This is a genomic window from Epilithonimonas pallida, assembly GCF_900182975.1.
GTDB classification, from domain to species: domain Bacteria; phylum Bacteroidota; class Bacteroidia; order Flavobacteriales; family Weeksellaceae; genus Epilithonimonas; species Epilithonimonas pallida.
In genome coordinates this window covers 173,015-403,700 of record NZ_FXUO01000002.1, presented here as the reverse complement: position 1 = coordinate 403,700, position 230,686 = coordinate 173,015, and the positions used below count along the sequence as shown (strand labels likewise).

At 36.0% G+C, this 230,686-nt stretch carries 208 protein-coding genes and 1 tRNA gene (2 of these 209 cut by a window edge); 101 read left to right on the top strand and 108 right to left on the bottom strand.

Annotation, left to right across the window (positions count from 1 at the left end):
• Positions 1 to 678, bottom strand: the 5' end (the start) of a protein-coding gene (locus QOL71_RS05050) for an MBL fold metallo-hydrolase (protein ID WP_283415878.1). The gene continues 732 nt to the left of window position 1, outside the view; 678 of the gene's 1,410 nt are visible here — the first part of the coding sequence; its start codon is at positions 676 to 678; the stop codon falls past the left edge of the window.
• A gap of 303 nt (positions 679 to 981) precedes the next feature.
• Between QOL71_RS05050 and QOL71_RS05045 the strand changes: the two genes are divergently transcribed.
• Positions 982 to 1,854: a cupin-like domain-containing protein gene (locus QOL71_RS05045; protein WP_283415877.1), complete on the top strand. Its 873-nt coding sequence runs from the start codon at positions 982 to 984 to the stop codon at positions 1,852 to 1,854.
• A gap of 94 nt (positions 1,855 to 1,948) precedes the next feature.
• Positions 1,949 to 4,504, top strand: a complete 2,556-nt coding sequence (mutS, locus tag QOL71_RS05040; protein ID WP_283416063.1) for a DNA mismatch repair protein MutS — start codon at positions 1,949 to 1,951, stop codon at positions 4,502 to 4,504.
• Here mutS and QOL71_RS05035 read toward each other — a convergent pair whose 3' ends face one another.
• On the bottom strand, positions 4,505 to 4,681 hold the full coding sequence (locus QOL71_RS05035; RefSeq protein WP_283415876.1) for a hypothetical protein: 177 nt from the start codon (positions 4,679 to 4,681) through the stop codon (positions 4,505 to 4,507).
• Positions 4,682 to 4,970: 289 nt separating this feature from the next.
• Here QOL71_RS05035 and QOL71_RS05030 point away from each other — a divergent pair, with 289 nt between their 5' ends.
• A complete protein-coding gene (locus QOL71_RS05030; protein ID WP_283415875.1) occupies positions 4,971 to 5,357 on the top strand; it encodes a ribosomal maturation YjgA family protein in 387 nt (128 codons plus the stop codon).
• On the opposite strand, the gene QOL71_RS05025 is transcribed toward QOL71_RS05030, so the two are convergent.
• Both QOL71_RS05025 and QOL71_RS05020 read right to left on the bottom strand, forming a co-directional pair.
• On the bottom strand, positions 5,338 to 5,670 hold the full coding sequence (locus QOL71_RS05025) for a bacteriophage spanin2 family protein (protein ID WP_283415874.1): 333 nt from the start codon (positions 5,668 to 5,670) through the stop codon (positions 5,338 to 5,340). The two genes, QOL71_RS05030 and QOL71_RS05025, sit on opposite strands and share 20 nt — an antisense overlap.
• Positions 5,671 to 5,711: 41 nt before the next feature.
• Positions 5,712 to 6,923, bottom strand: a complete 1,212-nt coding sequence (locus QOL71_RS05020) for a BaiN/RdsA family NAD(P)/FAD-dependent oxidoreductase (RefSeq protein ID WP_283415873.1) — start codon at positions 6,921 to 6,923, stop codon at positions 5,712 to 5,714.
• A 174-nt stretch (positions 6,924 to 7,097) separates the two neighbouring features.
• On the opposite strand from QOL71_RS05020, the gene QOL71_RS05015 reads away from it, so the two are divergent.
• The 4 genes from QOL71_RS05015 (at position 7,098) to QOL71_RS05000 (ending at position 9,882) form a co-directional block, all read left to right on the top strand.
• Complete coding sequence (locus QOL71_RS05015; protein WP_283415872.1) at positions 7,098 to 7,601, top strand: acyl-CoA thioesterase; 504 nt, start codon at positions 7,098 to 7,100, stop codon at positions 7,599 to 7,601.
• A gap of 65 nt (positions 7,602 to 7,666) precedes the next feature.
• Positions 7,667 to 8,722 (top strand): thiamine-phosphate kinase, encoded by a 1,056-nt coding sequence (thiL, locus tag QOL71_RS05010; RefSeq protein WP_283415871.1) that lies wholly within the window; start codon positions 7,667 to 7,669, stop codon positions 8,720 to 8,722.
• Between the two features lie 48 nt (positions 8,723 to 8,770).
• The gene (locus QOL71_RS05005; RefSeq protein ID WP_283415870.1) at positions 8,771 to 9,577 is read left to right on the top strand and encodes a M48 family metallopeptidase; all 807 of its coding nucleotides are present in this window, start codon (positions 8,771 to 8,773) and stop codon (positions 9,575 to 9,577) included.
• Positions 9,578 to 9,612: 35 nt separating this feature from the next.
• Positions 9,613 to 9,882 carry a hypothetical protein gene (locus QOL71_RS05000; RefSeq protein WP_283415869.1) on the top strand — a complete coding sequence of 90 codons (270 nt, stop codon included), beginning with the start codon at positions 9,613 to 9,615 and terminating at the stop codon, positions 9,880 to 9,882.
• Here the strand turns inward: QOL71_RS05000 and QOL71_RS04995 are convergent.
• The 16 genes from QOL71_RS04995 to QOL71_RS04920 form a co-directional block, all read right to left on the bottom strand.
• Positions 9,879 to 10,724, bottom strand: a complete 846-nt coding sequence (locus QOL71_RS04995; protein WP_283415868.1) for an AraC family transcriptional regulator — start codon at positions 10,722 to 10,724, stop codon at positions 9,879 to 9,881. The genes QOL71_RS05000 and QOL71_RS04995 overlap by 4 nt on opposite strands.
• Positions 10,725 to 10,939: 215 nt before the next feature.
• Complete coding sequence (locus QOL71_RS04990; RefSeq protein WP_283415867.1) at positions 10,940 to 11,560, bottom strand: hypothetical protein; 621 nt, start codon at positions 11,558 to 11,560, stop codon at positions 10,940 to 10,942.
• Between the two features lie 34 nt (positions 11,561 to 11,594).
• A complete protein-coding gene (locus QOL71_RS04985; protein ID WP_283415866.1) occupies positions 11,595 to 12,407 on the bottom strand; it encodes an ABC transporter ATP-binding protein in 813 nt (270 codons plus the stop codon).
• On the bottom strand, positions 12,407 to 13,159 hold the full coding sequence (locus QOL71_RS04980) for an MlaE family ABC transporter permease (protein ID WP_283415865.1): 753 nt from the start codon (positions 13,157 to 13,159) through the stop codon (positions 12,407 to 12,409). The genes QOL71_RS04985 and QOL71_RS04980 overlap by 1 nt, the downstream gene beginning before the upstream one ends.
• Before the next feature lie 30 nt (positions 13,160 to 13,189).
• Positions 13,190 to 14,560, bottom strand: coding sequence for an exopolysaccharide biosynthesis polyprenyl glycosylphosphotransferase (locus QOL71_RS04975; RefSeq protein WP_283415864.1), 1,371 nt, complete (start codon positions 14,558 to 14,560; stop codon positions 13,190 to 13,192).
• A gap of 9 nt (positions 14,561 to 14,569) precedes the next feature.
• Positions 14,570 to 15,202 (bottom strand): 7-carboxy-7-deazaguanine synthase QueE, encoded by a 633-nt coding sequence (locus tag QOL71_RS04970; protein ID WP_283415863.1) that lies wholly within the window; start codon positions 15,200 to 15,202, stop codon positions 14,570 to 14,572.
• A complete protein-coding gene (locus QOL71_RS04965) occupies positions 15,195 to 16,079 on the bottom strand; it encodes a bifunctional 5,10-methylenetetrahydrofolate dehydrogenase/5,10-methenyltetrahydrofolate cyclohydrolase (RefSeq protein ID WP_283415862.1) in 885 nt (294 codons plus the stop codon). The genes QOL71_RS04970 and QOL71_RS04965 overlap by 8 nt, the downstream gene beginning before the upstream one ends.
• 75 nt (positions 16,080 to 16,154) lie before the next feature.
• Positions 16,155 to 17,798, bottom strand: a complete 1,644-nt coding sequence (gene pgi / locus QOL71_RS04960) for a glucose-6-phosphate isomerase (protein WP_283415861.1) — start codon at positions 17,796 to 17,798, stop codon at positions 16,155 to 16,157.
• Positions 17,799 to 18,260: 462 nt separating this feature from the next.
• Entirely contained in the window at positions 18,261 to 18,668 is a 408-nt protein-coding gene (locus QOL71_RS04955) for a hypothetical protein (protein WP_283415860.1), read from the bottom strand.
• A gap of 1 nt (position 18,669) precedes the next feature.
• The gene (locus QOL71_RS04950) at positions 18,670 to 19,392 is read right to left on the bottom strand and encodes a hypothetical protein (protein WP_283415859.1); all 723 of its coding nucleotides are present in this window, start codon (positions 19,390 to 19,392) and stop codon (positions 18,670 to 18,672) included.
• 77 nt (positions 19,393 to 19,469) lie between these two features.
• The gene (locus tag QOL71_RS04945; RefSeq protein ID WP_283415858.1) at positions 19,470 to 20,096 is read right to left on the bottom strand and encodes a hypothetical protein; all 627 of its coding nucleotides are present in this window, start codon (positions 20,094 to 20,096) and stop codon (positions 19,470 to 19,472) included.
• 6 nt (positions 20,097 to 20,102) lie between these two features.
• On the bottom strand, positions 20,103 to 20,534 hold the full coding sequence (locus QOL71_RS04940) for a hypothetical protein (protein WP_283415857.1): 432 nt from the start codon (positions 20,532 to 20,534) through the stop codon (positions 20,103 to 20,105).
• A gap of 263 nt (positions 20,535 to 20,797) precedes the next feature.
• Positions 20,798 to 21,238 (bottom strand): hypothetical protein, encoded by a 441-nt coding sequence (locus tag QOL71_RS04935; RefSeq protein WP_283415856.1) that lies wholly within the window; start codon positions 21,236 to 21,238, stop codon positions 20,798 to 20,800.
• 4 nt (positions 21,239 to 21,242) lie between these two features.
• Positions 21,243 to 27,878, bottom strand: a complete 6,636-nt coding sequence (locus tag QOL71_RS04930; RefSeq protein WP_283415855.1) for an RHS repeat-associated core domain-containing protein — start codon at positions 27,876 to 27,878, stop codon at positions 21,243 to 21,245.
• Between the two features lie 5 nt (positions 27,879 to 27,883).
• On the bottom strand, positions 27,884 to 29,035 hold the full coding sequence (locus QOL71_RS04925; RefSeq protein WP_283415854.1) for a lamin tail domain-containing protein: 1,152 nt from the start codon (positions 29,033 to 29,035) through the stop codon (positions 27,884 to 27,886).
• 9 nt (positions 29,036 to 29,044) lie between these two features.
• A complete protein-coding gene (locus QOL71_RS04920) occupies positions 29,045 to 30,394 on the bottom strand; it encodes a tetratricopeptide repeat protein (protein ID WP_283415853.1) in 1,350 nt (449 codons plus the stop codon).
• A 530-nt stretch (positions 30,395 to 30,924) separates the two neighbouring features.
• On the opposite strand from QOL71_RS04920, the gene QOL71_RS04915 reads away from it, so the two are divergent.
• The 3 genes from QOL71_RS04915 to QOL71_RS04905 all read left to right on the top strand — a co-directional run bounded on the left by QOL71_RS04915 (position 30,925) and on the right by QOL71_RS04905 (position 33,785).
• Positions 30,925 to 32,265, top strand: coding sequence for a cytochrome ubiquinol oxidase subunit I (locus QOL71_RS04915; RefSeq protein WP_283415852.1), 1,341 nt, complete (start codon positions 30,925 to 30,927; stop codon positions 32,263 to 32,265).
• Positions 32,265 to 33,281 (top strand): cytochrome d ubiquinol oxidase subunit II, encoded by a 1,017-nt coding sequence (locus QOL71_RS04910; protein ID WP_283415851.1) that lies wholly within the window; start codon positions 32,265 to 32,267, stop codon positions 33,279 to 33,281. Before QOL71_RS04915 ends, QOL71_RS04910 begins: the two co-directional genes overlap by 1 nt.
• Positions 33,282 to 33,362: 81 nt before the next feature.
• Positions 33,363 to 33,785, top strand: coding sequence for a DUF6646 family protein (locus QOL71_RS04905; protein ID WP_283415850.1), 423 nt, complete (start codon positions 33,363 to 33,365; stop codon positions 33,783 to 33,785).
• A gap of 72 nt (positions 33,786 to 33,857) precedes the next feature.
• On the opposite strand, the gene QOL71_RS04900 is transcribed toward QOL71_RS04905, so the two are convergent.
• A complete protein-coding gene (locus tag QOL71_RS04900) occupies positions 33,858 to 35,279 on the bottom strand; it encodes a serine hydrolase (RefSeq protein ID WP_283415849.1) in 1,422 nt (473 codons plus the stop codon).
• Between the two features lie 127 nt (positions 35,280 to 35,406).
• Entirely contained in the window at positions 35,407 to 36,309 is a 903-nt protein-coding gene (locus tag QOL71_RS04895) for a pirin family protein (RefSeq protein WP_283415848.1), read from the bottom strand.
• A 295-nt stretch (positions 36,310 to 36,604) separates the two neighbouring features.
• On the opposite strand from QOL71_RS04895, the gene rseP reads away from it, so the two are divergent.
• A complete protein-coding gene (rseP, locus tag QOL71_RS04890; RefSeq protein WP_283415847.1) occupies positions 36,605 to 38,113 on the top strand; it encodes an RIP metalloprotease RseP in 1,509 nt (502 codons plus the stop codon).
• 72 nt (positions 38,114 to 38,185) lie between these two features.
• Positions 38,186 to 38,259 (top strand) — tRNA-Asn (locus QOL71_RS04885).
• 73 nt (positions 38,260 to 38,332) lie between these two features.
• Here the strand turns inward: QOL71_RS04885 and QOL71_RS04880 are convergent.
• Genes QOL71_RS04880 through QOL71_RS04870 form a run of 3 tightly spaced genes read right to left on the bottom strand, consistent with a single transcriptional unit; the run spans position 38,333 to position 40,884 of the window.
• The gene (locus tag QOL71_RS04880; RefSeq protein WP_283415846.1) at positions 38,333 to 38,917 is read right to left on the bottom strand and encodes a Pr6Pr family membrane protein; all 585 of its coding nucleotides are present in this window, start codon (positions 38,915 to 38,917) and stop codon (positions 38,333 to 38,335) included.
• A 12-nt stretch (positions 38,918 to 38,929) separates the two neighbouring features.
• A complete protein-coding gene (locus tag QOL71_RS04875) occupies positions 38,930 to 39,670 on the bottom strand; it encodes a DUF3667 domain-containing protein (protein WP_283415845.1) in 741 nt (246 codons plus the stop codon).
• Between the two features lie 11 nt (positions 39,671 to 39,681).
• The gene (locus QOL71_RS04870) at positions 39,682 to 40,884 is read right to left on the bottom strand and encodes a glycosyltransferase (protein WP_283415844.1); all 1,203 of its coding nucleotides are present in this window, start codon (positions 40,882 to 40,884) and stop codon (positions 39,682 to 39,684) included.
• Between the two features lie 282 nt (positions 40,885 to 41,166).
• Here QOL71_RS04870 and QOL71_RS04865 point away from each other — a divergent pair, with 282 nt between their 5' ends.
• Both QOL71_RS04865 and QOL71_RS04860 read left to right on the top strand, forming a co-directional pair.
• On the top strand, positions 41,167 to 42,207 hold the full coding sequence (locus QOL71_RS04865; RefSeq protein ID WP_283415843.1) for a GMP reductase: 1,041 nt from the start codon (positions 41,167 to 41,169) through the stop codon (positions 42,205 to 42,207).
• A 3-nt stretch (positions 42,208 to 42,210) separates the two neighbouring features.
• Entirely contained in the window at positions 42,211 to 42,942 is a 732-nt protein-coding gene (locus tag QOL71_RS04860; RefSeq protein WP_283415842.1) for a DUF1835 domain-containing protein, read from the top strand.
• Between the two features lie 29 nt (positions 42,943 to 42,971).
• On the opposite strand, the gene QOL71_RS04855 is transcribed toward QOL71_RS04860, so the two are convergent.
• From QOL71_RS04855 to QOL71_RS04830, 6 genes are all read right to left on the bottom strand, one after another.
• Entirely contained in the window at positions 42,972 to 43,544 is a 573-nt protein-coding gene (locus QOL71_RS04855) for a 5'-methylthioadenosine/S-adenosylhomocysteine nucleosidase family protein (RefSeq protein WP_283415841.1), read from the bottom strand.
• Between the two features lie 11 nt (positions 43,545 to 43,555).
• Positions 43,556 to 44,959, bottom strand: coding sequence for a radical SAM protein (locus QOL71_RS04850; RefSeq protein ID WP_283415840.1), 1,404 nt, complete (start codon positions 44,957 to 44,959; stop codon positions 43,556 to 43,558).
• A 497-nt stretch (positions 44,960 to 45,456) separates the two neighbouring features.
• Entirely contained in the window at positions 45,457 to 46,257 is an 801-nt protein-coding gene (locus QOL71_RS04845) for a prolipoprotein diacylglyceryl transferase (protein WP_283415839.1), read from the bottom strand.
• Positions 46,258 to 46,297: 40 nt separating this feature from the next.
• A complete protein-coding gene (gene fabG, locus QOL71_RS04840; protein ID WP_283415838.1) occupies positions 46,298 to 47,041 on the bottom strand; it encodes a 3-oxoacyl-[acyl-carrier-protein] reductase in 744 nt (247 codons plus the stop codon).
• A gap of 46 nt (positions 47,042 to 47,087) precedes the next feature.
• The gene (gene rsmI / locus QOL71_RS04835; protein WP_283415837.1) at positions 47,088 to 47,759 is read right to left on the bottom strand and encodes a 16S rRNA (cytidine(1402)-2'-O)-methyltransferase; all 672 of its coding nucleotides are present in this window, start codon (positions 47,757 to 47,759) and stop codon (positions 47,088 to 47,090) included.
• Positions 47,760 to 48,968, bottom strand: a complete 1,209-nt coding sequence (locus QOL71_RS04830; protein ID WP_283415836.1) for a hypothetical protein — start codon at positions 48,966 to 48,968, stop codon at positions 47,760 to 47,762.
• A 270-nt stretch (positions 48,969 to 49,238) separates the two neighbouring features.
• Here QOL71_RS04830 and QOL71_RS04825 point away from each other — a divergent pair, with 270 nt between their 5' ends.
• The 6 genes from QOL71_RS04825 to QOL71_RS04800 all read left to right on the top strand — a co-directional run bounded on the left by QOL71_RS04825 (position 49,239) and on the right by QOL71_RS04800 (position 57,844).
• Positions 49,239 to 49,835: a thymidine kinase gene (locus QOL71_RS04825; RefSeq protein ID WP_283415835.1), complete on the top strand. Its 597-nt coding sequence runs from the start codon at positions 49,239 to 49,241 to the stop codon at positions 49,833 to 49,835.
• 18 nt (positions 49,836 to 49,853) lie between these two features.
• On the top strand, positions 49,854 to 52,298 hold the full coding sequence (locus tag QOL71_RS04820) for a bifunctional UDP-N-acetylmuramoyl-tripeptide:D-alanyl-D-alanine ligase/alanine racemase (RefSeq protein ID WP_283415834.1): 2,445 nt from the start codon (positions 49,854 to 49,856) through the stop codon (positions 52,296 to 52,298).
• A 2-nt stretch (positions 52,299 to 52,300) separates the two neighbouring features.
• Positions 52,301 to 54,457, top strand: a complete 2,157-nt coding sequence (locus tag QOL71_RS04815) for a patatin-like phospholipase family protein (protein ID WP_283415833.1) — start codon at positions 52,301 to 52,303, stop codon at positions 54,455 to 54,457.
• Positions 54,458 to 54,461: 4 nt separating this feature from the next.
• Positions 54,462 to 54,878, top strand: coding sequence for an rRNA maturation RNase YbeY (gene ybeY, locus QOL71_RS04810; RefSeq protein WP_283415832.1), 417 nt, complete (start codon positions 54,462 to 54,464; stop codon positions 54,876 to 54,878).
• Positions 54,879 to 55,075: 197 nt separating this feature from the next.
• Positions 55,076 to 56,938, top strand: a complete 1,863-nt coding sequence (mnmG, locus tag QOL71_RS04805) for a tRNA uridine-5-carboxymethylaminomethyl(34) synthesis enzyme MnmG (protein ID WP_283415831.1) — start codon at positions 55,076 to 55,078, stop codon at positions 56,936 to 56,938.
• Between the two features lie 84 nt (positions 56,939 to 57,022).
• Positions 57,023 to 57,844 (top strand): class I SAM-dependent methyltransferase, encoded by an 822-nt coding sequence (locus QOL71_RS04800; RefSeq protein ID WP_283415830.1) that lies wholly within the window; start codon positions 57,023 to 57,025, stop codon positions 57,842 to 57,844.
• A gap of 220 nt (positions 57,845 to 58,064) precedes the next feature.
• On the opposite strand, the gene QOL71_RS04795 is transcribed toward QOL71_RS04800, so the two are convergent.
• A complete protein-coding gene (locus QOL71_RS04795; RefSeq protein ID WP_283415829.1) occupies positions 58,065 to 59,255 on the bottom strand; it encodes a phosphoglycerate kinase in 1,191 nt (396 codons plus the stop codon).
• A gap of 721 nt (positions 59,256 to 59,976) precedes the next feature.
• On the opposite strand from QOL71_RS04795, the gene rpiB reads away from it, so the two are divergent.
• From rpiB to QOL71_RS04765, 6 genes are all read left to right on the top strand, one after another.
• Complete coding sequence (gene rpiB, locus QOL71_RS04790) at positions 59,977 to 60,408, top strand: ribose 5-phosphate isomerase B (RefSeq protein ID WP_283415828.1); 432 nt, start codon at positions 59,977 to 59,979, stop codon at positions 60,406 to 60,408.
• 238 nt (positions 60,409 to 60,646) lie between these two features.
• Positions 60,647 to 62,794, top strand: coding sequence for a ribonuclease R (gene rnr, locus QOL71_RS04785; protein ID WP_283415827.1), 2,148 nt, complete (start codon positions 60,647 to 60,649; stop codon positions 62,792 to 62,794).
• A gap of 44 nt (positions 62,795 to 62,838) precedes the next feature.
• Entirely contained in the window at positions 62,839 to 64,014 is a 1,176-nt protein-coding gene (locus tag QOL71_RS04780) for a T9SS type A sorting domain-containing protein (protein ID WP_283415826.1), read from the top strand.
• A 175-nt stretch (positions 64,015 to 64,189) separates the two neighbouring features.
• Positions 64,190 to 64,867: a LysE family translocator gene (locus QOL71_RS04775; RefSeq protein WP_283415825.1), complete on the top strand. Its 678-nt coding sequence runs from the start codon at positions 64,190 to 64,192 to the stop codon at positions 64,865 to 64,867.
• Positions 64,868 to 65,080: 213 nt separating this feature from the next.
• Positions 65,081 to 66,019 (top strand): S66 peptidase family protein, encoded by a 939-nt coding sequence (locus tag QOL71_RS04770; RefSeq protein WP_283415824.1) that lies wholly within the window; start codon positions 65,081 to 65,083, stop codon positions 66,017 to 66,019.
• A gap of 23 nt (positions 66,020 to 66,042) precedes the next feature.
• Entirely contained in the window at positions 66,043 to 66,411 is a 369-nt protein-coding gene (locus QOL71_RS04765; protein ID WP_283415823.1) for a YraN family protein, read from the top strand.
• A gap of 50 nt (positions 66,412 to 66,461) precedes the next feature.
• Here the strand turns inward: QOL71_RS04765 and QOL71_RS04760 are convergent, their stop codons facing one another.
• Complete coding sequence (locus tag QOL71_RS04760) at positions 66,462 to 66,962, bottom strand: superoxide dismutase family protein (RefSeq protein WP_283415822.1); 501 nt, start codon at positions 66,960 to 66,962, stop codon at positions 66,462 to 66,464.
• Between the two features lie 164 nt (positions 66,963 to 67,126).
• On the opposite strand from QOL71_RS04760, the gene QOL71_RS04755 reads away from it, so the two are divergent.
• The 10 genes from QOL71_RS04755 to QOL71_RS04710 all read left to right on the top strand — a co-directional run bounded on the left by QOL71_RS04755 (position 67,127) and on the right by QOL71_RS04710 (position 81,758).
• The gene (locus QOL71_RS04755) at positions 67,127 to 69,364 is read left to right on the top strand and encodes a TonB-dependent receptor (protein WP_283415821.1); all 2,238 of its coding nucleotides are present in this window, start codon (positions 67,127 to 67,129) and stop codon (positions 69,362 to 69,364) included.
• Positions 69,365 to 69,653: 289 nt separating this feature from the next.
• Positions 69,654 to 70,295, top strand: a complete 642-nt coding sequence (locus tag QOL71_RS04750; RefSeq protein WP_283415820.1) for a tetratricopeptide repeat protein — start codon at positions 69,654 to 69,656, stop codon at positions 70,293 to 70,295.
• A 469-nt stretch (positions 70,296 to 70,764) separates the two neighbouring features.
• Positions 70,765 to 72,561 (top strand): T9SS type A sorting domain-containing protein, encoded by a 1,797-nt coding sequence (locus QOL71_RS04745; RefSeq protein ID WP_283415819.1) that lies wholly within the window; start codon positions 70,765 to 70,767, stop codon positions 72,559 to 72,561.
• Between the two features lie 6 nt (positions 72,562 to 72,567).
• Positions 72,568 to 75,738 carry a hypothetical protein gene (locus QOL71_RS04740; RefSeq protein WP_283415818.1) on the top strand — a complete coding sequence of 1,057 codons (3,171 nt, stop codon included), beginning with the start codon at positions 72,568 to 72,570 and terminating at the stop codon, positions 75,736 to 75,738.
• A gap of 14 nt (positions 75,739 to 75,752) precedes the next feature.
• Positions 75,753 to 79,337, top strand: coding sequence for a DUF6443 domain-containing protein (locus tag QOL71_RS04735; RefSeq protein WP_283415817.1), 3,585 nt, complete (start codon positions 75,753 to 75,755; stop codon positions 79,335 to 79,337).
• A gap of 6 nt (positions 79,338 to 79,343) precedes the next feature.
• Complete coding sequence (locus QOL71_RS04730) at positions 79,344 to 79,880, top strand: hypothetical protein (RefSeq protein WP_283415816.1); 537 nt, start codon at positions 79,344 to 79,346, stop codon at positions 79,878 to 79,880.
• An 8-nt stretch (positions 79,881 to 79,888) separates the two neighbouring features.
• Entirely contained in the window at positions 79,889 to 80,227 is a 339-nt protein-coding gene (locus tag QOL71_RS04725) for a hypothetical protein (RefSeq protein ID WP_283415815.1), read from the top strand.
• A gap of 210 nt (positions 80,228 to 80,437) precedes the next feature.
• Complete coding sequence (locus QOL71_RS04720; protein ID WP_283415814.1) at positions 80,438 to 81,091, top strand: hypothetical protein; 654 nt, start codon at positions 80,438 to 80,440, stop codon at positions 81,089 to 81,091.
• A 9-nt stretch (positions 81,092 to 81,100) separates the two neighbouring features.
• Positions 81,101 to 81,637, top strand: a complete 537-nt coding sequence (locus QOL71_RS04715) for an RDD family protein (protein WP_283415813.1) — start codon at positions 81,101 to 81,103, stop codon at positions 81,635 to 81,637.
• The gene (locus QOL71_RS04710; RefSeq protein WP_283415812.1) at positions 81,630 to 81,758 is read left to right on the top strand and encodes a hypothetical protein; all 129 of its coding nucleotides are present in this window, start codon (positions 81,630 to 81,632) and stop codon (positions 81,756 to 81,758) included. The genes QOL71_RS04715 and QOL71_RS04710 overlap by 8 nt, the downstream gene beginning before the upstream one ends.
• Positions 81,759 to 81,925: 167 nt before the next feature.
• On the opposite strand, the gene QOL71_RS04705 is transcribed toward QOL71_RS04710, so the two are convergent.
• The gene (locus QOL71_RS04705) at positions 81,926 to 82,204 is read right to left on the bottom strand and encodes a hypothetical protein (protein WP_283415811.1); all 279 of its coding nucleotides are present in this window, start codon (positions 82,202 to 82,204) and stop codon (positions 81,926 to 81,928) included.
• A 272-nt stretch (positions 82,205 to 82,476) separates the two neighbouring features.
• Between QOL71_RS04705 and QOL71_RS04700 the strand changes: the two genes are divergently transcribed.
• Positions 82,477 to 84,531, top strand: a complete 2,055-nt coding sequence (locus QOL71_RS04700; protein ID WP_379953393.1) for a prolyl oligopeptidase family serine peptidase — start codon at positions 82,477 to 82,479, stop codon at positions 84,529 to 84,531.
• A gap of 106 nt (positions 84,532 to 84,637) precedes the next feature.
• Positions 84,638 to 85,063, top strand: a complete 426-nt coding sequence (locus QOL71_RS04695) for a hypothetical protein (protein WP_283415809.1) — start codon at positions 84,638 to 84,640, stop codon at positions 85,061 to 85,063.
• Between the two features lie 23 nt (positions 85,064 to 85,086).
• Here the strand turns inward: QOL71_RS04695 and QOL71_RS04690 are convergent, their stop codons facing one another.
• Positions 85,087 to 85,560, bottom strand: coding sequence for a YdeI/OmpD-associated family protein (locus QOL71_RS04690; protein ID WP_283415808.1), 474 nt, complete (start codon positions 85,558 to 85,560; stop codon positions 85,087 to 85,089).
• Between the two features lie 56 nt (positions 85,561 to 85,616).
• Between QOL71_RS04690 and QOL71_RS04685 the strand changes: the two genes are divergently transcribed.
• The gene (locus QOL71_RS04685) at positions 85,617 to 86,774 is read left to right on the top strand and encodes a hypothetical protein (RefSeq protein WP_283415807.1); all 1,158 of its coding nucleotides are present in this window, start codon (positions 85,617 to 85,619) and stop codon (positions 86,772 to 86,774) included.
• A gap of 72 nt (positions 86,775 to 86,846) precedes the next feature.
• Here QOL71_RS04685 and QOL71_RS04680 read toward each other — a convergent pair whose 3' ends face one another.
• From QOL71_RS04680 to QOL71_RS04670, 3 genes are all read right to left on the bottom strand, one after another.
• Positions 86,847 to 88,388, bottom strand: coding sequence for a glycine--tRNA ligase (locus QOL71_RS04680; protein ID WP_123282317.1), 1,542 nt, complete (start codon positions 88,386 to 88,388; stop codon positions 86,847 to 86,849).
• A gap of 221 nt (positions 88,389 to 88,609) precedes the next feature.
• Positions 88,610 to 89,200, bottom strand: a complete 591-nt coding sequence (locus QOL71_RS04675; RefSeq protein ID WP_283415806.1) for a hypothetical protein — start codon at positions 89,198 to 89,200, stop codon at positions 88,610 to 88,612.
• Entirely contained in the window at positions 89,184 to 89,681 is a 498-nt protein-coding gene (locus QOL71_RS04670) for an RNA polymerase sigma factor (RefSeq protein WP_283415805.1), read from the bottom strand. The genes QOL71_RS04675 and QOL71_RS04670 overlap by 17 nt, the downstream gene beginning before the upstream one ends.
• 116 nt (positions 89,682 to 89,797) lie before the next feature.
• Here QOL71_RS04670 and QOL71_RS04665 point away from each other — a divergent pair, with 116 nt between their 5' ends.
• Positions 89,798 to 90,499, top strand: a complete 702-nt coding sequence (locus tag QOL71_RS04665) for a pseudouridine synthase (protein ID WP_283415804.1) — start codon at positions 89,798 to 89,800, stop codon at positions 90,497 to 90,499.
• 68 nt (positions 90,500 to 90,567) lie between these two features.
• Here the strand turns inward: QOL71_RS04665 and QOL71_RS04660 are convergent, their stop codons facing one another.
• Positions 90,568 to 92,856, bottom strand: a complete 2,289-nt coding sequence (locus QOL71_RS04660) for a T9SS type A sorting domain-containing protein (protein ID WP_283415803.1) — start codon at positions 92,854 to 92,856, stop codon at positions 90,568 to 90,570.
• A 102-nt stretch (positions 92,857 to 92,958) separates the two neighbouring features.
• Positions 92,959 to 94,515, bottom strand: coding sequence for a tetratricopeptide repeat protein (locus QOL71_RS04655; RefSeq protein ID WP_283415802.1), 1,557 nt, complete (start codon positions 94,513 to 94,515; stop codon positions 92,959 to 92,961).
• Between the two features lie 366 nt (positions 94,516 to 94,881).
• Between QOL71_RS04655 and QOL71_RS04650 the strand changes: the two genes are divergently transcribed.
• Both QOL71_RS04650 and QOL71_RS04645 read left to right on the top strand, forming a co-directional pair.
• Entirely contained in the window at positions 94,882 to 95,892 is a 1,011-nt protein-coding gene (locus QOL71_RS04650) for a quinone-dependent dihydroorotate dehydrogenase (RefSeq protein WP_283415801.1), read from the top strand.
• Between the two features lie 3 nt (positions 95,893 to 95,895).
• Positions 95,896 to 96,120: a putative signal transducing protein gene (locus QOL71_RS04645; protein WP_283415800.1), complete on the top strand. Its 225-nt coding sequence runs from the start codon at positions 95,896 to 95,898 to the stop codon at positions 96,118 to 96,120.
• Positions 96,121 to 96,170: 50 nt separating this feature from the next.
• Here QOL71_RS04645 and QOL71_RS04640 read toward each other — a convergent pair whose 3' ends face one another.
• From QOL71_RS04640 to QOL71_RS04625, 4 genes are all read right to left on the bottom strand, one after another.
• Complete coding sequence (locus QOL71_RS04640; protein ID WP_379953386.1) at positions 96,171 to 98,516, bottom strand: TonB-dependent receptor domain-containing protein; 2,346 nt, start codon at positions 98,514 to 98,516, stop codon at positions 96,171 to 96,173.
• A gap of 19 nt (positions 98,517 to 98,535) precedes the next feature.
• A complete protein-coding gene (locus QOL71_RS04635) occupies positions 98,536 to 98,928 on the bottom strand; it encodes a heavy-metal-associated domain-containing protein (protein WP_283415799.1) in 393 nt (130 codons plus the stop codon).
• A gap of 128 nt (positions 98,929 to 99,056) precedes the next feature.
• Complete coding sequence (locus QOL71_RS04630) at positions 99,057 to 99,428, bottom strand: hypothetical protein (protein WP_283415798.1); 372 nt, start codon at positions 99,426 to 99,428, stop codon at positions 99,057 to 99,059.
• A 186-nt stretch (positions 99,429 to 99,614) separates the two neighbouring features.
• On the bottom strand, positions 99,615 to 100,502 hold the full coding sequence (locus QOL71_RS04625; RefSeq protein WP_283415797.1) for a DUF4349 domain-containing protein: 888 nt from the start codon (positions 100,500 to 100,502) through the stop codon (positions 99,615 to 99,617).
• A gap of 362 nt (positions 100,503 to 100,864) precedes the next feature.
• Between QOL71_RS04625 and QOL71_RS04620 the strand changes: the two genes are divergently transcribed.
• From QOL71_RS04620 to QOL71_RS04595, 6 genes are all read left to right on the top strand, one after another.
• Positions 100,865 to 102,223 carry an acyl-CoA dehydrogenase family protein gene (locus QOL71_RS04620; RefSeq protein ID WP_283415796.1) on the top strand — a complete coding sequence of 453 codons (1,359 nt, stop codon included), beginning with the start codon at positions 100,865 to 100,867 and terminating at the stop codon, positions 102,221 to 102,223.
• A 193-nt stretch (positions 102,224 to 102,416) separates the two neighbouring features.
• Complete coding sequence (gene msrB, locus QOL71_RS04615; RefSeq protein ID WP_283416061.1) at positions 102,417 to 102,860, top strand: peptide-methionine (R)-S-oxide reductase MsrB; 444 nt, start codon at positions 102,417 to 102,419, stop codon at positions 102,858 to 102,860.
• Positions 102,861 to 102,930: 70 nt separating this feature from the next.
• Positions 102,931 to 103,680 carry an SDR family NAD(P)-dependent oxidoreductase gene (locus QOL71_RS04610; protein ID WP_283415795.1) on the top strand — a complete coding sequence of 250 codons (750 nt, stop codon included), beginning with the start codon at positions 102,931 to 102,933 and terminating at the stop codon, positions 103,678 to 103,680.
• Positions 103,681 to 103,685: 5 nt separating this feature from the next.
• The gene (locus QOL71_RS04605; RefSeq protein WP_283415794.1) at positions 103,686 to 104,114 is read left to right on the top strand and encodes a nuclear transport factor 2 family protein; all 429 of its coding nucleotides are present in this window, start codon (positions 103,686 to 103,688) and stop codon (positions 104,112 to 104,114) included.
• A 27-nt stretch (positions 104,115 to 104,141) separates the two neighbouring features.
• Entirely contained in the window at positions 104,142 to 104,828 is a 687-nt protein-coding gene (tsaB, locus tag QOL71_RS04600; protein ID WP_283415793.1) for a tRNA (adenosine(37)-N6)-threonylcarbamoyltransferase complex dimerization subunit type 1 TsaB, read from the top strand.
• Between the two features lie 3 nt (positions 104,829 to 104,831).
• On the top strand, positions 104,832 to 105,548 hold the full coding sequence (locus QOL71_RS04595; protein WP_283415792.1) for an energy transducer TonB: 717 nt from the start codon (positions 104,832 to 104,834) through the stop codon (positions 105,546 to 105,548).
• 3 nt (positions 105,549 to 105,551) lie between these two features.
• Here the strand turns inward: QOL71_RS04595 and QOL71_RS04590 are convergent, their stop codons facing one another.
• Entirely contained in the window at positions 105,552 to 106,751 is a 1,200-nt protein-coding gene (locus QOL71_RS04590; protein WP_283415791.1) for a PQQ-dependent sugar dehydrogenase, read from the bottom strand.
• Between the two features lie 99 nt (positions 106,752 to 106,850).
• Between QOL71_RS04590 and QOL71_RS04585 the strand changes: the two genes are divergently transcribed.
• From QOL71_RS04585 to uvrB, 3 genes are all read left to right on the top strand, one after another.
• Positions 106,851 to 107,222 (top strand): BlaI/MecI/CopY family transcriptional regulator, encoded by a 372-nt coding sequence (locus QOL71_RS04585; RefSeq protein ID WP_283415790.1) that lies wholly within the window; start codon positions 106,851 to 106,853, stop codon positions 107,220 to 107,222.
• Position 107,223: 1 nt separating this feature from the next.
• Positions 107,224 to 108,573: a M56 family metallopeptidase gene (locus QOL71_RS04580; protein ID WP_283415789.1), complete on the top strand. Its 1,350-nt coding sequence runs from the start codon at positions 107,224 to 107,226 to the stop codon at positions 108,571 to 108,573.
• A 99-nt stretch (positions 108,574 to 108,672) separates the two neighbouring features.
• Complete coding sequence (gene uvrB, locus QOL71_RS04575; RefSeq protein WP_283415788.1) at positions 108,673 to 110,664, top strand: excinuclease ABC subunit UvrB; 1,992 nt, start codon at positions 108,673 to 108,675, stop codon at positions 110,662 to 110,664.
• A 36-nt stretch (positions 110,665 to 110,700) separates the two neighbouring features.
• On the opposite strand, the gene QOL71_RS04570 is transcribed toward uvrB, so the two are convergent.
• The 4 genes from QOL71_RS04570 to QOL71_RS04555 form a co-directional block, all read right to left on the bottom strand.
• Positions 110,701 to 110,955 carry a DUF3820 family protein gene (locus QOL71_RS04570; RefSeq protein WP_283416060.1) on the bottom strand — a complete coding sequence of 85 codons (255 nt, stop codon included), beginning with the start codon at positions 110,953 to 110,955 and terminating at the stop codon, positions 110,701 to 110,703.
• Between the two features lie 12 nt (positions 110,956 to 110,967).
• Complete coding sequence (locus QOL71_RS04565) at positions 110,968 to 112,059, bottom strand: AI-2E family transporter (RefSeq protein WP_283415787.1); 1,092 nt, start codon at positions 112,057 to 112,059, stop codon at positions 110,968 to 110,970.
• 22 nt (positions 112,060 to 112,081) lie between these two features.
• Complete coding sequence (locus QOL71_RS04560) at positions 112,082 to 112,810, bottom strand: beta-carotene 15,15'-monooxygenase (protein ID WP_283415786.1); 729 nt, start codon at positions 112,808 to 112,810, stop codon at positions 112,082 to 112,084.
• Between the two features lie 70 nt (positions 112,811 to 112,880).
• Positions 112,881 to 113,597, bottom strand: coding sequence for a hypothetical protein (locus tag QOL71_RS04555; RefSeq protein ID WP_283415785.1), 717 nt, complete (start codon positions 113,595 to 113,597; stop codon positions 112,881 to 112,883).
• A gap of 124 nt (positions 113,598 to 113,721) precedes the next feature.
• Between QOL71_RS04555 and QOL71_RS04550 the strand changes: the two genes are divergently transcribed.
• Together QOL71_RS04550 and QOL71_RS04545 are read left to right on the top strand one after the other, a co-directional pair.
• The gene (locus QOL71_RS04550) at positions 113,722 to 114,666 is read left to right on the top strand and encodes an aminodeoxychorismate synthase component I (RefSeq protein WP_283415784.1); all 945 of its coding nucleotides are present in this window, start codon (positions 113,722 to 113,724) and stop codon (positions 114,664 to 114,666) included.
• Complete coding sequence (locus tag QOL71_RS04545; protein ID WP_283415783.1) at positions 114,650 to 115,276, top strand: aminotransferase class IV; 627 nt, start codon at positions 114,650 to 114,652, stop codon at positions 115,274 to 115,276. The genes QOL71_RS04550 and QOL71_RS04545 overlap by 17 nt, the downstream gene beginning before the upstream one ends.
• Here QOL71_RS04545 and QOL71_RS04540 read toward each other — a convergent pair.
• The 5 genes from QOL71_RS04540 to QOL71_RS04520 form a co-directional block, all read right to left on the bottom strand.
• Entirely contained in the window at positions 115,273 to 115,683 is a 411-nt protein-coding gene (locus QOL71_RS04540) for a hypothetical protein (protein WP_283415782.1), read from the bottom strand. The genes QOL71_RS04545 and QOL71_RS04540 overlap by 4 nt on opposite strands.
• 12 nt (positions 115,684 to 115,695) lie before the next feature.
• Positions 115,696 to 117,360, bottom strand: a complete 1,665-nt coding sequence (gene menD, locus QOL71_RS04535) for a 2-succinyl-5-enolpyruvyl-6-hydroxy-3-cyclohexene-1-carboxylic-acid synthase (protein ID WP_283415781.1) — start codon at positions 117,358 to 117,360, stop codon at positions 115,696 to 115,698.
• Positions 117,361 to 117,420: 60 nt separating this feature from the next.
• Positions 117,421 to 118,236 carry a zinc-dependent peptidase gene (locus tag QOL71_RS04530; RefSeq protein ID WP_283415780.1) on the bottom strand — a complete coding sequence of 272 codons (816 nt, stop codon included), beginning with the start codon at positions 118,234 to 118,236 and terminating at the stop codon, positions 117,421 to 117,423.
• 18 nt (positions 118,237 to 118,254) lie between these two features.
• Entirely contained in the window at positions 118,255 to 119,295 is a 1,041-nt protein-coding gene (locus QOL71_RS04525; protein WP_283415779.1) for a PA0069 family radical SAM protein, read from the bottom strand.
• 246 nt (positions 119,296 to 119,541) lie between these two features.
• The gene (locus QOL71_RS04520) at positions 119,542 to 119,736 is read right to left on the bottom strand and encodes a hypothetical protein (RefSeq protein ID WP_283415778.1); all 195 of its coding nucleotides are present in this window, start codon (positions 119,734 to 119,736) and stop codon (positions 119,542 to 119,544) included.
• 158 nt (positions 119,737 to 119,894) lie between these two features.
• Between QOL71_RS04520 and QOL71_RS04515 the strand changes: the two genes are divergently transcribed.
• The 5 genes from QOL71_RS04515 to QOL71_RS04495 all read left to right on the top strand — a co-directional run bounded on the left by QOL71_RS04515 (position 119,895) and on the right by QOL71_RS04495 (position 123,148).
• Complete coding sequence (locus QOL71_RS04515) at positions 119,895 to 121,214, top strand: 2TM domain-containing protein (protein ID WP_283415777.1); 1,320 nt, start codon at positions 119,895 to 119,897, stop codon at positions 121,212 to 121,214.
• An 18-nt stretch (positions 121,215 to 121,232) separates the two neighbouring features.
• A complete protein-coding gene (locus QOL71_RS04510) occupies positions 121,233 to 121,532 on the top strand; it encodes a 2TM domain-containing protein (protein WP_283415776.1) in 300 nt (99 codons plus the stop codon).
• Positions 121,519 to 121,821 (top strand): 2TM domain-containing protein, encoded by a 303-nt coding sequence (locus QOL71_RS04505; RefSeq protein WP_283415775.1) that lies wholly within the window; start codon positions 121,519 to 121,521, stop codon positions 121,819 to 121,821. Before QOL71_RS04510 ends, QOL71_RS04505 begins: the two co-directional genes overlap by 14 nt.
• 1 nt (position 121,822) lies before the next feature.
• Entirely contained in the window at positions 121,823 to 122,242 is a 420-nt protein-coding gene (locus QOL71_RS04500) for an isoprenylcysteine carboxylmethyltransferase family protein (RefSeq protein WP_283415774.1), read from the top strand.
• A 159-nt stretch (positions 122,243 to 122,401) separates the two neighbouring features.
• Positions 122,402 to 123,148: a LytR/AlgR family response regulator transcription factor gene (locus QOL71_RS04495; protein ID WP_283415773.1), complete on the top strand. Its 747-nt coding sequence runs from the start codon at positions 122,402 to 122,404 to the stop codon at positions 123,146 to 123,148.
• Positions 123,149 to 123,213: 65 nt separating this feature from the next.
• Here QOL71_RS04495 and mnmA read toward each other — a convergent pair whose 3' ends face one another.
• Positions 123,214 to 124,401, bottom strand: coding sequence for a tRNA 2-thiouridine(34) synthase MnmA (gene mnmA / locus QOL71_RS04490; RefSeq protein WP_283415772.1), 1,188 nt, complete (start codon positions 124,399 to 124,401; stop codon positions 123,214 to 123,216).
• Positions 124,402 to 124,514: 113 nt separating this feature from the next.
• Between mnmA and QOL71_RS04485 the strand changes: the two genes are divergently transcribed.
• Positions 124,515 to 125,039: a hypothetical protein gene (locus tag QOL71_RS04485; protein ID WP_283415771.1), complete on the top strand. Its 525-nt coding sequence runs from the start codon at positions 124,515 to 124,517 to the stop codon at positions 125,037 to 125,039.
• A gap of 112 nt (positions 125,040 to 125,151) precedes the next feature.
• On the opposite strand, the gene QOL71_RS04480 is transcribed toward QOL71_RS04485, so the two are convergent.
• Both QOL71_RS04480 and QOL71_RS04475 read right to left on the bottom strand, forming a co-directional pair.
• Positions 125,152 to 125,736 carry a Crp/Fnr family transcriptional regulator gene (locus tag QOL71_RS04480; RefSeq protein WP_283415770.1) on the bottom strand — a complete coding sequence of 195 codons (585 nt, stop codon included), beginning with the start codon at positions 125,734 to 125,736 and terminating at the stop codon, positions 125,152 to 125,154.
• A gap of 52 nt (positions 125,737 to 125,788) precedes the next feature.
• On the bottom strand, positions 125,789 to 128,323 hold the full coding sequence (locus tag QOL71_RS04475) for an ATP-dependent Clp protease ATP-binding subunit (protein WP_283415769.1): 2,535 nt from the start codon (positions 128,321 to 128,323) through the stop codon (positions 125,789 to 125,791).
• Between the two features lie 177 nt (positions 128,324 to 128,500).
• Between QOL71_RS04475 and QOL71_RS04470 the strand changes: the two genes are divergently transcribed.
• The 3 genes from QOL71_RS04470 (at position 128,501) to QOL71_RS04460 (ending at position 130,403) form a co-directional block, all read left to right on the top strand.
• Positions 128,501 to 128,716 carry a uroporphyrinogen decarboxylase gene (locus QOL71_RS04470; RefSeq protein WP_283415768.1) on the top strand — a complete coding sequence of 72 codons (216 nt, stop codon included), beginning with the start codon at positions 128,501 to 128,503 and terminating at the stop codon, positions 128,714 to 128,716.
• A gap of 3 nt (positions 128,717 to 128,719) precedes the next feature.
• Positions 128,720 to 129,820: a glycosyltransferase gene (locus tag QOL71_RS04465; protein ID WP_283415767.1), complete on the top strand. Its 1,101-nt coding sequence runs from the start codon at positions 128,720 to 128,722 to the stop codon at positions 129,818 to 129,820.
• 67 nt (positions 129,821 to 129,887) lie between these two features.
• On the top strand, positions 129,888 to 130,403 hold the full coding sequence (locus tag QOL71_RS04460) for a DUF4251 domain-containing protein (protein WP_283415766.1): 516 nt from the start codon (positions 129,888 to 129,890) through the stop codon (positions 130,401 to 130,403).
• Here the strand turns inward: QOL71_RS04460 and meaB are convergent, their stop codons facing one another.
• Positions 130,404 to 131,390: a methylmalonyl Co-A mutase-associated GTPase MeaB gene (gene meaB, locus QOL71_RS04455; protein ID WP_283415765.1), complete on the bottom strand. Its 987-nt coding sequence runs from the start codon at positions 131,388 to 131,390 to the stop codon at positions 130,404 to 130,406. It lies immediately after the preceding gene.
• Between the two features lie 88 nt (positions 131,391 to 131,478).
• Between meaB and QOL71_RS04450 the strand changes: the two genes are divergently transcribed.
• Positions 131,479 to 131,769, top strand: a complete 291-nt coding sequence (locus tag QOL71_RS04450) for a c-type cytochrome (RefSeq protein WP_283415764.1) — start codon at positions 131,479 to 131,481, stop codon at positions 131,767 to 131,769.
• Between the two features lie 103 nt (positions 131,770 to 131,872).
• Here QOL71_RS04450 and scpA read toward each other — a convergent pair whose 3' ends face one another.
• Positions 131,873 to 133,999 (bottom strand): methylmalonyl-CoA mutase, encoded by a 2,127-nt coding sequence (gene scpA, locus QOL71_RS04445; protein WP_283415763.1) that lies wholly within the window; start codon positions 133,997 to 133,999, stop codon positions 131,873 to 131,875.
• 415 nt (positions 134,000 to 134,414) lie between these two features.
• On the opposite strand from scpA, the gene htpG reads away from it, so the two are divergent.
• Positions 134,415 to 136,304, top strand: a complete 1,890-nt coding sequence (gene htpG, locus QOL71_RS04440) for a molecular chaperone HtpG (RefSeq protein ID WP_283415762.1) — start codon at positions 134,415 to 134,417, stop codon at positions 136,302 to 136,304.
• A gap of 191 nt (positions 136,305 to 136,495) precedes the next feature.
• Here the strand turns inward: htpG and QOL71_RS04435 are convergent, their stop codons facing one another.
• Positions 136,496 to 138,619 carry a carboxy terminal-processing peptidase gene (locus tag QOL71_RS04435; protein ID WP_283415761.1) on the bottom strand — a complete coding sequence of 708 codons (2,124 nt, stop codon included), beginning with the start codon at positions 138,617 to 138,619 and terminating at the stop codon, positions 136,496 to 136,498.
• A 173-nt stretch (positions 138,620 to 138,792) separates the two neighbouring features.
• Between QOL71_RS04435 and surE the strand changes: the two genes are divergently transcribed.
• Both surE and QOL71_RS04425 read left to right on the top strand, forming a co-directional pair.
• Entirely contained in the window at positions 138,793 to 139,557 is a 765-nt protein-coding gene (gene surE, locus QOL71_RS04430; RefSeq protein WP_283415760.1) for a 5'/3'-nucleotidase SurE, read from the top strand.
• Between the two features lie 5 nt (positions 139,558 to 139,562).
• Positions 139,563 to 140,132: a Crp/Fnr family transcriptional regulator gene (locus QOL71_RS04425; protein WP_283415759.1), complete on the top strand. Its 570-nt coding sequence runs from the start codon at positions 139,563 to 139,565 to the stop codon at positions 140,130 to 140,132.
• 160 nt (positions 140,133 to 140,292) lie between these two features.
• Here the strand turns inward: QOL71_RS04425 and QOL71_RS04420 are convergent, their stop codons facing one another.
• The 5 genes from QOL71_RS04420 to QOL71_RS04400 all read right to left on the bottom strand — a co-directional run bounded on the left by QOL71_RS04420 (position 140,293) and on the right by QOL71_RS04400 (position 145,709).
• Positions 140,293 to 140,799 (bottom strand): energy transducer TonB, encoded by a 507-nt coding sequence (locus tag QOL71_RS04420; protein ID WP_283415758.1) that lies wholly within the window; start codon positions 140,797 to 140,799, stop codon positions 140,293 to 140,295.
• Between the two features lie 64 nt (positions 140,800 to 140,863).
• Complete coding sequence (gene lysA / locus QOL71_RS04415) at positions 140,864 to 142,063, bottom strand: diaminopimelate decarboxylase (RefSeq protein ID WP_283415757.1); 1,200 nt, start codon at positions 142,061 to 142,063, stop codon at positions 140,864 to 140,866.
• A 219-nt stretch (positions 142,064 to 142,282) separates the two neighbouring features.
• Entirely contained in the window at positions 142,283 to 143,506 is a 1,224-nt protein-coding gene (locus QOL71_RS04410; RefSeq protein ID WP_283415756.1) for a 3'-5' exonuclease, read from the bottom strand.
• A 14-nt stretch (positions 143,507 to 143,520) separates the two neighbouring features.
• On the bottom strand, positions 143,521 to 144,171 hold the full coding sequence (locus QOL71_RS04405) for a hypothetical protein (protein WP_283415755.1): 651 nt from the start codon (positions 144,169 to 144,171) through the stop codon (positions 143,521 to 143,523).
• A gap of 11 nt (positions 144,172 to 144,182) precedes the next feature.
• Positions 144,183 to 145,709 (bottom strand): helicase HerA-like domain-containing protein, encoded by a 1,527-nt coding sequence (locus tag QOL71_RS04400; protein WP_283415754.1) that lies wholly within the window; start codon positions 145,707 to 145,709, stop codon positions 144,183 to 144,185.
• Between the two features lie 161 nt (positions 145,710 to 145,870).
• Between QOL71_RS04400 and QOL71_RS04395 the strand changes: the two genes are divergently transcribed.
• The 7 genes from QOL71_RS04395 (at position 145,871) to QOL71_RS04365 (ending at position 151,669) form a co-directional block, all read left to right on the top strand.
• The gene (locus tag QOL71_RS04395; protein ID WP_283415753.1) at positions 145,871 to 146,752 is read left to right on the top strand and encodes a bestrophin family protein; all 882 of its coding nucleotides are present in this window, start codon (positions 145,871 to 145,873) and stop codon (positions 146,750 to 146,752) included.
• A 2-nt stretch (positions 146,753 to 146,754) separates the two neighbouring features.
• On the top strand, positions 146,755 to 147,291 hold the full coding sequence (locus QOL71_RS04390; protein ID WP_283415752.1) for an RNA methyltransferase: 537 nt from the start codon (positions 146,755 to 146,757) through the stop codon (positions 147,289 to 147,291).
• A 172-nt stretch (positions 147,292 to 147,463) separates the two neighbouring features.
• Positions 147,464 to 148,117, top strand: coding sequence for a CBS domain-containing protein (locus QOL71_RS04385; protein ID WP_283415751.1), 654 nt, complete (start codon positions 147,464 to 147,466; stop codon positions 148,115 to 148,117).
• Between the two features lie 2 nt (positions 148,118 to 148,119).
• The gene (locus tag QOL71_RS04380) at positions 148,120 to 148,992 is read left to right on the top strand and encodes an NAD kinase (RefSeq protein ID WP_283415750.1); all 873 of its coding nucleotides are present in this window, start codon (positions 148,120 to 148,122) and stop codon (positions 148,990 to 148,992) included.
• Between the two features lie 101 nt (positions 148,993 to 149,093).
• Positions 149,094 to 150,161, top strand: coding sequence for a class II fructose-bisphosphate aldolase (gene fbaA / locus QOL71_RS04375; RefSeq protein ID WP_283415749.1), 1,068 nt, complete (start codon positions 149,094 to 149,096; stop codon positions 150,159 to 150,161).
• An 83-nt stretch (positions 150,162 to 150,244) separates the two neighbouring features.
• Complete coding sequence (gene accD, locus QOL71_RS04370; protein WP_283415748.1) at positions 150,245 to 151,102, top strand: acetyl-CoA carboxylase, carboxyltransferase subunit beta; 858 nt, start codon at positions 150,245 to 150,247, stop codon at positions 151,100 to 151,102.
• A 57-nt stretch (positions 151,103 to 151,159) separates the two neighbouring features.
• Positions 151,160 to 151,669 carry a DUF6973 domain-containing protein gene (locus QOL71_RS04365; protein ID WP_283415747.1) on the top strand — a complete coding sequence of 170 codons (510 nt, stop codon included), beginning with the start codon at positions 151,160 to 151,162 and terminating at the stop codon, positions 151,667 to 151,669.
• Positions 151,670 to 151,727: 58 nt separating this feature from the next.
• On the opposite strand, the gene metQ is transcribed toward QOL71_RS04365, so the two are convergent.
• From metQ to QOL71_RS04350, 3 genes are read right to left on the bottom strand one after another with little or no spacing between them, the layout of a single operon-like run.
• A complete protein-coding gene (metQ, locus tag QOL71_RS04360) occupies positions 151,728 to 152,528 on the bottom strand; it encodes a methionine ABC transporter substrate-binding lipoprotein MetQ (protein WP_283415746.1) in 801 nt (266 codons plus the stop codon).
• 12 nt (positions 152,529 to 152,540) lie between these two features.
• Positions 152,541 to 153,194, bottom strand: coding sequence for a methionine ABC transporter permease MetI (metI, locus tag QOL71_RS04355; protein WP_283415745.1), 654 nt, complete (start codon positions 153,192 to 153,194; stop codon positions 152,541 to 152,543).
• Positions 153,184 to 154,212, bottom strand: coding sequence for a methionine ABC transporter ATP-binding protein (locus QOL71_RS04350; RefSeq protein WP_283415744.1), 1,029 nt, complete (start codon positions 154,210 to 154,212; stop codon positions 153,184 to 153,186). The genes metI and QOL71_RS04350 overlap by 11 nt, the downstream gene beginning before the upstream one ends.
• Positions 154,213 to 154,787: 575 nt before the next feature.
• On the opposite strand from QOL71_RS04350, the gene QOL71_RS04345 reads away from it, so the two are divergent.
• From QOL71_RS04345 to QOL71_RS04320, 6 genes are all read left to right on the top strand, one after another.
• Complete coding sequence (locus tag QOL71_RS04345; RefSeq protein WP_283415743.1) at positions 154,788 to 156,188, top strand: nucleoside recognition domain-containing protein; 1,401 nt, start codon at positions 154,788 to 154,790, stop codon at positions 156,186 to 156,188.
• A gap of 3 nt (positions 156,189 to 156,191) precedes the next feature.
• A complete protein-coding gene (locus QOL71_RS04340) occupies positions 156,192 to 156,482 on the top strand; it encodes a hypothetical protein (protein ID WP_283415742.1) in 291 nt (96 codons plus the stop codon).
• Complete coding sequence (locus tag QOL71_RS04335; RefSeq protein ID WP_283415741.1) at positions 156,479 to 156,871, top strand: hypothetical protein; 393 nt, start codon at positions 156,479 to 156,481, stop codon at positions 156,869 to 156,871. The genes QOL71_RS04340 and QOL71_RS04335 overlap by 4 nt, the downstream gene beginning before the upstream one ends.
• Before the next feature lie 81 nt (positions 156,872 to 156,952).
• Entirely contained in the window at positions 156,953 to 157,714 is a 762-nt protein-coding gene (locus QOL71_RS04330) for an alpha/beta fold hydrolase (RefSeq protein WP_283415740.1), read from the top strand.
• Between the two features lie 94 nt (positions 157,715 to 157,808).
• A complete protein-coding gene (yihA, locus tag QOL71_RS04325; protein ID WP_283415739.1) occupies positions 157,809 to 158,432 on the top strand; it encodes a ribosome biogenesis GTP-binding protein YihA/YsxC in 624 nt (207 codons plus the stop codon).
• Complete coding sequence (locus QOL71_RS04320) at positions 158,425 to 158,874, top strand: GNAT family N-acetyltransferase (protein ID WP_283415738.1); 450 nt, start codon at positions 158,425 to 158,427, stop codon at positions 158,872 to 158,874. Before yihA ends, QOL71_RS04320 begins: the two co-directional genes overlap by 8 nt.
• A 147-nt stretch (positions 158,875 to 159,021) precedes the next feature.
• On the opposite strand, the gene QOL71_RS04315 is transcribed toward QOL71_RS04320, so the two are convergent.
• Positions 159,022 to 159,687, bottom strand: a complete 666-nt coding sequence (locus QOL71_RS04315) for a response regulator (protein ID WP_283415737.1) — start codon at positions 159,685 to 159,687, stop codon at positions 159,022 to 159,024.
• 20 nt (positions 159,688 to 159,707) lie between these two features.
• Positions 159,708 to 161,414, bottom strand: coding sequence for a tetratricopeptide repeat-containing sensor histidine kinase (locus tag QOL71_RS04310; protein ID WP_283415736.1), 1,707 nt, complete (start codon positions 161,412 to 161,414; stop codon positions 159,708 to 159,710).
• A gap of 107 nt (positions 161,415 to 161,521) precedes the next feature.
• Between QOL71_RS04310 and QOL71_RS04305 the strand changes: the two genes are divergently transcribed.
• The 3 genes from QOL71_RS04305 (at position 161,522) to QOL71_RS04295 (ending at position 164,814) form a co-directional block, all read left to right on the top strand.
• Complete coding sequence (locus QOL71_RS04305) at positions 161,522 to 162,127, top strand: SprT-like domain-containing protein (protein ID WP_283415735.1); 606 nt, start codon at positions 161,522 to 161,524, stop codon at positions 162,125 to 162,127.
• Positions 162,114 to 163,193: a mannose-1-phosphate guanylyltransferase gene (locus QOL71_RS04300; protein WP_283415734.1), complete on the top strand. Its 1,080-nt coding sequence runs from the start codon at positions 162,114 to 162,116 to the stop codon at positions 163,191 to 163,193. The genes QOL71_RS04305 and QOL71_RS04300 overlap by 14 nt, the downstream gene beginning before the upstream one ends.
• A gap of 88 nt (positions 163,194 to 163,281) precedes the next feature.
• Complete coding sequence (locus QOL71_RS04295; RefSeq protein WP_283415733.1) at positions 163,282 to 164,814, top strand: YifB family Mg chelatase-like AAA ATPase; 1,533 nt, start codon at positions 163,282 to 163,284, stop codon at positions 164,812 to 164,814.
• A gap of 48 nt (positions 164,815 to 164,862) precedes the next feature.
• On the opposite strand, the gene QOL71_RS04290 is transcribed toward QOL71_RS04295, so the two are convergent.
• The 6 genes from QOL71_RS04290 to dnaB form a co-directional block, all read right to left on the bottom strand.
• Positions 164,863 to 166,128 (bottom strand): hypothetical protein, encoded by a 1,266-nt coding sequence (locus QOL71_RS04290; RefSeq protein ID WP_283415732.1) that lies wholly within the window; start codon positions 166,126 to 166,128, stop codon positions 164,863 to 164,865.
• Between the two features lie 105 nt (positions 166,129 to 166,233).
• On the bottom strand, positions 166,234 to 166,716 hold the full coding sequence (gene rnhA, locus QOL71_RS04285; protein WP_283415731.1) for a ribonuclease HI: 483 nt from the start codon (positions 166,714 to 166,716) through the stop codon (positions 166,234 to 166,236).
• Between the two features lie 152 nt (positions 166,717 to 166,868).
• Positions 166,869 to 170,132 carry a T9SS type A sorting domain-containing protein gene (locus tag QOL71_RS04280; protein WP_283415730.1) on the bottom strand — a complete coding sequence of 1,088 codons (3,264 nt, stop codon included), beginning with the start codon at positions 170,130 to 170,132 and terminating at the stop codon, positions 166,869 to 166,871.
• A 411-nt stretch (positions 170,133 to 170,543) separates the two neighbouring features.
• Entirely contained in the window at positions 170,544 to 171,149 is a 606-nt protein-coding gene (locus QOL71_RS04275; protein ID WP_283415729.1) for a Riean_0653 family protein, read from the bottom strand.
• Positions 171,150 to 171,266: 117 nt separating this feature from the next.
• Positions 171,267 to 171,848: a Crp/Fnr family transcriptional regulator gene (locus QOL71_RS04270; protein ID WP_283415728.1), complete on the bottom strand. Its 582-nt coding sequence runs from the start codon at positions 171,846 to 171,848 to the stop codon at positions 171,267 to 171,269.
• Between the two features lie 91 nt (positions 171,849 to 171,939).
• The gene (dnaB, locus tag QOL71_RS04265; RefSeq protein ID WP_120211971.1) at positions 171,940 to 173,514 is read right to left on the bottom strand and encodes a replicative DNA helicase; all 1,575 of its coding nucleotides are present in this window, start codon (positions 173,512 to 173,514) and stop codon (positions 171,940 to 171,942) included.
• Positions 173,515 to 173,728: 214 nt separating this feature from the next.
• Here dnaB and QOL71_RS04260 point away from each other — a divergent pair, with 214 nt between their 5' ends.
• Positions 173,729 to 175,192, top strand: a complete 1,464-nt coding sequence (locus tag QOL71_RS04260) for a DUF5687 family protein (RefSeq protein ID WP_283415727.1) — start codon at positions 173,729 to 173,731, stop codon at positions 175,190 to 175,192.
• Positions 175,193 to 175,316: 124 nt separating this feature from the next.
• Complete coding sequence (locus tag QOL71_RS04255; protein WP_283415726.1) at positions 175,317 to 176,027, top strand: ABC transporter ATP-binding protein; 711 nt, start codon at positions 175,317 to 175,319, stop codon at positions 176,025 to 176,027.
• A 133-nt stretch (positions 176,028 to 176,160) separates the two neighbouring features.
• Here the strand turns inward: QOL71_RS04255 and QOL71_RS04250 are convergent, their stop codons facing one another.
• The 3 genes from QOL71_RS04250 to fumC form a co-directional block, all read right to left on the bottom strand.
• Positions 176,161 to 176,490, bottom strand: a complete 330-nt coding sequence (locus tag QOL71_RS04250) for a DMT family transporter (RefSeq protein ID WP_283415725.1) — start codon at positions 176,488 to 176,490, stop codon at positions 176,161 to 176,163.
• 73 nt (positions 176,491 to 176,563) lie between these two features.
• The gene (locus tag QOL71_RS04245; RefSeq protein ID WP_283415724.1) at positions 176,564 to 177,124 is read right to left on the bottom strand and encodes a Crp/Fnr family transcriptional regulator; all 561 of its coding nucleotides are present in this window, start codon (positions 177,122 to 177,124) and stop codon (positions 176,564 to 176,566) included.
• A gap of 80 nt (positions 177,125 to 177,204) precedes the next feature.
• Positions 177,205 to 178,599, bottom strand: coding sequence for a class II fumarate hydratase (fumC, locus tag QOL71_RS04240; RefSeq protein WP_283415723.1), 1,395 nt, complete (start codon positions 178,597 to 178,599; stop codon positions 177,205 to 177,207).
• A 285-nt stretch (positions 178,600 to 178,884) separates the two neighbouring features.
• Here fumC and QOL71_RS04235 point away from each other — a divergent pair, with 285 nt between their 5' ends.
• On the top strand, positions 178,885 to 179,160 hold the full coding sequence (locus QOL71_RS04235; RefSeq protein WP_120211965.1) for a hypothetical protein: 276 nt from the start codon (positions 178,885 to 178,887) through the stop codon (positions 179,158 to 179,160).
• Between the two features lie 244 nt (positions 179,161 to 179,404).
• Positions 179,405 to 180,493: a peptide chain release factor 1 gene (prfA, locus tag QOL71_RS04230; protein ID WP_283415722.1), complete on the top strand. Its 1,089-nt coding sequence runs from the start codon at positions 179,405 to 179,407 to the stop codon at positions 180,491 to 180,493.
• Between the two features lie 53 nt (positions 180,494 to 180,546).
• Here the strand turns inward: prfA and QOL71_RS04225 are convergent, their stop codons facing one another.
• Positions 180,547 to 180,972 (bottom strand): DUF6146 family protein, encoded by a 426-nt coding sequence (locus QOL71_RS04225; protein WP_283415721.1) that lies wholly within the window; start codon positions 180,970 to 180,972, stop codon positions 180,547 to 180,549.
• 278 nt (positions 180,973 to 181,250) lie between these two features.
• Positions 181,251 to 182,447: an endonuclease/exonuclease/phosphatase family protein gene (locus tag QOL71_RS04220; protein ID WP_283415720.1), complete on the bottom strand. Its 1,197-nt coding sequence runs from the start codon at positions 182,445 to 182,447 to the stop codon at positions 181,251 to 181,253.
• 227 nt (positions 182,448 to 182,674) lie between these two features.
• Between QOL71_RS04220 and QOL71_RS04215 the strand changes: the two genes are divergently transcribed.
• Positions 182,675 to 185,557, top strand: a complete 2,883-nt coding sequence (locus tag QOL71_RS04215; protein ID WP_283415719.1) for a carboxypeptidase-like regulatory domain-containing protein — start codon at positions 182,675 to 182,677, stop codon at positions 185,555 to 185,557.
• Positions 185,558 to 185,584: 27 nt separating this feature from the next.
• A complete protein-coding gene (locus QOL71_RS04210) occupies positions 185,585 to 186,958 on the top strand; it encodes a M949_1556 family lipoprotein (protein ID WP_283415718.1) in 1,374 nt (457 codons plus the stop codon).
• Between the two features lie 54 nt (positions 186,959 to 187,012).
• On the opposite strand, the gene QOL71_RS04205 is transcribed toward QOL71_RS04210, so the two are convergent.
• The 4 genes from QOL71_RS04205 to QOL71_RS04190 are packed head-to-tail and all read right to left on the bottom strand — an operon-like array spanning position 187,013 to position 189,367.
• A complete protein-coding gene (locus QOL71_RS04205) occupies positions 187,013 to 187,606 on the bottom strand; it encodes a DUF4126 domain-containing protein (RefSeq protein WP_120211960.1) in 594 nt (197 codons plus the stop codon).
• 43 nt (positions 187,607 to 187,649) lie between these two features.
• On the bottom strand, positions 187,650 to 188,021 hold the full coding sequence (rnpA, locus tag QOL71_RS04200) for a ribonuclease P protein component (protein WP_283415717.1): 372 nt from the start codon (positions 188,019 to 188,021) through the stop codon (positions 187,650 to 187,652).
• Between the two features lie 4 nt (positions 188,022 to 188,025).
• Positions 188,026 to 188,751, bottom strand: coding sequence for a tRNA threonylcarbamoyladenosine dehydratase (locus QOL71_RS04195; RefSeq protein ID WP_120211958.1), 726 nt, complete (start codon positions 188,749 to 188,751; stop codon positions 188,026 to 188,028).
• Positions 188,744 to 189,367, bottom strand: a complete 624-nt coding sequence (locus QOL71_RS04190) for a TatD family hydrolase (RefSeq protein WP_283415716.1) — start codon at positions 189,365 to 189,367, stop codon at positions 188,744 to 188,746. The genes QOL71_RS04195 and QOL71_RS04190 overlap by 8 nt, the downstream gene beginning before the upstream one ends.
• A 210-nt stretch (positions 189,368 to 189,577) precedes the next feature.
• Here QOL71_RS04190 and QOL71_RS04185 point away from each other — a divergent pair, with 210 nt between their 5' ends.
• On the top strand, positions 189,578 to 190,207 hold the full coding sequence (locus QOL71_RS04185; RefSeq protein ID WP_120211956.1) for a TetR/AcrR family transcriptional regulator: 630 nt from the start codon (positions 189,578 to 189,580) through the stop codon (positions 190,205 to 190,207).
• Here the strand turns inward: QOL71_RS04185 and QOL71_RS04180 are convergent.
• Positions 190,204 to 191,346 (bottom strand): serine hydrolase domain-containing protein, encoded by a 1,143-nt coding sequence (locus QOL71_RS04180; protein ID WP_283415715.1) that lies wholly within the window; start codon positions 191,344 to 191,346, stop codon positions 190,204 to 190,206. The two genes, QOL71_RS04185 and QOL71_RS04180, sit on opposite strands and share 4 nt — an antisense overlap.
• 83 nt (positions 191,347 to 191,429) lie before the next feature.
• Between QOL71_RS04180 and QOL71_RS04175 the strand changes: the two genes are divergently transcribed.
• Positions 191,430 to 192,671 carry a DUF445 domain-containing protein gene (locus QOL71_RS04175; protein WP_283415714.1) on the top strand — a complete coding sequence of 414 codons (1,242 nt, stop codon included), beginning with the start codon at positions 191,430 to 191,432 and terminating at the stop codon, positions 192,669 to 192,671.
• 123 nt (positions 192,672 to 192,794) lie between these two features.
• Here the strand turns inward: QOL71_RS04175 and QOL71_RS04170 are convergent, their stop codons facing one another.
• Positions 192,795 to 194,462, bottom strand: a complete 1,668-nt coding sequence (locus QOL71_RS04170; RefSeq protein WP_120211953.1) for a DUF6909 family protein — start codon at positions 194,460 to 194,462, stop codon at positions 192,795 to 192,797.
• Between the two features lie 356 nt (positions 194,463 to 194,818).
• Between QOL71_RS04170 and QOL71_RS04165 the strand changes: the two genes are divergently transcribed.
• Together QOL71_RS04165 and QOL71_RS04160 are read left to right on the top strand one after the other, a co-directional pair.
• Positions 194,819 to 197,017 carry a glutamine synthetase III family protein gene (locus tag QOL71_RS04165; protein ID WP_283415713.1) on the top strand — a complete coding sequence of 733 codons (2,199 nt, stop codon included), beginning with the start codon at positions 194,819 to 194,821 and terminating at the stop codon, positions 197,015 to 197,017.
• A 224-nt stretch (positions 197,018 to 197,241) separates the two neighbouring features.
• Entirely contained in the window at positions 197,242 to 197,904 is a 663-nt protein-coding gene (locus tag QOL71_RS04160; protein ID WP_283415712.1) for a C40 family peptidase, read from the top strand.
• A gap of 85 nt (positions 197,905 to 197,989) precedes the next feature.
• Here the strand turns inward: QOL71_RS04160 and QOL71_RS04155 are convergent, their stop codons facing one another.
• From QOL71_RS04155 to mraZ, 19 genes are all read right to left on the bottom strand, one after another.
• Positions 197,990 to 198,817 (bottom strand): T9SS-dependent choice-of-anchor J family protein, encoded by an 828-nt coding sequence (locus tag QOL71_RS04155; RefSeq protein WP_283415711.1) that lies wholly within the window; start codon positions 198,815 to 198,817, stop codon positions 197,990 to 197,992.
• An 86-nt stretch (positions 198,818 to 198,903) separates the two neighbouring features.
• Positions 198,904 to 199,557: a 50S ribosomal protein L25/general stress protein Ctc gene (locus QOL71_RS04150; protein ID WP_283415710.1), complete on the bottom strand. Its 654-nt coding sequence runs from the start codon at positions 199,555 to 199,557 to the stop codon at positions 198,904 to 198,906.
• Between the two features lie 45 nt (positions 199,558 to 199,602).
• Positions 199,603 to 200,541: a ribose-phosphate pyrophosphokinase gene (locus QOL71_RS04145; protein ID WP_283415709.1), complete on the bottom strand. Its 939-nt coding sequence runs from the start codon at positions 200,539 to 200,541 to the stop codon at positions 199,603 to 199,605.
• A gap of 194 nt (positions 200,542 to 200,735) precedes the next feature.
• A complete protein-coding gene (locus QOL71_RS04140) occupies positions 200,736 to 201,146 on the bottom strand; it encodes a BrxA/BrxB family bacilliredoxin (protein ID WP_283415708.1) in 411 nt (136 codons plus the stop codon).
• Positions 201,147 to 201,403: 257 nt separating this feature from the next.
• Positions 201,404 to 201,850, bottom strand: a complete 447-nt coding sequence (locus QOL71_RS04135; protein ID WP_283415707.1) for a GatB/YqeY domain-containing protein — start codon at positions 201,848 to 201,850, stop codon at positions 201,404 to 201,406.
• Positions 201,851 to 201,953: 103 nt separating this feature from the next.
• Positions 201,954 to 203,828 (bottom strand): cell division protein FtsZ, encoded by a 1,875-nt coding sequence (gene ftsZ, locus QOL71_RS04130; protein WP_283415706.1) that lies wholly within the window; start codon positions 203,826 to 203,828, stop codon positions 201,954 to 201,956.
• A 94-nt stretch (positions 203,829 to 203,922) separates the two neighbouring features.
• Positions 203,923 to 205,302, bottom strand: coding sequence for a cell division protein FtsA (gene ftsA / locus QOL71_RS04125; protein ID WP_283415705.1), 1,380 nt, complete (start codon positions 205,300 to 205,302; stop codon positions 203,923 to 203,925).
• A gap of 20 nt (positions 205,303 to 205,322) precedes the next feature.
• The gene (locus QOL71_RS04120) at positions 205,323 to 206,351 is read right to left on the bottom strand and encodes a cell division protein FtsQ/DivIB (RefSeq protein WP_283415704.1); all 1,029 of its coding nucleotides are present in this window, start codon (positions 206,349 to 206,351) and stop codon (positions 205,323 to 205,325) included.
• Between the two features lie 80 nt (positions 206,352 to 206,431).
• Complete coding sequence (gene murC, locus QOL71_RS04115) at positions 206,432 to 207,790, bottom strand: UDP-N-acetylmuramate--L-alanine ligase (RefSeq protein ID WP_283415703.1); 1,359 nt, start codon at positions 207,788 to 207,790, stop codon at positions 206,432 to 206,434.
• Positions 207,787 to 208,182: a hypothetical protein gene (locus QOL71_RS04110; protein WP_283415702.1), complete on the bottom strand. Its 396-nt coding sequence runs from the start codon at positions 208,180 to 208,182 to the stop codon at positions 207,787 to 207,789. The genes murC and QOL71_RS04110 overlap by 4 nt, the downstream gene beginning before the upstream one ends.
• Positions 208,183 to 208,261: 79 nt before the next feature.
• Positions 208,262 to 209,368 (bottom strand): undecaprenyldiphospho-muramoylpentapeptide beta-N-acetylglucosaminyltransferase, encoded by a 1,107-nt coding sequence (murG, locus tag QOL71_RS04105; RefSeq protein ID WP_283415701.1) that lies wholly within the window; start codon positions 209,366 to 209,368, stop codon positions 208,262 to 208,264.
• Positions 209,369 to 209,429: 61 nt separating this feature from the next.
• The gene (locus tag QOL71_RS04100; protein ID WP_283415700.1) at positions 209,430 to 210,665 is read right to left on the bottom strand and encodes an FtsW/RodA/SpoVE family cell cycle protein; all 1,236 of its coding nucleotides are present in this window, start codon (positions 210,663 to 210,665) and stop codon (positions 209,430 to 209,432) included.
• Between the two features lie 78 nt (positions 210,666 to 210,743).
• Complete coding sequence (murD, locus tag QOL71_RS04095; RefSeq protein ID WP_283415699.1) at positions 210,744 to 212,087, bottom strand: UDP-N-acetylmuramoyl-L-alanine--D-glutamate ligase; 1,344 nt, start codon at positions 212,085 to 212,087, stop codon at positions 210,744 to 210,746.
• A 16-nt stretch (positions 212,088 to 212,103) separates the two neighbouring features.
• Complete coding sequence (mraY, locus tag QOL71_RS04090) at positions 212,104 to 213,345, bottom strand: phospho-N-acetylmuramoyl-pentapeptide-transferase (RefSeq protein WP_283415698.1); 1,242 nt, start codon at positions 213,343 to 213,345, stop codon at positions 212,104 to 212,106.
• A gap of 6 nt (positions 213,346 to 213,351) precedes the next feature.
• Positions 213,352 to 214,812 (bottom strand): UDP-N-acetylmuramoyl-L-alanyl-D-glutamate--2,6-diaminopimelate ligase, encoded by a 1,461-nt coding sequence (locus QOL71_RS04085; protein ID WP_283415697.1) that lies wholly within the window; start codon positions 214,810 to 214,812, stop codon positions 213,352 to 213,354.
• A 24-nt stretch (positions 214,813 to 214,836) separates the two neighbouring features.
• Positions 214,837 to 216,837, bottom strand: a complete 2,001-nt coding sequence (locus tag QOL71_RS04080) for a penicillin-binding transpeptidase domain-containing protein (RefSeq protein WP_283415696.1) — start codon at positions 216,835 to 216,837, stop codon at positions 214,837 to 214,839.
• Complete coding sequence (locus QOL71_RS04075; protein ID WP_248878322.1) at positions 216,818 to 217,189, bottom strand: FtsL-like putative cell division protein; 372 nt, start codon at positions 217,187 to 217,189, stop codon at positions 216,818 to 216,820. Before QOL71_RS04075 ends, QOL71_RS04080 begins: the two co-directional genes overlap by 20 nt.
• Positions 217,190 to 217,252: 63 nt before the next feature.
• Positions 217,253 to 218,146, bottom strand: coding sequence for a 16S rRNA (cytosine(1402)-N(4))-methyltransferase RsmH (rsmH, locus tag QOL71_RS04070; RefSeq protein WP_283415695.1), 894 nt, complete (start codon positions 218,144 to 218,146; stop codon positions 217,253 to 217,255).
• Positions 218,147 to 218,228: 82 nt separating this feature from the next.
• Positions 218,229 to 218,696, bottom strand: a complete 468-nt coding sequence (mraZ, locus tag QOL71_RS04065; RefSeq protein WP_120211939.1) for a division/cell wall cluster transcriptional repressor MraZ — start codon at positions 218,694 to 218,696, stop codon at positions 218,229 to 218,231.
• A gap of 247 nt (positions 218,697 to 218,943) precedes the next feature.
• Here mraZ and QOL71_RS04060 point away from each other — a divergent pair, with 247 nt between their 5' ends.
• The 7 genes from QOL71_RS04060 to QOL71_RS04030 all read left to right on the top strand — a co-directional run bounded on the left by QOL71_RS04060 (position 218,944) and on the right by QOL71_RS04030 (position 227,557).
• Entirely contained in the window at positions 218,944 to 219,570 is a 627-nt protein-coding gene (locus tag QOL71_RS04060) for an NAD(P)H-dependent oxidoreductase (protein ID WP_283415694.1), read from the top strand.
• 47 nt (positions 219,571 to 219,617) lie between these two features.
• Positions 219,618 to 221,213 (top strand): L-aspartate oxidase, encoded by a 1,596-nt coding sequence (nadB, locus tag QOL71_RS04055; protein WP_283415693.1) that lies wholly within the window; start codon positions 219,618 to 219,620, stop codon positions 221,211 to 221,213.
• 78 nt (positions 221,214 to 221,291) lie between these two features.
• Entirely contained in the window at positions 221,292 to 222,155 is an 864-nt protein-coding gene (gene nadC, locus QOL71_RS04050) for a carboxylating nicotinate-nucleotide diphosphorylase (RefSeq protein WP_283415692.1), read from the top strand.
• A gap of 60 nt (positions 222,156 to 222,215) precedes the next feature.
• Complete coding sequence (locus QOL71_RS04045) at positions 222,216 to 224,978, top strand: TonB-dependent receptor (protein WP_283415691.1); 2,763 nt, start codon at positions 222,216 to 222,218, stop codon at positions 224,976 to 224,978.
• An 82-nt stretch (positions 224,979 to 225,060) separates the two neighbouring features.
• Entirely contained in the window at positions 225,061 to 225,489 is a 429-nt protein-coding gene (locus QOL71_RS04040) for a hypothetical protein (RefSeq protein WP_283415690.1), read from the top strand.
• A 30-nt stretch (positions 225,490 to 225,519) separates the two neighbouring features.
• Complete coding sequence (locus QOL71_RS04035) at positions 225,520 to 226,509, top strand: aspartate-semialdehyde dehydrogenase (protein WP_283415689.1); 990 nt, start codon at positions 225,520 to 225,522, stop codon at positions 226,507 to 226,509.
• A 52-nt stretch (positions 226,510 to 226,561) separates the two neighbouring features.
• Positions 226,562 to 227,557, top strand: a complete 996-nt coding sequence (locus QOL71_RS04030; RefSeq protein ID WP_283415688.1) for a cation diffusion facilitator family transporter — start codon at positions 226,562 to 226,564, stop codon at positions 227,555 to 227,557.
• On the opposite strand, the gene QOL71_RS04025 is transcribed toward QOL71_RS04030, so the two are convergent.
• Positions 227,554 to 228,012 carry an exosortase F system-associated membrane protein gene (locus QOL71_RS04025; RefSeq protein WP_283415687.1) on the bottom strand — a complete coding sequence of 153 codons (459 nt, stop codon included), beginning with the start codon at positions 228,010 to 228,012 and terminating at the stop codon, positions 227,554 to 227,556. The two genes, QOL71_RS04030 and QOL71_RS04025, sit on opposite strands and share 4 nt — an antisense overlap.
• A gap of 310 nt (positions 228,013 to 228,322) precedes the next feature.
• Positions 228,323 to 228,850 carry an exosortase family protein XrtF gene (gene xrtF, locus QOL71_RS04020; protein WP_283415686.1) on the bottom strand — a complete coding sequence of 176 codons (528 nt, stop codon included), beginning with the start codon at positions 228,848 to 228,850 and terminating at the stop codon, positions 228,323 to 228,325.
• Positions 228,851 to 228,906: 56 nt separating this feature from the next.
• Here xrtF and QOL71_RS04015 point away from each other — a divergent pair, with 56 nt between their 5' ends.
• On the top strand, positions 228,907 to 229,923 hold the full coding sequence (locus QOL71_RS04015) for an aminoglycoside phosphotransferase family protein (protein WP_283415685.1): 1,017 nt from the start codon (positions 228,907 to 228,909) through the stop codon (positions 229,921 to 229,923).
• Positions 229,924 to 230,092: 169 nt separating this feature from the next.
• Positions 230,093 to 230,686, top strand: partial view of a patatin-like phospholipase family protein gene (locus QOL71_RS04010; RefSeq protein WP_283415684.1) — the 5' portion only. 444 nt of this gene lie beyond the right edge of the window; 594 of the gene's 1,038 nt are visible here — the first part of the coding sequence; it begins with the start codon at positions 230,093 to 230,095; its stop codon lies beyond the right edge, outside the window.

Sequence of the window (230,686 nt, the reverse complement as noted above, 5' to 3'; positions counted from 1 at the left end):
TAATCCGTCAAGAACTTCATTAATAAAAGATTCTTTATCAGGTTGATTCAGTGCGTAATTCGTTCTTTTTTGATTCCCCAAAGTATCTACTGTTTCCTTCTGCATATTCTTTCCGCAAGCAGAACCGGCGCCGTGGGCAGGATAAACCGTGATCGAATCATCCAAAGGTAAGATCTTGCTGTGAAGACTTTCATATAACATTCCGGCCAAATCTTTTTCAGTAATCTCACCCGCTTTCTGTGCAAGATCCGGTCTGCCGACATCACCCAAAAACAAAGTGTCACCGGAAAAAATTGCCGTTTCCTTCCCATTTTCATCAATCAGAAGATAAGTCGAGCTTTCCATCGTATGTCCAGGCGTATGAAGAACTTTGATTTTGATTTTTCCTATCTTAAACATCTGATTGTCTTCTGCTATAATGGCATCAAATTCCGGCTGAGCTGTCGGACCGTAAACAATGGGAGCACCGGTTTTCTTGGATAAATCCAGATGTCCCGAAACAAAATCAGCGTGAAAATGGGTTTCAAAAATATATTTGAGCCGAACCTGATCTTTATCCAAACGGTCGAGGTAAGGCTTAACCTCTCGCAACGGGTCAATAATTGCTGCTTCGTTTTCAGAAACAATGTAATACGCTCCTTGCGCAAGACAACCTGTGTATATTTGCTCAACCTTCATTTTACCAATAGAATTAATTCAAACTTTTATTTTAGAAATTGTTTTTGTTATTAGCTTTAATAATACAAATATGAGATTATTTGGAATAACTATAAATAAATCCTGAAAGATATTATTAATAACCCTGATTTGATTTCAAACATTTGTTCAATTTCCGCAGGTGGATAAGCAAAAAATGAGCCGAAGATTACCGATAATAGATGACTTATAGCAGGCTTTGAAGTTTAAAAGTTACATTAAATTCAAAATTTCTATTTTGCTTAAAATCATTTTTATTAATTTTATTTGATCAAAATAATTAATATGATTCTGAATCCTGTTGACGTCGTAGAACACATTGATAAAGAAGATTTTCAAAAGAAATATTTCAAACCGCACAGACCGCTTTTGATAAAAGGTTTTGCAAAACAATGGGGCGCTTACGAAAAATGGAATCTGGATTATATCCGTGAAAAAGCCGGTGACCAGGTTGTTCCCATCTATGACAACAAGCCCGCTGATGCCAATAAAAGCTCTGACACACCGGCAACCAAAATGAAGATGAAGGATTATATTGATATTATCAAAAGTAAACCTTCTGACCTCAGGATCTTTTTTTATATCATCACCGACAGGTTACCGGAATTGCTGAAAGATTTCACTTATCCGGATCTGGGAATGAAATTCTTCAAACGACTTCCCACGCTGTTTTTCGGAGGAAGTGAAGCACATGTTTTGATGCATTATGATGTGGATTTAGGAGACTTTTTCCACGTGCATTTTGGTGGCAAAAAAAGAATTTTACTCTTTGACCAGAAGCAAAATGAACTACTTTATAAAGTTCCATTGTCTGTCCATACGATAGAAGAAATTGATTACGACAATCCTGATTACGAAAAATATCCTGCTTTGAAATATGCAACCGGAACCGAAATCATGATGGAACACGGCGACGCTTTGTTCATCCCTGGCGCTTTCTGGCATTACAACCGTTATCTTGAGCCAGGCTTTTCTCTATCTATCAGAGCATTACCTAATCGGCCTTCAAAGTTTCTGAGTATGCTTTATCACGTTTTCATTATGCGATATACGGATAAGCTGATGCGAAAAATCTTCAAGGCAAAATGGGTGAAATATAAAGAAGAATGGGCTTACCGGAAAAGCTCCAAAGCTCTGGAAAAGTTTAAGAAAAAATAATTTTCAGCGAAACATCCTTCTTTTTTCTGGCTATTAATTTCGTATTTTAGCGCTTCTAAAATTCAGACAATTGGCAAAGAAAGAAACTCCATTAATGACGCAATACAATACGATTAAGGCGAAATATCCTGATGCATTATTGTTATTCCGTGTTGGGGATTTCTACGAAACTTTTGGGCAAGATGCGATAAAAACGTCGCAGATTCTTGGAATCGTTCTTACCAAAAGAGCCAACGGTGAAGGTCATATTGAACTGGCTGGATTTCCGCATCATTCTGTGGATTCTTATTTGCCCAAACTGGTAAGAGCTGGAATGCGTGTTGCTATTTGCGACCAATTGGAAGATCCAAAAACTGTAAAAGGAATCGTAAAACGTGGCGTGACAGAATTGGTGACGCCTGGAGTTACGTTCAACGACCAGGTTCTGACTTCTAAAAAAAATAATTTCCTGCTTTCTCTTCATAAGGAAAAAGAAAAATACGGGATGGCACTTGTGGATGTTTCAACAGGTGAATTTCTCGTGAGTGAAGGAAATCTGGAAAAATTACTTCACATCGTTCATACTTTTGACCCGAGCGAGATTATCTATCAGAGAACTTCTGAGATTCCAAGTCAGCTGAAAAATAAAAATGTTTTCAAGCTGGAAGACTGGGCGTTCAAATATCCTTACGCATACGAAAAACTGATTTCCCATTTCAAAACGCAATCTTTGAAAGGTTTCGGGATTGAGGATTCTAAGTTAGGAATTACAGCAGCAGGCGCTATTTTCGCTTATTTGGTAGAAGATACACATCACGCATTGTTGCAGCACATTACCAAGATTCAGCTTATTCCGCAGGATGATTATCTGATGATGGATAATTTCACATTGAGAAATCTGGAAATTGTTTATTCTGCCAATCACAATGGAAAATCACTTTTAGACATTATCGACAAAACCTGTACGCCGATGGGTGGAAGATTGTTGAGGCGACGGCTGATTTTACCTTTAAAGAACATCAGCGACATCAACAGAAGATTAAGCCTGATTGAATTTCTGAATAAAGAAGATTCTTTGAAATACGAGATCAAAGATCTGTTGAAAGGCATCTCGGATTTGGATAGATTAATTGGAAAATTAGCCGCTGAAAAGATTTCACCGAAAGAATTAGGTTATCTCCGTCAGAGCATCATTAATATTAATGAAATCAGAAAACATATTCTGAGATTTCCGGATGTTCTGGCCTGGATCGACCCTTTCATCAATCTTGAAGAATTAATTACTTTGATTAATGAGCATCTGAACGACGAGCTTCCTGTGAACATCAACAAAGGGAATGTTATTAGAGAAGGAATTTCGGAAGAATTGGACCATTTAAGAAATCTTCAAAGCAAAGGCCGTGGTTTCCTGGACGAAATGTGTCAGCGTGAAATCGAAAGAACCGGAATCACAAGTTTGAAAATTGATTTCAATGGTGTTTTCGGCTATTATATCGAGGTTAGAAATACGCATAAAGACAAAGTTCCGGAAGATTGGATCAGAAAGCAGACTTTGGTTAACGCCGAACGTTATATTACCGAAGAGCTGAAAGATTATGAAAACCAGATTCTTGGTGCAGAAGAGAAAATTGGAAAATTAGAATTGGAACTTTACAGAAATATCTGTGAAAATGTTCTGATTTATATTGACCAATTACAGGAAAATTCAAAACTGGTTGGTGAACTGGATTGCGCCGTTGGTTTGTCTGAATTATCGGTTGAAGATAATTACACAAAACCGATTCTGAACGAGTCTTTCTCAATTGATATTCAGGAAGGGCGACATCCGATCATCGAAAAGTCATTACCTCTTGGCGAATCTTACATCCCGAATGATGTTTTTCTGGACAGAGATTCTCAGCAGATCATAATGGTAACCGGACCGAATATGGCGGGTAAATCAGCAATTCTGAGACAAACTGCGATTATTTCTTTGTTGGCTCAAATTGGAAGCTTTGTTCCTGCAAAACACGCTGAAATTGGAACTTTGGACAAGATTTTTACAAGAGTTGGTGCAACCGATAATTTGTCCGCAGGCGAATCGACTTTTATGGTTGAAATGAATGAAGCAGCGAATATCCTTAATAACATCTCCGACAGAAGTTTGATTTTGCTGGACGAAATCGGACGTGGAACTTCCACTTATGATGGTGTTTCCATTGCCTGGGCCATTGCGGAATATCTTCATCAACATCCAACGCAGCCAAAAACATTGTTTGCAACACATTACCACGAACTGAATGAAATGTCTGTTAACTTCGAAAGAATCAGGAATTTCCACGTGTCAATTCAGGAAGCGAAAGGCAATATTATTTTTCTTAGAAAACTGATTTCCGGAGGAAGTGAACATAGTTTTGGTATTCACGTTGCGAAGTTAGCAGGAATGCCTTCTAAAGTTGTGAATCGTGCAAATGAAATTCTTAAAACTTTGGAATCCAGCAGAGCAACGCAAGATTCCGGAGAGAAAATAAAACGTGTAACGGAAGAAAATCTTCAGCTTTCATTTTTCCAATTAGACGATCCAGTTCTAGAAAATATCCGTGAAGAATTGACGAAAATTGACATCAATACTTTGACACCAATTGAAGCTCTGATGAAACTGAATGCTATTAAGAAGATGATTGGAAAGTAACTATTTCACGCCAACCGTATCCGCTTTTTTTGCTGGTGAAAGTGCTGCAGAATCAACGCCTTTGTTTCTCATATGTTCTGCGCTGTGGTCGGTTTTTCTTTTGTCCCGTTTGTCTTTATCAGGAACGCAACTGATGATTAATGATGATAATATGCCGATAAATAATAGCTTTTTCATAACAATAAGATTTTGGTTAATATTTATTTTCAAAAATTGAACCGAAAAATTATTTGTTAAAGGTCATTGTTAGTGGAATTTTAAATCGGCTTCTTACAATATTCCCATCAATACGTGCAGGCTTCCATTTTGTTTTTATTTTTGAAATAGTTCTTGAACCGGCTTGTGAAAAAATGAACCTATCCAAACCGAAAAAATCTTTGCAATTGAATCCACAATCAAAATGAAAAAATAAAAAAATCGAGGTAATAATTGCCTCGATTTTTTGTTTTAGTTTAAAAACAATTCCGTGAAAATTAATTTCAAATTCGATTACAAAAACTTACTGATTGCCATTGTAATATTCTTCATTGAAGTTCTCATCGCTACAAAGCTTAAAGAATGTTTCTTTGTAAGAGCTTATTTGGGCGACGTTTTCGTAGTGATACTGATGTATTATTTCATCAAAGCATTCTTCGATTTCGATTCAACAAAGCTGATTGTTGGAATCTTTATTTTTTCCTGTCTGATAGAGTTAGCCCAGTATTTTCACTTTGGAGAAATATTGGGTTTCAAGAACAATCGGATCATGATGATTGTTCTTGGCAACTCTTTCAGTTGGCTGGATATCCTTTGTTATTTTGCCGGATGTGTAATTTTATTTTTAATCACAAAGATTAAATCGGAACAAAAATAACAGCAGCAACTGCAGCAGCAACGATTAGAATAGACGCAAGAACATCCGGTTTTTTGATTTCGCGGACTTCACTTTTGTCGATTTCCACCATTTCTCCGGCTTTATTTTTTCCATAAATTTTGGTAGCATCTATTTTTAGAACTTCTAATTTCTGAGTTTTAGCATCCTTGGTTTGGATAGAATATTTTTTATAAAGTTCTAATGAATTGTCGTACAAAGGTTTGTTTGGAGACACAACAGTTGTCTTGCACGAAACCAACAGAAAAAACACTGATAAGGCCAATAATCTGATAAAACTTTTAGGATATTTCATTATGATAAAAAATTATTTTCAAATTTAGGTTAAATATTTAATTATTGAGAATTAAGATTTTGTGAAATCAACCAAGCTTCGCTCCAGCAAGCCTGAAAATTAAATCCTCCTGTAACTGCATCTATATCAAGAACTTCGCCAGAAATATAAAAATCAGGCAAAATTTTGGACGACATATTCTTAAAATTAATTTCTTTAAGATCAACACCTCCAGCCGTTACAAATTCGTCCTTAAAAGTTGATTTTCCCGAAACTAGTAATTTTTTCTGACAAAGTGTTTCTAAAATTAAAAACATTTCTTTTCCGGAAAGATTAGCAATCTGTTTCTCGGGATTAATCTGACTGATTTCCAGAATCTTGTTCCAAAAACGATTCGTTACATCAAATATTTTCGACTGACCGATTGATCTTTTAGGATTTTGATTTTTGAATTCTTTCAACTCTTCTTCCGCATCAGAAATTGGCTTGGAAATAAAATTAACCTCTATTTCAAACTGATACTTCAACTTTGCAAGAGTTCTAGCTTCCCAAGCAGAAATTTTTAAAACAGCCGGTCCGGAAAGTCCCCAATGTGTAATCAACAACGGTCCGGATTCTTCCGTTTTCAAACCGGGAATTCTTATTTCTGCATTTTCAAAACTGGTTCCCGGCAAATCTTTAAGCAAATCACTTTTGATATTGAACGTGAATAACGACGGAACTGGTTCCACAATTTTGTGTCCAAGATTCTCAATAATTTTCAAAGACTTGGGCGAACTTCCTGTTGTATAAATCACAATATCTGCTGCAAAATCGCCTTGTTTTGTTTTGATGATATAATTCTCGTTTTCCTTGACAATTTCGGTAACAGAAACTTGATTTTTAACTACAAAGTTTTTATTTCGGACTTCATTGATCAAAGCATTCATAATACTTTGTGAAGAATCGGACTCAGGGAAAACTCTGTTATCTTTTTCGATTTTCAACGGAACATTTCTGGACTCGAACCAATCCATCGTATCGCCGGGTTGGAACTTGGTAAAAACACTCAGTAATTCACGATTGCCTCTGGGATAAAATTGAGTCAATTCTCTTGGCTCAAAACATGCGTGCGTTACGTTGCATCTTCCGCCGCCAGAGACTTTCACTTTTTGCAAAACATCAGAATTTTGCTCCAGAATGATAACGTCATATTTGTTTTCATCTAGATTTGCAGCAGTAAAAAAACCGGCAGCACCTCCACCTACAATTATTATTTTCTTTTTTTCCGACATAATTTAAAACTTATTCGAACCCGATTATGTCGCTCCTCCGGAGCTCTCATAAGAGTGGTGTTACTATCGCTACAAACATATCGCATCTCCGATACTTTATATTCGATGCACAAAATTACATTTTTAATATCCACCTCAAATAGTTAATTTTGAAGAATATTAAAATCGAAAAAAATGTCTGTTTATTACCATAAATTTGAAGTGAGGTGGAGTGATATTGATGCGAATCGTCATCTGGGAAACTCAACCTATGTTGATTATTGTTCCCAAACTAGAATGGCTTTCCTTAATAAAAACAAAATCGGATTGACTCAGCTCAATCGTTGGGGTGTTGGTCCGGTAATGTTGCACGAGCGCTATTCTTTCTTCAAAGAAATCTATGCGGATCAGACGGTTTTTGTAGCTTTGGAAGTTGCTGCTTTGTCAGAAGACGGATCAATTTATCAGTTCGTTCACAAATTCTATCTTCCAGACGGAACGCATTGTGCGACAGCTGAGGCAACGGGCGTTTGGATCGATATGATGTTGAGAAAAACGACAACGCCGCCAGATGATATTATGGAAGTGATGAACGAGTACAAATCTGAAAATGTGCAGACGATCTCAAAGGAATATTTGAAAACACTACCTTTCCGACCGGAGAACATAGACGTTTCTCGTTTAGAAAACTTTAAATAAATTTTTACATTAATGATATTAAGCTTGTATCATTAATCATTTATAATTCATCATTAATTAAAATTATGCTCGAAGATAAATCTCAAGAATTAACGCCTATTTCCAAGTTGGGAGAATTTGGTCTGATAAAACATTTGACCGAGAATTTCCCAGTTGTTCAAACCTCAACCAAAGTTTCTATTGGTGATGACGCTGCTGTTATTGATTCTGAAAATCAAAAAATGGTGATTTCAACCGATATGCTGGCGGAAGGTGTTCATTTCAATTTAGGCTATGTTCCTTTGAAACATTTGGGCTATAAAGCGGTTGTTGTCAACCTCAGCGATATTGCTGCGATGAATGCTACACCAACTCAAATTTTGGTTTCCGTTGCTGTTTCCAACCGTTTCCCGGTTGAAGCTTTGGAAGAAATCTATGCCGGAATTGCTTTAGCTTGCAACAGATACAAAGTGGACTTAATTGGTGGAGATACAACGAGTTCCAATGCTGGCCTTGTGATTAGCGTTACAGCGATTGGCCTTGAAAATGAAGAAAAAATTGTTAAAAGAAATGGTGCAAAACCGAATGATCTTTTAGTTGTAACAGGAGATCTTGGTGGTGCTTATCTTGGACTTCAAATTTTGGAAAGAGAACATTCGGTTTATTTGGCAAACCCCAATATGCAACCTGAAATGGAAGGTTATGATTATATCCTTGAAAGACAACTAAAACCCGAAGCAAGAACAGACATCAAGAAAAAACTGGAGGAATTGGATATTCTGCCAACTTCTATGATTGATGTTTCTGACGGGCTAGCTTCGGAGGTTTTACATTTGTCGGATCAGTCCAAGGTGGGATTCCATTTGTACGAAGAAAAAATCCCGATGGATGAATCAACCATTCACACCTCAGAAGAATTCAACCTGAATCCGGCAATGGCTGCTTTGAATGGTGGAGAAGATTATGAATTATTATTCACTATTGCTCCTTCGGATTTTGACAAGATCAAAAATCATCCGGACTTTACAATTATTGGTCATGCAACCGGAGATGAAAAAGGTAATTTCCTGGTTGCAAGAGGTTCGAACCAACTGATTCCGTTAACAGCACAGGGCTGGGATGCATTCCTGAACAAAGAATAGTTTTTGGAATAAAACTTGTAAAACACATTTATATTTAAAAAATAAACGATGAAAATTTTTAAAATTTCAGCAATTCTAGTTACTGCTTTAGGAGTAACTGGTTGTGTAACCAATCCTATTACAGGAAGATCTTCAATCCAGATCGCTAATAATTCTGAAATTGCAACTGCTGCTGCATCAGAATATAAGACAACGCTTTCCAAAGCAAAAGTTATAACCGGAACGGCAGATGCCAACCGGATAAAAAATGTTGGTGCGCGAATCAAAAATGCGGCTTACGCTTATTATAAGAGTATCGGACGAGAGTCTGCTTTGGCAGGTTATAGCTGGGAATTCAACCTTATTCAGGACAATCAATTGAATGCCTGGTGTATGCCTGGTGGAAAGGTTGCGTTTTATACAGGAATTATGCCTGTCTGCAAAGATGATAATGGTGTTGCTGTTGTAATGGGACACGAAGTTTCTCATGCTTTAGCTGGTCATGGCAACGAAAGAATCTCACAGGCAATGCTGGCACAATATGGAGGCAGCCTTTTAGGTGGAACAATGTCCAATAGCCAATGGGCAGGTGTTTTTGAGAAAGTATATCCAATCGGCGCTCAGGTCGGTCTGTTAGCTTATGGTAGAAAACAAGAGTCTGAAGCGGATGAAATGGGGCTTTACCTGATGGCAATGGCTGGTTATGATCCGAGAACGGCAACTTCTTTCTGGCAAAGAATGGAATCATCTTCTACAGGCAGCAGAACTCCGGAATTTTTATCAACACACCCTAATCCGCAAAACAGAATCGCAGACCTGAATGCCGATATGCCAAAAGCTTTACAATATTATAAAGCCGCTGGTGGCAAACTGTAAACTTTTTTAGTTAATTTAGAATCAAATTTAAAACTATGAAAAGTTTAATAGTAATTGGATTGGTATTATTTGGTCTCGGTGCGCTATTATTTTATCTTAATGATATGGCCATTGATCTCAGAGTCGTTTACGGTTCTCTTTCTGGAATTGGAATTGGGCTGATTATTGGTGGATTAGTCGGGTATGTCAGCAAAGGTAATGCTGTGAAAGAAGCAAAAATCCGGCAAGAATTCAAGCAGCTTCAGAAAGAAAAAGCTGAGTTGGAAAAACAGAAATTAGAAAATAACTTCAACAATAACCTTTAAAGGTTTCTTATAAACTGGCCTGGTGTTGTATTAGTATATTTCTTAAATATCTTATTGAAATAAGTGATATTATTAAAACCTGTAGCATAGCAGCTTTCTGCTATGCTTTTTTCTTGCGACAGCAAGATGCAGGCCTTATCAATTCTGTATCGGTTTACAAATTCTACAAAAGTTAACGAGGTTGCCTTTTTGAAGAAATTACAAAAGGCAGGCTTCGTAAGATTGGCTAAATGCGCCGCCTGCATTATATCAATTTCATTCTGGTAACCATTTTCAACATAAGTGAAAACAGCCTCCAATCTTGTCCTGTTTCTTGAGACGATAGTATAAGGCATCACTTCTGTATTCATCAATTCAAAATCTTCTGTTTTTGAAAGATCAAAAAGAATCTCCAGAAGCAAGAGGTAGCGTTTATAGCCTTCTGCTCTTGCTACTTCCTCTAATTTAGGAAATAATTCATTCTTTATCTTTGACGAAAAAAGAACACCATATCTGGAGATTTCCAATAGTTTTTTTATTGAATTGGTATCCGGTTCTCCTTCCGGCAAAGACAAAATATCTTCCTTGAACTGGATAACTATTTCTTCGTGCGGGTCTGTAGCATTAAGCCCAAAGCCGGAATGAGGAATATTAGAGCCGATCAAAGCCAAAGCCCCGTCTTCAAAATGACTTTTGTGATACCCAACGTGTCTTGTTCCTTTACCATTTTTAACACAAACAATCTCAATCTCAGAATGATAGTGATATTGCCAGTTAAGTTCCGAGATCGGAACATCTTTAATATGCAACACACGGAAAGAGCTGTTTTCGTCCGGAGAAATATGTTCAAGTGTAACCTTCATTCAAGTTAATGTTCTTTTAAAGCAAAAATAAGCAAAACATATTAATATTGTTCAATCTTTCATTTATTATGTTAAACATTTGTTGAATAAAAGCTTATATTTTCGTACTACAAAATCTTTCTCATACATGAGGATTTTTTTGTGAATTTTTAAGGTCTATATATGAAGAAGGCTGGAAACATGTTTCCAGCCTTCTCATATTTTGTAAACTCCGGCTATTTGAAGTTATAACCGATACCCAGAATAAACATGCTTGGGCGGTTATCGTATCTGATTTCTTCTCCTGATACATTACTGATAAACTTTCTTGTATCTTTAGAAAAAGCGCCTTCAAACCTTGCATTAATTACAAATTTTGATAATGTAGCCTGTGCACCAAACTGATAACCTACAGTAAATTCTTTTGTAGCATTTTCCTTAAAATTTGCGAATGTGTTATCTGTTGTAAGATTATAAGAGGCGACCGGACCTGCAAAAGCAGCCAGTTTTCCTAATAGGAAATTGTGTCCTATCATTACCGGAACATCAATTCTATTGCTTTTTGCTTCAATATTAACATTTCCTTCTGTTACTGTTGCAGCGGTAGCTTCATTCTTGATAGAGGTGTAATAGATCTCAGGCATCACAAACCATCCTCCTACCGGAGAACCGATCTTAAATGCAAGACCAGCATTGAAACCAGTATTTTCTTTCTCTCCATTTATAGTTCCTTTAAAATTATCCCAGCTAGCTGAAGATGTATTAAAAAGCGCATTGGCTCTCAACCCCACAGTTACTTGCGAATAAGCCATTATTCCTAAAAACACAGCCAGTGTACTAATTAGTTTTTTACTCATTTTTCTTTTTGTTTTATTGTTATGTTCGTGAATCTTAAATTTCATTGTCTCCCGGTTTATTATTATTGTGAGTTAAGCTCGTCTGATCATTTTCCAGCATGAATTCTCTCAGTTGTTTAAATAGCTCTGATGAATAAACGAAGTCTAAAAGATTTTTATTTTTCGCCGTTGCCAGGATGTCTTTATTTCCTTCCCATTCTTTGATTCCTAACCTCAGGTAAAGGATTTTCTCACCAATCGTCATCACCGAGTTCATATCGTGTGTATTGATGATCGTTGTTGTATTGTATTCTTTTGTAATTTCTAAAAGCAGGTCGTCTATAACATTGGACGTGTAGGGATCCAGCCCCGAATTGGGTTCATCGCAGAAGAGGTATTTCGGATTGTTGACAATAGCTCTGGCAATAGCCACTCTTTTCTGCATCCCTCCAGAAATCTCGGACGGATATTTTTTGTTGGCTTTATCAAGATTAACCCTACCTATTACCTCCAGCACTTTTCTTTTCTTTTCACGATAAGTCAGATTGGTAAACATATCCAACGGGAAGCTGATGTTTTCTTCCACAGTCATAGAATCGAATAAGGCACTCCCCTGGAACACTGTTCCTATCTCTGAACGTAGTGCCAGTTTTTCTTCTCTTGACATGGTCACGATGTCTCTTCCGTCAAACAAGATGCCTCCACTTGAAGGCTCATATACATTCAGAAGGCATTTCAGAAAAACCGTTTTTCCGGATCCGCTTTGTCCTATAACCAGATTAACCTTACCTGTATCGAATGTTGTCGAAATCCCTTTAAGAACCTCAACTTCATCAAAGCTTTTTCTTAATTCTTTTACTTCTATCATTAGCTTAGGAGCATCTGGGTTAATAACAAGTTCATAATAATCACTGCAATCATAGTCCAAACTACTGCTTGTGTGCTGGCACGTCCCACTTCCAGGGATCCTCCTTTTACATTATATCCGAAATAAGCAGGAATCGTTGCAATTAAAAAAGCAAATACTGCCGTTTTCAGAAAAGCATACCAGATGAAATAAGTCGGCATATACATCTGTACTCCTGTTATATAATCTGCTTTTGTCCAGTTTCCTGTTGCAACACCGGCAATATAACCACCCCAAATCCCCACAACGATACTAATTGCGATCAAAATAGGATTGAAAATAACACTGGCTACAATTTTGGGAAGGATTAAAAAGTTAGGGGAATTGACACCCATGATGTCTAATGCATCAATCTGCTCTGTAACGCGCATAGTTCCAATACTGGAAGCGATATAAGACCCGACCTTTCCTGCCAGAATTACCGAAATAATTGTAGGAGAAAACTCCAGGATCAGTACAACTTTGGTAGCGTAGCCCACAAAACTGTTAGGAATCGGAAATGATGATGCATCAAAATTATTATACATCTGGATGGCTACAACCGCACCTACAAAGAAAGAAGTGAACAATACCAATCCGAAGGAGTTAACTCCAAGATCGTAAAATTCTCTTACCAGAAGCTTCATATAGACATTCCTTTTCTGCGGTCGGCTTAGCGCTTTTCCCAACAACAAAAAATATTCTCCAATTGATTCAAAAAATCGTTTTAACATACGGCTAAATTAGTTCTTTTCTGATAAATATCAGCGTGCATTTTTATCGCCGACAATAACTAAGAAAATTGTTTTCAGAATGATAACAATATCCATACTAAAACTCCAGTTTCTTACATAAAATGAATCTGCAAGGATTCTTTTTTTCATTCCGAGATTCATATCGCCTTCATCCCCTCTTAACCCGCTAACCTGCGCAAGGCCGGTGATTCCTGGTTTTACCATACTTCGGAGACTGTATCTGCTGATTTTCGGCTTGTAAAAATCGTCAACCAAAAGCATATGAGGCCTGGGTCCTACAACAGACATATTGCCTTTCAGCACATTAATGAATTGCGGCATCTCGTCCAGACTTGTTTTTCTCAATAATTTTCCAATCCTGGTAATTCTCACATCATCGCAGTCCGTTGTTTTTTCAGCAGACTCATTGTTGACCTTCATTGTTCTGAACTTCAGGCAATCAAAAACTTCATCATGATACCCATATCTTTTCTGAACAAAAAACACAGGACCTTTTGATCCGTCCATTTTGATTAACAATGAGATAATTGGAAACAGCCACGAACAAATCCCAATCAAAACAATCAATGAAAATAAAATATCGAAAAGCCTTTTTATAGTAACATTTGTGAAAAAATCCAGCGGATATTTGGCCTGGGACAAAACAGGAACGGTTTCTATATAGTTGAATTCATATTCAAAAAACTGATTCTGAATAATATTCGGAACCAATGAGATTTTCACTTTGTTAAGTTCTGCCTGGCGGAAAAGGTCGTCCTCAAAAATTTTATCCAAGCTATGTTCCGAAGGAATAAAAATCGTATGAATACCATTATCTTTCCAGAACTCTATAATTTTTGGCAGATCGTAATTATCTTTCGGATAATCATAAATTCTAAATCCATAATCTTTACGTTGATTGATGATATCACTTAAAACTGTAGAAGAAGCACTTTCGCCAATGAACATAACGTTTCTGTGGTTTTTTCCGATACTTCTGATATATTTTAAAAGGAAATAGATAAACGTTTTAATCGGGATTACAATTAATAACAGAATGCCTGCAAGATAGAAGCGCTCTGTTTTCAGAAAATCATTATTACTCACTTTCCCCAGCATAATGACACCTATGAAAAAGAAGAAAACGTGGATAAGAATTCTTTCCAGATATATCGTATAAGTAACGTTTCTCGGAATGTGATACAACCTTGTTCTTCCGCTCAGCAATATCCAAAAAAAACAGAGTAAAAGAATGGATAAGATATTTTGTTCCAGCGATTCCGAATCATACTTAACCTCGAAATTTCTCCAATAATAAATTATAAATACCGATGATACCAGAATCATATCCAGTAAAATCACAAATACTTTGAAATATCGGGAGTAACGTAACCGCTGCATGAATCAAATTTAAGGAATATTTAGATATTTATGCGTTTGGATAGAAGATCGCCATTCCGGGTGTTCCAGAATGAAATCTGTAATTTTTGGATACATCGCATCACGCTTGCTCCACTCGCTCTGGAGATAAAGCACACATTGATCATTGGTTTTGGCCTGTTGTTCCTGAGCAAATTTAAAATCGTTATTGTTGAAAATAATCATTTTCAATTCGCTGGCTTTCTGATAAATGTCTTCCAGAGGCAATCCTGTTTTCTTTGGAGACAGGGTAATCCAGTCCAGATGACCGCTCATTGGATAAGCGCCAGACGTTTCGATATGAATCGTGCAACCTAACTCTTTCAGTTTAGAGGTCAGAATCTCCAGATTCCACATTAGTGGTTCTCCCCCTGTCAAAACAATGGTTTTACAATATTTTGCTGCCGTTTCCGCAATGGTTTCTGCCTCCATCAATGGATGTAGTGTCGGATCCCAGCTTTCCTTCACGTCACACCAATGGCAACCCACATCGCATCCGCCCAAACGGATGAAATAAGCTGCTTTCCCTGCATGAAATCCCTCTCCCTGAATAGTGTAAAAATGCTCCATCACCGGGAGCATTTTACCTTCTTTTAATAATAGATCTTCTTGTTCCTTAGTCATTATAAACCGAAGTTTTATAGGCAATGATGGTATTTTTCATCAGCATGGCACGCGTCATTGGACCTACTCCACCGGGAACCGGCGTAATCCAACTCGCTTTTCCTTTACAGCTGTCAAAATCCACGTCACCTGCGAGATGATAACCTTTTTCAGAATCATCATCTACCCTGGTAATCCCGACATCTACGATGACAGCACCTTCCTTGATCATTTCTCCTTTCAGGAAATTCGGATCGCCCAAAGCTGTTATCACGATATCGGCTTGTTTTGTATATTCTTCTATATGTTCTGTGTAAGAGTGTGTCAGCGTTACGGTAGAATTTCCAGGGAAATCTTTTCTTCCCATCAGGATGCTCATTGGCTTCCCAACAATCCTGCTTCTACCGATGATAACACAGTTCTTACCTTTGGTTTCGATGTTATATCGTTCCAATAATGTTAATATTCCAAATGGCGTTGCCGGCAGAAAGGTATCCATTTCCAGGGCCATCTTTCCAAAATTCTCCGGGTGAAAGCCATCCACATCCTTTCTCGGGTCAATTGCCATAATGATCTTTTCCTGATCAATCTGTTTTGGCAAAGGTAGCTGAACGATGAAGCCGTCCACATCTTTGGATTTGTTCAGTTCATCAATCTTTTCCAATAGTTCCGCTTCCGAGACCGTGCTTGGAAACTTCAGTAATGAAGAACTGAATCCCACTTCTTCACAATCTTTCACTTTGCTGTTCACATAGGCTTTGCTGGCGCCGTTATTCCCTACCAGAATTGCTACCAGATGTGGTGCTCTTCTTTTGTTGGCAAGGATTTTTTCCACCTCTTCCTTGATTTCAGCCTTTACTTCTTTTGAGACCTTCAGTCCATCTAGAATTTGTGCCATTTTTCTTTCTTTTTACTTTTTAGATTTATTTGAAAAAATGAAATGTTCCTTTCCCAACATTCCATCCTTATAATTTTATCGGTTTGATTTGTAGTAATTAATCAATCCGTTTGTAGAACTGTCGTGTGTTTTGATTTCTCCTTCTGATTCTAATTCCGGAAGAATCTTGTTTGCCAAAACTTTCCCCAGCTCAACTCCAAATTGGTCAAAGCTGAAAATATTCCAGATGACACCCTGAACGAAGATCTTGTGCTCATATAAAGCAATTAATTGCCCTAACGTAAATGGTGTTAATTCTTTGAACAGGAAAGAATTGGTTGGTGTATTACCCGCAAATATTTTATAGTTCAGAAGTTTTTCAATCTCCTCTTCTGTTTTTCCTGACGACATCAGTTCCGCAAAAACTTCTTCCTTTGTTTTTCCGAATGCCAAAGCTTCGGTCTGGGCAAAGAAATTCGCTAATAAAATATCCTGATGAACACCTACTTCATTAGGTGATGTTGCGTAAGCAATGAAATCTGCCGGAATCAATTCGGTTCCCTGATGGATCAGTTGATAGAATGCGTGCTGACCGTTGGTTCCAGGTTCTCCCCAGATAATGGGGCCTGTTTCGTATTCTACAAACTCGCCATTCCTGTCCACGGATTTCCCATTACTTTCCATATCGCCCTGCTGCAGATAAGCTGAAAAACGGTCAAGATACTGGGAGTAAGGTAAAATCGCATAAGTGCCTGCTGCATAGAAATTACGATACCAAACACCCAAAAGTCCCATCAAAACAGGAACATTTTCTTTAAAATCTTTGGTTTGAAAATGAACATCCGTATCATAGGCGCCTTTCAATAATTGCTCAAAATTATCGTAACCCACTGATAAGACGATGCTTAATCCGATCGCGCTCCAAAGCGAGTAGCGGCCGCCAACCCAATCCCAGAATTCGAAAATGTTCTCTTCTGCAATCCCGAATTTTTTAACCGCTTCTATATTGGTCGATAATGCTACGAAATGTTTGGCAACATCTTCATTCTTAGCACCTGATTTCAGGAACCATTCTTTGGCGGAATTCGCATTGGTCATAGTTTCCTGGGTTGTAAATGTCTTGGAAGCCACAATGAACAAAGTCGTTTCCGGATCAAGATCTTTAACAACCTCAGCCATATGATTTCCGTCTACATTGGAAACGAAATGAACTTCAAGTCTTGTTTTGAAATGCTTCAAAGCAGAACATACCATCACCGGACCAAGGTCCGATCCCCCGATTCCGATATTAACCACATCCGTGATTTCTTTACCTGTAAAACCCTTGTGAGAACCGGAAATCACCGATTCTGAAAAAGCTTTCATATGCGCTAAGACCTTTTTGATGCCTGGCTTGATGTTTTTGCCATCCACCAAAATTTCTTTATCGGAAAAGTCTCTCAAAGCGGTGTGAAGAACGGCTCTATCTTCGGTCTCATTGATTTTGTCACCGGAAAACATTTTACCAATTGCTTCCTTGAGCTGCGTTTCTTCTGCTAATTGCAGCAATAATTCGAGCGTTTTGCCATCCACCAGATTTTTAGAATAATCGAAAAGATAATTTTCTGTCTCTAAGGAAAACTCCTGAAAACGATTCGGGTTATACTGGAACAAAGTTCTCAATTCGAAATCATTGTTGGCAAATTGCTGGTCAAGGGCTTTCCATGCAGAAGTCTGAATAGGATTTATTTTTGGTAACATCTTTCAAGGTTTTAATTAAAATTAATCTTACAAGAAATTCTAATAAGACCTGCAAATTTAAGAAAAATAAGCCAGTTGGTTTTATTTCTTTTTTAACATAATATGACAACTTTGGCATTCTTCGCATAGCACGCACGCTCTGCCAATGGCTTGCTCCGGTATATACAACTATTATACAATTACAAACCATGGTCATCATCTGATAGAATATACTCTTATCGTCCGATAAGAGTAAGGCTTATGCCTCGATAAGAGTAAGACTTATCGTCCGATAAGAGTGAGACCTGCCGTTCGACAGGACTTGAATGGATGTTCGAATACTATAATAAAAGAGTACCGGTCCCGATACTTTATTTATGAACTTGTTTTAGATGTTATTGCCATAATAGTCTGGTATTGATAATCAATACTATTTTCATTTACCAACTTGTTTGGAACATTACCTATTTTGAACATCACCAATTATTTCTTCATCCATTTATTAGTTATATTTTCTTTCCACTTAACAACTTTTCCAATTTTAGCCGAATCTTCCTTTGAAAATATATAACAATTAAAGTACATTATACTGTCGCCTTTTATTATATAACATTTGTTGCTTCCGGCAATCTTTTTAAAAAAATATCCTTTACGTATATTATTGAAAACATATTCAGAATTTCTTAAAGTAATTCCATCATCTTTTTCTTGAGTATGAATATTTATTGATAATGAACCTCCCTTTACTAAGTTAAGGTTATATATTTTTCCACTAATTTCCTTAGGTAGATAATTAGCCTTAATATCATCAGTGAAAGTGTTAGAATTAAAATAATTATATAGAAGAACAATCACTAAAAACAACCAAAAAAATGCATATTTTTTCCACATATTATTTATTATAAAAAGTTGTATTTATACGACTCCATTGAGCACCTCCTCCGAAGCCGAACGAAACATTCAGACCAGACCATGCTCTTTGTGAAAGATCAAACAATGATTTTAATCCAAATTTATCTGAGTTGTAATTTTTTGGTGCCCAAAAAGTACTTGCCCCAGCTCCGTCAACACCTTTTATGTCAGCACCAATTGAAAAACCATAGCCCGTGTAATCGCTACTTTTTAATTTTGCATCATCAAAATAATCTCCTGCAATGCCATAAACACTATAAGATCCTGCTATACCTAAATTACCTCTTTGAGAAACATAAGTGCTCCAAGTACCAGCATTTACACCATCAATAAAAAATACAAACTCAATTGATTTCCCTCCACCCATGACAAAGGTAAAGTCCCCTCCAAAACCAACTCCTATAGCATCAATGTCTGGTAATGATTTATACATTTCATTTAAATTCAAATCTAAACCTCCAATAGTATATGGTACTTTAATCCTTGCATTATATTTATTAGTTGCATATTTCGCAATCACTTTATCATTTTCATCGACAAATTTAACTCCTTTGAATGAAAAAAGATTGATGCCCATATGTACAGTATGATTCAGCCCACTTGTAATTAAGCCTTGCCTAAAACCTTGCCAGAAATTACCACCTGCAATTGAAGAAGAAATATCCCGATGTTGCGGATTTGTAATCCGTGACCAATAATACACCAACACATCTTAAACACTTTTATGGTTTTCAATACTATTTTTATTTATCAACTTGTTTGAAACATTACCATAATTTGTTATGAAGTATAACAATTATCGGTTTTATAATAAACACCTTTACTTTCTTGATGAAGTTCCCCAGTTTTTCTGTTAATTTTCACATAAAATGATTCATTACTCACTGGACAACTTTCAAATTTCGCAAGATATAGGTATATATAATCTTTTTCTATTTTGAAAGAGCCACCAATTAGATTTTTACGATCCAACAGTAAATTATAAGTCCTTGCAATAAGCAGTGCTTCAGATAAATTATCAACGTATCCTATAAAGCTTATCAGTTGATTTCCGGATGTAAAGTATTGTAATTTTTTATTTCTGCATGCTACTATATATGTAAAACAGCCATCGGGTTGACATTCCCCAAAAAAACCATCGTCTACAGAAAATTTTTCTTTAGAACAGGTATCTTTATTTCTTTCATAAATTAATTCACTCCTGGAATAGATATCTTTTCGTATCACTTTCCAAGAACAGTACCTTTTGCTTGGTATTATGGACTTATATAACTTATCTTTAAAATATAAACTGTCAGGAATTTTTAAGTAATCATTTGGAACAATCAATTGGGCAGATAATAAATCAGAATATAATGCTATAATTAGTAATATAGCCAGGTTTGACACTTTTTCTTCAAATTTCATAATATATTATTTTAAACTTAAAAATTCTATATAACTAGCTCCATAATTTCTTATTGTACTGTTTAATGTACCAAAAGTCAATCCTAATCCATAATTTCTCGTCTGTAAATGTGCGATAGTTTCTGAAACATATCTAGCCTTAAATCGAGCAGTATCATAATCATATCCATTTTTTGCAAATTTTAAAACAGTTTGCTTATAGAAACCGCTAATCACATGAATAGAGTGTATGGTTTCATGATACCAAGTCCCTGCAAATTTTATCATTTGTTTAGTTCCCAAATAAGAAGGATCAAATAATACTTTTCCTGTATCCATATCAGTAATACCGCTGGCAGACCAACCACCAGAAAATAGTTTTCCATCATTAATTTCAGTATCACCTGAGATATTACTTGAATTTGCAAAAGCATAATCTTTTGAGCCAGCATTATACATATCACTAAAAACAGAAGCTAAATCTTGTAATGTATTTATAAAACCACCAACACATCTGGAACATCTGTTATGGTTCTAAGTATTTTAGATAGCCTTTTTTCTAATTTCTCCTATTCTGGCTATCCGCAGTACTATTTCAAAATCTATTTCTATATCTTATTTTCTAAAAAATAGTATTGAAATTCAATACTATTTTTATTTACCAACTTGTTTGAAGCATTACCCAATCTGATCGTAAAAATACATCTCAAATATAAAAGCGTCTATAGAATTTCAAAATAAATCCAATCGGTTTTAATTCTTCCACAATTAAAATAATCTTCCATATAAAGCTTAATTCTGTATTTGGTATTTTTAGATACAATATTTGTATTGAAAATTGTAAAATTATATATTTTAGCTTCTCCCTTTTTTAAAGTATAATTCAAAGGAAAACATGGAGTGATACAGTCAAAATGTATTATTGGCCTTTCAATATCTTCATACTCTCCATCTTCAACTAATTTTTGAAATTCTGTAATTATTAATGCATTGTTATTAATTTCTTTTGGAATTTTTAAGTGTTTATTTTTATGATTAATAACTTCAATTGATAATTTTCCATCCTTTATTTGGGAAGTATCAATTTTAGCTTCGCATAAAGATTTTTGACTTTGGCAATTTGCAAATAGAAATGTCAAAAGGAAAAGCATTGTTGTTCTCATTGCATTATCTTAATTGAAAAAATGTTAACATTTGTGCAATATACGTAGTTTTAATATGCATTGGAATATCTTTCCAATATTGAGCTTGTTTAGTTTTCCAATATTGCGTTTGCGTTGGCTCTGCAGCTGGAAGGGAATCATTATTTAATTCATGAGTATAGGCATCCCATTCTCTAAATTCATGATTTTTAAATATCCAATTGGTCGTCACAAAAACATAATTTTGTCTAACATGGTGCCATTCATGAGATAACATTCTCATTGCAGTACCGAAATGAGACAGTGGTCCTGTATTGATTTCAATCCAAGCACCGTCACTTGCATCTGAATGTGTTACAAAATAATTAAAGTCATTCTCGCGGATATCATATCCACAAAAATATTTTTCTAATCCCTGTGAGAACTTGAACGTGTCGCCAGCAAGCTTTAATGCACTTGCAAATTTTCCATCATTTATAAATTTGTAATAAGCCTTTCTGACATCTTTAAACTTGTCACGATCTTCCTTAGTAGCTGTATCAGCTTCTTCTGATCCATATATGAAAGCATGGAACGCATGATTTAAGCCAGCTGTAATTATCCCTTGTCTAAATCCTTCCATAAACTTCCCGCCAACTATTGTTGCGGATATACCACCACTTAAACCACCTGCTGTAATCATTAATGCTTTTATTAGCGTAGGGTTTCTACTTGCTAGATCCGTATATTTTCCCGCCTTATTTATCGCACCTGCTGTACTTCCCAAGGCTTCTACACCGCTGGCAACCAAAGATGATATTGCTCCGGATAAAAATCCTGAGTTAATACTACCATTCTCCAATACAGACATCATAGCACCACTTATCCCATGCATCCCCGCTTGGAACGCTGCACTTCCCCAGCTAAAACCAACACCAAACGCAGTAGAGGCAGCAGATCCAATTCCAAAACTAATGATGCCCATCACAGTACCCATCAGGTTTGCTTTGCCCAGTCCATACCAAATGGGGACACCTTGTATCGCGTTCATTACAATCTTAACTGCTACACTTACAGCCGCGGCTATGGCAGCTGCAATAGCTACAGCTGCAACCGTAATACCTTCATTACCATCCAGATCCACATACAACAAAGGATTGTTAAACACATAAGAATACCGGTCATAAGACTGGGTATTATAGGGATCTTGAACCAGGTTATCCGCGCTCAGGAACTTCCTCAGGATCGGGTCATAGAGGCGGGCATTCATATTGATCAGCCCGGACTTCCAAAGATGCTCATGCCCTGTGTAGCCTCTATCAATTAAAAAGTTGTAATTGATCAGTTGCTGGGCGTCTGTAATCGTCTGCCCGGCTTCGTTTACAAGCGCTTTCAGATTGCCCCATGCGTCAAAGAACCGTTTCTCTGCAACTGAGCCATCTGTTTTGGTAATGGCAACAATGCTTCCTATATTGTCCCTATGAAGGTAATAATTATTTTTTGAAAGCAGGCTTCCATTGTTAAGAATCTCCTTTTGGATATAATTGGCAGAGTACGGATCACCGGTAATATAGGTTACGATCTCTGTGGTGCTGCCTTTTTTCTTGATCTCTACAGCAAAATCCGAAGAATAAAATTTGGTTTCACCCGATACCGTAGAAACCATAGAATATCTGCTCTTCAGGATATTGTATTCAAAATTCAGATTTTCTTTTCCAGCCAGCGTAACGCTCAACGGACTTTTGAAAGCATTGTAAGTTGCAGATGCAAATCCTCTTTGTGCATTGACATTTTGCCCGTTGGTATTGAAATTAATGCTTTGCAACCTGTAGTCGGATCCGCTGTAGTTGTATTTTCCTAGTTCTGTATTTGAAGTAATCCTGCCTCTCTGGTCATAGGTGTACTCATTCACCAGAACATTATTGACAGTCTCGGTAAGCAACCTGTTCAAAGTATCATAGGTGAACTTCTCTTCCTTGGCAAAGGTAAAATTATGTCTTTTGTCCAGAACGCCTTTGTTGACATCATAAGTATATCCAATATCAAGAATATTGATGCCATTCCTGTTGTGGCTTATTTTTTCCAAGGCGTAATTGGATGTATTGTAAGTGTTGCTCAGTTGGTAACCATTGCCATACTCCATAGTGGTTGTACGTCCCTTTGCATCCACGTCCGTAACATGCCAGATCATATGGTTATTATTGACATCATTCTGCTGGATCAATATGCCATTACTATCATATATATTCTTTATTTTGGATGAGCTGGTATATGAGTTAGGTAAAACAGTGGAAATACTAACCTCATCTGCTCTACCATAACTATCAAATGTCGTGGAAGATGTATAGGTGAAATCAGGCGTTTGCTCTGTTTTCCCTGTGATCCTGAAATACTGATCATACTGTGTGGTGTAGATATAGTTTTTGCCGTTGCTTGTACCTGTGATCTTTTCAGGGAGTTTGGTATTAGTATTATAGGTGAACGTTTTCTCTATACTGGTATTCTCAGCAGACGTTTTTCCATAAGTTTTTTCCGTCACGGGTCGTCCTATACTGTCATAAGTGTAAAGAGTGTAACCCTTAGGATTATCTTCCCGTGTAACTCTGCCAAGATTGTCATACTGATATGTGAAGGTTCCTGCCGAAGGATCAATTATCTTGGTTTTCCTTCCCCAGCCATCTATCTCGAAAGTTGTTTTGATGCCCTCGTAGTCTGTTTCTTTTAGTTCACCGTTAGGAAAGTAAGTATAACCAATAACTCCGCCATGATCCTGATGTCTTATGGTGTGCCCCATGGCATCAAGAGTTTTAGAAGTCTTTTTATAACCATCATCTACTGTTACTTTCATTCCTTCGTAACAGGTTTTAATAATAATGCCTGTGTAGAGCTTATTTTCGGTTGGACGGTTTAGTTCATCGTATTTTATTTCGTTCCATTTGGGTGCTTCTCCGTCAAAGAAGGGCTCCGAGTATTTAATTTTTTTGCCGAAGGCATCGTACTCTGTTTTTACAACGAGCCATTTTCCGTTGATCGACTGGGTTTTTGATTGTATTTCCCTGTCAAATTTATCAAAGGTTACAATACTTTCTGTGCCACCTTCTCTTTTTTTATGGAGGTTATAAATGCCTGTCGGGATGCCCGATGATACAGATTTTGAAATGGTCGTCTTCTTTCCTAGATAATCGGTGATCTCAGTAATGTTACCCCAGGAATCATAAGTGTAATAGGTTTTGAGATCAAGAGAAGATTTTTCTTCGGAGACTAATCCTATCGGGCTGACCTCTACAGAGGAAGACAAGCCATCCGGAGTGGTTGTTTTCTTGACATACCGTTTAGTCGCATCATATTCATAGCTTGTACTTTGCGGAGATACACCGTTCATGTAGATTGTTTGATTATAAATGTTACCGACGCTGTCATAATAACTATTCGTTATAAGTGGCGGTGCAGTAGCATCGTTGCCATATTTATAATTATAGCTAACTGTACCTTTGGTTGTGTACGTATTGGTTTCCTTAGTCGTAAAAGATAACCCATCTTTTGAGATTGTCGTTTCTATACTTTCAATTTTACCATAATAATAATGATCACTGTCCGTAAATTCCGGTTTATAAGTATATTTAATCAGTGTCGAGCCTACTCCCGCATAATCTGTGTAGGAAGTTTTCAGCTTCAGGTCATCATTTTCATCATAATCATATTTTTTTGGAATGGTGATTTTCCTTAAATAGTCTTCAGTAACTTCATCTGTGGACAATATGAGATATTGATGATTTCCTTTGTCAAATTTTTTATTGGTACTCGTTGTTTGTGTAATAAATTTTTTAAGACCTCCATAAGTAGAACTTACAACAGCATTATCCAGTAAAGGGTCTTTGGTCTGTATGTTCCAAAAAACAGCTTTAAATGGATCTTTTATCCTATATTTATTATTCTCAAAAACAGACTCATAAGCATCACTGGTAAAAGTTTTTTGGAATCCTAAAAATCCTTTTCCTTCCAGATGCTGTATGGCATTCTCATACCTATATTCTTTTGTAAGAATCTTACTATCGAATAAGGTATGTATTTTATTGACCAGATAGGTTGTACCATTATTCTTGTGAACATAAATAGGATATGCAAAGGAGGCAGTATTCTGATTTTTCGTATAACATATTTCATTGTTGCTGTTAATATCTTCCATCATAGGTTTATATTCAACCTGTTGGAATACATTAGAACCATTATCAACTTTTTTGATGAGGGTCTCCGTAAATTGATCGTTATTTATGGTAAATGAAATATCTCTCTTCGTTAATGGATCAGAAATGATTAAGCCTGATTTATAGGTATTAAGCTGATTAAAATCAGATGTTTGTAGCGGAATCGCCAGGGGTGATATCAAATCTGCATTAAGAGGCAAATAATCAGGAATAGGATTTAAAGTGGTATTTCCCTGGCCGTCACTTTTATTTTCGTAGAAGGTGATTCTGTTAGTATATAAACTTGAAGTAAGATTAAATGGCCATGTATAATTCCAATATGCAACATCCATATTTTCATATTGCGCTTGATTTAGCTTCTGGGATTCACTATATTTTACCTTCCCAAACTTACTAAACGATATAATATCGGTCTTACCATCATTGTTAAAATCAGTAGGAATAACCGTAGTAGCACCATATTCCGTATAATCATATTCATAATTAGGGCCTGACCAGAGTTTTTGCCAGAAAGAACCGGAAGCCTTGGCATACACTCTCTGCGATGGCATCAAATAGGCTAGTTTTTGCGAAGTATAATCTTTTGCCGTTACGTTAAATCCCTTACCGTTATTAAGATACTCCCACCATATCAAGGTTTCTGTTTCCATTTTTTTAACTACATCAGAAGCATTATTATCAGCATCAAAATAATAAACAGTTTTTGGAGTCATGAAGTCGGTTAAACCATCACCATTAAAATCACCGAAAATCAGAGGGGTTTTTCTTTTTGCATATGCAATTTCATTATAAAAGTCATTCAGTGGAATAGAATTTAAATTATTGAAGACTCCAAATGTGTTGTTTTGAAGATCGATCTTAAAAACTGTATATTGTGTTCCGCTAATGGTCAGAATTTCAGGAATGCCATCACCATCCATTTCAATGGCATATATATGGTCAAAATTTAAATTTAGATTTGAAGTATTTTGCAAATAAAATGCTTGCGTAACAGAGTTAGTAGTCTTACCTAATTTGGAAAATTTGATATACGAATCAGTGCCCCAAGAGCCAGGAGTAAAACTAATAACATCTATTAATCCATCATTGTCAAAGTCACCGGTTATATAATTATCACTACTTTTAGAAAGATCTAAGGTATACTGTCCTGTTTGCCAATTGAAAGTCCAAGTTCCAACAGAGGGAAAACTCATATTAGATGTACGTCTTTGATAGGTCACAAGATCAAAGATCTCTGTTGTTGGAGCATTAAACACAAATCCGGTCTCCATGATAATCAATTGGTCTCTTTCCGTAACTTTATTTTGTGCATCAAGGACCTTCCCGACCATAAGAATTGAACCAGAATCTACAGTAAAAGGGAGTTTTCCAAGTACCGAACTAACAACGGAAAAGCTTCCATCCACATCTTGTGAAATAAAGCAGGTTGATATCTCTCCTTTTCCAAAAAAATCCCCCGCAACTATATCTCCAAGTGTTTTTGTATTAGGAGTCAAGCCTGCGTTGTTTTTAATCTTTTTTTGTACCGTTCCGTTTGTTACACTGAGATTATAATTAAACTTTAAAGGTTTCAGTTGATCGCCGGCTTTATTTTCTACATTAACCTCAGTTAACCTTTCTACTGTATTACCACGAATAAAATCATGTTTTAAAGAGTACTTTCTGAAAACACCGTCATATGTTGAGCTACTATATACGGTTGAGAGTATAATGCTGTTAATGAACTTGACCCCGTTCCTAAAACCAATTGAAGATGTCTGTCTTGATTTATATTCAAAATTGATGCTGAGAGGCGAGTTTGTTCCACCATATGATATTTTGGTTATCCTTGGTACATAATTATCTGTCTGATAGCTATATTTGATCTCATTATCAAACGGGTCCAGCATACTTGTAATATAATATTGGCCGGTAACCAGTTCCTTATATTTGGCTATTCTTCCATCTGTATACCTGATGATGAACTGATATTCTCCGGTCGTCTGTTTCGTTATTTTTACTTTAGAAAATTTTTCCGTTACGAACTCCGTATCGCTTAACTTTATTAATCTTTGCCCATCAAGGTAAAAAGGGTCGTTATCATTGAACTGCGGACCTTGAGTGATGCCATCTATTTCTTTGCTTTTTCCACCTCTGCTGATCATGGACAACCCCATAATATTCCAGCCCCATCCTGCCTGTCCATTTCCACTTTGACTATTGTAAGCCAATGCTATATTTGGCTGAAAATTATTAATTCCTTTCAAGGTTTCAATTGGCAACATGTAAGTTAATGCGCCGGTTTCACTGACGTTCATCTCCGCATTCACTGTAGGAGCAAGCGGATCTACCACTGTAATTGCAGAACTACCTAGTCCTGCCGTCTGATTGTTTTCAGCATAACCGGAAGTATCGTATGACAATGGAATTTCGGTAACCGTTTGGGAAAATAGAATTACATTGATTAGAAAAAGAACCGAAGTAAACTTGAATTTCATAAACCTTACCATTTTAAAATATTTTTAGATACAACCTGCCCGGTATTGAGAGTGAAATTAACAACAAAAATACCTGTGAGTTGGTTTTGCAATGAGAAACTTGTATAGTTGATACCATTTGTTGGCATATATCCAAATACATATCCGCCACCGGCATTATAAACCTGTAGATTATAAATCTTGTTAAATGCAGGACCATCCCAAGTGATAGTAACAGTGTATTGATTTGCTGCATTTACCGGATTAGGATAAACTTTAATGCTGTTTTTAATAGTTTGTAATTCATCATAAGTATAATCAGTGGACGGAGTTGTTGTTCCATTTGATGGTGTGCAGTCATAAGAATCTGTATTGCTGCCAGCCAAGTCGTAATTAAAGCATTTACTTCCACTATTATAAGTTCCGCTAGGAATCTGCTGTATTTTTTGAATTGAAATAGGACACGTGTTATTAATCAAATTTAAAACATTGTCGCTCCAGTCCAAATAAACATAATTTGCCAAATAATCATTAAGCATAATATCTTCGAAATGCACTGTAGGTGGTTTATAAATTGCGTCTAATGGATTGGGAGAAGCCAAAGAATAACTGCCATTACTTACCAATTGAAATGAGTTTACACTATAACATACTCCTGGTTGGGTATAAGCAGCTATGACTCTATTTGATGTTTTTGGTAAGTTCCAGCTGTACCCTCCCTTGTCTGTTGGAACCTGACGTCCGAACGAATATCCTAATGAAACAGACTCCTTATAGCTATTAAGTATAATATTGTTCTGCTTAATGATTTGATCGTCTTTACCTTGGGTGGTTGAAAATAATTCAGTGAACGGTGTAGTGTTTACAGTTGGTGCACTATAAGCAATTACCATAAAGTCTCCTTTCTTTATGGTCTTATCGCTAGGCAGCCAAAAAATACCCCAGCGATCTTTTATGTACCAATTTTCAAGACTTATATCTCTATCACTGTAGTTGTAAATTTCTATAAACTCTCCCCAGTGATGCCTTCTCGCATTTTCTTCCTGCTGTGTAGTGCCATTGAAAAGAGTCATTCTTTCGTTATAGGGTGTATCGTGATAGATTTCTGTTATTTTGATCTGTGATGAAAGAGAGATAGAAAATAATAGAAACAAATTCAAAAAATAATTTTTTACCATAGTGTAGGTTTATAAATTATTAATATTCTGTTGGAGTTGTTGTAGATGGATGGGTTTGCTATTAGACCTATTTAGGTTTAATAATGCCGTATGTCTCGTGAGTTCGTCCTCATTTTCTATGAACCTTGTTGGGTTATGGACAATTTCAAGAATGCGGCTTTTATCGGTTGAATAACCTTGTTTAGAATAGAATTTAGCAATAATAAGGTTGACCCTGTCAATGGAATGCGCATCAGAAGTACCACCTTTTTGTCTGCAGAGTTCGAAGAGCTTTGTTTTGGCACCAGTAAAATCACCCTTTAAAATAAGATATTTTATTCGTCTTGTTGCTGTTTCAAAATTCTGTTGTGGATTTTCAGATTTTGTACTTATTTCATGGAGAAGAGAATCCATAATCGGCGATCCTGAAGAATTTAGAATTTCAGATTGTTTAAAATATACATCAAATAGTGCTAGAGCCGACCAAAATGTTTTTTTCTGGGTATGGTTGTAATCCTCAAAACGAATAAGATTGTCGAGGTTGTTAAGTTGCTTCGACAATTCCCGAAAATGTTTTATGAAATAAGGATCACTTTTATCTATGGTTTCTAAATAAGTATTAGCTGCATCAAGTGCTCCGTTATAATCTTTTTCTGCGCGAAGGGCTGATATGTTAACCTTGCTCATCTCACGGATCTGTGGCAACCTATCATTTGAAGGAACCTTTGCTTTAAGTACAGCTAATTCCTGAACTGTCTCTTGAGCCGTCAAATGATTAAAACGCTGCTTATGGGCATTGCGGTTTTCTCTTCTATACTTTTTTAATGCCTTATTTTTTCTTGTATCTACAGTATCTACATTTAATGCAATATACTTATTAATTTTGGACAGTTCCTTTTCAAGATTTTTTTTGTTAGGGTAATTTTGTAACAATAATTCCTCGTAGCGTTCTTTGACATATGTAAGTATCCTTCCGTCCGGAATATTTAAATGACCTATTATCTTTTTATTCCCTAAGGCTGCTTTTATATACTCACTGTATAGCCGTCGCTTAATTCGTAAGTTCGTTGGAATATTAGCCGAAGCTTGCTGATACAACTGTATTACCTGCAATTCTTTATGCTTTTGCGACAACAGTATTTTCCTGATGCCATTATAAGCACGAATTTCAGAAGTATCTAACGCTAATACCTGCTCATACTTATTTTTTGCAGCATTAAGCCTTCCCTGTTTACGAAGTCTTCTTGCAGCCCTGAGTAATGTTGGAATATCATTATCTGTCGAAGACGACTTAATAAATTTTGCGAAAATAAAATTGGGAACTAAGCTGGAAACAATCCCCAACCCAGCTAAATGGAGGAATTTTTTTCGAGAGATCATCAATTATAGTTTTTTAAAAAAGGGGAAGAAAGGATTCTGGCCTGTATTTCTCTACTGTAAACGTTATAAATTCAGTTATTCAACTTCCCCTTGCATTGCAAATATAAAAATTTTCATCAAAACACCAAAAACAATATTTTTTTTATAATTAATTCGTTCAATATTTGATGTATTCTAATGTATTTTACATTGATTTAACATAATATCATAATCTGATAAAATAAAATTATTAAAAAGAACAATTTTTTTAATTAAATAATCCTAAATCATCGAACAGTGGATATACAAAGGATATAGAAAGGATATAAAATTATCAAACAAAGGTTACACAAATGATATACAAACCTCCATATTATGTCAAATAAATCCGACCCTTTCAGCAAAACCAAATTTCTAAATCACAACAAATTTTGACGTTAGCCTATAACAGCTTTGGCAAAAATAATATTCAGAAGTATGACAATTGTCTTGAGAAAATACAATTAATGATTTGAAATTAAACCTAACTTTACAGAAGCAAAATGTAGATTATGGATGATTTTCTAGCCGCCAGATCTCAAATGGCAATGTCCCTGGGCTTTCACATCATATTTTCCTGTGTCGGGATGGTAATGCCTTTTCTAATGGCTTTTTCACATTACAAATATTTGACAACCAAAGACGAAGTCTATAAGGGATTGACAAAAGCCTGGAGCAAAGGTGTAGCAATTCTTTTTGCAACCGGCGCTGTTTCGGGGACAATGCTGTCTTTTGAATTGGGGTTGTTGTGGCCAAAGTTTATGGAACACGCCGGTCCGATTTTCGGAATGCCGTTTTCTCTGGAAGGAACTGCCTTTTTCATTGAGGCAATAGCTATTGGATTTTTCCTATATGGTTGGGAAAAATTCAACAAATGGTTTCACTGGTTTTGTGGTGTTGTAGTTGGTGTTAGCGGGCTGGCTTCCGGAATTTTGGTTGTAGCTGCGAATGCCTGGATGAATAGCCCGGCAGGTTTCGATTACGTCAACGGAAAATACCTGAACATCGATCCCATAAAAGCAATGTTCAACGAGGCATGGTTTCCACAGGCGTTTCATATGACCGTGGCAGCTTTTGCGGCAACAGGATTTGCTGTAGCTGGGATTCACGCCTTGATGATTTTGAAAAAACGAAATGTCAATTTCCATACAAAAGCATTCAGAATTTCTGCAGGATTTGCAATTATCGGCGCTTTACTCGCTCCTATCAGTGGTGATGTTGCAGCCAAATCTGTCGCTGTAAGACAACCGATAAAATTGGCGGCGATGGAAGCGCATTTCGAAACGGAAAAAGGCGCAAGTTTCGTCATTGGCGGAATTCCAGATGAAGAAAATGAACAAATTAAATATGCTATAAAAGTTCCGAAAGTTCTAAGTTTTCTGGCTTGGGGCGATTTTGATGCTGAAGTGAAAGGGCTGAAAGATTTTCCAAAAGACCACTGGCCTCCGGTTGCGGTTGTTCATTACGCTTTTCAAATTATGATATTTTTCGGAAGTGTAATGATGATCATTGGCTTGATTTACCTCATCGCAACATTTTGGAAGAAAGAATGGCTGACCAAAAACTGGTATCTGAAAATGTTCGTTGCAGCAATTCCATTCGGTTATATCGCATTAGAAGCGGGTTGGACAGTGACGGAAGTTGGCAGACAACCCTGGATTATTTACGGCATTATGAAAACCATTGATGCGGTGACGCCGATGCCGGGAATCCAATATTCGTTTTACTTTTTCACATTGATTTTCATTTCGTTATCATTAATTATCATCTTCTTGTTATTGAGACAGCTCAAGATGGTACCGAAATTATACGACCCTACTGACCCTAATTATAATCCTAAAAATAAGAAATAATGATTTACGTAGTTATTGCATTTCTCTGGGTTTCAATTTGTTTGTATGTGATTACAGGTGGTGCAGATTTCGGAGCTGGGATTATCGAATTATTTTCCAAAAAATCTTATCGTAACCAAACGAAAAAGATAATGTCCAAATCTATCGCACCAATTTGGGAAGCGAATCATATGTGGCTGATTATTGCAGTCGTGGTATTATTTGTCGGTTTTCCTACGATTTACACAACCGTTTCAACCTATCTTCATATTCCTTTGGTTTTGATGCTGATTGGGATTATCGCAAGAGGAACCGCTTTTACATTCAGAAATTATGATGCTGTTGAGGATAACTGGCAAAAATTATATGCACAGATTTTCTTTTATTCAAGCTTGTTGACGCCATTTTTTTTAGGAATTATTGCAGCGGCAACGATTTCTGGCTCGATAGATCCTGAAGCAAAAGATTTTCTGAGTTTGTACATTTTCAGTTGGCTGAATCCTTTCGGAGTTTGTGTAGGATTTTTCACCGTTTCGCTTTGTGCTTATCTGGCCTCGTTGTTTTCTCTTCACGAAGCGAGATTCAGTGATGCGCTGCCAATTATGAAAAAAAAGGCAAGAGAAACAGCTATTTATGTAGTCGTAACGGGCGTTTTAGTTTTTGTAAGCGCTCATTATTCTGACATCCCTTTATTAAAATGGATTTTCTCAAAAGCTTTGGGAATTATCGCCATAACACTGGCAACAATCAGTTTATTGTTTACCAACGAGGCCATCAAGAAAGGTCATTTTCTGTTGGTCAGAATTTATGGTGGATTTCAAATCATTATGATTCTTGTTGCTGCCACTTATCAGCACAATCCTAATATCATTCTTTTTGCCAACGGTGGTCATCTTTCTTTGTTTGATGAAAGTGCAGCGCCGAAAACTATTGAAGCTTTGGGTTGGGCACTTCTTCTGGGAAGTATTTTCATTCTGCCGTTTTTGTTTTATTTGTTGATGTCTTTCGGGAATCAAAGCAGAAAAGATCCGGAATAATAAAATAATACTACGGTCGTTTTTTACATAGTGGTTTTATTTTTGATATGAAAAACCATTTTTAAATTCAATCGATAAATTATGAAAAAATTGCTATTGACAATGGGTTTGTTGGCTGGCGTTTTGTCTTATGCTCAAGCCTGGAAAGGTGCAGGTGACCAAAAAGCACAAGCGGGAATTAATGTTTGGGGATTTGGAACCGGACCTACTGCAAGTTATGATTATGGACTTTCTAACCTCATCTCTGTTGGTGGTGGTGCTAATGTTTATTTTAATGAAGACGAAGACAATCCTTTTATTTTTGGACGTATCGGATTCCATTTGCAGGAAGCTTTGGCATTACCATCAGAAATCGATGTTTATCCTGGTTTAAATATTGGTGTAGCGGGCAGAAACTTCGGTTTGGGCGTTTATCTTGGCGCAAGATATTTTTTCACAGAGAACTGGGGCGCTTTTATAGAAGCTGGAAACAATGGAAGTTTCGGGGTTTCTTATTCATTCTAAACTCAATTACAACTCAATAAAAAAAGCATTTCAGAATCTGGAATGCTTTTTTGTTTTATTAATTTGAAAATTTTACTTCCCGATTTCTTTCTCGATTTTCTCTATCATCTTTTCTGCATTCCCGTTTGTTCCACCAAGACCAATCGCTTTTTTATAACTTTCTAATGCTAAATCATATTGTTTATTAGTAAAATAAGCTTCTCCCAAACTATCGAAAATATTAGCATCTTTAGGAAACTCATTGGTAGCCAATTTGAATATGGTTATGGATTCATTGTTTTTGCCGAGTCTTAATAATTCATATCCCAATTTATTAAGTTCTCCAGGATTCTCAAAACTGTATTCATTTTTAGAATTTTTCTTAAGTAAATAATAGGTTTCTATCGCTTTATTGACGTCATTGACAGCTTCTTTTCTTATCGCTTGATAAACAGATTTTTTAGGAATTTCGTACTCTTTTCCTAACATCAATTTATGTATAATATGTCCTAAATCCCAAACTCTATTGAGGTTATTGGAAACCAGAATTATCGTGATATTATTTTTAAGATCATTTAAAAAAATCGATTCGAATTTATAAGACACACCATTATGTCTTTGCAGTTCTTCTTTTTCAAAATATCTGCCAAGAGATCCGCCTTCGTCTTTGGCGTATGGATTATTCAACAGAGTTTGGAAGGATTCTTTGGATATTAATCGATTAGAATTAAGCGCTTCAATCCATTTATAGAGATCATTGATATCTACCCAAAGCCAGCCGCTAATAAATTGCATTTCCGGGCATCTGACATAGTCCATATCATAACAATACGTTCGGTTTTTATATCCCGATTTGGGATCAAATACCGAGTTGGTCATTTTTAATGGCTTAATTATATTTTTAGAAACGAATTCCTCAAATGACATTCCGGTTACCTTTTCAATGATTCTTCTTTGCAAGAAAACGTTACCATTATCATACCTGTAACTGGTTCCCGGTTCGAATAATAGGCTATCATTACTTCGCAAAATCTTCCACGCCTCATCATCATTTTTCGGGGCTATTAACCCATTTTCTATCCTAGGAATCCCACTGGCATAATTAATCAAATGACGGATGGTAACTTTCTCTGCCCATTTTGGTAATCCTAAATTAAATTTGGAAATCGGGTCATCAAGATCGAGAAGACCACGCTCTAATAAAATCATTATAGAAACCGCATTAAATTCCTTTGCAATAGAACCAATGTTAAATATCGATTTTTTATTTAAAAGCGTTTGCTTCGTTTCATCTGTAAATCCGAATGATTTTTGATAGATGATTTTGTTGTTTTTAGCGACAAGGACATTTCCGTTGAATAAACCTCTCTCATAAGATTTCGCCATTACAGAATCAATTTGATTGGCATACACCGATTCTTTTTTCGATTTGTTTCTGTTGTTTAAGTCATTCACAGTTTGTGCAAAAGTGCTTATTGATAAAAGCAGAAGCAAGATTAAATGTAGTTTTTTCATTTTATAACTATTTTTTTAGTTATTAATGTAACAACTAAAGAAAAGCTTTTATTACATCGGAAATGTAATTTTTAATTTAATCAATAAAAAAGAAAAGCATTCCGAAATACCGAAATGCTTTTATTATCTATTCTTTTAATTTAATATTTTTATTCTGTGGCGGAAGCGGAACGTAGCCATCGTCATTAATGACTTTTGGAAACTCGTGGTTTGTCCATCTAGTTTTGGCGTCTTCTATGATTTCTCTGGAAGTTCCAACGAAATTCCAATAGATATATCTGGGTTCCGGAAACGGTTCTCCGCCAAAAATATAAACTGTAGAATCCGGTTTTAAGGTAAAATGGCAAAGTTTGGAATCTTTCGCAATCAGGATGTGTTTCGGGTTATAAAGATTGCCTTCGCTTTCAATATTACCCTCCAAAATGTATAGGGAAGATTCTCCGAAAAGATAATCGCCGAGAACAATTTCGCGGTCTTCCTGAAGTGTATTTTTGACTTCCAAAAAATACAATGGCGAATAAACAGGAACGGGAGATTTACGTCCAAGGATTTCGCCAGCTATCAGTTTATAATTTACCCCATTGTCTATCCAATGTGGGATATCTTCTTTGTTGATGTGGAAAAACTCGGGTTCCATTGTTTCCAATTCTTTTGGAAGTGCAACCCAAATCTGCAATCCGTGAAGATGTTTGTCGGTGGTTCTTAGGTATTCTGGCGTTCTTTCAGAATGGGCGACACCTTTTCCGGCGGTCATCCAATTGACAGCACCTTCTTTGATTTCGATTTCTGTTCCGATGGAATCTCTGTGCATAATGCTCCCTTCGAACAAGAATGTCAGAGTGGAAAGCCCAATATGCGGATGCGGCGGAACATCCATATTTTCGTAATCTTTGAGCGCAGCCGGTCCCATATGATCAATAAAAACAAATGGTCCAACACTTCTCTTCTGAGAAAATGGCAACAATCTGCCAACCAAAAAGTTACCAATATCCGCAGCACGCTCTTCGATTATCATCTCGATATTTGACATAATTTCATTTTTAATTTGATTTAAAATTAAGGATTTCTATCTAATATTTACACTTTTGATTTACCGTTGAATCGCTCGCAGCCCGACTTGAGCGGAAATCCTTTTTTGCTTATACAAATGTTCTATTTTATGTGGAATCTTCGTGCAAAAAAGATTGGGAGCGGAAGGCGGAAATAGCTGCCCAAATCATCATTATCATTAAGTGTTATTTTGGCAGAGAAAAGGCTGATTTTTACATTGGTATAGTTTCTGACTAAATGATTACCTTTGACAACTATAATTTTAAAACGTATTAATGGAATTAGCATTAAAGATATTTCAGTTTATCCTGAGCATTTCTATCCTTGTAACTTTACACGAAATCGGGCACTTTCTGCCGGCGAAATGGTTTAAAACCAAAGTAGACAAATTCTTTTTATTCTTTGACCCTTATTTTTCCATCTTCGCAATGAAGAAAATCAATGGAAAATGGCAATATAAATTCTTTTCTAAAAATCAGCCTACGGATGAAGAGGTTGAAATCAACGGCAAAAAAATAACACAGCCGATCGACGTTTCCAAACTACCGGACAGCGATTGGAGAAAACACGAAGGTGTGAAATACGGAATTGGCTGGATCCCGATGGGCGGTTATGTGAAAATCGCCGGAATGGTGGACGAAAGTATGGATACGGCTCAGCTTTCAAAACCGGCTGAGCCTTGGGAGTTCCGCGCAAAACCGGCTTGGCAGAGACTCATTATTATGTTGGGGGGTGTAACGGTTAATTTCTTTTTAGCCTGGTTAATCTACTCTTGCTTGTCTTACTTCACCGGAGAAACTTATCACGATAATGCGAAATTCGAGAATGGAATCGCAGTTTCTGATGCCGGTAAAAAAATGGGCTTGGAAACAGGAGATAAAATCCTGAAAATAGACGGAAAATCTGCAGAAAGAATGGAAACCTCAACCATTAATATGCTTTTTGCTGATAATGTTACTGTTCTAAGAGATGGAAAAGAAGTGACTTTCCCAATCAATGAAGATGGTGTAGCTGAAGTTTTGCACGCTAACGAAGCGAAGCTTTATTTTATGAACCGTTTCCCGGCTGTGGTTGATAGTTTAACCCCAAATATGCCAGCAATAAAAGCAGGGTTGAAAAAAGGAGACAAAATTGTTGGTGTAAACGGACAGAAAACGGAATTATACGATCAAGTTACAGATGCTTTAAAGGCAAATAAAGGCGGAGAAATCAGTTTGGATATTATCAGAAATGATCAGCCCATTACAATCAAAGCCAAGGCAACTCCGGAAGGAAAATTAGGATTTGGTCCCAACTTTCAATTGGCTCAAAGTTATCTGAACAAAAGCGAGACAACGAAGAATTATTCTTTCCTGGAAGCCATCCCAAGAGGTTTTAAAAGAACTATTGATGTTTTAACAATGCAGGTGAAGCAGTTTAAAATCATCTTTAATACCAAAACACAAGGTTATAAAAAGGTTGGAGGTCCTATTGCTATCGTAAACAATATGCACGTTGAAAAAAGCAAGGATGGAAGCCTTTCAATCGATTGGGAGTTTTTCTGGGGCTTTACAGCAATGTTCTCTGTTTGGTTGGCATTCCTTAACTTGATTCCAATTCCAGGATTAGATGGTGGCCACGTCTTGTTTACATTGTGGGAAATCATCACCGGAAAGCCGGTTCCACAGAAAATCTTGGAAAATGCGCAAATGATTGGTGTCATTTTCTTATTAGGACTCATGGTGTTAATATTTGGAAATGATATAGTTAAAGTCATCGCTCAATTTCTGAGTCAAAAAAATTAAAAAAAGTTCTTGAAAAATTTGGTGGATAATGTAAAATGCTATTATATTTGCACCACTTAAAACAAAGGACATTCCTCCTTAGCTCAGTTGGTTAGAGCATCTGACTGTTAATCAGAGGGTCGCTGGTTCGAGCCCAGCAGGAGGAGCAAAACCATCACAGAAATGTGGTGGTTTTTTTGTTTTTTGTACTTCTTGTTTTCTTTAAAATCTATTTATTTCTCACTTTAGATTTCGGTTTCTTATCCAAACAAAAAGGACGCAGAATAAAATAAACACTACGATTAAAAGCCCGGAATTAATGAATACCTGATTCAATCCGAATTTTGATACATCCACAAACGGATAAGGATAAAAACCTGAATAATATCCACGAATGAGTATGTAAAACAAATACACCAAAGGAAATATCAACCATTTCGGAATTTGATGATAATTAAGCTTATTATCCTCATACAAATACCAATAAAGAATCGCTAATCCTGGAATGACGGAATGTAATAATTCATCAACAATCATTTGAAGTCCTGTCGGGCTCCAAGTGTGTCTCAAAAGAATCTGATAGACCAAGCCAACAATGGTGATGTAAACAGTAATAGGTGTTAAAATCCTGATTGTCTCCTTTTCGAACGTCTGAACAGAAAATGAAATCGCTAAAATCATATTAGTCAAAATCGTGAAGTAACTGAAAAACCGAATGACAGATTCAAGCCTGGAAATGGTTCTTGATTCCATCATCAGATAAAACTGCAGGACAACCGCTATCCATCCTAAAATCGCAAGAAATAATGCCAGTTTCTGTTTCATAATTCGATTAATTTATAATGACATCACAACTATAAAGATTAAAACCGCTAATCCAACCAAAATAGTCATAATCAAATGACTGAAAATTGACCGCATAATAATATTTATCGGTTTCATTGGTTTGAAAAACTGGAGATTTGTCCAAAAGTGCAATCCCAAATCAATCAAATAAACAATCAGCATAACAGTTCCAATATTGAGAGAATGCTTGACCAGGAAAATAAACGGTAAAAAGACAATCTGAACAATCAGCCTTTGACCGGCTTTGTAAGTATTCAGAACAAGGTATTCCACAAAATTGTAACCTTTGTTATGAAAGCAAATCCAGGTTCCCATCGTGTACAAAGGAATAGTCACCAAAGTTACCCAACTGAAATGTGACAAAAACCATTCATCAAGGTTCAAAGATTTCCCATAACCAATGTCAGATTTTAATGACTCTTCCGAAGCTGAAAACAGATTAATACCAAACCAATGGCAAAGCAAAATATAAAACCCTGTCAATATCAGAACAAAAGAAAATGGTTTGATATGACTCACTCTTTTTCCTTCCAGATATTCGCGGATTGTATGTCCTGGTCGCAGAAACAATTGCTTGGAAGTATATAACAGTCCTGCATCAATATGAAAAAGGCTGTGCGTCAACTGATGCCTGAGATAATGATAATTAATTAGCTTTGTCTCAGCTGTTTGACCACAATTGTTACAAAATTTTCCTTCAAAACGATGACCACAGTTCTTACAAATTTTCATAATCGATTAGTTTACTTCTTATTTTTCTGTTCAATCCACCGACTCATATATTTTGTCGAATTCAATTGATGATGTTGTAGGATTTTTCCGAGATAATTTTCTGTCCGATGATTTTCCAGATGATTCTCAATTTTAGAAATTTTTTCCCAAAACTGATTAACATATAACTTCTTATCAAAAACTTCATTCAAAATCTCAAAAGCATTTTCATTAGCCTGCTTCCAAACTGATTCATTTTGATATAATTCAATTGCTTTTTCTACAAATTTTTCATCAGAATCATCAATAAAACCATTCCAAGGCAAATCTTTGTGCATTGCCTCTGCACCAATAGAACTTGTAACATTCGGCAAACCAAATTTCATACTTTCCCAAAGTTTACCTTTCAAACCTGCCCCAAACGGAATCGGAGCCAACAAAACTTTGTATTCATTAAAAAGTGATTCAACATCGTCTACTCTTCCTTTTACCAAAAAACCTTCTTTATCATTATGCAGTTGATAAACTTTCTCAGAAGCATAGGCACCATAAATATGAAGTTCAGCTTCCGGAAGTTGTTTCCGGATTGATTTCCAAATGGATTTCAGTTTCAGAACCGTTTGCCAATTGGGTTCGTGTAAGAAATTTCCGATACTTACAAAATGTTGTCTTTCTTGAAAAGCAGTCTTATTTTTCTCAATCTTTTCAGTCAAAAACGGAATGTAAAACAGAATATCAGGATTGATTTTAAATTTCTCCTTCAACAACTGAAACTCAAATTCCGAAATAATCAATGACAAATCACAACGCAAAATCGATGCGATTTCTCTCTTGAAAACATCATTAACAAGATCTTCATTACTAACTTCCCTTTTCTCAACAAAAGCTTTCCGTCTCGCTTCTCTAAGGAAATGCAAATCTTCTGTATCAATGATTTTCAAAGCATTGGGACAATTCTCAGAAACCCGCCAGCCAAATTGTTCTTCGGTTACATAACGGTCAAAAAGCACAATATCAGGATTGAGTTTTTTTATTTTTTCATCAAAACTTTCGTTATTGATTTCGATTTTTTGGATCTCGATTTTTTCTGAGAATTCGATGTTGTTGGAAGCCGTCATAAACGTGATTTTATAATTTGCTTCCGAGAACAATCGGATAAGCTGCATCATTCTGTGACCTGCTGCAGTAGAAGCCGGCTCCGGAATAACAAGACCAATAATGACAAGATGTTTCACAATCACAAAAATAGAGATTCTTTATTGATTATTTTGGCAGCTGTATCCGTCTTCCGCTCCCAATCTTTTCACTCCACTTCGTTGCGTAAAAAGGATTTCCGCTCAAGCCGGGCTGCAAGTTTCAACATAAAATATAGTAGATTATAGCCACAAAGACTGTCATTCCGTAGGAATCCAGACTATTGAGATTCCTACGGAATGACAAATATTGATTTATAATTTAAGGCAAAAATCAGTTTCAATATCATCCCAATTCAAAAAAATAAATGCTAATTTTGATGTATGCGAATAGAAAACGAAATCAAGTTAGGGTTCAAAGATGTGATGTTTCGTCCGAAGCGTTCCACACTCAAATCCCGTTCAGAAGTTACTATAGAAAGAGAATTCACTTTTCTACATACTCAGAAAAAATGGAGCGGCGTTCCATTGATAGCGGCCAATATGGACACCGTCGGGACATTCGAAATGGCGGAAGCGCTTTACAAGGACAAAATCATTACTGCTGTTCACAAACATTATTCTGTACAGCAATGGTCTGATTTCCTGAAAGATAAAAGCGTTGACTTCTACCAATACATTGCCCTGAGCACCGGAACCGGAAAAGCGGACGAGGAGAAGATCAAAACAATTTTGGACGCCAATCCGAAAATTCAGTTTTTGTGTATTGATGTTGCCAATGGTTATTCCGAGCATTTTGTGGAATTTGTGAAAAAAGCACGTCAGAATTTCCCGGATAAAATCATTATGGCAGGCAACGTTGTAACCGGCGAAATGGTAGAAGAACTGATTCTTGCTGGTGCTGATATCATCAAAGTAGGGATTGGTCCAGGTTCGGTTTGCACGACTCGTGTAAAAACCGGCGTTGGCTATCCACAACTTTCCGCAATCATCGAATGTGCGGATGCAGCACACGGTTTGGGCGGCCAAATCATCGGCGACGGTGGTTGTAAAGTTCCCGGAGATGTGGCGAAGGCTTTTGGTGGCGGTGCAGATTTCGTAATGCTGGGCGGGATGTTTGCCGGACACGACGAAAGTGGCGGTGAAATCGTAGAAGAAAATGGAAAAAAATTCAGGCTTTTTTACGGAATGAGTTCTCAAACAGCTATGGATAAACATTCCGGAGGTGTTGCAGAATATCGTGCTTCAGAAGGTAAAACCGTGAAAGTTCCTTATAAAGGTCCGGTTGCGGAAACTGTAAAAGATATCTTAGGCGGCGTTCGTTCAACGTGTACTTATGTTGGGGCTGCGAAGTTGAAAGAACTTTCTAAGCGAACCACCTTTATACGCGTACAAGAGCAAGAGAATCAGATTTTTAACGGATAAATTTTGAAAAATATTTTTCACATAGCTAATGGCGATTTTCTTGCTGAAGATTTGAGGAAAACTTCAATCAAAGGCGAAATTATCGTTTGTCGGGAAGCCTTGGTTTATGGCGATTTGAAAGCTGATTCTTTGGAAGCGTTTTGGAAAATCAGAGCCAAATCAATTTCCGAAGATTACAAAGTTTCCAAGGAAAGTTATTATCAAAAATCGGTTTCTGAGTTTGAAAAGATTCTGAATATTCCTGAAGGTTCTGAAGTTAATCTTTGGTTTGAAGATGATCTGTTTTGCCAGGTTAATTTGTGGTTTTGTATTTCATTGCTTTCAAAAATTAATGATTTAAAAATCTATCGCGTTTTCCCGACAACAAATGCAGAAAGTCATTGGAAGGGTTTTTCAAATTCAGATAATCCTTTGGAAGAATCCTTGAAATTCAAAGTTTTATTTAATGAAAATGATATCAAATTAGCTCTAAATCTTTTGAATGCTTATCAGAATAATGACATCCGTTCATTACAACAATTATCCAAAAATCAATCTGGTTGCTTTCATCATTTGAGTGAAATTATTGATGCTTATATCAATATTAAACCGGAAGTCTTCATTAGAAAACAAATTGAAAACGGCTTAAGAGATTTTGATTCGGTTTTTAAAAAGTTTCAGGAAGAATTAGGGATTTTTGGTTTTGGAGATTTGCAGGTCAAGAAGTTTTATGAGAAAGTTTTAAATGAAAAATAAAGAAAACCAGCCAAATTCGGCTGGTTTTTTTAAAGATTATCTAATTCTTTTTTTAATGCGATCGACGCTTTTTTGACTTCCAGCGCCCAATCATCAGCAGCATTTCCGTCTGCGCCGTCAGAAATATATTTCAAACAAAGAAAATCGATTCCTTCCTGCTCTGCAACTTTCGCCAATGCAAAAGCTTCCATATCGATGACATTATATTCCGGATTGATATGTTCCATTTCGAATTGGTCGCCGGAACCACAGATACCGTTTGGGAGATTTTTAATGTTCAGTCCGTATTCTAAAACAATCGATTCATCTGAAAACGGTGTTTCAAACTTTTGAAAACCCAAAGCTCTGACATCCATATCTCTCTGAATAAAACGACTGCAATTAACAACGCTTCCTCGGTCAAAAGTTGTACTTCCGGCAGTTCCGAGATTAATAATCAAATCCGGATTAATTTCGTGAATGGCTTTTGTAAGGTTATAAGTCGCCTTGACTTTTCCTATGCCTACAAAGACTTTATTGTAATCTTCAAACTCTTTTCCAGCTTCAGATTCCAAAGCGAAGACCAGTAAAATATTGTTATACTTCTTTTCGTTGATGGTCATTATTAAATAATTTAAAACAAAACCCTATCCTCTTTCCGTAACTCCTCCAAATATTTACTCTTATTATCACGGTAAAAAAGATTCATCGTCTCAAAAGGAATCAATTTTAAATCTTTATTGACGATATGAACGCAGGATTTTTTCACGGCACGAACATCAAAATCATGAGCATCCATAAAATTCATAATAATAATTCTGAACAAATTATCATAATCCAAATTCGGAGCAGAAACTTCCGGCAGACAACACAATAGTTGATTGACTTTTGGCTGAACTTTATCTACGGAAATTCCCGTGCTAAAGATATCTAAAAGCTGCATCTGCAATCCGGTGTCCTGTTCGTAAACAATCGTATTTCTGGTTTCATTATTCAGTAGATCGGCAGGATTAATATATCGCGTCAAAGGAATCGTTTCTCCTTCAAGTTTTAAAATATAGCCCATCGCCAAAGCATCGGGATTACATGGCACCGGAATAATATCATCCGAATTCAGCAGCGGAAACTGGTTCAGAATTTCCTGCCGAACTTCCGTCAATGTTATTTTTTCGTGGGCAGAATCTTCGCGGTTTCTTCCTGCAATTTCGACAGGCTGAAAAGTAATTCCACGGACACATTTCTGTTTTAAAGCAAAATCGATAATCTTCCCGATTTCGTCAATATTTTTATCTTTTTGGAGAACAATGACGAGTGTTGTCGAAAGATTTAAAGCATTTAATTTCTCCAAAGCTTTCATTCTGACATCCGTAAGATCTTTTCCCCGAAAATCTTCCAGAACTTCAGGTTTAAAAGAATCAAACTGAAGATAAATCTCAAATTCAGGAGCGTAAGTTGCTAATTTTTCTGCAAAACCCGGATCGTTTGCAATTCTCACACCATTAGTGTTCAGCATTAAATGTTTGATCGGTTTTGACTTGGCAATATCCATTATTTTGAAAAACTCAGGATGAATTGTCGGCTCTCCTCCACTAATTTGAACAACATCGGGTTCACCCTCATTTTTCACGATAATATCAAACATTGCTTCAATTTCTTCCAGACTTCTGTGGCTTCCGTAATGCGGTGAAGACATGGCGTAACAGGTTGGGCAAGTTAAATTACAACGATCTGTAACTTCCACAATAGAAAGGCAGCTATGTTGCTCATGATCAACACATAAACCACAATCGTAAGGACAGCCATATTCCACGTCTGTTCCAAAATGATGCGGCATTTCCGAAGCTTTATTATAATTTCTGATGTTTTTGTAATAATGAACATCGGATGCAATTTTAGTTTTAAAAAATCCATGATCAGGACATCTTTTCGTCATAAAAACGGCCTCATCTTCAATAATGATCTTTGCTCCGACTCTTTTGAGACATTCCGGGCAAAGACTGATCGTATAATCGTAATAGGTATAATTTCTTACCGGCATAATTTTTTTTTTACATTCCTCCACAAATAATTCCGCTTATTAGCCCACAAATTACCAGGCATATCAGCATGGTCTGCCAAAACTGTGATTTGGAAAACTTACGTCCGTCTTTGGATTCATAAATTAACTTTACAAATACTGTTATAAACAGGGAAATCATAAAAGCAACTATCAGTATAATACCAATAATCATTGCTACTAAACCACCGAGGTTGCCAACTTCCAAAATAGTTAACATTATCATATAGCTTAATGTTTTTGTGGTATATCAAATTTTGTCATATGTAAAGTCTCATTTGCAAAGCAATCCTAATGCTAATGTACAAAGCAAAATAAAAAGGATTATACCTAATGAAAAGATGATAAACAGCTTAAAAAAAATAGATTGTGTAGAGGTCTTTTCCTTTTTTTTAGATACATTAAACAAACTTAAAAAACTGATTACCAAAATAATGACCAAAAGTGCTATTCCAAAGAATGTAATCGTTGTAGTCCCATTATCCATGATTTGCTATAGTGCTTTTCATAATTCTAATTGATTTTTTAATTTCATAAATGTAATAAAAAATCATTAACAAACTAAGAATCTGGATTGTTCCTAGGTTCAAAAATAAATTGTCATGAGGCTTTATAAAATCTAAGAAAAACCTAAATAAAAAGTAATTCAGCATAAAAAACTGGAACAAAAACCCGGAAACCAATCTCTTGGTATTCTTCAGTTTGAAAATTACAAATCCTAACAATAATAAAAAGATAATCTCATATAATGCCACAGGATGCCGCAAATATCGGTCTCCGAGATGCATCCCAAAAATAGAATTTGTAGGAAGTCCATAGGTTTCTTCATAGATTCCCGTAAAAAAACAACCTATTCTGCCAATAATCATAGCCAGCAACAAAGGGAAAACTATAAGGTCTCCTGTGCTCTGCTTATGGCCAACAATCTTTTTTGCCAATTCTACACCAATCAATCCAAATGCTAAACCACCTGTAATGGTATTGCTGGTCCAAAACCTTACGAATGAAAACTCTTGCCCGAAAAGTATGTTTGGCTTTTCTAAGTTCCCTATTATTTTTGAACCAATCAGTGCACCAGCTGTCGCACCGATTAATATAGCTAATGATTGGCTTAGCGGCATTTTCTCCGGTGATTTTCTTTTCAGATAAAAGTAATAACGCATTGCCAGAAAAATCCCAACAGTTTCAAACACAGGATGTGCTAAAACTGTTTTTCCAAAAATCTGAAATGTCACAGGAAAATCGATTGTCATAATTTCTATAAAAAAAGCTTTTTGCATAGTGAACAAAAAGCTTTATAAATAATTGGTATTCTTTTAATTAAGTTAACATTCCGCCGTCAACATTCAGAACCTGACCTGTAACGTAAGAAGATAATTCACTTGCGAAGAAAACACACGCATTGGCAACATCTGCAGGCTGTCCTCCTCTTTTCATTGGGATTCCGTCTCTCCATCCCTGAACCGTTTTTTCGTCCAAAGCAGCCGTCATTTCAGTTTCTATGAAACCTGGTGCGATGGCGTTGCAACGGATATTTCTTGAACCTAATTCCAAGGCGATCGACTTCGTAAAACCAATGGCTCCGGCTTTTGAAGCGGCATAATTGGCTTGTCCAGCATTTCCTTTCACGCCTACAACCGAGGTCATATTGATGATTGAACCGGATTTTGCTTTCATCATCGGCTTGATAACGGCTTTTGTCAAGTTGAAAACTGAGTCCAAATTAACTTTGATAATCGTGTCCCAATCTTCTTTTGACATTCTCAACATCAAGTTATCTCTAGTGATTCCTGCGTTATTTACCAAAATATCGATAGTTCCGAACTCTGCCAAAACATCCTCAACCAATTTTTGAGCAGCGTCATAATCCGAAGCGTCTGATTGATAGCCCTTGATTTGTGTTATTTTGCTTAATTCTGATTCTAATTCTTTAGCTTTTTCAACAGAACCAGCATAAGTGAATGCGATCTTTGCACCTTCTTTGGCAAAAACTTCTGCAATTCCTCTTCCGATTCCACGCGTTGCACCAGTGATGATTGCAACTTTACCTTGTAGTAATCCCATATATTTTTATAATGTTTTCTAAATTTGTTATGGCAAAAATAATACTTTAAGAATTATTTATGATCAGAACAATTTCACCTTTCAAAGTTTTGCTTTTCGAGAATTCAATTAACTCATTGATTGTTCCACGTTTAGTTTCTTCGAACTTTTTGGAAATTTCCCTGCTCAGGCTCACTTTTGTTTCCTCTCCGAAGAATTCTTTGATTTGTTCAAGTGTTGTATTGATTTTATGCGGACTTTCGTAAAGAACAATTGTTTTCTTTTCTTCAGCTAATTGTTTCAATTTGGTTTGCCTTCCCTTTTTCTGAGGAAGAAATCCGGCAAAAAGAAATTCGTTATTTGGTAAACCTGAAACAACTAAAGCCGGAATCAAGGCCGTTGCACCTGGCAAACAAATCATTTCCAGATTTTTGTCTGCACAGGCTTTCGCTAAAAGATAACCCGGATCAGAAATTCCCGGTGTTCCCGCATCTGTAATAATAGCAATATTCTGCCCGTTTTCCAAATCCTGAACAACTCTGTCAGTCGCCTGATGTTCGTTATGTAAATGATAGGATTTCAGAGGTTTGGATATCTCGTAATGCTTAAGAAGGACGCCGGAAGTTCGAGTATCCTCACACAAAATATAATCGACTTCTTTCAGAATCTTCACAGCCCGGAAAGTCATATCTTCCAGATTTCCAACAGGTGTCGGAACAAAATAAAGAATGCCGCTCATCTACAAAAACCTGTTTTCTACCAAAGTCCAAAGTCTTTGCGCATAATTATCAACTTTCTTCCAGTCTCTTTCGTAATAAATATCACTTAAATACTCCTGAGCTTTATCCAAAGAATTAAAAGAATTCAGAACAGAAACGACCTGATTCAGGTCACTTTGGCTTCCACCAAAAAGATATTGAGAAAATGCAATTCTGTCATTCAGATCAAGCTTGAATTCCGGTTTTGGTTTTGGCGCTTCCATATAATCTGTCGGCACATTATTTTTCAGAAGACTTCCGGAATTTTGAACAGGAGCTTGTTTCTCAACCTCTTCCAAATGGTCATCATCAAACAAAGATTTTGCAATTTTCAAACCTTTGATGTGAGCCAATTTGAATTTTTTATCATGATGTTCTTCCTGAGTCTGTGATTCGTAGACTTCCTGAGATTTTTCTTTAGGTTGTGTATTTTCCTTCGAAAATTCTACAATTTTTCGTCTGTTTTCCTCCAGTTCCTTTAGTTTCGCTTCTTTCTCAGCCAATCTTGCTTCATAATCATCCTGAGAATTTTCCGCATTTGATTCATCTTTTGTCATTGCAAAAGAAAACTGGCTGTCCTGCATCGGTTCAAGTTTTTCAGCCGGTTCTTCTAACAGTTTTTCTTCCTCAGCTTCGATTTCCTCGACGGCTTCAACTATTTCTTCGTGATAATTTTGAGCTTCAATCTCATTAACAATTTCGGGTTCTGAAATTGATTCAATTAATTCTTCATTTGAGATCTCTCCCTCTTGTTCAATAATTTCTTCCGGTTGATGAATCTTCTCAATGTTATCTTCAGAAATAATTTCTTCCACCGAATCTTCCTGAGAATCAATCTCGGCAAAAGAATGAACTTCTTCCACTTCCGAAACATTCGCGAAAATATCTTGCGTTTCTGTCTCTTCTACAATAATTTCTGCAACCTTATTTTCATCTTCAAATTCTTCAACCAATAACAAATCAGAATTAGTGTTTAAATTCTGATTTTCAATCGTTTGCAATAGTTTGAATTCGGTTGGCAAAATATCAAAATTCTGAGAAACCTTAAGAAAAGAAAATTTTTGATAAAGCTGATTGATTTCATTTTCTTTCGCCAAAATCTCTTCATAACTATCAGATTTTGATAATTCTGACAAAAGATTCTTCATCTCTCCGAAAATTTTCTCGTATGATTCCCTCCAATTTTGCATAATATATCTTATTAATTTTTACTTAAATTTGATGAATATAAATTTAAGAACAATTTTGTTCCCAAAAGGTTTTTGTTGTAATTATTTTAATCTATGAATGCGGTAAATTTTAATCGCAAAAGTGCTATTTTTTTACAAGCAAACATTTTTTAAGTCGCAAAATTAATTGACAAATGTCTTTCTGCGTCTTAAAATTTTGATTAGAGAAACTGATTTTGTGCCTTTTGTGTTGAAACAAAAATTTTAAAACAATTTTTTGCTAAATTAATAATGTTTTTAGAAAATACAATTAATCATTCCAAACAAAGCGGCTGGATGGAAGTGATCTGCGGTTCTATGTTCTCTGGAAAGACGGAAGAGCTCATCAGAAGGCTTCGTCGTGCGGAGATGGCCGGCCAAAATGTGGAGATTTTCAAACCAAAAATCGACACACGTTATTCTGAGGAAGATGTCGTTTCCCACAACCAGACCAAAATCCGAAGTACGGCTGTGGAAAGTCCTTCCGAGATTCTTTTGTTGGGTTCTAATTGTGATGTAGTAGCGATAGATGAAGCACAGTTTTTTGATGAAAGCATTGTTGACGTAGCCAATCAATTAGCAAATAATGGAATCCGGGTTGTGATTGCCGGTCTGGATATGGATTTTCTCGGTCGTCCGTTTGGGCCAATGCCGAATCTAATGGCAACAGCCGAGTATGTGACCAAAGTTCACGCGATTTGCCGAAGAACAGGAAATCTTGCCAACTATTCTATGCGGACTTCTGCAGGAAAAGAGTTGGTGGAACTTGGAGAAACCGAAGCTTACGATGCTGTGAGCAGAAGAATTTTTGTGGATGAAGTTTTGAATAAAAATAATGAAATTAATTAGTTTAGTTTTTGATATTCAATGAATTATACAATAAAAGAAATTGCAGAAATTACCGATTCTGAAGTGATTGGAAATCAAGATATCAAAATCAAAAATATTGCTTTTGACAGCAGGACTATTTATTCTACAAAACATACTGCGTTTTTAGCGATCAATACCAAAAAGAATTCCGGGCAAAAATATATAGAGAATGTTATAGAAAAAGGAATTGATACGATTATCACTGAACATCAAATTGACAATTCTTCTATCAATCAAATCATTACAAAAAATTCGGTTGAATTTTTACAGACTCTTGCCAAATACCATTTCGAACATTCTGACATCAATTCGATTGGAATAACCGGAAGTAACGGAAAAACAATTCTGAAAGAATGGCTGTATCAATGTCTTTCTAATGAATATGTTACAGTTAAAAGCCCAAAGAGTTTTAATTCTCAAATTGGTTTACCTCTGTCACTATTGCAAATCGATAGAAAACACGAACTAGGAATTTTCGAAGTTGGGATTTCCAAGCCTGACGAAATGGAAAAACAGGAAAATGTTTTCCACCCGAAGATTGGATTATTAACACATATTGGAACTGCTCACTCAGCTAATTTCAGTTCCGAGGAAGAATTAATTCAAGAAAAATTAAAACTGTTCAAACATTCAGAAATTATATTTTATAATTCTGATAACGAATTGACAGACAAATTAATCAATCAATTATATTCAAGTAAAAAATTAATATCTTACGGATTAAAGAATAATAATGACATCACAATAGTTTCTGATGTTAATGACCGAATTCAGGATATTAAAATCAAATATTTCGAAGAAGAATTCTCACTTCCAATCAATCAAAGAGATGAGGCAACATTAACCAATGTATTGGCTTTGATAGGAATTTTGAAAGAATTGAAGCTATCAAATCTTCAGATTAAAGAAAAAATCGATGCGCTCAAAGCGATTGAAATGCGTCTGGAAAGTATTGAAGGCATTAGAAATAATCTGATTATCAATGATTCTTATAATTTGGATTTAGATTCTTTGAAAATTGCGTTTCAGTTTATCGGTGAATATAACAAACCAAAAAAATCTCTGATTCTTACAGATATTCTTGATACAAATGAGAATTCTCAAGAGTTATATTCCGAAGTTTCTGAGCTGGTGAATGAACAAAATTTTGATAAAGTTTTTTTGATTGGAGAGGAAATAAGCTCATTTTATAAAATATTTAGTTCCGAAACTTTTACTTTTAATAATACCAACCAATTTATTGATAGTAAAGTTATTAACGATATAGAAAATCAGGTTATTCTTCTGAAAGGTGCAAGAAAATTCGAGATTGAAAAAATTAAGGAAATTCTTGAGCTCAGAAAACACGATACAGTTTTGGAAATCAATCTGAATGCGATTCTTCATAACATTAATTTTCATAAATCATTATTAAAACCCGAAACCAAAATGATGGCAATGGTAAAAGCCAATGCTTATGGATTAGGAAGTTATGAGATTTCCGAATTTCTGCAGCACCATCATATTGATTATCTTGGTGTTGCATTTGCAGATGAAGGTGTTGAACTGAGAAAAAAAGGAATCACAACTCCGATTATTGTTATGAATCCTGAACAACACAGTTACGACAGCGTTATCGAATATAATCTGGAACCGGAAATCTACAGTCTGCGAGTTTTAGAATTATTCAATGAGCAATTGATAAAATCAGGAAATCAGCTGAAATATCCGATTCATATCAAATTAGAAACAGGAATGCATCGTCTTGGTTTTAAGGATTTTGAATTAGATGAATTAACTGAAAAATTAAACGCTATGAATGTCAAAGTTCAAAGTATTTTCAGTCATCTCTCATCTTCTGATATGCCTGAAGAAAAAGAATTTACATTGAATCAATTAAAAACCTTTGAAAAAAATTCGAGTCATTTGATTGATAAATTGGGTTATGAGCCAATCCGACATATCCTTAATTCTTCTGGAATTACCAATTACACTGACTATCAATATAATATGGTAAGAATCGGAATCGGAATGATCGGAGAAACTTCAAACCCGGAAATTAAAAAGCAGCTTCAGCATTCAGTCAGTTTTAAAACCGTTATTTCTCAAATTTCTGATATAAAAACTGGAGAATCTGTTGGTTATAGCAGAAGATTCAAAGCGGAAGAAGATACAAAGATTGCCACCATACCTGTTGGTTATGCGGACGGAATTCCGAGATTGATTGGAAACAAGGTCGGGAATATTGGTATCAACAATCAACTTTGCCCAATTGTCGGAAGCATCTGTATGGATATGATGATGATTGATGTAGATAATGTAAATGCAAAAGAAGGCGATTCCGTAACAATTTTTAATTCTAATCCGTCATTAGAAGAATTTGCAAAATATTGTGGCACCATTACTTATGAAGTATTAACTTCAATTTCTCCCAGAGTCAAAAGAATCTATATAAAAAATTAACAATGATCAAGAAGCTCTTCTATCTGATTCCATTTTTAGCTTATCTGATGTGTTATTCTCAGATAAAGGAAAATCTTGTCATTCCGAAAAATCCTAAAATTGGATTGTCTCTTTCCGGAGGTGGCGCAAAAGGATTTACACACGTTGGTGTTTTGAAAGTTTTGGATTCTCTTGGTGTTAAAATCGATTATATCTCCGGAACCAGTATGGGTGCAATTGTCGGTGGACTTTATGCGGCTGGTTATACAGGTAAAGACATCGAAAAAATCGTAATGGATACCGATTTCTACTCATTAATAACCGACCCAAAAACCCGACAGGAAACCAGTTTTTTCAACAAAAGTGTTGATAAATATCTGTTTACCGTTCCCTTGAAAAATGGAAAGATTACATTTCCCTCTTCTATTAGTACCGGTCAGAGAAATGTTTACCTGCTGAAAGAACTTCTGAGAAACGTTTCAAATATTGATGATTTCTCCAAACTTCCGATTCCTTTTATGTGCATCGGAACCAATATAGAAAGCGGTCAGATGAAGATTTTTGAGAATGGCGATTTGGTTTCGTCTATTATGGCGAGTTCCGCATTTCCTTCGCTTTTAGATCCTGTGAAAGTTGGTGATAGTATTTATGTTGATGGTGCGATGACGGTCAATTTTCCTTCAAAACCTTTGAAAGATAAAGGAATTGATATTGTTATTGGTGTTGACCTCAATCAGCCTTTGGCAAAACGTGAGAATCTGAATAGCATTATTTCCATTCTTAATCAAATCATTGATATCAACATCAAAAAGGAAACACTTAACCAGTATAAGTACACAGATATCAATATCAAACCGGACCTTACCGGAATGACTGCTACAAGTTATGATGATAAACGGAAAATCTTGGACAGTGGTTATGTTGAAGCACAAAAATATGTTGATATTCTTAACAAATTACCAAAACGGAATTTTGACAGAATAAGATCGTCAATCAATCCAATTTATTCCAGCGTTTACAAAATAGACAGTCTTGTTGTAGAAAATGGAAGGATCTATAAATCCAACTACATTCGTGGAAAAATGGGGCTTAAACTGCCTTCTATGCAGACTTATGGAAGTGTGAATAAGATGATTGATAAATTGTACGCAACCAACAATTATAAGTTCATTAATTACGATATTGTTCAGGAAAACAACAGCAGTTATCTCAAATTATATGTCACTGAGGATGAATCCCGTCATTTTTTGAAATTTGGGCTCCATTACGACGAAGTTTTCAAGACCGGATTGTTGCTCAATTATTCAGCAAAGCGTTTGTTATTTAGAAACTCCAATTTGTCTTTAGATGTAGTAATTGGAGATAATCCGAGATATTATTTCAACTACTTTATAGATAACGGATATATTCCTGGTTTTGGTTTATATTCATCAGGAATGACATTTAACCTCAAAAATTTTGACAATAATACAACCGAAACTTGGGACTGGTTCAGAAATGAGGTTTTTATTCAGTCCGTTTGGAAAGATAAATTTGCAATCGGCGGAGGTTTGAGTCATGATTATTTCGAAAGTGAGAGTAATGGTACGAATAAAATCATCGAAAAGTATCTTAATCCTTATGTTTTCTTAAAAAGTGATACACAGAACGACCGCGATTTTCCGACAAAAGGATTTTATCTTAACGCTGAAGGGAAGATCATTGATCTTTTCAATTCGGATTTAGAGAAAAAGCCAATCAATATAAAAGCAGATATCAAGATGAACTTCTATATCTCGAAAATGTTTACTTACCGTTTGAATCTGTATGGCGGAATCACGATTGGCGATAATTTACCTTCTTTTTATCAATATAGAGTCGGTGGAATCTTTGAGCAGCCTATTGTCAATTATAAACAATTTGCTGGTTATCCGTTTGCATCTTTGACAGATAATAATATATTCATTGCTTCCAATGATCTACAATTGAGATTCAATAAAAACTATTTCCTGATAGGGAATTTCAGTTTTGCAAATATGTTCAGCTCTATCAAATTTGAAGATGCTGTCAAGCTCAATTACAGTTCTATCGGACTCACCGCTGGTTACAAATCTCCTTTTGGCCAGATAAAAGTTAACTTCAGCAAATCTCTTAACAAACATAAAGGCGTTTTCAGTGTCATCTTAGGACATTGGTTTTAAAAATATGATAAACTATTTTTTTGAAGAAATTGATAATGTAGAAATCCATTCAAAAACTTCTGAATGGCTGGAAAATTTGATTCTTACGGAAAACAAAAAGCTAGGCGAAATCAATTATATCTTTTGCGATGACGAGTATCTTCTCAAGGTCAATCAGGATTATCTCGACCACGATTATTATACAGACATCATCACATTTGACTATGTGAAGGGAAAAACCATTTCGGGAGATATTTTCGTATCTTTGCCGCGCATTTTGGACAACGCTTCTACTCTATCCCAAAACTTTGAAGCAGAATTCAATCGCGTTTTGGCTCACGGGATTCTTCATCTTTGCGGATACAAGGATAAAACCGAGGAAGAACAAACCCAAATGCGAGCAAAAGAAGATTTTTATATCAATCAGTTTAAAAATTTTTAGGAGCTATTTCCCGCTTTCCGCTCATACCCCTCACGCCAATGCTTTTCCCAAAGCTAGTTGCGGGGTAATCGCTACAAAGCGAAGAATGAACTTCGACGATTCAATAAAAAATAATTAAAAAACATTGAGTCAATCGGGGCTAGTTTCAATATTATGGTCAATGTTCCACGTGAAACATTACCTTTAAAATATAGAATATGATAAACGAAATATATGACGTAATTGTAGTTGGAGCAGGTCACGCAGGTTGCGAGGCTGCTGCTGCTGCTGCCAATCTTGGTTCAAAAACGCTCCTTGTCACAATGAATATGCAAACCATTGGACAAATGAGCTGTAATCCTGCAATGGGTGGAATTGCAAAGGGACAAATTGTAAGAGAAATCGATGCAATGGGAGGCTATTCCGGTATTGTAGCGGATAAATCTGCCATTCAGTTTAAGATGCTGAATCTTTCCAAAGGTCCTGCAATGTGGTCTCCAAGAACACAGAATGACAGAATGTTGTTTGCAGAAGAATGGCGATTAGCTTTAGAAAACACACCTAATCTAGATTTTTTCCAGGATATGGTAAAGCAGTTGATTATTGAAAATAATAAGGTTACTGGCGTTGTAACATCTCTTGGAATAGAAATCAAAGCCAAATCTGTTGTTCTAACGAATGGAACTTTCCTTAATGGATTGATTCACGTTGGAGATAAACAATTAGGCGGTGGAAGAATGGGAGAACCTAGAGCTTTTGGAATTACAGAACAATTGGTTTCTTTAGGTTTTGAAGCCGGAAGAATGAAAACAGGAACACCACCACGTGTGGATGGAAGAAGCCTCGATTATTCCAAAATGGAAGAACAGAAAGGCGATGAAAATCCTCAGAAATTCAGTTATTTAGATACGCCTAAGTTAACCAAACAATTAAGCTGTCATATTGTATATACTAACGAAACTGTACATGATATTTTACGAGAAGGATTTGACAGAAGTCCAATGTTTAACGGAACAATTCAGAGTTTAGGACCAAGATATTGCCCAAGTATTGAAGATAAAATCAATCGTTTTGCAGAGCGGAACAGACATCAATTATTCGTTGAACCAGAAGGCTGGAAAACTGTAGAAATCTATGTGAATGGATTCAGTTCTTCTCTTCCGGAAGATGTTCAAATCAAAGCTATGAAACATATTCCAGGCTTTGAAAATGTAAAGGTTTTCCGTCCTGGTTATGCGATAGAATACGACTACTTCCCTCCTACCCAACTAAACCATACATTAGAAACAAAACTGGTTGAAAACCTTTATTTCGCTGGTCAAATCAATGGCACAACTGGTTATGAAGAAGCTGCCGGACAAGGTTTAATTGCCGGAATCAATGCGCATAATAAAGTTCACGATAAAGGAGAATTCATTCTTAATCGTGATGAAGCTTATATCGGTGTATTAATTGATGATTTGATTACAAAAGGAACAGAAGAACCTTATAGAATGTTCACTTCCAGAGCTGAATATAGATTACTTCTTAGACAAGATAATGCGGATATCAGATTAACTGAAAAGGCATATAATCTTGGTTTAGCAAAAGAAGATAGACTAAGAAAAGTGGAAGAAAAAATTACTAAAAGTGATGAATTAGAGACTTTCCTTAGAGAAACTTCTCTCAAACCAGGAATCATCAATCCAATTCTAGAAACAATAGAATCCTCTCCTGTTGACCAAGCTTACAGAGCAGCTCAAATCCTGACTCGCCCAAATATGACTTTGGAAAGATTAGAAGCTGTTGAAGCTATAAAAGAAATCACTTCTACATATGCAGATGAAGTAAGAGAACAAGCTGAAATCAATATTAAATATAAAGGTTACATAGAAAAAGAAAAAGAAAATGTTGCTAAATTGAATAGATTGGAAACCATCAGAATACCTGAAGATTTTGATTATTCAAAAATCACTTCTCTTTCTGCTGAAGCTAAACAAAAAATGGGTAAAGTAAAACCTAAAACTATTGCACAAGCTGGAAGAATTAGTGGAGTTTCTCCTGCAGATATTAATGTACTTTTGATATATCTGGGAAGATAAAATTATAAATGTTCCACGTGAAACATTTCAAAGAACAATGTTATTTTTCATTGTTCTTTTTGTTTAAAAACTTTGAATTAATTTATGAAAATTAAAGACCATTTTCTTACACAAGAAGAATTTGAAATTGTAGAAACTGATACAAAAGGTGTTTTCAAAACCTCCCCTATTCCTTCTAATATTTCAAAATATTATGAGAGCGAAGATTATATTTCGCATCATCAGGATTCGGGAAGTTTGAAAGAAAAGCTTTATAAATTTTTACAGTCTTTTAATCTTCAATACAAAAAAAAGATTCTCGTAGATAGAATTAAAAAAGATTCTAAAGTTTTGGATTATGGTTGCGGCGCTGGAGAATTTGTAAAGTATATTGAAAATGATTTCCAAACTTTTGGATTTGAACCCAATTCAGATGCAAGGAATGCTGCAATCAATAAAACTCGAAAAGCAAAAATTATTGATGATATTTCTTCAGTAGAAAATAAATCTTTAGATGCAATTACATTATGGCACGTTTTCGAACATATAGAAAATCAGGCTGAAATGTTGGAATTATTTAATCAAAAATTAAAAGAAAAAGGTTTGCTAATTATCGCTGTTCCTAATCCAACTTCGTACGATGCGAATCACTATAAAGAATTCTGGGCAGCGTATGATGTTCCAAGACATATCTATCATTTTTCAAAAAATGGAATGGAAAATCTGATTTCAAAAAATCCGGATTGGAAATTAAGAAAAATCAAGCCTCTCCTACTCGATTCATTTTATATCTCGATGTTAAGTGAAAAATATAAGAAATCACCACTTTTTTGGTTAAAAGCTGTCTTTCACGGATCAATTTCCAACGTAAAAGCACTTTTTTCGAACGAATTTTCGAGTTTGATATATATTATCGAAAAAAAATAGAAAATCGATTTTTGATATATTTCTGAAGGTCAATTTTCACCTGTTTTGTTGAAAAATTGTTAATAATTTCAAAAAATAGAAAATTTCAAGTTATTTTAATCTAAAATTAAATTCGCTGAGAATCGCTTAAAAAATTTTATTTGAACCTTGATCAATTATAGACAAAATAAAAACCGACAAAAATTTGTCGGTTTTATAATTTATGTTGAAAAGTAAATTTCTATTTGTTAATGGCAGCAACTCCCGGAAGTTCCAACCCTTCTAAACTTTCCAGCATTGCTCCTCCTCCTGTCGAAACATAACTCACTTTATCAGAATAACCGAATTGTTTCACGAAAGCAACACTGTCTCCTCCACCAACTAATGAGAAAGCTCCCAATTTTGTCGCTTCAGCAATACTATCACCCAAAGCTTTAGTTCCAGCAGCAAAATTTGACATTTCGAAAACACCGATTGGACCGTTCCACAGGATTGTTTTAGAATTTAGCAAAACATCGTTGAAAATTTCTCTAGATCTAGGACCTGCATCCAAGCCTTGCCAATTTTCCGGTATCTCTCTGATACTGCACTCTTTTCTGTTAGAATCATTATTGAAATCATCAGCTATAATAACATCCGTCGGAAGATAAACTTCTACATTATGTTGTTTTGCTTTAGCTAAAATTTCTAGAGCAAGATTCAATTTATCATCTTCAACAATGGACTTTCCAATTTTCCCTCCAAGAGCTTTGATAAATGTAAAAGACATTCCACCTCCTATGATCAGGTTATCAATTGCCGGAAGAATATTTTCTATTATTGTAATTTTTGTTGAAACTTTAGAACCTCCAAGTATCGCAGTTACAGGCTTTTCACCAGATTTAAGTACTTTATCAATAGCAATCAATTCTTTTTCCATTAGTAAACCGAAAAATTTAGTAGAAGGAAAGAATTGAGCAATTACGGCTGTAGAAGCATGTGCTCTGTGAGCTGTTCCAAAAGCGTCATTAACATAAGCATCACCTAATCTTGAAAGCTTTTCAGCAAAGGCTTCATCACCCTTTTCTTCTTCATTGTGAAAACGTAGATTTTCCAATAACAAGATTTCTCCCGGCTGAAGTTCAGCTGCTGCTTGTTCTGCCCTCTCTCCTACCGATTCTTCAACAAATTTTACTTCTTTACCGAGAACTTTAGAAACTTCTTCTAAAACATGCTTAAGAGAGTATTTGTCATTCACTTCACCTTTTGGTCTACCAAGGTGAGTCATTAATATTACTGAACCACCATCATTAAGGATCTTATCTACAGTTGGTTTTACAGCCGTAATCCTTGTATTATCAGTTACATTAAGATTTTCATCCTGAGGAACATTGAAATCAACTCTTACTAAAGCTTTCTTGTTTTTAAAATCGAAATCCTTTATTGTTTTCATTAAATTTTTATTTGAGGTTTTTAATAGAGGTTTTTAATAGAGATTGAAAAATTTCCTCTCTTTGTTTCACAAATTTAAAACTTATTCCCTCCTTTCGGAAATTTTATTCTCAAAAAAATTCCACAAAGTCAATTTACAATCATAAACAACTTCTTTTCTTTTTTTTAAAAAAATAAGATTGTAGTATATTGTTGTAGACGAGAGTTTGCGGATAACTAAATTGTAAATATTTCATCACAGGAATTAATTCTTAATCAATAAGAATTCAACATAATATTTATTTTGATTTTCAGTAAATTAAATACATTACTAACAATTGTTTATAACTCCAATATTTTATGAATATTTAAAACTCTAATGCGGATAAAAGAAGCAAATATGAAATAAAAGTTTTCCAAAATTTTTGATCAAACATTTTTAGAAAATCTGCATTACAAAATTTGATGAATTTTAAAAGAAAAATTTAATAGAAGTTTTCCACAGGTTTTCTAACAATTTTTAACATTGTATTATCTAATAATTAATAATTTTAAAAATTGTTTGTTTTTTATATATCATAATACAAATTATATTGATGTATAATTAATCATTATAAGTTATATTTATTAATGGTATTAAAATATCTTACCAACAATTGCAAAATATGTAGTAATTTTATAAATAAATAATTCAATCACTAACCTATTCGAACTAACAATTGATAAATATTAAATAAATAAAAATGAAAAAGATAGCATTAGCCGCGGATCACGCCGGTTTTGAATATAAAGAAATTATTAAAAAATATCTTGAAACTAAATATGAAGTTCAGGATTTTGGAACCTACTCTACTGATTCTGTAGATTATCCGGACTTTGTGCATCCTGCAGCATCATCTGTTGAAAACGGAGAAAACGAATTAGGTATCCTTATTTGCGGAAGCGGAAATGGTGTTCAAATTACCGCAAACAAACATCAGAAAATAAGATGTGCGCTTTGTTGGATGCCGGAAATTGCTTCTCTTGCAAGACAGCATAACGATGCGAATATGATTTCTATTCCTGCGAGATTCATTTCAAAAGAATTGGCTATAGAAATTGTAGATAAATTTCTCACTACTGATTTCGAAGGAGGGAGACATCAGAAAAGGGTTGATAAAATTGCATTTTGCTAAATATAGGGCTTACATTTTTGTAAGTCTTTTTTTTGAAATTAAATGGAAATTCATATTATTAATAAAGTTGTATCTTTGCAGAGCATTTCACAGAGAATGTTCTTTCTCACGAAACCATAAATTAATATAAAGGTTTCCAAAACTCCCCTATTTTTATTATATATTTATTGAATAAAATAATCCGATTATGGATTATTATTGTTGTTGATAAATGATGTTGAATTATAATTATAAACAAATGAAAAACAAAAAACATACAAGTCATAAAAACGAACAGAAACTCCTCGATTTAGGAAGAAAAATCCTTCGTTTTATGAATCAGAAAACTTCCAAAATCTATAATTACAAACAGATAGCGGAAGGTATAGATTACAAAAATCCAAGACAAAGAGAACTGGTAATTCAGGCGCTTCACAGGCTTTTGGCTACTCAGAAAATTAAAGAAACGGAAAAAGGAAAATATATTGTCAACCTTAATGTTGAAGGAACTTTGGCAGGGACAATCGATTTTAATCAATCCGGAAACGCATATGTAAAAGTTGAAGGTTTGGAAGATGATATTTTTATTCATCAGAAAAATGTAAAAGATGCATTGCAAGGTGACAAAGTGCTTATAATCACCTACAATTATAAAGGGAAAAAATTGGAAGGTTCTGTGGTAGAAGTTCTGGAACGTGCAAAAGAGACGTTTGTCGGAACTTTCCAGAAAATTCCTGAAAAAGATTTCGGTTTTGTGGTTTTTGATAAGAAGGTCATCAATACAGATATGTTTATTTCCAGAAATCATTTCAATAATGCGGAAGATGGTGATAAAGTTGTTGTCAAAATGCTGAAATGGGATACAAACAGCAAGAATCCGGAAGGCGAGATTGTTACCGTTCTTGGCGCTCCCGGAGAACATGAGACCGAGATCCATTCCATTCTAGCCGAATATGGACTACCTTATAATTTCCCACCGGAAGTAGAACACGATGCAGATAAAATTGATAGGAGCATTAATGATGAAGAAGTGGCTAAACGCTGGGATATGCGTGATATCTGCACCTTTACGATAGACCCGAAGGACGCAAAAGATTTTGATGATGCCCTATCCATTCAGAAAATGGAAAACGGCCTTTGGCAGATTGGCGTTCACATTGCGGACGTTTCGCATTATGTAAAGCCCGGAACCATTTTAGATGACGAAGCTTATGCAAGAGCGACTTCGGTTTATCTGGTGGATAGAGTAGTTCCTATGTTGCCTGAAGTTTTAAGTAATGATGTTTGTTCACTGCGTCCTAATGAGGATAAATTTACTTTTTCTGCTGTTTTCGAAATGGATGACGAAGCGAAAATCCACAAACAATGGTTTGGCAGAACGGTCATTCATTCCGATAGAAGATTCACTTATGAAGAAGCTCAAGAAAGAATTGAAACCCAGCAAGGAGATTTGACTGAAGAAATTCTACAATTGGATAAATTGGCCAAGATAATGCGCCAGGAACGTATCAGAAATGGTGCGATTACCTTTGACAGAAGTGAGGTAAGATTCAATCTGGATGAGGAGAGCAATCCGATTGGGGTATATTTCAAAGTCAGTAAAGATTCTAATCATTTGATTGAAGAATTTATGTTATTGGCGAATAAAAAAGTATCCGAATTTGTTTCATTAAATAAAAGAAAGGAACCAACCGGGAATACATTTATTTATCGTATTCATGACGATCCGGATCCGGCAAAGCTGAAATCACTTCAGGAATTTGTTTACACTTTCGGATACAAAATGGATTTGGCAAATACTAAAAAAGTGGCTGAATCTTTGAATAAATTACTTAGTGATGTCAAAGGAAAAGGAGAGGAAAATATGATAGAAACTCTGGCGATGCGAAGTATGAGCAAAGCCGTTTACTCTACAGATCCGATTGGACATTACGGACTTGGCTTCGATTATTATACGCACTTTACATCGCCCATCCGTCGTTATCCGGATTTGATTGCCCACAGATTATTGCAACATTATTTAGATGGCGGAAAGTCGCCTAACAAAGAGGAAGTAGAGGAGAAAGCAAAACACTGTTCAGCAATGGAGCGTCTGGCTGCAGATGCGGAAAGAGATTCTATCAAGTTTATGCAGGTCAAGTTTATGGAAAATCACATTGGGGAAGTCTTCTCAGGCGTAATTTCCGGTGTTGCAGAATATGGCTTCTGGGTAGAGATTCCTGAAAATGGAGCAGAAGGTATGATTAAATTGAGAGATTTGGTTGATGATTCCTACTCTCTAGATGCGAAGAATTATGCGATTGTAGGTTCCAGAACTGGAAACACTTATCAGCTTGGTGACAAGATAAAAATTAAAGTTGTAAAGGCTAATTTGATCGCTAAGCAACTGGATTTTAAGATTATTTAGTTATTTACATTAAGAATTATTAATTTTGAAAAAAATTCAATACTATGAAAAAAATACTACTCCTTTTTACTCTATTTATTCATGTTATATTTTATTCTCAGTGGATAAAGTTAGGATTAGATAAGAAAAATGTAACTTCTATTTCAACAAATGAAATAACACCTACCATATTTGCCGTTGCAGATGGAGCTTTGTATAAGTCTAGTAATCATGGCGACACTTGGAATTTATTATCACTAAATAATTCAGGAACGATCTATTATGCTCAGATTGATAAAATTAATGAATCTGTGTATATAGGAACCTCTAGAGGGATTTATAAATCTGTTGATAATGGGATAAGCTTCAATCCTATAAATAATGGTCTTCCAAATAATTTTGGAATTTACCCTTCTGTTTCAAGAATACTTGTAACAGATAATGAACTTATTATAAATGTAAGTGGAAGCGTTTATAAAACTGATAAAAATGTAATAAACTGGACAAATATTCAATCTAACCTGTCTACCGGGAATATTACCGATATAGACTTTTACAATAATGTATACTACTTAACCTTTAATTCACAACTATATAGTAAAGTAGGAAATGGAAATTGGGAGCTAATCACAACAAATCCTAATTGGGCTATTAGTGCATTAACAATTCAAAATAATTCTTTCTTTGTTGCTGTGTATAATGGATGTGGTTCTGTGATTCATAAGTCTAATGATTTTGGACAAACATGGACAAATATTTCTCCATATGTTCATTTTTGTAGTCCAACAACAATTTTTGGATACAATAATGTTTTATATTTAGGGGGGACATATGGTGGATATTCTAGTGGTAATTATGGTCAGGATTGGTCGGTAACAACTCCAGCAATAATATTTGAAAAATATGGTAACTGGATATTAGCAGGCAGAGATTATAATACAGGTAATGGTGAAGGAGGAGCAATATATAGATATTTTGATACTAACTTATTGTCTACAAATGAAATTGATTTCAAAGAAATAATATATCCTGTACCAACAAAAGATTATCTATACATTTCAAATCAGAACAAAGAAAATAAGACTGTTAGTATTTTTAACCTAGAGGGGAAAAAAGTAATAGAAAATTCATCCAAAGACTCTAAAATTTCCCTTAATCTTACACATCTTCCAAAAGGTGTTTACATTGTTGAAATTCTAACCAATCGTAAAAAAACGACACAAAAGATTATTAAAGAATAAGTTAGAAATGCAATAGACAAATATTAATAAATTTTAAACTCTGAAGTAATTTTACTTCAGAGTTTTTTATAAAATCATATATTCTAAGTAAGAAAAATCAATTTTGATGAAATTTAAACATTGCTTTAAATTATAAATCTCTATTTTTACAGCCGGTTCTGAAATTTAAAATCGAATGCTCGAACTCATTTTATACGCTATCGGATTAGGAATAATGCTCAGCTTGGTCTTTATCGGTCCCATATTTTTCCTGTTGATAGAAACAAGTTTTTCCCGTGGTCCAAGGCACGCTTTGGCCCTGGATTTAGGGGTGATTTCTGCAGATATTCTCTGTATTGTGGTCAGTTACTATGCCAGCGCGGACTTAGTCAATCTTATTGATAAACATCCCGGGTTTTACAAGATATCGGCATTTCTGATTTTCATTTATGCTCTTTATATGCTCGTTTCTAAGACAAAAATGCATATCGAAGGCGAAGAAAGATTAATCAATCAGAATTATTTCAAAACCTATTTCAATGGATTTTTACTCAATCTTCTTAATATTGGCGTCGTACTTTTTTGGCTGGTTACGGTGATATCCGTTAGGAATGCCTATCCAAAAGTTCAGGACTTTGTTTTTTATATCGCTATTGTTATCGGAACCTATTTGTTAATTGATCTTTTCAAAATCCTTTTGGCAAAACAGTTTCATTACAAACTTAATCAGAGAGTTGCGAACCAGATCAGAAAAGGCGTTGGAATTATTCTTATATTCTTCAGTATTTTTATTTTCTTACAAAGCTTTAAAAAGTTCAATAAGTTCGAAGAAAAATTAGAAAAAGCAGAAAAGCAACAACCGAAGATTAAGTAAAAATTTGGGTGCCTTTATCCGTCCTTAATTCCGCTTTATCACTCTGAAGCTCTCGAAGAAGCCATTCGTATCGGGTTTCGCTTTGCAAAGTTGAAGATTGTGTCATTAATCTACATCAGTCCTTAAGGCGCCTTTGCTAACAAAAAATATTTTCAATAAATTCAAAAAATCTTTGCGACCTTTGCGTTAAATCAACATCATTAATCAACACAAATGCAAAACACAACTTTCCCAAAATCTTTGAAAAAAGGAGATAAAATTGCAATCATTTCCCCGGCTGGTTCTGTTGAGATCCCGCAATTGGACAAAACTTTGGAATTAATCAGGATCAAAGGTTACGAACCTGTTTTAGGCGAAAATCTCTACACAAAATACCAAAATGGCTATTCTTATGCCGGAACAGAAAAACAACGAATCAATGATATCAACTGGGCTTTAAACGATCCGGAAATTTCTGCAGTCTGGGCTTCAAGAGGTGGTTATGGCTGCCAGCATCTTTTGCAGGAGTTGAAACTGACAGAATTCAGGAAGAATCCTAAATGGTATATTGGTTATTCTGACAACACGGTGATTCAAAGTTATCTGTTGAAAAAAGGTTTTGCTACTATCCACGGTCAAACCATAAAAACTTCCAGCTTTGGCGTTACAGAAGAAAGTTATGAACTTATTTTTGATATTCTGAAAGGCAAAAAACCTAATTATAAAATTGATTTAAATCCGAATAATAGAGTAGGAGAGGCTTCCGGAATTTTGGTTGGTGGTAATCTCGCTTTGGTTTATGCACTTTTAGGAACTCCATATACATTTGATTTCAGAGATAAAATTTTGTTTATCGAAGATATTGGTGAAAATTTTTATGCGCTTGACCGAATGATTATGAGTCTTGAACTAGTGGGAGCTTTCAACAAAATCAAAGGATTAATTGTTGGCGGAATGACCAATATGGGAAAAGAAAATGAGAACAAAGAATACGAAGAATCCTTCGATTCATTCGCATATCAATTGATCGCAGACAGGGTTTCCAAATATGATTTTCCAACGGTTTTTGGTTTTACCAACGGTCACATTTTTGATAACAGGCCTTTGATAATCGGTGCGGAAATCAATCTGAAAGTTGAAAAAAATGTTCTAGTAAATTTCAAAATCTCTTAATTTCAAATTTTTGATACTGGGAAATGGCTGACCACAATGATTTTGGAAAAATAGCGGAAGACCTTGCTGTTGATTTTTTAATTAAGAATCACTATAAAATTTTAGCGCGTAATTTCCGTTATCTGAAAGCTGAAGTTGACATTATCGCCGAGTTTGAAAATCAAATCATCATTGCTGAGGTAAAAGCCAGGAATACGGATATTTTTCTGGAACCTCAGGAGGCTGTTAACAAAAAGAAAATCAAACTGTTAGTTTCTGCCGCCAATTATTTTATCGAAGAAAATAATATTAATAAAGAAGTTAGATTTGATATTATTTCTGTCCTTCCTAATCAACAAAAAACTTTGGAAATCCATCATATTATTGATGCTTTCCAAAGTTTTGAAATATGATTTTTAGGTTGAAGTTTTTTTAAATCCTAATATCTTGAACCTTTAATCTACTATTTTATCTCCACACATCCAACTCTTCCGCCTGCGTTTCCGGTCGGTTGTGTATGAAAATCATCAACTCCGGCATGGATAACAATCGCTTTTCCAATAATATTTTTCATAGGATCGTCACAACCAAGACACCATTTATCAGTGGTAAAAACCAATCTTGCCTGGCCATCTTTCTTAGCGTCTAAATTGCCGATATCTCCCATATGAAAATGCTCTGTGTCCCATTTTCCATGATCATCTTTGGAAGGATTCCAGTGCCCGCCGGCAGATGAAGCATCAGTTGCACTACAATTTCCAAACTCGTGGATGTGAACAGCATGAAGTCCAGGTGTTAATTTGAAAACGCTAAGATCCATTTCAACTTTACCTTTTTTTTGTATGAAAGTTGCCGTTCCCTGGGTTTCTGTGTGAGATTTTGGACGAATAGTGTATTGTTTTGATACGGTTTTGCAGGAAGCTAGTGTCAAACCAGCGATTCCAATTAGTAATAAGTTTTTCATAAGATAGTTTATTATTGATTTCTGATATAACAAATTTAAAGCCAATATGGTAAAGAATTGTTTTACGTGAAACATTAACGGTTCGGTTAGCAATATCAACGGTTCGGTCATAATTAATTTTATATTATTATGGGCTGAAATATCTTTGAACCAAAATTAACATTATGAAAACTCAAAGCAGAATTTTCACACTTTTTTTTCTTTTGGTTGGTATTAGCATCTGGTCACAAATTACCATTTCCGGAAAAGTCACTTATAAGAACAAAGCGTTGAAAGACATCAGCGTAACGCTTAAAGATACGTATGATGGCGCAACTACCGACGCAAATGGAAATTATTCTTTCACAACTACAGAAACAGGAGATAAGACTTTGGTTTTTTCCGGGAAAGATTATGATGAGGTTGAACTACCTGTGAAAATTGAGGGAAAAGATATTGCGATGAATGCTAATCTGAAGGAGCAAATCAGTGAAATCAATGCAGTTGTGATTACTGCAGGAAGCATAGAAGCCAGCGATAAAAAACGTGCGACGGCATTACTGACGCCTTTGGATGTTTATACAACAGCCGGCGCTAATGGACAGATTTCCTCAGCTTTAGGCTATTTGCCGGGTGTTCAGAAAGTAGGAGAAAGCGAAGGATTATTTGTGAGAGGTGGAACAGGCGCCGAAACCAAAATCTTTATAGACGGCAATCTGGTCAATAATTATTTTACCAATTCAGTTCCGGGAATTGCTGGTAGAGACCGTTTCAATACATCGTTATTTAAAGGTAATGTGTTTTCAAGTGGTGGATATTCAGCAGTTTATGGACAGGCGTTGTCTTCTGTTCTGATTTTGGAAAGTGTGGATTTGCCGGATACAACGTCGTTTGATTTCGGTGTTTCTCCGATTTTTCTAAGTGCGAATTATCAGAAACTAAATCAGGAAAAAACAGCTTCCTGGGGCGTCGCAGGTGGTTATTCGAATCTTGGATTAATGGGAAAATTATTCAACTTTAATACTGATTTTGACAAATATCCGCAAGGTTATGGATTTGATGGAAACTTCAGAATCAAAACCAAAAAAGGTGGTTTTATCAAATATTATGGAAGCATTGATGAAAACAAAATGGCCGTTGGTTCTGAGAGCCTGGAGCAAGATTCTGACAGAAACATGGTCAGTCTGAAAGGGCAGAATATGTATCACAATTTATCCTACAAAGAAAAATTCGGAAAGTATCTTTTGAATATCGGAACATCTTACACATACAATTCCAATGACCTGAATTTTGCGACTTTTCTTAATGATGTGCAACAATCTAATACGCCAATCAATAATCAATCAAATTACATCAACGCCAAAGCAGTTGTTGAAAGAAAGATCAACAGAGCAAGCATTGTGAGAGCTGGTTTTGAATTAAATAATGCGGATGAAACGATGAAGTACAGCTCTTTTGAAAGAGATTATAAAGATTTGATTTCGTCAGCTTTTGCGGAAACCGACTTGATATTTACTAATAATCTGACGGCAAAAATTGGGGCGAGAACAGAACATTCTTCTTATCTCGGAAAATGGAATTTTTCGCCAAGAGCAGCTTTAGCTTATAGGATTTCCAAAGACTGGACAACTTCTTTCGCTTACGGGATATTCTATCAGAATCCGGAAAGTAAATATCTTTACAGCAAGAATTTTGATTTCCAGAGAGCAGACCATTATATATTTCAGGTTCAAAAGAATTCTGACGGAAGAAATTTGAGATTCGAAGCGTTTTATAAAGATTATAAAAGTCTTATTAAAACAAAATCTTATATCTCAGATAGCTTAATGACCAGTAATCAAAATCAATATTATCAAATTGCCAATAGCAATAATGGTAAAGGCTTTGCAAAAGGGATCGAATTGTTCTGGAGAGATAAGAAAACCTTCAAAGACATCGATTATTGGCTGACTTATTCCTACCTGGATTCTAAAAGAAATTTCTTAAACTATCCTTTTAGTTTAGCACCGAATTTTGCTTCGAAACATACATTCAATGCCGTTGCTAAGAAATTTGTGATGGACTGGAAAACAGGATTTAATTTATCTTACACTTATTCGAAAGGAAGACCTTATTATGATTTGGTTTCAGAAAATGGAGAGAATATCGTTCGTCACCAAGGAAAGCTGAAAGATTACAGCGGACTGAATTTCAGTATCAATTATGTTCCGAGTGTTGGGAAGAAAGATTCAAAGTCATTTACTGTATTTGTTTTGAGCATTAATAATATTCTTGGAAATAAAAATATTTACGGCTATAATTATTCTGCGGATGGAAACAGTAGAACGGCCGTTAGACCACCTGTTAATACGTTTGTTTTTGTAGGAGTATTTGTAAGTTTCGGGGTTGATAAAACGAATGATGCGATTAATAATAATTTGTAATAATTAGAAGAAAGAAAATAGAGAAAAGATAAAAGACTTACATTCGAATGCCTATCTTTTAAAAGGATATTATTTAATTTTTTAAAGATATATTATCTCGCAGATTAAGCTAATCAAGCAGATTTCTTAACTTATTAAATCAGCTAATCTGTGAAATCAGCGAGAATTTTAAATAAACAACAGTTCAGTAATCAAAAATAACAGTTCGGTAGAATAAAATTTCAACAAATAAAAAGTCATCCTATCTTTGAATCAGAAATTTAAAATAACAAACAAAAAAATATTCAAAATGAAAAAATTAATCTTAACAATCAGCCTTTCTTTAATTGGATTTACAGCCTTTGCTCAGACTGCATTTGAAAAAGCAATGACAGAGAAAATCGCCAAAGTAGAAGACCACAAAACGCCGGATGAATTCACTGCTTTAGCTAATGATTTTGACAGGATTGGAACCAAAGAAGCCAAAGAATGGTTACCGTATTATTATGCTGCATTTGCAACGATTCAGAAAGGCAGAATCCTGATGCAGTCCGGTAAAACCAACGAACTTGATCCTGTTGCGGCTGAGGCAGAAAAATATATTGCTAAAGCAGAAGCACTTAGTCCCAACAATGCAGAACTTTATATCCTGAAAAAAATGACAAGTGGGCTAAGAATGATGGCTGACCCAATGTCCAGGTATATGAGCGAAGCGCCTATTGCGCAGCAAGCATTGGCAAAGGCGCAGGAACTGGATCCTAATAATCCTAGAATCACTGTTTTGCTTGCGGAGGATGCTTATTTCACACCGGAGCAATTTGGTGGAAGCAAGGCAAAAGGTACAGAATTATTCAAAAAAACTATTGAGCAGTTTGGAACCTATAAGTCAAAAACATCTCTTGACCCAAAATGGGGAAAAGCAGAGGCAGAATATTTTCTAAGCCAGAAATAAAACACAACATTCATATTTATCAAGTTCCTTCGTTTTTAGCGAGGGAATTTTTTTTATCCCAAAGTCTCCTAATGCGTCAAAAGTTGTCGTGATTTAAAAATTTTTATTTTGCCGAGGTTAAAAGAGTTGGTTTTCAAAGTGTTTAGCGGTATTCATTTAACATAATATGTAGGTTTGTATATCCTTTGTATAACCTTTGTTCGATAGTGGTATATCTATTCTATATCCGTTGGTTATCCTATGTTCGATGTTCGTTCGATAATTAGTTGTTTAGGATGATCTTAATAAGACCAGCGATTTAACATAATAAAATACATTAAAAAATATTTTAAAAGTTGTTAAAATGTTATTATTTTAGCAAATAATAAAAAAACATGAATGTGATAATAAAGCGACAAGATTTGTCGCATAACAATGCTATTGTTGCATTGTGAATAATAATCAATAACCAAAAAAGAAAACTCAAATTATGAAAAAACTCTTCATAAGCATGGGAATGCTGGCGATAAGCCTTTCCTATGCCCAAAAGGTCAGCTGGCAGAAGAATATCGACTCCGGGACACAGGATTTTCTTTCCGGACTGGCGGTTACGATAGATGGACAGTATTTAGTTTCGGGATCATCTATTCAGACCCTTCGACAAGTTCAGGGTGACAGCTCCGGCTCAACTGCCGTAAATCCATCATCAACCCACAATCAAAACAAAGGCTACGATTACCATATCCTCAAGCTGGACCAGCAGGGCCAAAAAGTTTGGGAAAAATATTTCTCGGGTAATCAACATGATTATCTCAGCGCCACCGTTTCAACCAGGGAAGGTGGCTTTTTGTTGGCAGGGACTTCGTATTCGTCTTTAGGATTGGATAAAAAAGATAAATCTAATGGCTCTTCTGATATCTGGCTGATTAAGATCGATGAGAATGGAGAAGAACAGTGGCAGAAAACCATCGGCACAAGATACAGCGAAGAAGCGAGAAGTGTGACTCAGACCACGGATGAAGGCTACATTGTTGCAGGCTCTACCAATCATCCAAAATCAGGTTACGGCTCCAAAGATGTTCTGGTGATTAAGCTGGATAAGAAAGGCAGGATCATTAGTCAATTGATTCTGGGTGGCAAAGGTCTGGATGAAGTGGAGAAAGTGATCCCGACGAAAGACGGCGGCGTCTTGATGGGGATCTATTCCAGAAGCGGCGCTATTGGGAATGATGAATTATCAATGATTAACGATAAGCGGTCAATGATCAGCAATTCTTCGACTCTGGTCAACGTTAAAAATGGTTCAGTTCAAAACAATGGAGATGCTTCGGCTGCGCTCAGCATGACAAATACTCAATCCGGCAATAGCAGCAATGTCATCCTGAGCGGAGCCGAAGGATCTGTTAATTATTACCCCAAAACCAGCAACAATTATGGCGAAGGTGATTACTGGATTGTTAAGCTGGATAAGAATGCCAGTGTCCAGTGGGAAAAGAACTTCGGGGGCAGTGAAGATGATCATGTCCGAACAATGGCATTGACGGATTCGGGTTACATCATTGGTGGCGAAAGCCGCTCAGAAACCTCGGGCAATAAGAGGGCGAAGCTGGAGGAAGGGACAGACCTTTGGGTATTGGCTTTGGATGAAGACGGCAACGAGCAGTGGCAGCACTCTTACAACTTTAAGAACCGGGATGTGATGATGTCCTTGAATACTATCAGGCATCACAATGTCATCCTGAGCGGAGCCGAAGGGTCTCAATCCGTCAAAGGCTTTTTGATAGGTGGCTACACACAGTCGGAAGGAAAGATTGAGAAGAATGATGAGACGTTCTGGATGCTTTACATTGACTGGAATGGGAAAGAAGTGTGGCGAAAGTATGTGGAAGGCAGGGACAAGAAAAAGGAAGAACGTTTGACATCCGCATTACTGAACAGGGACGGCTCTTATATCCTGGCAGGAACAAGTGCAGAGGAATTGGGGAAAGAGAACTGGAAGGTGGTGAAGCTGGAGGATAAACAAATTGAAGACCTGATGGAGAACAGGGACATTCAGATCTACCCGAATCCTGTGAAGGATTACTGTTATGTGGAGATCGGGCTGGACTTCGAGAGTGCGGATGTTTATGTTTATGATATGACAGGGAAAGTGATCCAAACCTTTAATACCAAAAACAGGGTGACGAAGATCGATACGAGTAAACTTCCACAGGGTGTTTACATCATCAAAGCGAGTATCCCGACCCAGCAAAACAAAAAACTAACTGCTAAAATCGTGAAAGAATAAAACACTATGAGAAAGATAATTACATTAAGCATTTTTATGTACGTTCATTCATTTCATGCACAACAAGATCCAAGCGTCCAAAACCCTATAGGCATAAGCAATACAGCATCACCCAATGTAGCAGGGTTTATGCGGTTCCAAGAGTCTCCGATGAACTATTATAATGGAAGGAGTGTCTTTTCTATACCTATTTATGAAATCAATGTGGGTGGAATAAAATACCCCATTTCACTAAACTATGCCCAAGGGGGAATACAGGTCAACAGCATGGCTTCGGATGTTGGGTTGGGTTGGAGTCTATCTTCTTGTTTTATAAATCGCACGATAATAGGAGACCCCGACTTAGAAACTGTTATAGACACAAATCCCGACCAACAAAAAACTAAATATGGGTATTTTAAATATTTAAATACCGGTGTTTCTACAAATCATCCAAACATTGATTTTTTTCCTGATATATTCAAATTTGTCTCGCCAACAACTAATAGTATTTTTTACTTTAAAAATAAATATGAAGTAATTGATCTGAATCAAAAAGAATCTCATATCGGGTGGAATACATCTATAAAATCCTATAATTATCTAAAAAATGATGATGACTCTTGGATTAATAATAATATAGACATAGAAGATTATGAAAAGTTTAATCTGATAACAAAAGATGGATTGCAATATTTTTTTGAAGATAAAGATATTACCCATAGTTTTTCAACAGATGGCAATTATGATCCTCATCCTAAACAATTTGGTAGTATTAACGGGACTTATCCAAGAGTAAGTTCTTGGAATGTGACTAAAATTCTTAACCTAAATAACAATGAAGAAATTAATTTTATTTATGAAGACTATTCTACAGAAAACTCTAATTATATAAATGAGATTTTAAATAATCATTCATATTATAACTATGAATCATTCATTCCTAAGCAATCTACAGATCTTTACGGATGGCCAATATATTTTCAACAAGTTCTTGGTGGAAATGATTTTCTAAAGTTTTATAATCGTTTACTGAATGTTAAAAGAATAAAAAAAATCACATTTAGAGGAGGAAGTGTAGATTTTATATATGATCTAAATCGAGATGACATTGTTAACGGTAAGGCTCTAACAGGCATAATTATAAAAGATTCGAAGGAAAATATCATAAAGGAATATGAATTTAAATATGATTATTTTATTTCTGATCCGGAAAGAAGATCTATTCAAAATTTTTTTGAGAAACGTTTAAAACTTATTTCTTTTAAGGAAAAAGGTCATAATCAATATCAATTTGAGTATTATGAAAATAATAAATTACCCCCTATTGGAACCAATAATTCCCAAGATTTTTTTGGTTATTATAATTTTGGAATAAATGATAATTCCAAGTACTATTACTATCCAAACAAAAAAGAGTTTAGTATTTTACCTTATAATTTATTAAATGATAATAACCATTATGCCTTACAAACGGGTTATGGTAAAGAGCCTAACGATTTATCCATAACATGGTCATTAAAAAAAGTTACATTACCTACAGGTGGTAGCAATACTTACGTATTAGAAAGCAATACTTTTAATCTTTGGGGCAATACTTTAAAAGGGGGAGGAACAAGAGTCAAACAACAGATTATCGAAGAAAAAACGGGTGGACAAAAAAGGACAATTAATTACTATTATAACAAAGATGCAAATACCACAAGTGGATATTTATTTAACGTTCCACAAGCTGGCTATCCTGCTTCCATTCTATTTCCAAAAACCGATTTAAATCCTAATCTTAGTCATTATAATAATCCTAGTAATAATGTTAGTCTTAAAGATTACTTTTTTATTTACAGTAATGCTAGGATAAATTATGATATATTAAACAATTTTTTTATTGGTTATTCTAAGGTAGAAGAAAATGAAGATGGAAAAAAAACTATATATGAATATAGTAATGAGGAAGAGCCTAATATTCAAACCAGATCTTTTTCTCCTTATCAATCTTTGACTTATTATGATAAAATTGCTATTGGAGAGTTTCTGATATCAAATAGCAGCTATGGTAATGATTTTTATATAGATAATAGTTATAAAAGAGGTAAATTAAAATATACATATTATTACGATAAAAACAATTACTTACAAATGAAAACGGAAAACATTTATGGTGGATACCTTGGTGTTGAAACAGAAAATTTACCAAATCGCCATTATGTTTACGGCAGTGCAATTCACAAATCATTAAGTGATGTATATTTTGAATTAATGCAGTTCAAAAAATCTTACAATACTACATATAATAATCTGATATATACTAAGACTACAAAGTATCTTCCTTCAGGAAATGTCGAGGATGAAAGCTATTTTTACTATGATAATAGCAATCAGAACCTTACGGCATTAGCTCATAAAATTGGAAATGGTGTTACCTATCCTAACCTGGATGTAAAAAAATATTACTATCCGGGTGATATTAGAAACAACGCCTCTTCTTTTACAGCTGATATGTTTCCTGCTGGCAACCTTATGGATTTTAATAAGAATAATGTGCCTGTGCTCACTCAAAGTTACACTGGTGAGATCAATCCTGCCAACATAGGTTATATTGCACCTTGGAAAATGACTTCACAATCCAAAATCATATTCTCTAATAATTCCAATACAAACAATATGATTATGCCAACACAAGCTATGACCGCAATTGGGCAGGATGCTTTCTATGAAGTTGGCAAGTTTGACCTTTATGATGATAAAGGTAATCTGCTTCAATCCACCAAAGATGGATTGTCGACCACATATATATATGGATACAAACAATTGTACCCGATTGCTAAGATAGTTGGAGCAACATATGATCAGGTAATGTCGGCGATGGGAGAAGTACCCACAACAAATACGTCATATTTAAATCTTAATATTGTCAAAAAATCTGATCTAGACAAGGATCAGACTACAGAAAATGACCTGATCACCGCTTTAGATTCATTCCGGAAAGAAGCTAACTTGGCAGGATATGCTGTCACTACATTCACTTATAACCCATTGGTAGGAGTTACTTCTGTCACACCACCTTCCGGAATGCGGGAAGTTTATGTATATGAAGCGGTTACCAATAAGCTGAAAGAAGTGAAAAGAATGGAGAAAGATGCCAGCGGTAATGATGTTTACAGAACTCTGAAAGAGTACGAATACCATTACAAACCTTAAAAACACTAATTATCATGAAAAGAATATTTTTGATATCAGGATTGTTGTCTTTAGCGATAAACCTGAACGCACAGACATCTACGGAGAATTATATATTGTCTACGACATATCTTAATGAGAATAAGACCAAAAAAGTCCAGGCTATACAATATATGGATGGTCTTGGCCGACCAAAGCAAAGCATTGCCATAAAAGCCAATCCCAATGGTAAAGACATGGTAATTCCTGTTGAATATGATAACTATGGCAGAGCGGCGAAAAGCTATCTGCCATTGCCAGTCAATTCTCTTAATGGTAACATCCAGCCAATTGCCGGTAATGATATCAACGATTATTACAATACGCTCTTTGGGAATGTGCCGAATGCCTACGCTGAGACAGTGTTTGACGATTCTCCATTAAACAGGGTAAAAGAATCTGCTTTTCCCGGAGGAGACTGGAAAAAAGGAACAACGGGCCAGACAACCCCGCCAAATACCGTAAGATACGATTATGACACCAACTCCTCACAGGACGGAACCATCAAAAAATATACTTCACCTACCGGAACACCGGACTCATATGCTTACAATGAGCTTTACAAATTCAGGACAACGGATGAGGATGGAAATGAGACATATACATTCCAAGATAAGCAGGGACACACGATCTTAAAAAGAAAAATTAATAAAAAGCTGGAGGACAATACTGAGGAAAAAATTGATACCTATTATATTTATAATAAATATGGTCAGCTCAGATACATCATTCCACCGGAAGCGGCGGCTATAGCATCAATGCATTATGGCAATCAAAGAGACCTCTGCTACGAATATGAATATGATAGTAAAAACCGCCTTATAAAAAAGAAATTGCCCGGTAAAGACGAAGAGTATATGGTGTATGACAAACAAGACCGCTTAATCTTCTACCAGGATAGCAAACTCGCTTCTGTCAATAATTCTTTTGGTGCCAAAGGCTGGCTTTTTACCAAGTATGACCAGTTCAACAGGGTAGTCTATACCGGTTTTGTCGCAAGCAATGATGTAAGAAGCGTGGTACAGAATATTGTGAATACCAGCAGCAGTGCTACCAATAACGAATCCCGAACGACAACGCCTTCTAGTTATAACGGGCAAGACCTTTACTATACCAACAATGCTTTTCCTACGGTAATCACAACATTACTTTCTATCAATTATTATGACACTTATCCTGTTGGCGCCCCTTCCGCTTCTTCACCAGTGTTGGGACAAGCCATTTTAGGGCAGAATGCCCAAACCTTAAGTATTAGTACGAAAAGTTTCCCCACAGCCAGCTTTGTTAAAAATATAGAAGACGATAGTTGGACCAAAACCTATACATGGTATGATACAAAAGGGAGAATCATCGCATCACAGACCAAGAACCATTTGGGAGGCTTTACCAAAACGGAAAATGAGCTGGACTTTGCAGGACTTCTTAAAAAGAAAGTGACGAAGCACAGCCGCAGTAATCCTACTACGCCAAATGTAACTGTAGAAGAAACCTTCACCTACAATACCCAAAATTACCTGACCAAATATGAACATGAAGTAGTTGGACGGTCACCCAAAGAAACACTTGCAGAATATACCTATAATGATCTGGGACAGGTCATAGAAAAAAAGGTGGGCGGGACAGGTGTACCTCTGCAGACCGTTAACTACAAGTACAATATCCGTGGCTGGCTGACCGATATCAATGATATTGCCACTGCAGAAACAACCGATGACCTGTTTGCCTATAAAATCCGTTATAATGACCGGCAGGGGCTGGAGACTCCCAATGTTAATTATCCCGAGTACAAGGTAAAACCAAGATACAATGGGAATATAGCAGAAGTGGACTGGTATGTAAAAGACGAGGTATCCTCATCAGAACCTTACCGCTACGGCTATGTCTATGACAACCTGGATAGGCTGAAGGCAGGCTTTTATCAGAATCCCGCAGGACGTGCAAGAGGCGATAATCATGAGATTATAGAAGAATATGACCTGAACGGTAATATCAAAAAATTAAAACGTTTTGCAAGAAAGCCGAAAAGTACTATTGCTTTAAAGATCGATGACCTGACATATAACTACAGTGGAAATAAGGTAACCAGTATTACAGATGCGGCCAATAACACCAGCGGCTACGAAGGTGGTGGAGGAACGATACAATATGACACTAATGGTAACATGACCGTAATGCCGGATAAAGGGATTACCGGTATCAGTTATAACTTCCTGAACTTGCCCACGTTGGTAAGCCAAAGAGGTAATGAATCACGATACACTTATAGGGCAGACGGCACCAAGATAAAAAGAGTCTTTACGCTGAACAATGCTACAGGCAGCACCAGCACCACTACGGAATATCTCGGAGGCTTTCACTATACACCTTCCAGCCCTATTGCTATGGGAAGAGCGCTGGCAGAGACTGATGACGGCACCCTTGCGGTAAGGACTGCGGCACAGGAAGAGATCTTTATGGACTCCAGCCTGCCGGATCCCGAGGCTATAGGTAACATCGCGCAGCCCCAGATAGTAATGGGATTATCTTTTTTCCCAACGGCAGAAGGCTTTTATGATTACCAGAATAAGAAGTATATTTACCAGTACAAAGACCAGATTGGTAACGTAAGACTGAGCTATGCCAGGAATGCAACGACCAATGAGCTAGAGATAATTGACAGGAACGATTATTATCCGTTCGGTCTGAACATTTTGCAGGGAGCAGAGTTTAGTGTGAATGGCAGTCCTTTGAACTACAAGTTCCAGGAGCAGGAGTTGCAGGAAACCGGGTTTTATAGTTTTAAATGGAGAAACTATGATCCTACTATAGGGAGATTCTTTAATGTAGATCCGTTGAGTGAGAAGTATGCTTACCAAAGCCATTATAACTTCTCAGAAAACAGGGTAGTGAACTCTCGCGAGATAGAAGGTCTTGAGGCATTTGATAATGATGAAGATGCGAATGAGAGTGCCAGGGAAAGAGGTTTAGATAGTAATGATTATTACTTGGAGAAAAATGATAGTGGGGGAGTCGATCTCATACAGAATATTGAAGAAGTTGTAATAACACAATCATTTAACTGGGATGATTTTTGGGTTGGCGTTGATTTAGGGCTGGATTTAGCATTTGCATATTTGAATATAGAAACTGATACAGACGAAGATTTTGACTTTAATTATAAGATGGGAGGAGCCGAACGTGGTTGGGAAGCAACAGGAAGAGATTATGAAGGGATGGGAGATGATCTATTAAGAGATGGTGATCGTGTCCATGCATATAATATGGATGATTTCTTGACGCCTACGCCTAGTCCTAATGGGTTTCCCGATGGGTTTGGGTATAAGTTTACTTGGGGGTTTTCTGCTGGTGCAGAATCCTTTAAAGATGTTATGGATTTTGCGGATAGAATGGGAGATAAGCCAGGGGACACACTTGTAGATGTTGAAGCTACAAAAGTAGAACCATATGGAGACCATGGTGTTAAGCTTGAAGATACTATAATATCAGTAACTGTAGAAAAAAATGACCTTAATGAATATGGTTATGGCAATAATCCGGCTATTAGAGAGCAGGTTGATGAGGCACTAAATCATAAAAAATAAAGAAAGATGAGAATACTAATTTTTATACTAATAGTTTCATTATGTGTTAGTTCCTGCAAGAAAGATATATATACTGTGACAAAGGCAATGGGGAACTACAATGTAGTAATCACCTATAAAAAAGATATGCCAATCCGTTCTATTTCGTACGATAAAGTGACAAAGAAAAAAATGTTTGATTTTTACTACAATGTTAATGGAGATATGATATATGCTAATATATACTATAATAATGGAAAAATATTTAATACTCTTAAGTTAGATTCTTTACCCAATCGTTATGCTTGTAAGATATATTTTCAAAACGGGATTTTAGCAGGTGAAGGAAATGTTATTAGAAAATATTATAAGAAGCATTATAAGAAATCTTTAAAAATAGGACCTTGGCTCTATTATAAAGAAGATGGATCTTTATATGCTTATGCTGAGTTTGCTATTCACAAGAAAACGGAAAAAGAAGTGCTGATAGATAAAAAAATTATCCCAAAGGAGGTTCGTATTATTAAAAAAGACGGAAAGCTAATAAATGTAAGTAAAATCTAGACACTTCGATGGTAAATGTTCCAAACAAGTTGGTAAATAAAAATAGTAATCTAACAAATGAGTTGGTAAATAAAAGCAGTATTGAATTTCAATACTGCTTTTTAGGAGATTACAATCAAGACTTTGACTTTAATTATAAGATGGGAGAAGCAGGGCGTGGCTTGGAGGGCACTGGCCGAGACTATGAAGGTATGGGTGATGACCTTTTAAGAGATGGTGATCGTGTACATGCCAATAACATGGATGATTCTCTGGCGCCTACGCCTAGTCCTAATGGGAGTGGTTTTGCGTGGGGCTTTTCTGCGATTGCAGAGGCATTTAAGGATTTTTTGGATTTTTGGAGATAAGGTCAAGCCGGATGATTCTATTGGACAACCAATTCAATATTGGGATCCAGATGGAACTTTAAAAGACTCCACAATTTATGCCCCCGATCATGATATTTTACAAGATAGAGTTGAAAATGCATACGAAGAGTCCAGTAAAAATTATGGCAATTATTATTGGAATCATTGCGAAGATTGTGTAGGGCACGATAAGTAAAAAAATAAATTAACATGATCATAAAAACAAAAAAACTTAGGTGTACAAGATATTTTAATTTAATCTTTTTTCTTCTATTACTTATATGTTGTGAAAAAAAAGAAATCAGGAAAAAAACTTTTTCCGAAAACTTGTCTTCTGCTTTGAATTTGAAAAATTATAAAATAGATACTGTAAAAATTAATGACTCAATTACTCAGTTAAAAGGACAGAATGCACAATTCAAAATTTCAGGAAAATTACTCAATGGAAAACAAATAGGTTGGTGGACTATTAATGAAAAAAACACAGATAGTCGCATTAATGCACAATATATTATGATTGCAAAAAATAAGAACTTTTTGAATCAATATATAGTATATGCAAATAATCGTTTATTAAAATTGGGCAGCAAGTTTTATTTGACTAAACTTTCTGACGGCAAAATAAGCTATATTTTCAATATGCCAACTAAACCAGCCACCAAAATAGTGATGAATAATTTTTATTATGGATTTGACCTAAAAAGTAAAATTCCAGTCCATCCAAGAAGGGAAAATAATGCTTATTATATTGATGTTAAAATACCCCCAAATGCTAAAAGAATAAAGGGCTATTTTGTACAAGCTGAAAAAGTGCCTAGTGGCTACGCTCTGAATAGTATATATACTGTAGACTCCATAAAATAAATTAATAATTTGAAAATATCTGAACTTAAGCAACGAAAAGTCATACATCGTCCTACAAGGGATTTTGATTTGGAAGGTAATAGAATTTATGAAGAATTTGAATACTTTTCAAAGTTTAATCCAGATTATAAAAATAGTGGACTGGAAAGACTAGGTGCTAAACTAATTGATTTAGCTGTATTTTTTCCTCTTCTTTATTTTTTTATACAAAATGCGATTTTCAGTATAACTGTAGCTATACTATGTGTTATAATCTACGGAAGCATATTAGAACATATTGTAGGAAATACATTAGGTAAGAATATCTTTAAGATTTGCGTGATAGATGATTATGCACAAAGTCCAGATTTAAAGAGATCATTCAAGAGAAATTTTTTATGTTTAATAAATTTATTTCCTTATTTTCAGGACAATCTGGATCGATTTGGCGTATGGGGTATGAGAATGTATTTTAATATGAGCTTTAATAATAAGATCAGCAAAACATACATAGTAAAAAAACATATATTAAAAAAGTTAAGGCAAGAAATAAAGAATATTGAATAGTTGCCTAGATTATGAAGGTATGGGCGATGACCTTTTAAGAGATAGTGATCGGGTATATGCCAATAATATGGATGATTTTCTGGCGCCTACGCCTAGGGTAACGTTCCAAACAAGTTGGTAAATAAAAATAGTATTGAATTTCAATACTATTTTCATAGAAATAAGATAGGAAAATAAAGTTTGAAATGGTATTGTAGATAGCCAGAACAGGAGAAATTAGAAAAAAGGCTATCTAATATATTGAGAACAATAACAGGTGTTCGAGATATGTTGGTGAATTATAACCGGTCATGGATTACAAATCCGCACCGTAGGTTTTTTTACTAAAAGAATACTAAAAAAACTAACTTCTGATGAATTAGAGTAAGCTTCCGCCAAAGTAGAATAAGCTTCTGCTAAAATAGAATAGCCTTCCGCTAAAGTATAATAAGCTTCCGCCAGAATGAAACAAGCTTCCGCCAAAGTAAAATAAACTACCGCTAAACTATAATAAGCTACTGTCGAAATGAAACAAACTACCGCCGAAATAGAATAGCCTTCCGCTAAACTAAAATAATCTTCCGCCAAAATAGAATACCAAATATTTACCCAAATAGCGCGGATTTATAATCCGTGCTATTTTATTTTTTATAGATTTTATAACTTGATACAAATAAGAAGCATACTGAGGCACTGGAAATATAAACCACTTGGCCTCTGCTCGCAAACAAACTTCCTGCAAACTTCTGGAGTTTTATTTTTTTGTATTTTTGAAACTATTCAAAAAGTTAAAAATGAAAGTAAAATCAATCTTTGCAACAGCAGCCGTTATTTTTTATGTTGGTGCCCAAGCTCAATCTATGACCAATTCTAACTATCCCAAAGCCTTAAAAGGAACTCAAGTTGACCAATATTTCGGAACATCAGTTGCAGATCCATACCGTGATCTGGAAAACGATTCCGAAGCGACTAAAAAATGGGTGGACGAAGAAGTAGCGTACAGCCAGAATTATCTTTCCAAAATCCCCTTCAGAGAAACAATTAAAAACCAATTGAGAGATATCTGGAATTATGAGAAAATAGGAGCGCCGTTCAAAGAAGGTGATTATACTTATTATTACAAAAACAATGGATTACAGGCACAATCGGTACTTTACAGGACTAATAATAAAACCAAAAACGTTGAGGTTTTCCTTGACCCCAATACTTTTTCTGATAAAGGAACGACTTCGCTTTCCAATTTGTCATTCAACAAAAAAGGCAACCTTGCCGCTTATTCTATTTCTGAAGGTGGAAGTGACTGGAACAAGATCATCATCATCGATGCGATTACCAAAAAACAAATTGATGACACTTTGCTTGATGTGAAATTTAGTGGGATTGCCTGGAAAGGCGACGAAGGTTTCTATTATTCCAGCTATGACAAACCGAAAGAAGGAACCGTTCTTTCCGGAATGACGGATAAACACAAAGTCTATTTTCACAAATTAGGCACAAAACAATCCGAAGACCAGTTGATTTTCGGTGGTGAGAAAATGCCAAGAAGATATCTGACTGCAGATGTTTCCGAGGACCAAAGATTCCTTGTTATTTCGGCGGCTAATGCTACTAACGGAAACGAATTATATATCAAAGATCTGAAAAATGGCGGTGACTTTGTACAGATCAACAAAGGCTTTGACATCAATGCTGATATTGTGGATACACAAGGTGACGACCTTTTTATATTCACAGACAAAGACGCTCCGAATAAGCGTTTGGTAAAGGTCGGCATCAAAAACCCAAGCCCGGAAAACTGGAAAGATGTGATTCCTGAAACTGAAAATGTGTTAAGCATCTCTGAAGCTGGCGGTTACTTTTTCGGAAAATATATGAAAGATGCGATTAGCCTTGTAAAACAATTCGATAAAACAGGAAAATTGGTCAGAGAAATTGCATTGCCTGGAAAAGGAACAGTTTCCGGATTTGGAGGAAAAAAAGAGGATAAAGACATCTACTATTCTTTCACTAATTATATCACGCCGGGAACGATTTATAAATACAATGTGGCATCCGGAAAATCGGAAGTTTATCAAAAACCAAAAGTGAAATTCAATCCGGAAGATTATGTTTCTGAGCAGGTTTTCTACACTTCAAAAGACGGAACTAAAGTGCCGATGATGATCAACTACAAAAAAGGAACTAAGTTGGACGGAAAGAATCCGACGATCCTTTATTCTTACGGCGGTTTCAACATCAGTCTTCAGCCAAGTTTCTCTGTAGTCAATGCCATCTGGATGGAAAACGGTGGAATCTATGCCGTTCCGAATATCCGTGGAGGTGGAGAATATGGAAAAAAATGGCACGATGCAGGAACCAAACAACAAAAGAAAAACGTGTTTGATGACTTCATTGCGGCGGGCGAATACTTGCAGTCGAAAGGTTACACTTCAAAGGAATATATGGCACTTTCTGGCCGTTCCAACGGTGGACTTTTAGTGGGTGCGACAATGACGATGAGACCGGATCTTGCAAAGGTAGCTTTTCCTGGTGTTGGCGTTCTGGATATGTTGAGATATAACAAATTCACGGCTGGTGCTGGTTGGTCTTATGATTACGGCACAGCAGAAGACAGCAAAGAGATGTTCGATTATCTTAAGTCTTATTCGCCAGTTCACAATGTAAAAGCAGGGACCTGCTACCCGTCAACAATGATCATTACCAGTGATCACGATGATAGAGTAGTGCCGGCACATTCTTTCAAATTTGGTGCTGAGTTGCAGGAGAAACAAGCTTGTAACAACCCAATTTTGTTAAGAATTGAGAAAAATGCGGGTCACGGCGCTGGTCGTTCCACGGAACAAGTGATTGGTGAAAATGCTGATCTTTTGAGTTTTGCATTATTCGAAATGGGAATCAAATCCCTGAAAAAGTAAAATTGCAATTATTATGATAAAAAAATCCCGAAATTAGTTTCGGGATTTTTTGTTTTTGGACAATAATTTGATACAAAACAAATCACTCATTTAAATCTTTATAACTATGAAAAAAACCACCTTAATTACAGGATTTGCTGTTGTTTTAGCATTAGTTTCCTGCAAGAAGAATGACACCAAAATGACTTCCGAGTCTTATTCCACGGAAACAACCGTTACTGATGAAAATGGTAAAGTCGATAGCGTTACAACAACTTCTATGGAAAAAGAAATTAATGGCAAAAAAATAACATCTGTTTCCTATCCTTATAAAACCAGTGACGGAAGCCGGGCCAAAGCCACTTTTAGCGATAATGGCAAATCCAAAACTATTACCATCGAAGCGAATAATATGAAATATGTTCTTGATTTTGTGAAGGCCACACCAACAGGAGAGCTATATGAAAGAAATAGCATTTCTGCAGAATCTTCCGAAGATTCGCTTCTGATTTCTCAAGGGAATAATATTATTCATTTGGGTAAAATTAAATAAAAAATAAAAGGGGTTTAATAATTTTAAACCCCCTTTTTACCTTCCAGAAGCATTTCTATCATTTTGATTTTCCGGCGTTCACGCGTTTCCTCTTTCTTAGCGTCTTCTATCCAGCGGATGTATTCTTTTCTATGTGTGTAAGACATTTTATTATAAAATTCTTTCGCTTTTTCATTTTGATTGAGTAATTCCTGAACATCGTCGGGAACAGTAACGACTCGTTCTTCTTTGTCTTCCCAAAGCTTAACATCCACAATCTCTCCGAATGTTTTCCCCAATTCCTTTCTGATAACCTGAGTCAATCCCAGCCTATGACATCCGCCGCCCATATTCGCCAGGCTGCTTCTGTATTCCACTTTGTCATCAAGTAAAACTTTGACTTTGACCTGTCCTTTCTTTCCAAATAATTCATTCGTATCAAAAGGAAAATTGATAAATGCAGCATTGATATCTTGGTGTTGCTGGATTTCTGCAGAAAAAATAATTGTGTGATTCATATAATAAAAAAGCTAAATCAAAATTAAAAATATTATTTTCGCAAAAACACTTTTTTATGAAAACATATTTTATTTTATTTCTCAGCTTATTCCTTTTTTCCTGTAGTTCGTCTTCTGATGATGAGGTGCGGGAATCTGTTCCACAATTAACAACGAAAGATATCAGTCTGGATGATGACGGGCTTCTTAAAATTGGTGGTAAAATAACCAATACCGGAGGAAGTCAAATTTCCAGAGTCGGAGTTATTTGGAGTACTTCCGCCAATGTTTCCTTAGAAAATTATGCAACTGAAGATAAAGAAGAACTGTTTTCTTCCAATGAGGATTTTGAATTCAGATCCAAAAAAATATTCTTGCCTAATACAACTTATTATTTCCGCGCTTTTGCCCAAAATAATAAAGGAACAGCTTTAGGAAATGTGGTTTCTTACAAGTATAGGAATGTAATAGAGACCCTGGATCCAACAGAAATTACCACAGTAAGTGCTACTCTTAATGGTAAATATTATCAGCCTTTAGGAAATCTTTCTTACGCAGGTTTCGTATATGCAACTCATTCAGAACCAACTATTTTTGATAGTAGTGCTGCTTCTGCTGCTACTTTAGGAACAATGAACTTTAAAGTACAATTGACGGGGCTTACAAGAAATACAGAATATTACATTCGGTCATATACTAAGATTGATAATAGGTATTATTACGGAGAAGAGAAGAAAATAAAAACGGCTGGCTATTTTGGTCCGGCTGGTGGAATTGTAGCTTATGATAAAGGTGTTACTACCGATGGTTGGAGATATCTTGAGATAAGCAACAAAGATGTTGGAAAAAATTATTGTTCTACAATGCCCCCAATGTGTAGGTTTGGAGCTGCTTGGAGTGAAACAAATAATTACATAGCGGGTACGTCAGAAAAAATGGGCGAAGGTCCTAATAATACTAATTTTATTATCAGCAAAATATCAGGAGATACTGCGGCTAAATTTTGTAAACAATATTCAGTCAATGGTTATTCGGATTGGTTTTTACCTTCCAAAGCAGAAGCAGAAGTAATCTTTACAAGTATAAGAAAGGGAGGAATGTATTTAAACTCAGGATTGGTTTCTTGGACATCTTCCGAAATTAATTCTAACGAAGCCTATTTGATTTACGGAGATGGTTCTACAAGTGGACAAAAATACGCAGATTATAAAACCTATCCAGTTAGAAGATATTAAAATTGAAACAAATTGAACATAAAAAATCCCAACAGTTAAGTTGGGATTTTCATTATATAAAAGTATTGTTTATTAAATCTTGGAAAGCAAAGTCCTGAAATTCACCTTCTCATCAATAATCCTTCTCAGTTCAGAAACCGGAACCCTTTCCTGCTCCATTGTATCTCTGTATCTTAAGGTTACGGTATTGTCGTTCAAAGAATCGTGGTCAACCGTGATACAGAAAGGAGTTCCGATTGCATCCTGTCTTCTGTAACGTTTTCCGATGCTGTCTTTCTCTTCAAAAATCACATTGAAATCAAACTTCAGATCATTGAAAATCTTGTCAGCAAATTCAGGTAAACCATCTTTCTTAACTAATGGAAGAATTGCTGCTTTTACAGGTGCCAAAGCCGGCGGAAGACTCAAAACAGTTCTTTCCGAACCGTCTTCCAAAACCTCATCTTTCAGAGAGTTGGAGAAAATCGCCAGGAACAATCTGTCCAGGCCAACCGAAGTTTCTACAACATAAGGCACATAATTCTCATTTCTTTCCGGGTCAAAATACTGGATTTTTCGACCGGAGAATTTCTCGTGCGCCGAAAGGTCAAAGTCTGTTCTACTGTGGATACCTTCCAGTTCTTTGAATCCAAACGGGAAATTAAACTCAATATCTGCAGCAGCATTAGCATAATGTGCCAATTTCTCGTGGTCGTGGAAACGGTAATTGTCTTCGCCTAAACCAAGTGCCAAGTGCCAGTTAAGACGCGTTTTTTTCCATTGCTCATAGAATTCCAGCTCAGTTCCGGGAGGTACAAAATATTGCATTTCCATCTGCTCAAATTCTCTCATTCTGAAAATAAACTGTCTCGCAACAATCTCATTTCTAAAGGCTTTACCAATCTGAGCAATCCCGAAAGGTAATTTATGACGAGAAGTTTTCTGAACGTTAAGATAATTCACAAAAATACCCTGAGCCGTTTCCGGTCTTAAGTAAAGGTCTGTTGCAGAATCTGCAGAAGCACCCAATTTAGTTCCGAACATCAGGTTGAATTGTCGCACTTCCGTCCAGTTTTTAGAACCAGTATCCGGGTCAGCAATTTCCAATTCCTCAATCAAAGCTTTGACATCCGCAAGGTCTTCTTTCTCAAGGGATTTTGCCAATCTGGAAAGGATTGCCTCTCTTTTTGCTCTGTATTCCAAAACTCTTGGATTGGTCGCTACAAATTCAGCTTTGTTGAAAGCGTCACCAAAACGCTTTGCCGCTTTTTCTATTTCTTTATTTTCCTTGTCTTCGATTTTGGCGCAGTAATCTTCCACCAAAACATCCGCACGGAAACGTTTTTTAGAATCTTTGTTATCAATCAACGGGTCGTTGAACGCATCCACGTGTCCGGAAGCTTTCCAAATGGTTGGATGCATAAAAATGGCAGAATCAATCCCAACGATATTTTCGTTCAGCTGAACCATCGCTTTCCACCAGTATTGTTTGATGTTATTTTTCAGTTCTGCGCCATTCTGTCCGTAATCGTAGATGGCCGAAAGTCCGTCATAGATTTCGCTGGAAGGAAAAATAAAACCATATTCTTTAGCGTGGGAAACCACTTTTTTGAAAACATCTTCTTGCTTTGCCATAATTTATGTTGAATTGAAGTGCAAAAGTAGGAATTTTACAGCAAATTTTTCGTATTCATTTTTATAGGATTTGGGCGCAACCCTTTGTTTCTCCAACGCTTTTACCAAACCAAAACAAGCGGGTCGTTCTACGGGCAGTCGCTTCCCAAAAAACTTTGCAAAGTTTTCTGGGAGAGCTCCAACAATGCCCTCCGCACTTGCGCAGTCAGCATTGTGGTTATTTATTCCTCAAAACCTTTTTCCAAAGTCTCGAGAGATTGGATAACAGCCGCAATTTTTTCCCTCTGCCTTCTCACTTGTTTCGGTCTTATGAAAAACCAAGTGATCGCCATCCAAAAAAAAGTTAATCCATAAGATAAAATAACTCCCAGCATAGACAGCCGTAAAGCAAATTCATAAAAATAAAAGGCTAAACCTAATCCAAGCAAAATGTAATAAATGCTGATTCCTCTCGTCTGCATATAAACTTGCTGCTTTTCCAGTTTTTTTATCGCCGACAGATATTCCTGATTGCTTGTAGAAGGATTGATTTTTCTGATAACATTGATGTTTTGAGTAAACAAATAAGCATACATTCCAATCGCGATGAGAATCAGAATGATTCCTAATCTTGTTGTGAACATTCGGAAATCAATCACGTTCCAAATGGCAACAATTCCGGCTGCCGTTGCCAGCATACAAATCAGCATTCTAATATCAGCAAGAAGCTGTTTTCTTTTATAAGTATTAGCTTTTTTAATAATAGATTGTGTGTCAGGCTTATTAGATTCTTTCTGTTTCCAGAGTTCCTGAAAGTTATAATTGGTTTTCATGCTTTCTGAATTTTTCGGTTAATTTTTCTTTGATTCTGTGGATTTTGACTCGAACATTAGTTGGAGAAATTCCGACGACTTCAGCAATTTCTGCCTGTTTCATTTCCTCGAGTTCCAGGGAAATAATGATTCTTTCCAGCTCGGGTAATTCGGAGATGCATTGGTAAAGAAAATCCGTCATTTTATCTTTTTCCAGCTTGTTGTCTTTCTCAGAATTATCCTTGATTTGATAAGGCAATTCGCTTTTGGGCATTCGTTTTTCCAGATTGATTTGCCTTAGACAGATATTCGTCGCAATTCTGTAGATCCAGGTTCCGACCGCTGCTTCCTGACGGAATTTTGGCAATTGCTGAAACACAGCGACAAATGTTTCCTGACAGAGATCTTTTGCCAATTCATCATCATTCACATAACCCATACAAAGCCGAAAAATCCGTTTCCAGTAATCGTGATAAATGTCTTCGAAGTTTAAAATCTGCATTGGCTTATTTTAGAGTTTAGAGAATATTCAATCAAAAATGTTACAATCTAAGTGAAGATAAAATCTTTTTATTGTTCTTAAAGAATTGATGATGTGAAAATCTCTACTTTTGCCCAATGTTAGACATTCTTTATCAAGACGACTACCTGATTGCTATCAACAAACCGAGCGGACTTTTGGTTCATAAGTCAAAATATGCCGGGCCGGCAGACGAGTATGCGGTAGAAAAATTGACGAACCAAATCGGAAAAAAGGTTCATCTTGTTCATCGTTTGGACCGGAAAACATCGGGCGTTTTGCTATTTGCTTTTGATAAAGAAATACTTAAATTAATCAGTGATCAATTTATGAATCGGGAAGTTGAAAAAAAATATCTGGCGATTCTGCGTGGTTGGACGAAAGAGGAAGAAACGATTGATTATGATTTGACGAATGAAAATGAAATCGTTCAAAATGCTGTAACCTACTACAAACGACTAATGATTTCCGAAATTGATTTACCATTTCTGAAACATCCAACGTCTCGTTATTCTTTGGTAGAAGCGATTCCGGAAACAGGCAGGTTTCATCAATTGAGAAAGCATTTCAAGCATATTTTGCATCCGATTTTGGGCTGCAGAAAACACGGTTGCAATAAGCAGAATAAATTGTGGTTGAATACGTTTAATGTGACTGCAATGCCTTTGCATTCGCACCAGCTTAATTTTAAACATCCCATTACCAATCAGCATATTTTCCTCAATGCGAGTTTGAATGTGAATCCCGGCTTTTTAGAAATTGGAAAAATCTTAGGTTTTAATCTTGAGGCGTATATTTAGCTTTTGAAGACCATAAAAACAAAAGCTTCTCAGGAAAGAGAAGCTTTTGTGATCATTTTTACTAACTATTACTTTTTGATGATCTTTTTGCTGACAATATTGTTATCGGAAGTTACAATTCTAAGAACATAGACACCATTTGGAAGTTTGGAGACATTCATTTCACTGCTCTTCGTTTCAAGGAGTTTTTTACCGTCCATACTGTAAAGTGCAACAGATTTCAGGTTTTTATCACCGATGTGTAGAACATCAACAACCGGATTCGGGTAAACCAAAACTTTGGCTTTGTCTCCGGAAACTTCTCCTGTTGCTAAAATGTCAAAATCCAAGTTATAACCTAATAATCCCAAATCCGAGGAAGCAATGTAAATCAATGCATTCTTGTCCGAGAAGTCAATTGTCACAGAGCCTGTTTCTGTATATAAAAGATCTGAACGGTCTACAGTTTTCCAGTTATTTCCATGATCTACGGAATAATGAATATTAAATTGGGTATACATAGAAGAATAGGTTGCAGCAACCAGAACACCGTCATTAACATCAGAATAATCCACTTTGAATGCCATAAAATCAGATACCTGTTTCCAGGTTAAACCTTTATCATTTGAAATAAAGACACCTTCCGAAGTCCCTAAAGCCAATTGGTTGAGATTTTTAGGGTTCTGAACAATATCAAAAATTGCAGCTTCAAAAGGGAAATTAGCGTCAATTGTAACTGCTGTCCAATCTGTTCCGCCATTCGTTGTTTTATAAATTTCTGAACCTACCAAAATGAAAAACTCGTCCGAAATATTGTTCGGATGCAGGATTTTGTAAACCGGCCCTTGTGCCGGAAGTGGGATGTTGGTCACTACAATATCATTCGGATTGTTGAAATTGATTTTGTCCAATTCGCCCTGATTCCAATTACTAAATGTTGCAAAAATCTGGTTATTAACCTGTGGATCCGGGATCACATTTGTAAGTCCGCTAGTGAAGGTTTCAAATATAGAAGAAAAATCGGCGCCGAAATTATTGCTTATCGATAAGGTAGAGCCCGTGAAACCTCCTTTGAAAGAATAAACTCTGCCTTCTTTTTTAGAATCCGGTATATAAACCGGACCATTATTATTAGTAAAAATATTAAGAGCTTGGATTTGGTAGGCATTTTCAGAATTGTCTGCCAGATTCCTGTGAACAAAACCATTCTGGACACTATAGAAAAGATGTTTCGAAGTCTCGGTTTCGTAAAGATTTACTCTTCCTGTAGAACTGAAATATGGCGTCTGAATCTGGGTTAAAGTTGTTCCGTTATCTGTGGAAAACAAAGGTTTGTAATTTGCAGTAATGAATAATTCTCCGGCTTTGAAAGGGTTGAAGCTTGCTTTTATTCCGTAGTAATAGCTGTCCAGATTGTCATAAGGATATTCTACGCTTTGCCAGGTTGCGCCACCATCTTTTGAGGAGACTATTTCGTCTTCTTCCAAAACAATGATGTGGTTGTTGTCCAGCGGGTTATATTTGATGTCGATAATATTGTTCAGAATTCCGTTGCTACCCCAGGCGATATTTTTATTCTCCCATGTTATTCCACCATCAGTAGAATGATGAAGATTTTCCGGGCATACACCAAAACTGATGTCTGTTCCCGCATAGATTTCATTAGGATTATTCGGGTTGAATTCCAGCGTGCTGAGAACGCTTCCTTCAAGCTTTGTTGTGAAAGAATCGCCGCCGTCACTGGAGATCATCAATCCACCATAGACACCCTGACTTCCATTTCCGTTAGCAATGTAGATTTTATTTTTGTCTGCAGGACCAAAAGCCACATAGCTTGTGATAATATTGTTGTGATCCATAGAATAATAGATTTCCTTCCAGTTTTGTCCGCCGTCATTGGTTGTATAAACACGGTTGGCTGTTCCAAATCCAACAGGAAACTGTGAGCTCACAATCAGATTGTCTTTATCATCGCCGAAGAAATTGTAGGCTGAAACATACGCACCTTCGGAAAAATTCGGCATAGAGAAGGTTTTTGTGATCGCTTTGGTAGCAATATCGAAAATATGAACCTCACCGATTCCGCCCTTCAAAGTTGAGAAAGATAAAAACGATCCGTCTTTGCTGATGTTCAGTTTGGTGATATTTCCAATTTCCGTTGGAACTGAATAAAACACATCCCAAGAAACACCATTGTTGTGTGAAACCAAAATGTGGTTGGTAATTGTAGTGGCATAGATGGTATTTTGTTCCTTCGTGCTATAAGTAACTTCAAATATTCTCCCAAATTCATTTTTGCCCAAAACCTGCATCTGAGCATCAACTTTATTGGTAAAAAGCGCCAATAAAAATCCCGCTAAAAGAGTAAATTTTTTCATATATCCAATTTTATCTAACAAATGTTATGATAAATGTTAGTAAAGCAAAAAAATTAAAAAGAAATAGTAGGACGCTGTCTCAGAAATAAAGTGACATTTTTGCTAAATACTTGTAATATAGTTGTATAGATCTAAGTTTTCATCGTGTCCCATTTTCTTGATGATGCGCTCTTTTCTCTTACGGCAAGCCTCCGGAGTGATGTTAAAAATGGTAGAAATCTCTTTGATGGAAAGATTCATAAATACATAAGAGAGAAATCGGATATCGTTTGAATTGAGATCGGGATGAAGTTGCTTCAATTTGGAAAGAAAACCTTGGTTGACTTCTTCGAAATGAACCAGAAAGCTCTCTTCTTCATGGGTTTGTTTTTGTAAAATTTTGAATTGCTTAATGATATTATTGATGTCCACATTCTGTAAATCATCAGATTCACGGGATAGCGTTCTGATAAGGTCGTCTATCAGTTCTATTTTTGTAGAGAGTTGTAAAGCTTTGGTTGTCAGTTTTCTATTTTTGGCTTCCAGTTCATTTTTGAACTTCTCCTGTTCCAAAAGCGCAAGAACTTCTTTTTCTTTTAACTGATTTTCAAGAATTTCTTTATTCTTTTTCTCTTTTTCGAGTTCCAGTCTGGCAATTTCCGCATTATTCTGCTCGATTATCTTTTGTTGTTTGTTTTTGACAATGCTATTTCTTAAAGCCCAGAAAATAATTAAAACTACAAAAATGGCGAGCAAAAAACCTTTGATAAAAAAAGAACGTTGAGATGTCAGTTTTCCTTGACTTTCCGCCAAATCTTTCTGAGAATTCTGAAGCTCAAATTTGATTTTACTGTTTTCGAAAAGTTGTCCGTTTTTGATCCTGTTGACCGAATCTTTTACAACCATTATCGAATCTTTGTAAGAAACAGCCCGATCTATATCATTGGCTTTTTTGTAAAGTTTGCTGAATCTCTCGAAAAGATTTTCTTTGAAATCATAATTCAGATTGTTTTTCTCGGCCAGTTGCAAAAAATGAAATGCCTTTTGGAGGTCATTTCTTTGTTCGGCAATCATTGAAAGATTATAGAAAACCTGTGTTTTATGCTCAGCATATTCTACGCCATTCAGCTTCGGAAGCAGTTCATTAGCCAGTTTTTCAGCTTCATCATATTGTTTGAGGTTAACAAGCGTTTCCATATCAGTAGACTTTGCCAGCAGATAATATGGTGAATCCGCAGTTAACTTCAGCGCTTCATCAATGTATTTTTTTGCTGTTTTGTGATCGCCTTTTTCGTTGTAAACAATCGTCAGGTTTATTGCATATAAACCCTTGGAAGTGTTATTGTTAACTTTTCCTGCGAGTTCATAAGCTTTTGAAAAATAATCTTTGGCTTTATCGATTTTGTTATCCCGGGAATAGAGAATCGCAATGTTATTGAGAACTGTCATTTCCGATTTTTCATCCAGATGGGCAACAGCAATTTTGTAAGCATCCAGATAATTATTAAGTGCTTCGCCATAATCCAGCATCATATAATAATTGGCACCAATATTATTCGTAGATAAGAATTCTTCGCGATACCAATGGTTGTCCTGAGCAATTTTCCGAGTTTTGGTCAGGATTTGCAGAGATTTTGTAAAATCCTTTTTATTCATTGCTTCTACACCTTTAATAATCATTTTTTCGCAATCTTTTGGTGTCATTGCAAAAGTCCTGAAAGGCAGAAAAAAGAGGAAAAATATATAAATTAAACTTCTGTAAAAAGCAGTTGAAATCATTTAAAGCTTGAGATAAAATCCAAGTAAAGATATAGATTTTGGATCATTTTTTCTGAATTCTTAGAATATCAAACACAAAGGCAAAAAATCTATTTCACTATAATTGTTTTGGGGCACGAAGAAAATTGAAGATTTTAAATGCATAGTGCCTTATAAACACAAGATATTTAAGATTAAACTTTGTGCCTTTGTGTTTAACTCTCATTTAACTGATTTTTATAAAGCCATTTTCCTCACAAAAACGTAAATTTGTAAAACTTTTCTCCGATGTACAAAAGCCTCATTCGCCCGCTTCTTTTCAAATTCGACCCCGAAGAAGTTCATCATTTTACATTTTCTTTTCTTAAGAATTTCGGATTCCTTGCCAAATTATTTCTACCAAAACCAATTGAAGATCGACGTCTTGAACGTGAAGTTTTTGGATTGAAATTCAAAAATCCCGTTGGATTAGCCGCGGGTTTTGATAAAGATGCAAAATTGTTTAACGAATTGTCTGACTTAGGATTCGGGTTCATAGAAATTGGAACTTTGACCCCAAAATCGCAGGCTGGAAATGATAAAAAAAGATTATTCAGGTTAAGGGAGGATTCTGCAATTATCAACAGAATGGGCTTCAATAATGGTGGTGTTGACGAAGCAATCGAAAAGTTGAAGAAAAATAAAAATGTTCTGATAGGTGGAAACATTGGAAAAAATAAAGCCACACCGAACGAAGAAGCCGTAAATGATTACAAGATCTGTTTCGAGAAATTATTTCCTTACGTGGATTATTTCGTCGTGAATGTCAGCTCGCCAAACACACCAAATCTACGTGAACTTCAGGATAAAAAACCGCTGATGGAATTGCTGTCGACACTGCAAAGCCTCAATCTTGAAAAGCCCAAACAAAAGCCAATTCTCTTGAAAATCGCGCCAGATTTGACAGATGAACAGCTTTTGGATATTATTGATATCGTTAAAGAAACACAGATTGCCGGTGTAATTGCAACCAACACGACTTTGTCGCGAGACAATTTAATTTCAGAAAATAAATCCGAAATGGGCGGATTATCCGGAAAACCTTTGACAAAACTTTCAACAGAAGTCATTAGATTTTTATCCGAAAAAAGTGGAAAAGCTTTTCCGATTATCGGTGTTGGCGGAATTCATACAGCGCATGATGCTTTGGAAAAACTGAAAGCTGGCGCAAGTCTTGTTCAGCTTTACACAGGATTCATCTACGAAGGTCCGGAATTAATCAATCAAATCAATCGGGAAATTCTTCGACAAAAAATTTAGATTATGGAATTAATTACACTCAAGATTTTCAATACAGAAATCGAAGCGGAAATGCTCAAAATTTTCTTAGAAACGAATGAAATCGAAGCATTTGTTTTCGGAAATGTCCTGGCAAATACTTATAATCTTTTTAATACAACAAGTGGTGGCGTTCAATTAAAGGTCTCGGAAAATGACTTTGGAAAAGCTAATCAATTGATGAATGAATTTTATAATACAGATAATTAAAACCCTTTCAGAGTTCAAAACTCTGAAAGGGTTATTAAAAATCGTCTGATCTAAAACTTAAAATCTACACCAATGTAGAAATTCTGTTTCATAATCGGCGCATAAACCATTCCGCCATCAAAGTAATTTCCAAACGGATTTCCAGCATCCAGAATCGCCACTTTTTGCTGATAACCGGTCAGATTCTCTCCACCCAAATAAACTCGGATTTTCTCTGAAAAATTTCTGGAAATCTGAGCATTCAAAGTAGAATAACTTGGCGAATAATCTCCAATCTGGAATTCTGCCGGATTCGATCTGGTGTTCGGAAGTCTTTGTTTTCCAACTAAATTTAAAGTTGTATCAAAACTCCAAAATCTGCCTTTTTCAGTTTTATTAGTTGAATAAGCTAGATTAGCAAATCCACGATGTTTAGCCATAAACGGTACTTTTTTCAGTCCGCTCAAGTAATCTAAAGCGACATCGTAATATTTATAGGCAATTCTGAATTCCAGATTTTTTACCGGCTGAAAATCCCATTGTGTCTGGAAACTGTTGGCAAAAGATTTTCCCTCAAGATTATAAAACAAAATTTTCTGAGCAGATTCATCCAAATCTGTCACAACCTGATTTTGGAAATCTGTTCTGAAAAAATCAGCCAAAACGGTCGACTTTCTTCCAAACAATTTGAATTCCTGCTGAAGACTCACACCATAATTCCAAGCAATTTCTGGCTTTAAACCGTAGATTTCACCACCATTATTGATGATTTGGATTTGTCGGTTGGATGCAAAATAAGACTGACTTTCTGCAAAGATATTCGCAGTTCGGAAACCTCTTCCCGCCGAAATTCTGAAAATCGTTTTCGGAGTCAAATCATATTTGAAATTCATTCTTGGTGTAAACTGCGTTCCCGCAAGATTGTGAAAATCAACACGAGCACCTGTTACCAAAGTGAATTTTTCGCCTGTCAAAGTATATTCTGCAAATAATCCGGGAACGGTTTCCGTTCTTTTGTAATTGTCCAAAAGATAATCTTCATCGTATTTGTCATAAAGAAAACTTGCACCAACTTTATACTTGTTGTTCGTATTTCCGATGATGCTTTCGAAAATCAAATTAGAGTAATAAGAAGTCTCTTTTCCGAAATAATTTCTCAATCCGAAAAAGCTATCTTGCTGATGATAAGTCAGTTGATTCATCCAACCCAAGCTTTGGTAAGGTTTCCCTTTGAAAACATAACCAGTTTTATTCCAAACCTGAAATCTCGAAATATCAATCCCAACACCATAAAGCGATTGGTCTTTTTGCGGAATTCTTTTGTTAAATCCGATTTGTCCTGCTGTTCTTTCGTCTTTCAGATAATTAATTCCGAAATGTGAAGCGAATCCAGAGTTTTCCAAATCATTGTAATTCAGTAAATAAGCTACATTGAGCTGACTGCCTTTTGGTCTGTCAAGAAAACCGTCATCGTTCATATCTGTATCACCAAAAGTTCCGTTGCCGTGGAGCAAAACACTTTGCGTCCATTTGCCGGAAATTGGAGAAGTATGAGTTACATTCGCTTCAACACGACCGTTGTTATCAGAAAACAAATTGATTTCCGTTTCAGCTTTTTTAGCATCATCTTTCGTTTTCAAAAGTTCGGTATTGATTTGTCCTGTGATACTTTCGTAGCCGTTTACAACCGTACTTCCTCCTTTGGTCAACTGGATTCCGCCAATCCATTTTCCAGGAATGAAATTCAGTCCATAAGGCGAAGCCAATCCACGGATTTCAGGTAATTGTTCCTTGGTAAGAAGCGTATATTTCTGGTCAAGTCCAAGCATTTTCAATTGCTTAGTTCCTGTAACCGCATTGCTGAATGACACATCAACAGTCGCATTGGTTTCAAAACTTTCGGAGAGGTTGCAGCAAGCGGCTTTCAACAATTCTTTGGAACTGATATTGAAAATCAATCCTGCTTCTTTTTTGCTGATAGCTGTTGCTTCTTTTTCCCTCGTCAGTTTTACACCTTCAATCTGGTTCGTTTTCGCATCAGAATCTGAGTGATGTTCAAGTGTGTCATTCGGTTTTTCAAAATCAGAACCTCTCGTGTAGAGACAGCAAGCAGGCAGATTTTTATAAGCTTCTTCAGGTGCTTTGAATTTCTCATTATCGTGACCAACTTCAGCGATTTGTTTCAGGATATCATCACATTTGACTTTCGATTCGTCAAGTGTCATTGTCAAAGTCTGATTACTGGCTGTCCAGTTGGCGGTTGTTGCGCCGGCTTTCAAGGCTGCTTTTTCTATTCTTGCTTTACATTGTCCGCAATTTCCTTTTACCAAAAATTGTTCTGTAACGGTTTGTGCAAAAGACAATACGGAACAAACGAGCAGCACAGAAAACATAAGTTTTCTACTTAAATAATTCATCGTCAAAAATTTAAATTAATTACTTAAGCTCGCAGACTTGTTTTGTATCGGCATTTTTCGCCATTTTTTTGCTGTTGTCAGGACGGTCGTATTGGCAGCAAGCATCCAAATCGTCATAGACTTTGTCAGAAGCACGGAACATTTCGTTGTCGTGACCAACGTCGGCTACGCTTTTCAGGATAGATTTTTTGTCCGTTCTGGAAGCGTCATAACTCACAGTCAGGACTTTTTTGCTCATACTCCAGTCGGCTGACTTTACGTTTTTGTCAGACTTAGCAGCCGTTTCGATGCGTTCTTTGCACATTCCGCAGTTGCCTTCTACTCTGGCTTTGAAGGATTTGGTTTGAGCAGAAAAATTGGAGAATAGAAATATTGAAAGGAATAAAATTCCTGATTTTATGATTGTATTCATTTTGATTAATTTTAATTGTTTTGTAATAAAGACTCTTCGACTTCGCTCAGAGTGACATTTCTAATACTAACTGTTTATTCTTCAAACTTGTCAGGCTGAGCCTGTCGAAGCCATTTAAATAAAAAAAATTAACCAAGTTTAGGCGGTTGCCAAATATTGAAAGTTCGCGCAAGTGGCGATTGTGAGTTGTAAGAAAATTGATTGTTGATTGTGAAAAACGGTGTTTTCAGTTTGTTGTCTGAATTATTCAAAACAACCGAAAAAACAAATCCCGAGCTGCAGGTCTTGCAAGTGGTGCAATTATCTTTGCAGTCTTTTTCTTTTTTGGAATCGTGATGACAAGAATCTGATTTTTTCTCATCCTTTTTGCAACAGTCAGAAATGTTTTTCTGAGCTTCGCAACAAGAAATCTGAGCAACTTGAGCATTAAAGTTCTGCTTCGGAAATACAAAAATTCCCAAACAGAAAATCATTAATATCAGTTGCAGTTTTCTCAGCATCACTTTGCAAAATTATGAAATGTAAAATAAATGAACCACAAAACGCACAAAGATTTTCACAAAGCACACAATCATTTGACGAAGTCAAAACTTTGTGACCTTGAAAATATTCGAATATCAAAAAAACCTTGTGACCTTTGTGTTAAAAAATTAGTAAATTTTTTGTGTCTTTTGTGGTTCAAAAAACTATTTCTCAGTTTTCACAAGCGCTTTTTTTCTTCTCAAAAAGTAAAATACCAATCCGCCAATTAAAACAATCGGCCAGATAGAAATCACAAAAACAAATAATTGCTGAATCAAATAGAATCCTTCCACAAAAGCATTTTTCACATCATACAAAAAATTGTATTTGTATTCATTATCAATATTTTTGGTATTGATGATAGGGATTTTCGCAACACTCGTTTTTGGTTCTTTGATGAAAATATCAACAGTGGAAAATTTTAGATTATCTGCAAGAATTTCGTCAGAATATTTCTGCATATTGGCTTCGGACATATTATTGTCGTCCAGTTTGACTTTGTCTTTTCCGGCTTTCAATTGAGAAATATTGGATTGAGTTTTAGCTTGTCTTTCAGATTCCAATTTCGCTAAACGGATTCCTGCAGAAACATCTTCCGCAGAGATAATTCTGGAATTAAGAAACACTTTTTTGTCATTAATGAAATCCAAAAATTCGCCTAATTTCTGAGTAGGAACTCTAACTTGCATCCTGTTCTGATTCTGGAATTTTCTAATCAATATCGCCGATTCATCCGATGTATTGTAAGTATCTTCCGACAATGTCTGCGTCTCCATCCTACTCTTGGTCACAAATCCGCCCAGTGATTGAAGCTGCTTCTCAATCGAGATTGTCGCATCATAAACATCCTTCACTTCCATATCCACTTCTGCGGTTCTCACAAATTGCCGGTCTTTTACATTTTGCGTGGCAGCCATAGAAATACTGTCGGAAACTGATGCGCTGTCAATTGCATAATCTGCCGATGCATAAGCAGATCCAACTCTTTCTGACTTTTTACAGGCGAACAAAGTCAAAGCAAGTAAACAGATTGATAAGATTTTAGTTTTCATAATACATATTTTGAAATTAATATTTTTATATGGGGCAGCTATTTCCGCGCTCCGTTCCCGCTATTTTTGTCCAAGCTTTTGCCAAGCAAAAAAATGAGCTCCACTCAGCTCGGGCTGCAATCGTATGACGTTCCAAAAGATTGGTTAAGAGTTTCTTTTGTTTCTGTCTGACTCAAAATTGATAATTAAGATGAAAGCTATTTTGCAAATCAATCCGAAACACTTTGTAAACCTAACTTAAGTTTTAAATTGTTGATTTTTAGCATTTTGTAAAGCTAATTTTCAGAAAAAAGTTAGATCATCAGCTATTTGTAAAAGATTTTTAGGAATATTAATTGCATTCTACAAGAAAACAGGAATCAATGAACACCACTATTTCCAAAATCAAAGGAATTTTCAATCTTCTGAAACATATCGATATAGATCAGATTTCCAAAATCTCGCAAAAAGTTGACCTTCCAAAATTAATGGACCAATTCTCAAAATTAGATGAGAATCAAATCAAAGGCTTGACAAAAATGCTGGATTCTTCCGGAAAGAAAAAAGAATTACCTCCAATCAATGGCGATTTTTATGAACTGCATATGAAACTGACGGATGAACAAAGAGCAATTCAGTTACAGGTTCGTGAGTTTATGGAGAAAGAAGCAAAACCTTTGGTCAACAGATATTGGCTTACAGACGATTTCCCACACGAACTTATTCCCAAATTCAAAAAACTGAATCTCTGCGGTGTCACCTACGAAGGTTACGGCTGCCCGAATTTACCATTCCTGATGGAAGGTGTCATTGCAATGGAAATCGCCAGAGTTGATGCGTCATTGGCTACATTTTTTGGCGTTCAGTCCGGATTGTCAATGGGCTCGATTTATATGTGCGGTTCCGAGGAGCAAAAGCAAAAATATCTCCCGGGAATGCAGCAATTCGATTTGATCGGCGCATTTGGATTGACCGAGCCTGAAGTTGGTTCCGGTGCTGCTGGTGGATTGACGACAACATGCAAAAAAGTTGAAGGCGGCTGGGTTCTGAATGGGCAGAAAAAATGGATTGGAAATGCCACTTTTGCAGATGTGATTATCATTTGGGCAAGAGATTTAGATGACAATCAAGTTAAAGGTTTCATTGTTGAAAAAGATACACCAGGTTTTGAAGTCGAAAAAATCAAAGGAAAAATGGCACTTAGAATTGTGCAAAACGGACTCATCACAATGAAAGATTGTTTCGTTGCCGATTCCCAGAAAATGGAACACGCCAACAGTTTCAAAGACACTGCAAAAGTCCTTCAAATGACAAGAGCCGGTGTAGCGTGGATGGCGACAGGCTGCGCTAGAGGCGCTTACGAAAGTGCTTTGGATTACACCAGAAAACGGAAACAATTCGGAAAACCGATTGCTTCGTTTCAATTAGTTCAGGGACATTTGGTAGAAATGTTATCCAATTTAACTGCCATGCAAACCTTGGTTTTCAGATTGTCAGAGATGCAGGATGCCGGTATTCTGAAAGATGAACACGCATCTTTGGCCAAAGTTTTTTGTAGTTTGAGAACTCGTGATGTGGTGGCGCAGGCAAGAGAAGTAATGGGCGGAAACGGAATCTTATTAGAACACGATGTTGCCAGATTCGTTGCCGATGCGGAGGCGATTTATTCCTACGAAGGAACGAAAGAAATCAACTCGTTGATTGTCGGTCGCTCGATTACGGGAATGAGTGCCTTTGTTTAACTATCTTATGATAATGGAATCTAATGTTTGATTCAGTAAATTTACACAAATGAAACGCTTGCGTTCCATCTGAACTTTAAAACAATAGAAACAGCAGATGAAAAATGTATTTTTTTTAATATTAATCAGCTTATTTTTGCACCAATGTGCGCATCAAAAAGTGGATTTAACCAAACCTCAACAACCAACAACAATGGAAGATAACACACACGTCAACAATCCTTATTACTCAAGAACTGATAAAACCAAATTAAATGTTTCCAATGAAGAATGGAAAAAAATCCTTTCACCAGAAGTTTATGCTATTGCTCGTGAAGCCAATACGGAATATCCTTTCACCGGAAAATATAATGATTTTGATGAAGTCGGCGAATATTATTGTGCGGTTTGCGGTAATCATTTATTCCGCTCAAGCTCCAAATTTGCGAGCACTTGCGGCTGGTCGAGCTTCTTTGAAGCAGACAAAGACGGTGTGACTTACAAAAGGGATTCATCCCACGGAATGGAACGTATCGAAGTGCTTTGCAAACGCTGCGATTCTCACTTGGGACACGTTTTCAATGACGGACCGCCGCCGACCGGAACCAGATATTGTATGAATTCCGTTAGCCTGGATTTTCAGCGAGATAAGAAATAAATCAATCCCGAATTATTCGGGATTTTTCTTTGATATAACTTAAATTTGTAAGATTAAATCTAATTATAAGTTGAAAACAATATTCATTACCGGAGCCACTTCCGGAATTGGGAAAGCGACAGCTGTTTTATTAGCACAACATAAAAACAGATTGATTATATGCGGCAGAAATCAAATCATTCTCGAAGAACTTAAAACTGAATTATCCCAACAAACCGAAATTTTTAGTCTAAACTTCGATGTTCGTAATTCGGATGAGGTTTTTTCTGCCATTAATTCACTTCCGGAAGATTGGAAAAATATTGATGTTTTAATCAACAATGCAGGAAATGCTCACGGACTCGACCCGATTTCCGATGGAAACATAGACGATTGGAATGCAATGTTGGACGGGAATATAAAAGGTTTATTATATGTTTCTCAGCCGATTATCAAACTGATGAAAAATAGAGGAAATGGGCAAATTATTAATATCAGTTCGGTAGCGGCGAGACAAACTTATGCTAATGGCGTTGTTTATTGTGCTTCCAAAAAAGCGGTCGATGTCATCTCTGAAGGAATGAGAATTGAGTTGACGGAATTCGGAATTCGCGTGACAAATATTCAGCCAGGTGCTGTGGAAACTGATTTCTCGAAAGTAAGATTCAAAGGAGATGATGAAAGAGCAGCGACAGTTTATGCAGGATATGAACCGTTGCTTCCGGAAGATATTGCAGATACGATTGCTTATTGCATCAATGTTCCGGAGAGAGTTTCCATTGCAGAGATTGCGATTTATCCAAAAGCGCAAGCTGAGCCGAGAACGATTTATAGAAATTAATTGTTATGATAATTAGAATTCTTTTATTGTTCTTTTGTTTCACTTTTGTTTTTGGAATTTCTCAAAATAAAAAAGAGAAAACATTATTAAGCCAGGTTTCAAAATTGGATTCAATGATGCAGAATAATGATTCTAAGGTTTTGGATTTATTTTCTGATGATGTTTCCTTTGGACATTCTAACGGCTGGATTCAGAATAAAGAAGATTTCAAAAAAGATTTCGAATCCGGAAAAGTAAAATATCAGTCGGTTAAACAAACGGACTTGAAAGAATTCAAAATCAAAAATAAGTTCGCAAACATTCGTAGAATCATTGCTGTCAAAGGACTTTACAAAAATGAAATATTCGAAATGAAATTGTCTGTCCTCGAATTCTGGATTCGACAAAAAAGGATTTGGAAATTGTGGAGCCGGCAAAGTGTGAGTCTGAAATAATTCTTCCTTAATCCTTACATTTGCAATATGAAAATCCTTCACATAGAAACCTCGTCCAAAAACTGTTCTGTTGCCATTTCTGATGGTGAAAATCTGCTTTGCCTTTGCGAGGAAGTTTCCGATAATTATAAACAATCCGAAAGTCTTCATTGTTTTGTAGAATGGGCGTTGGAAGGCGCAGAGATTTCTCTGAAAGATCTGGATGCGATTTCTCTCGGAAAAGGCCCGGGTTCTTACACAGGACTCAGAATTGGAGCGGCTTCTGCGAAAGGATTTTGTTATGGACTTAAACTGCCGCTGATTGCCGTTAATTCTTTGGATTCTATGGTTGAAGAATTTGTTAATCAAGGGTTTGAATTGATCATTCCTTTGATTGATGCCAGAAGAATGGAAGTTTATACTGCTATTTTTGATGGAAAATCCGGCGAAATGATTTCTGAAACCGAAGCTAAAATTCTCGATGAAACTTCTTTTTCAGAATTGACTTACAAGAAAGTTTTATTCATCGGAGACGGTGCAAAAAAAGCACAAGAAATTTTCAATCTTCCGAATGCAGAATTTAAGTTTGATATTTATCCATCAGCAAAAGGATTGATTAAAAAATCTGTTGAGAAATTTGATCAAAAGGACTTTGAAAATGTCGCTTATTTTGAACCTTTTTACCTGAAAGATTTTCAGGGAGTTAAAAAGGCTGACAGAATTAAAAAAACATAATTGATGAAATATTTTTTTCTACTACTTTTATTCTTGAGTAGTTTCTACTATTCTCAGTCAGAAATTTTAGACAAGTATCCTCCAGGTGTATCTTTTTATGAAAAAGGAGAATTAAATTTTTTAAAAGAGCTTCAAGATGCGGCAAAAGAAAATGATATCAAATCCTGTGATAAAAAAACAGATTTTTATAAATTATCTTGGATTGTCTATCCCGATAAAACTATAAAATTCATAAAGGATCCGGATACAGTAAGTGTAGGAAAAAGCAAATGTGCGTATGATTTTGCGAAAAAAACCTTCAAATATCTTAAAGACTGGAATCCCGTAATTATTAATGGAAAATCTTATGCCGCTTTAGTTCAGTATGAAATTTATCCCTCTGATATTCTTGCTTTTAAAATCTCGGATAATTTGACTCCTGATTTTAAACAAGCAGAATACCCTGGCGGATATAAAAGATTTCATTCTGATATTGAAAGAATTATTCAAAATACAATGTCAAAATATCGGATAAATTTGAATAATGAAACAGTAAATGTCAGTTTTAAAATTTCTAAAGAAGGGTATATGAAAGATATAAAATTTTCTCCTAATATTCCTTTCAGAACAATTGATGATTTGTTATTGGATTTTAAAAAATTAACGAAATGGAAACCAGGAACCCGAAATGGAGTTGCTGTTGAAACATCTTATAATATGCCTATGACATTCGTTTATTAGCGATTACTTCTTAGAAATACGATACAATTTACCGCTGTCGGTAATTGCATACAGATTTCCGTCTTTTCCGTCAAAAACATCACGAAATCTCTCGTGCTGATCTTCTAGGAGTCGCTCTTCACCAACAACTTTGTTGTTTTCGAGAATGATTCTGTTGATTTTTTCTCCGCTTAGACAAGCGATGAAAAGATTGTTTTTCCATTCCTGGATATTTCCGGTATAAAAAGTGATTCCGCTTGGTGAGATTACTGGATCCCAATAATAGACCGGTTGTTCCAGCCCTTCTTTTTTCGTCAATCCATTATTGATTTTTTCCCCGGAATATTCGATTCCATAAGTTATCGTTGCCCAACCGTAGTTTTTTCCGGCTTTGATGAGGTTGATTTCATCGCCACCTCTTGGTCCCATTTCTGTTTCCCAAAGTTCTCCGGTTTCCGGATGAATCGCAATTCCCTGCGGATTTCTATGGCCATACGAATAGATCTCAGGCTGCGCTTTAGAATTTCCGATGAAAGGATTCCCTGCTGCCGGTTTTCCATTTTTATCAATTTTAATAATTTTTCCTAAATAAGCTTTTAAATCCTGAGCTAACGGACGCGTTTCCAGATCTGATCTTTCACCTGTGCTTACAAAAAGATTCCCGGATTTGTCAAATGCCAATCGGCTGCCATAGTGTAACCGTCCGTCATAAGATGGCGTTGCCCGGAATATTACTATTGGATTTACAATTTTATTTCCTGATAATAATCCTTTTCCGACAGACGTTAGATTCCCTTTTTCATAAGGTTCTGAAAATGTCCAGTAGATAGTTTGATTATTTTCAAAATCAGGGTCGATCACAATATCAAGTAGTCCTCCTTGTCCGCGACTATCTGCTTTCGGAAGTCCGGTTATTTTTGTCACGGATTTACCGTCCGGTGAAACAAGATTAATGAAACCTGTTTTCTCTGTAACCAAGAAATTATGATTTGGTAACTGTACAATTCCCCAAGGCTTTCCGAGGTTTTTGTTAATTACGTCTACGTTATACTCTGTCTGTGTTTTGTAACCCATTACTCTTGTTTGGCCAACAAATGCAGGTTTGTAATCCGAGTTTGGTTTTTCCTTTTCAACAGGCGGAAGATTTTTGATTGATTCTTTTTCCTGACAGGAAACTAAAATGGTTGAAAAACAAAATGCTGACAGAATAATGGATCTTAACATAACAGAAATTTTCTCTAACGAATGGAAAAATAATGCCAGTAAAATTTGTTAGTTTGAATTTTAATTCTACATTTGTAGAATTAATTTTATATTTGTAGAATGAAAGAACAAAAATTAACCGATGCAGAAATTGTTTTAATGGAGATTCTTTGGAAGAAAGAAAGGGTGTTTATGAAAGATATTCTTGAAGAATATGCGGAACCAAAACCTGCTGCAACTACTATTGCAACACTTCTAAAAAGAATGCAGAACAAAGATTTGATAGGCTACAAAACTTATGGAAACTCAAGAGAATATTTTCCAAAAGTGAAAAAAGAAGATTATTTCCAGGAAGAAATGTCTTCTATGATTGACCGTTTTTTTAATAATTCTGTGAGCCAGTTTGCATCATTTTTCACTTCGAATGCAAAATTGTCTCAAAAGCAATTGAAAGAACTTCGAGACATTATTGACAAAGAAATAACAGACTAAAATGTTAACCATTATTTTCAAAATAATCCTTTGTTCATCATTATTGATCGGGATTTATTATTTGGTTTTGCGAAAAGAAAAAATGTTCCGGTTCAACAGGTTTTATCTTTTGTTGGCTTTGGTTTTTTCTTATGTAATTCCGTTTGTAAAAATCAATCTTCCTGCGGTTTCTCAACAGAAGAAAGAATTGATTTTTGACGAAATCCAAACACAACAATTGATTCAGACTACAACTCAAGCAACTGATTTTAATTGGATGAATTTGATTGTTTCAATTTATATTTTAATATCAATTGGTTTGATTATCAGAACTGTAATTTCAATTAGAAAAATTATTAGTCTGAAAGGACAAGAGATTAATTATCAAAATCAAAAAGTAAAATTAGTTGAGAAAAATTTGCCTCCGTTCAGTTTCTGGAACAAAATCTATCTGAACAAAAGTTACTTCGAAAAAGGGCAAATCGATAACCGAATTTTTCAACACGAGAAAACACATATTGTTCAGAAACATTCTTGGGATATTCTGTTTTTACAACTGTTGAAAATTATTTCCTGGTTCAATCCAACCTTATATTTTTATAAAAAAGCAATGACAGATAACCACGAGTTTTTGGCTGATGAAAGTATTATTCAACAAAAAAATAATGTGAAAGATTATCAAACATTGATTCTTTCAGAAATTCTCCAAACCCAGAATCTGAACCTGACACACCAATTCAATTACAATAACACCAAAAAACGATTTATTATGATGACCACAAAAAAGTCAAAATTCGAAAAAGCAAAAAAACTGTTTGCTGTCTCTACTTTTGCCGGATTAAGTATTATGTTTATACAGAAAGTTTACGCTTCGGAAGCTAAGCTTGAAGGCAAATCTAACATTCCTGAAATTACTACAAATAATTTTGTAAAGCTTGATACAATTCCGAGTAAAAAAGCGACTCAAGCCAATATAAAAATCAAAGGAAAGAAAAATATTCCGCCTCCACCACCTCCAACAGAGATGAAGGAAAATGAATTGCCGATTCCGCCACCGCCACCTCCAGCAAGAAATTTAGCTCCTGCGGAATTCCCCGAAGGATTGACTGCATTGAGAACGAATTTTATGAATGCCTTTGATTCATCATCTTTAAGTGGAAAAGGAACCCTGAAAAGCAACTTGTATATTTCCATCGATGAAAATGGAAAAACGACCAATATAAAAGCAGACGGACCCAATTCAAATTTTAATAATGAAGCGATTAAAGCTCTCAAAGCTGTTACTCAAGATAAAGTGTGGAAACCAGCAACAGAAGACGGAAAATCCGCTGCAACTGTTTTTCAATTGCCGATAACCATGAAGTTTGAATAACAATTTGAATAATAATTAATTCGAACCGTGTTGAAGTTTAAAACTTTGACACGGTTTTTGGTTTGTAGAAAACCACATATTATTTCGTAAATTTGTTAGATGCAATTCAAACTTCAATCAGAATATCAACCAACTGGAGATCAGCCTCAAGCGATAGAAAAATTAGTAGAAGGAATCAACATTGGTGAGAAATATCAGACACTTCTCGGTGTTACTGGTTCAGGAAAGACCTTTACGGTTGCCAACGTTGTGCAGCGGGTTCAAAAGCCGACTTTGGTTCTGGCACACAACAAGACTTTAGCGGCTCAGCTTTTTATGGAGTTCAAGGAATTTTTTCCTGAAAATGCAGTTGAATATTTTGTAAGTTACTACGATTATTATCAGCCCGAAGCTTTTATTGCCTCAACCAACACTTACATCGAAAAAGATCTGAGTATCAATGAAGAAGTTGAAAAACTAAGGTTGTCTGCTACTGCAAGTTTACTCTCCGGAAGACGAGATGTTTTGATTGTGGCATCGGTTTCCTGTATCTATGGTATCGGAAATCCGACCGAGTTTCATAAATCATTAATCACAATCGAAAAAAATGAAAAGCTATCCAGGACAAGATTACTTCACCAATTAGTTAGTGCTTTGTATTCCAGAGCTTTGAATGAATTTCAGAGAGGAACATTCCGTGTTAAAGGTGATGTGATTGATATTTACCCGGCTTATGCAGATACAGCAATTAGGATTCAGTTTTTTGGAGATGATGTAGAGAAGATTCAGAGCTTTGATCCTGTTTCCGGAAATGTGATTTCAAATTTTGACTTAATTAATATTTATCCTGCCAATCTTTTTGTAACGACGCCTGAAACGATGCAAAGTGCAATCCGTCAGATTCAGGATGACCTGGTAAAACAGGTTGATTTCTTTAGAGAAATCGAAAAACCTTTGGAAGCCAAACGTTTGGAAGAAAGAACAGAACTGGATTTGGAAATGATTCGGGAATTGGGTTATTGTTCAGGAATTGAGAATTATTCCCGTTATATGGATGGGCGTTTGCCAGGAACAAGGCCATTCTGTCTTTTGGACTATTTCCCGAAAGACTTCTTGATGGTGATTGACGAAAGCCACGTCACCATTCCTCAGGTTCATGCGATGTACGGCGGCGACCGAAGCCGGAAAGAAGTTCTGGTGGAGCACGGGTTCCGATTACCTGCGGCTATGGACAACAGACCTTTGAAATTCAATGAATTTGAAGATATGCAGAATCAAGTGATCTATGTTTCGGCGACACCTGCGGATTATGAACTGGAAAAAACAGGCGGAACTTACATCGAGCAAATCATTCGTCCAACAGGACTTTTGGATCCGATCATCGAAGTTCGTCCGACAATGAATCAAATTGATGATTTAATTGAAGAAATACACAAAAGAGTAGAATTGGACGAGAGAGTTTTGGTTACGACTTTGACCAAAAAAATGGCGGAAGAGCTTACGAAATATTTTACTAAAGTTGGAATCAGAACAAGATACATCCATTCTGATGTGGAGACTTTGGAAAGAATCCAGATCATGCAGGATTTGCGTTTGGGATTATTTGATGTTTTGGTTGGGGTTAATCTTTTAAGAGAAGGATTGGATTTGCCGGAAGTTTCATTGGTTGCCATTTTGGATGCTGATAAAGAAGGGATGTTACGTTCCAGAAGATCAATGATCCAAACAGTTGGTAGAGCAGCCAGGAATCTGAATGGACGTGCAATAATGTATGCTGATAAAATCACAAAATCTATGCAGGCGACTATCGATGAGACTAATTATCGTCGTGAAAAGCAGATGAGATATAATGAAGAACACGGCAAGGTTCCACAGGCATTGAACAAAAAAATCAGTGAAAATCTGGTCGGCAGAAGCAAAGATTTTCCAGACGAAAAATATACACACAAAGAGATTCTCCTGGAAGTTGCTGAAACAAAAGCTAATTACGGAAGTGAAGATATTGAAAAAATCGTGGCTCAAAAACAAAAAGAAATGGAAACCGCAGCTAAGAATCTTGATTTTATAAAAGCCGCCAAATTGCGTGATGAGATTGCTGCTTTGAAAGGATAAACAAAAAGTTGGAAATTGTTTTCCAACTTTTTTAATTTAAAATTTATAATTCTTTGTTTTAGATTTTTGAAATTCCACTTTTCCACGAATCGGAATGAGTAAATCCATCAAACCATTCAGTTTGATCTCGTAGATTGTTGAGAGTTGCATCCCCAATTTTCCTTGTGGAAAGCCACCATTTCTCATAAACCATTCGAGATAAGAAATTGGCAGATCTGCCAAAATTGTTTCTTTATATTTTCCGAAAGGCATTTTGACTTCACAAATTTCTTTCAGTATTTGCGGATTAATCCCTTCCATTTTTTAAATAATAAGATCTGTTTTATTCTCAAGCTCATCATCATCTGCAGGGAGTTTCAGAGGCGGCGGTGTGTCGTCTTCAGAAAATTCATCGCGGTAAACCTGGATTAGCAATACTGTAATCGACATCAGGATCGGACCGAAAATCAATCCCATAAATCCGAAAATATTCATACCCATAATAATTCCAAAAACGGTAATCAAAGGATGGATATCTTCCAGTCGTTTCAGTAATGTAAATCTCAATAGATTATCCGTTAAGCCGACAATCACCAATCCGTAAATCAATATTCCAACACCTGCCCCGGTTTGTCCTTCTGCAATCATGAAAATTCCGACAGGAAGATAAACTATTGCTGCACCAACGACTGGCAACATTGATGCTAATGCGGTTAATGCAAATAAAAGCATCGGGCTTGGCGCTCCGAAAATATAATAGCCAATCAAAGCAACAATACCTTGTCCTAACGCTACAACAGGAATACCAATGGCATTTGCCATGACAAGCTTTACAAACTTATCTCCCAGCATTTGCGTGTTAGCCCTTTTAAAAGGCATGGCTCTAGCTGCCATTCTTTCAAATAATCTGGCTTTTACAAACATAAAATACAGCACAAAGTACATCGAAATAACAACTGTAAATGTATTGACAGTTGTACTCAGAGCTTTTGTAGAAAAGGTTCCTGCAAAGTTGGTAACCTTAGCAATGTTTTCTTTGCTGAGAATATCAAACCCAACTTTCTGAAAAATAAACTGATGTATTTTCTCCAGAAAAATATTAAATTTCTGCATATAAACCTGTGCATTTCCTAGTTTGGAAACCAATTGATCAACAGTGAAATAGACAGGTAAAATCAGAATAATCAAGGAAGCGAGCATCAAAATAGTTGCGGATAACCAAGGCTTCCAGTTCTTCTCTTCGATCAGGTAGAAATTATACTTTCTGCAGATGATGTAAAGTGTAATTGCTCCAAGGAATGAAGGAATGAATAATGCCAGATTCCAGCAAATTAATCCAACAAAAACACAAATAAGAAGAATTAATGCGACCTGTTTGATAACAACAGAATCTATTGGTTTACCGGAATCTGACATAGTTTATTTTGAATTTATTTTATTAGCCTAATTGTCTGGGTGAGCCAAAGTATGCACAATAAGTAGAATACATTGCAATATAAGCGAATGGAATTGTAAGATAAACTCCAACACAACAAAGTACAAAACCGGCAATACTGATGAGCGCAGCTAAAAAAGCAGTAAATAAAATCGTGCCATAATTCTCCTGAGCAATATTGAATGATTTCTTAAGTGCGTCAAACGCGCTTGCTTTTTCAAAAATCAAAATCGGATAACCTAAAAAGAAAAATGGCATTGCAAAAAATGCAGGAAGAATGCACATAAAAAACAAAATGGTTAAAGCAATTTGAGTAATGAAAGCATATATAACGATATTAATGAAATTCTGCTTATAAGCAAAAAAGATATCAGAAACTGTAATGGGTTGTTTGTAATTGGATTTGTTAGCGACATAAATGAGACTTACAAAAATAGGCGTCAAAAGAAGTGTTACTAAGAAGTTAGCACCACTGTAAGCTGCAAATCCAGGCGCAGCGATAACATCTTTATAATCAATATTTCCGCCGGAATCTTTGATCTGCTCCACCAAAAGGGCAGAGTTAAAACCCGTAAGCAACTGTATAAGATAGCTAAGTAAAAAATAAATAACAACTGCCAAAAAGCAGTATAAGAAAGTATTTTTAAAAATTTCCAGAGCGTGAGAAATTATAGCTCCTGCCTCTCTGTTAGGAGATGTAGCCTGCGAATCGAATTCATTAAAATTTTCCATTGAGTTTATTTTTGTAGTTGATACTCAAATCTACACAAAAATTTTTTGAAATGGATGAACTCAGGAAAAATTATTCCTGAAAATCAGCAATCAAGTGTTTGTAAAGAACATAAATTACGGCATTCCAAAACGGAAATGTTACGAAGATTCCAAAAAAGAAAATGACAAGTCCACAATAAGAAACCAATATAGAAACCAGACAAGCCAGCAAAACCACAATAATATTTTTCTGAAAAATCTGAACACTGATCCTGAAAGCCCGGAAAAAATTGTAATTCTTATAAAAAACCAAAGCCGGAACAAACAACATCATTCCCATCCAAAATAAGCTCAACGGCGGAATAATCAGAATATAGCTGTTAAGAATATTCCAGAAAAGCGAGTAAATCAAAAATAAAAAGAAATAGTGGCCTTGGAATCCACCAAACAAATCCGACATTGCAACAGGTTCGCCGATATCCAGTTTCCTGTAGATTTTGAGAAAGCCTATATTCAACGGGAAAATCACAGATTTGATGACGAGAATAGCCATTGTAAAATACATAGCGTTTTCGGTTTTCATCAGTTCCTCGTACTTTTTTATAAAAGCTGGAAAATCAGAATACATCAGCTGTGAGAACTGATTTACTTGCTCAAAAAGCCCGTAGTATCGGAACGCATAAGCACCGGCAAACATAATCACAGAAAAATAGATCACCGTAAACAACAGCTGAAACGGCAAAGTCCTCACCCAATATTGATAGGCTTCTGTAAGTATTTTTCCAATTTCCGGATTTTTCGTCGTCATTTCTCAAACTTTTTTACAAAAATAAAGGATTGCAGCTGATAAACCACATTTTAAGTCTTTTATCTTTCCCAATCATCTTTTTTCTATTTTTGTTTTTATGTTTGAGAATCCGCAGTTTCAAAAGATGGACGAATTATCGGAAAAAAAAGAACCGTTCTTTTTTCTGATTAATTTTTTGATGAATGAGGTCAGAATCTTTACAAAAAGCGAAATTGAGAATGAAGCTTTGTTGATTGATTTTCCGAATATTACAAACGTCAATTATCAACACGCGACAATTCCGGATTTTGTGTGGAAATCATTTCCGGAAACATTAGAGGATTATAAAAAAGGATTTGATCGGGTTCAGGAAAATATCAGAAAAGGGAATTCTTATTTGACGAATTATACAACTAAAACGAAAATCGAAACTAATCTTAGCTTAGAAGCTATTTTCCGATTATCAAAAGCAAAGTATAAAGCTTTGGTTCCGGATGAATTTGTATTTTTTTCGCCGGAAACATTTGTGGAAATTGTTGATAACAAGATTTTTACGCATCCTATGAAAGGAACAATCGATGCGGAAATTGATAATGCAGAAAACATACTGAGAAACGACCCGAAGGAAAAAGCGGAACATTACACAGTTGTCGATTTGTTGAGAAATGATTTGAGTATGGTTGCGGACAATGTTCAGGTTAAAGAGTTTCAAAGAATCGATTATATCAAAACCAAGCAGAAAAATCTTCTAGCAATGAGTTCGGAAATAGAAGGCGAAATCAAACCGGAATTCAACAATAAAATTGGAACAATTCTTCAAAAGTTGTTGCCCGCAGGTTCTATTTTAGGCGCGCCAAAGCCCAAAACTTTGGAAATCATTTTGGAAGCAGAGCAATATGAGAGAGGATTTTATACAGGAATTGCTGGTTATTTTGACGGAAAAAATCTGGATTCCTGCGTAATGATACGTTTTATTGAAAAAGAGAACGACCAACTGCTTTTCAAAAGCGGAGGTGGAATTACCCATCAAAGTGACCTTATCAGCGAATACGAAGAAATGAAAAACAAAATTTATGTCCCGATTTATTGAAAGTATCAAAGTTGAAGACCAAAAAATTTTTCTGAAAGAACTTCATCAGAAAAGAATGAACAACACTTTTTCGAATTTCGGAAAAGTATGTAAAATCGATATTTATAATTTATTCCTAAATCTTGAACATGATGAAGATGGACTTTATAAATTCCGGATCGAATATGATCTGGAAAACAATTTCAAAACACAAATCATTCCTTATGCGATTTCAGAATTAGGTGATTTCGAATTAGTTATTGATAATGAAATCGACTATAGTTTTAAGTCTGCTGACAGAACTCAATTACAAAAAATGAAAGATAAAAGTCACGCAGATGAAGTCATTATTGTGAAAAATAACCAGATTACAGACACTTCATATTCCAATCTTTTATTCCTGAAAGATAAAACTTGGTTCACACCGAAAAGTTATCTGCTGAACGGCGTAATGAGGCAAAATCTTTTACATTTAAAAGAAATCAAAGAAACTGAAGTCACTTTAGATAATATCAAAGAATTCACACATTTTCAGTTGATCAATGCTTTGAATGATTTCGATGATATGTTCATTTATCCGATTGATAAAATTATTAATCTTCCGAAAGAGGAATCGGATTTGGAGTTTTAATTTATTTTAGAGATTACTGATTCAACGGAATTATCTTCAAAAGTAGTTGTAATTGTTGCAGAGTTATTTTTGATTTTAAAAATTCTACATTTCAAACCACCATTAGAATTAATGTAAATATCAGCTTCATCAAATTTACTCTTTAGAGTATCTATTAATAAAATATATTCACAATCATTTATCCATTTTAGATTGTAAATCCTTTTATTTCCTATTTTTTTACCTGTTTTTAAATCGAAGGTTTCCTCAGATTGAGAATTTTGTTTTCTATCTAAAATATATTTTCTGTTATCAAATTTACTAACGAGTTCAAACTTACCAATATGAAAATCTTTACATTTTAAATCATGTTCATTTTTAAAACAAACAACTGAAAGAAGAGCAAAGCAAAGAAATAGATTTTTCATACTGAGTTTCGCTTACTTCAAAGCTTCAAAATACTGTTTCAGAACACCCGCATTATCACATTCAGAAGTCATAACTTCCAAAATTTTCGGTTTCACATCCGGCTTGAAATAATTAGGTAAAACTCGGTCAAGAGAGATTTCATCTTCAACTCGTGTATATTCAAATCCGAAATTCTTTGCTAATAATTCCGCATTTCTGTGATGCTGTGTTGCAATGAACTCATCCAAAGCATTCGTTCCACTTGGTCCGGGAATGATTTTGAAAATATTCCCTTCCCCATTATTGAAAATCACAATTCTCGTATAAGGTGGAATGTACTGATTCCAAAGTCCATTGATATCATAGAAAAACGACAAATCACCGGTAATTAAAATGGTTGGTTCATCTTCCATCATTGCAAATCCCATTGCGGTAGAAGTACAGCCGTCGATACCACTAGTTCCTCGGTTGCAATACACATCATATTTCTGATATTCAAATAATTGTGCATATCGGATTGCCGAAGAATTGGAAAAGTGAATTCGGTAATTTTCAGGAACTTGATTGGATAATTGATTGAAAAGATAAAAATCCGAAAATGGTGCTTTGTTGAGATATTCCTCGTGCTTTGCATCTTTTTTATCTTTTAGAACGTCCCAAAGATTGAAATAAGCTCTTGGTTCCAGATTAATTGATTTCAATAATTTGGAAAAGAAAACTTCTGGTTTTGTTTCAATTTTTTGACTTAGAACAAAATATGTATCGGGCTGCCAATATTCATCAATATGCCAATGTTGCTTTGGTTTTGCTTTTCTTAGGAATTGCTTCACTCTTTTAGAAACAACATTTTGCCCGATTGTAATCAACAAATCCGGCGCATAAGTGTGATAATCTTCTTCAGAAAAATCGGTAATGTAACGATCGATATGAGCAAAAAACTTATCGTGATGAAGATTGGAATTCATTTCTGTCAAAACCACAACAGTATGATTTTTAACTAATTGAGATAGTTGAGCTTCCAATTCCGGATTTGGAGACAATGTTCCTGCCAAAATCATAATTCTCTTGGAAGTATTCCAATCTGCTATCAGATTTGATGGAACTTCGTAATTCTTTTTCTGAATTGTTTTCTCGACAGCCGGCATTACAGGTAACTCGTCCAGCAAGTTGTAAAGTGGTTCTGTCAAAGGAATGTTGATATGAACCGGCCCGCTTTTTTCGATGCACAATTCAACTGCTTTTTTGATTGTTTCGAAATTATAATCATCAGCGCGGTCTTTTTCATCTTCCAGCAATTCGAAATCGCCGTAAGAATGCTGCTGGAAAATATTCTTCTGACGAATCGTCTGTCCATCAAAAATATCAACAAAATCCGCAGGCCGGTCTGCTGTCAAAACCAAAAGCGGTACATTCTGATAAAACGCTTCCACCACCGCCGGATAATAATTAGCTGCAGCAGAACCGCTTGTACAAGTGATGGCTACGGGTTTTTTAATTGATTTTGAAATTCCCAAACCTACAAAAGCCGCCGCTCTTTCGTCCACAATACTGTAACACTGGAACGCATCAATCTCGGAAAAATGAATCGCCAAAGGTGCGTTTCTGGAGCCTGGAGAAATGATGATTTTATCGATGCCGTATTGTTCAAGAATATGTGCGAGAATCTGGATGCTGCGTTTTGCGGAATATTGCTTCATTTGGGAAAATTAATTTGACAGATTACTGCCTTTTGAGATTACAAAACTAAAGAAAAGAATCTAGTAACTAAAACAATTCTCATCGTAGTTGAGCATTGTTTTTAACCTTTCATATAAGTCAGGAAATTTAGTCCTTAAACTTTTAGGGTTTTCAAAAAAATATTCCATTATAACTGAAATAAACTCCTTTGAATTAACGAAAGCATATTCTCTGAAAAACCCAGAATTTTTAATCTGATGAAAGTAATTGTCTTTTTTCAACATTTTCTGAATTTTGCGATGTTCATCTTCGAAAAGAACGTAATCAAAAGTACTTGTTCTCGGTTTTGTTGCCTGATGTAAAATGGCGTGAGTAAACTCGTGAATTCCGAGATTAATATTATCATTAGAAATTTTGATTCCGAGATAAAAATCCTCCCAAGAGAAAACAACTGTTTTTTGTATAGAATTGAATTCTCCTTTATGAAAATCATCATTTATATGTGAATAGTAAGCTTTGGGATAAACAATGACTTTGGTGAAAGAGTTCTGATGTTTGACATTCATTCCGAAAGTCAGTTCTGTGTAAGATGCTGCAATTAGTATCTTTTGTTGATGTGAAAGTGTTAAGTTTTCTCTTTCAATAATCGGATAACGTTTCAGAAAGTGTGTGATTTTGTTTTCAAAGGATTTTTGAAATTTTGGCTTTAAACGTTTATAAAATATGATTTCGCTTTCCAGAAATAATTTATCATTTTTCGAAAGTAATTTCGGAAACAATGAAAAATGATTGAACAAAGGCCTTTTGAAAACCATTAAAAAAATAGGTTCTATATATGCTCTGAATAAAATAAGAGATAATGATGAACTTACAAAAACAATAAAGATATATTCCAAATTTTTTCTTTAAAAATACTAAAACAATCGCAATTGCTGTGTTCTGCTTCCTGTAAAATGCTCGGTTGTGAGAATTACTCTTTCACGATTATTAAAAAACTTCTTCTTCCCGATTTCAAAGGTTTTATGAATCATTTCTGCAATATTGCCTTCGCCTTGATAACGTTGGAAAAAACGCTTTTCACCAAGATTTCCGCCTCGCATTGAGCGGATGAGATTCAGGACTTTGTCTTTTCTGTCGGGGAAATGTGCTTCCAGCCACTGGACAAAAACGGGTTCAACAGTATCATTCAGTCTGACCAGAGTATAACCGCAACTTCTTGCGCCGGCTTCGGAAACAGATTTCATTATAAAAAGGCTTTCGTCACTTGTCAAAGCAGGAATCACAGGCGCAATCATCACATTCACAGGAATATTTTTCCCGGATAAAACTTCGATCGCTTTCAGTTTGTTTTTGGCTGTCGAAGTCCTTGGTTCCATTATGCGTCTCAAATCTTCATTAAGCGTCGGAATGCTCATATTCACGGAAATCAGGTTTTTCTCTGCCATTTTTTCAAGAATATCCAGATCTCTCAAAATCAAAGCGTTTTTGGTGATGATGGAAACCGGATGTCTGTAATCCAAACAAATCTGAAGCAGTTTTCTGGTAATTTCGAACTGTCTTTCAATGGGTTGGTAGCAATCGGTATTCCCGGAAAGCATAATTGGTTTCGGAATGTAAGATTTCTTCTGAAAAGTTTTTTCCAAAAGTTCCGGCGCATTTTTCTTGACCATTAATTTTCTTTCAAAATCAATTCCTGCGCTGTAACCCCAAAATTCGTGAGTAGGTCTTGCAAAACAATACGAGCAACCGTGTTCACAACCCTGATATGGATTCATCGAATAATCCATGGGCAAATCCGGACTCTTGACAACATTGATAATCGTCTTTGGAAAAACTTCTGTAACCTGAGTCTTGATTTTTTCCAATTCATAGTCTTCCGGCTCGAACGTATATCTGTCGAACCGGTTGATGACGTTGCGTTGCGCACCCTGACCTTTTGGAATTAAATCTGACATAAGTTGAGAAAATTAATGCAAAGGCACAAAGAAAAATGATTAAAAATCTGTTTTAAGTCGCAAAACTTTGCGTCTTAAAGAAGTTAATAAGGAAATAAACTTTCCGCCTTTGCGATAAAATTGATTGGAATTATTGTTTCAAAATTATCACTTGAAAAATGAAAAATATCTTAAAATTCCGGAAAGTTTTCCACAAAAAAATCCGGCTCATAGGAACCGGAATTATGTATAATTAAATAGCTTATATTATAAAAAAGCTTCTAATTCTATACCATCACCTGATCCTGCGTAAGGTTTTCTCGGAGAGCTGAATAGCAAATGATGGTCAGAATAATCGCTGTTATAAAGTCTGTTTTTTAAATATTTTCTTACCGCAATGGCGCTCAGAACAGCTGCTGTTCCGAATAATCCCGCAAATATGATTTCGATATTTCTCTTCATACTAATAATTAATTTCAATTCTCAAAAGCAAATAGTGTTCCTTTTTATTTTATCCAAAATGACAATTTTTACAATTCAGTCGGATTTTTATACAGTTCGGTCAATATTAATTGCTTAACTTCTGGTATTGAAATAATTTTGAACCAAGAAATTAGAATATGAATAAGAAACCATTGATAACGCTCACCTGGATTACACTTGGCTCGTCCATTTTTTTCTTCACTTTTTTCTCTGATGAGAAAACTTTAGAAAGCTTTGGTTATAACTTGCTTATTTCAGGAATGTATGCTTTTGGATTAGGCTTAAGTAATGGTTTTTTAAATGATTTCCTCAACAAAAAATTTTCATGGACGGAACAGACCAGACTTAGAACCATTTTAGGAATCGTAGCAACCATCATTGTCAACTTTGTAGTCGTTTATTTTTGTAATTATATCAATTTTGTGATTATTCAGAAGGTTTCTACTCAAGAAGAATTCTTCTCAGGAAAATATAATTTTACCAATTGGTTTTTTGTCAATTTTGCCTTGATGATTTCAGCTTTTCTCCACGCCAAAGGCTTTATGGAGGAACTAAAAAAAAACACCAAACAAGAAGTTGTAGAACAGAAACTTATTGCAAAATCTGCCAACGCCCAATTCGAATCTTTGAAGAATCAATTGGATCCGCATTTTCTTTTCAATTCACTTAATGTCTTAACCGCTTTGATTGATGAAAATCCTGAACAGGCACAGAAATTCACCACATCGATGTCTAAGATTTACCGTTACGTTCTGGAAAAGAAAGATAAAGAAATGGTCAAAGTGGAGGATGAGATAGAATTTGCTAAAATCTACTGTAATCTTTTGAAAACCAGATTTGAAGACAGTGTGAATTTTATTTTTGAAGTTAATAATGATGATTTACAAAAATTCGTGGTTCCACTTTCTCTACAATTATTATTAGAAAACTGCATCAAGCATAATTTCGCAACCTCATCAAAACCTTTGAACATCAGAATCTTTACAGAAGGAAAATTCCTCTGTATAGAGAATAATCTCCAGGTAAGAGAACAGTTGAAAGAAAGTGCAGGAATCGGTTTGGCGAACATCGTTCAGCGTTATGCATTGCTTACTAAAGAAAATGTATTCATAGAAAAATCAGAACAGACCTTTAAAGTGAAAATACCAATATTAATCGAAAAAAATTCTCAAACAATGACAACTTATACATCAGAAACCACAGAAAATGTCGCTTACGAAAGAGCGGTAAAAAGAGTAAAAGAACTGAAGGGATTCTACGGAAACTTAATCTCTTATTGTATCGTCATCCCATTTTTAGTTATCATCAATCTTTTGACTTCTTCCAAACAAATTTGGTTTTACTGGCCAATGCTAGGATGGGGAATCGGACTTGTGGCACACGGAATGACCGTTTTCGCCATCGGTAAAAACTGGGAAGAAAAGAAGATTCGTGAAATAATGAACAATCAGAAATAATCTTTAAAATCAATAACAATGGAACATATTAATAAAGACAATCCACGTTACGCAATGGCTGTGGAAAGGGTACAAAAAATCAAAAAATTCTATTCCGGGTTAATCGTTTTTGCAATTGTATTCGGAGTGATTTACGGAGTCAAATTCTTCAAGCACGGATTTCCTCAAAATCTTGGCGATATGCAGGTTTCCTGGATTTTCATTATCTGGGCATTGATTCTGGCGATCAAAGGCGTAAAGTTATTTTTTTTCAATTCCGATTGGGAAAATGATATGATTAACAAAGAAATTAAAAAGCAAAGCAATGGAAATTATTAATGATAAAAACGATATCCAATATCGTGAAGCGGTGAGAAAAGTAAAACGTCTGAAAAGCTTTTACACGCATTTGACAATCTATGTTCTTGTAAATCTATTTCTTATTTTTGCTAATTGGAGCGAAATCCGGGAAGAACATAGTATTTGGAGCTGGCAGATTTGGGCGGTTCCATTCTTTTGGGGAATCGGATTGGTAGCACAAGCTGTGGGTGTTTTTTGTCCCGGATTTTTCTTCGGGAAAGATTGGGAGGATAAAAAAATCAAAGAGCTGACAGAGAAGTATAAATAAAGTGATACAGATATTTTTTTATATTCTAATGGGAGCTTGGCTTTTTACCGAGGTCTTTTATAAAAGCCAAATGTCATCCAACAATTCTGACCAAAAAGGCAAGGATAAGTCTTCTCTCAGCCTGCTTTGGATTGTTATTATTTCATCAATATCATTATCGATTTTTGTTTCATACGTTCATTTTGAAGATTTTAGTTTGATGATAACAACGCAGAACTGGATAATCTATCTTGGATTGATTGTCTTATTTATCGGGATTTTGACAAGGTTTTTAATCATAAAATCTTTGGGCAAATATTTTACTGTAGACGTAACGATACGAGAAGGTCATCAAATAAAAAAAGACGGAGTTTACAGTGTTTTGAGGCATCCTTCATATTCTGCATCTTTACTTACATTTCTAGGTTTAGGCTTATTTTGAATAATTGGATTTCACTAATTATTGCTTTTATTCCACCATTTTTAGCATTTTTGTACAGAATTAAAATTGAAGAAAGCGCCTTGATTGGCCAGTTCGGACAGGATTATATTGATTATAAAAAGCAGACAAAAAAATTAATACCATTTATTTATTAAACCAATGAAAATTAGAACTATAATCATCGAAGACGAAAAACCGGCCGTCAGAAGACTTGAAAAATTGTTGGGGTTATTTTCTGATTTAGAATTAGTTACGAGCCTTAATTCTGTGGAAGAAGCCGTTGATTGGTTTCAGCAAAACGAACATCCAAAATTGATTTTTTCGGACATTGTTCTTGGTGATGGATTATCGTTTGATATTTTTGATAAAGTCTCTACCAAAGCTTTTATCATCTATACGACGGCTTTTGATCAATACACTTTGAAAGCGTTTAAACTGAACAGTATCGATTATCTTCTGAAACCGATTGAGGAAGAAGATTTGGCAAAAGCCATTGAAAAATTCAAATCATTTCTGCCGGAAGAAGGATCGGTTAATTCACAGGAAATCAGGCAAATCGTTAGAAAAGAAAAATCGACACTTTCCAGAATTTTGGTGAAAATCGGGTACAATCTGAAAGTAGTTTCCATTAATGAAATAAGTTGTTTCTTCAGCGAGAACAAAATTGTTTACCTACAAACCAAAGAACGAACTTATCCAACGGATTTTACATTAGACGAATTGGAAAATGTTCTGGACGAAACCAAATTTTTCCGGGTAAATAGGCAATTTATCATCAGTTCTGATTACATCAAGAATATCCATACTTCCCCAAATTATAAAGTCGATTTGGAATTCCAACCTAATGAAGAAATCACAGTGAGCAGAGAACGGGTGAAAGATTTCAAAGATTGGCTGGCTGGATAAAGAGAAACCCTTTCAGAGTTCAAAACTCTGAAAGGGTTGTATAGGCTTATTTATTTTTCTTGTAATTAACTGATCACACCACTTCCAATCAGTTCATCATCAATATACCAAGCAGCAAATTGTCCTTCAGCAATTGCAGATTGAGGATTTTCAAACTCCATAAAAAATCCTTCTTCGAATTGATAAATCGTTGCTTTTTCCAATGGTTGACGGTAGCGGATTCTTGCCATCACATCCATCAATTCTCCGTTTTTCAATCTCAGATCTTCACGAACCCAATGAACTTCAGAATTATCGATTTTAAGTGCCTTTTTATATAGTCCAGGGAAACTTTTTCCTTCTCCAACAAAAAGAATGTTATTTTCCATATCTCTGTGGATGATGAAACAGCTTTCTTTATGGCCGCCAATCCCCAAGCCTTTGCTCTGTCCGATGGTAAAGAATTGTGCACCCTGATGTTTTCCAATTACTTTTCCATCTTCTTTTTTATAATTGATGTTCGCAGACAGATATTCCAGTTCTTCCTGTTTGGAATTGAAGTTTGGTTGAGGTTTATGATATTCAGCTAAATCATTGAAGATTTCTACAATTTCGCCTTCTTTCGGAACCAATTGCTGCTGAAGAAAAGTCGGTAAACTTACTTTTCCAATGAAACAAAGTCCTTGGGAATCCTTTTTGTCGGCCGTTACCAAGCCTTGTTCTTTCGCAATTTCACGAACTTCAGGTTTTGTTAATTCACCAATCGGAAACAACGCTTTTGACAATTGGTCTTGGCTTAATTGGCAAAGGAAATAACTTTGGTCTTTGTTATTATCTTTCCCGGCCAAAAGATGGAAAATTTCTTTCCCATTTTCATCTGTTGTAGAATGAACTCTTGCATAATGTCCTGTTGCAACTTTCTCAGCACCAAGCGATAAGGCCGTTTTCATAAACACATCGAATTTCACTTCCCGGTTGCAAAGCACATCTGGATTCGGTGTTCTGCCTTTCTGATACTCATCGAACATATAATCTACAATTCTTTCTTTGTAGAGTTCACTCATATCAATCACCTGAAACGGAATTCCTAATTTTTGTGCGACGAGAAGCGCATCATTACTGTCTTCTATCCAAGGACACTCATCCTCCAAAGTTACCGACGCATCATTCCAGTTGCGCATAAAAAGTCCGATAACCTCGTGACCCTGCTGTTGCAAAAGATAAGCGGTCACGCTAGAATCTACGCCTCCGGAAAGGCCCACTACTATTTTCATTTGATTTCAATTTTACGAAACTCTTGACGGGAGTTCTTAGTTTGATGCCGCAAAAGTACGATTAAAATATTCGTCAAAAAACCATAATTTTAAGCATTGATAAAAACAATATTATGAAGAAAATTTTCACATTAGGTTTAATAGTAATTAATATTCTTGCGTATTCTCAAATCGCCATGAATTCAGGAAAACAGTCTAATCGATGGACCTTTGGGGGTGGTTTAGGCGTTGGATTCGGAAGTAATTCTTATTTCAATCTGCAAGTTTCCCCTAGAGTTGGTTATAAAATTACAGACCAATTGGAAGGCGGAATCATTGGAAATGTTTCCTGGCAAAGCTCAGACTATTATAAATCAACAATGTTCGGAGTTGGTCCTTTTGTAAATTATTATTTTGCAAGATCGTTTTTTATTGGTGCCAATCTTCAGCAATATTTCATCAATTCAAAAGAAAAATTCACAGGGTACAAATTTGATACAGATGAAACTGCGTTATATCTTGGCGGCGGCTATATGCAGAGTCTGGGCAATAATGCTTTTGTACAATTCGGGATTATGTATAATGTGCTTTGGAAAGAGAGAAGCAGTATTTTTAGTTCAGGTTTTATTCCTAGTGTCGGATTTGTGGTAGGGTTATAAAAAAATAAAGCTCTCCTTCATTTTCATCATTGTGTGTTTTAAGGTAGAATAGGAGAGCCTTATTATGAGCAGCAAATGTATAACCAAATTTTGAGGTAAAAATTAACGTTTGTTAATTTCCTCGTAAAATTCGTTTTTTTATTCTGCTTAATGAGACAGGAGTGATTCCCAGAAGGGATGCGACATACTTAGAAGGCACTTTTTTAAGAACCTCCGCATTCTCTTCAAGGTGTTTCTGATAACGCTCTTCGGGATTGAGTAACACGAAATCTTCAATATTATTTAGTAAAATTCCAATCATCATTAGAAACATATTTCCACGCAAATTATTAAGCGAAATGCTTTTCTGTGCGCCTTTGTCTATGGCATCATAAGTCAGTTCAAAAACTTCTGTTTCTCCCACAGATTGATAATAAAATCTTGAAGGACGTTTAAAAATAATCCCTCCATAATTGCCGACAAAGCTTTTCTTATTATGAAAAAGCATTGTCTTTTCTGTACCGTTTTCCAAAAGATGATAGACCCGAATAATACCACTTTTAATATAAAAAACCTTGGTGTTATTGTCACCGGGAGAAATAAAAATCTCGCCCGATTTGTACTTTTTAAAAGATATTGATGGCAATAGTAATTCTAAATCTTCTGGAGTAAGCCCTGGAATGTTTCTTAATAAATAATCTTTTAATTCAGTTGTCATATTGATATAAAAAGACCACCTAAATGTTTAGGTGGTCAAACTTTATTTTAATTTATTCCTTAATACTTTCTTTAGTACTTTTTACTTTTTGTGATTCGCCTTCCAGTCCATCCTTAGCTTCATTAACTTTAAGAACAACTTTTTGTCCTTCACTGAATTGTTTATTAACCAGCATCTCTGCTAACAGGTCTTCGATGTACTTCTGGATAGCTCGTTTAAGAGGTCTGGCTCCAAAATCTTTATCCCATCCTTTCTCAGCAATGAAATCTTTGGCCTCATCAGTTAATTCAACTTTATAGCCTAATTTTTCAAGTCTGCTGTAAAGTTTTCCTAACTCAAGGTCGATGATTCTTCTGATATCTGTTTGCTCAAGAGAATTGAAGATAATAATATCATCGATTCTGTTCAGGAATTCAGGAGCAAAGGCTTTTTTCAAAGCACTTTCGATCGTTGATCTTGCTCTTGCATCCGAATTGGTTTTTTTCGCATTAGTTCCGAAACCAACACCGTCACCGAAATCTTTCAAGTCTCTGGTTCCGATGTTAGAAGTCAGGATGATAATCGTATTTCTAAAATCAATTTTTCGTCCAAGAGAATCTGTTACGTGACCTTCATCCAAAATTTGCAATAAAATATTGAAAACATCTGGATGCGCCTTTTCAATTTCGTCCAAAAGAACAACCGCGTAAGGTTTTCTTCTAACAGCTTCGGTTAATTGTCCACCTTCTTCGTATCCAACATATCCCGGAGGCGCACCAACCAATCTTGATACGGCAAATTTCTCCATGTATTCACTCATATCAATTCGGATCAATGCTTCATCAGAATCAAATAATTCACGTGCCATTACTTTCGCCAATTCGGTTTTACCGACACCTGTTGTTCCAAGGAAAATGAATGTTCCGATAGGTCTGTTCGGATCCTTCAATCCGGCTCTGTTTCTTTGGATGGCTTTCACAACTTTCTTAACAGCATCTTCCTGACCAATCACTTTTCCATTAAGTTTTTCGTCCATCTGAGCCAGTTTATCCAGTTCGTTTTTACCAACTTTGGTTACAGGAACGCCACTCATCATAGAAACGACTTCCGCAACATTTTCTTCAGTTACTTCTTCTTTTTTCTCCTTCACATCTTTGTCCCATTGTTCCTGAGCAAGGTTAAGTTCAATCTGAAGTCTTTCTTCTTCATCTTTCAGTTTTCTGGCTTCCAGATAATCCTGAGCTTTTACGGCTTGTTGTTTCAGTTCCTTCACTTCTTCGATACGTTTTTCGTGATCGATGATTTCGGTTGGAACTTTCATATTCTTGATATAGACTCTTGATCCCGCTTCGTCCATCGCATCAATTGCTTTGTCCGGTAAGAATCTGTCTGTGATATATCTTGCTGTCAGATTAACACAAGCATTAATCGCCTCGTCGCTGTAATGAACATTGTGATGATCTTCGTATTTATCTTTGATCTGATGAAGGATCTGAATCGTTTCTTCAATAGAAGTCGGCTCAACCATTACTTTTTGGAATCTTCTCTCCAAAGCGCCATCTTTTTCGATGTATTGGCGATATTCGTCCAAGGTTGTTGCTCCGATGCATTGGATTTCTCCTCTTGCCAAAGCGGGTTTGAACATATTAGAAGCGTCTAAACTTCCTGTTGAACTTCCTGCGCCAACAATCGTATGCAGTTCATCAATGAAAAGAATGACATCTCTGTTTTTTTCCAGTTCCGTCATGATCGCCTTCATTCTTTCTTCAAATTGACCACGATATTTGGTTCCGGCAACTAAACTTGCCAAATCCAAAGTGATCACACGTTTACCATAAAGAACTCTGGAAACTTTTTTCTGCTGGATTCTTAATGCTAATCCTTCTGCGATTGCAGATTTACCAACTCCAGGCTCACCAATCAAAAGTGGATTGTTTTTCTTTCTTCTCGATAGAATCTGAGAAACACGTTCGATCTCTTTTTCACGGCCAATCACAGGATCCAGTTTTCCGTCTCTTGCTAATGCCGTTAAATCACGGCCGAAGTTATCCAAAGTCGGGGTTTTACTTTTTTGAGAACCAAGATTTCCTGTTGGCTTTTTCATCTGGCTATATGGTTCTTCTTTCTCATCATCGTCGTCATAAGCGCTGTTTTGCGGCAATTGATCTGTGTTCTTCAATAACGTTCTGTAAGCTTTTTGCACCGCATCATAATCGATGTCATAAGCCTGTAGAATGCTGGATGTCGGATCTTCCTGCTTGTACAGAATTCCTAATAAAAGATGTACAGTATTGATATCTGCAGATTGATATTGACGGCATTCCAGTTCTGATCTTTTTACAGCCTGATCGGCCATTTTTGTGAAAGAAATACTTCCCATATTTGCTGTGAAAGGATTAGTGTTCACAGCACTTAAGGTTTCTATTTTTCTCTTTATCTGGGTGAGATCTGCACTAAGATTTTCCAGGATTTCTTTTGCAGAATTTTCAGTCTTGATAATTCCTAAAAGGAAATGTTCAGTATTCAGAAACTCACTCTGCAAACGTCGTGCTTCATTTTTGCTTTGCTTGAACACGCGGTTCAAACCATCTGAAAATTTATAATCCATAATTAAAAATATTCACTAAGTTATGTTTTTTATAAACAATCCTACAATAATTAATTGTAAAATTTAAATATTTGGTTGCAAATTAATTGCCAACTCAAAAAACAGGACTTTATGACATTAATTTTTTTTGTTGCTTCAAAAAAATGTTTAGGTTTGTAGTCCTCAAAAAATCAATACATGAACAATTGGGCAGAATATGTCGGTTACCTGGCTTCCGCATTTGTGGTTGGAAGCTTTTTATTAAAACAAATTAAAATGATCCGTATGATCAATCTTCTGGGCTGTATCTGCTTTGTAATCTATGGGATATACAGCGGAATGCTTTGGCCGATTATTATACCGAATGCTGTCCTGGCATTGGTTCAGATTTATCATCTAATAAAAAACGATTAAAAGATGAGAGTTATTGTAAGCGTTTTTAATAATCTGTATACAGACCAACGTGTTGAAAAGGTTTGTAAAACGCTTTACGATAACGGTTATCAACCAATTCTGATCGGAAATAATTGGTTAGGTGATCCGGCAATGCAGCGTCCGTATCCTTTTGTTAGGATTTCTTTAAAATCTAAAAAATTGAGATTTGCATATATAGAATTTCAACGGAAACTCTATCAGGAAATCAAAAAATATGCTGACAATAAGACCATTTTGCTAGCTAATGATCTGGAAACAATAATGCCAAATTATCTCATTTCTAAAAAATTGGGAATTCCTTTGGTTTTTGACAGCCATGAGATTTTTACAGAAATGCCGACAATCCAGGGCCGCTGGGTGAAAAGTGTGTGGAAAAAAATCGAAAGCACTTTTATTCCAAAAATTAAAAGGATGATAACGGCAAGTGATTCCTATGCCAACTGGTTTGTAAAAGAATATAGGATTAATAAACCTGTTGTTGTGAAAAATTTTCCGAAGAAATTAGAATTTAATGGAGCGAATGAAAATTCTCCCAAAATTATTCTTTACCAAGGCTGGCTCAATTATTCGCGAGGTATTGATAAAGCCATTCTTGCAATGCAATCGATTAACAATGCAGAACTTTGGATTGCCGGCGGCGGTCCAATGGAAAAAGAATTCAAAGAAATTGCTAATCATGCTAATGTTTCGGATAAAGTTAAATTTCTTGGAAAACTTCATCCGGAAGATCTTCGCAAATTGACGCCAAAGGCTGATGTAGGGATCAGCATCGAAGAAAATAATGGACTGAGTTATTACTATTCTTTACCCAACAAAATTTCAGATTACATCCAATCCAGAGTTCCCGTTGTCGTATCAGATTTTCCGGAAATGAAGAATATTGTGAATACTTTCGGTGTTGGAGAAATCATAGAAAATCATTCTCCCGAACATCTTGCGGAGAAACTGAACACAGTTTTGGAAAAAGGGAAAGCATCTTATTTATACAATCTCAATGTGGCTGCGGATGAGCTCTGCTGGGAAAATCAAGAAGAAAAGATTCTAAAAATCTTTGCAGATGCCAGCAAGGAAATTCTTCAATAATTAACTTTGTAGTAATTTCAAAATCTAAGTTGTACAGTTTTTGATTCAATCCAATAAAATATCTATTATGAAATCTTTTGTAATAATGGTTGTAGCTGTTTTTTCTCTATTGAGCTGCAGTACACAAATATATCTTGACCCTACGACGCTGAGTTCTGTTGTAGAAAAAAAAGAGTTTGATTTCAATGCTACAAGAGCATTTCCAACCAATTATGACGTTATTAATGTAATGAACTCAATACCTGGTTCTACGGGAACCCGGCTTTTGAATCTTGATCCTGGCTATGGATTCAATCTGAAAAAAAATTTGTTTAGTGTTGCTTTACCTTATTTTGGAAGAGCTTTTAATGTTAATCCTGGCGATGCTACAAAAGGTGGTTTGACTTTCGAATCTAAAGAATTCACGGTGAAACAATCCACAAGTAAAAAAGGAAATACACTATTGGTAATTACGCCCAATGATCAAAGAGAAAATTATGTTTTCAATCTGGAAATTTTCAAAAACGGGAGTGCATTTCTGTCGATTCAATCCAATAACAGGCAGCCAATCAGCTTTGACGGGAATATTTCGGCTCCAAAGTAATTAGTTTCCAAATAATTTTTTAACAAATTCACTGGCTTCGGAACTTGGGTTAGATAAAAGTTCTGAAGCATTTTTTTTATGTTCCTGGAAAGAATTGGCAAGAAGGAGATCATTTTTAGCTTTCTCAAGAATATACTCTCTCACCCAAAATTCGAAGCGCTTCTGAGCCTGTTTTTTTCTGGTTTCAAAAAAAGTCCCGTTTTTAGTTTTTAACGTGATATAATTCTCGATTTTATTATAGATTTCATCCAATCCTGTTTTCTCCAAAGCCGAACCCAAAATCACCGGAATTTTCCAGTCTTTTTCTTTCGGAGTAATGAATTGTAAAGCTCTTGTGAGTTCGGTTTTTGTCATTTTAGCCTTAGATAGATTCTCGGAATTAACTTTATTAATGAAAATCAAATCTGCCATTTCCATTATTCCGCGTTTAATACCCTGTAACTCATCACCGGTTCCGATGACTTTCAGAAAAAGAAAAACGTCGGTAATATCATTCACCAAAGTTTCACTTTGTCCAACACCAACGGTTTCTATCAGGATATAATCAAAACCTGCGGCTTCGCAAATCAAAAGACTTTCAAAAGTCGTATTCGCAATTCCACCAAGAAATCCGGAGCTCGGACTTGGCCGGATAAATGCGTTTGGGTCTTTTGCCAACTCTTCCATTCTGGTTTTGTCGCCAAGAATACTGCCTTTGTTGATCGAGGAACTTGGATCAATCGCCAGAACAGCGACTTTTTTTCCTTGTTTGATAGCATATTTTCCAAAGCTTTCTATGAAGGTTGATTTGCCAGCGCCGGGAACACCTGTAATTCCAACCCGGACAGATTTTCCTGTGAATGGCAAAATTTCCTTCAGTAACTGATCGGCAATTTCCCGATGTTCAGGCTTTTTACTTTCAATCAATGTAATGGCTTTTCCCAAAATTCTTTTATCAGAAGATTTGATTCCGTTGATGTAATCTTGTAAACTGATTGATTTGTTCATTGGGAATTTGGAATTATTACAAATTAGGAGTTAGGTAATTTTCGGAATCTTATATTTTCTATTTTTGATAAGAATAAAATCCAAAAATATGAAAAAAACGATATATGCCTTATGTTTTGTAGGCGCAATTATCTACTCTTGTACAACAAAAACAGTGACGACCTCAACGGCTTCCATCAACACTAGCGCAGAATACGTGACTAAAGGTAAAACCGTATTTGACCAACGTTGTGGCAAATGCCACGGGCTTCCGGAAGCTTCTGACCACACGCCGGAACAATGGAATAAAATCATCGCAAGAATGGCACCGAAAGCGAAACTGAACCCGGAAGAAACCAATTGGGTTCTGGCTTATGTAACGGTTAATGCGAAGAAATAATATTGAAATTAAACTAAAGGAAACCAATCAATGGTTTCCTTTTTCTTGTAGAATATCTTTCAAACTTTACAAATATGGCACTTGTATTCGGATATCAAATTTTCTAAGATCCTAAAAATTTCTCCAAAATATCGACCGCACACTTCGGAAGATTCGTTCCCGGGCCAAAAATAAAATCGGCTCCGTTGGCGTAGAGGAATTCATAATCCTGTTGCGGAATTACTCCGCCCACCACAATCGTGATATCATCCGCCCCGAGTTTTTTCAATTCTTCAACAACCTGCGGAACCAGAGTTTTGTGACCTGCTGCCAAAGATGAAACTCCCAAAATGTGAATATCGTTCTCAACAGCCTGTTTTGCCACTTCTTCCGGAGTCTGGAATAGCGGCGCTACATCGACATCAAATCCCATATCCGCAAAGGCTGTTGCTACTACTTTTGCTCCCCTGTCATGACCGTCCTGCCCCATTTTAGCAACCATTAATCTCGGACGGCGACCTTCTTCTTCTTCAAATTTCTGAGTAAGATTCAGGGCTTTTTCAAAATATTCGTTCTTTCCTGCATTCATAGCGTAAACTCCTGAAATAGTTCTAATGTTGGCTTTATATCTTCCGAAACTTTCTTCCATAGCATCACTCATTTCACCCAACGTTACTCTTCTTCGAGCCGCTTCGATGCACAATGCAAGAAGATTTCCTTTGCCTGTTTTTGCAGATTCTCTGATTTCATTTAAGATCTGTTCAACCGCTTCAGAATTTCTCTCTTCTTTTATTTTATTTAATCTTTCGATCTGTTTTCTCCGAACTTCCGTATTATCAATATCTAAGATCTCGATTTCGTCCTGTTTTAAATCTGATTTGAATGAATTTACCCCGATGATAAATTCTTCGCCACTGTCGATTTTTGCCTGTTTTCTCGCTGCCGCTTCCTCAATTCTCATCTTCGGAATTCCGGCTTCGATGGCTTTTGTCATTCCGCCTTCCTGCTCAACCTCATCAATGTATTTCATGGCTTCTTCGATCATCTGCTGTGTAAGAGATTCAACCAGATTGCTTCCGCCCATCGGATCTACCACATCGCAGATCCCACTTTCCTGCTGAAGGATGATCTGTGTATTTCTCGCGATTTTCGCCGAATAATCTGTTGGAAGTGCAATCGCTTCATCCAAGGCATTGGTGTGAAGTGACTGAGTTCCTCCCAACGCTGAAGATAAGGCTTCAATTGCCGTTCTTGTAATATTGTTGAAAGGTTCCTGCTCCGTTAAAGACCAACCCGAAGTTTGGGAATGGGTTCTTAGCGCTAAAGATTTTGGATTCTGGGGATTGAATTGTTTCAACAAATTGGCCCAAATATATCTTGCAGCACGCATTTTTGCGATTTCCATGAAGTGATTCATTCCGATTGCCCAAAAGAAAGATAATCTTGGTGCAAAATCATCGACATTCATTCCTGCTTTTATTCCTGTTCTTACATATTCCAAACCGTCTGCTAAAGTGTACGCCATTTCCAGAACCGGTGTTGCTCCGGCTTCCTGCATGTGATATCCTGAAATTGAGATGGAGTTGAACTTCGGAATATTCTGAGAAGTATATTCGAAAATATCTGCAATGATCTTCATAGAAGGCGCAGGTGGATAAATGTAGGTATTTCTCACCATAAATTCCTTCAAAATATCATTCTGAATCGTTCCTGAAAGTAAATCCTGGGAAACGCCCTGCTCTTCTGCAGCCACAATATAAAAAGACAAAATTGGCAAAACTGCACCATTCATCGTCATGGAAACGGAAATCTGATCTAATGGAATTTCATTAAATAAAATTTTCATATCCTCCACGGAATCAATCGCAACACCGGCTTTTCCAACGTCTCCTACAACTCTCGCATGGTCTGAATCATAACCTCTGTGTGTCGCTAAATCAAAGGCTACTGAAAGTCCTTTTTGTCCGGCAGCCAAGTTTCTTCTGTAAAATGCATTGGATTCTTCTGCTGTGGAAAAGCCTGCATACTGACGAATCGTCCAAGGTTTCTGAACATACATCGTAGAATACGGACCTCTTAGATAAGGCGCAATTCCCGGGGAAGTCTGTGTTAATTCTTTATTTTTAACATCTTCTGCAGCATATTTTGATTTTAGTTCCAAACCGTCTTTTTCAAACGAATAATTTTCTGAATAGGAATTTAATTCAATGTTTTGAAAATCAGGGTTTTGATTTTTTATTTTGTAGCGCATCTTGCTTTTTCTTGATGAAAGTAAATGTATGAATTTTTAAAAATTGTTTTAACCACAAAGACGCAAAGTTTTTTCAAAGGTTTATTTAAGTTTTTGAAAACGACCTTTGTGGTTTTTCCAAGCGACAATTTGTCATTATTTTTTTGATGGTCTTTTTTTTGAGAAAGTTGATCGAAGGCGAAGCTGCGACAGGGATAGTAGTGGAAATCCTTTTGCTTTTTAGATTCTTCACTTCGTTCAGAATGACAAATGTTTTAAAAAGCAAAAGATTGCAACGGATAGCCCGGTGACAAAATAGCCCGGAAAAGTCTAGGCTTTTGGCAGTCGCCCGAATCATTATTGATAATTTATGATTGATAAATGATTCTGATTCGGGATTTTGAGTTGAATACTAATAATAAAATTTAAAATAAATATGGCAACAGGAAGTATTAATGTGTCGGTGGAGAATATTTTTCCGCTGATTAAAAAGTTTCTTTACAGCGACCACGAGATTTTTCTTCGTGAATTGATTTCCAACGCAACAGATGCAACAACAAAGCTGAAACATCTGACAACTATTGGTGAAGCAAAAGTGGAGTACGGCAATCCTATGATTGAAGTGAAGATTGATAAAGATGCGAAAACGCTGACGATCAAAGATCAGGGAATCGGGATGACTGGCGAGGAAGTTGAAAAGTATATCAATCAGGTGGCATTTTCCGGAGCGGAGGAATTCTTGGAGAAATATAAGGATTCTGCTAAAGATGCTGGAATAATCGGACATTTTGGTCTAGGATTTTATTCTGCGTTCATGGTGGCAGAAAAGGTGGAAATCCTAACGAAATCTTACAAGGAAGATGCGAAAGCAGTTCGTTGGATTTGTGACGGAAGTCCGGAATATACATTGGAAGAAATTGATAAATCTGACAGAGGAACGGAAATCGTGCTTCATATCGCAGAGGATTCGACAGAATTTTTGGAAGATTTCAGAATCCGAGAATTGCTGACAAAATATAATAAGTTTAATCAAATTCCGATTAAATTCGGAACTAAAAAAGAACAGCTTCCTCTTCCGGAAAACGCGCCGGAAGGAACGAAACCGGAAGAAGTGGAAATTGATAACATCATTAATAATCCACATCCTGCATGGACAATTGCGCCAAGTGACCTGACCAATGAGGATTATGTGAAATTCTATCACGAACTGTATCCGATGCAGTTTGAAGAGCCTTTGTTCCATATCCACCTGAATGTGGATTATCCTTTCAATCTGACCGGAGTTTTGTTCTTTCCGAAATTAGGAAACAACCTGAATATTGAGAAAGATAAAATTCAGCTGTATCAAAACCAGGTTTTTGTGACGGATGAGGTTAAGGGAATTGTCCCGGATTTCTTGATGTTGTTGAGGGGGGTGATTGATTCTCCGGATATTCCGCTGAATGTTTCTCGTTCGTACTTGCAGGCTGATGGCGCAGTGAAGAAAATCTCTTCTTACATCACGAAAAAGGTGGCGGACAAAATGGTTTCTTTGATTAATGACAATCGCGAAGATTATGAAAAGAAATGGAATGACATCAAGATTGTGATTGAGTACGGAATGATTTCGGAAGATAAATTCTATGAAAAATCCGACAAGTTTGCGCTTTATCCAACGACTGACGGAACGTATTATCTTTGGAATGATCTGATCGACAAAATCAAGCCAAACCAGACGGACAAAGACGGAAAAACAATTGTTCTTTATGCGTCTAATGCTGACGAGCAACACAGTTATATAGAATCGGCGAAAGAAAAGGGCTATGACGTTCTATTATTAGATTCTCCGATTGTTCCGCACCTGATTCAGAAACTGGAAGCTTCTAAAGAGAACGTTTCTTTTGCAAGAGTGGATGCAGACCATATCAATAATCTCATCAAAAAAGATGAGCCGGTAATTGCTAAACTAAATGATTCGGATAAAGAGACTTTGAAGAAAGAAATTGAAGAATCGATCAATGACAAGAAGTTTACGGTTCAGTTAGAGGATTTGGATTCTACGGATGCGCCGTTTACATTGACTCAGCCGGAGTTTTTCCGCAGAATGAAGGATATGCAGTCAACCGGCGGTAGCGGAATGTTTGCAATGGGCGGTTTCCCGGAGATGTATAATCTGGTTGTGAATTCTAACTCAGATTTTGCCGGAGAATTATTGAAGAAGGATAATGCTGATGAGAAAAAAGCGATGATCAATCAGGCTTTGGATTTGGCAAAATTGTCTCAAAATCTTTTGAAAGGAAAAGAGCTGACGGATTTTATCAAACGTAGTTTTGAAAGTTTGAAGTAAAACTTAAGGAAATAAATATTTTGGAAACCATCATAGAATGACTATGGTGGTTTTTTATTTTGAGATAGAATTTATTACGTCAAGTTTTGTCGTTACCCTTAATTATTTTTGACTAATTAATTTCTAACGTAAATATTAAATATCATTAAATTTTCAAACAAAAAGGAACTCAAATCTGAGTTCCTTTTTTATTATTTGATCTTCGAAAGTACATCTACTGTTTCTTCCAAATAGAAATCTCTTTCAAGATTCTTTCTCCAGTTTTCTGTTTTCTTGGCAAACGCTTCGTCTTTTTTGATTCTTTCCGCTTCGTCTGTGTGAAGGGTAAATTTCAGTCCGTTATTGAATTTATCCAAACCTTTAAACTTTTCGATTTGTGCTTTACGTGTTTTCATCAGCTCATTGAATTTGGCCTGGTTCAATGGAATAGTCTCTTCCTTGTCAAGCGCTTCTTTCCACTCGGCGGATTCCTGTAACAACTTGTAATTGTTGTTGTTTACCAACTGTTTGTCCAGTTCTGCCTGCAATTGAGGGACATTTAATCCCGTTAATTTTTTATAGTTCGTGGCTTCGATTTTGTCCCAAGGCAAAGCAAACTGGTCAAAACGTTCTCCCACTTCTGCATATGAGAAGAAATCCTTCATTTTAAGGTCAGCTTCCACGCCTTTCCTCTGAGTCGATTCCCCGGAAACTCTATAGAATTTTTGAATTGTCAATTTTAAAGCGCCAAAGTCATCATTGGTGTTCAGGAACCTGTTAAGTTCCACAAACGTCTGAACAGTTCCTTTCCCGAAAGAGCTTGGCGAACCGATGACAGCAGCTCTGCCATAATCCTGCATAGCTCCTGCAAGGATTTCTGAAGCCGATGCAGACAATTCGTTCTGCATAATCACAAGTGGGCCTGTCCAAACCGGTTGATTGGATTTATCAGTCAAAACCTGGATTTTTCCACGGCTGTCTTTTACCTGAACATAAGGGCCGGAATTCATAAATAATCCCATGATGTCACCAACTTCTGTCAAAGAGCCGCCACCATTGCTTCTCAAATCAAGGATAATACCTTCTACATTTTCTTTCTTTAGCTTGATTAATTCAGCTTTGATATCATCCGATGCATTCCTTCCACCGTTTTCTTTTTCAAATTCTACATTAAAACTTGGCAAGTAGATGAAGCCGTATTTTTTACCGTTTTTAGAATTAACAACAATACTTCTTGCGAAAGTATCTTCTATGGTCACTTCTTCTCGGATCATTGTCACCTCTTTGATGGTTTTATCCTTTTTTTCAACTGTTAAGGTTACAGGTGTTCCTTTTTCACCCCGGATTAGCCGAACTGCCTCATCAGACAACATTCCGACAACATTCACAGGTTCTTCGTTCGGTTTGGATTTGACTTTAAGGATTTTATCACCGGAAGTCAATTGTTTTGATTTCCAGGCTGGTGCGCCTATTGTCAACTCACCCAGATAGAGATAACCTCTTTTTTCCTGAATCAAAGCACCGATGCCAATCACCTTCCCGGTAAATTGCATATCAAATTCTTCCTTGTTTTTTGGCGAAAAGTAATTGGTATGCGGGTCAAAAACTTCGGTATATGCATTCATATAAACTGAGAACCAATCCATTTTCTTTCTTTTCTTGAATCTTCTGAAAGAATCGGTAATCAAATCTTTTACTTCAGCAGTTGCCTTTTCACGCTTTTTCTCAGCAGAAAGCGGTTCGTATTTTATAGTGTCTTTCAGCTTATTATTAACCACAGAATCTTTTTTCTTTTTTTGAGCCTCTTCTTTGCTATTCAGTGTTTCAATCTCCTGAAGGATATTATATTTGATATATTTTTTCCATTCATTGTACTGTTGCTTTGCATCAGCAGGATTTGTTCTTTTTTTTGGTTCGATGATTAATTCTTCGTCTTCGTTCAAATTGATCGGTTTAGAAAAAATATCCTGAGTCATTTTATCAATATCGTCAACACGCTGATAAAGACGGTCAACCGTTAATTTGTAGAAAATAAGATTTCCTTGGTTAAGGTAATCATCCAGCTTGGTATAATGCTTCTTAAATTCGTCCATATCAGACTGCAGAAAATATCTTTTTGAAGCATCTACGCTTTCAAAATATTTATCATAAACATCTTGTGAATAGGCATCATTAATTGGTTTTGGGCTGTAATGAAGATATGAAAGTGTATTTTTCACGCTGACCATAATGGTCTGCATTTTTTCATCATCATTTTGTGGAGAGTTGAAACAGAACATAAGCGTCATCAGCGGCGCAAACATCAAGAGTTTCTTTAACTTGATTTTTTTGAACATATAATTTTAAATCTGTACTTGGATTAGTATTTGGTTCGTTTTGAATGTTACGAAGATATTCAAAAACGAAACCAAATTTAACACCTTATTTTAATTAAAGTATTATAAATTGGTTAATTTTGAGTGATTTTTGAAAAATCGTCAAAAAAAGAAAAAATATAAAACGAAAATTTATGAGCAGACCATTGATATTGGTAACCAATGATGACGGAATCACAGCACCAGGAATTAGAAAATTAATCAGCATAATGAACAAAATTGGGGAAGTAGTAGTTGTTGCACCCAATTCTCCGCAAAGTGGAAAAGGCCACGCAATCACCATCAATTCTACTTTAAGCTTCGAAGAGCTGAATCTTGATGGTCCTCAAAAAGATTTTTCCTGTTCCGGAACACCTGTGGATTGTGTGAAAATGGCTCTGGATAAAATACTTCCTAGAAGACCGGATTTGGTAGTTTCAGGCATCAATCATGGTGCGAATTCGTCCATCAATGTTATCTATTCCGGGACGATGAGTGCGGCTGTAGAAGCCGGAGTGGAAGGTTTACAGGCTATCGGATTTTCTCTTTCTGATTTGAAATGGGAAGCGGACTTTGATCAGGCAGAAGAATTTATCAGAGATATCGTTCTTAAAACGCTGGAAAACCCAATGCCAAAAGGCATCGTTCTGAATGTTAATATTCCGAAACTGAACAAAGAAGAAATCAAGGGTATCAAGGTCTGCAAACAGGCGAATGCCAAATGGGAGGAAAGTTTTGACGAAAGAGTGAATCCCCACGGAAGAAAATATTACTGGCTGACAGGCTACTTCAATAATATGGATGAATCCGAAGATGCTGACGAAACAGCATTGGCAAACGGATATATAAGCATTGTTCCTGTAAAATTTGATCTGACGGCTTATGAGTATATGCGGGAATTGGATTCAATCTATAAATAATCTGAATGGAGTTTATAAGACAATATCTGCTTTCTAAAAATATTCCGCTCACAGAAGAAAACTGGAAACCTTTTGTGGAAAAAAATGTCAGAAAAGAATACAAGAAAAAAGATATTATTCTCAAAAAAGGAGAAGTTGACAATTACCTTTCTTTCGTAGAAACCGGTGCAGCAAGACTTTTTTTTAATAAAGAAAATAAAGAACTGACTATAAGGTTTGTATTTCAGCATCAGTTTCTTACCGCCTATGATTCTTTCACCCAACGCACACCATCCAGATGTGACATAGAAGCACTAACGGATATGGTTGTCTGGCAGATCCATTACGATGACTTACAGGAGATCTATAGATCTCAGGCTGTAGGTAATCTTGTGGGAAGACTGACTGTGGAAACACTTTATGTAGAAAAACTGAATAGAGAATTCTCTTTTCTAAGTGATACAGCAGAAGAGAGATATCTCAAGCTAATGAAAGACCAGCCTGATCTATTCCAAAAAATCCCATTAAAACATATCGCTTCTTATATGGGTATAACACCACAGGCTCTCAGCAGAATAAGAAGACGAATTTCTTAACCGTGGTTCATTTTATTTGATGTAAATAAACTCTAGATTTGCATAAAATAACACATGAAAATCCAAATGAAGGAAAAAGAAGCGTTCAGATAACTCCGAACGCTTTTTTTTATTGATATATTTTGCTTTTAGATGGGTTTATAAGTCTATTATTTTCAGATTAATTAAAGGCATTGTCATAAGTCATCGATGAAAAATCGATCTTAAGAATTGCTTTAGAATCTACCGGTTTGCCATTACATTTTGCGGGAATCCAGGTCTTATTAACCTTGGTTGCAGCGTCTTTTAAATCTCTAAGGAAAGGCTCACTGTTTGGTACTTTTGGTCCGGCTTCAACTTTGGAAAGAACACCATCTTTGGTAATATCCAGTTTCACAAAGAACAATCCGTTAACAGCATAAGTGTTCCAGTTCACATTTTGTTGTAATTTTTCTTTAAGGTCTTTGATATATGCATCAGTACCGCCGGGATATCTTAGGCTGTTAAATTGAGAAGGATTACAATTAGTATCTTTTATCTGATAAATCCCGCGAATGTTATAAGTTACCGAGCTGGAAGAAGTATCCATCATAGGAATATCGATGTTCATAGATTCTTCAACGTCATTATTCTGAGCGAATGCCAATGAACTGATCAGCAAGCTCAATGAAAATAGTAATGATTTCATAGTATTTGATTTATATGATTTTAGAATGAAATTTTATGCCAAAACTGTTCTGATTAGCAACAAATTACAAAACTTCAATCTGATTTTTTAATAAATCTTCGAATTCATCTCTTTTTCTGATAAGATGAGCTTTTCCATCAAGGAACATTACTTCGGCAGGTTTCAATCTGGAATTGAAATTCGAACTCATTTCAAAACCATAAGCTCCAGCGTTTCTGAAGACAATCACATCACCTTCTCTTACTTCATTGATTTTTCTGTCCCAGGCAAAAGTATCCGTCTCACATATGTTTCCAACCACAGTATAGATTCTTTCCGGACCTTTTGGATTAGAAAGATTCTCGATAATGTGATAAGAATCGTAGAACATCGGACGAATCAAATGATTAAATCCGGAATTAACACCTACAAAAACCGTTGCTGTTGTTTGTTTGATGACATTAGATTTTACCAAAAAATGGCCACTTTTACTAACCAAGAATTTCCCAGGTTCAAACCAAAGCTGGAATTTTTTCCCAGAAGTTTCTTCGTGTTTTTTGATTGCTGCGTTGACTTTTTTTCCAAGAGATTTTACGTCTGTTTCCAAATCGCCGTCTTGATAAGGAACTTTGAAACCGCTTCCCATATCAAGATATTTCAGATTCGGGAAATGTTCTGCCAATTCGAACATAATGTCAAGACCTTGGAGAAAAACATCCGGGTCCTTGATCTCGCTTCCCGTGTGCATATGAAGACCTTCCACATTGATGTTGGTAGATTTCATCACACGCTCGATATGACGAAGCTGATGAATAGAAATTCCGAATTTGGAATCGATGTGACCGGTTGAGATTTTATAATTTCCTCCGGCAAAGATATGGGGATTGATTCTCACAAAAATCGGATAAGAACCACCGAATTTATTTCCAAATTGTTCTAAAATCGAAATATTATCGATGTTGATATGAACATTCAGAGACATTGCTTCCTCGATTTCTGCAAGGTCAACACAGTTTGGAGTGAAAAGGATTCTGTCATTGGTAAAACCTGCTTTCAATCCTAATTTAACTTCGTTGATAGAAACACAGTCAAGAGAAGCACCTAACTTTTCGACATATTTCAGGATGTTGATATTGGTTAAAGCTTTGGCTGCGTAGAAAAATCTGGTATTCTTCGAGAAGGAAGAAGTCAGCTTTTCGTATTGTTCGCGTATCGAATTAACGTCATACACATAAACGGGTGTCCCGAATTCTTTTGCTATAGCCAGCAAGTCCTGATTTGTCATAAGTTAGATTTTTAAAAATAAAAAGGCAGATTCTTATAAAAAGAGTCTGCCGCAATAGATATCTTATGCATGCAACTCTTTATACATTCCAAACCTTAGAGAACCTTACAGCTCCCTTTTTTCCGATTTTGTTTTGCTTAAATATTTGCATTGCTTTGTTTAAAATTTTTCGCAAAATTAGAGTTTATCTGTAAATCCTGCAATGTTTTGGTTTGATTTTTATTTCTCGGGAAGCGGAGAAACCTCATATTCATTCCTCAAAAGTGCCAACTGCAAATCATTCTGCAAATCCTGTGAAAATCTTGGAACTGGCAACATCAGCTTTTTGATTTTCCCCAATGACTGAATCTGATGGTATAATTCATAAAAACCAAAACCAGTTAATTTGCCTTTCTCTAAAACCAGAAATGATTTTTCGCCCAAAGTTCTTCCGGATGAAGACCAGATTTCATTCCTTCCTTTGAGATTGATTTTCTGAGTAAGTTCTGCCAAATCTTTCAGTTCTTCTCTGGATTTGATATAATTAATGGCTTTCAAACCTTGCGTAAAACTCTTGAATCTCAGTAAGGGTTTATCTTCCTGGAGTTTAATTTTCTCAAGAATGTATTTGTTCTTTCTGTAAAACAGTCCAAAAGTCAGTGGTTGCCTTTTTTGGATGCCTTTATTTTGCATCATCAGTTTGGCAATCAAATCCGTGCCGGTAAGTTCATAAGAGATTTTCTCGGTCTCTTCCTGGATTTTTTTATATTTCGCTTTATCGGAATCGAAAATTTTCTTGGCAGACTTATAAAGGTCTTCAACAACATCAGAACAGATGATTTTCCCGTCGCTGTTTTGGAAATATAGAATTCCTCTTTCGTTTGGCAGATCTTCCGTTAGAATCTGAACTTTACTGATGTAATCTTTCTCTAGGCTTTCTTCTTGTTGCGACTGGATGATTTCGTTATTTTTGTCTTTGATAATTAATAGTTTAAATAAATCCAAAGTTGCTCTCGCGTCCCCACTTGCACGATGAGCTTCACTCAACGGGATCCCAATGGATTTGCAAAGTTTGCTCAAAGAGTAGCTTTTCTCCTCAGGAATCAGTTTTTGAGCTAACGGAATTGTATCTAAAGTTTTGATTTTGAATTCATAGCCAAGGCGTTTGAATGATTGACGAAGCATTCTGTAATCGAAGTCGATATTATGTCCTACCAATATAGAATCCTGTGTGATTTCCACAACACGTTTCGCAATCTCGTGGAATTTAGGCGCAGTAATTACCATTTTCTGTGTAATTCCTGTCAGTTTTTGAACAAAGCTGGAAATCTCATCTTCTGGATTAACGAGTGAGATGAATTGGTCTGTAATCTCGTGACCATCAAACCGATAGATGGCAATTTCTATAATGCTTTCTTTTCTAAAAGGCGCTCCGTTACTTTCTATGTCTATTACTGAATACATCTACATTTTTCGTTCTACAAAGTTAAGAAACTTGAGAGATTTCCTTTCTCAAACATTTTGTTGTTGATGAGCTCTATTTTTTTAATTGAACCTACCGGAACGATTGTAATTGTCTTACTTCCTTTCTCAACATAAAAGAAATAAGCGCTATTGGAGTCAATGAGATAAATATCTTTTTGATTTCCAGAATCATCGGTAATCCTGTGTTTTATTTTTAGCTTATTATTTGTAATTCTGTCTTTTACATTGAGCCCCGTTCCAACACCGCCACCCAGAAAGAAAGCAGAAATCATAAACGCAATTGCAAAATAAACTTGCTTTTTAATATGCACTTTCAGGTCGAGATCACTCGAACCAGGATTTTTTTTAAGATATTTTTTGGCTACCATAGAATCACGAACCCATTTCTTATGGCTATTATTGGCAAGAAAATTATAATAAAAAAAGAAGCCTGTAATCATGAAAGTGACTGTCAATAAGATAATTGGCTGAGAGGTCAATTCTGAGATAGGACTTATCAAAATATCCATTATTGAAGAATATTTCAGGAAATTAATTCCTAACATATAGAAAAATACACCATCTCTTAGGATTCCCAGGATTATTAGATACAAATAACCTAATGGCAAAAATGTCTGTAGTTTCTCGATCAGTTTATAATCCATTGAATTAGTTATTATCTCCTTTTCTTCAGGCTAAACATTCCTAAAATAAACTTCGCACCTTCTCTCGCCAATGTTGTCATAAAGGTTTTTCCGGCACGGCTTTCCATTACCTGTTCAAACATTCCCGGTTCTTCTTTAGGTTGTACGGTTCTCGTTGGTGTAGGAATTACGGTTTGAGAATGTTCTTCTAATCTTCTATTGAGTATTTCGTAAGCACTTTCCTTATCAATGGTCTGTTCATATTTTCTGACGAGTTCCGAATTTCTTGTTAGTTCATCAATTTCTGATGAGGTTAATACATCCATTCGGCTTTCCGGAGAAATCAGATAAGTCTGAACCAAAGGCGTAGGAATTCCTTTTTCGTCAAGAGCTGTTACGAAAGCTTCTCCAATACCAAGATTCTGAATGAGTTCATTAGCTTTGTAGAATTCTGTAATTGGATAATTTTCTACCGCTTTATCAATTTCTTTCCTGTCTTTGGCTGTGAATCCTCTCAAGGCATGCTGGATTTTCAAACCAAGCTGACTCAATATATTTTCCGGAACATCGCCAGGAATCTGAGTGATAAAATAAATACCGATGCCTTTTGAACGAATTAATTTTACCATTGTTTCAATCTGGGAAAGCAATGCCTTCGAAGCTTCATTGAAAATCAAATGTGCTTCATCTATGAATAGAACCAATTTTGGTCTTCCACTGTCGCCTTCTTCAGGAAAGGTCATATAGATTTCTGCAAAAAGCGATAACATAAACGTTGAGAAAAGATTCGGTTTGTTTTGGATGTCATCCACACGGAAAATATTCACAACACCTTTTCCGTCTCTGGTTTTTAGCAGGTCTTCAACTTCAAAACTTGGTTCGCCGAAAAAAGTCGATGCACCTTGTTGTTCCATTGCGACAATCGAGCGTAAGATTGCGCCCAAAGATGCCGGTGCAATAGAACCGTAATTGTCAGCCAGTTCTTTTTTACCAACCGGATTATCCGTTACGTATTGCAAAACTTTTTTCAAATCCTGCAAATCAACCAAAGGCAAAGCTTTGTCATCACAGTATTTGAAAACAATAGACATGATGCTTTGCTGGGTATCATTGAGTCCAAGAATTTTACTTAACAAGATTGGTCCGAATTCCAACACAGTGGCTCTCAGTTTCACACCTTTTGTTCCGGAAATAGTCATTAGTTCTACCGGAAAGCTCTGTGGGGAATAAGGCAACTGCGTTTTGGCGTAACGGTCTTTGATGTTGTCATTTTCTGTTCCTGCTTCTGCAATTCCGGAAAGGTCTCCTTTGATATCCATTACCAAAGTTGGGATTCCTGCGTGAGACAATTGCTCCACAAAAACCTGAAGTGTTTTGGTTTTTCCGGTTCCCGTTGCGCCGGCAATTAATCCGTGCCGGTTTACGGTTTTAAGTGGGATAGAAACATTGACTTCCGTTACAACTTCTCCGTCAAGCATTCCTTTTCCAAGAATGATATGTTCTCCTTTCGGATTATATTTTGCGTTAAGATCTGTGATGAATTTCTCTTTATCTGACATCGATTGGTTTTTGAATGTTTAAATTTAAAAATATTTTCCAGAAATTTAAACTTTAGCAATTACATTAATTTTGTCTTGTATAGAATATGCTCAAATTTCTGATTTTCGAAAATATAAAAGCGAGGCAATAATATTTTATCTTTGTATCCAAATCACAAAGCATGCGTGCTTATAACACAAAAAATTTCCTGAAAATACTTATCAGTCTTCATAAAAGTGATACACTGAAGGTTCTTTTCCCAACAATTGTTTTAGTCGGCATTTACTCATATGCAGTCTATTATTTTGAAGTAGAATTTTTGCATCTGACATCCAAATCTTCTGTAAGCAATATCGGGATGATCCATTCTTTGCTGGGGTTTGTTTTGTCTTTGCTGTTGGTTTTCAGGACAAACACAGCTTACGATCGTTGGTGGGAAGGGCGGAAGCTTTGGGGTAAACTGGTTAATGACAGCCGGAATTTTGTCATTAAGATTAACAGCATCCTTCCGGAATCTGATATTAAAAACAGGACTCAAATTGCAAAATACCTGAAATTTTTCCCTCACTTCCTGAATAGCCACCTTTCCAAAGAATCAACAAGATTGGTTCTGGATGAAGGTTTTGCAGATTTGGCTAAGGAACTGAAACATCATCCGCCGGCAGAATTGATTTTTCTGTTGACTAAAAAATTGTACCAGCTTAAAAAAGAAGGAAAAATTTCTGACACCGAGATGTTATTTTTGGACACGCAGTTATCCGGCTTTTTAGATGTTTGCGGCGGTTGTGAAAGAATTAAAAATACGCCTATTCCATATTCGTACTCATCATTTATAAAGAAGTTTATTATCTTTTATGTAATGGCTTTACCAATTGCTAATGTTGTTAATCTGGGTTGTTTTATGATTCCCATTACGATGTTTGTATATTATGTTCTGATGAGTTTGGAACTGATTGCGGAAGAGATAGAAGATCCGTTCAATAATGATGAGAATGATATTCCTATGGAAGCCATTTCTCAAAATATCGAAAGAAGTATCGATTTAATTTTAAATAAAGTCTGACTGTGACAAAGAAACTGAAACTAGAAGAACTGGGAAGAATAGATGTGGAAACGTTCAAAAAAACAGCTAAAATTCCTTTGGTTGTGGTTTTGGATAGTGTTAGAAGTATGCATAATGTAGGAGCGATCTTCCGGACTGGTGATGCTTTTCTAATAGAAAAGGTGGTGCTTTGCGGAATCACGCCTCAACCACCTCACCGCGAGATTCATAAAGCCGCATTGGGTGCAACAGAGAGTGTGGATTGGGTTTATGAGCAGGATATTAATGTGGCTATAGACAATCTTAAAAAAGAAAACTTTGAGATTATTGGCATTGAACAGACTTCATCCAGTCAGTTAATAACGGATTTTGAAATTGATCCGGAAAAAAAATACGCCTTGATTCTTGGGAACGAAGTCGATGGGATCAGTGATGATGCGCTTGGGAATATTGATAATTTTCTGGAAATTCCTCAGTTAGGAACCAAACATTCTCTGAATGTAAGCGTCTGTGGCGGAATTGTGATCTGGGAATTTGCGAAGAATCTTGGATTTAGATAATAAAAAACTGCAAACACCAGAAGTGCCGCAGTTTGAAATAAATCTAATAAAAAGTAAAAATGAAAGGCGACAAAGATATATTTTTAAATTAATACAAAGCAACAGTTTTGTAAAAAAAGTATAAAAATTTTTAAAATCTTTTCTGGCTGAGTAATTTTTGTAAATTAGCATAATGTTTATCAAAGACTACATCTCCAAAGATTATCCGGCTTTCAGCGTCAAAGACTCTATAGAAGAGGCTTCTGAGGTTGCTAAAGAATTCGGATATTCCCACGTTTTCATTGTGAACAAAGGTCTCTTCCTGGGAGGGCTCAGTCAGTCTTTTTTAGAAGACAGTCCTGAAGGAAAACTGGATTCTCTCAATATTCATTTTGAGCGTTTTGCGATTATGGAAGACAGCAGTCTGTTGGACAGCATCAAGCTTTTCCATATTTTTAATTCCAATGTGGTTCCCGTTATTTCGAAGGAAGAAAAGTATCTGGGTTACATCTCCTGTGATGACATTTTTAATGAGTTTTCCAAATATCCGCTGTTCTCGGAAAATGGTGCAATACTGACCATCCAGACCAACGGCCTGCACTATTCTATGACAGAGATTTCGCAGATTGTGGAAAGTAACAATGCTAAGATCTATGGCGTTTTCATCAATGCAATCAAAGAGGATAGTATAGAAATTACACTCAAGATCAGTAACGAAAATCTAAGTTCTATAGATGAAACTTTTGAGAGATACAGTTATGTTGTAGTCCATAAACATTATGACGATGAGAAAGAAGAACTCTTGAAAGACCGGTTCGGATTTTTTCAGAAATTTTTGGAGATTTAATTATGAAAGCAGCCATTTATTCTCAAAAGAAAGATCTTGATACGTTTTTGTATCTCAATCGGTTCATTTCAGAATTGGCGCTGAGAGAAGTGTCTGTTGTTCTTCACGCCGAGATGGCGGAAAATCTGAATTTTTCCAAAGAATTCGAAACATTTTCCGGCAAAGAGGGACTTAAAAATAAGAATGTCAATATCGTTTTTAGTTTCGGGGGCGATGGAACTATTCTTAATGCGTTGACTTTTATACAGGATCTTGAAATTCCGATTATTGGGGTTAATACAGGACGATTGGGGTTTTTGGCCAATTTCCGGAAAGACCAGATTTTTGACGAATTGGATTCGATTATCCTTGAAAAGAATTATAATATCAGTGAAAGATCGGTAATTAAAATCACGACAAATGATAATTCTGAAATCGATTTTCCATTCGCTTTGAATGATGTCAGTCTTTCCAGAAAAGAAACGACATCAATGATTACGGTCGAGTCTTACATTAATGATGAGTTTCTGAATGTTTTCTGGGGCGATGGATTGATCGTTTCAACTCCAACCGGTTCTACAGCTTATTCACTGAGTTGTGGCGGACCGATTATTTCTCCGACGAACGATAATTTTGCGATATCGCCAATAGCACCTCATAACCTGAATGTCCGTCCACTGATTGTAAAAGATGACTCGAAAATAAAACTGACAGTTAAAAGCCGGGTTCCGCAATACACTTTGGCTTTGGATTCAAGGCTTTATCATATGGAAGTGGGGAGTGAGATTATCATTGAAAAAGCAGAATTTTCTTTGTTCCTTATCAAGCCGAAAAATTTCAGTTTCTACGAAACAATCCGCCAGAAGTTGCTTTGGGGAAATGACAAGAGAAATTAATTATTGAAAAATTATTCTTAACATAGTATATTAATTGAAGTTAGAATTATTAATAATTTCGTAACTTTACAGTCCAAAAAATCTTAAAAAATATAATAAAAATGAGCAGAAAATTTCCGGCAGGAGTTGCCACTGGTTCTTTAGTAACAGAGATATTTGATTATGCAAAAGAAAAGCAATTTGCGCTTCCTGCTGCTAATGTGATTGGCTCTAGTAATATCAATGCAACTTTGGAAACTGCTGCAAAACTAAACGCCCCTGTAATTATCCAGTTTTCAAATGGTGGTGCGGCTTTCAATGCAGGAAAAGGCTTGAGCAATGATGGTCAAAGGGCTTCTATACTTGGAGCTATTGCTGGTGCAAAGCACATCCACACTTTGGCAGAAGCTTACGGAGCGACAGTAATCCTGCATACAGACCATTGTGCAAAAAAATTATTGCCTTGGGTTGATGGTCTTTTAGATGCAAGTGAAGAACATTTCAGATTGACGGGAAAACCATTATATTCTTCTCACATGCTGGATCTTTCTGAAGAACCTTTGGAAGAAAATCTCGAAGTTTCTGCTAAATATTTCGAAAGAATGGCAAAAATGGGAATGACTCTAGAAATTGAACTTGGAGTAACCGGAGGTGAAGAAGATGGTGTTGATAACTCTGATGTTGACAGCTCAAAATTATACACACAACCCGAAGAGGTTGCACATGCTTATGAAGTTTTGAAAAAAGTGTCTGATAATTTTACAATTGCTGCCGCTTTCGGTAATGTACATGGTGTTTATAAGCCGGGCAACGTAAAATTAACTCCAAAAATCCTTGATAATTCTCAGAAATATGTTCAGGAGAAATTTGGTACAGGGGAGAAACCGGTAAATTTTGTGTTCCATGGTGGATCTGGCTCTACTTTGGAAGAAATAAGAGAAGCAATCAGCTACGGTGTTGTAAAAATGAACATCGATACAGATTTACAATTCGGTTACACAGAAGGAATCAGAGATTATATGACAGAACAGATTGAATATCTGCGCCATCAGATCGGAAATCCAACTGGTGCCGATGCTCCAAATAAGAAATTCTACGATCCAAGAGTCTGGGTAAGAAAAGGAGAAGAAACGTATATCAAGAGATTGACTCAGGCTTTTGAAGATCTGAACAATATCAATACACTTTAATAATTTATAAATGATAATTGAAGCGATAAATGGTTCAGTCGTTTTCTCATCAGTTATCATTTTTCATTTATCAATTATAGAATATGGCATTTGATTGGTTTAAAAGAAAAACCCAAAACATTACAACTTCCACGGAAGACAAAAAAGATGTTCCAAAAGGTCTTTGGCATAAAACTCCAACCGGAAAAATTATAGAAGCGGAAGAACTTAAAGCGAATAATTTTGTATCTCCGGAAGACGGTTTCCATGTAAGAATCGGCAGCAGAGAATATTTCGATATGCTTTTTGATGATCAGAAATTCAAAGAATTGGATGCTGATGTGGAAAGTGTTGATATCCTGAAATTCAAGGATACAAAAACTTATACAGACCGTCTGAAAGAAGTGAAATCAAAAACAAAACTGACAGATTCTATCCGTAATGCAACCGGAAAAGTGAATGGTGTAGAAATGGTAGTTTCCTGTATGGATTTTGCTTTTATCGGAGGTTCTTTAGGTTCTGTAATGGGAGAAAAAATCAGAAGAGCTATTGATTATTGTATCAAACACAAATTGCCTTATATGATTATCTGCCAGTCCGGTGGAGCGAGAATGCAGGAAGCAGCATATTCACTTATGCAATTGGCGAAAGTTCAGGCTAAGCTGGTTCAGCTTTCCGATGCCGGTTTACCTTATATCGCCTATTTGACTGACCCTACTTTTGGCGGTATCACAGCATCATTTGCAATGACAGCTGATTTGATTATTGCTGAACCAAGTGCTTTGATAGGTTTTGCGGGACCAAGAGTTATCCGTGAAACGATAGGAAGAGATTTGCCTGAGGGCTTCCAGACATCGGAATTCCTGCAGGAAAAAGGATTTGTTGATTTTATCGTGAAAAGGACAGAAATCAAACAGCAAGTTTCCAGAGCTGTAAAGCTTTTAATGCACGAATATCATTAATCCAAACAGTTAATAATTATAAAAAAACTCACTCTCTCAAATCTGGGAGAGTTTTTTATGAGATTTGTAAGCATATTTTTCAGGACTTTAAAATCATTGACCTTTAAAAAACTTTTGAAGGTCTTTTCTGTCGGATTAATGCATCCTTTATTTGCGTTCTTATATACTTATGCCAGTTTTAAGGCATTTACCAAAGCCAAAGAGCTTTATCCGAAAACCAATTCTAACAGCGGAAAAGGAAATGCATTCCGACACGCTTACTGGTGTTGCCTGATCATGATGTATTTCTGTAAAGTCTCATCACCAAATAAATCTCTGAAATGGTGCAAAAAACTTACAGATATGCACGAAGAACTTTTCCCGAATGAACCGTTAGAAACCAAAATGGACCTTCATAATAACAGAGTTGGAATGGATTATTTTATGACGCTCGTTCCGGGAATCCATCGTCAGTTTTTTGAAAGCAACTTTTTTATTCAGGAATTACAGAAGAGAACCGCAAATGCTGTTCTGATAACTGATACGGATCAAGACGTTGATAAAACAACGTTGGTGTATTTGCAATAATCAAATTGACGACTCAGAAGAATCGTCAACTTAAAAAATTAGATATATAATAGAAGTTTTACCACGCTTTCACCGCTCCACCTTTGAAGGTTTGTTGCGCCGCAGATTCTACTTCCGGAGATTGGTATGCTTGTACAAATTTTTTCACTTTTTCATCATTCTTATTATCTTCTCTTGCAACGATAAGATTAGCGTAAGGCGAATCCTTATCTTCTTTGAATAATCCTTCTTTTTCAGGGTCAAGACCAGCTTGAGCCGCAAAATTATTATTGATAATTGCCAAAGCTACTTCTTTGTCTTCCAAAATCCTTGGAATCTGAGGTGCTTCCAACTCCAGGATTTTCAGGTTTTTCGGATTAGCGATAATGTCAGTTACTTTAGGCAACAATCCAACGTCATCTTTCAACTTCAAAATACCTTGCTTTTGTAATAACAATAATGAACGTCCGCCATTGGTCGGGTCATTAGGAATCACAATAGTTTGTCCGGGTTGCAATTCGGAAACTGATTTTATTTTTTTTGAATAAGCTACAATCGGGTAAACAAAAGTTTTTCCCACAACTGCTAATTTATAACCACGTTGTCTGGATTGCTCTTCAAGATAAGGTAAATGCTGAAAAGCGTTCACATCAACATCACCTTGGTTCAGAGCTTCATTCGGAACGACATAGTCATTAAAGGTAACCAATTCCACATCCAAGCCGTATTTTTCTTTCGCTACTTTTTTAGCAGCTTCGGCAATGTTTTGTTCTGGCCCGGTTGCGATTCCCACTTTCAGAACATTAGGGTTTGATTCTTTTTTGCTGCAGGCTGATAATGTAATAATAGCTAATGCTAAAGCCAATATTTTTGTCTTCATTTTTTTTAATTTTTATCTATGATTGAATTTTTTTGAAAGAAAGTCTCCGGAAAGCTGAATAATGAAAACCAGCACGATTAATAATATTAGAACCGAATTCATTACTGCAAAATCATATCCGATATAACCGTATTGATAACCAACTTGTCCCAATCCGCCGGCACCAACTGCACCGCCCATTGCAGAATATCCAACTAGTGTAATTAATGTAATACTCACATTATTAATTAACGACGGCAAAGCTTCTGGTAAAAGGACTTTCCGGATAATTTGAAACGGCTTTGCGCCCATCGACCTTGCGGCTTCTATCAAACCTGACGGAATTTCCAAAAGGCTGTTTTCTACCAACCTTGCAATGAAAGGCGCAGAACCAACACTCAATGGAACCAGAGCTGCAGAAACACCAATCGATGTTCCTACAATGGTTCTTGTGAAAGGTATCATCCAGACAATGAGAATGATAAAAGGAATTGAACGGAAAATATTGACTATAATAGATACGATTTGGTGTGATATCTTATTTTCCAATAATTGGCCTTTTCTTGTGAGAAAAAGAAAAATTCCCGTCGGCAATCCTAAAACAAATCCGAAAAATCCTGAAACCAAGGTCATTATAATTGTCTCAATCGTCCCTTGAAATAACAAATTGATGATACTATCCGACATAACCTAAAATTTCTGAGTTTACATATTCATTTTCTAAATAAACCAAAGCTTCATTGGTATTTTTTCCCTGCAATTCCAGAATCAAAATGCCGAAGTTCAGGTGACCGACATACTCCAGTTGCGCACTGATAATCTTAGCTTTAACATTAAATTTCTCATACAGATTAATGATAACTGAACTCTGAGTTTCGTTTCCGCTTATCAGAATTTTGACCAAAGGATTGTTATTCTCGCTGTCAATATTGCTGATAGAGTTCTGATAAATCGAAGGCAATTCTACATTCAAAGAAGCTTGTATAAAACCTTTCGTGATATCTTTTTCCGGATGAATGAAAATCTGTTCCACTTTTCCTTGTTCCGCTAATTGGCCATTATCAATTACGGCCACTTTATCGCAAATACTTTTAATCACTTCCATCTCGTGTGTGATAAGAAGAATCGTGAGATTCAATTTTTGATTAATGGATTTAAGAAGTTGTAAAATCGATTTTGTCGTTGCAGGATCCAATGCGCTTGTAGCTTCATCACACAACAGAACTTTCGGATCGTTGGCTAAAGCTCTCGCAATCGCAACTCTTTGTTTTTGTCCGCCGGAAAGATTCGCCGGATAATCTTTTGCCTTTTCTTTCAGTCCGACCAATTCCAAAAGTGAATCCACTTTCTCATTGATTTCCGACTTCGATTTTCCTTCCAATTCCAACGGAAATGCCACATTATCAAAAACCGTGCGAGATGACAATAGATTAAAATGCTGGAAAATCATTGCAATTTTTCTTCTTTCCAAAGTCAATTGAGCTTCGGACAATTTTGTCAATTCTACATTATCGACAATCACTTTTCCTTCGTTGGGTTTTTCCAGAAGGTTCACGCATCTGATGAGCGTGCTTTTCCCGGCACCGGAAGTTCCAATCACACCGAAGATTTCTCCCTTTTCAACAGTCAGGGAAACATCCGACAAGGCTTGGACAACCTTATTTTTAGTAGTAAAACGTTTGGAAACGTTTATCAATTCAATCATTTTTATTCATTAGTTAAAAAATAAAAAACCTTTCACATAGAAGTATGAAAGGTTTTCAAAATAAACACACTATTATTACTTCTTCATATATATTCGAAAAGTTAAATCGTAGCAACAAAACATTTTTTCTGACATAATAGTGTTTTAAAAAAAGCCTTTGCAAAACTAAAAATTCAATTCATACTAAACAAGTATAATTTGAATTAAATGATAAATGTCAGTTTTTTGTAATAATCGTTTGGGCGACTTAATCCGCCTGTAGTTTATCCTGAGCTTGTGGAAGGGCTCCCAAACCTAACGAAGTGGTTCGACGAAGTCAATCTTTTCACTCCACTGCGTTGCGTAAAAAGGATTTCCGCTCAAGTCGGGTCGCGACAATTCGACTTCAAATTTTAGCATAAACATTTACCGTGAAGTTTGTCATTCCGTAGGAATCTAAATATAACATTCACGATTTTCATTGTTGAGATTCCTACGGAATGACAAAAGTGTGTTTATGGACTGCAAACAGTTTTAAAAACCAACTTCTAAAATCTCATATCTTTTCTTACATTTACTAAAAATTAATTTTCCGAATGGTTCTAAGCAGGATTTGGTCCGCCTTCATTATTATAGCAATTGCGGTTGCATCAATTAAGTATTTCAGTTCAGAGAATTACAGCCAGATTTTTAATGATATGGTTGTAGGAAAAGGTGGCGACACGATTCAGATTTCGCAAAAACCTTTAGCTCAGATTTCTCCGGAAATTCAGAAATCATTATTAACCAATCCTGATTTTGAAGACAGTCACATTCATTACAAGATGGATTCTCTTCAAAATGTCAAAACTTACAGAGTTGCCGAAACCGATGGCGTTATCGGAACCAGCGAAACAGCGGTCAATATATGTCTCAAACTGATTGGAATTATGGCTTTGTTTATGGGGTTTATGAGCATTGCTGAGAAAGCAGGCGGAATTAATTTCCTAAGCCGATTGATTCAGCCATTCTTCTCAAAATTATTTCCGGAGATTCCGAAAAATCATCCGTCTTTCGGGCATATGATGCTGAATTTCAGTGCCAATCTTCTCGGTCTTGATAATGCAGCGACGCCTTTCGGACTCAAAGCAATGGAAAGCCTCCAGACTTTGAATCCAGATAAAGACAAAGCCAGCAACGCCCAAATTATGTTTCTCTGTCTGCACGCCAGCGGATTGACATTGATCCCGGTTTCCATTATTGCGATTCGTTCATCCATGGGTTCGGAAACACCGACTGATATTTTTCTGCCTTGTATGATTGCAACTTTTTGTGCAACAATGGCCGCAATGATAATTGTTTCTATCAGACAAAAAATCAATCTTTTCCAACCGATTGTTTTAGCTTATGTTGGCGGGATTTCTGCAATTATCGCATTACTGGTAATTTATCTGGTTCAACTGAATAAAGAAGAATTGGATTCTTTCAGCAAAGTGATGAGCAACGGAATTATCCTATTGATTTTCTTTGCGATTGTTCTTGGTGCAGTTTACAAAAAAATCAACATTTTCGATGCATTTATCGATGGTGCGAAAGAAGGTTTTACGGTCTGTGTGAAGATTATCCCATATTTGGTTGGAATGTTAATCGCGATTTCATTGCTAAGAACGAGTGGTGTTTTTGATGTGATTATTGACGGAATGAAATGGATTGCCAGCGCTTCCCACCTAGATACAAGATTTGTTGACGGATTGCCGACAGCGCTTATAAAACCGTTATCAGGTTCCGGTGCTCGTGGAATGATGGTTGACACAATGAAAACTTTTGGAGCAGACAGTTTTCCGGGAAAATTATCTGCGATTCTCCAAGGAAGTTCTGATACGACATTTTATGTTATTGCCGTTTATTTTGGTTCTGTTGGAATTAAAAATACAAGATACACCGTTGGCTCGATGCTTTTGGCAGACTTAGTTGGCGTGATTACTGCGATAGTTTTGGCGTATTTGTTTTTTGGATAACTAATGAAAAATCAAAAAAGAAATATCTTCGAAGAATCGACGGAAATCGTTGGCTGGATACAGGTTTTTCTTTCGCCATTCTTAATCGGTTTCGTTTTAGCAGCGATTATTTATTTCTCATTTGATTCAATTTTTACTACAATCATTTCAATAGTGATTGCCATTATAGGAACATTAGTTGGGATTAAATTTGCCAACAAAATTTACAACTCAAAAGAAGGGACAATTCATTTTGTATCAAGAGTTTCTGCAAGCCCGGAACTTGATGAAGAAGAAAATAAAATTAAAAAATGATTCAAGATAAAGATTTTACTTTAAGATTAATTCGACAATTAACACAAGCCTTAGAAAAACTGCTTCTCGGAAAACCGGAAGAAAGCCTGATGCAAAAAGAGCTAGACTTCGATTCCCTGATGAAAGATATTTTTAAAATTAATTTCAAAGAATTAGCTTCGAAATCAAAAGAAGATATCATCGAGATTGTAAAAGGGAGAGAATCCAAAGACCACGCAGATTATTATGAGATGCTGGGCAATATTTTTATGTTTCACTATCGATTAGAAGGAACAAAAGATTTTGCAGACAAAGCCAAAACATTCTATGAATTATATCTGCAAACCAGCGGAATTTTCGCTTTGCCAATTATCAATAGAATCAACGAGTTGAATTCAATATTAAAATAAATTAATTTTGACCATTTTAGTAGGATTAAATAAAAAAATTATTCTTTTATTTGTATTTTTGCGCGTTATCGAGTAAGCATTATGATTTTTAAAACTAAAAAAGACACAAAATATACCTATGTAGAAGCAGGCGAGGGTCATCCAATGGTGCTTTTGCACGGGTTGATGGGGGGCTTGAGCAACTTCGATAAAATGATTAATTTTTTTTCGGACAAAGGTTATCAGGTCTTTGTTCCGCAATTGCCTATTTATGATTTGCCAATTCTGAATACCAATTTAACATCAATTTCAAAGTTTGTAGCTAAATTCATTAAGGATGTTATCGGGAAACCTGTGACAATTGTCGGGAATTCTATGGGTGGTCATATAGGGCTGATTCTAACAACAACTCGCCCGGAACTAGTGAGAAACCTTGTTTTGACAGGGAGTTCTGGTTTGTATGAAAGGACTTTTGGAGACAGCTTTCCAAGAAAAAGTGACAAAGATTATATCAAAAAGAAAACCCAGGATGTTTTTTATGATCCGATTGTTGCAACTGACGAATTGGTAGATGAGGTTTTTGCAGTTGTAAATGACAGAATGAAAGGCATCAAAACCGTAATGTTGGCGAGAAGCGCCATCAAACATAATATGCTGAATGATCTTCCGAAAATTACTTGTCCAACCTGCATCATCTGGGGAAAACAGGATAATGTAACGCCGCCGGAAGTAGCCGAAGATATGCACAAGTTCATCCCGAATTCTGAGCTGCACTGGATCGACAAATGCGGACACGCAGCAATGATGGAAAAGCCGGATGAGTTCAATGAGATTCTATATGCATGGCTGCAAAAAGTGATGTAGTCAAAAATCAATAAAAACTTTTCAGACCATTAAGAATTTGAATTTTTTAATTTTAAATAAATTTGATTCTTAATGGTTTTTAAATTATAAAAATATGCAGATCAAAACCGCAGAATTTGTAAAAAGCAGCCAAAAATGGCAGGAATGCCCGGAACCAAAAATCCCGGAATACGCATTTATCGGACGTTCCAATGTTGGAAAGTCTTCTCTTATCAATGCGATGATGAATCACAAAGATCTTGCTAAAACTTCGCAGACGCCGGGAAAAACACAGCTCATCAATCATTTTTTAGTGAATGAAAGCTGGTACCTTACGGATTTGCCGGGTTATGGTTACGCCAAAGTTTCCAAAAGTCTGAGGAAGGATTTTGAAAAATTGATTACAAATTATATCCTGAACAGAAAAAACCTGGTTAATCTTTTTGTTTTGGTAGATATCCGTCATAATCCACAGAAAATAGATCTGGAATTCATGCAATGGTGCGGAGAAAGTGGTGTTCCATTTTCCATTGTTTTTACAAAAGCGGATAAACTGAAACCTGGTGCCGCTGAAAAGAATGTAGAGGTTTATAAAAATGAATTGCTGCAGTCCTGGGAAGAACTACCGGATTTGTATATCACTTCTGCAGAAAAAAAGGAAGGCGGCGATCTGATCCTGAATTATATCCAGAAAACCAATGACTTTTTGGAAAAAAACAAAGTGAAATTTGATGAATGATATTGTTTGGAAAATCAAGACTTTTCCGGAGTTTACAGTTGATGAGCTTTATGCGGTGATCAAAGCCAGAGTTGATGTATTTGTTGTTGAACAAGATTGCCCATATCCCGATTTGGATGGGTATGATCAAAAAGCGATTCATCTTTGGGCAGAAAAAGGAGGTGAAGTTTTAGCTTATTGCAGAATCTTCGACAAAGGAATCAAATATCAGGAAACATCAATTGGAAGAGTCATAACAACGGAGAAAGGAAGAGGAACAGGCTTGGGAAAGCAATTGATACAGTATGCTGTAGAAATTATTGAGAACCGTTTGGGAACATCGGAAATCAGGATCTCTGCGCAGGATTATTTGCTAAGATTTTATTCAGGTTTTGGATTTTTGGATACAGGGAAAAAATATTTGGAAGATAATATTCCTCATACTGAGATGTTTAGAAAATAAAAATAGCCCGGAGATATACTCAGGGCTATTTCTGAAAAATGAATGTATTCTTGATTTGTGTTCTTACGGTTATTAATCCTCGGCAAAAGTAGATACATAAAATCACATTTATTTACGGGAAAACCGTAAAATTCAAAAAATATTATTCTAAATTATTCCAATATTTTTACCGAAAGCAATGAGTTCTTCAGTATTTGCTGCCGCTAAAGATAATTTCATCATATTGATTCTTTTTTCTACGCTGCTTAAGCTGTTGGGATAAATATTCTGTTCCTGTAACTTTTTAGGTATGTTTTTTTGTAAAATACCATCCGATAATAATTTAAGCAGGGTTATGTCAAAGTTGCTAAATTCTAGAGTGTTAGCGCTTTTTATTGGAAACTTCATATTGTGTGATATATAAGAATTTCCATTGTAAACGGTTTCGATTGCTTTTTTCAACTCACTAGAATCAGAACGTGCTTTTTTTACATAAGAATTAATATTAAATTCTTTAAACAACAAATCGATTACGCCAACTCTGTGTTCGCCCGAGAAAACAATGATGTTAAGTTCCGGACAAATATCACGGCAACATTTTATAAGTTCGCGTCCGTTTTTTATCAACTGTGTTCTATGATCTTCTTCGAAAGATAAGTCGGTGATTAACAAATCGTAAGGTAATTCATTTTCAAGAGCTTTTTTTATATAAGCCAAAGCATCATCACAATAATAGACGTAATCAACATTTGGGATTTTTAATTCTTCCAAAACCTTTTGAACAGAGAAATTACTGCTTTCGTGATCTTCTGCGATCAATATTTTACTGAACATATTTGAAATGTTTTTTACGATTAATTATTTTTATTTGGCTCCTGAAGTGGAATATTTTTCCATTCAATAGATACTTTCAACCCAGTATTGCTGTCTTCAATTTTCATTTTTGCACCAATTTCTCCCAATCGGGTCTTCATATTTCTAAAACCATTTTTTTCTACAACATCTTCAGATAATCCGATACCATTATCAGAATAAAAAACCTGGTATGTATCATTTTCTTTACTGAATTTCAGGACAACCTGAGTCGCACAGCTGTGCTTCTTCATATTCACCAGCAGTTCCCTGATAATCTGGAACAATTCTTCTCGGAAAGTTGGAACCAGATTTTTCCAAAAATCATAATCATTGCCAACGATAATGATTCTGGTGTCATCATTGTCAAAAGAACTGACCAAGGCTAATATCTTCTCGTTAAATTCTTGCCTGGATTGATTGTCATAGGACAAATCTCTCGACTTTTCATACATCAGCTCCAGCTTATCCAGGACTTTTTCTTTAGGCAAATCTTTTTGATTTTCTATGATTGCCATCACCTCATAGATTCCGTTGGCAACAACATCGTGTACTCTTTTTGAAAAATCAAGCCGCTGTTCCTGGAGTTTGTTATTGGCTTCCAGTATCAATCTTTCCCGTCTCTTCTTGATCCAGATATAAGTAATGATGACAATAACAATAAAAACAAAAACCAACAGCCAGATCACCAAATTCTGAACCCTGACTTTATATTCATGTTTAGTATGTTCTTTTTGCAGGATCAGATTTTCTATTTTAGCCTTTTCACTTTCATAGCGGATCAGAGCAAATTGATTTTTTGCTTTATTTTGACTGTTTATCAAACTATCCTGGGTTTTGGAGTAGGCATCAAAATATTGCTGAGCCTCTGTTCCATCAGACAATTTAATTAGGTTTTGCAAAGCTTCCAGTTCATCAACAGGATATTTTAGTTTCTTTGCCAGAATCAACATTTTCTTTGCATAGAATTTTGAAGAGTCCGGTTTTTTATTAAGATAATAAGCGGATAAATAAGCATAAGCTGCATCTTTTGTCCAGTCATCATCAATGTTTTGACTTAATTTTTCTGCGATAATATAATTCTTGACGGGGTTATAATTATGATTCCCAAACCATTTCGATCTGGAGTAGTTAAGAAGAAGTTTTGGGTAATATTCGCTTTTTGGACCAACGCTGTCAATCAATTTATCATATATAGCAACAGCATGCTCATATTTTTTCTGATTATGAAAAAGGATGGCAATGTTATTTTGCAGCATCATTTTATCAATCGGATCTTTTGCAAAAGGTTTTGCTTTTTTGTAGAATTGTTCAGCATCATTATAGTTTTTCAAATTGCTGGAAGAGATTCCCAAGTTGTTGTAATTTGAAAAAATAAAACCATGATGAGCGGTGTCTTTTTCTTTAAAGAATTGAGCTGCAATAAGACTCGTTTCTATGCATCCAAAATTATCGCCAACGTTTTCCTGGATGAAAGCCATATTAACATAGCTCTTCCCGATACCGAAACTATCGTTTCTTTTCAGAAAAAGATCTTTTCCCTTATTCAGATAAAAGAAAGCGCTGTCCATCCTGTCATTATCCATCAGGACAAAAGCCTTCTCATAGAAAGGGTTAGGAAGTACTTTGGAAGTTGTCTTTTGTTGATTTTCTTTCTCGGAGCAAGCGATCAAAAGCAACAACAGAAAACCAAAAATCGATTTTTGCAAATTTTACATTTTACCCGAAATTTACTAAAATTCGAAGATTATTGAAATAGATTATGATCAATAATCAATCATATTGCCTATTTTTGCTATTCATTTGATTTGTAACAATGTCGATCAGCGTTCTTGAACAATATCTCCCGGAAAATACACTTCCTTTTCTCAAAAAATGGTTTGCGGATTACTTTATACACATAAAGATTACGAAAAACAGAAATAGCAAACTTGGAGATTACCGAAAACTTCCGGACAAATCCCATCAGATCACAGTCAATTCAACATTAGATAAGCAGCTGTTCTTTTTTGTATTGACCCATGAGCTGGCTCATCTTATTGCGTTTGAGAAATTTAATAACAGAATCAGTGCTCACGGTAAGGAATGGAAAGACACGTTTAGGGAAATGTTACTGGAAAGTATTGACATCTACACAGACGATTTGAAACCTATTATCAGGAGATTTTCAAGCAATCCGAAAGCGAACTTTATGGCAAGCCCGGAACTGGTCAGATACTTTCACATTGAAAATCCGGAAGATCAGTTTGTTTTTGTTGAAGATTTGTCAGTTAAAGATAATTTTCATTATAAAGGAGATCAGTACGAAATCCTTGAAAAAAAGAAAAAGTTATATCTTTGCATCAATTTGAACAACTCAAAAAAGTACCTTTTCCGCCCATTGGCGAAAGTTGAAAAACTAATACGAGATGAAGAACAATAATTATTGCGTTATAATGGCTGGAGGAATCGGAAGCCGTTTTTGGCCGATGAGTACCCAAAAATTTCCAAAACAATTTCACGATATACTAGGAACGGGAAGAACAATGATTCAGCAGACATTTGACAGAATCAGTCAAATTATTCCTAAGAAAAATATTTATGTTATTACGAATCAGGAATATGTAGAATTAACACAACAACAATTGCCTGATGTCCCTGTTAATAATATTGTTGGAGAGCCGGCTATGAAGAACACTTCGGCTTGTAATCTTTATATGGCAAAGAAAATAGAAGATGTCAATCCTGATGCCAATATTATTGTAATGCCTGCCGATCATTTGATTCTGAAAGAAAAGACATTTCTAGATAAAGTAGAACTAGCCTTTGATTTAGCGACTAAAAATAATTATCTGATTACATTGGGAATTACCCCTACAAGACCAGACACGGGTTATGGGTATATACAATTCATTCAGGAGAAAAATGAAAACTTTTCCAAAGTAAAAACATTTACGGAAAAGCCGGATCTGGAGATTGCCAAAAGCTTTATAGAATCCGGGGACTTTCTTTGGAACGCAGGAATCTTTATCTGGAGTGCAAAAAGTATTTTGGCTGCTTTTAAAAAGTATTTGCCAGAGATGACCAATCAGTTTAATACTTGTGAATATAATTGCGAAGCGGAGAAAGAATGTATAGATCTGATCTATCCAACTATAAGTAAAATCTCCATTGATAATGGTATTTTGGAGAAAGCTAATAATGTTTATGTCATTCCTGCCAATCTTGGCTGGAGTGATCTCGGGACTTGGACATCTGTTTATACCAATGCAGATAAAAATGATGATAATAATGCCATAAGCTCTAAAAATGTGTTGACATACAACTCAAAAGGGAATGTCATTAGAATCAAAAACCAGAATAAGGCTGCGGTTATAGATGGCCTGAAGAATTACATTATTGTTGATACGGAAAAGGCTCTTTTGATTTGTCCTAGAGATAATGATCAGTTAATAAAAGATTATGTTCTGGATCTTAAAAACCTCAAAAAGGGAGAAAGATTTATGTAACTGATAATAAACTTTAAAAATAAAATTAACTCTTTGGTTTTTCCGGAGAGTTTTTTATTTTTAAGGATCAATAAAAACACAAATACAAATGCTTGTTAAAGTCTCAGGAGCTGCCATTCATGGCGTTTCAGCACAAATTATTACCATTGAAGTTAATGTAGATCAAGGCGTTGGGTATCATCTGGTTGGCCTGCCGGATAATGCTATTAAGGAAAGCAGCTATAGGATATCTGCAGCACTTAAGAATTCCGGATTCAAAATTCCGGGTAAGAAAATTACAATCAATATGGCTCCGGCGGATCTGAGGAAAGAAGGTTCTGCTTATGATATGAGTATTGCTTTGGGGATTTTGGCAGCGTCAGATTTGATCAAAGCGGAAAGCTTAGGAGATTATATTATCATGGGAGAATTGTCTCTCGATGGTGGACTACAGCCAATAAAAGGCGTTTTACCTATTGCGATCAAGGCGCGAGAAGTTGGTTTTAAAGGGATAATTCTGCCAAAACAAAATGCAAGAGAAGCGGCTATTGTTAACAATCTTGAAGTTTATGGTGTTGAGAATATCAAACAGGTTATTGATTTTTTTAACGAAGATTTGCCGTTAGAAAAGTTTGAAATCGACACCAGAAAAGAATTTCAGGATAAAATTGATCATTTTCCTTTCGATTTTGATGAAGTGAAAGGTCAGGAAGCGGCCAAGCGGGCAATGGAAGTGGCAGCTGCGGGTGGACACAATATTATTCTGATAGGTTCTCCCGGCAGTGGAAAAACAATGATTGCCAAACGTCTCCCGAGTATTCTTCCGCCTTTAAGCCTTAAAGAGGCTTTGGAAACAACAAAAATACATTCGGTTGCCGGGAAAATGGGAGCAGAAACATCCTTGATGACCATCAGGCCTTTTAGATCACCACACCACACAATTTCGGATGTAGCTTTGGTAGGCGGCGGTAGCTATCCTCAACCTGGTGAAATTTCTTTAGCTCATAATGGCGTTTTGTTTTTAGATGAAATGCCAGAATTCAAAAGAACAGTATTAGAAGTGATGAGACAACCACTGGAAGATCGTGTTGTAACAATTTCCAGAGCAAAGTTTACCATCGAATATCCTGCAAGTTTTATGCTGGTTGCAAGTATGAATCCAAGTCCTAGTGGCTATTTTCCGGATGATCCCAATAATACATCTTCTGCCTTTGAGATGCAGAGATATATGAACAAGTTGTCAGGGCCGCTTTTGGATAGAATTGATATTCATATCGAAGTTTCAAAAGTAGAATATGAACAGTTGGCCGAAAAACGAAAAGGAGAAAGCAGCATCAAGATCCGTGAAAGAGTAGTGAATGCGAGGAATATACAAACCAAAAGATACGACAGTCTTGACATCAGTTACAATGCTCAAATGGGACCAAAGGAAATTGAAAAATATTGTGAGCTGGACGAATATTCGCAATTATTGATCAAAGCGGCAATGCTGAAACTTAATCTCTCCGCAAGAGCCTACGACAGGATTCTAAAAGTGGCAAGAACAATTGCAGATCTTGAAAATTCTGAGAATATTCAAGGTGATCATATTTCTGAAGCGATACAGTACAGGAGTTTGGATCGGGATTTTTGGAATGCTTAAAAATTATCTTTGCTGAAATGATTTTTGGATTTATTGTTTATTAATGTGTTATAATAATTTTATCACATTAATATTTGTGTAATCAGGATAGTCGCCAGAATCTTCATATATATTAGTGTCTATAATATTATAATCCGACGGCGATCCTATAAAATAAATTGGCTGAATGTTTTGTGGTGGATTATATTTTACACCATTTTTAAAGCCATTTCCGAGCAAATTTATTATCTGAATATTTCCGGAAGTCACATTTTCAAAAACAATCGAGTAATTATTTGTAGGAAGTAATCTATTAAAAATATTTCCTATAAAATTATGAGCTCCAGAGCTTTGTAAATTTAAGTAAGCGTCTCTTGTGTTTCCTTCAAAATAGCAGTTTATGACGTTTAAAGAATTTCTTCCATCATCACCATTAAAGGTTATATCAATAACAATACTATTTCTTTCAAATACACAAGAATCAAATTTAACATTGTGAATTTTACGCATCTGACAACAGAATTGTTGATTTTCAGCAAATCTACAATTGACAAAATTATAAGCGTTTGGATTTGTACCACCATCACCTGGATCTTCTCGATGAGCCAACAAAGCAATATTGCTCCCTACTATGTTTAATTTATTAAAGTGTCCACAAACAACATCTCTTAGAATAAGGCCATAATTAAAATCTACAATTGAAATATCGTGCATCTCTATTCTTGCATTTGTAACCACAATTCCTAAACCAAATCTCAAAGGAGGTATAAATGGAGGTTTATCTGTTCCATTTCTTTTTATTGAGAGACCTCTGATTTCAAAATTAATATTCGGATTATTAGAAAAAATATTAAAAACACCCGAACTTTGATTTGGATCATCATTTTGGCATATTAATCTTGTTATACCATCTCCTGAACCATGTATGGAATAACTAGAATAATTTGGAGTATAATCAAGATTAATTGTTAATGATTTTTCTCCTAACCAAATTTTGCCAGCGGGCAATAATAATCTTCTTCCGAGTTTTAAAGATGTATTAATTGCATTTTGTAAGTTATCTCCGTCATTAGTAGCATTATCTGCTATGATACCAAACATTTTAGCATTAATTCCTAAAGAAGATTCATAAATGGTTTTATTAACATAATAAAATTCAACTCCGTGATAAATTTTACTTCTGAATATTACATTGTCGGGAGATAAAAAAGAAGGAGGAAGATTCGTTATTTGTTCATAATAGTGTATTTCGTATGTATAACTATCAATTAATTGAATGCTTAAAGAATGAGGATCGGAGCTTGAAGGGGAAAAAAAATCGTTTGTGAAAATCATATTAGAAATTTTTGCATGGCTGTTAGTTTTGAGTATTATTATCTAATACATAAAATAAATATACAAAATATTCTATTTACCTGTATATTTTTTACCTGTATATTTTTAAAATATGCCGCCTTCATTCCGATTTTCAAAAAATGTGTCAGCAGCCAGATTCGCAGATTTAGCAGCAGCAACGGCCAGCTGGTCACAAAGCTCGTTTTCAGGATGACCGGCGTGACCTTTGATCCAATGGAATTTAGGTTGATGAAGTTGATATAATTGATAAAATTCTTTCCAGAGATCAGGGTTTTTAACATTTTTCCAGCTGCGTTTGATCCACCCTAAAATCCATTTCTGATTAATCGCATCTGCAACATATTTGCTGTCAGTGAAAATGTGAACATCATTGTCATTCGTTTTCAATTGTTTGAGAGCGACAATAACAGCCATCAGTTCCATACGGTTATTGGTGGTTTTTCGGAAGCCTTTGGAGAAGGTCTTCTGGTATTTTTTTCCGGGCACACGCATCAGGATCCCATAACCGCCTGGTCCTGGATTTCCGCTACAAGCACCGTCAGTAAAGATTTCGATTTTTAGAGACAAAGTTGTTGAATTTATTATTACGCAATTTAAACAGTAAATACGATATGAAGCAATTTAAGTTATCTCTTATAAGCTTGTAATAAAGTTGAGCCTTATTGGTAATATATTCTACTAAAAAGCAGGAACCAAGTATTTGATCCCTGCTTTTTTTATTAATCCTGTTTGACAATGATTTGATGACTTTCTATTTTACTGTCATAAATTAATTTCAAGGTATAGACTCCTGGAAAAAGTCCCTTAACCGAAATGCTTCCAGTAATGTCTTTGAATTTTATGCTTCTTTGTTTTATACCAATAGCATTGTATAATTCTGCATTTACTTCAGAGGAAGAAAGTTTATTTGAGGTACTTAATGGGGAAATTTTTATAAAATCATTTGATGGATTTGGTGAAATAGTAAATAAATCTGCTTTTTCCAAATCTCCTTTTATTGTATTAGGCTCATAGAAAAATAAATTTTGCCAAGGCCCCCATTCACAGCTGTTTTTTGTTCGTACTTTAATAATTACAGGTCTCCCTCCGAAGCTATTAAGGTAGACAACGGCTGTTTTACCAATTACCTTTGTTCCATTATTATAAACGTTGGTGTATTCCATACAGCTTGGATAACCATCAGAAACAAACGTAAAGTTCCCATCTACTTTCTCCCACTCAAAATCTGTGTTGTTGGAATCCGACCAACTTTTATCCATCCCGATTGCATCAAAGGTAATACAGTTTTTCTTTCCTGCGGTCATAACATAATTTCTAACTGTGCATGTTGTATCATAAGGATTACAAGTTCCCATATAGGACACTGGACCGCCCATATGTAGATTTTTTGTAACAGTCTGTCCGTTCTGAAATGTTGCTGTAATAATACCCTGTCCTTGATATAATGATTTGACATTTACAGTGTAATCAGTACTGCTTACAATCTGTAAATTTGGAGAAACGTTCCAAATGACTTTACTTGGCAACTTGCAGGGATCTGCAAAACTATAAGATGCAGTCTGATTAACACAGATTTTATCAGTACCCTGTAAGGCATCAGGGGCAATTGGAAACCAAGGAGCTTGTGGCTGACCATCCAGTTCTTTCATAAGCCAATTAACACTATCTTCCGTAAATGAAGTATGCTGAGTATTTTCTGAAGAGCCATAGTAGCTGTCAAATGGCGTCTCACCACTACAAACAAGATTTCTTTGCAGACTTTCTGCCCAGTTTCTGTCAGGGTTTTTAATACCTAATGAGGAAAAAGTAGGAATGAAAGAGTGATTGAATTGGAAATCTCTTAGTTCCCAATAAGAACTTCCGTAGTGATTAGCAAACCAATATCCAATATTATCAGTGGTATATTGCCAGAAACTTCCACGTACACCATCTACAACAGGCTTTCCTAAAATTGCATTAGCTATGTCATTTTGAGCAGGGTACCAACCTCCTGGTACAGTGTCCATATTACCTCTGGAATTAATGTTAGGCGCATAAGCATAGTGATAATCGAATGCTTTTTTAAAGTGAGCTATTTTTTGAAAATCTGTGTTATACGATGGCATGAAATAGCTTTCAAGACTCGCCATATGAATAGTAAAAGTCCATGTCATTCCAAAAATCAATGGAATTGTAACTTTTGTAAATGCTCTAATATTCAGAGCCAATTGATTGTTATTTCCTTGGGTTTTTCCGGTTAAAGAACCATTAGTCAAAGCAATTTTTCTTAGGTTTACAGGATAGCCATTTGAATTTGGCAGACCATTCGTAAACATATTATTATAGTATTGCTGGTAAAAAGGGTTGCCTGAATTTGTAGAAAATCCCTGTGCAGTTATTCTACCGTTCAGGTTATTTGTATTTGCATTGTAATCATAATTATCACCAATAGTTATAGGATCTCTGTGAAATTCTATTAACTGTTGTCTCGCAGCAGGAGCTCCTAATAAATTGTCATACATCTCTCCTGCATCCAAACTGTTTCCTTCTACTTTTAATAGATGAATCAAAGCTTGGTCACCTAATGGTATGTTTGCACCTAGGTGAGGACTGTCTACACTAATCCAAAGGCGGGTGTTGTGATCAATTCCCTGTTTTTCAAGATTTGCTAAGGCATAACGGGAAATCTGCCCTCCCATGCTTGGTCCCACAATTGCAAGCTTTTCACTGCTTCCATTGAGCTTTAGTTGTGAGTTTAAATTTTTTATAAGCGTTGCCAGAGCAAGAGCATTTCTTTCAATGAAATCTGCACCACCATTTACCTCGCGGGAGCTTGCAGAACCACAGGAAACTACATTGTAGGGTGCTACTGTACTAACACAATAGGTGGGCTGATTTACGATAGTGACGTCGTAGCCTTTTCTTCGAAGTTCATTGATTAAATCCTGTTTTATTATTTCACCATTTAGTTTCTTCTCATAGGTCATCATATCTTGGATAGAATGATCTCTGTCGGGGTTATAATTAACATAATCGCAGGCCAGTATCTTTCTTTTGTCTCCGGGATCGAAACCATCAACTATGATAACAGGCTTCAATAGCTTTTTCTGAGTATTGTTATTATTAGTATGATAAAAAATACGGTAATCAATTTTCCCTTTAAAAGCAAAAGGCTCATTATAGCCTTTAAATTCGGTGTCTGAAACAATAGAAAAATCGTCCGCCAAAGTATCTCCGTTGCAGAGAGATGTTGTTCCTTTTACGGCTTTGGTCGCACCATCAACATATTTCAGAAAGAAACTACCATAGGTAGTGAGAACAGTATCATCCATAAATGTAAAATCAAATTTCAGGTTTTTGATTCCTGTGGAATTATAATTAACAGTAATACTTGTTGGTTTGAAGAGTCCATCCCCTGTAATCATTCTTGAAACTCCATCTCCAAAATCTACGTATAAAGATTTTATGGGCTTTGAACTATGACTGAAAATAAGATTGTTCTTAAACATAAAAGTTATGCTGCTGCCGGTAGTTTCCTTTTTTAATGGGGATGCCATAGTAAGATCTATTGGCAAGAATGGGGGCCGTCCAGGTATCTGTGCAAATTTTTTAGTGTTGGTATCATAAGTTAGTCCGCCGGCAGATGGATTATCCGGATTATAGTTCAATACATGGAATGTCGTGTTTATGATCCCGACTTCTATGATATTTGATTTGTATCTATTTGCATCTATGATTTGATGAATAGCGGTATTAGAAACAAACTTTGTTTGGTTACTTGCAAAATAAAGGTCATTTAATGTCTGTTCAAAGATTTTCGAATCCGCAGAGTTAAGTCCTGTTGTCATATTATAATCAAAAATAGGCGTGTACATTCCTGATCGTTCATAGATTATTCCACTGCTTACTGAAGATTGATCAACATTTGACAGCTGTTGATCCAGTTTTTGTGCGTATGTCTTTCCTAACCATAAAGACATACAGAGAATCATGATTTTTTTCATAATTTTGAAGTGTTTAAAAGATTAATATTTAATTATTGATTTTTACCAGAGAGACAAATTGCAGTTTGTCTCTCTTTTATTTACATTGGAGTTTGAGATGTCGAAGCTATTATTAGCAGATAGCCTAAGAGTATAATTGCACTGATGATTCCTAAAGTTAATCCGACAGTTTTTATATAGTTTATTTTCTTATTCAGATGTTTGCTACAGCTAACCTATGATCTTACCTTTCATGTCTTTATATTTGTATTTCCATCAGCTATTTTTAAATTTCTGACTCGTAATCTAAAGTTCCAGTTCGTATGCTTTTTTTGTATTTATGTCAACATTTTATATTCTTCCCAATAATTGTAGCAGCTTAACGCGCAACAAAAGCTTAGGAATAAATATTTCATAAAAGTAAATTGAAGGTTATGGAAAATTTTGGTTGCCAATAGTTGCGGTATTAATATCGAAACGTCCGTCTATGATCTCGATGGTTTCTTTACCATCAGCTGACCTTAACTTTCCTGAGAATGTACCAGATACTATGGGCTGTCCTCCATATTTGGTAATGATAGTTTTGCCGGAATTTTCATACGAGGTGTACCATTTCCATGTACTGGTATTGTAATCAAATGCTTTTACATACACATAATTTTGCATTAGACCATCTATACCATGTTTAAAATTAGAATCCATCCAGATATACTCTCCTGTACCTTTGGTAGGAATATCCTGTAGGTGCATCCAAAAATTATTGATTGGCTTCCCATCTTTAAAATTATTGACATCTAATTCTCGATATAAATTAGAACCTTCACTCGTGTCGCCCCACCAAGTAACAGCATTGGCGCTTCCGGCAGTACTGAAGCTTCCGTCTCTGGGGTAGAATAATTTTCCGTTAACCAGACAGCCAAAAGTATTGGCACCTGTTTGTGTTTCGGCGGGAAGTTGTGAAGTATTATCTGTTTCAGTATCATTATCTCTACTGCAACAAATTACGATACATAATAGAAGAAAGATTAAATTTTTCATAATATGGGATTATTTTTTTTCTAAAGGTACTTTAACAGCGCAAGCAAAAAAATAATCGTAATTAAGAAATTTTCTACTTTATGTTAAACATAAAAACCGTTTCGGTCAGAAAACGGTTTATTTTTTATAGAAAGCATTTTTTGTTTTGGAGAAATATTCTGGAGTAACGCCAAGATAAGTCGCAATAATTTTATCCTTGACTCTTCTATTGATTTCAATAGAATCGGTAAGGAATTTTTCTACCCTTTCTTTTGGTGTCAGCATATTCATAAACTGGAAATGCGATAGATGCCGGGCGATAAACTGTTCGAGTATTTTAGCATAAAGCTCGGTCAGAACGTGTGACTGTGCAAGCATCTCATAAAAATTTTTCCGCCTGATATAAAATACGAAAGTGTCTTCCAAGGCTTGTATGTTTTCTTTATTCACTGCCTGTCCGGAAAACGAAATAAGATTGGTACAAAATTCATTTTCTAAAATAAAGGTTCTTGTTACTTCAACATTTAATGGGGTAAAATAAAAAATTCTGAGAGAACCCTTGATAATAAAAAATAGCTTGTCACAATCTTCAGTGTCCGAAATGATAATTTGGTCTTTTCGTACTTTAAATAAGTTAAAATTCTCTGAAATCAATTTTTTGTCTGACTCCATTAGTTGTTTACCAATACTTATTCTTTTGAAAATATTATGAATGATCATCTGTGGATTTTCTATAAAAATACACAATTGGCTTAATAAAAAACAACTAATTATATCACTTGTTTAGATTTAAGAAAGTGGTGCAATAATTTTAGAAAGGCATATCATCATCGTCATCATCATTCATTGCAGAGCCGGATAACTGATTATTATTCGGAATTCCAAATGCTGAATGAGGATCACTTGTAATAGTAATTCTGTCGAAACCAGAAGGTTCATCTTTTTGTCCAAAGTTGGAAGGTGTATATTCGTAATTGGTTCCGAGATCAGCAAACTTACCAATGTTCTTATGGAATGCTAATCGAACATCCGCAGTTGCACCATTTCTGTGCTTGGCGATAATGATTTCTGCCTGATTTTCCGTGCTGGTTTCTGCGCCTTCTTCATCATTATCCCAAACCGCAATTTTGTAATATTCGGGACGGAAGATGAAGGATACGATGTCTGCATCCTGCTCAATAGCTCCGGATTCTCTCAGGTCAGAAAGCATTGGTCTTTTTCCGGGTCTCGTTTCCACGGTTCTGGAAAGCTGAGAAAGTGCAATCACGGGAACATTCAGTTCTTTTGCAATTGCTTTTAATGAACGCGAAATCATTGCAATTTCTTGCTCACGGTTGCCACCACCTTTCCCGGAACTGGCTGTCATAAGCTGGAGATAATCGACCATAATGATTTTCACGCCGTGTTGCATTACCAATCTTCGACATTTTGCACGGAAATCGAAGATAGAAAGCGAAGGCGTTTCATCAATATAAAGCGGTGCATTTTCCAAAGCCGAAACGTTCGTAAATAACCTTTGCCATTCATCATCAGACATTTGTCCTTTTCTCAGTTTCTCGGAAGAAATACCGGTTTCGGAAGAAATCATCCTGGTAATTAACTGAACTGAAGCCATTTCCAGGGAGAATAATGCCATCGGAATATTGTGGTCCACACAAATGTTTCTTGCCATTGAAAGGATGAAAGCGGTTTTTCCCATCGCCGGTCTTGCAGCAATAATGATGAGGTCAGAGTTTTGCCAGCCTCCGGTTTCTTTATCCAAAGCAGTAAATCCGGACGGGATTCCTGACAGCCCTTCCTTATCTTTTAGCGATTTGATTTTGTCAATCGCTTCTTTTACTAATGAATTGGCTGTGTCGAATCCTTTTTTAATGGTTCCGTTCGTGATTTCGAAGAAAGATTGCTCGGCTTTATCCAGCAATTCGAAAACGTCGGTGGTTTCTTTGTAAGAACTGTCTATAACGTTAGCGGAAACATTGATTAATGAGCGAAGGATAAATTTCTCAAGGATTACACGCACGTGATATTCGATGTGGGCAGAAGAACTTACACCCATTGTCAGATCGATGATGTAATGATCGCCACCGGCAAGGTTCAGTTTTTCATTTTTTTTCAAATCCTGAATCACCGTCATTAGATCAATTGGCGAATTACTCTCGTACAATTTCAAGATTGATGAAAAAATCGTTTGATGCCTCGGATCGTAAAAAACATCGGGGGTTAACAAATCGATAGAATGGTCAAGACCCTTTCTGTCAATCAAAAAAGTACCGATGACGATTTTCTCAAAATCCAATGCGTTGGGCGGCATCTTGCCATCCGAAATAGATAATTCCTTTGCAAAATTACCGTGAATCAAACTCGATAATGTTTCCTTTTCTGCCATTGTACAAAGATAGTTTTTTTGATAGGTTGAGGTCAATGAAAATCCTAACAAAATTATTCACAATTCCTGCAAACACCTTTTGCTGCAAGAAATCGTATGTTAGTAATTTTTAAAAGTCAAAGAAATCTGTAACAAAATGTACAAAATGCGAACTTAATATATAGAAAATCTAATAATATACAGAATTCATTACATTTAACAAAAAATAAACTTTATGCTGCAACGATTCATCAGATTAGAATTCAAAAGTTTTTTCCGCTCAAGTTCTCTGGCAGCCAATATTGTCGTTAAGATTTTCCAGCTTCTGGGAGTCTTATACATTCTTGCCATATTTGTTTTTGCTGCTTTCGGTGCATTTTATTATCCGAAAAAAGAATTACATATCGATCCATTGCCCTTCATTAGCAAGTTTCTCATTTATTGGCTGATAGCAGATTTGTTCCTGAGATACTTTTTCCAGCAAATGCCAACACAGAATATCAAACCGTTTCTGACGATGAATATCAAGAAAACAACGCTGGTCAATTATATGATCAGCAAGACGTTTCTGTCATTTTTCAGTTGGAGCGGACTTTTTATTTATTTGCCATTGTTAGGAATTTTGCTTTATAATGATTATTCCGTTTTGGGCAGTTTTTCTTGGGTTTTTGCACTGATTATTTTGAGTTTCAGCATTAATCTGATTAATATCCTTCTCAACGGTAAAGATTTAGCTATTTGGATTATCGGTGGACTTTTAGTTCTTGCGGGCGGATTGGACTATTATAATGTTATTGCTTTATCATCGGCTTCTGAGAAGTTTTTTATGCTTTTCTATAATCATTGGTTCGCGCTTGTATTGCCGATTGCACTGTTTGCAATTCTCTACACCATTTGCAGAAAATTCATTTATGACAATTTCTATCTTGACAAAGGCCTGGAAATGAAACAGGAAGTCGGGAAAACAGAAAACATCCGGTTTCTTAATAAATACGGCGTTCTCGGCACTTTCATCAACAATGATATCCGAATGATAAAACGAAGCAAGGCTGCAAAATCCATTGCTTTAGGAAGTTTTCTGTTCTTGTTTTACGGTTTGCTTTTGTTCAGTTCCCCAGCTTACAAAACCGCTTATATGCAACTATTTATGGGGCTTTTCGTAACTGGTGGATTTCTGTTTTTGTTTGGCCAGAGAGTGCCGTCTTTCGACAGTTCTTACTATCCACTGATGATGACGCTTAACGTTCCTTACAAAGAATATCTGAAAGCGAAATGGTGGATGATTGTCAGTGCTGTGGCTGTGAGTATGGTTTTGGCAGTTGGTTATGCGTTCGTAAGTTGGGATTTGTATTTCACGTTTTTGGCGGGCGGACTTTATAATATTGGTGTTAATTCTCAGGTTGTTCTGCTGTCGGGTGCGTTTAACAAAAATCCGATTGACCTGAATGCGAGAGGAAAAACATTAGGCAAGAAAAACAATTTCAGTTTCAAAAATATCCTGCTTCTCTTACCTCAGATGATCTTACCGATGGCGGTTTTCGGCGTTTCAAAATATTTTTTCGGAACAACAGTAGCTGTGGCGAGTCTGGGTGTTTTGGGATTGATTGGTTTTTTCCTAAGAGAAAAATTCTTCGATTTCATTGTCAAATTGTATAAAAAAGAAAAATACTCAACCATCAAAGCCTTTAAAGGCAATTAGACTTAAAATTTTGTCTTCGTTAAGTTTTACGCCTTTGTGAACCTTAAAAATGTTTTCAATATTAATAAAAAATCTTTGTGGACTTTGTGTTCAAAAAAACTCTCACTTCTAAAATATAAATAAAATGATAACAATAAATAACCTCTCCAAAGTTTACGAAACCAAAAAAGTCTTATCCATAGAAAACCTAGAATTTCCAAAAGGTCAAACCATTGGCTTAGTCGGGAACAACGGTGCTGGAAAAACCACGCTGTTCAGTTTGATTCTGGATTTGATAGAACCAAGTTCAGGATTTGTTTCCATTGACGGCGAAAAAGTAAACGAATCCGAAAATTGGAAAAACAAAGTCGGTGCATTTATCGATGAGACTTTTCTCATTGGTTATTTGACTCCGGAAGAATATTTTTATTTCTTAGGAGAACTCAGAGGACAAAGCAAAGCGAATGTTGACGAATTCCTGAAAAACTTCACCGATTTCTTCAACGGAGAAATCCTGAATGCCAAAAAATTCATCCGCGACCTCTCTAAAGGCAATATGAAAAAAGTCGGCATCATCGGTGCATTGATAGGAACACCAGCGATTATCATTTTGGATGAACCTTTCGCAAACCTCGACCCATCGACCCAAATCAAATTGAAAAACCTCATCAGAGATTGGTCACAAAACTCAGACTCTACATTCCTGATTTCCAGCCACGATTTGGCTCACACCACAGAAGTTTGTGAAAGAATTGTGGTCATCAACAAAGGCGAATTGGTAAGAGATATCCAGACTTCTCCGGAAACTCTTAGAGATTTGGAGCAATACTTTGCAGACCAAGTTTCGATAAGTTAAATTTAATTTCTCGCAGATTTTGCAGATTAATAATTCCTCTGTTCAATTTGCGAAATAAAGAATTGATTAAAAAACCACAAAAGTCACAAAAGATATTATTTTTCTTTTGTGACTTTTGTGGTTCAATAATTTATTAATGTGAAGAAACGGCTTTCAATCCTACGATGGAAGCAATCAGTGTGAAAATAAAAAACAATCGCCAGAATGTCGCCGGTTCTTTAAAGATAAAAATCCCGACCAGGACGGTACCAACAGCGCCAATTCCTGTCCAGACTGCATAAGCCGTTCCCAACGGAAGTGTTTGCGTTGCTTTGATTAACAGAAGCATACTTGCAATCAGTGATATTCCGAATCCGGCATACCAAAGGTAAGATTCAGGGCCCGATGTTTCTTTGGCTTTTCCTAAACAAGATGTAAAACCCACTTCAAAAAGTCCTCCAAGAATTAATAAAATCCAGTTCATTACTTATCAATTTTAATGATGCAAATTTCCAAATTGAATGCTACAGATTTTTTTACAAATGTTAAAAAATTAATCAGATTTCGCTTCGGATTCTGCTCAGACTAACTTGTGTGATTCCCAAATAGGAAGCAATGTAACCCAATTGAACTCTTTGAATAATCTCGGGTTGTTTTGTTAAAAGTTCTTCATAACGCTGACTTGCCGTTCTGAATTGTCTGGAAATAAATAATTCTTCCGTTTTTACCAATTCTCTCTCAGCTAATTTTCTTCCCCAATTGGCAATATTGATATCGGTTTCAAATAGCTTTCGCAAAGCATCGATTTTTAATTGATACAAAACGCAATCTTCCAAAAGCTGAATATTTTCATAATTTTGATAATTATCAACATAGCTTTTCATTGGCAAAACCACGTCACCTTCTTTCCCAAACCAAAACGTAAGGTCTTGATTTTCCTGAGGAACAAAAGCTCTTACAATTCCTTTTTTAATAAAATAAACCGTCTTTTCTACTTTTCCGGCTTTGATGATAATACTATCTTTCGGAAACTCAACTTCTGAAATCAGATTCTTTAAAACTGATTTCGAATTTTCGGGAAGTGTAAAAATTTGGTTAAGAATTGTATCAATATTCATAAGCGAAATTTAATAAAAATAAAAACTCCGAGAATTACCCCGGAGCTTGTCTATTATCTTTTGTCTAAAAAGTCTATCATCTATTTAAGACTTCCTACCATATCTTCCGGCTTAACCCACTCATCAAATTGTTCAGCAGTTAACAATCCAAGATTGATAGCTTCTTCTTTAAGGGTTGTTCCGTTTTTGTGAGCTGTTTTAGCAATTTTTGCTGCGTTTTCGTAACCGATGTGCGTATTCAACGCTGTTACAAGCATCAGAGATTTGTCAACCAGTTCTTTGATTCTCGGTTCATTTGGCTCAATTCCAACCGCACAATGATCATTGAAAGAAATCATCGCATCCGCCAACAACTGTGCAGATTGTAAGAAGTTCGCAGCCATAACTGGCTTGAAAACATTCAGCTCATAATTTCCTTGTGTTCCAGCAAAAGAGATTGTTGTATCGTTCCCCAAAACCTGTGCACAAACCATAGTAATCGCTTCATTTTGAGTTGGATTCACTTTTCCTGGCATAATAGAAGAACCAGGCTCATTTTCAGGAATGAAGATTTCTCCAATTCCCGAACGTGGGCCCGATGCTAATAGTCTGATATCCTGAGCAATTTTATAAAGAGAAACTGCCAATTGTTTCAACGCACCGTGTGTTTCCACAATTCCGTCATGCGCAGCCAAAGCCTCGAATTTATTCGGAGCTGTTACAAATGGCAATCCTGTAAAATCAGCAATATATTTTGCTACCAAAACGTCATAACCTTTTGGTGTATTTAATCCAGTTCCAACCGCAGTTCCGCCAAGAGCCAATTCTTTCAAATGGTCAAGCGTATTGTTGATTGCTTTTTTAGCATAATCCAACTGCGCCACATAACCCGAAAATTCTTGTCCCAAAGTCAAAGGCGTTGCATCCATCAGGTGTGTTCTTCCGATTTTGACAATGTTCTGATATTTTTTTGCTTTTTCGTCCAGCGTATTTCTCAGTTTATCCAGAGCTGGCAAAGTCGCTTTTACCACTTTAGTATAAGCTGCGATGTGCATTGCTGTTGGATAAGTATCGTTGGAAGACTGGGATTTGTTCACGTCATCATTCGGATGCACTTCCGTTTTTTCGCCCAATTGTCCGCCACTATTCACGTGAGATTTGTTAGCAACCACCTCGTTCACATTCATATTAGATTGTGTTCCCGAGCCGGTTTGCCAGATTACCAATGGAAATTGGTCATACAATTCTCCAGCAAGAATCTCATCACAAACTTTCCCGATAGCATCTCTTTTTTCATTAGAAAGAACGCCTAATTCCGCATTGGTATAGGCCGCCGCTTTTTTCAGGTAAGCAAATGCATCGATGATTTCGCGCGGCATACTTCCTTCCGGACCAATTTTGAAATTATTTCTGGAACGCTCCGTCTGCGCACCCCAAAATTTATCAGCAGGCACTTGCACTTCGCCCATCGTGTCTTTTTCGATTCTGAAACTCATTATATTTGATTTAAATTTTTAATTACCATAAAAGTCACAAAAGAAATATTCATAAACTTAGAAAAAGTTTTCTTAGCTAAGTTTTAGGACTTTGCGACCTTAAAAACAGGTTGTTAAATTATAATTCTTTGCGGACTTTGCGTTTAAAATAATCCTGCAAAGGAGATACAATTACAACCTTACGAAAATACTAAAAACTGAAAATTCAGCAAAATGAAAAAAATCAAGCGATAAATTTTGTCAGATTTAATTAAATCTTCTATTTTTGCTTAAAATTATAGCATTATGATGTTATCAGCTTTTTGGCCGTTTTACCAATTCCTTTGGACTGTTTACTTCTTCACAATGATGTTGTGCGGATTCTGGTGTATTTTGATGTTCTTCGGATTCATCGTACCACTTTGGTTAACAGAAGGTGTTGCAGAATACTTTGGTAAAATCAACAAAAACTTTGACCCGGAAAAAGTAAGATACAAGAAATTGTACGAGCAGGAAGGTGTAGAAGTTATCTACCAAAGACCAGCAGGCGAAAGACCAGCGAGTCACGGTCACCACCATTAATTAGGCAATTTTCTTTTCGTGAGAGATTGCACTCAAAGCGAAACAATATATAAGAATCCATTCTTTCGAGAGTGGATTTTTAATTTTTAACCACAAAGGCACAAAGAGGATTCATAAGGAACACAATTAATTGCTAACATATAGATAGAGTTGTGTGGTAAATATAATTTGAAAACTTCCGACATCTATCTTCCGCTTCCATCTTAAAACTTAAATCATTATCTTTGCCAACTAAAATTTACCTATGTCTAAGTCATTAATTCCGAAACTGGAAGCGATAAAACAACGATATAATGAGGTGGCCGACCTTATCATCCAACCGGATGTGATAACAGACCAAAAACGATATTCTTCACTTAACAAAGAATACAGCGATCTTGGAAAGATTGTGAAAGTATTCGATGCATATAAAGCGGCGCTTGACACGATTGCAGAGTCTGACGAAATCATCGCAGATGGTTCTGATAAAGAGTTCGTGGAAATGGCGAAACAGGAAAAGTACGAAGCCCAGGACAAGCTTCCGGGTTTTGAAGAAGAACTGAAATATCTCCTCATTCCGAAAGATCCTGCCGATGACAAGAACATCATCCTGGAAATGCGTGCCGGAACAGGTGGTGACGAAGCGGCGATTTTCGTAGAAGATATGTACAGAATGTATTCCATGTATTTCAAAACTAAAGGTTGGAAGCACGAAATCACTGACTCCAGTGAAGCATCCAAAGGTTATAAGGAATTGATAATGAAAGTGGAGGGCGAGAGTGTTTACGGTATTATGAAATTCGAGTCCGGTGTTCACCGTGTGCAGCGTGTTCCGGAAACCGAATCTCAAGGCCGTGTTCACACATCAGCCATTACGATTGCAGTTTTGCCGGAAGCTGAGGAAGTGGATGTGGAAATCAATCCTGCTGATATCGAGATGCAGACTTCCCGTTCAGGAGGTGCTGGTGGACAGAACGTTAACAAGGTTGAAACTAAGGTTCAGCTGACACACAAACCTTCCGGAATTGTTGTAGTTTGTCAGCAGGCGCGTTCTCAGTTGGCTAACAGAGAATTAGCAATGGAAATGTTGAGAGCAAAATTGTATGACATCAAACTTCAGGAAGTGGTTGGTGATATTGCAGCGCAAAGAAAAACAATGGTTTCTACCGGAGACCGTTCTGCAAAAATCAAAACGTACAATTATCCGCAAGGAAGGGTGACGGATCACAGAATCAACAAATCGATTTACAATCTTGATGCTTATATGAATGGTGATATCCAGGAAATGATGGATGCCGTAATAATGGCGGAAAATGCTGAAAAGCTGAAAGGCGAGGAAGAAGGAATTGCATAGTTATTCTAAATCCATATTATAAATAAAGCTCAATGGAATCTCATTGAGCTTTTTTATTTGATTTTATCAATGCCTCTCAAACCGTTGAAACGGACGCCATATTTCCAGTTGCAATAAGCGAAGAATTGATATAGTCTGTATTCAAAATCGAAACCGTAATTTTCTTTGGGATCATAATCGATGGCCACTTCGTAGAAGTTGGGATTGACACCGGAATAGAAACGGTTATTCCATTCGGTTACGAGCAATTGGTTTCTGGCTTTCAGGCTGCTTTCCGTAAACATTGATTTAGGTTGTGCTCTGGTAGCAACGAAAGTTTCATATTCGGCATCAAAAACCGTAATTTCCCATTCGTCAGCAGAATCGGTCTTTTTCTGGGTGGATAAATTGGGCTTGGCATTATCGGATACATGTTTTGGATTTGATGTGCAAGACCAAATCAGTCCGGTAATGACAATGATGGCGAAAAGATTTTTCATTTTAATTGTTCATTTACAGTTAATCAAAATAAATGCTTCACATCGGTTTAACATTGAATCGCACGCAGCCCGACTTGAGCGGAGCTCGTTTTTGTTATTGCAATTGTACCAAATTTCAAAGGATAGCTTTACTTTCTTCGCAATGACAAAAACAGCGGGAGCGGAAGGCGGAAATAGCTGCCATAAAAATAACAAAATTGCTATTCGACGGAGTCAAAGGCTGCCCAAATAAAATTAATAAAAAAACCGTTCCAAAATTTGAAACGGCTGATTTATTTTTAAGGTTCTTTTTGCAGGACAACGAAAGCAGGGAAATGGTCGGAATAACCACCGGTAAACTTGTCGCCGTTCCATGATCGGAATGGATAACCTTTGTAATTGCCTTCTTTTGTAATGAGATAATCCGGTGCATAGATCTCAGCTTTGAAAACTGAATAATCTTTTCTTAACTCGTTATTTGGTGAGTAGAGATTGGCTGAAACGATAATCTGGTCAAATAAGTTTGGGGCATCCTGATAAGCCAAAGAAGCAACTCCTTTTTTGTACAAAGGATACATCAGATTAAGGTAATGATTGTCTTCGTTAAGGTCTTTTGGGTTGCCAACGGCTTTCAGATAATTTTTCAAACTTGGACTGATAGGATCATCATTGAAGTCTCCCATTGCAAACAACTTAGTTGAAGGATCCAGAGCTTTTACGCTGTCCATCTGCTGTTTAAGAATTGTGGCGGCAGCATTACGTTTTGGAAGAGATGCTGCTTCACCGCCACGTCTGGATGGCCAGTGATTTAAGAAGAACGCAACTTTTTCGTTATCAAGAAAACCGGTCAAAACTACGATGTCTCTTGTGTATTCTCTTTTACCGCCTTCTCCGAAGATTTTCACTTCTTTTTTCCAGGATTTGGAAGGGGAGAATCTTCTTTTCTGATAGATGAAAGCGACATCAATACCTCTGTAATCATAAGAGTTGTAATGGACAACTCCGTAATCGTATTTTGCGATAGCTGGTTCTTTAACAAGATCTTCGACAACCTGTCTGTTTTCCACTTCTATAAGACCAACAACAACCGGAGCGGTATTTGTGTAGGCTCTTCCCATTTCGGAAATCACTTTGGCTTCATTTTGCAGTTTTTGTTTATACACGTTATAGGTGTAATTTTTACCACTTTTTGGGGTAAACTCTTCCGAACCACCTTGTATTCTAACTACTTTTTTACCAATAAGAGATTCGTCATTCCAAGGACCGGCATAATCTTTCTCGGTAACCTCCAGATATTTTAAAGAATCCAAAGGGACGCTTCTGTGAAAAGCAGGATTGCTTCTGTCTTTTGTTCCGTCTATATAATCTGCTGAACGAACGGTATCCCAAAGGTTTTCTACGTTCAAAAATCCAACAGTTGCAGCACGAACTTGTCTTTTTTGTGCAAACACTAAGGAAATGCTAAAAATAGCGATTACGCTAAATAAATTTTTCATAATATAAAAAATGTAGGGCTACAAAAGTAATTTTTTTTATATACCTGCAAAATAAAAATTTAATGTTTTTAAAAAATGTTGTTATAACTGCTGAAAAATTAAAATTTTGTTAAAATAAAAATAAAATGTTAAAAAGTTTTAATTATCAAAAATTTATTTACATTTGCCTTCCCGTGTATAACGGACTGTATATTAGAAAAAAAGAGCAAACAAAACCTAATTGATTTATGATTAAAAAATTATCATTAATCTCCTTATTTACAATGCTTCCGGCATCATTTTACTTTGCACAGACTACGGTTTTTGCATACCTGAAAGATGCTGACGGGAAACCGGTGGAAAAAGCACAAGTTAGTCTAAAAGGAGAAGGTAATGATGTTACGGCAGACAAAATTGGTTATTTCCAGTTCGTAGATCTGAAATCCGGACATTATCAAGTTGTGGTATCCAAGCCTAATTTCGAAACCAAAACTTTGGAATTTGACGTTACTACAGAAAAAAGAAAAGATTTGGGGGTTATTACCCTTTATTCTGCATTGACAGGGGCAGATCAAGGTTTGGCAATCCTTGATAATGCCGATGATGAAGGCAGCGGACAAACCTCAACAGTCGGTCTATTGCAATCATCTCAAGATGTTTTCAACAGAATCGCAAGTTTTGACTTAGGCTTTTATTGGTTCAGACCAAGAGGTGTAGATGGTAGAACTTCTGAAAATATGTTGAATGGTGTCTCTATGGTAAAATCTGATAACGGGAATGTAGATTTCTCTAATTGGGGAGGTCTTAATGAAATTGTAAGATATCCTGAAATTGCAGCTAACCATTCACCTTCCGAATATGCTTTTGGTGGTGCTAGTGGTGTTATTTATAAAAATACCAAAGCCAGTGAATACAGAAAGGGATTCCAGGCAGTATATTCGATTACGAATAGAAATTACAGACAAAGGGTTTCTTTGAGATATACATCGGGTATGTCAAAAAGTGGTTGGGCATTTACATTAATGGGTGCTAAAAGATGGGCGGAAGAAGGAATCCAGGAAGGAACTTTCTATGATGCTTATGGAACTTATCTGGGCATTGAGAAAAAAATTAACGATAATCACACGGTTACCTTCAGTGCGTTTGCTTCGCCTACAAGAAGATCTACTTCTAGTCCTAATACACAAGAAGTTTATGACTATAGAGGCGTGCATTATAACTCTTATTGGGGTTGGCAAAATGGGGAAAAGAGAAGTGAAAGAGTAAGAAAAGGGTTTCAGCCTATTTTTCAGTTACAGGATTTCTTGAAGCTTAATAAAAATTCAAGCCTTTGGACTTCAGTGTCTTACCAATTTGGTAAAGATAGCGGTTCCAGATTGGATTGGCAAAATGCAAGTAATCCATCGCCAACTTATTATAAAAAATTACCCAGTTATTATTCCAACAGTATAGATTATAACGCTTATCATAATAGTACTGATCCCGCCTTATATCAGTTGTTAAAAGAAGGTCGTGATGCAGCTATAGAAAACTGGGCAACTAACAATCAGGATGTCACTCAGATTAACTGGAATTCTTTATATGATACCAATCGTAGAAAAGATAGCTTTGATCAACAGGAAATGTTTACAAAATATGGACTTACAGGAAACAGAGCAAAATATTTTCTTGTTAATGACGTAAGTGATGATAAGATTTGGAATGCTGCGACACATTATACCTATAACTTTACAGACAAATCAAAATTCTTACTGAATGTATCATATCAGAATTTCCGTTCTGAATATTACAGAGAAGTTGAGGATATGTTGGGAGCAGATTATGTACTTGGAGTTGATCCATTTGCGGACTCTAACAGAAAGGGCTCTTCCGGGTTATATGATGTGAATGATACCAATCTTGCAAAACATGTTGGTGATAAGATCGGGTACAATTATATATTAAGAAGACAAGAAGTAAAGGTCAATCCAGGATTTAAATTTTCTACTGGAAATTTTGATGTTTTTGTAAGTGGTTTATTCGGATATTCTACGTCTAACAGAGAAGGTCTGTTTAAGCATTATCTTTATCAGAATAATTCTCTTGGAAAAGGTAATGATTACAATTATTGGAATTATGGTTTAAAAAGCCAAATCGTTTACAGATTGAATGGTAGAAATTTCTTAGTTTACAACGGAGCATATTTTACACAAGCTCCTTTCTTGGAAGATATTTTCATTAATCCAAGGAATAATAACTACTCAGCTCCAGGGATTAAAAACGCAAAAATTAATGCTAATGACTTGAGCTATGTTGTTTCTACTCCTATTATGAAATTAAGATTAACTGGTTATATCGTTGATACGCAGGATGACACCAATGTGCAAAGGTTTTTTGCAGATGGACTTACTCTTGCTACAAGCACCAATGATGAGAATACAGGTGTTGCAGATCAGACAGCCAGTGCTTTTGTGGTACAAACAATGTCTAATGTGAACAAGAGAAATATGGGGGCAGAATTGGGTGTTGATTATAAAATACTTCCAACACTTTCTTTCCAAGGGGTTGCCAATTGGGGAGATTATACTTACAGAAACAATCCTACGGTATATTTTGCATCAGATGTAGTGGCTGCTCCGTATGTTGATTATGGGAAAACAAACATCAAAGGAATGAAAGTTGGAGGAACGCCTCAGAAAGCTTTCTCTGCAGGACTACGTTATAACAATCCTCACTATTGGTGGGTAGGTGCAAATTGGAACTATCTGGATGATAATAATTTAGATCCTAATGCTATAACAAGAAGTGACGAATGGATTCAAAACAATTATAGTAGTACACCTATTACAACCTTGGATCAGGAAAAAATAGCTTACTACATGAAACAGAAAAAGCTACCTTCTGCGCATTTTATTAATGCTAATGTTGGAAAGTCTTGGATCTTTGGGAAATATTATTTGTTGATTTCTGCATCTGTTAACAATATTTTAGATAATACGAAATATATAACCGGTGGATTTGAGCAAATAAGAAACACCAACGGAAATGTAGATTTTGAGAATGATTTTAATAGTAAGACCCCTAACTTTGCACCTAAGTATTGGTATACACAAGGGCGTTCCTATTTCGTAAACTTACAAGTTAGATTCTAAAAAAATAACCACAAGAAATTAAAAGCAATGAATATTAAAAATATTTTAAAAATTAGTTTTGGAGCTGCGGCATTAGTGGCTACCCAAGTTTCGTGTGTCCAAGATGATAATTGGGATGCACCAGAGATTACGTGTACCAACAAATGGGATGCACCAACAAAGACAATGGCAGAAGTTGTAGCTATGGCTAATGTTCTTCCTGCAAGTACATACTCAGATGGTAATCCAAAGCAACTACCGGCAGATGATCCAAATGTTGCGGGTGACGAGATTATTTTTGACGCGTATGTAGTGTCATCTGATGCAGGAGGTAACTTTTATAAAACAATTTCTATCCAAGACAAACCAGAGAATCCTACTGTAGGACTATCAATTGGAATCAATAAATCTATGAATTATGTAGATTTTCCAGTTGGAGCACACATCAGAATTAAAGCTAACGGAATGGTTATTGGAAAATCTTTTAATACAATGCAGTTGGGGGTAAAGGATCCTAATTATCCACTTGGAAGAATTCCAGAATCAATTATTGGAAGATATATTTCTGGTGTTTGTAGTGGAAATGGTTTAGAAATTGTTGACATTGTTCCAACTGTTGTAACAATAAATCAACTGACAAGTTCTACAACTGGCGACAAATATCTTAATACTTTGGTAAAGGTGAAGAATGTACAGTTCTCAGATTCTCAAATTGGTCTTGCTTTAATGGCAACTGATATTTCCGGAGCATTTATCGATACAGATAGAACAATTACTGATGGTACTGGTTCAACTGCAATAAGAACAGACGGATTTTTTAAAGCAACTTCTTACCGTATTCCAAACAAAAGTGGTGAAATTACTTTTGTATCAAGTAAGTATAATGCTAATTACCAGGGTATCATCAGAGGTACCAGCGATATCAACCTTACAAATGAATTACCAGCTAAGCTTTTGGTAGAAGGCTTTGATAATAGTAGCTACACTACAAATGGTTGGACAGTTGTAAATAAAACGGGTACACAAACTTGGGGCTTTACAACGTTTGGAAATCCTGCACCTTCTGCTTATATCAATGGTGGTACTAGTGGAGCAAATGAAGATTGGCTTATTTCTAAAGAACTATCATTGGAAGGATATACCAACAGCTCTTTAGCTTTTGACACTTGGAGAAACTTTACTGCGACAGGTTCTAGTCTTACGGTTTATGTAACAGATAACTATACAGGAGATCCATCAACTACAACTTGGACAAGCATTCCTGCAACAATTGCAACTTCAAACGTATTTGTTAATTCAGGAGTTCAATCTTTAAACGCCTTTGCAGGGAAAAAAATAAGAATAGCATTCAAATATGTTAATGCTGCTGGTTCTGCTTACGCATATGAATTAGATAATGTTATTGTAAGAGCAACCAAATAATATTATATTAGGTTATACTAAATAATAAATCCCGCAACAGCGGGATTTTTTGTTTTAAAATATTCCGGAATTCTGTGTTTTCATTTTTCGCCAAAGTTTTCTTCCAAAAAATAAGACAAGAATCAATAAAACAATGGCGAGAATAAAAGCAAGTACAGGCAAAAAAATTGAAAGAATTGACATCAATCCGGCTCCGGCAGTTTCCGTAGTAGCAACCACATTATTCCCAATTCCGGCAGTAGTTGCGGTAGAAGCAGCTCTTGTACCGGCAAATCCAGCTGAAATAGTTGCAGCAGTCCCGCCACCAGCAATCAATGCCAAAGCCCATTGAGGAAAAGTTCCCAATTCCATAAACTGGCTTGCAAAAAGAATAGATCCGGCAATGGTTGCTAACGGAATCGAGATCGTGTCAAGAAAATTGTCAACTACAGGAATATAATAAGCCAGAATTTCAATAACTGTAGCAATACCGGTTGTGATAAGAGTTGGCAATCCAGATAGCCATTCGAAGTTATCGTTCATTGGAATCCACCCAAGATAAGATGCAAGACTAACGGCGAACATCGGTAAAAAAACTCTGAATCCCGAAGCCGCAGCCAGGCCAATGCCAATAAAGGTGCTCAAAACGTAAGGTAAAATATCGCTCATTTGTAATTTGTTTGAGAATAAAATTACAAATTAAAAGCTGACGCTATCCTTTTTTCTTTTTACAAAGATTAATAAATTGTTTTTCAACATCAGAAAAATGTTCCGGCAAATCTTTAGAAATCCAGAATAACATAGCTAGCGTTTGTTCCCCAAAAGCATCAAAATAAGTAGCTTTATTAAGTCTGTAAGACTCTCTCAAAAGACGTTTGATTCGGTTTCTGTCTACAGCTTTTTTGAAAAATTTCTTAGAAACAGAAACACCTATTTTACAGGATTCGATCGGATACTTTTCTGATGAACTGAAGTAGATGATTCTCATATTTTCTGCAGACAGCCATTTGCCTTTCTTGAACAGAAGGTCGATCTCTGATTTTTTTTTCAGCTTTTCTCGGGAAGGATAACCGTTGATTTTCAAATTGTTATTTTCTTCCGGTTAAATGATTAATGACTTCTGCTGCAGCATACAAACCAAAAATAGCAGGAATAAAGCTGATCGTTCCATAGAATGAACGTTTGAAGTTGGTTCCATCTGTCATTTTAAGGCTGTTTTCGTCCTGTAATTCTGTAGAGAAAACACATCGGAAACCTTTGTTGATTTTCTCTTTTTTCAGACGTTTTCTTACTTGTCTTGCCAAAAGGCAATTGTTGGTTTTACTGATATCACGAACCATCACTTTGCTTGGGTCGGTTTTTCCGCCGGCTCCCATCGAGGAAACTAGTTTTATTTTATGTCGTCGGCAAGTTCTGATGAGTGTCAGTTTAGGAGTCAGAGAATCAATGCAGTCAAGAACATAATCGAATTTTTCTGATTTGATTAATTCTTCCATTCTTTCCGGCTCCAGAAATTCATTGATTTTTGTAAGCTCTAATTTTGGATTGATATCCATTAACCGGTCACCAACCAATTCTACTTTATGCTGGCCAATTGTGGAATGGAGTGCGGGCAATTGCCTGTTGATATTGGTTATATCAACCACATCACCGTCTGCGATGATCATTTTTCCAACACCGGCTCTTGCCAGGAATTCTGCAGCAAAAGATCCGACACCACCTAATCCAACGACCAAAACTTTAGCATTTTGTAGTTTTTCGATGCCTTCATCTTTAATAAGCAATTCGGTGCGTTCCAACCAAAATTTATCCATAATTAATTACATTTTCAAGATTTTCCCACATTTGGTTTTTCAGCTCTTCTAGAGAAATACATTTAATTTCCGAAACCTTTTCGTACAATTTTGCAATATCAAAATCGGCATCATCGGTTTCCAAAAATATCTTCTGAACAGGAAAATCTTCAATCAATTTTTGCAAAGATAAGTTATCTAAAGCTGCTTTTCCAAAACTGAGATAAAAGCCGGCATCCAAAAGCTCTTTTGCCGTGTTTTCTTTCTTGTTGAATCCATGAATGATTAGCGGCACTTTTGCTTTTTTGAAATGGAGAATTTGCGAAAATCTACGGACACAATGGATGATAATAGGTTTTCTAATTTCTTCTGCCCAGGTAATATGATTTTGGAACACTTCGTTTTGAAGTTTTTCATCGATTTCGATTAATCCATCCAAACCACATTCGCCTAGAGCGAGACAGTTTTTTGAAAGGGAAATTTCTTTGATTCTTTCAAAATCGGATTTCCAGTTTTCCGTAATGTCTTTTGGATGTAGACCTGCAGAAAAATTTACGAACGGGATTTCTTCATTAAGTTCTAAGTTGTAGATCCCGGTCTTATTTTGTTTGTGATGATGAAAATCCAAAAAATCCATAGTCAAAGATATGAATTTAAGGTCTTTTTCTGAACACCGAATTGCTTGCAGCAGACCCCTTTGACTTTGCTCAGGATAAACTGTGGACGGATAAAGCGGATCTAATTATTATGCTGATCATAAAAAGTTAAATTTTGTTAAAATCTGTTGTCGAAACTTATTGTAAATGATGAAAAATAGTTTAATTTTACATTAAATCTTTGGTTGCGAATGAGAAAAAAATTTACTGATAAACAGACAAAAATTCTGGATGTAGCAGAAGAACTGATTGCAAAAAAAGGCTTTGAAGGCACGTCTGTGAGAGATATTTGTTCGAAAGCGAATATCAATGTGGCTATGATTTCTTACTACTTTGGTTCTAAGGAAAAGATGATGTCTTACCTTTATCAGTATCGTGTGCAGAGAACAAAAGAAAGCTTTTCTGAGTTTGCACAGACCATAAAGGAAGGAAAACCCGAAATGCAGATGAAAGAGATTGTGAATTATGTGATCTCTTTGCTTTTCAAATACAGCTATTTTCACGGTTTTGTGACGCAGGAGATGCGTTCTTTGGATAATGTGAAGGATGATCTTTTGGAGTTTTACCAGACTTGTGTCGGCAGATTGGACGAGATCATCAAAAGAGGAATTGTTTCCGGTGTTTTTCATAATGCGCCAAAGTCTGAAGATATCCTGACAATGATTATCGGGTCGACTTTGTTTGTGATCAGGAACAAAAACTTCTATGAGATGTATGTTCCTGCAAACAACGATGCGCAATATATGAAAGAAGCTGAGCAGAAACTGAAGAACAGCACTTTGCTAAGTGTATTTGCTTTGTTGGATTATGACGCGGATTAGTTTTTCTCAAACTTCAGGGCTTCGTTAATATAAAATTCGATTTCTTTTGGTCTGTTTTTGAAGTCTTTTTCCGGGGATTCTTCGTTGCCTAATCTCACAATAATCATATCATATTCCGGGACTATAATAACGTATTGACCATTGAGTCCATGCATATAATAATGGTGGATTTTTGTGTCATAATTAATACGAAGGCCTAAACCATAAGTTCCGTTGGAATGTTCAGTCGGCGTTATCATTTGGTCAACAAAATTTTCGTTGATTAATGGGATATTTTCAAATTTCCCTTTATTCAGTAGTAAATATCCAATCTTTGCAAAATCTCTTGCATTGGAATGGATACAGCAAAACGATTTTTCTATCCCAAGATCATCCGTTGTCCATTTCGCATTTTGTTCCATCCCGAGAGGTTTCCACAGTTTTGCAGATGCATAAAAAGACAAAGGCATTTGCACAGCTCTACCAACAGCAAAACCTAAAAGTTGGGGAGCAATTGACTGATATTCGAATTGTTCTCCTGGATTTTGTTTGAATTTGCTTTTGAAAATAATATCGGAAAGGGAAAATCCATAGTATAATTCTGCATTTTGAGAGAGTGGATTTTTGTAATCATTCTTCCAGTCCAATCCTGTCTCCATTGAAGCAAGATTCGCTAAGGTTAGATTTTTCCCAAATTTGTCATTTGAAAATTCCTGATAGAATGTAGAAAATGGTTGATTAATGCTTTCTATTCTTCCGTCGTCAATGGCTTTTCCTAATAACAGCGTTGTTATGGTGTTGGCCATCGAAAATGAATTGCCCGGAGTAGCTTTATTATAATTCTCCCAATAATGTTCCTGCAGAATTTTTCCGTGCTGAATGATTAAAAAAGAAACTGATTTTGTTTCCTTAAGATGCTTTTCCAGTTCCGGAGATAATGCCGTTTTGTTATAATTAATATCGAGTGGCCAGGGTTTTGGGTTTCCTCTTGAAATAGTTTTCGATGGGAAGTCTGTTCCGTCATTTAACGTTGGTCCGGTTTCACCTCTTAGATAAGTCAATCTTATTCCACGGAAAAGATAATTGTAGCCGGTGATATATACCGTTAAAATAATTCCGGCAATCATCAATAAAACTATATTTAGAATTTTCTTCGCCATTCAGAGAGATTTATTTGTAAAAATATTTATTTTAATCAAATATTGATAATTTTGTTTGGAATGATTTTCGATTTTCCTGATTTATGAATGATGAATTGAAAAAACAGCAGCTCAAACGATATAAAACCCTCGCCACAGGATTATTTATTCTGATGGCCGTTACTTTTGTATCGATGACGATTTTACAAAAAGGAAATCATTCACATTGGATTGGCTATATCAGAGCATTTTCCGAAGCGGCGATGGTTGGTGCTTTGGCGGATTGGTTTGCTGTGACTGCGCTTTTCAATTATCCATTAGGACTTAAAATTCCACACACCAACCTCATCGAAAATTCTAAAGAAAAAATTGGCGATAATCTTGGGAACTTTGTGGTGGATAATTTTCTTTCTCCTCAAAATATCCGTCCTTACATTCAAAAACTAAAAGTTTCGGTTTATGTTGGCGATTGGCTTTCTAAGGATAAAAATCAGAATCTTTTGATTAATGAACTGTCATCAATTCTTAAAGATATTATTAATAAACTCGATGATGGATCTGTTGTGAAATTTATTTCAAATAAAGCTGAGGAAATGACAGATTCTATCCAGTTAAATTCGGTCATCGGAAACGGAATCGAATATCTTCTCAATAAAAATGATCATCAAAAAATCATTACCAACCTAAGTTCTCAAATCAAAAAGTATATTCTCGAAAATCAACAAATGATCTCTGAAAGAGTAGGAAAGGAGAGTTTCTTTTTGATTCCCAAATCTGTGGATAATAAAATTGCCGAAAAAATTACAAAAGGTTTAAGCGATTATTTTCTCGAAGTTGAAGAAAATCCTAGTCATCCATTACGATCAGAAATTACCAACAAAATCCTGGATTTTTCAAAAGAACTGAAAGAAGAATCTAAGTGGAAAACGGAGTTTGATTCGATCAAAACGGATTTTCTACAAAGTGATAAGATCAAACAATACTCATCCGATATTTGGCAATCTTTAAAATTATCATTGATGAAAGAATTGTCTGAAGAAGATTCTAAACTAAAATCTTATGTCAAAAAAAACATTGATGAATTTGTTTCTAACCTTCAAAATGATGAAAATTTCCAAAACCGAATTGACAATTGGGTTAGATTGACAGCCTATAAATATATTCTGAAAAACACTCAGAATTTTGGCGAACTCATCAGCACAACTGTCGGAAATTGGGAAGGCAAAGAACTCAGTCGAAAACTGGAATTAGAAGTCGGAAAAGATTTGCAATTTATAAGAATCAACGGAACAATCGTTGGTGGCTTGGTTGGTTTGCTGATTTACACGATTGCGAATTTTATTTAATGAATAAACCACAAAAGTCACAAAAGAATCATCTTAATGATAAACTTAGTTATATTAAATCAAAAAAACTCTTGTGACTTTTGTAGTTCAAAAAAGCCTCCAATTTTTGGAGGCTTTCTATTTTTATTTCTTCTCAAGAATTTTCTCGATGATTTTATGAGTAATCATATAAGTTGGTTTTACACCTGTGAGTCCAAGTCCGCCGGAAGATAATGTACTTCCTGTTTCCAATGGATTATCCGATGCATAATAAGCATACATTACAAACAGATCCGGAGAAATGTGATGACGGATTTTGCTCGCCACCTGAATCGCTTTTTGATAATGTGCGCCTTCCATTTCCAGACCGATGGCTTTCCAGGACGTTGTCATAAAGTAAGATAAAATGTCTTTGTTCTGAAGCGATGTTCCCAAAACAGTGATCATCGGTCCTTCGAAAGATTTGATCTCATCATCTACAAAATCAGTTGCCTTTAGAGCATTTTCGAAGACATAATTATCAGCAGTACCTTCAAAGATGTGAGAAGTCGGGATCATAATATCGCCTTTTCCTCCGGTTAAGATCCCGGCTTTACCCATTATCGAAACCGATTTCACTTTCATCATATAGACTTCGCCTTTCACTTCATAAGGTCTTAGTAATTCGTCCATTACCTCAAAAGCCTGTTCTCCAAAAGCGTAATCAAAAACCAGGATCACATCGTCACCTTTATATTTTTGATTGGCGAAAACGGTATTCTTAAGTTCAGTCTTGGCAAGATCGATGATTTGAACATCAATGTTGCTTCCGCTATTGTCATCAATATAGATCATTCCTTCTTTCAGAGCGTGATCAAGCACTTTTTCCTGAAGTTCTTTTTTGTTACTGATGTCAGCAAATAATTTATAATCAACCTCTTTTGTTCCTTTTTTATTAAGAGCATCATTGGCAAAAACCATATTTTTCACAGAGTGCATATTGGCACTGATGATATGAAGCGGTCTCATATGAAGATTGTTTTCCACCAAAACCTGTTTGATCTTATTGGCCCATTTTTCCCCGAAAAGGTGATGTCCGACTCTTTCCTGAAGAATGGCTGAGAAATAGATTTCTCTCTCTCTCAATTCTTTCCAGTCTTCCAGGCTAATCTGACCGAGCCAGTAAATAATCTTGAACAAGCGGTCGGGATTTTTATCATCTCCGAAGTTGTTATAAGCATTAAGTGTTTCATCAAAAGTTCGTCCTAAGAAAGAGGAAAGATGAATCAATGCGACTTCTTTTTCTTTTCTGCTGTATTTTTTCTCGCCTTTAGCAACTTCTTCGATGATTTTCCAGATGCGTTTCGGGCGACCTTCGTTATCCAGATCGAAACCTATGTTTCTGATTTTGTCTGCTTCCAGATAAAGGAACGTTAAGTGAGTCAGGATGTCATAAATTTCAGAGCGACCCAAAAGAACTTCGATGTTCATCTGGTGTTCATCTATTCTGTAGCAATTTCTGCGTCTTTTCTTCGGAACGATTGGTTCAAAACTTCCTTTATCGAAGCCTTCGTCGGAAGTTAAATGGATAAAAGAACATTCTTCGATACCTTCCGGAAGACGATCAAGAACATAAAGCAAACCGTCTAGTTCTATCTTATTAGGAACGCTCATACTTCCGTAGATCTCCGGATTGATAATCATTAATAATTTTCTTAATGATTCACCCGACACTCCAGATGGTTTGAAAAATCCTCTATAGAATAAGTGTCTCATAGAGACATATAATCTTTCGATAGCTTCTGTGGTTTCTCTTGCTCTTGAATTTGCCATATATTAAAATTTTTGTAAAAGTCTGCAAAGTTATGAAAATTTATTTAAATCAAAATAAAATATTTAAACATTTGATTTTGAGATTGTTATTGTCTTTTATTGATTGTTATTGCTTTCTTGACAACAGTTTTTAAAGTTAAACTTTCCTGTCTATATTCTAAAATAAATTTTTATTCATGTTTTGATAATAAAAACTAAACATTCTTTTCTCTTTAACTTGTGTTGATGTTGTGAAATTAAGGGGTTGTTGTTAGTTAAAATTTATTTTATTTGAAAGTGTCTATAAATTTTAAGGGGTAAACTAATTTCGAATTATATTTTTTGTAAATTTGCCTCGTTTAAAATAACACACTTTTATGTCAACATTAAGATTTAAAGCCTTAGCCGAGCTTCCATTCAGAAATTACAGAAAAGATAATTTCATAGAAGTTCCTGCAAAACTGTCTGAATTGTTTTGTCAAAATGTATTCTCAGAAGAAACAATGAGAGAATATCTGACTAAAGAAGCGTTCCAATCTATTTTGGACGCCATTAAAAAAGGAACAAAAATCCAGAGACACATTGCAGACCAGGTAGCTGTTGCGATGAAGGATTGGGCTATGTCAAAAGGCGTTACCCACTACACGCACTGGTTTCAACCGTTAACAGGTGCAACTGCTGAGAAGCACGATTCTTTCTTTACACCTATAGAGGGTGGAAGAGCTATCGAGAGATTCAGTGGCGGAATGTTGATTCAACAGGAGCCGGATGCTTCTTCTTTCCCGAATGGTGGAATCAGAAATACATTCGAAGCGAGAGGTTATACCGCTTGGGATCCGACTTCTCCGGCTTTCATTATGGGAACTACACTTTGTATTCCTTCGATTTTCATTTCTTACACTGGTGAGACTTTAGATTATAAGGCGCCATTATTAAGAGCTTTGAACGCGGTTGATGAAGCAGCGACAGATGTTTGTAAATCTTACTTCGATAAAAACGTAACAAAAGTTTCTCCGACACTGGGTTGGGAACAGGAATATTTCCTGGTAGATACAGCTTTGTATCAATCAAGACCGGATTTGGTTTTGACAGGGAAAACTTTACTTGGACATTCTCCGGCGAAAGGACAACAGCTTGATGATCATTATTTCGGTTCGATTCCTACAAGAGTAATGAACTATATGAAGGAATTGGAAATCGAATGTATGAAGTTGGGAATTCCTGTAACAACGCGCCACAATGAGGTTGCTCCAAATCAATTTGAATTGGCGCCAATGTTTGAAGAAGCGAATGTTGCTGTTGATCACAATTCATTATTAATGGATATTATGGCGAGAATTGCTCACAAGCATCACTTCCATATTTTATTTCACGAAAAACCATTTGCCGGTGTCAACGGAAGTGGAAAACATAACAACTGGTCTTTGGGAACTGACACAGGCGAAAACCTTTTGAGTCCGGGTAAAAATCCGAAGAAAAACCTTCAGTTCCTGACGTTCTTTGTGAATACTTTGAAAGCGGTCCACGATTATGCGGATTTGTTGAGAGCATCTATCGCATCTGCGAGCAACGACCACAGATTGGGAGCTAACGAAGCGCCGCCGGCAATCATTTCTGCTTTCATTGGAAGCCAGTTGTTCGGTGTTTTGGAAGAATTGGAAAAAGTGACGGACGGAAAATTGTCTCCGGAAGAGAAAACAGAATTAAAACTGAATGTTGTTGGAAAAATCCCTGAAATTCTTTTAGATAATACTGACAGAAACAGAACATCTCCATTTGCATTCACAGGAAACAAATTCGAAATCAGAGCGGTTGGTTCTTCTGCAAACTGTGCGGAAGTAATGACTGTAATGAACGTAATTGCTGCTAAACAATTGAAAACTTTCAAGGCTGAAGTGGATGCTTTGATTGAAACTGGTCTTAAGAAGGATGAAGCCATTTTCAATGTATTAAGAGAATACATCAAGCAATCTAAGAGCATTATGTTCGAAGGTGACGGTTATTCAGACGATTGGGCAAAAGAAGCTAAGAAAAGAGGTCTTAACAACTTGAAAACAACTCCGGAAGCTCTTAAAATGGAATTAGACCAAAAATTCGTTGAGCTTTATGAAGAGTTAGGAATTTACTCACACCGTGAGTTCGAAGCCAGAAACGAAATCAAGCTGGAAAAATATTCAACAGTCATTGATATCGAAGCCAGAGTTTTGGCAGATATCGCAAGAAACCACATTATTCCTGCAGCGCTTAATTATCAAAACAGATTAATTGAGAACGTTAAAGGATTGAAAGAAATTTTCAGCGAGAAAGAATTCAAGACTTTGGCAAAAGAACAATTGAGTTTGATTTCTGATATTTCCGGTAATGTTTCTCAAATCAAAGTTGGTGTTGATAATCTTTTGGCAGCGAAAGAAAAGGCTAAAAATACATCAGGAAGTCAAAAACAAGCAGAGGAATACTGTAACAAAGTTAAGCCTCTTTTTGATAACATCAGAGAGGCATCAGATGCTTTGGAAATGATGGTAGACGATGAGCTGTGGCCGATGACAAAATATAGAGAATTACTCTTCACTAGATAAATATCTACAAAAACGTTAAAGAATCTTAACTAAAAATAAAACCGCAAAGTCTAAATAAAGGCTTTGCGGTTTGTTTTTTTTTAACATTCTTAAAAAGACTGTTAAATTATGTTAAACTCAAGAACGCTCAAATTGATTTGAAATGTCCTTTAATGAGTATTGGCTATTTTTGCTATGCAATCACAAAAAACCAACTCAAGTTTAACACAAATAATTAAATATATATGAAGAAAAGAGTTCTAGTTTATATCTTATTTGTGACCACGTTTTTTTCGCTTCAGTCTTGCGTTTCTAACTATGTGGTTTCTAACAATCAAACATACAAAACTGATGCCAAGTTTGCATCATTGGATGTAAACGTAAAACCCGTAACAAACAAATCAAACAACAAAGGACAACAAGTTTTAGCATCTATTGCTAATACCAATGAGGTTATCAAAAGATCTGCGATAGAAAATGCGATCAAATACAGCAACACCATTGACAATATCTTATCTGAAGCTGAAAGTTATCTAGGAACTCCATACAGATTCGGGGGAACTTCCAGAAGCGGAATAGATTGCTCGGCATTCGTGTTATCAGTATTTGGCGCAGCAGCAGGTATGAACTTGCCAAGAGTTGCAGCTCAACAATCTCAAGAAGGAGATTCTGTAGAAAAAACAGAACTTCAGAAAGGAGATCTGGTGTTTTTCTCACACAGAGGTAGCAGAATTTCTCATGTGGGAATCGTGGAAGAGGTAACGCCGGAAGGTGAGGTGAAGTTCATTCACGCAGCAACGTCCAAAGGTGTAATGGTTTCTTCTCTGGATGACAGCTATTGGGGACCAAAATTCAAATTCGCTAAGCGAATCGTTAAAGAGAACACATTAAGTGCATTAAATAATTAGAGAGACTGAAAAATATTCAGAAAAAACCTCAGAAGCATTTCTGAGGTTTTTTATTTTATAACATATAAAGGACGATTATCTCGATTTATTTTTTAATAAGTTTGATGTTTTGTGTAGATTTTGAACTTTGAACAGAAACATTATAAATTCCCGGTTTAAGATTCGCGATATCATATTTTTCAGAATTAAGATCTGAAAATTCTTTGATCAATTTTCCTGAAAGATCAAAAACTTTTACAGATTCTGGTTTTTCGTTATTTGAGTTTAGCTGAAAGTAGTTGTCTGTAGGGTTAGGATATAGTGTTAAGCTTTTTTTACTAAAATCACTAACTGACATTAATGGGGTAGCTGTTACATTAATATCATCTACACTCAGCAGGTTTCCATTGGTATAGTCGTTTACCCAAGCCAGATAGACAGTTTGCCCTGCATAAGCGGATAAATTAACCGTATATGGTGTTAGCTGACTTGAAATAGGAACATTGGGAGCATGATCTACTGTCTCAATATTAGTGAAAGCTGCTTTTGTAGTATTAGTTGTAGAAATTTTTAGTTTGAAACCATCATCGTAAGGGCTTACATCATGAGATCTTGCAAAAAATTCAAGAGAGATTGTAGAGTTTGAAGGTAAGGTTATAGCCGGAGAGATAAGCCATCTGTCTGCCGGTGCTATTGTAGTAAACCATGAAGGCGAGGAAACTACCGTATTTCCACTTTCCGCACTCCACTTAACAATTTCCCAAGCATTGGAAAATAATGCTGCATATGTACCGTAAGGAGTATTTGTGTCATTGTAAAGTGTCCAGTTTGCACCATATAAGTCTGTTACGTTTTCAAAATCTTCTGTATAAACTGATGTTTGCGCGTGGCATATAACTGATGTAAATAGAGCAGAGAATAGAAGTTTTTTCATATCAAATCATTTTTATTATATATAAAGATATGAAAAAAGCCATAGAATTATATTCTATGGCTATGATATTTTATCTGGAATACTTTTTATTCCTCAGATTTTTCTTCAGTTGTCGGAACAAGTGGAGATTGATCTTTTACTTCTTCTGCCATTTCTTCATCTTCATCATCCATTGCAGCAGCACCTCCTTTCATAGCATTTCTAGACATCTTAACAGCTACGATAACAGCATTGTCCGGATGCATAAAAGTGTAAGCGTCATTTTTAAGAGCCTCAACATAGAATTTGTTACCGATTCTCAATGGTGTTACATCTACAACGATTTCGTCCGGCAAGTTTGCAGGAATCGCTTTTATTTTCAGTTTTCTGAAAGTTTGTCTAAGAACACCACCGGCAACAACACCTCTTGCACGACCAGTAATTCTTACAGGAACGTCCATAATTACCGGCTTATCGTCTGATAATTGATAGAAATCCACATGTAGGATTCTGTCTGTGATTGGGTGAAATTGGATATCCTGAAGAACAGCAGGAATTGTTTGTCCGTCAACCTCAATAGATACCGTGTGTGCTTCAGGAGTATATACCAAACCTTTGAAAGATTTTTCTTCAGTAGAAAAATTCAATGGCTCTTTACCTCCGTAAACAACACAAGGAACTAATTCAGCATCACGTAAAGCTTTTGTAGACTTTTTGCCCACGCTTTCTCTTTTTGTACCTTGAATTGTAATAGATTTCATTATATAATGATTAAAATTTGAGGTTGCAAATATATAATTTTTTTCTTAGATAATGAATTTATCACTAATTGATTTGTGTTCGTGCACGCTATTCATCACATCGGCAAATAAGGATGCGCAGGAAAGCACCTTTATTTTGGAGGATTTATCCATTTTTTGCGGGATAGAATCTGTTACGATAACTTCCAATAATTTAGAATTTTCGATATTTTCATAAGCTTTACCCGAAAGTACACCGTGTGTTGCCATTGCTCTTACAGATCTCGCTCCTTTTTCCATTAAGATATCCGCTGCTTTGCAAAGTGTTCCTGCAGTGTCAATCATATCATCAATAAGAATCACATTTTTATCCTTAACATCCCCAATCAGAAACATCTCTTCAACCACATTGGCTTTTTTTCTTTCTTTATAGCAGATTACGACATCGGCACCCAGATGACCTGCGTAGTTTTTTGCTCTTTTTGCTCCCCCCATATCCGGTGATGCAATGGTAAGATTATCCAGATTAAGTGACTGAATATAGTCCACGAAAATAGTAGAAGCATAAAGATGATCGACAGGAATCTCAAAGAAACCTTGGATCTGATCAGCATGAAGATCCATCGTCATAATTCTCGTCGCTCCTGCAGCCGTCAAAAGATTGGCAACTAGCTTTGCTCCGATTGGTGCTCTCGGCTTATCTTTTCTGTCTTGTCTTGCTAATCCGTAATATGGGATTACAACTGTAATATTCTTTGCAGAAGCTCTTTTGGCCGCATCGATCATTAATAACAATTCCAAAAGATTGTCTGCCGGAGGAAAGGTAGACGCGATAAGAAAAACCCGGCTTCCTCTAACGGATTGTTCCAAAACCGGTTCAAATTCTCCGTCGCTGAAATGCTGAATATTGATTTTTCCCAATGGCTGCCCATAGAACTGAGCAATTTTTTCTGCCAACTCGTGGCTGGTTCTCGTAGAAAACAAATAACTTGCTTGATCTGACATTTTTACTTTTTTGCAAATTTAAAAAATAATGAAAAGTCTCAAAGTCTATTTGTGAACTTTTCATAGATTCTTTTCAGACTGTTCATAACCGAAAGTGTTGTAATACCCATTAACATTGGCATCAATTAAAATAATTTTCGCTAATATTTCATAAAAAAACCAGAAACATCTCTGTTCTGGTCTTAGGTTTTTTATTAACAATACTCTTCGAAAGCGGCCTGAAGATTGGCAGCAATTGCGCCTGCAGGATTACCTTCGATGTGGTGTCTTTCCAGCATATGCACCAACTCGCCATCTTTGAAAAGTGCCACAGCTGGTGAACTAGGCGGGAATGGAGCTAATAATCTTCTGGCTTCTGCTACCGCTTCTGTGTCAAATCCTGCGAAAGCTGTTACCAGATGGTCTGGCTTTTTCTCACCTGTCAAAGAGTACAAAACGCCTGGTCTTGCAGCGCCAGCTGCACAACCACAAACGGAATTGATTACTAAAAGTGTTGTCCCGCTTTGCTTAAGCGCTTCGTCAACTTGTTCTGGTGTTGTAAGGTCTTCAAAACCTTTATCTGTAAGTTCTGCCTTCATTGGCAATACTAAATCTGCTGGATACATATTAAATTTATTTAGGTTAATTCGAATTGCAAATTTAATCAAATAATATTTGCATTATCTGATCAATCATTCTATTAAAATTATACCAAATATCTATTGCGCCATTTTGACTGAATTCCCAAACAAAAACCTTGAATCCGAAAATTCAAGGCTTTAATCAAATCGATATGCAAATTAAGTATATCCAGTTTTTATAATTGATAAAATATAAATGATAAATGATTATCAATTATCGCTTATCAACTATCATTGATGATTTAAGAAAGTAGCTTTTTAACCATTTCGGAAATGCTCTTTCCGTCAGATTTTCCGGCTAATGCTTTGGAAGCAACACCCATTACTTTTCCTAAATCTTTAATAGTCTCTGCTCCGGTTTCAGAAATGATTTTCTTGATTTCTGATTCCAGTTCTTCCTCAGATAATTGTTTCGGTAGAAACTTCTCAATGACTTTCATCTGAGCTTCTTCCACGTCAGCAAGGTCTGTTCTTCCCTGAGCCATAAACTGCTCATAAGAATCCTTTCTCTGCTTTATCATTCTTTGCAAAATCGCAATCTCCTGTTCTGCTGAAACTTCGGCTCCTCTGGCTTCGGTTTGTAGTAAAAGAATCTGAGACTTTACTGCTCTCAGAGAGTCCAAAGCTACACGGTCTTTTTCTCTCATCGCCGTTTTGATGGCTTCGCTTATTGTATTTTCTAAACTCATTTTTTCTGTATTAATGTAAAAGGTATTAATGTATTTATGATAAAATGTAAAACGCTTATCCAATATCGTTAATACATTCTATCATAAATACATTAGTACAATTCTAGTCAACATCTTTGTTAAGAAACCGGTTTTCTCTCAGTTGCATACTTCCATTATTATCAGACAAATAAGTATTAATATTCTGGTCTGATGCATTAGAACCATCAATATTGATGTTCTTTCTTTTGAAAGCAGGAACGGTTTCGAAAACATTCTCATTATCCAATTGCTGGTAACGTGAATTGAATTCTCTCAGCTTATTTCTTCTTTCCATTGCTTTTGAAGCATCAGGCGTTTTGTTGAAGAAAGTAAATCCGCTTTCAGTTTCCTGAACCGGTTCCGGCTTTTTCTCCTCTATGATTTCCTCTTTAGTTTCAATAGCAAAAGAAAATTGAGTTGGTTCTTCAACTTTTTCTTCGATGATTTCGTTAACGGCTTCTTCTTTAACTTCAGAAATAACCTGCTTTTCGATTACAGGAAATTCTTCTTCAACAGCAGGTTCATTAATTGTGAAAGTGACTTCAACAGGCTTTTCAATTACTTCTTCTTTGAAAGACGCTTTTGGCTTTTCCTCAACTTCGAAAGAAAAAGATTGTGCCTCCAAATCTACTTCTTCATAACTCTCTTCTTCGAAAGTGAAAAGGTTGTATTCCTGTTTTTCGTTATTAGAACTATAATCGTTTGAGAAATCCTGGATTTCCTCGTTTTCGATGATTTCGATTTTTGCTTTTGGCTCTTCTACAAGACTTTCTGCAACGGAATTGGTTGGAAAGCTGGAAGTTCCGAAATCTTCATCATCTTCTAACCGAAAAAAATTTTTCCCGGATTGCACTTCAGATTTTGATTCTTCCTGGAATCTGCTTTTGAACGGCGATTCTCTGTGAGATGAAGGGCTTGGTCTGTCTTCCAAAGAATATTTAATCGTTTCAGTAACGCCGGAATGTTTTTTATTATCGTTGGAGAAACCGGTTGCTATGACCAAAACGCTCACTGCATCACCCAATTCCTCATCAGAACCAACTCCAAAAATAATATCAGCCGTGTTTCCAGCTTCCTTTTGGATGTGGTCCATAATCACACCGATTTCGTCCATTGTTACTTCAGTCGCACCGCTTCTGATTAGCAATAGAACATTTTTCGCGCCTGTGATTTTGTTATCATTCAATAATGGAGAATCCAATGCTTTTTTAACTGCTTCTTCCGCTTTATTTTCACCGCTAGCAATTCCTGTTGACATCAATGCTGTTCCGGAATTAGCTAATACAGATTTGGCATCACGGAAGTCAATATTAACATCGAAGTAACCGGTAATCACCTCAGCCATTCCTTTTGCAGCATTGGTCAACACTTCATCTGCTTTTGAGAATCCTTGTTTGAAACCAAGATTACCAAATTGTTGTCTCAGTTTATCATTATTAATGACAATCAAAGAATCAACATTATTCCTTAATTTTTCCAAACCTAATTCAGCCTGGTCCAATCTTCTTTTTCCTTCAAAACTAAAAGGTACGGTTACGATTCCAACAGTAAGAATCCCCATTTCCTTAGCCACTTTTGCAATCACAGGTGCAGCACCGGTTCCGGTTCCACCGCCCATTCCAGCTGTGATGAAAACCATTTTGGTGTTTTGTCCCATTGATGCTTTGATATCATCAATGCTTTCGATTGCTGCTTTTTCTCCAACTTCCGGGTCAGCACCGGCACCAAGACCTTCGGTCATTGTTACGCCTAACTGAACTTTGTTAGCCACAGGATTGTTGTCAAGAGTCTGCGCATCGGTATTGCAAATCACGAAATCTACACCATAAATCCCTTTCTCGTACATATGCTTCAAAGCGTTGTTTCCACCGCCTCCAACACCGATTACTTTAATAATTGAAGAATTGCCTTTTGGTAAATCAAATGAGAATCCTTGTGTATTATTTATATTGTCCATAGTAGTTATTTTTTATAGTTGATAGTTGATAAATGATAATCGGTTTATTATGATTGCCTTAATCATTTATCAATTTTCTTTTATCATTTATGTTTTACTCTTCTACTTCCTCGAAGAATTTTTTCACTTTGTCTAAAATCGACTGACCGAAAGTCGGTTTGTTTCTTTTAGCTTCTTCTTTTGGTTTTGTAACTTCTTCGAGAGCCTGAACTTGCTGAGGTTTCTCAACTTCTGTAGTTGGTTGAGCAACTTGTTCTGCCTTAGTTACGGCTTCTTCGATAATTTCTTCTTCTGTTGGAAGGATTTTTTTATCTCTGATTTTAAGACTTTCCATCAATAAACCGATGGACGTTGCAAATTCCGGTCCTTTAAGATATTGGTTTTTATCATTCGCCACATACTCGTTAGCGAAACCAATTCTGCTGTCGAAACCTGTTGTGTAATTCGCTAACTGACGAAGGTTTCTCAGGTTGGAACCACCTCCGGTTAATACGATTCCTGCAATCAGTTTTTTCTTTTGCTCAAAAGCGCCGTAACCTTTCAGTTCGGTGTTTACCATTTCCAGAATTTCTTCAACTCTCGCATTGATAATCTGAGCCAAAACCTTCAACGAAATCTCTTTGTCCGGACGACCGTGCAATCCCGGGATTGTCACGTAAGTACTGTCTTTTTCCAATTCCGGAACAGACGAACCGAATTTCACTTTCAGTTGTTCTGCGTGTTTCTCAATGATTGAACACCCTTCCTTGATATCGTCAGTGATAATTCCACCTCCGTAAGGAATCACGCAAGTATGACGAATGATGTTATCTTTGAAAATCGCGATATCCGTAGTTCCACCACCAATATCAACAATTGCAACACCAGCTTCTTTTTCTTCTTTTGTAAGAACAGCTTCAGACGAAGCCAAAGGCTCTAATGTCAAAGCTTCCATTTCAAGACCAGCTTCGCGAACACATCTTGCGATATTTCTGATAGAACCCATTTGTCCCACAACAACATGGAAATTGGCTTCCAATCTTTTGCCGTGCATTCCAATTGGTTCCTGGATCTCGCCTTCAGAATCCACTTTGTATTCCTGAGGCAAAACGTGGATGATTTCTTCGCCAGGCAACATCACCAATTTCTTCACCTGGTCTTTTAGTTTCTCGATATCATCTTCCGTGATGTATCTATCCGGATGCTCTCTCATGATGTAATCCGAATGCTGGAGAGAACGGATATGTTTTCCTGCAATTCCTACAGTTACCTTGTGGATAGGAACGCCAGCGCTGGATTGCGCTTCTGCAACTGCAGTTTTGATGGAATTGATAGTTTGGGAAATGTTGTTCACGATTCCTTTGTGAACACCAAGACTTTTAGCCTTCCCAACGCCCAGGATTTCGATTTTCCCGTGAGCGTTACGTCTTCCGACAATGGCGACAATCTTAGTTGTCCCAATGTCCAGACCTACTGAATACTCTTGATTTTCCATTATATGCTCGATTTGATTTTTTATTCTACTACTACTTTTGCTTTTTTCTTTTTGTCAGAAGTTGGTTTGGATGTTGTTTCCTTTTTCTTTTCCGAAGTTTTTTTCGGTTCAGATTTCTTCTCTACTTTTCTGGGTTTCGAAGGTTCTTTTTTGACTTCTGATTTCTTAGGTTCCGCTTTTTTAATTTCTTTTTTCGGTTCCGGTTTGGGCTCCGCTTTTTTAGTTTCTGTTTTTGCCGGAACCGATGCTAAAAGTTGCGTCGGTTTTTCTTCCGGTTTTGTAATTTCAATTTTTGGTGCATTTCTCAGAATACTGTCGTTTTCTTTGAAATAAGGATTCAGTGTGGTTACAATCTGATTATTGTATTTAACCGAAATCTTTTTGTACTTCTGAGGATTCTGATAAACCAGATATTTCTCCACAAAAGTTTTAAATCCTCTAACCTTGAAATCAATATTATCTAAATCTCCAATCTCAACTTTGTAATTTCCATCGCTTGTCAGAAGATTATAATTGTCTTTTTCTTTTTTGATTCCGATGAAATATTTTTTACTGAAATCATCTTTGTCAATTTTCTCAATCAGCTTTCCGAGTTCCTGATATTCCGAAGCATCGACATCGCCCATTACTAACATACACGGATAAGAAAAGTTTCTAGAAATCGGGAATTCAACACCTTTTTCGTCCACATAAAAATCCTTTCCGTTTTTATTCAGTCTGAAAATCGGAATGCGTTGTTTGATATCAACATTCAGATTTCCGTTCAGATTCATATAAACATTGGCACTGTCAACAAACGGAATCTCATTAATCTTTTTCTCCAATTCCGGAATCTTAACATCGCCAATCTTTTTTGTAGGATTAAATTGCTTTACCAAATCCTTGATGTCCTTTTCATCCACATAATAAACCGGCGTTTTGGTCTGGTTCATATTAATCGATACATTCTCCATCTTGGCGTTGTTGAAACGCTTTAACGAGAAACTGAGCAGAAATCCAAAAAGGACGACTGTTACGAGTATCTTCAATATTCTCCACTTGTTTTTCATATTAATTTTTGTATTGACGTATTAATGTAAAATGTACCAATGATTTTAAAAATCGTAAATACATTAATACGTTTTACATTTTACAAACTTTGCATCCATTCCATAATCGGGTCATAAAGTGTATCAATATTTCCCGCTCCGACTGTCAATAAAATATCAAAATCTTTCTCTTTTATCTTTTCAAAAGTCTCCTGTAATGTGCAGACTTCTTTGTTGTCTGTTTCGATTTTTTCAGCTAACCAACTTGATGTGATGCCTTCAAAATTTTCCTGAAGTTCTCTCGCAGGATAAATATCTAATAACAACAAATCATCTCCGTTTTCCAGACTTCTCGCAAAATCTTCTGCAAAATCTCTTGTTCTGCTAAAAAGATGCGGTTGAAAAACCACCAGCAATTTCTTGGTCGGATAAAATGTTTTTATCGAACCAATCACTGCATTCAGTTCTGTTGGATGATGCGCATAATCATCGATATAAATCTTTCCGTTATCAAAAATATGTTTCGTATATCTTCTTTTGATGCCTTTAAAATTGGCAATTGCTTTTTTTAAAGTCTCGAAACCAACACCTAAATTGCTCAGAATCGCCAAAGCAACCGTTGCATTTTCAACATTGTGAATTCCCGGAATTTCCCAGACAAAATCTTCAACCTCCTGCGTTGGCGTATGAAAATCAAAATAGATTTTATCATGTTCCATTCTCAGGTTATCGGAATAATAATCCGCCTCCTCATTCACAGCATAAGTTTTATGTCCTCTTCCGATTGCAATTCCTTTTCTCACAAACAACTGATTATCATTCGGAACTAAAGCAGCGAATTGACGGAAACCATCTTCAATCTGAACTCTATCACCATAAATATCCAAATGGTCTGCATCAATTGATGTTACAACCGCCCAATCCGGAGAAAGGTTCAGGAAGCTTCTATCATATTCATCCGCTTCGACCACGGAAAACTGATTTCCATTGTAATCGAAATTAGATTTGAAATTTTCAGAAATTCCACCCAAAAATGCGGATGAAGGCAGATTTGCTTCTTTGCATAGATGTGCTATTAATGTAGAAGTTGTTGTCTTTCCGTGAGTTCCAGCAACGGCGATGCAATCTGTATTTTCTGTAATCAATCCCAAAACTTTTGCACGTTTCAGAATCTCAAAACTTTCACTTGCGAAGTAATCCAGAATTCCGAGTTTCTTAATTGCAGGCGTATAAATAACCAAAGTTGATTCTTTATCCAACGCTACAATTTTTTCATCAATGACATCTTCAAACGTAATATCAATACCTTCAAAACCAATTTGAGCCGTTAGTTTTGTTGGCGTTTTATCATAACCCAAAACATTTTTGCCGTTGGCGTGAAAATATCTCGCCAGCGCACTCATCCCAATCCCACCGATGCCGATGAAATAGAAGTTTTGATATTTGTTTAAGATGCTCATTTTTTCTTTCTTTTATACCATTTATTGTATGGTGTTTTGGACAAATAGAACGTATTGATATAATCTTTGTCTCTGGTCATTCCTACTCTCAGATATTTGACACTATCATTTTTTTCAGTTTTAACATTAAAAACAAACAAGTCATAAAAATCTGACGGATAGACATTAGTTTTAGCAGCGTATAAGCTCCCTATTTCTACTTTTCCATATTTTTTTTCAAAGCTTTCACAAACTGTTTTATTTCTTTCTTGGGAAAAATAATTCTTCATATTGACATCCATGTTGAAGCCTGTGATTTCAGAATAATCTTTTTTTCCACATTTAGAAAAAAAATTCTCAGCAAAGCTTTTAGCAAAAGTTTGTCTTGCTTGTGTATTATTTTTTGCCGGCATATTATTATACCGATTCACACAGCTTGATAAACCTATCAAACAAAAAAATAATAATATGTGTTTCAATAATTTCATTAAACTATATCACTTTAAAAATCTCATCCACGATTCCTTTCGCTGCTGTTGGTTTTGCAAAAAATTCCAGATTGGCTGACATTTCTTTTCTAAGATTTTCGTTCTCACAGATTTCTGAAAGCGTGCTCCAGAATTTGTCTTTCATTTCAGAATCTTTTACCATTCTTGCCGCATTTTTCTCAACCAGAGTCAAAGCATTTTTAGTTTGATGGTCTTCCGCCGCAAAAGGAAAAGGGACCAATAAAACCGGCTTTTCAGCAACTGCCAATTCTGAAATCGCAATTGCACCAGCTCTGGAAACAATCACATCCGCTGCGGAATAAGCCAAAGCCATATCGGAGATGAATTCTTTAATTTGAATTCCAGACGCTTCGATTCCGCTCATCGTGACATCGCTTATAATTTGCTGGTAGTCAGTTTTTCCGGTTTGCCAGATTAACTGATAACCTTTTTCTTTAAGTTTTTCAAAATTATCTTTCCAGCCGTTGTTCAGAGTTCTGGAGCCGAGTGAACCGCCAACTGAAAGAATCGTTAATTTATTTTTATCTAGGCCTAATTTTTCTTTAGCTAAATCTTTATCAATCAAATCCGTGATGATATTCTGACGGATTGGATTTCCTAAGAAATAAGTTTTCGTTCCCGGGAAAAATTTCTCCATATCCGGATAAGCTGTGAAAACGGCTTTCGCTTTTTTTGCATTGAAAACATTCGTCTTTCCAGGCAAAGAATTCTGCTCCTGAATAAAAGTCGGAATTCCCATTTTCGCAGCAATGTACAAAGCAGGTCCGCTTGCAAAACCACCAGTTCCAACCGCAAAATCCGGTTTAAAATTTTTAATGATTTTCTTAGCCTTAATCAAACTGGAAATGATTTTAAATGGAAGCCCGATATTCTTCATAAGATTTCCTCTGTCGAATCCGGCGATGTTCAATCCTTCGATTTTGAATCCGGCTTGAGGAACCTTTTCCATTTCCATTTTTCCATTCGCACCAATGAACAAAAACTTTGCATCGGGAAACCGTTTCTGGATTTCCTGAGCAATCGCAACCGCCGGAAAGATGTGTCCACCTGTTCCGCCGCCGCTCATTAATATTTTTAGTTTTCTGCTCATATTTTTTATAATTGATAAGAGATAATTGATGATTTATAAATTATCGTTCATCATTTATTTTTTATGCGATATCATTTATTTCTTCAATACTTTGTCTTTTACCCAGACCTTCTTCATCAAAAACCTGAATTCTGGAACTTACATTCAGGATAATCCCTAGTTGAATATAGGTTACCAACATCGATGTTCCTCCGTAACTTATTAATGGTAGAGGTTGACCTGTAACCGGAATCAGGTTCACAGCAACAGCGATGTTCACTGATAATTGAATGAATATCATTAATCCGATTGCTAATACGAGTAACGAGCCAAAAAAAGCGGGCATTTTACTGGCAATCATTACAATTCTGATTATCATTATCATATAAAGACTAATCAGAACAAAGGCTCCAATCCAACCGTATTCTTCCACAATGATTGCGAAAATAAAATCTGAAACCGATTGGGGTAACGTCTGTTTCAAAGCACTTTTTCCTGGTCCGATTCCGTTGAATCCGCCGTGAACAATCGCTGCTTTCGCCTGCATCACCTGATAGTTTTTTGCTTTGATACTTTCGTCTTCAACATCAGCTGTTTTCTTGGAACTCGTGAAGGTTTCGATACGGCTCATCCAAGTATGAACACGGTTTCCTCCGATTAAATTCGTATTCAATGCAATGACTAAAAACATCACAACGAAAACTACGGCAACCGAGATAAATCCCGCTACATATTGCCAGGCTAATTGTCCGATAATTAATATAATAATCGAAACCATCATAATCATCAAAGCTGTAGAACCGTTGTCTTTTGCAACCAATCCGAACACAATCAGAATTGGTCCGAAGATGTAAATGATGTTCTCAATCGGAACTCTTTCCCTTTTGATTTTCTTAGTCAAATATCTGCACAGATAAATAATCAGCATCAAATAAGCAAATGACGATGGCTGAAAAGAAATCGGTGTTCCCGGGATTTTCAACCAACGCGAAGCACTTGCACCTTCAATCTTTTGTCCTGTAAACATCGTAATTAACAACAGTCCAATCGTGAACAAAAGTAGAATAGAACTCAGTTTTCCGATGTATTCGTACTTAACTGTTCCTACGAAACGCATAATTCCCAAACCAATGAATACGAAAACGATATGCTTGAAAACGTGACCTGTTGTGGTCCCGTTGTTCACGATATATTCCAGATTCGAACTTGCGGAATAAACCGGAAATACGGAAAGGAAGGAAATCAAAATGATAACCGACCAAAGGACTTTGTCTCCTTTCAGTAGCTCGAATTTGTTTTCTGTCGTTTGGTTTTCCATTTATTATTAATGTATTGAAGTAAAAAGTATTAATGAAGTTTAAAATCGTTAATACATAAATACTTTTTACATTTTACTTTAATTCTTAATTGTCAATTCTTCTAATACTTCTTTTTTAAATTGATTTCCACGGTCTTCATAACCATTGAATAAATCAAAACTAGCGCAACAAGGTGATAACAAAACCACATCTCCTTTTTCTGCAATGGATTTGGAAACTTCTACTGCTTTCTGCATACTCGAAGTATCATAAATCTCGGTTTTTTTGTCTTTGAAAAAGTCAATAATCTTATGATTATCAACACCTAAACAGACAATTGCTTTAACTTTTTTCTTGACCAATTCTTCGATTTCTGTATAATCGTTTCCCTTGTCTTTTCCGCCAACAATCCAAACCACCGGCTGCTTCATACTTTCCAAAGCGAAGTAAGTGGCATTGACGTTGGTTGCCTTGCTGTCATTGATGAACTTGACACCTCTGATTTCAGCCACAGGTTCCAATCTGTGTTCAACCGCCTGGAATGTCATTAAGGAATGCCTGATGCTTTCATTGCTGATTTCCAGTAACTTTCCTGCGATACTTGCCGCTAGGCTATTCGCTACATTATGTTTTCCGACCAATGATAATTCATCGATATTCATTGTGAATCCTTCATTAATGTTGACCACAAAATTTTCATCAATCGAGAAAGCACCTTTTTCCAGTTTTTCATTCAGTGAAAATGGTACTTTGGTCACTTTCAAATCCAATTTTTCCAGAATCGATTTGCTCATTTCGTCATCCTTATTGTAGATGAAAAAATTATTAGCCTCCTGATTTTCAACAATTCTGAACTTAGCCAATGCATATTCTTCATAATTGTAATTGTACTGGTCAAGGTGATCCTTAGACAAATTCAATAACAATGAAATATAAGGTCTGAAATTCTGAATATCATCCAACTGAAAGCTACTCACTTCCAATACATAATAATCAAAATTCTCCTCAGCCACCTGTTTCGCAAAGCTCTTTCCGATGTTTCCGCCTAATCCAACATTGAATCCGTCTTCTTTCAGTATGTAATAAATCAAAGACGTTGTCGTCGTTTTTCCATTACTTCCTGTGATGGCAATGATTTTTGCATTGGTAAATTCTGAAGCAAATTCGATCTCAGAAGACAATCGGATTCCTTTCTCCTGAATCTTCTGAACCATTTCGGCTTTCTTCGGAATTCCCGGGCTTTTGATGACCCAATCGGCATTCAGGATTTTTTCTTCGGTGTGTGTCCCGTCTTCATAGTCAATCCCAAGCTCGTCCAATTCTTTTTTGTAATTCTCACGGATAGTTCCCATATCCGAAAGAAAGACATCAAAGCCTTTGGCTTTTGCCAGATAAGCAGCACCAACGCCGCTTTCGCCTCCTCCAAGTATTACTACTCTCATTTATGATTATTAGTTTTTATCTAGTTTTTAAAGTAATTAAACAAATAATTGCCAGCATTACACCTAAAATGATCATTCGGTTTACGATTTTGCTCTCGTGAAATCCTTCTTTCTGATAATGGTGATGTAATGGAGACATCTTGAATAATCTATTGTTTTGAGCATATTCCAGCCCGTGTTTTCTTTTTCTGTACTTGAAAACCCAAACCTGCAGAATCACAGATAAAAGTTCTATCAAGAAGACTCCGCATAAAACCGGAATCAATAATTCTTTTCTAAGGATAATTGCTAAAACCGCAATTACTCCGCCCAGCATCAGACTTCCCGTATCACCCATAAAAACCTGTGCAGGATAAGTGTTGTACCAAAAAAAACCGATAACAGCACCAACCAAAGCGAGGGCAAAAATCGTAGTTTCTCCCATATGCGGAAGGAACATAATGTTCAAATAATCAGCGAAAATCATATTTCCCGAAACATAGGCGAAAAATGCCAAAGTCAACAAAATCACAACACTTGTTCCTGCAGCCAAACCATCGATTCCATCAGTAATATTCGCTCCGTTGGAAACAGCCGTTACAATAAAAATAACAATAGGAATGAAAACGATCCAAGCCCATTCGTGTGCTTTTGCATCGTCCATCCAGAACAAAATCCCACTGTAATCGAACTCATTATTCTTTGTAAAAGGGACTGTAGAAACCGGAATTTTCTCGTCCGGCATAAAGTTCTGTTCTACATTATTTCTGTTGATAACAGTTGCATCAGCATACTTTCTCTTAACCTCAACATCAGGATGGAAATACATTGTAACACCGACAATTAAACCCAAACCAACCTGTCCGATTACTTTGAATTTCCCGCTCAATCCGTCTTTATTTTTCTTAACTTTTTTGAGATAATCGTCCAGAAAACCGATGGCTCCCATCCACAAAACCGAAATGATCAAAAGAACGATGTAAACATTGGTGATTCTGGTAAACAACAAAACCGGAATGATAGTAGCCAAAATGATAATCAAACCACCCATTGTCGGTGTTCCTTCCTTCTGTTTTTGTCCTTCCAGACCAAGATCTCTCACCAATTCTCCCATCTGCTTTCTTCTTAGGAAATTGATGATTCTTTTCCCGTAAGCCATTGCAATGATGAGCGAAAACAAAACTGCCATCGCTGCGCGGAACGAAATGTATTTGAACAAGTTCATTCCTGGAATGTGAATCCCATGGGCAGTTAAATATTCATATAGATAATATAGCATATAGATCTATTTTCCCATTAATTGTAATAATTCCCTAATTGTTTCTTTGTCATCAAAATGATGTTTCACACCATTGATTTCCTGATATGTCTCGTGACCTTTCCCGGCTACCAGAACAATATCTTTTGGCTCAGCAAATTTGATGGCCATTTTTATCGCTTCCCTTCTGTTAGGAATCGAAGTATACTTGCTGAAGTTCTGTGGCTGAACACCAGCTTCTATTTCTTTGATAATCTGTATCGGATCTTCTGTTCTTGGATTGTCCGAAGTGATGATTGCCAAAGTCGATTTTTTTGTAGCAATGTCTCCCATTTCCGGACGTTTGGTTTTGTCTCTGTCACCTCCGCAACCGAAAACACAAATCAGTCTTTCATTTTTTGTTCTGATTTCGTTGATGCTGTCCAACACATTTTCCAATGCATCCGGTGTATGCGAATAATCGACCACAAAGAAAATTCCACTGTCGGATTTTATCGTTTCGAACCTTCCGTTCACTCTTTGAAGTTTTGAAATTGCCTGAAGAACTTCTGTTTCGTCCATTCCTAGTTCCAAAGCGATTCCGTAAGCTAGTAACAAATTATAAGCGTTGAATTTTCCTGTCAATGTTGTCCAGAATTCTTTGTTATTAAAATTCAGCAACATGCCGTTGAAGTCCACTTCCAAAACTTTTCCGTGGAAATCTGCCATTGTTTTCAAAGCAAAGGATTTCTTTTTCGCTTTGGTGTTCTGCAGCATTACCAATCCGTTTTTGTCATCAGCATTCGTAATCGCAACTGCCGAATCTTCCAGTTCGTCAAAGAATCTCTTCTTTGCATAAATATAATTTTGGAAAGTCTTATGATAATCCAAATGATCGTGCGTGATATTTGTAAAACCAGCAATTTTGAAATGCAACCCTTCAATTCTATCTTGGGAAATCCCGTGAGAACTGACTTCCATAAAAGCATATTCGCAACCGATTTCAACCGCTTTTGCTAACATTTGATTCAGACGAATCACGTCTGGTGTTGTGTGCGTTGAAGGAATAATCTCTTCTCCGATTCTGTATTCAACGGTAGAAATCAAAGCAGATTGATAACCCAGATTTTTGAAGATATCAAATAATAAGGTTGTTACCGAAGTTTTTCCATTGGTTCCTGTAACGCCAATAAGATTCAATTTTTGAGAAGGATTTCCATAAAAATTAGAAGCCAAATGCCCTAAAGTTTTGGAAGAATCTTGAACTTTAATATAAGTTACCGCATCATTAATGTCCGCAGGCAATTCTTCACAAACGATCACTTTCGCTCCTTTCTCGATGCTTTGATTAATGTAAGAATGTCCGTCTGAAATGGTCCCTTTCAATGCAACATACAAAGAATTTTCAGCAACTTTTCTGCTGTCAAAAACCAATTCTGAAACTTCTCTTTCAAGAGTTCCGATGGTTTCCAGAGTCTGGATTCTTTGTAATAAGTCTTTTAAAATCATATATATAAGCTTTCGCTTTAATTTTTAGTTTTGAAGATTCAAATAAATCTTTTGGTTTTTTCCAATGATTGCGCCTTCTGCTGGAAATTGTCCCGTGATTTTTCCCACACCTTTATAATCTACTCTATAGCCTAGATTTTCAAGCTGTGGAATTACATTCTTGCCAATCATCCCCACCAGATTTGGCATTGAATCTCTTGTGACATTTACCTTTATGTTTGGCGTTGTCATTTTATTAAGGTTAACTTTACGTTCAACCAAAAGTTCTTTTTCAACATTCAACGGGGTTTTGAGAAAAGTTTTTCCTGCAATTTCCTTAAAAACCGGTGCTGAAACTGTTCCTCCATAAAAACCTTTTGATGTATCAGGCTGATTGACAACTACGATACAGGTATATTTCGGATTATCCGCCGGATAAAATCCTGCAAATGAGGCCTGATATTTCATCGGTCCGTCTTTCTTCCAATATTCGAATCTGGCTGTTCCTGTTTTTCCTGCAATTTTGAGATTGGGTGTATAGATACTTTTTGCAGTCCCTTTTTCAACAGCTTTTGTCAATGCACTTGTCATCATTTCAATTGCTTTATCGGACGCCATTTTTTTAACCATGACTTCCGGTTTTGCTTCATAAAGGATTTTACCGTCTTTCATTATTTTATCAATGAAAAGAGGCTTCACCATTTTACCTTTATTTGCAATTCCATTATAAAAAGTTACCAGTTGCAAAAGAGGAAATCTTGACGAATATCCATAAGCCAAAGATGCCAATGTTGCCTTGTTCCAACGTTTGCTTTGTGGTGTCTGAATAGACGGTTTAGCAATTCCCGGAAGTTCGATTTGCATTTTGTCGAACATTTTCCATTTTTTAAGATGATCTATAAAAACTTCCGGTTTATCTGCGTAATGCTGTGTGATAATCTTAGCGGCACCAACGTTGCTGGATTTTGCCAAAACATCACTCACGTCATAAGTTCCGCCTCCGTGACCGTCCGTGATTCTTTGTCCGGCATAGGTCCAGATTCCGTTTCCGATATTGACTTTAGTATTTTCGTCTATAAATCCGTCATCCATCGCTGCCAAAAGCGAAACCGTTTTGAAAGTAGAGCCAGGTTCCTGAGCATCTTTCACAGTATAGTTATAAGCATCAACATAAATTCCCGGCTCGGTTCTTCTAAGGTTAACCATAGCACGAATTTTTCCGGTTTCGGTTTCCATTACGACAACACAACCGTGATCTGCATCAAATTTTATTAACTGATTTTCTAACGCTGAATGAGCAATATCCTGAATTCTCAAATCCAAAGTGGTGTAAACATCCTGACCGTCAATTGGTTCTTTAACCTTCCAGTAATCAATTGGTTTCCATTGTGCTGAATTGATTCTTTGCTCCAGTCTTTTTCCGTCGATCCCTGTTAAAAATCTACTGAAAGCACCTTCCAAACCGGATTTTGATTCGCCATTATCCGCTCCGATGGTTCCGGCTCCGATTTGGGTTGTTGCCAATTCTCTTCGGAAATTTCTTTCTACGATAAAGCCGCCTTTATTTTTACCTTTTTTGAAAATCGGAAACTCACGGATTCTATCGTATTCATCAAAGTCCAAACCTTTTGCTAAAAGATAGTATTGATTATTTTTCTTGTTTTGTGCGTCCAATTTTGCTCTGAAATAACTTCTAGGCTTATCGAACATTTTGCTGAGAGAGTCCGTTAAAGCACCAATATTATTGGAATAGATTGTGTCTCTCATCGATTTGAAATCCAAATAGATATCGTAGCGCATAACCGTTGTTGCCAAGATAGAACCGTCTGAAGCAAACAGATTTCCACGAGCTGCTTTTAAGGTTGCTTCTCGGTAATTTTTGCTAATGTAATTATTTTCGAATTCCTCAACATTCGTATTCTGAAGAATCATAATTCTACCCAAAAAGATGACAAACAAAATGAAAGCTCCCAAAACAAAAAGGTAGCCCCACTTCAACGCATTGGAACGCTTTTTTTCGTAATTGTTATTTGGCTGCTTTATCATCTGTGCTGTCAACTTTTATCAATAATTTCATAGGGTGGCTTTCCAAACTCACCAAAGAATCCTGAACCATTTCTTTTCCCAGTTCGGATTCCATTCTAATTTTGATTAGCCTACTTTGTGCGTAAGCGTTTCTGGATTTATATTCTTCCGTTTCTTCTTTAAGCTTGTTAACGTGTTCTATTTTTTTGTTAACCAAGTGATTACTATAAATCATCACCATCAATAACCCGAAAATGAACAGAAAATATTTGTAATGTGCTTTTACCTCATCACGGTTAAGGAAATTTCCTTTTATGATGTCCATAAAAGTGAGTTTCTTTTTCTGCTTATTATAGGTTGTCTGCTTTGCCACGTTTTTATAATTGATAAGTGATGAATGAAAATTGATAATCATTTATCGCCTAGCATTTATGATTTATAACTTTGTTCCAATTCTCATTTTTGCGCTTCGTGCTCTAGAGTTTTCTTCAATTTCTTTATCATCCGGAATGATTGCTTTGGTTTGCAACAATTCGAATGCTTTTGCATAATTTCCGTAGATATCACGCTGAGGTTCACCTTCGAACATTCCGTTTTTCAGGAAACGTTTTACCAATCTGTCTTCCAGAGAATGATAAGAAATCACGACCAATCTTCCTTTCTGCTTCAAAATCTTATAAGACTGAACCAACATTTCTTTCAACACTTCCAGTTCCTGATTTACCTCAATTCTTACCGCCTGGAAAACCTGAGCAAAGAATTTATTTTGCTTAAATGCAGGAATATAACTGAACAGATTTTTTAAATCCTCAGTTGTTTCAATTTTTTTTGATTTTCTATGATGAACAATTTCTCTCGCCAATTTTCTCGCTTCTCTCAGTTCTCCATAATGGTAAAAGATGTCCGCCAGATCTTCCTCTTCGTACTCGTTGATGATTTTCTTCGCATCAAGACCTTGCATCACATTCATTCTCATATCTAGTGGCGCATTGCTTCTTGTAGAAAACCCTCTCTCTGCTTCATCAAACTGATGAGAAGAAACTCCTAAATCTGCTAAAATTCCATCAACATGAGAAATCCCATAAGCCAACATCGAATTTTCCAAAAACCTGAAATTCTGATTAACTAAAGTAAATCTCGGGTCATCAATGGCGTTTTTCAATGCATCCAAATCCTGGTCAAAAGAAAATAATTTTCCCTTGTCCGAAAGTCGGCTCAAAATCTCACGAGAATGTCCGCCTCCACCAAAAGTGCAGTCCACATAAATCCCGTCCGGATTGGTTACCAGAGCGTCTACACTTTGTTTTAACAAGACAGGATTGTGATACATTGTTTTTATAATTGATGAATGATGATTGATAAATGATTTAATAATTCGGTTTAAAAACCTATTAATTATTTTTTCTTAATTACTAATTTGATTCTTCGGAATCAAGATTTCCCATCACATCTTCCGCCAGACTGGCAAAATCCGATTCGCTGACTGAGATAACCTGTTCATAAGAATCTTTATCCCAAATCTCGAACAATTCGCCGGCGCTTGTAATCACGATATCTTTCCCAAGATTTGCAAATTGTGTTAAATCCTTACTGATTTGCAAACGACCAACGTTATCCAACTCCGCCGTTTTGACTCCAGCCGTAAACATCCTGATGAAATCTGCATTTTTTTTCACAAATCGGTTAAGACCGTTTATTTTTGCCATCAGTTTTTCCCAAGGCTTCATTGGATAAACCTCAAGACACTTCTGAAACACCGACCGCTTGATTACAAATGGCTCATCTGCAAAATGTTCCATCTGCTTCGTAAGCGAAGCAGGCAGTTTGATGCGCCCTTTGTCATCGATTTTACATTCGTATGTTCCAATGAAGTTTTTCATTTGGAGCAAATTTATATAAAAATCTACCACATTTTACCACTTTTGCCCACTTTTATACTTAATGTTTATAACTTTTTTGTCTTACAGCTTTCTTGGCTAATGATTTGATTTAAAATCGATTAAAATAGAATGTTGCGAAAAGCCTTACCATAAAGCATTTGCAATGAATAACTTAAAAAATTCGGGGGTAAAGTTTCGTTATTTAAAATGATTCTAACCTAAAATGATAAATGAGTATATTTGTTATATGAACTACTTAGAAGCACTTAACTGGCGATATTCTGTAAAAAAATTTGACGGAAGAAAGATCTCGTCAGAAAAATTGAATAATATTCTGGAAGCCGGAAGGTTGTCTGTCAGTTCTTTAGGACTTCAGCCGTATCATCTTTTGGTGGTGGGAAATAATGAAATGCTCCAAAAATTGATTCCGGCGTTTTATAATCCTTCACAGATCTCGACTTGTTCACATCTAGTAGTGTTGGTTTCAAAAACCAAAATCAATAAGAGTTACGTTGATGGCTATTTCGGTCATATTATTAATGAAAGAGGTGTGACTTTGGAACAGTTATCCGCTTTTAGAAATAACATCAATTCATTTATAGAAAGTTATTCTGCCAAAGAATTGGAAAGTTGGTCCGAGAAACAAAATTATATTGTTCTCGGTTCGATGATTATGGCTGCTGCTCAAGAACAGGTTGATACTTGTCCAATGGAAGGTTTCAAATCGGAAATTCTCGATGACCTACTTAATATAGATAAAGAAAAAGAAAAAATTGCCGTTGTTTTAGCCCTCGGTTATCGTGCAGAAGATGATATTTTTCAGAATTTTAAAAAAGTCAGGAAACCTTACGATAAGTTCATCAAATTCTTTTAACTTTATTATACCTTTATTAATTAAGGATTTATTTAACCAAAGATTCTATGATAAAAACAGACGTTCTTGTAATTGGTTCCGGGATTTCGGGCTTGTCTTATGCCATTAAAATCTCCGAACAGTTACCAGAAACAAAAATCATCATCGTAACCAAATCCAATGAAGACGAAAGCAATACCAAATATGCACAAGGTGGATTGGCTGTAGTTACGGATTTTTCCAAGGATAATTTTCAAAAACATATTGATGACACATTACGGGCCGGAGATTACATCAATAACCCGGATATTGTAAAAATGGTTGTGGAAGAAGCTCCACATCGTTTCAATGAGATTGTGGAATGGGGGGCAAAATTTGACCAGGAAAAAGGAAAGTATTCTCTCGGAAGAGAGGGAGGGCACACGGAAAACCGAATTGTACATCACAAAGATATCACAGGTTTCGAGATTGAAAGAGCGCTTCTGGAAACAGTTAATAACTCTCCGAATATTGAAATCCTGCCACATCATTATGTCATCGACCTGATAACACAGCACCACGTTCCGGGAAAGGAATTTGATAAAGGAAATATCGATTGTTACGGTGCTTATATTCTGGATGAGAAAAATAAAAAAATCAAGAAGATCACTTCGAAAATTACTTTGGTTGCAACTGGTGGCGCTGGTCACGTTTATAAAAATACAACCAACCCGATTATTGCAACAGGCGACGGAATTGCCTTTGTTCACAGAGCGCAGGGAAAGGTTTCGAATATGCAGTATTATCAGTTCCATCCAACAGCAATGTACTCTAAAAGAGACGGAATGCTGTTCCTGATTTCCGAAGCTGTCCGTGGCGATGGTGCAAAACTTCGTACCAAGAATGGAAAGCCATTTATGCAGAAATACGATGAACGCGAAGAACTGGCTTCCCGTGACATTGTTGCAAGAGCTATTGATAATGAGTTGAAAATCAGTGGTGATGATTATGTCGGTTTGGACTGCCGGGAGATGGACAGAGAAAAATTCATCAATCATTTTCCTAATATTTATCAAAAATGCATTGATGAGGGTATTGATCCGTTCAAAGAATTGATTCCGGTTGTTCCTGCCTGTCATTATCTAATGGGTGGGATTGACACAGATAAAAATGGGCAATCTTCTATAAAAAATCTTTTTGCAGTTGGAGAATGTACCAATTCCGGACTTCACGGTGCGAATCGTTTGGCATCCAATTCTTTATTGGAAGGTTTGGTTTTCGGCCATAATGCGGCGATGAAAACCGTTGAATTGTTAAAAGAAAATGATTTCAATTTTGATGATTTGAAAGCAGTTCCCGAATGGAATGACGAAGGGATGAAAATGATGGACGAAATGGTTCTTGTAACTTACCTCAGAAAACAACTTCAGGAGATGATGAGTGACCTGGTTGCGATTGTAAGAAGCAATGCGAGATTGGAATTGGCCAAGAAGAAACAGCGCGAAATCTACGAAGCAGTGACGGAACTTTATAATTATTCCATACTTTCACCTCAGCTTTCGGAACTGAGAAATCTTGTGAATGTTTCTTACCTTATTATAAAACATTCTCTGGAGATGAAAGAAAATAAAGGCGCATTCTATAATAAAGATTTAGCTACGAAACCGTTGCTTATAAATGAATAACCCCTTTTTTTAATTTAATTACCCTTTCAAAGTTTGAAACTCTGAAAGGTTTTATATTTTTACGCAAATTTTCAAAGTATGAAAAGACCAGCTTACGCCAGCGATAAAGTTTTAAAAGAATTCATAAAAACAGCCCTGGAAGAAGATATCCAAAACGGCGATCATTCGACATTGTCCACAATTCCAAAAGATTTGGAACAAAGAGCACAACTTTTGGTTAAAGAAAACTGCATACTTGCCGGAGTGGAATTGGCGGAAATTATTTTCAAGACATTCGATAGAAATTTAAAAGTTGAAGTTTTTATTAAAGATGGTCAATCTGCAAAAAAAGGAGATGTTGCTTTTATAGTCTCCGGAAAAGCCAGATCGATCTTGTCAACTGAGCGTCTGGTGCTGAATTGCATGCAAAGAATGAGCGGTATTGCAACAATGACGCACGATTGGGATTCCCGATTAGTTGGAACCAAAACAAAGCTTTTGGATACAAGGAAAACCACACCAAACTTCAGAGTTTGTGAAAAGTGGGCGGTTGCGATAGGTGGCGGAACCAATCACAGATATGGACTTTATGACATGATAATGTTGAAAGACAATCATATTGACTACAACGGAAGCATTACTAATGCTGTAAAAATGGCGAAAGATTATGTCAAAAAAAACAAACTTAAACTAAAAATTGAAGTCGAAACACGTAATCTGGAAGAGGTTGAAGAGGCGGTAAAATCTGGTGCAAACAGGATTATGTTTGATAATATGGATGTGGAAACCATGACCAAAGCAGTAAAAATAGTTAACGGGAAAACCGAAACGGAAGCTTCCGGCGGCATCACCCGCGAAGTGTTAAATTCGGTAGCGAAAACCGGTGTTGATTTTATATCGGCTGGCGCTTTAACCCATTCTTCGAACAATATTGATCTGAGTCTCAAGGCTTTAAAAAATTAACAGTTTATTAACAATACTTATCATTTTTTTTAGGACTTTTGCGGCATAAATCTTAAAAAAATGAAAATGTTATCAAAGAAGCCGGCTTTGGCCCTGATGCTGACAATTACAACGGCAAGTTTTTACTTTGCCCAATCAACAAAGGATACACTATCGAAAACCAACGAAATTGAACAAGTTGTAATAGCAGGAGTCGCTGATATCGCAAAAGATAGAAAGACTCCTGTTGCTGTTTCTACGATTAAAGAAACCCAGATTGTAGAAAGATTAGGAAATCAGGAGTTTCCGGAAATTTTAAAATCAACACCTTCTATTTATGCCGCAAAAGGAGGAGGTGGATTTGGAGATGGGCGTATGAATATTCGAGGCTTCGATACGAATAATACTGCTGTAATGATAAATGGTGTACCGGTAAATGGTATGGAAGATGGTGCTGTTTATTGGAGTAATTGGCTTGGTTTATCAGATGTAACTTCTGCCATGCAGATTCAGAGAGGTCTTGGTTCCTCTAAACTGGCTATTGCTTCAGTAGGTGGAACGGTAAACATTATTACGAGAGCTGCTGATAAAAAAAGAGAAGGCAATGTTACGGTTGGAGTCGGCAATGATGGGTACCTAAAAACATTATTTTCTTATAATACAGGTAAATCCGCTACAGGTTGGTCAACATCATTCTTGATGTCAAGAACTGCAGGTAATACTTATATAGATGCCTCTAAGTTTGAAGCATACAATTATTATTTTGCATTAGGTTATCAAAAAGGAAGTCATGACTTCCAGTTTACATTTACTGGTGCACCACAATGGCATATGCAAAACTTCCAAAGTTCTATTGCAAATTTTATTAAATATGGAAATGGGGTAGATGAGCCTAATAGAAGATACAATTCTAACTGGGGGTATCTAAACGGAGATGTTATGTCACAATCTATAAATTTTTATAGTAAACCAGTAATGTCTGTAAATTGGGATTGGAAAATTTCAGAAAAATCAAAATTATCTACTGTGGGATATGCTTCTTGGGGAAGAGGTGGTGGAACTGGAGTTATTGGAAGTATTGTTGGAAATCGTACCAGTGGAACAGGAGCTGCTACAAACTCAAAAGGTATAAATGATGCATTTTTCAAAGACGAAAATGGATTGATTCGTTTTGATGACTTGGTTGCTTGGAATCAAGGAGCAAGAACATTTAGCTGGACAGCTAATGGTTCAAATTATACAGCAACTAATGCCACACCAGGTGTTGCCACAAGAACTAATGGCTTAGTAAGAAGAGCAAGCATTAATTCGCATGACTGGTATGGATTGCTTTCAAATTTTCAACATAAGATCAATGAGAACTGGAATTATTCTGCAGGAATTGATTTGAGATATTATTATGGTTATCATCCTGGAGTTTTAACTGATTTGTGGGGAAATATAAAGTATATAGAAAAAGATAACATGAATATTCCTGCTGGTTATGATGTGACTTTGGTCCAAAATCCAAGCCCTTCTGCTAATCCTTTTGCGGCTGCGGTTAAAGACAAAAATCAAATCGTTTACAGAAACTATGACGGAGAAGTTCTTTGGGGAGGCGTTTTTGGACAATTGGAATACTCTAATGAAAATATATCTGCATTTATCCAAGGATCTGCATCAGAACAAGGCTATAAAAGAATTGACAACTGGTTAAAAGATGGTGTAATACAACAAGGTCAGGCGGTAACACAAAAAACAAACACGAAGTTTCTTTTTGGGTTTAATGCAAAGGCAGGTGCTAATTATAATATTAATGAACAGCACAATGTATTTGCAAATATTGGCTATTATGAGAAACAACCACTATTCAACTCTGTTTATAACTCTCCTCTTGCAACAGCTACAGGCAATGATCCTTTAATCAATACTAATGATGGAAGAGCAACTGGTAACCAGCAAATTGTAAATCCATTATTAACTAATGAAAAGATTGCTTCTGCTGAATTAGGATATGGATTCAGAAGTGGTATTTTCAATGCAAATGTGAATTTATATTATACTTCTTGGAAGGACAGATATAACAGATATACAGGACTTTCTGTTCCAATTAACCCTAATTTGCCGGCAACAGGAACTAATCTTTATAACAGACCATACGCAAACCTAACAGGTATCCATGAGGTTCATATGGGAATCGAATTTGAAGGTACGGTAAAAGCGACAAGTTATTTATCCTTTAATGCAATGTTTTCTATTGGTGATTGGAAATATAAAGGAAATGCACAAGGAAATCTTTACGATGAAAACGGGACACCAATTATGCTGAACGGTAAGACTAATATTGAGTTTGCATTAGATAAAGTTAAGGTTTCCGATGCCGCTCAAACAACAGCTGCTTTAGGATTTACTGTAAAACCAATCAAAGATTTAAGTGTTTTTGGAAATTGGAATTATTATGATAATTATTATGGTTTAATTAATTTTAGTGATATTGCTATTACTAAAGCCGATGGATCAATTAGTAACAATGGTAAAAAAGGAGCATTAGAATACCCTAGTTACAATCTATTTGATGCAGGAATATCTTATGGAATTAATCTTAAAAATGGTCATAAAATAGTTTTGACGGGTAATGTTTATAACCTTTTAGACACTACTTATATCTCTGACGGTAAAACATCCAATCATATTAAGGAGGTATCAGATTTTAAAACTTCTTCTAATACTGATGCGCAGGCGCAAACTTTATATAATGCATATATTAATAATCCTCTTAATTTCTATAAAGGGATTGATACAAGCAACACCGTTTTCTTTGGTTTCGGAAGAACTTGGGCAGCATCTATCTCTTATAAATTCTAAATATTCTTTTAATTTTTAATTATATCTCAAATCCCGGCAATCTGTCGGGATTTTTCTATCTTTGTCAATCAAAAATCTGGATATGGAATTTTATAACATTCTTTTGCACGCGCACAAAGGTTTCGCTTACCTCGAACTTTTGCTGGTAGCTGCATTTTTAGTTCTTTTGCTTGTGACGATGTTTGGTTACAGCGGTAATATTTCAAAAGGTCTCAAAAAAGTAACATTGTTTACAATGATCTTTTTTCACGTTCAATTCTTAGTAGGGATCACTATGCTGATTACCAACATTACAAAAGGATTGGATATGGGCGCTGTAATGAAAAACGCAGACCTCAGATTCCAATATGTGGAACATCCTTTCTCTATGTTAATCGCAGCAGTATTAATGACGATCATCAATAAAAAATTCAAAACAACCGAAAAACTCACTATTCCTATTATGTCATTAGGATTGGTTGGAATTGCGTTATTCGTTTTTGCATTCCCTTGGGCTAGAGTTTTCGGATAAATTTTTAACAATTTAATTAATCAAAAAACAATGAAAGTAGCTGTAGTAGGCGCAACCGGAATGGTTGGACAAGTTATGCTGAAAGTTTTGGAGGAGAGAAATCTTCCAATTACTGAACTGATTCCCGTAGCATCAGAGAGATCTGTTGGAAATAAGGTCAAATTCAAGGACAAGGAATTCACTATCGTTAGCATGAACGACGCTATTGCAGTCAAACCCGAGATCGCTATTTTTTCAGCTGGCGGTGGAACATCTTTGGAGTTTGCTCCAAAATTCGCCGAGGTTGGAACAGTAGTGATCGATAACTCATCAGCTTGGAGAATGGATCCAACTAAAAAGTTAGTAGTTCCTGAAATCAATGCGAACGTTTTGACAAAAGAAGACAAAATCATTGCTAATCCCAATTGTTCTACAATCCAGTTGGTAATGGTTCTTCATCCGCTGAATCAGAAATATGATATCAAAAGAGTCATTGTTTCAACTTACCAATCTGTTACCGGAACAGGAAAAGCAGCTGTTGATCAACTGAATTCTGAAATTAAAGGGGAAAACCCTGAGAAAGTTTATCCTTACCAGATTTTCAAAAATGCATTGCCACATTGTGATGTTTTTGCGGATGATGATTATACTAAGGAAGAAATCAAATTGATGAAAGAACCTAAGAAAATTATGGGCGATGATACTTTCAATTTGACAGCAACTGCAGTAAGAGTTCCTGTACAAGGTGGACACTCTGAAAGTGTAAACATCGAGTTTGAAAACGAATTTGATCTGGAAGAAGTAAGAAAAATCCTTTCCGAAACGCCGGGAGTAGTTCTTCAGGATAACGTCAAAAATAACGAGTATCCGATGCCATTATATTCCGAAGGAAAAGATGAGGTTTTTGTGGGAAGAATCAGACGAGACCTTTCACAGCCGAAAACGCTCAATCTCTGGATTGTGGCAGACAACCTGCGAAAAGGAGCTGCGACCAACGCCGTTCAGATTGCTGAATACCTTGTAGCAAACAACTTAGTATAAACTAACAAAATCTAAAGAATCTTCGAAATTTCGAAGATTCTTTTTTATTAGAATGGAAACAAAAAAACAAACGGCCAATATTGCCTTCCAAAAATGGATTGCCATTGTTGGTGTTCTCCTTTTCATCGGAAAATTGATTGCATGGAAACTGACCAATTCTGATGCTGTTTTCTCCGATGCAATGGAAAGCATTGTGAATGTCATCAGTGCTTTTTTAGGACTTTATTCCTTGTATCTTGCTGCAAAACCAAGGGATGAAAACCACCCTTACGGTCATGGAAAAGTTGAGTTTGTGACTTCTGCTATTGAGGGTTCCTTGATCAGTATTGCCGGGGTGTTGATTATCTATGAAGGAACCAACAGTTTGATTTCGGGAAAGGTTCTGAGTAAGCTTGACTTAGGAATTTGGATTATTGCGGCAACGGCTGTTATCAATTACGTTATCGGTTACATTTCGATTCAGAAAGGAAAGAAGGATAATTCGATAGTTTTGATTGCTTCCGGCAAACATCTTCAATCCGATACGATTACAACTTTGGGGGTTGTTGTCAGTCTAGGTTTGGTTTATTTTACAAAAATCGTTTGGATTGATTCTGTGGTGGCTTTGATTTTAGGAATTTATATCATTCTGATTGGTTACAAAATCATCCGTAAATCGCTCAGCGGCATTATGGATGAAGCTGATCCCGAAATGCTTGAAAGATTAGCCAAATTTCTTAATGAAAATCGAAAACCTGAATGGATTGATGTTCATAATATGAAAATACAGCAGTTCGGAAGTAAGCTGCATATCGATGCTCACTTGACGTTGCCCTGGTATTTTGAACTGAGAACTGCTCACGATGAAATGGAAGAAGTGATCAAACTCATTGCTAAAAATACGGATCGTTCAGTTGAATTTAATTTCCATATGGATGATTGTAAGCCAACATCCTGCGCTATTTGCCAGATTTTTGAATGCCCGGTTCGTCAACACGTTTTCACCAAAAAAATCGAATGGAACGGTGAGAATATCTCCCAGCCGGATAAGCATACGCTGGAAAATTAAGCCTGAGTGATTTTCTTCCGATAATAAAAAACAGGAATAAGAAGAATAACTGTCAATGGCTGGATCACAAACCGTCTCACATAAAAAGAGAATAGATATCCGAATTGGAACCGGTCATAGATACAATAAAGATAGATTGGAAAAACGATCAGAAAAACCAGTGCAATCAATATAAAAGCCTGCTTTGTCCAATCTTTGTTCTGAAAAAGGAAATGAACAATTACTAATGAAAAAAAAGTGTTTAGTCCAAATCTTAAAAGATAACTCAATATTAATTTCTCCCAAATGAAATTAGGAAAAACTTCGTTCTGATTGGCAGATTTGAAAAAATGCAAAAACGGATCGTAGAATAATTTGTCTTCCAAACCGCGAATAGCGATTAATCCTAAAATACCACATATAACCAAAAACCACCTTAGGATTTTTGGAAATTTTAAGCACTGCAAAATTGACATGCGAACAATCATTTTACAAAATATAGATTCTATGAATAGATAAATGCATTATGAATTGTTCAATCCACAGATTGAAAAATCATAAATTCATTATTTACTTACGAGAGTAAATTTTATAAAACGAATTGAAAGGTATTAGAATCAGGTTGATTCAGTAAGGTGCTGTCAATAATCCCGGAATGGGTAATAATAAATTTATTTTTCATTTTTGAATACTGTGTTAGGATGCAAATTTACAAAATAATTATTATTAGTTGCTAAGAATCAGCAGTTAATGTCTGAAAAAATTAAATATATTAATCGTAACTCATTATTTATCGGCTTTTCTTAAAGCAAAAAACTGAATCCAGATCAGCCAGAGAATGATGACTCCGCCATAGATAATCGCAGGGAAAATATAGTCATGCCCGATTTTTTCGTATTGAGGATATTTGAGAAAAATAATATTGAGTAATACGATTCTGGAAACATTGAGAATATGTAATAAAACTAATCCGCCCAGGACAAACAAAAATGTTTTAGAACCTTTGTAAAAAGCAAAAACAAAAGCAGAAAACAGGATCGCAACGGAGAAAACATTACAGCCTTCCACCATTCTTGTGGTGAATTTTCCGGAAGTCTGAAACAAAACGCTATGAAGTTTCAGACTGTCTACCAATACAGTGGGAAAACCTAATGCATTCTGGACAAGAGCCACTTGTATAGCCACCCATCTTGTGAAAGGATCTACCACATCATCCATATATGCGTTAAGATAAAACTGGTACAGCAATACCACCACGATATAGATGACCACAAATCTTAACAGAATCTTCAGAACCGGCAGAAAATCTTTCATAAGGTAAAATTACAATTTTTCGTGTTTCAAATTCTATTATTAATTAACTTTGTTCTATGCAGGAACATCAGGATTTTTTAGAAGGATTTTTGAATCGGAAACCGGATACATTTGTTGCGCTTCCACAAAGTGGCTCTTCCAGAATCAACTACATCGCAAGCTCGAATGATCAAAAATATGTCGTGACATACAATGAAAATCTTCTGGAAAATGAAGCATTTTTTTATTTCTCCGGATTGTTTCAAAACCTTGATCTTAATACCCCAAAAATCTTAAAAATCAATTCTGATAGAGATCTTTATATCCAGGAATTCCTTGGAAGCAAGACACTTTCGGAGGTTATTGCTGCAGAAGGATTATCAGAAAGAGTTAAAGATTTCGTCAAAAAAAGTTTGGAAAAATTGTTCGAACTGCAAACCAAAACTTTAGGTAAGGCAGATTTCACAAAGAGTTTCGAATATGAAAGTTATGATGATCTGCCAATTACACATGATCTTTATTATTTCAAAAATTTCCTGATCGATGTTTTGGAGATCGGATATCATAAATCTACTTTGCTGAAAGAGTTTAAAACGATTTCCGGAATGATTCAGAAACTTGAGCCAAGAACATTGATGATCCGCGATTTCCAATCCAGGAATATATTGGTGAATGACAATGATGAAGTGTTCTTTATCGATTATCAATCAGCCATGGAAGGGCCTGCAGGTTACGATGTGATCTCTTTTCTTTATCAGGCCAAAGCCAATTTTCCTGAAAATTTCAAAGAAGAAATGCTGGATTATTATTTATCACTGTGGCATCTGGAACCGGACAAAAATAACCTAAAGGAATCTTTTAACTGGCTGAAAATGATGCGTTTTCTTCAGGTTTTAGGCGCATATGGGTTCCGCGGCCTGATCCAGAGAAAATCACATTTTTTAGCGAGTCTTTTACAGGGAATTGACAATATTTATGAACTGAATCAAAGCTGGAGTGAGATTGCTCTGCAGTTTCCGGAATTGTATTTTATCATTCTAAAATTAAAAAGTCAAGAAATCCAATCAAAAATTGAGGAACTGATTATTGATTGATTTTGTATCAAATTAGCAATGTCATTCCAAACTCACTATTGTAAACAATACGTTTCTTAGTCACTAATACAATACGGTAATTCAACTTTAGTAAAGAAAAAATATCACGACGAGTTCTGTCGCTGCCCGCATCTACATTTGCTTTATCAAATCATTAAAATTATTGCAAATGAAAAAGATCACAATACTCTCTTTAGACGGCGGCGGGATCCGGGGCATTATTTCATGCATCATTCTCCGTTATCTTGAAGAGATTTTACAGCAAAAAGATCATCCGAATGCGAAGCTCGGCGATTATTTTGATATGATTGCAGGCAGCAGCACCGGCGGAATCCTGGCTTCGGTTCTACTTTATCCTGATGACAACAAAAAAGCCAGATATTCTATTAAAAAAGCATTTGAGCTTTATACGGAGAAAGGTGAAGATATTTTTAATGTTTCACTATGGGAAAGTTTGGTTAACCCGTTTGGATTATTCAGTGAGAAAATTTCGCAGGATAATCTGGAAAGGCAGCTCAAAGATTTTTTTGGTGAACTCGAGAACAAAGACTTTATAAAACCTTCTCTCATCACGAGTTATGATATCGAAAACAGACGGGCCAAATTATTCAATACCATTAACGCAAAACAAGCCCAGCAGAATTTTTTGGTCAGAGACATTTGTCGGGCGACAGCTGCTGCACCCACTTATTTCTCTCCGGCTCAGATCAGATCATCCTATGGACAGAGTTTTAGCCTGATAGATGGAGGAATGTTTGCCAAC

Excerpts from the sequence above, each read along its gene's own strand:
- QOL71_RS05045 (WP_283415877.1), top strand. The coding sequence starts at position 982 with ATGATTCTGAATCCTGTTGACGTCGTAGAACACATTGATAAAGAAGAT.
- mutS (WP_283416063.1), top strand. The coding sequence starts at position 1,949 with ATGACGCAATACAATACGATTAAGGCGAAATATCCTGATGCATTATTG.
- QOL71_RS05035 (WP_283415876.1), bottom strand. The coding sequence starts at position 4,681 with ATGAAAAAGCTATTATTTATCGGCATATTATCATCATTAATCATCAGT.
- QOL71_RS05025 (WP_283415874.1), bottom strand. The coding sequence starts at position 5,670 with ATGAAATATCCTAAAAGTTTTATCAGATTATTGGCCTTATCAGTGTTT.
- QOL71_RS05020 (WP_283415873.1), bottom strand. The coding sequence starts at position 6,923 with ATGTCGGAAAAAAAGAAAATAATAATTGTAGGTGGAGGTGCTGCCGGT.
- QOL71_RS05015 (WP_283415872.1), top strand. The coding sequence starts at position 7,098 with ATGTCTGTTTATTACCATAAATTTGAAGTGAGGTGGAGTGATATTGAT.
- thiL (WP_283415871.1), top strand. The coding sequence starts at position 7,667 with ATGCTCGAAGATAAATCTCAAGAATTAACGCCTATTTCCAAGTTGGGA.
- QOL71_RS05005 (WP_283415870.1), top strand. The coding sequence starts at position 8,771 with ATGAAAATTTTTAAAATTTCAGCAATTCTAGTTACTGCTTTAGGAGTA.
- QOL71_RS05000 (WP_283415869.1), top strand. The coding sequence starts at position 9,613 with ATGAAAAGTTTAATAGTAATTGGATTGGTATTATTTGGTCTCGGTGCG.
- QOL71_RS04995 (WP_283415868.1), bottom strand. The coding sequence starts at position 10,724 with ATGAAGGTTACACTTGAACATATTTCTCCGGACGAAAACAGCTCTTTC.
- QOL71_RS04990 (WP_283415867.1), bottom strand. The coding sequence starts at position 11,560 with ATGAGTAAAAAACTAATTAGTACACTGGCTGTGTTTTTAGGAATAATG.
- QOL71_RS04985 (WP_283415866.1), bottom strand. The coding sequence starts at position 12,407 with ATGATAGAAGTAAAAGAATTAAGAAAAAGCTTTGATGAAGTTGAGGTT.
- QOL71_RS04980 (WP_283415865.1), bottom strand. The coding sequence starts at position 13,159 with ATGTTAAAACGATTTTTTGAATCAATTGGAGAATATTTTTTGTTGTTG.
- QOL71_RS04975 (WP_283415864.1), bottom strand. The coding sequence starts at position 14,560 with ATGCAGCGGTTACGTTACTCCCGATATTTCAAAGTATTTGTGATTTTA.
- QOL71_RS04970 (WP_283415863.1), bottom strand. The coding sequence starts at position 15,202 with ATGACTAAGGAACAAGAAGATCTATTATTAAAAGAAGGTAAAATGCTC.
- QOL71_RS04965 (WP_283415862.1), bottom strand. The coding sequence starts at position 16,079 with ATGGCACAAATTCTAGATGGACTGAAGGTCTCAAAAGAAGTAAAGGCT.
- pgi (WP_283415861.1), bottom strand. The coding sequence starts at position 17,798 with ATGTTACCAAAAATAAATCCTATTCAGACTTCTGCATGGAAAGCCCTT.
- QOL71_RS04955 (WP_283415860.1), bottom strand. The coding sequence starts at position 18,668 with ATGTGGAAAAAATATGCATTTTTTTGGTTGTTTTTAGTGATTGTTCTT.
- QOL71_RS04945 (WP_283415858.1), bottom strand. The coding sequence starts at position 20,096 with ATGAAATTTGAAGAAAAAGTGTCAAACCTGGCTATATTACTAATTATA.
- QOL71_RS04940 (WP_283415857.1), bottom strand. The coding sequence starts at position 20,534 with ATGTATAATGCTGGCTCAAAAGATTATGCTTTTGCAAATTCAAGTAAT.
- QOL71_RS04935 (WP_283415856.1), bottom strand. The coding sequence starts at position 21,238 with ATGAGAACAACAATGCTTTTCCTTTTGACATTTCTATTTGCAAATTGC.
- QOL71_RS04930 (WP_283415855.1), bottom strand. The coding sequence starts at position 27,878 with ATGAAATTCAAGTTTACTTCGGTTCTTTTTCTAATCAATGTAATTCTA.
- QOL71_RS04925 (WP_283415854.1), bottom strand. The coding sequence starts at position 29,035 with ATGGTAAAAAATTATTTTTTGAATTTGTTTCTATTATTTTCTATCTCT.
- QOL71_RS04920 (WP_283415853.1), bottom strand. The coding sequence starts at position 30,394 with ATGATCTCTCGAAAAAAATTCCTCCATTTAGCTGGGTTGGGGATTGTT.
- QOL71_RS04915 (WP_283415852.1), top strand. The coding sequence starts at position 30,925 with ATGGATGATTTTCTAGCCGCCAGATCTCAAATGGCAATGTCCCTGGGC.
- QOL71_RS04910 (WP_283415851.1), top strand. The coding sequence starts at position 32,265 with ATGATTTACGTAGTTATTGCATTTCTCTGGGTTTCAATTTGTTTGTAT.
- QOL71_RS04905 (WP_283415850.1), top strand. The coding sequence starts at position 33,363 with ATGAAAAAATTGCTATTGACAATGGGTTTGTTGGCTGGCGTTTTGTCT.
- QOL71_RS04900 (WP_283415849.1), bottom strand. The coding sequence starts at position 35,279 with ATGAAAAAACTACATTTAATCTTGCTTCTGCTTTTATCAATAAGCACT.
- QOL71_RS04895 (WP_283415848.1), bottom strand. The coding sequence starts at position 36,309 with ATGTCAAATATCGAGATGATAATCGAAGAGCGTGCTGCGGATATTGGT.
- rseP (WP_283415847.1), top strand. The coding sequence starts at position 36,605 with ATGGAATTAGCATTAAAGATATTTCAGTTTATCCTGAGCATTTCTATC.
- QOL71_RS04880 (WP_283415846.1), bottom strand. The coding sequence starts at position 38,917 with ATGAAACAGAAACTGGCATTATTTCTTGCGATTTTAGGATGGATAGCG.
- QOL71_RS04875 (WP_283415845.1), bottom strand. The coding sequence starts at position 39,670 with ATGAAAATTTGTAAGAACTGTGGTCATCGTTTTGAAGGAAAATTTTGT.
- QOL71_RS04865 (WP_283415843.1), top strand. The coding sequence starts at position 41,167 with ATGCGAATAGAAAACGAAATCAAGTTAGGGTTCAAAGATGTGATGTTT.
- QOL71_RS04855 (WP_283415841.1), bottom strand. The coding sequence starts at position 43,544 with ATGACCATCAACGAAAAGAAGTATAACAATATTTTACTGGTCTTCGCT.
- QOL71_RS04850 (WP_283415840.1), bottom strand. The coding sequence starts at position 44,959 with ATGCCGGTAAGAAATTATACCTATTACGATTATACGATCAGTCTTTGC.
- QOL71_RS04845 (WP_283415839.1), bottom strand. The coding sequence starts at position 46,257 with ATGCAAAAAGCTTTTTTTATAGAAATTATGACAATCGATTTTCCTGTG.
- fabG (WP_283415838.1), bottom strand. The coding sequence starts at position 47,041 with ATGGGATTACTACAAGGTAAAGTTGCAATCATCACTGGTGCAACGCGT.
- rsmI (WP_283415837.1), bottom strand. The coding sequence starts at position 47,759 with ATGAGCGGCATTCTTTATTTTGTTCCGACACCTGTTGGAAATCTGGAA.
- QOL71_RS04830 (WP_283415836.1), bottom strand. The coding sequence starts at position 48,968 with ATGCAAAATTGGAGGGAATCATACGAGAAAATTTTCGGAGAGATGAAG.
- QOL71_RS04825 (WP_283415835.1), top strand. The coding sequence starts at position 49,239 with ATGTTTTTAGAAAATACAATTAATCATTCCAAACAAAGCGGCTGGATG.
- QOL71_RS04820 (WP_283415834.1), top strand. The coding sequence starts at position 49,854 with ATGAATTATACAATAAAAGAAATTGCAGAAATTACCGATTCTGAAGTG.
- QOL71_RS04815 (WP_283415833.1), top strand. The coding sequence starts at position 52,301 with ATGATCAAGAAGCTCTTCTATCTGATTCCATTTTTAGCTTATCTGATG.
- ybeY (WP_283415832.1), top strand. The coding sequence starts at position 54,462 with ATGATAAACTATTTTTTTGAAGAAATTGATAATGTAGAAATCCATTCA.
- mnmG (WP_283415831.1), top strand. The coding sequence starts at position 55,076 with ATGATAAACGAAATATATGACGTAATTGTAGTTGGAGCAGGTCACGCA.
- QOL71_RS04800 (WP_283415830.1), top strand. The coding sequence starts at position 57,023 with ATGAAAATTAAAGACCATTTTCTTACACAAGAAGAATTTGAAATTGTA.
- QOL71_RS04795 (WP_283415829.1), bottom strand. The coding sequence starts at position 59,255 with ATGAAAACAATAAAGGATTTCGATTTTAAAAACAAGAAAGCTTTAGTA.
- rpiB (WP_283415828.1), top strand. The coding sequence starts at position 59,977 with ATGAAAAAGATAGCATTAGCCGCGGATCACGCCGGTTTTGAATATAAA.
- rnr (WP_283415827.1), top strand. The coding sequence starts at position 60,647 with ATGAAAAACAAAAAACATACAAGTCATAAAAACGAACAGAAACTCCTC.
- QOL71_RS04780 (WP_283415826.1), top strand. The coding sequence starts at position 62,839 with ATGAAAAAAATACTACTCCTTTTTACTCTATTTATTCATGTTATATTT.
- QOL71_RS04775 (WP_283415825.1), top strand. The coding sequence starts at position 64,190 with ATGCTCGAACTCATTTTATACGCTATCGGATTAGGAATAATGCTCAGC.
- QOL71_RS04770 (WP_283415824.1), top strand. The coding sequence starts at position 65,081 with ATGCAAAACACAACTTTCCCAAAATCTTTGAAAAAAGGAGATAAAATT.
- QOL71_RS04765 (WP_283415823.1), top strand. The coding sequence starts at position 66,043 with ATGGCTGACCACAATGATTTTGGAAAAATAGCGGAAGACCTTGCTGTT.
- QOL71_RS04760 (WP_283415822.1), bottom strand. The coding sequence starts at position 66,962 with ATGAAAAACTTATTACTAATTGGAATCGCTGGTTTGACACTAGCTTCC.
- QOL71_RS04755 (WP_283415821.1), top strand. The coding sequence starts at position 67,127 with ATGAAAACTCAAAGCAGAATTTTCACACTTTTTTTTCTTTTGGTTGGT.
- QOL71_RS04750 (WP_283415820.1), top strand. The coding sequence starts at position 69,654 with ATGAAAAAATTAATCTTAACAATCAGCCTTTCTTTAATTGGATTTACA.
- QOL71_RS04745 (WP_283415819.1), top strand. The coding sequence starts at position 70,765 with ATGAAAAAACTCTTCATAAGCATGGGAATGCTGGCGATAAGCCTTTCC.
- QOL71_RS04740 (WP_283415818.1), top strand. The coding sequence starts at position 72,568 with ATGAGAAAGATAATTACATTAAGCATTTTTATGTACGTTCATTCATTT.
- QOL71_RS04735 (WP_283415817.1), top strand. The coding sequence starts at position 75,753 with ATGAAAAGAATATTTTTGATATCAGGATTGTTGTCTTTAGCGATAAAC.
- QOL71_RS04730 (WP_283415816.1), top strand. The coding sequence starts at position 79,344 with ATGAGAATACTAATTTTTATACTAATAGTTTCATTATGTGTTAGTTCC.
- QOL71_RS04725 (WP_283415815.1), top strand. The coding sequence starts at position 79,889 with ATGGTAAATGTTCCAAACAAGTTGGTAAATAAAAATAGTAATCTAACA.
- QOL71_RS04720 (WP_283415814.1), top strand. The coding sequence starts at position 80,438 with ATGATCATAAAAACAAAAAAACTTAGGTGTACAAGATATTTTAATTTA.
- QOL71_RS04700 (WP_379953393.1), top strand. The coding sequence starts at position 82,477 with ATGACCAATTCTAACTATCCCAAAGCCTTAAAAGGAACTCAAGTTGAC.
- QOL71_RS04695 (WP_283415809.1), top strand. The coding sequence starts at position 84,638 with ATGAAAAAAACCACCTTAATTACAGGATTTGCTGTTGTTTTAGCATTA.
- QOL71_RS04690 (WP_283415808.1), bottom strand. The coding sequence starts at position 85,560 with ATGAATCACACAATTATTTTTTCTGCAGAAATCCAGCAACACCAAGAT.
- QOL71_RS04685 (WP_283415807.1), top strand. The coding sequence starts at position 85,617 with ATGAAAACATATTTTATTTTATTTCTCAGCTTATTCCTTTTTTCCTGT.
- QOL71_RS04680 (WP_123282317.1), bottom strand. The coding sequence starts at position 88,388 with ATGGCAAAGCAAGAAGATGTTTTCAAAAAAGTGGTTTCCCACGCTAAA.
- QOL71_RS04675 (WP_283415806.1), bottom strand. The coding sequence starts at position 89,200 with ATGAAAACCAATTATAACTTTCAGGAACTCTGGAAACAGAAAGAATCT.
- QOL71_RS04670 (WP_283415805.1), bottom strand. The coding sequence starts at position 89,681 with ATGCAGATTTTAAACTTCGAAGACATTTATCACGATTACTGGAAACGG.
- QOL71_RS04665 (WP_283415804.1), top strand. The coding sequence starts at position 89,798 with ATGTTAGACATTCTTTATCAAGACGACTACCTGATTGCTATCAACAAA.
- QOL71_RS04660 (WP_283415803.1), bottom strand. The coding sequence starts at position 92,856 with ATGAAAAAATTTACTCTTTTAGCGGGATTTTTATTGGCGCTTTTTACC.
- QOL71_RS04655 (WP_283415802.1), bottom strand. The coding sequence starts at position 94,515 with ATGATTATTAAAGGTGTAGAAGCAATGAATAAAAAGGATTTTACAAAA.
- QOL71_RS04650 (WP_283415801.1), top strand. The coding sequence starts at position 94,882 with ATGTACAAAAGCCTCATTCGCCCGCTTCTTTTCAAATTCGACCCCGAA.
- QOL71_RS04645 (WP_283415800.1), top strand. The coding sequence starts at position 95,896 with ATGGAATTAATTACACTCAAGATTTTCAATACAGAAATCGAAGCGGAA.
- QOL71_RS04640 (WP_379953386.1), bottom strand. The coding sequence starts at position 98,516 with ATGAATTATTTAAGTAGAAAACTTATGTTTTCTGTGCTGCTCGTTTGT.
- QOL71_RS04635 (WP_283415799.1), bottom strand. The coding sequence starts at position 98,928 with ATGAATACAATCATAAAATCAGGAATTTTATTCCTTTCAATATTTCTA.
- QOL71_RS04630 (WP_283415798.1), bottom strand. The coding sequence starts at position 99,428 with ATGCTGAGAAAACTGCAACTGATATTAATGATTTTCTGTTTGGGAATT.
- QOL71_RS04625 (WP_283415797.1), bottom strand. The coding sequence starts at position 100,502 with ATGAAAACTAAAATCTTATCAATCTGTTTACTTGCTTTGACTTTGTTC.
- QOL71_RS04620 (WP_283415796.1), top strand. The coding sequence starts at position 100,865 with ATGAACACCACTATTTCCAAAATCAAAGGAATTTTCAATCTTCTGAAA.
- msrB (WP_283416061.1), top strand. The coding sequence starts at position 102,417 with ATGGAAGATAACACACACGTCAACAATCCTTATTACTCAAGAACTGAT.
- QOL71_RS04605 (WP_283415794.1), top strand. The coding sequence starts at position 103,686 with ATGATAATTAGAATTCTTTTATTGTTCTTTTGTTTCACTTTTGTTTTT.
- tsaB (WP_283415793.1), top strand. The coding sequence starts at position 104,142 with ATGAAAATCCTTCACATAGAAACCTCGTCCAAAAACTGTTCTGTTGCC.
- QOL71_RS04595 (WP_283415792.1), top strand. The coding sequence starts at position 104,832 with ATGAAATATTTTTTTCTACTACTTTTATTCTTGAGTAGTTTCTACTAT.
- QOL71_RS04590 (WP_283415791.1), bottom strand. The coding sequence starts at position 106,751 with ATGTTAAGATCCATTATTCTGTCAGCATTTTGTTTTTCAACCATTTTA.
- QOL71_RS04585 (WP_283415790.1), top strand. The coding sequence starts at position 106,851 with ATGAAAGAACAAAAATTAACCGATGCAGAAATTGTTTTAATGGAGATT.
- QOL71_RS04580 (WP_283415789.1), top strand. The coding sequence starts at position 107,224 with ATGTTAACCATTATTTTCAAAATAATCCTTTGTTCATCATTATTGATC.
- uvrB (WP_283415788.1), top strand. The coding sequence starts at position 108,673 with ATGCAATTCAAACTTCAATCAGAATATCAACCAACTGGAGATCAGCCT.
- QOL71_RS04565 (WP_283415787.1), bottom strand. The coding sequence starts at position 112,059 with ATGTCAGATTCCGGTAAACCAATAGATTCTGTTGTTATCAAACAGGTC.
- QOL71_RS04560 (WP_283415786.1), bottom strand. The coding sequence starts at position 112,810 with ATGGAAAATTTTAATGAATTCGATTCGCAGGCTACATCTCCTAACAGA.
- QOL71_RS04555 (WP_283415785.1), bottom strand. The coding sequence starts at position 113,597 with ATGACGACGAAAAATCCGGAAATTGGAAAAATACTTACAGAAGCCTAT.
- QOL71_RS04550 (WP_283415784.1), top strand. The coding sequence starts at position 113,722 with ATGGACGAATTATCGGAAAAAAAAGAACCGTTCTTTTTTCTGATTAAT.
- QOL71_RS04545 (WP_283415783.1), top strand. The coding sequence starts at position 114,650 with ATGTCCCGATTTATTGAAAGTATCAAAGTTGAAGACCAAAAAATTTTT.
- QOL71_RS04540 (WP_283415782.1), bottom strand. The coding sequence starts at position 115,683 with ATGAAAAATCTATTTCTTTGCTTTGCTCTTCTTTCAGTTGTTTGTTTT.
- menD (WP_283415781.1), bottom strand. The coding sequence starts at position 117,360 with ATGAAGCAATATTCCGCAAAACGCAGCATCCAGATTCTCGCACATATT.
- QOL71_RS04525 (WP_283415779.1), bottom strand. The coding sequence starts at position 119,295 with ATGTCAGATTTAATTCCAAAAGGTCAGGGTGCGCAACGCAACGTCATC.
- QOL71_RS04520 (WP_283415778.1), bottom strand. The coding sequence starts at position 119,736 with ATGAAGAGAAATATCGAAATCATATTTGCGGGATTATTCGGAACAGCA.
- QOL71_RS04515 (WP_283415777.1), top strand. The coding sequence starts at position 119,895 with ATGAATAAGAAACCATTGATAACGCTCACCTGGATTACACTTGGCTCG.
- QOL71_RS04510 (WP_283415776.1), top strand. The coding sequence starts at position 121,233 with ATGGAACATATTAATAAAGACAATCCACGTTACGCAATGGCTGTGGAA.
- QOL71_RS04505 (WP_283415775.1), top strand. The coding sequence starts at position 121,519 with ATGGAAATTATTAATGATAAAAACGATATCCAATATCGTGAAGCGGTG.
- QOL71_RS04495 (WP_283415773.1), top strand. The coding sequence starts at position 122,402 with ATGAAAATTAGAACTATAATCATCGAAGACGAAAAACCGGCCGTCAGA.
- mnmA (WP_283415772.1), bottom strand. The coding sequence starts at position 124,401 with ATGAAAATAGTAGTGGGCCTTTCCGGAGGCGTAGATTCTAGCGTGACC.
- QOL71_RS04485 (WP_283415771.1), top strand. The coding sequence starts at position 124,515 with ATGAAGAAAATTTTCACATTAGGTTTAATAGTAATTAATATTCTTGCG.
- QOL71_RS04480 (WP_283415770.1), bottom strand. The coding sequence starts at position 125,736 with ATGACAACTGAATTAAAAGATTATTTATTAAGAAACATTCCAGGGCTT.
- QOL71_RS04475 (WP_283415769.1), bottom strand. The coding sequence starts at position 128,323 with ATGGATTATAAATTTTCAGATGGTTTGAACCGCGTGTTCAAGCAAAGC.
- QOL71_RS04470 (WP_283415768.1), top strand. The coding sequence starts at position 128,501 with ATGAACAATTGGGCAGAATATGTCGGTTACCTGGCTTCCGCATTTGTG.
- QOL71_RS04465 (WP_283415767.1), top strand. The coding sequence starts at position 128,720 with ATGAGAGTTATTGTAAGCGTTTTTAATAATCTGTATACAGACCAACGT.
- QOL71_RS04460 (WP_283415766.1), top strand. The coding sequence starts at position 129,888 with ATGAAATCTTTTGTAATAATGGTTGTAGCTGTTTTTTCTCTATTGAGC.
- meaB (WP_283415765.1), bottom strand. The coding sequence starts at position 131,390 with ATGAACAAATCAATCAGTTTACAAGATTACATCAACGGAATCAAATCT.
- QOL71_RS04450 (WP_283415764.1), top strand. The coding sequence starts at position 131,479 with ATGAAAAAAACGATATATGCCTTATGTTTTGTAGGCGCAATTATCTAC.
- scpA (WP_283415763.1), bottom strand. The coding sequence starts at position 133,999 with ATGCGCTACAAAATAAAAAATCAAAACCCTGATTTTCAAAACATTGAA.
- htpG (WP_283415762.1), top strand. The coding sequence starts at position 134,415 with ATGGCAACAGGAAGTATTAATGTGTCGGTGGAGAATATTTTTCCGCTG.
- QOL71_RS04435 (WP_283415761.1), bottom strand. The coding sequence starts at position 138,619 with ATGTTCAAAAAAATCAAGTTAAAGAAACTCTTGATGTTTGCGCCGCTG.
- surE (WP_283415760.1), top strand. The coding sequence starts at position 138,793 with ATGAGCAGACCATTGATATTGGTAACCAATGATGACGGAATCACAGCA.
- QOL71_RS04425 (WP_283415759.1), top strand. The coding sequence starts at position 139,563 with ATGGAGTTTATAAGACAATATCTGCTTTCTAAAAATATTCCGCTCACA.
- QOL71_RS04420 (WP_283415758.1), bottom strand. The coding sequence starts at position 140,799 with ATGAAATCATTACTATTTTCATTGAGCTTGCTGATCAGTTCATTGGCA.
- lysA (WP_283415757.1), bottom strand. The coding sequence starts at position 142,063 with ATGACAAATCAGGACTTGCTGGCTATAGCAAAAGAATTCGGGACACCC.
- QOL71_RS04410 (WP_283415756.1), bottom strand. The coding sequence starts at position 143,506 with ATGTATTCAGTAATAGACATAGAAAGTAACGGAGCGCCTTTTAGAAAA.
- QOL71_RS04405 (WP_283415755.1), bottom strand. The coding sequence starts at position 144,171 with ATGGATTATAAACTGATCGAGAAACTACAGACATTTTTGCCATTAGGT.
- QOL71_RS04400 (WP_283415754.1), bottom strand. The coding sequence starts at position 145,709 with ATGTCAGATAAAGAGAAATTCATCACAGATCTTAACGCAAAATATAAT.
- QOL71_RS04395 (WP_283415753.1), top strand. The coding sequence starts at position 145,871 with ATGCGTGCTTATAACACAAAAAATTTCCTGAAAATACTTATCAGTCTT.
- QOL71_RS04385 (WP_283415751.1), top strand. The coding sequence starts at position 147,464 with ATGTTTATCAAAGACTACATCTCCAAAGATTATCCGGCTTTCAGCGTC.
- QOL71_RS04380 (WP_283415750.1), top strand. The coding sequence starts at position 148,120 with ATGAAAGCAGCCATTTATTCTCAAAAGAAAGATCTTGATACGTTTTTG.
- fbaA (WP_283415749.1), top strand. The coding sequence starts at position 149,094 with ATGAGCAGAAAATTTCCGGCAGGAGTTGCCACTGGTTCTTTAGTAACA.
- accD (WP_283415748.1), top strand. The coding sequence starts at position 150,245 with ATGGCATTTGATTGGTTTAAAAGAAAAACCCAAAACATTACAACTTCC.
- QOL71_RS04365 (WP_283415747.1), top strand. The coding sequence starts at position 151,160 with ATGAGATTTGTAAGCATATTTTTCAGGACTTTAAAATCATTGACCTTT.
- metQ (WP_283415746.1), bottom strand. The coding sequence starts at position 152,528 with ATGAAGACAAAAATATTGGCTTTAGCATTAGCTATTATTACATTATCA.
- metI (WP_283415745.1), bottom strand. The coding sequence starts at position 153,194 with ATGTCGGATAGTATCATCAATTTGTTATTTCAAGGGACGATTGAGACA.
- QOL71_RS04350 (WP_283415744.1), bottom strand. The coding sequence starts at position 154,212 with ATGATTGAATTGATAAACGTTTCCAAACGTTTTACTACTAAAAATAAG.
- QOL71_RS04345 (WP_283415743.1), top strand. The coding sequence starts at position 154,788 with ATGGTTCTAAGCAGGATTTGGTCCGCCTTCATTATTATAGCAATTGCG.
- QOL71_RS04340 (WP_283415742.1), top strand. The coding sequence starts at position 156,192 with ATGAAAAATCAAAAAAGAAATATCTTCGAAGAATCGACGGAAATCGTT.
- QOL71_RS04335 (WP_283415741.1), top strand. The coding sequence starts at position 156,479 with ATGATTCAAGATAAAGATTTTACTTTAAGATTAATTCGACAATTAACA.
- QOL71_RS04330 (WP_283415740.1), top strand. The coding sequence starts at position 156,953 with ATGATTTTTAAAACTAAAAAAGACACAAAATATACCTATGTAGAAGCA.
- yihA (WP_283415739.1), top strand. The coding sequence starts at position 157,809 with ATGCAGATCAAAACCGCAGAATTTGTAAAAAGCAGCCAAAAATGGCAG.
- QOL71_RS04320 (WP_283415738.1), top strand. The coding sequence starts at position 158,425 with ATGAATGATATTGTTTGGAAAATCAAGACTTTTCCGGAGTTTACAGTT.
- QOL71_RS04315 (WP_283415737.1), bottom strand. The coding sequence starts at position 159,687 with ATGTTCAGTAAAATATTGATCGCAGAAGATCACGAAAGCAGTAATTTC.
- QOL71_RS04305 (WP_283415735.1), top strand. The coding sequence starts at position 161,522 with ATGTCGATCAGCGTTCTTGAACAATATCTCCCGGAAAATACACTTCCT.
- QOL71_RS04300 (WP_283415734.1), top strand. The coding sequence starts at position 162,114 with ATGAAGAACAATAATTATTGCGTTATAATGGCTGGAGGAATCGGAAGC.
- QOL71_RS04295 (WP_283415733.1), top strand. The coding sequence starts at position 163,282 with ATGCTTGTTAAAGTCTCAGGAGCTGCCATTCATGGCGTTTCAGCACAA.
- QOL71_RS04290 (WP_283415732.1), bottom strand. The coding sequence starts at position 166,128 with ATGATTTTCACAAACGATTTTTTTTCCCCTTCAAGCTCCGATCCTCAT.
- QOL71_RS04280 (WP_283415730.1), bottom strand. The coding sequence starts at position 170,132 with ATGAAAAAAATCATGATTCTCTGTATGTCTTTATGGTTAGGAAAGACA.
- QOL71_RS04275 (WP_283415729.1), bottom strand. The coding sequence starts at position 171,149 with ATGAAAAATTTAATCTTTCTTCTATTATGTATCGTAATTTGTTGCAGT.
- QOL71_RS04270 (WP_283415728.1), bottom strand. The coding sequence starts at position 171,848 with ATGATCATTCATAATATTTTCAAAAGAATAAGTATTGGTAAACAACTA.
- dnaB (WP_120211971.1), bottom strand. The coding sequence starts at position 173,514 with ATGGCAGAAAAGGAAACATTATCGAGTTTGATTCACGGTAATTTTGCA.
- QOL71_RS04260 (WP_283415727.1), top strand. The coding sequence starts at position 173,729 with ATGCTGCAACGATTCATCAGATTAGAATTCAAAAGTTTTTTCCGCTCA.
- QOL71_RS04255 (WP_283415726.1), top strand. The coding sequence starts at position 175,317 with ATGATAACAATAAATAACCTCTCCAAAGTTTACGAAACCAAAAAAGTC.
- QOL71_RS04250 (WP_283415725.1), bottom strand. The coding sequence starts at position 176,490 with ATGAACTGGATTTTATTAATTCTTGGAGGACTTTTTGAAGTGGGTTTT.
- QOL71_RS04245 (WP_283415724.1), bottom strand. The coding sequence starts at position 177,124 with ATGAATATTGATACAATTCTTAACCAAATTTTTACACTTCCCGAAAAT.
- fumC (WP_283415723.1), bottom strand. The coding sequence starts at position 178,599 with ATGAGTTTCAGAATCGAAAAAGACACGATGGGCGAAGTGCAAGTGCCT.
- QOL71_RS04235 (WP_120211965.1), top strand. The coding sequence starts at position 178,885 with ATGATGTTATCAGCTTTTTGGCCGTTTTACCAATTCCTTTGGACTGTT.
- prfA (WP_283415722.1), top strand. The coding sequence starts at position 179,405 with ATGTCTAAGTCATTAATTCCGAAACTGGAAGCGATAAAACAACGATAT.
- QOL71_RS04225 (WP_283415721.1), bottom strand. The coding sequence starts at position 180,972 with ATGAAAAATCTTTTCGCCATCATTGTCATTACCGGACTGATTTGGTCT.
- QOL71_RS04220 (WP_283415720.1), bottom strand. The coding sequence starts at position 182,447 with ATGAAAAATTTATTTAGCGTAATCGCTATTTTTAGCATTTCCTTAGTG.
- QOL71_RS04215 (WP_283415719.1), top strand. The coding sequence starts at position 182,675 with ATGATTAAAAAATTATCATTAATCTCCTTATTTACAATGCTTCCGGCA.
- QOL71_RS04210 (WP_283415718.1), top strand. The coding sequence starts at position 185,585 with ATGAATATTAAAAATATTTTAAAAATTAGTTTTGGAGCTGCGGCATTA.
- QOL71_RS04205 (WP_120211960.1), bottom strand. The coding sequence starts at position 187,606 with ATGAGCGATATTTTACCTTACGTTTTGAGCACCTTTATTGGCATTGGC.
- QOL71_RS04195 (WP_120211958.1), bottom strand. The coding sequence starts at position 188,751 with ATGGATAAATTTTGGTTGGAACGCACCGAATTGCTTATTAAAGATGAA.
- QOL71_RS04190 (WP_283415716.1), bottom strand. The coding sequence starts at position 189,367 with ATGGATTTTTTGGATTTTCATCATCACAAACAAAATAAGACCGGGATC.
- QOL71_RS04185 (WP_120211956.1), top strand. The coding sequence starts at position 189,578 with ATGAGAAAAAAATTTACTGATAAACAGACAAAAATTCTGGATGTAGCA.
- QOL71_RS04180 (WP_283415715.1), bottom strand. The coding sequence starts at position 191,346 with ATGGCGAAGAAAATTCTAAATATAGTTTTATTGATGATTGCCGGAATT.
- QOL71_RS04175 (WP_283415714.1), top strand. The coding sequence starts at position 191,430 with ATGAATGATGAATTGAAAAAACAGCAGCTCAAACGATATAAAACCCTC.
- QOL71_RS04170 (WP_120211953.1), bottom strand. The coding sequence starts at position 194,462 with ATGGCAAATTCAAGAGCAAGAGAAACCACAGAAGCTATCGAAAGATTA.
- QOL71_RS04165 (WP_283415713.1), top strand. The coding sequence starts at position 194,819 with ATGTCAACATTAAGATTTAAAGCCTTAGCCGAGCTTCCATTCAGAAAT.
- QOL71_RS04160 (WP_283415712.1), top strand. The coding sequence starts at position 197,242 with ATGAAGAAAAGAGTTCTAGTTTATATCTTATTTGTGACCACGTTTTTT.
- QOL71_RS04155 (WP_283415711.1), bottom strand. The coding sequence starts at position 198,817 with ATGAAAAAACTTCTATTCTCTGCTCTATTTACATCAGTTATATGCCAC.
- QOL71_RS04150 (WP_283415710.1), bottom strand. The coding sequence starts at position 199,557 with ATGAAATCTATTACAATTCAAGGTACAAAAAGAGAAAGCGTGGGCAAA.
- QOL71_RS04145 (WP_283415709.1), bottom strand. The coding sequence starts at position 200,541 with ATGTCAGATCAAGCAAGTTATTTGTTTTCTACGAGAACCAGCCACGAG.
- QOL71_RS04140 (WP_283415708.1), bottom strand. The coding sequence starts at position 201,146 with ATGTATCCAGCAGATTTAGTATTGCCAATGAAGGCAGAACTTACAGAT.
- QOL71_RS04135 (WP_283415707.1), bottom strand. The coding sequence starts at position 201,850 with ATGAGTTTAGAAAATACAATAAGCGAAGCCATCAAAACGGCGATGAGA.
- ftsZ (WP_283415706.1), bottom strand. The coding sequence starts at position 203,828 with ATGGACAATATAAATAATACACAAGGATTCTCATTTGATTTACCAAAA.
- ftsA (WP_283415705.1), bottom strand. The coding sequence starts at position 205,302 with ATGGAAAATCAAGAGTATTCAGTAGGTCTGGACATTGGGACAACTAAG.
- QOL71_RS04120 (WP_283415704.1), bottom strand. The coding sequence starts at position 206,351 with ATGAAAAACAAGTGGAGAATATTGAAGATACTCGTAACAGTCGTCCTT.
- murC (WP_283415703.1), bottom strand. The coding sequence starts at position 207,790 with ATGAGCATCTTAAACAAATATCAAAACTTCTATTTCATCGGCATCGGT.
- QOL71_RS04110 (WP_283415702.1), bottom strand. The coding sequence starts at position 208,182 with ATGCCGGCAAAAAATAATACACAAGCAAGACAAACTTTTGCTAAAAGC.
- murG (WP_283415701.1), bottom strand. The coding sequence starts at position 209,368 with ATGAGCAGAAAACTAAAAATATTAATGAGCGGCGGCGGAACAGGTGGA.
- QOL71_RS04100 (WP_283415700.1), bottom strand. The coding sequence starts at position 210,665 with ATGGAAAACCAAACGACAGAAAACAAATTCGAGCTACTGAAAGGAGAC.
- murD (WP_283415699.1), bottom strand. The coding sequence starts at position 212,087 with ATGAGAGTAGTAATACTTGGAGGAGGCGAAAGCGGCGTTGGTGCTGCT.
- mraY (WP_283415698.1), bottom strand. The coding sequence starts at position 213,345 with ATGCTATATTATCTATATGAATATTTAACTGCCCATGGGATTCACATT.
- QOL71_RS04085 (WP_283415697.1), bottom strand. The coding sequence starts at position 214,812 with ATGATTTTAAAAGACTTATTACAAAGAATCCAGACTCTGGAAACCATC.
- QOL71_RS04080 (WP_283415696.1), bottom strand. The coding sequence starts at position 216,837 with ATGATAAAGCAGCCAAATAACAATTACGAAAAAAAGCGTTCCAATGCG.
- rsmH (WP_283415695.1), bottom strand. The coding sequence starts at position 218,146 with ATGTATCACAATCCTGTCTTGTTAAAACAAAGTGTAGACGCTCTGGTA.
- mraZ (WP_120211939.1), bottom strand. The coding sequence starts at position 218,696 with ATGAAAAACTTCATTGGAACATACGAATGTAAAATCGATGACAAAGGG.
- QOL71_RS04060 (WP_283415694.1), top strand. The coding sequence starts at position 218,944 with ATGAACTACTTAGAAGCACTTAACTGGCGATATTCTGTAAAAAAATTT.
- nadB (WP_283415693.1), top strand. The coding sequence starts at position 219,618 with ATGATAAAAACAGACGTTCTTGTAATTGGTTCCGGGATTTCGGGCTTG.
- nadC (WP_283415692.1), top strand. The coding sequence starts at position 221,292 with ATGAAAAGACCAGCTTACGCCAGCGATAAAGTTTTAAAAGAATTCATA.
- QOL71_RS04045 (WP_283415691.1), top strand. The coding sequence starts at position 222,216 with ATGAAAATGTTATCAAAGAAGCCGGCTTTGGCCCTGATGCTGACAATT.
- QOL71_RS04040 (WP_283415690.1), top strand. The coding sequence starts at position 225,061 with ATGGAATTTTATAACATTCTTTTGCACGCGCACAAAGGTTTCGCTTAC.
- QOL71_RS04035 (WP_283415689.1), top strand. The coding sequence starts at position 225,520 with ATGAAAGTAGCTGTAGTAGGCGCAACCGGAATGGTTGGACAAGTTATG.
- QOL71_RS04030 (WP_283415688.1), top strand. The coding sequence starts at position 226,562 with ATGGAAACAAAAAAACAAACGGCCAATATTGCCTTCCAAAAATGGATT.
- QOL71_RS04025 (WP_283415687.1), bottom strand. The coding sequence starts at position 228,012 with ATGTCAATTTTGCAGTGCTTAAAATTTCCAAAAATCCTAAGGTGGTTT.
- xrtF (WP_283415686.1), bottom strand. The coding sequence starts at position 228,850 with ATGAAAGATTTTCTGCCGGTTCTGAAGATTCTGTTAAGATTTGTGGTC.
- QOL71_RS04015 (WP_283415685.1), top strand. The coding sequence starts at position 228,907 with ATGCAGGAACATCAGGATTTTTTAGAAGGATTTTTGAATCGGAAACCG.